The organism is Ruminococcus sp. NATIVEDY160 (assembly GCF_045819885.1).
In the GTDB taxonomy this organism is placed as follows: Bacteria; Bacillota; Clostridia; order Oscillospirales; family Acutalibacteraceae; genus Ruminococcoides.
Genome location: NZ_CP162391.1, coordinates 284,750 through 515,435 on the forward strand (window position 1 = coordinate 284,750; position 230,686 = coordinate 515,435).

The 230,686-nt window shown below is 51.7% G+C and carries 198 protein-coding genes, 11 tRNA genes, 3 rRNA genes, 3 pseudogenes, 2 riboswitches and 2 other annotated features (2 of these 219 cut by a window edge); of the genes and pseudogenes, 143 read left to right on the plus strand and 72 right to left on the minus strand.

What is annotated here, in order from left to right; genetic code table 11:
• Window positions 1-168 carry the final stretch of a TrkH family potassium uptake protein gene (locus AB1I49_RS01425; RefSeq protein WP_316619725.1) on the plus strand. Its footprint begins 1,281 nt before the window's first position, so 168 of the gene's 1,449 nt are visible here — the last part of the coding sequence; its start codon lies off the left edge, out of view; it ends in the stop codon at window positions 166-168.
• 50 nt (window positions 169-218) lie between these two features.
• On the plus strand, window positions 219-1,214 hold the full coding sequence (locus AB1I49_RS01430) for an FAD:protein FMN transferase (protein ID WP_407721210.1): 996 nt from the start codon (window positions 219-221) through the stop codon (window positions 1,212-1,214).
• A gap of 108 nt (window positions 1,215-1,322) precedes the next feature.
• Here the strand turns inward: AB1I49_RS01430 and AB1I49_RS01435 are convergent, their stop codons facing one another.
• Window positions 1,323-2,789, minus strand: a complete 1,467-nt coding sequence (locus tag AB1I49_RS01435; RefSeq protein ID WP_407721211.1) for a UDP-N-acetylmuramoyl-L-alanyl-D-glutamate--2,6-diaminopimelate ligase — start codon at window positions 2,787-2,789, stop codon at window positions 1,323-1,325.
• 503 nt (window positions 2,790-3,292) lie between these two features.
• Between AB1I49_RS01435 and AB1I49_RS01440 the strand changes: the two genes are divergently transcribed.
• The 11 genes from AB1I49_RS01440 to AB1I49_RS01490 all read left to right on the plus strand — a co-directional run bounded on the left by AB1I49_RS01440 (window position 3,293) and on the right by AB1I49_RS01490 (window position 20,034).
• Entirely contained in the window at window positions 3,293-4,621 is a 1,329-nt protein-coding gene (locus AB1I49_RS01440) for an extracellular solute-binding protein (RefSeq protein WP_201427056.1), read from the plus strand.
• 209 nt (window positions 4,622-4,830) lie between these two features.
• Window positions 4,831-6,342 (plus strand): carbohydrate ABC transporter permease, encoded by a 1,512-nt coding sequence (locus AB1I49_RS01445; protein WP_201427057.1) that lies wholly within the window; start codon window positions 4,831-4,833, stop codon window positions 6,340-6,342.
• Entirely contained in the window at window positions 6,339-7,199 is an 861-nt protein-coding gene (locus AB1I49_RS01450) for a sugar ABC transporter permease (protein ID WP_201427058.1), read from the plus strand. Before AB1I49_RS01445 ends, AB1I49_RS01450 begins: the two co-directional genes overlap by 4 nt.
• A gap of 246 nt (window positions 7,200-7,445) precedes the next feature.
• Complete coding sequence (locus AB1I49_RS01455; RefSeq protein WP_407721212.1) at window positions 7,446-9,044, plus strand: alpha-amylase family glycosyl hydrolase; 1,599 nt, start codon at window positions 7,446-7,448, stop codon at window positions 9,042-9,044.
• A 325-nt stretch (window positions 9,045-9,369) separates the two neighbouring features.
• Window positions 9,370-12,273, plus strand: coding sequence for an acyl-CoA dehydratase activase (locus AB1I49_RS01460; RefSeq protein WP_407721213.1), 2,904 nt, complete (start codon window positions 9,370-9,372; stop codon window positions 12,271-12,273).
• A 42-nt stretch (window positions 12,274-12,315) separates the two neighbouring features.
• Window positions 12,316-13,626 (plus strand): 2-hydroxyglutaryl-CoA dehydratase, encoded by a 1,311-nt coding sequence (locus tag AB1I49_RS01465; RefSeq protein WP_407721214.1) that lies wholly within the window; start codon window positions 12,316-12,318, stop codon window positions 13,624-13,626.
• Between the two features lie 334 nt (window positions 13,627-13,960).
• The gene (rpsL, locus tag AB1I49_RS01470) at window positions 13,961-14,377 is read left to right on the plus strand and encodes a 30S ribosomal protein S12 (protein WP_216523903.1); all 417 of its coding nucleotides are present in this window, start codon (window positions 13,961-13,963) and stop codon (window positions 14,375-14,377) included.
• 167 nt (window positions 14,378-14,544) lie between these two features.
• Window positions 14,545-15,015, plus strand: coding sequence for a 30S ribosomal protein S7 (gene rpsG, locus AB1I49_RS01475; RefSeq protein WP_316609822.1), 471 nt, complete (start codon window positions 14,545-14,547; stop codon window positions 15,013-15,015).
• 45 nt (window positions 15,016-15,060) lie between these two features.
• Window positions 15,061-17,157, plus strand: a complete 2,097-nt coding sequence (gene fusA, locus AB1I49_RS01480; protein ID WP_316609820.1) for an elongation factor G — start codon at window positions 15,061-15,063, stop codon at window positions 17,155-17,157.
• 144 nt (window positions 17,158-17,301) lie between these two features.
• The gene (gene tuf / locus AB1I49_RS01485; protein ID WP_407721215.1) at window positions 17,302-18,504 is read left to right on the plus strand and encodes an elongation factor Tu; all 1,203 of its coding nucleotides are present in this window, start codon (window positions 17,302-17,304) and stop codon (window positions 18,502-18,504) included.
• 75 nt (window positions 18,505-18,579) lie between these two features.
• Window positions 18,580-20,034: a uracil-xanthine permease family protein gene (locus AB1I49_RS01490; protein ID WP_201428505.1), complete on the plus strand. Its 1,455-nt coding sequence runs from the start codon at window positions 18,580-18,582 to the stop codon at window positions 20,032-20,034.
• Between the two features lie 135 nt (window positions 20,035-20,169).
• Here AB1I49_RS01490 and AB1I49_RS01495 read toward each other — a convergent pair whose 3' ends face one another.
• The 8 genes from AB1I49_RS01495 to AB1I49_RS01530 all read right to left on the minus strand — a co-directional run bounded on the left by AB1I49_RS01495 (window position 20,170) and on the right by AB1I49_RS01530 (window position 28,154).
• Window positions 20,170-22,374 carry an FAD-dependent oxidoreductase gene (locus AB1I49_RS01495; protein WP_407721216.1) on the minus strand — a complete coding sequence of 735 codons (2,205 nt, stop codon included), beginning with the start codon at window positions 22,372-22,374 and terminating at the stop codon, window positions 20,170-20,172.
• Window positions 22,375-22,388: 14 nt separating this feature from the next.
• The gene (locus AB1I49_RS01500) at window positions 22,389-24,134 is read right to left on the minus strand and encodes an NADH-ubiquinone oxidoreductase-F iron-sulfur binding region domain-containing protein (RefSeq protein WP_201428507.1); all 1,746 of its coding nucleotides are present in this window, start codon (window positions 24,132-24,134) and stop codon (window positions 22,389-22,391) included.
• Entirely contained in the window at window positions 24,131-24,613 is a 483-nt protein-coding gene (gene nuoE / locus AB1I49_RS01505; protein WP_316609397.1) for an NADH-quinone oxidoreductase subunit NuoE, read from the minus strand. The genes AB1I49_RS01500 and nuoE overlap by 4 nt, the downstream gene beginning before the upstream one ends.
• 178 nt (window positions 24,614-24,791) lie before the next feature.
• The gene (locus AB1I49_RS01510; protein WP_407721217.1) at window positions 24,792-25,703 is read right to left on the minus strand and encodes an NAD-dependent epimerase/dehydratase family protein; all 912 of its coding nucleotides are present in this window, start codon (window positions 25,701-25,703) and stop codon (window positions 24,792-24,794) included.
• Between the two features lie 54 nt (window positions 25,704-25,757).
• Window positions 25,758-26,051 carry a DUF1292 domain-containing protein gene (locus AB1I49_RS01515; protein ID WP_316609395.1) on the minus strand — a complete coding sequence of 98 codons (294 nt, stop codon included), beginning with the start codon at window positions 26,049-26,051 and terminating at the stop codon, window positions 25,758-25,760.
• Between the two features lie 99 nt (window positions 26,052-26,150).
• The gene (locus AB1I49_RS01520; protein ID WP_316609394.1) at window positions 26,151-26,567 is read right to left on the minus strand and encodes a TFIIB-type zinc ribbon-containing protein; all 417 of its coding nucleotides are present in this window, start codon (window positions 26,565-26,567) and stop codon (window positions 26,151-26,153) included.
• Window positions 26,568-26,576: 9 nt separating this feature from the next.
• Window positions 26,577-27,431 carry an NAD(P)H-hydrate epimerase gene (locus AB1I49_RS01525; RefSeq protein WP_407721218.1) on the minus strand — a complete coding sequence of 285 codons (855 nt, stop codon included), beginning with the start codon at window positions 27,429-27,431 and terminating at the stop codon, window positions 26,577-26,579.
• Between the two features lie 18 nt (window positions 27,432-27,449).
• Complete coding sequence (locus AB1I49_RS01530) at window positions 27,450-28,154, minus strand: hypothetical protein (RefSeq protein ID WP_316611641.1); 705 nt, start codon at window positions 28,152-28,154, stop codon at window positions 27,450-27,452.
• A gap of 485 nt (window positions 28,155-28,639) precedes the next feature.
• Between AB1I49_RS01530 and rpoB the strand changes: the two genes are divergently transcribed.
• From rpoB to AB1I49_RS01545, 3 genes and pseudogenes are all read left to right on the plus strand, one after another.
• Window positions 28,640-32,362 carry a DNA-directed RNA polymerase subunit beta gene (gene rpoB / locus AB1I49_RS01535; protein WP_316609391.1) on the plus strand — a complete coding sequence of 1,241 codons (3,723 nt, stop codon included), beginning with the start codon at window positions 28,640-28,642 and terminating at the stop codon, window positions 32,360-32,362.
• Window positions 32,363-32,378: 16 nt separating this feature from the next.
• Window positions 32,379-35,939, plus strand: a complete 3,561-nt coding sequence (rpoC, locus tag AB1I49_RS01540) for a DNA-directed RNA polymerase subunit beta' (RefSeq protein WP_407721219.1) — start codon at window positions 32,379-32,381, stop codon at window positions 35,937-35,939.
• Window positions 35,940-36,269: 330 nt separating this feature from the next.
• Window positions 36,270-36,626 (plus strand): annotated as a pseudogene (locus tag AB1I49_RS01545) (RNase III inhibitor); the annotation flags it as partial.
• Window positions 36,627-36,664: 38 nt separating this feature from the next.
• Here the strand turns inward: AB1I49_RS01545 and AB1I49_RS01550 are convergent.
• From AB1I49_RS01550 to AB1I49_RS01560, 3 genes are read right to left on the minus strand one after another with little or no spacing between them, the layout of a single operon-like run.
• Window positions 36,665-37,258, minus strand: a complete 594-nt coding sequence (locus AB1I49_RS01550; protein ID WP_316611698.1) for a metallophosphoesterase family protein — start codon at window positions 37,256-37,258, stop codon at window positions 36,665-36,667.
• On the minus strand, window positions 37,255-39,240 hold the full coding sequence (locus tag AB1I49_RS01555; protein WP_407721220.1) for a BMP family ABC transporter substrate-binding protein: 1,986 nt from the start codon (window positions 39,238-39,240) through the stop codon (window positions 37,255-37,257). The genes AB1I49_RS01550 and AB1I49_RS01555 overlap by 4 nt, the downstream gene beginning before the upstream one ends.
• Before the next feature lie 25 nt (window positions 39,241-39,265).
• Window positions 39,266-40,054, minus strand: coding sequence for an alpha/beta fold hydrolase (locus tag AB1I49_RS01560; RefSeq protein WP_407721221.1), 789 nt, complete (start codon window positions 40,052-40,054; stop codon window positions 39,266-39,268).
• 141 nt (window positions 40,055-40,195) lie between these two features.
• On the opposite strand from AB1I49_RS01560, the gene AB1I49_RS01565 reads away from it, so the two are divergent.
• The 3 genes from AB1I49_RS01565 (at window position 40,196) to AB1I49_RS01575 (ending at window position 41,745) form a co-directional block, all read left to right on the plus strand.
• Window positions 40,196-40,972, plus strand: a complete 777-nt coding sequence (locus AB1I49_RS01565) for an MBL fold metallo-hydrolase (RefSeq protein ID WP_407721222.1) — start codon at window positions 40,196-40,198, stop codon at window positions 40,970-40,972.
• Complete coding sequence (locus AB1I49_RS01570) at window positions 40,969-41,391, plus strand: nucleoside 2-deoxyribosyltransferase (RefSeq protein WP_407721223.1); 423 nt, start codon at window positions 40,969-40,971, stop codon at window positions 41,389-41,391. Before AB1I49_RS01565 ends, AB1I49_RS01570 begins: the two co-directional genes overlap by 4 nt.
• A gap of 105 nt (window positions 41,392-41,496) precedes the next feature.
• On the plus strand, window positions 41,497-41,745 hold the full coding sequence (locus AB1I49_RS01575; protein ID WP_316611694.1) for a hypothetical protein: 249 nt from the start codon (window positions 41,497-41,499) through the stop codon (window positions 41,743-41,745).
• Window positions 41,746-41,777: 32 nt separating this feature from the next.
• On the opposite strand, the gene AB1I49_RS01580 is transcribed toward AB1I49_RS01575, so the two are convergent.
• The 5 genes from AB1I49_RS01580 to yfbR all read right to left on the minus strand — a co-directional run bounded on the left by AB1I49_RS01580 (window position 41,778) and on the right by yfbR (window position 48,350).
• Window positions 41,778-42,152 carry a YegP family protein gene (locus AB1I49_RS01580; RefSeq protein WP_316609907.1) on the minus strand — a complete coding sequence of 125 codons (375 nt, stop codon included), beginning with the start codon at window positions 42,150-42,152 and terminating at the stop codon, window positions 41,778-41,780.
• Between the two features lie 183 nt (window positions 42,153-42,335).
• The gene (locus AB1I49_RS01585; protein WP_316617320.1) at window positions 42,336-44,363 is read right to left on the minus strand and encodes a fibronectin type III domain-containing protein; all 2,028 of its coding nucleotides are present in this window, start codon (window positions 44,361-44,363) and stop codon (window positions 42,336-42,338) included.
• A 203-nt stretch (window positions 44,364-44,566) separates the two neighbouring features.
• Window positions 44,567-46,213 (minus strand): alpha-amylase family glycosyl hydrolase, encoded by a 1,647-nt coding sequence (locus tag AB1I49_RS01590; RefSeq protein WP_407721224.1) that lies wholly within the window; start codon window positions 46,211-46,213, stop codon window positions 44,567-44,569.
• Window positions 46,214-46,338: 125 nt separating this feature from the next.
• Window positions 46,339-47,559: an LCP family protein gene (locus AB1I49_RS01595; protein ID WP_407721225.1), complete on the minus strand. Its 1,221-nt coding sequence runs from the start codon at window positions 47,557-47,559 to the stop codon at window positions 46,339-46,341.
• 203 nt (window positions 47,560-47,762) lie between these two features.
• Window positions 47,763-48,350, minus strand: a complete 588-nt coding sequence (gene yfbR / locus AB1I49_RS01600; RefSeq protein WP_407721226.1) for a 5'-deoxynucleotidase — start codon at window positions 48,348-48,350, stop codon at window positions 47,763-47,765.
• 157 nt (window positions 48,351-48,507) lie between these two features.
• Here yfbR and AB1I49_RS01605 point away from each other — a divergent pair, with 157 nt between their 5' ends.
• The 8 genes from AB1I49_RS01605 (at window position 48,508) to AB1I49_RS01640 (ending at window position 57,602) form a co-directional block, all read left to right on the plus strand.
• Complete coding sequence (locus AB1I49_RS01605) at window positions 48,508-50,976, plus strand: YfhO family protein (protein WP_407721227.1); 2,469 nt, start codon at window positions 48,508-48,510, stop codon at window positions 50,974-50,976.
• Window positions 50,948-52,306: a Sapep family Mn(2+)-dependent dipeptidase gene (locus AB1I49_RS01610; RefSeq protein ID WP_407721228.1), complete on the plus strand. Its 1,359-nt coding sequence runs from the start codon at window positions 50,948-50,950 to the stop codon at window positions 52,304-52,306. The genes AB1I49_RS01605 and AB1I49_RS01610 overlap by 29 nt, the downstream gene beginning before the upstream one ends.
• 2 nt (window positions 52,307-52,308) lie before the next feature.
• On the plus strand, window positions 52,309-53,046 hold the full coding sequence (locus AB1I49_RS01615) for a hypothetical protein (protein WP_407721229.1): 738 nt from the start codon (window positions 52,309-52,311) through the stop codon (window positions 53,044-53,046).
• A gap of 10 nt (window positions 53,047-53,056) precedes the next feature.
• On the plus strand, window positions 53,057-54,121 hold the full coding sequence (locus tag AB1I49_RS01620; RefSeq protein ID WP_316609917.1) for a glycosyltransferase family 2 protein: 1,065 nt from the start codon (window positions 53,057-53,059) through the stop codon (window positions 54,119-54,121).
• Window positions 54,122-54,131: 10 nt separating this feature from the next.
• Complete coding sequence (locus AB1I49_RS01625) at window positions 54,132-55,007, plus strand: LicD family protein (RefSeq protein WP_405317423.1); 876 nt, start codon at window positions 54,132-54,134, stop codon at window positions 55,005-55,007.
• Entirely contained in the window at window positions 54,979-55,686 is a 708-nt protein-coding gene (locus AB1I49_RS01630; RefSeq protein ID WP_407721230.1) for a DNA alkylation repair protein, read from the plus strand. Before AB1I49_RS01625 ends, AB1I49_RS01630 begins: the two co-directional genes overlap by 29 nt.
• 206 nt (window positions 55,687-55,892) lie before the next feature.
• A riboswitch (FMN riboswitch) is annotated at window positions 55,893-56,014 on the plus strand.
• A gap of 131 nt (window positions 56,015-56,145) precedes the next feature.
• Window positions 56,146-56,817: an ECF transporter S component gene (locus AB1I49_RS01635; protein WP_316609921.1), complete on the plus strand. Its 672-nt coding sequence runs from the start codon at window positions 56,146-56,148 to the stop codon at window positions 56,815-56,817.
• Between the two features lie 62 nt (window positions 56,818-56,879).
• Window positions 56,880-56,976, plus strand: a riboswitch (THF riboswitch).
• 53 nt (window positions 56,977-57,029) lie between these two features.
• Entirely contained in the window at window positions 57,030-57,602 is a 573-nt protein-coding gene (locus tag AB1I49_RS01640; protein ID WP_316609923.1) for a folate family ECF transporter S component, read from the plus strand.
• Window positions 57,603-57,693: 91 nt separating this feature from the next.
• Here AB1I49_RS01640 and rny read toward each other — a convergent pair whose 3' ends face one another.
• Complete coding sequence (rny, locus tag AB1I49_RS01645) at window positions 57,694-59,247, minus strand: ribonuclease Y (protein ID WP_186833850.1); 1,554 nt, start codon at window positions 59,245-59,247, stop codon at window positions 57,694-57,696.
• Between the two features lie 482 nt (window positions 59,248-59,729).
• Between rny and gap the strand changes: the two genes are divergently transcribed.
• The 6 genes from gap to AB1I49_RS01675 all read left to right on the plus strand — a co-directional run bounded on the left by gap (window position 59,730) and on the right by AB1I49_RS01675 (window position 68,076).
• Complete coding sequence (gene gap / locus AB1I49_RS01650; RefSeq protein ID WP_186833851.1) at window positions 59,730-60,761, plus strand: type I glyceraldehyde-3-phosphate dehydrogenase; 1,032 nt, start codon at window positions 59,730-59,732, stop codon at window positions 60,759-60,761.
• A gap of 453 nt (window positions 60,762-61,214) precedes the next feature.
• Complete coding sequence (gene glgB, locus AB1I49_RS01655) at window positions 61,215-63,113, plus strand: 1,4-alpha-glucan branching protein GlgB (protein WP_186833852.1); 1,899 nt, start codon at window positions 61,215-61,217, stop codon at window positions 63,111-63,113.
• Window positions 63,114-63,198: 85 nt separating this feature from the next.
• A complete protein-coding gene (locus tag AB1I49_RS01660; protein WP_186833872.1) occupies window positions 63,199-64,404 on the plus strand; it encodes a glucose-1-phosphate adenylyltransferase in 1,206 nt (401 codons plus the stop codon).
• Window positions 64,401-65,510: a glucose-1-phosphate adenylyltransferase subunit GlgD gene (gene glgD, locus AB1I49_RS01665; RefSeq protein ID WP_316612569.1), complete on the plus strand. Its 1,110-nt coding sequence runs from the start codon at window positions 64,401-64,403 to the stop codon at window positions 65,508-65,510. Before AB1I49_RS01660 ends, glgD begins: the two co-directional genes overlap by 4 nt.
• A 25-nt stretch (window positions 65,511-65,535) precedes the next feature.
• Entirely contained in the window at window positions 65,536-66,963 is a 1,428-nt protein-coding gene (locus AB1I49_RS01670) for a glycogen synthase (RefSeq protein ID WP_186833854.1), read from the plus strand.
• A gap of 384 nt (window positions 66,964-67,347) precedes the next feature.
• Entirely contained in the window at window positions 67,348-68,076 is a 729-nt protein-coding gene (locus AB1I49_RS01675; RefSeq protein WP_186833855.1) for a carbohydrate-binding protein, read from the plus strand.
• A gap of 49 nt (window positions 68,077-68,125) precedes the next feature.
• On the opposite strand, the gene AB1I49_RS01680 is transcribed toward AB1I49_RS01675, so the two are convergent.
• Window positions 68,126-68,974, minus strand: a complete 849-nt coding sequence (locus AB1I49_RS01680) for a helix-turn-helix transcriptional regulator (RefSeq protein WP_186833856.1) — start codon at window positions 68,972-68,974, stop codon at window positions 68,126-68,128.
• A gap of 106 nt (window positions 68,975-69,080) precedes the next feature.
• A complete protein-coding gene (gene ruvX / locus AB1I49_RS01685; RefSeq protein ID WP_407721232.1) occupies window positions 69,081-69,503 on the minus strand; it encodes a Holliday junction resolvase RuvX in 423 nt (140 codons plus the stop codon).
• Window positions 69,504-69,656: 153 nt separating this feature from the next.
• On the opposite strand from ruvX, the gene AB1I49_RS01690 reads away from it, so the two are divergent.
• Window positions 69,657-71,978, plus strand: coding sequence for a SpoIIE family protein phosphatase (locus AB1I49_RS01690; RefSeq protein WP_407721233.1), 2,322 nt, complete (start codon window positions 69,657-69,659; stop codon window positions 71,976-71,978).
• Window positions 71,979-72,028: 50 nt separating this feature from the next.
• Here AB1I49_RS01690 and cysK read toward each other — a convergent pair whose 3' ends face one another.
• From cysK to AB1I49_RS01705, 3 genes are all read right to left on the minus strand, one after another.
• Entirely contained in the window at window positions 72,029-72,961 is a 933-nt protein-coding gene (gene cysK, locus AB1I49_RS01695; RefSeq protein WP_186833859.1) for a cysteine synthase A, read from the minus strand.
• Between the two features lie 120 nt (window positions 72,962-73,081).
• Complete coding sequence (locus tag AB1I49_RS01700; RefSeq protein WP_407721234.1) at window positions 73,082-74,266, minus strand: serpin family protein; 1,185 nt, start codon at window positions 74,264-74,266, stop codon at window positions 73,082-73,084.
• A 2-nt stretch (window positions 74,267-74,268) separates the two neighbouring features.
• Window positions 74,269-75,393, minus strand: coding sequence for an MGDG synthase family glycosyltransferase (locus tag AB1I49_RS01705; RefSeq protein WP_316610385.1), 1,125 nt, complete (start codon window positions 75,391-75,393; stop codon window positions 74,269-74,271).
• A gap of 287 nt (window positions 75,394-75,680) precedes the next feature.
• On the opposite strand from AB1I49_RS01705, the gene AB1I49_RS01710 reads away from it, so the two are divergent.
• Window positions 75,681-77,339 carry a VanW family protein gene (locus AB1I49_RS01710; RefSeq protein ID WP_407721235.1) on the plus strand — a complete coding sequence of 553 codons (1,659 nt, stop codon included), beginning with the start codon at window positions 75,681-75,683 and terminating at the stop codon, window positions 77,337-77,339.
• Between the two features lie 37 nt (window positions 77,340-77,376).
• On the opposite strand, the gene AB1I49_RS01715 is transcribed toward AB1I49_RS01710, so the two are convergent.
• Window positions 77,377-77,868 (minus strand): SprT-like domain-containing protein, encoded by a 492-nt coding sequence (locus AB1I49_RS01715; protein WP_186833863.1) that lies wholly within the window; start codon window positions 77,866-77,868, stop codon window positions 77,377-77,379.
• 88 nt (window positions 77,869-77,956) lie between these two features.
• Here AB1I49_RS01715 and AB1I49_RS01720 point away from each other — a divergent pair.
• Window positions 77,957-78,031: transfer RNA gene (locus tag AB1I49_RS01720), tRNA-Cys, on the plus strand.
• A gap of 80 nt (window positions 78,032-78,111) precedes the next feature.
• On the opposite strand, the gene leuA is transcribed toward AB1I49_RS01720, so the two are convergent.
• Entirely contained in the window at window positions 78,112-79,794 is a 1,683-nt protein-coding gene (leuA, locus tag AB1I49_RS01725; RefSeq protein WP_316610388.1) for a 2-isopropylmalate synthase, read from the minus strand.
• A 59-nt stretch (window positions 79,795-79,853) separates the two neighbouring features.
• Window positions 79,854-80,084, minus strand: a binding site (T-box leader).
• 474 nt (window positions 80,085-80,558) lie between these two features.
• On the opposite strand from leuA, the gene AB1I49_RS01730 reads away from it, so the two are divergent.
• The 8 genes from AB1I49_RS01730 to rrf all read left to right on the plus strand — a co-directional run bounded on the left by AB1I49_RS01730 (window position 80,559) and on the right by rrf (window position 86,441).
• Window positions 80,559-82,087: ribosomal RNA gene (locus AB1I49_RS01730) — 16S ribosomal RNA — on the plus strand.
• 114 nt (window positions 82,088-82,201) lie between these two features.
• Window positions 82,202-82,277: transfer RNA gene (locus tag AB1I49_RS01735), tRNA-Ala, on the plus strand.
• A gap of 36 nt (window positions 82,278-82,313) precedes the next feature.
• Window positions 82,314-82,390, plus strand: a tRNA-Ile gene (locus AB1I49_RS01740).
• Between the two features lie 361 nt (window positions 82,391-82,751).
• Window positions 82,752-85,582: ribosomal RNA gene (locus AB1I49_RS01745) — 23S ribosomal RNA — on the plus strand.
• Window positions 85,583-85,820: 238 nt separating this feature from the next.
• Window positions 85,821-85,896, plus strand: a tRNA-Lys gene (locus tag AB1I49_RS01750).
• Between the two features lie 38 nt (window positions 85,897-85,934).
• Window positions 85,935-86,009: transfer RNA gene (locus AB1I49_RS01755), tRNA-Glu, on the plus strand.
• Between the two features lie 221 nt (window positions 86,010-86,230).
• Window positions 86,231-86,306 (plus strand) — tRNA-Asn (locus AB1I49_RS01760).
• A gap of 18 nt (window positions 86,307-86,324) precedes the next feature.
• A 5S ribosomal RNA gene (gene rrf, locus AB1I49_RS01765) occupies window positions 86,325-86,441 on the plus strand.
• The 16S, 23S and 5S rRNA genes sit together here with 5 tRNA genes alongside, the layout of an rRNA operon.
• A 78-nt stretch (window positions 86,442-86,519) precedes the next feature.
• Here the strand turns inward: rrf and AB1I49_RS01770 are convergent.
• From AB1I49_RS01770 to AB1I49_RS01780, 3 genes are all read right to left on the minus strand, one after another.
• Window positions 86,520-88,592, minus strand: a complete 2,073-nt coding sequence (locus tag AB1I49_RS01770) for an elongation factor G (protein WP_316611354.1) — start codon at window positions 88,590-88,592, stop codon at window positions 86,520-86,522.
• Window positions 88,593-88,850: 258 nt separating this feature from the next.
• Window positions 88,851-90,509: a dihydroxy-acid dehydratase gene (gene ilvD / locus AB1I49_RS01775; protein WP_407721236.1), complete on the minus strand. Its 1,659-nt coding sequence runs from the start codon at window positions 90,507-90,509 to the stop codon at window positions 88,851-88,853.
• 144 nt (window positions 90,510-90,653) lie between these two features.
• The gene (locus tag AB1I49_RS01780) at window positions 90,654-90,854 is read right to left on the minus strand and encodes a hypothetical protein (protein ID WP_316618923.1); all 201 of its coding nucleotides are present in this window, start codon (window positions 90,852-90,854) and stop codon (window positions 90,654-90,656) included.
• A gap of 315 nt (window positions 90,855-91,169) precedes the next feature.
• Between AB1I49_RS01780 and AB1I49_RS01785 the strand changes: the two genes are divergently transcribed.
• The 3 genes from AB1I49_RS01785 to AB1I49_RS01795 all read left to right on the plus strand — a co-directional run bounded on the left by AB1I49_RS01785 (window position 91,170) and on the right by AB1I49_RS01795 (window position 96,198).
• Window positions 91,170-93,848, plus strand: coding sequence for an alpha-amylase family glycosyl hydrolase (locus tag AB1I49_RS01785; protein WP_407721237.1), 2,679 nt, complete (start codon window positions 91,170-91,172; stop codon window positions 93,846-93,848).
• A gap of 178 nt (window positions 93,849-94,026) precedes the next feature.
• Window positions 94,027-95,145 (plus strand): alanine racemase, encoded by a 1,119-nt coding sequence (alr, locus tag AB1I49_RS01790; RefSeq protein WP_316610081.1) that lies wholly within the window; start codon window positions 94,027-94,029, stop codon window positions 95,143-95,145.
• Window positions 95,146-95,172: 27 nt separating this feature from the next.
• Entirely contained in the window at window positions 95,173-96,198 is a 1,026-nt protein-coding gene (locus AB1I49_RS01795) for a sugar-transfer associated ATP-grasp domain-containing protein (protein ID WP_316610082.1), read from the plus strand.
• A gap of 178 nt (window positions 96,199-96,376) precedes the next feature.
• Here the strand turns inward: AB1I49_RS01795 and AB1I49_RS01800 are convergent, their stop codons facing one another.
• Window positions 96,377-96,517 carry a hypothetical protein gene (locus AB1I49_RS01800; protein WP_216524639.1) on the minus strand — a complete coding sequence of 47 codons (141 nt, stop codon included), beginning with the start codon at window positions 96,515-96,517 and terminating at the stop codon, window positions 96,377-96,379.
• Window positions 96,518-96,625: 108 nt separating this feature from the next.
• Window positions 96,626-97,720: a redox-regulated ATPase YchF gene (gene ychF / locus AB1I49_RS01805; RefSeq protein WP_316610084.1), complete on the minus strand. Its 1,095-nt coding sequence runs from the start codon at window positions 97,718-97,720 to the stop codon at window positions 96,626-96,628.
• Window positions 97,721-97,805: 85 nt separating this feature from the next.
• Between ychF and AB1I49_RS01810 the strand changes: the two genes are divergently transcribed.
• From AB1I49_RS01810 to AB1I49_RS01860, 11 genes and pseudogenes are all read left to right on the plus strand, one after another.
• On the plus strand, window positions 97,806-98,192 hold the full coding sequence (locus AB1I49_RS01810) for a thioesterase family protein (protein ID WP_316610085.1): 387 nt from the start codon (window positions 97,806-97,808) through the stop codon (window positions 98,190-98,192).
• On the plus strand, window positions 98,182-98,838 hold the full coding sequence (locus AB1I49_RS01815; RefSeq protein ID WP_316610104.1) for an HAD hydrolase-like protein: 657 nt from the start codon (window positions 98,182-98,184) through the stop codon (window positions 98,836-98,838). Before AB1I49_RS01810 ends, AB1I49_RS01815 begins: the two co-directional genes overlap by 11 nt.
• 52 nt (window positions 98,839-98,890) lie before the next feature.
• Entirely contained in the window at window positions 98,891-99,364 is a 474-nt protein-coding gene (locus AB1I49_RS01820; RefSeq protein ID WP_407721238.1) for a DUF4830 domain-containing protein, read from the plus strand.
• Window positions 99,348-100,070 carry a pseudouridine synthase gene (locus tag AB1I49_RS01825; RefSeq protein WP_407721618.1) on the plus strand — a complete coding sequence of 241 codons (723 nt, stop codon included), beginning with the start codon at window positions 99,348-99,350 and terminating at the stop codon, window positions 100,068-100,070. Before AB1I49_RS01820 ends, AB1I49_RS01825 begins: the two co-directional genes overlap by 17 nt.
• A 146-nt stretch (window positions 100,071-100,216) precedes the next feature.
• A complete protein-coding gene (locus AB1I49_RS01830) occupies window positions 100,217-101,326 on the plus strand; it encodes an ABC transporter ATP-binding protein (RefSeq protein ID WP_316610088.1) in 1,110 nt (369 codons plus the stop codon).
• A gap of 476 nt (window positions 101,327-101,802) precedes the next feature.
• A complete protein-coding gene (locus AB1I49_RS01835; RefSeq protein WP_316610089.1) occupies window positions 101,803-102,888 on the plus strand; it encodes a PucR family transcriptional regulator in 1,086 nt (361 codons plus the stop codon).
• Between the two features lie 157 nt (window positions 102,889-103,045).
• Window positions 103,046-103,708 (plus strand): annotated as a pseudogene (gene ftsE / locus AB1I49_RS01840) (cell division ATP-binding protein FtsE); the annotation flags it as partial.
• Window positions 103,709-103,993: 285 nt separating this feature from the next.
• Entirely contained in the window at window positions 103,994-104,899 is a 906-nt protein-coding gene (gene ftsX / locus AB1I49_RS01845; RefSeq protein WP_316611359.1) for a permease-like cell division protein FtsX, read from the plus strand.
• 23 nt (window positions 104,900-104,922) lie between these two features.
• Entirely contained in the window at window positions 104,923-106,284 is a 1,362-nt protein-coding gene (locus AB1I49_RS01850) for a murein hydrolase activator EnvC family protein (RefSeq protein ID WP_407721239.1), read from the plus strand.
• Between the two features lie 10 nt (window positions 106,285-106,294).
• Entirely contained in the window at window positions 106,295-107,488 is a 1,194-nt protein-coding gene (locus tag AB1I49_RS01855) for a murein hydrolase activator EnvC family protein (protein WP_316610095.1), read from the plus strand.
• Window positions 107,489-107,651: 163 nt separating this feature from the next.
• Window positions 107,652-108,605, plus strand: a complete 954-nt coding sequence (locus tag AB1I49_RS01860; RefSeq protein WP_407721240.1) for a GTPase domain-containing protein — start codon at window positions 107,652-107,654, stop codon at window positions 108,603-108,605.
• A gap of 87 nt (window positions 108,606-108,692) precedes the next feature.
• Here the strand turns inward: AB1I49_RS01860 and AB1I49_RS01865 are convergent, their stop codons facing one another.
• A complete protein-coding gene (locus AB1I49_RS01865) occupies window positions 108,693-109,466 on the minus strand; it encodes a hypothetical protein (protein ID WP_407721241.1) in 774 nt (257 codons plus the stop codon).
• A 343-nt stretch (window positions 109,467-109,809) separates the two neighbouring features.
• Here AB1I49_RS01865 and AB1I49_RS01870 point away from each other — a divergent pair, with 343 nt between their 5' ends.
• Window positions 109,810-110,379, plus strand: a complete 570-nt coding sequence (locus tag AB1I49_RS01870) for a TetR/AcrR family transcriptional regulator (RefSeq protein WP_407721242.1) — start codon at window positions 109,810-109,812, stop codon at window positions 110,377-110,379.
• A 56-nt stretch (window positions 110,380-110,435) separates the two neighbouring features.
• Here AB1I49_RS01870 and AB1I49_RS01875 read toward each other — a convergent pair whose 3' ends face one another.
• The gene (locus AB1I49_RS01875; protein ID WP_407721244.1) at window positions 110,436-112,019 is read right to left on the minus strand and encodes a hypothetical protein; all 1,584 of its coding nucleotides are present in this window, start codon (window positions 112,017-112,019) and stop codon (window positions 110,436-110,438) included.
• Between the two features lie 253 nt (window positions 112,020-112,272).
• On the minus strand, window positions 112,273-112,569 hold the full coding sequence (locus tag AB1I49_RS01880; RefSeq protein WP_316610782.1) for an STAS domain-containing protein: 297 nt from the start codon (window positions 112,567-112,569) through the stop codon (window positions 112,273-112,275).
• Between the two features lie 134 nt (window positions 112,570-112,703).
• On the opposite strand from AB1I49_RS01880, the gene AB1I49_RS01885 reads away from it, so the two are divergent.
• Entirely contained in the window at window positions 112,704-114,290 is a 1,587-nt protein-coding gene (locus tag AB1I49_RS01885; protein WP_407721245.1) for a SpoIIE family protein phosphatase, read from the plus strand.
• A 203-nt stretch (window positions 114,291-114,493) separates the two neighbouring features.
• Window positions 114,494-115,222, plus strand: coding sequence for a hypothetical protein (locus AB1I49_RS01890; RefSeq protein ID WP_407721246.1), 729 nt, complete (start codon window positions 114,494-114,496; stop codon window positions 115,220-115,222).
• Window positions 115,223-115,444: 222 nt separating this feature from the next.
• On the opposite strand, the gene AB1I49_RS01895 is transcribed toward AB1I49_RS01890, so the two are convergent.
• On the minus strand, window positions 115,445-116,938 hold the full coding sequence (locus AB1I49_RS01895) for a YdcF family protein (RefSeq protein WP_407721247.1): 1,494 nt from the start codon (window positions 116,936-116,938) through the stop codon (window positions 115,445-115,447).
• Between the two features lie 228 nt (window positions 116,939-117,166).
• Here AB1I49_RS01895 and AB1I49_RS01900 point away from each other — a divergent pair, with 228 nt between their 5' ends.
• Together AB1I49_RS01900 and AB1I49_RS01905 are read left to right on the plus strand one after the other, a co-directional pair.
• Window positions 117,167-117,436 (plus strand): DUF6809 family protein, encoded by a 270-nt coding sequence (locus tag AB1I49_RS01900; protein WP_407721248.1) that lies wholly within the window; start codon window positions 117,167-117,169, stop codon window positions 117,434-117,436.
• 146 nt (window positions 117,437-117,582) lie between these two features.
• Window positions 117,583-118,215, plus strand: coding sequence for a site-specific integrase (locus AB1I49_RS01905; RefSeq protein WP_407721249.1), 633 nt, complete (start codon window positions 117,583-117,585; stop codon window positions 118,213-118,215).
• A 104-nt stretch (window positions 118,216-118,319) separates the two neighbouring features.
• Here the strand turns inward: AB1I49_RS01905 and AB1I49_RS01910 are convergent.
• Window positions 118,320-118,395, minus strand: a tRNA-Ala gene (locus AB1I49_RS01910).
• Window positions 118,396-118,646: 251 nt separating this feature from the next.
• Window positions 118,647-118,722 (minus strand) — tRNA-Ala (locus tag AB1I49_RS01915).
• Window positions 118,723-118,932: 210 nt separating this feature from the next.
• Here AB1I49_RS01915 and AB1I49_RS01920 point away from each other — a divergent pair.
• Entirely contained in the window at window positions 118,933-120,342 is a 1,410-nt protein-coding gene (locus AB1I49_RS01920) for an NCS2 family permease (protein WP_201426838.1), read from the plus strand.
• A gap of 713 nt (window positions 120,343-121,055) precedes the next feature.
• Here AB1I49_RS01920 and AB1I49_RS01925 read toward each other — a convergent pair.
• Both AB1I49_RS01925 and AB1I49_RS01930 read right to left on the minus strand, forming a co-directional pair.
• A tRNA-Ser gene (locus AB1I49_RS01925) sits at window positions 121,056-121,145 on the minus strand.
• A gap of 25 nt (window positions 121,146-121,170) precedes the next feature.
• A tRNA-Ser gene (locus AB1I49_RS01930) sits at window positions 121,171-121,259 on the minus strand.
• A 245-nt stretch (window positions 121,260-121,504) separates the two neighbouring features.
• Between AB1I49_RS01930 and AB1I49_RS01935 the strand changes: the two genes are divergently transcribed.
• Both AB1I49_RS01935 and AB1I49_RS01940 read left to right on the plus strand, forming a co-directional pair.
• A tRNA-Arg gene (locus tag AB1I49_RS01935) sits at window positions 121,505-121,581 on the plus strand.
• Between the two features lie 494 nt (window positions 121,582-122,075).
• Window positions 122,076-122,414: a DUF6664 family protein gene (locus AB1I49_RS01940; protein WP_407721250.1), complete on the plus strand. Its 339-nt coding sequence runs from the start codon at window positions 122,076-122,078 to the stop codon at window positions 122,412-122,414.
• 113 nt (window positions 122,415-122,527) lie between these two features.
• On the opposite strand, the gene AB1I49_RS01945 is transcribed toward AB1I49_RS01940, so the two are convergent.
• Window positions 122,528-123,970, minus strand: a complete 1,443-nt coding sequence (locus tag AB1I49_RS01945) for a hypothetical protein (protein ID WP_407721251.1) — start codon at window positions 123,968-123,970, stop codon at window positions 122,528-122,530.
• Between the two features lie 10 nt (window positions 123,971-123,980).
• Between AB1I49_RS01945 and AB1I49_RS01950 the strand changes: the two genes are divergently transcribed.
• The 8 genes from AB1I49_RS01950 (at window position 123,981) to AB1I49_RS01985 (ending at window position 131,373) form a co-directional block, all read left to right on the plus strand.
• On the plus strand, window positions 123,981-124,367 hold the full coding sequence (locus AB1I49_RS01950; RefSeq protein WP_407721252.1) for a site-specific integrase: 387 nt from the start codon (window positions 123,981-123,983) through the stop codon (window positions 124,365-124,367).
• Between the two features lie 888 nt (window positions 124,368-125,255).
• A complete protein-coding gene (locus tag AB1I49_RS01955) occupies window positions 125,256-125,822 on the plus strand; it encodes a DUF1836 domain-containing protein (protein WP_407721253.1) in 567 nt (188 codons plus the stop codon).
• Window positions 125,809-126,642, plus strand: a complete 834-nt coding sequence (locus AB1I49_RS01960) for a prohibitin family protein (RefSeq protein ID WP_316609175.1) — start codon at window positions 125,809-125,811, stop codon at window positions 126,640-126,642. Before AB1I49_RS01955 ends, AB1I49_RS01960 begins: the two co-directional genes overlap by 14 nt.
• Window positions 126,642-126,827 (plus strand): DUF6440 family protein, encoded by a 186-nt coding sequence (locus tag AB1I49_RS01965; protein ID WP_316611547.1) that lies wholly within the window; start codon window positions 126,642-126,644, stop codon window positions 126,825-126,827. Before AB1I49_RS01960 ends, AB1I49_RS01965 begins: the two co-directional genes overlap by 1 nt.
• A gap of 152 nt (window positions 126,828-126,979) precedes the next feature.
• Window positions 126,980-127,197, plus strand: a binding site (T-box leader).
• Window positions 127,198-127,255: 58 nt separating this feature from the next.
• The gene (pheS, locus tag AB1I49_RS01970) at window positions 127,256-128,311 is read left to right on the plus strand and encodes a phenylalanine--tRNA ligase subunit alpha (protein WP_316609173.1); all 1,056 of its coding nucleotides are present in this window, start codon (window positions 127,256-127,258) and stop codon (window positions 128,309-128,311) included.
• A gap of 15 nt (window positions 128,312-128,326) precedes the next feature.
• Window positions 128,327-130,693, plus strand: coding sequence for a phenylalanine--tRNA ligase subunit beta (gene pheT, locus AB1I49_RS01975; protein ID WP_316611546.1), 2,367 nt, complete (start codon window positions 128,327-128,329; stop codon window positions 130,691-130,693).
• Window positions 130,694-130,808: 115 nt separating this feature from the next.
• Window positions 130,809-131,054 carry an IreB family regulatory phosphoprotein gene (locus AB1I49_RS01980; protein WP_216524496.1) on the plus strand — a complete coding sequence of 82 codons (246 nt, stop codon included), beginning with the start codon at window positions 130,809-130,811 and terminating at the stop codon, window positions 131,052-131,054.
• A 16-nt stretch (window positions 131,055-131,070) separates the two neighbouring features.
• The gene (locus tag AB1I49_RS01985; RefSeq protein WP_407721254.1) at window positions 131,071-131,373 is read left to right on the plus strand and encodes a hypothetical protein; all 303 of its coding nucleotides are present in this window, start codon (window positions 131,071-131,073) and stop codon (window positions 131,371-131,373) included.
• Window positions 131,374-131,444: 71 nt separating this feature from the next.
• On the opposite strand, the gene AB1I49_RS01990 is transcribed toward AB1I49_RS01985, so the two are convergent.
• The 5 genes from AB1I49_RS01990 to ylxM form a co-directional block, all read right to left on the minus strand.
• A complete protein-coding gene (locus AB1I49_RS01990; RefSeq protein WP_407721255.1) occupies window positions 131,445-132,182 on the minus strand; it encodes a hypothetical protein in 738 nt (245 codons plus the stop codon).
• Window positions 132,183-132,245: 63 nt separating this feature from the next.
• Window positions 132,246-132,479, minus strand: a complete 234-nt coding sequence (locus AB1I49_RS01995) for a KH domain-containing protein (RefSeq protein ID WP_407721256.1) — start codon at window positions 132,477-132,479, stop codon at window positions 132,246-132,248.
• 24 nt (window positions 132,480-132,503) lie between these two features.
• Window positions 132,504-132,749 (minus strand): 30S ribosomal protein S16, encoded by a 246-nt coding sequence (gene rpsP, locus AB1I49_RS02000; RefSeq protein WP_316609167.1) that lies wholly within the window; start codon window positions 132,747-132,749, stop codon window positions 132,504-132,506.
• 65 nt (window positions 132,750-132,814) lie between these two features.
• Window positions 132,815-134,188 carry a signal recognition particle protein gene (gene ffh, locus AB1I49_RS02005; protein WP_316609165.1) on the minus strand — a complete coding sequence of 458 codons (1,374 nt, stop codon included), beginning with the start codon at window positions 134,186-134,188 and terminating at the stop codon, window positions 132,815-132,817.
• Window positions 134,189-134,192: 4 nt separating this feature from the next.
• Window positions 134,193-134,549, minus strand: a complete 357-nt coding sequence (gene ylxM, locus AB1I49_RS02010; RefSeq protein WP_316609164.1) for a YlxM family DNA-binding protein — start codon at window positions 134,547-134,549, stop codon at window positions 134,193-134,195.
• A 452-nt stretch (window positions 134,550-135,001) separates the two neighbouring features.
• Between ylxM and AB1I49_RS02015 the strand changes: the two genes are divergently transcribed.
• The 24 genes from AB1I49_RS02015 to ftsZ all read left to right on the plus strand — a co-directional run bounded on the left by AB1I49_RS02015 (window position 135,002) and on the right by ftsZ (window position 159,170).
• On the plus strand, window positions 135,002-135,931 hold the full coding sequence (locus AB1I49_RS02015; protein WP_316609163.1) for a PhoH family protein: 930 nt from the start codon (window positions 135,002-135,004) through the stop codon (window positions 135,929-135,931).
• Window positions 135,932-135,971: 40 nt separating this feature from the next.
• Window positions 135,972-136,469 (plus strand): rRNA maturation RNase YbeY, encoded by a 498-nt coding sequence (gene ybeY, locus AB1I49_RS02020; protein WP_316609162.1) that lies wholly within the window; start codon window positions 135,972-135,974, stop codon window positions 136,467-136,469.
• Window positions 136,469-136,960 carry a diacylglycerol kinase family protein gene (locus tag AB1I49_RS02025; RefSeq protein ID WP_407721257.1) on the plus strand — a complete coding sequence of 164 codons (492 nt, stop codon included), beginning with the start codon at window positions 136,469-136,471 and terminating at the stop codon, window positions 136,958-136,960. Before ybeY ends, AB1I49_RS02025 begins: the two co-directional genes overlap by 1 nt.
• A gap of 85 nt (window positions 136,961-137,045) precedes the next feature.
• A complete protein-coding gene (gene era, locus AB1I49_RS02030; RefSeq protein WP_316609159.1) occupies window positions 137,046-137,963 on the plus strand; it encodes a GTPase Era in 918 nt (305 codons plus the stop codon).
• A gap of 328 nt (window positions 137,964-138,291) precedes the next feature.
• On the plus strand, window positions 138,292-138,465 hold the full coding sequence (locus tag AB1I49_RS02035; RefSeq protein ID WP_316609158.1) for a hypothetical protein: 174 nt from the start codon (window positions 138,292-138,294) through the stop codon (window positions 138,463-138,465).
• Window positions 138,416-139,156 (plus strand): DNA repair protein RecO, encoded by a 741-nt coding sequence (gene recO, locus AB1I49_RS02040; RefSeq protein ID WP_316609157.1) that lies wholly within the window; start codon window positions 138,416-138,418, stop codon window positions 139,154-139,156. The genes AB1I49_RS02035 and recO overlap by 50 nt, the downstream gene beginning before the upstream one ends.
• A gap of 12 nt (window positions 139,157-139,168) precedes the next feature.
• A complete protein-coding gene (locus tag AB1I49_RS02045; protein WP_407721258.1) occupies window positions 139,169-141,532 on the plus strand; it encodes an endonuclease MutS2 in 2,364 nt (787 codons plus the stop codon).
• Between the two features lie 15 nt (window positions 141,533-141,547).
• A complete protein-coding gene (gene rimM / locus AB1I49_RS02050; RefSeq protein ID WP_407721260.1) occupies window positions 141,548-142,063 on the plus strand; it encodes a ribosome maturation factor RimM in 516 nt (171 codons plus the stop codon).
• Entirely contained in the window at window positions 142,053-142,739 is a 687-nt protein-coding gene (gene trmD, locus AB1I49_RS02055; protein WP_316609154.1) for a tRNA (guanosine(37)-N1)-methyltransferase TrmD, read from the plus strand. The genes rimM and trmD overlap by 11 nt, the downstream gene beginning before the upstream one ends.
• Before the next feature lie 237 nt (window positions 142,740-142,976).
• Window positions 142,977-143,240 carry an HPr family phosphocarrier protein gene (locus AB1I49_RS02060; RefSeq protein WP_216523750.1) on the plus strand — a complete coding sequence of 88 codons (264 nt, stop codon included), beginning with the start codon at window positions 142,977-142,979 and terminating at the stop codon, window positions 143,238-143,240.
• Between the two features lie 75 nt (window positions 143,241-143,315).
• Window positions 143,316-145,148 carry an excinuclease ABC subunit UvrC gene (uvrC, locus tag AB1I49_RS02065; protein WP_407721261.1) on the plus strand — a complete coding sequence of 611 codons (1,833 nt, stop codon included), beginning with the start codon at window positions 143,316-143,318 and terminating at the stop codon, window positions 145,146-145,148.
• 65 nt (window positions 145,149-145,213) lie between these two features.
• Window positions 145,214-145,762 carry a 16S rRNA (guanine(966)-N(2))-methyltransferase RsmD gene (rsmD, locus tag AB1I49_RS02070; RefSeq protein ID WP_201428022.1) on the plus strand — a complete coding sequence of 183 codons (549 nt, stop codon included), beginning with the start codon at window positions 145,214-145,216 and terminating at the stop codon, window positions 145,760-145,762.
• The gene (coaD, locus tag AB1I49_RS02075; protein ID WP_316611538.1) at window positions 145,759-146,247 is read left to right on the plus strand and encodes a pantetheine-phosphate adenylyltransferase; all 489 of its coding nucleotides are present in this window, start codon (window positions 145,759-145,761) and stop codon (window positions 146,245-146,247) included. Before rsmD ends, coaD begins: the two co-directional genes overlap by 4 nt.
• A 58-nt stretch (window positions 146,248-146,305) precedes the next feature.
• The gene (locus tag AB1I49_RS02080) at window positions 146,306-146,761 is read left to right on the plus strand and encodes an ATPase (RefSeq protein WP_316617396.1); all 456 of its coding nucleotides are present in this window, start codon (window positions 146,306-146,308) and stop codon (window positions 146,759-146,761) included.
• A gap of 268 nt (window positions 146,762-147,029) precedes the next feature.
• A complete protein-coding gene (locus AB1I49_RS02085) occupies window positions 147,030-147,437 on the plus strand; it encodes a division/cell wall cluster transcriptional repressor MraZ (protein ID WP_201426504.1) in 408 nt (135 codons plus the stop codon).
• Window positions 147,438-147,446: 9 nt separating this feature from the next.
• A complete protein-coding gene (rsmH, locus tag AB1I49_RS02090) occupies window positions 147,447-148,370 on the plus strand; it encodes a 16S rRNA (cytosine(1402)-N(4))-methyltransferase RsmH (protein ID WP_201426505.1) in 924 nt (307 codons plus the stop codon).
• A gap of 299 nt (window positions 148,371-148,669) precedes the next feature.
• Window positions 148,670-149,203: a hypothetical protein gene (locus AB1I49_RS02095; protein ID WP_201427845.1), complete on the plus strand. Its 534-nt coding sequence runs from the start codon at window positions 148,670-148,672 to the stop codon at window positions 149,201-149,203.
• A 163-nt stretch (window positions 149,204-149,366) separates the two neighbouring features.
• Window positions 149,367-151,640 (plus strand): penicillin-binding transpeptidase domain-containing protein, encoded by a 2,274-nt coding sequence (locus tag AB1I49_RS02100; RefSeq protein ID WP_201427846.1) that lies wholly within the window; start codon window positions 149,367-149,369, stop codon window positions 151,638-151,640.
• A 55-nt stretch (window positions 151,641-151,695) separates the two neighbouring features.
• Window positions 151,696-152,724: a phospho-N-acetylmuramoyl-pentapeptide-transferase gene (gene mraY, locus AB1I49_RS02105; RefSeq protein WP_407721262.1), complete on the plus strand. Its 1,029-nt coding sequence runs from the start codon at window positions 151,696-151,698 to the stop codon at window positions 152,722-152,724.
• Window positions 152,725-152,757: 33 nt separating this feature from the next.
• Complete coding sequence (locus AB1I49_RS02110; protein WP_201427848.1) at window positions 152,758-154,017, plus strand: FtsW/RodA/SpoVE family cell cycle protein; 1,260 nt, start codon at window positions 152,758-152,760, stop codon at window positions 154,015-154,017.
• A 14-nt stretch (window positions 154,018-154,031) separates the two neighbouring features.
• On the plus strand, window positions 154,032-155,153 hold the full coding sequence (murG, locus tag AB1I49_RS02115) for an undecaprenyldiphospho-muramoylpentapeptide beta-N-acetylglucosaminyltransferase (protein ID WP_201427849.1): 1,122 nt from the start codon (window positions 154,032-154,034) through the stop codon (window positions 155,151-155,153).
• A gap of 64 nt (window positions 155,154-155,217) precedes the next feature.
• The gene (gene murA / locus AB1I49_RS02120; RefSeq protein WP_407721263.1) at window positions 155,218-156,471 is read left to right on the plus strand and encodes a UDP-N-acetylglucosamine 1-carboxyvinyltransferase; all 1,254 of its coding nucleotides are present in this window, start codon (window positions 155,218-155,220) and stop codon (window positions 156,469-156,471) included.
• A gap of 31 nt (window positions 156,472-156,502) precedes the next feature.
• Window positions 156,503-157,918: a cell division protein FtsQ/DivIB gene (locus AB1I49_RS02125; protein ID WP_201427851.1), complete on the plus strand. Its 1,416-nt coding sequence runs from the start codon at window positions 156,503-156,505 to the stop codon at window positions 157,916-157,918.
• A 151-nt stretch (window positions 157,919-158,069) separates the two neighbouring features.
• On the plus strand, window positions 158,070-159,170 hold the full coding sequence (gene ftsZ / locus AB1I49_RS02130) for a cell division protein FtsZ (RefSeq protein WP_201427852.1): 1,101 nt from the start codon (window positions 158,070-158,072) through the stop codon (window positions 159,168-159,170).
• A gap of 51 nt (window positions 159,171-159,221) precedes the next feature.
• On the opposite strand, the gene AB1I49_RS02135 is transcribed toward ftsZ, so the two are convergent.
• From AB1I49_RS02135 to AB1I49_RS02155, 5 genes are all read right to left on the minus strand, one after another.
• The gene (locus AB1I49_RS02135) at window positions 159,222-161,387 is read right to left on the minus strand and encodes a stage V sporulation T C-terminal domain-containing protein (protein WP_407721264.1); all 2,166 of its coding nucleotides are present in this window, start codon (window positions 161,385-161,387) and stop codon (window positions 159,222-159,224) included.
• A gap of 102 nt (window positions 161,388-161,489) precedes the next feature.
• Complete coding sequence (locus AB1I49_RS02140; RefSeq protein ID WP_407721265.1) at window positions 161,490-161,735, minus strand: hypothetical protein; 246 nt, start codon at window positions 161,733-161,735, stop codon at window positions 161,490-161,492.
• A 60-nt stretch (window positions 161,736-161,795) separates the two neighbouring features.
• Window positions 161,796-162,212, minus strand: a complete 417-nt coding sequence (locus AB1I49_RS02145) for a hypothetical protein (RefSeq protein WP_407721266.1) — start codon at window positions 162,210-162,212, stop codon at window positions 161,796-161,798.
• A gap of 275 nt (window positions 162,213-162,487) precedes the next feature.
• Entirely contained in the window at window positions 162,488-162,778 is a 291-nt protein-coding gene (locus tag AB1I49_RS02150) for a helix-turn-helix domain-containing protein (RefSeq protein WP_092968197.1), read from the minus strand.
• Window positions 162,779-163,214: 436 nt separating this feature from the next.
• Window positions 163,215-164,249, minus strand: a complete 1,035-nt coding sequence (locus tag AB1I49_RS02155; protein ID WP_407721267.1) for an AAA family ATPase — start codon at window positions 164,247-164,249, stop codon at window positions 163,215-163,217.
• Between the two features lie 601 nt (window positions 164,250-164,850).
• Between AB1I49_RS02155 and AB1I49_RS02160 the strand changes: the two genes are divergently transcribed.
• The gene (locus tag AB1I49_RS02160) at window positions 164,851-165,312 is read left to right on the plus strand and encodes an ATP-binding protein (RefSeq protein WP_407721268.1); all 462 of its coding nucleotides are present in this window, start codon (window positions 164,851-164,853) and stop codon (window positions 165,310-165,312) included.
• Window positions 165,313-165,787: 475 nt separating this feature from the next.
• On the opposite strand, the gene AB1I49_RS02165 is transcribed toward AB1I49_RS02160, so the two are convergent.
• The gene (locus AB1I49_RS02165; RefSeq protein ID WP_407721269.1) at window positions 165,788-166,060 is read right to left on the minus strand and encodes a DUF6809 family protein; all 273 of its coding nucleotides are present in this window, start codon (window positions 166,058-166,060) and stop codon (window positions 165,788-165,790) included.
• 177 nt (window positions 166,061-166,237) lie between these two features.
• Between AB1I49_RS02165 and AB1I49_RS02170 the strand changes: the two genes are divergently transcribed.
• From AB1I49_RS02170 to AB1I49_RS02220, 11 genes are all read left to right on the plus strand, one after another.
• On the plus strand, window positions 166,238-166,459 hold the full coding sequence (locus AB1I49_RS02170; RefSeq protein WP_407721270.1) for a helix-turn-helix domain-containing protein: 222 nt from the start codon (window positions 166,238-166,240) through the stop codon (window positions 166,457-166,459).
• A complete protein-coding gene (locus AB1I49_RS02175; protein ID WP_407721271.1) occupies window positions 166,456-168,201 on the plus strand; it encodes an RNA/DNA-binding domain-containing protein in 1,746 nt (581 codons plus the stop codon). The genes AB1I49_RS02170 and AB1I49_RS02175 overlap by 4 nt, the downstream gene beginning before the upstream one ends.
• 399 nt (window positions 168,202-168,600) lie before the next feature.
• A complete protein-coding gene (locus AB1I49_RS02180; protein WP_407721272.1) occupies window positions 168,601-170,988 on the plus strand; it encodes a type I restriction-modification system subunit M in 2,388 nt (795 codons plus the stop codon).
• Window positions 170,989-171,152: 164 nt separating this feature from the next.
• On the plus strand, window positions 171,153-172,478 hold the full coding sequence (locus AB1I49_RS02185) for an IS1380 family transposase (protein ID WP_407720620.1): 1,326 nt from the start codon (window positions 171,153-171,155) through the stop codon (window positions 172,476-172,478).
• Between the two features lie 163 nt (window positions 172,479-172,641).
• Window positions 172,642-173,976, plus strand: coding sequence for a restriction endonuclease subunit S domain-containing protein (locus AB1I49_RS02190; RefSeq protein WP_407721273.1), 1,335 nt, complete (start codon window positions 172,642-172,644; stop codon window positions 173,974-173,976).
• A gap of 114 nt (window positions 173,977-174,090) precedes the next feature.
• A complete protein-coding gene (locus AB1I49_RS02195; protein WP_407721274.1) occupies window positions 174,091-174,204 on the plus strand; it encodes a helix-turn-helix domain-containing protein in 114 nt (37 codons plus the stop codon).
• Window positions 174,205-174,442: 238 nt separating this feature from the next.
• A complete protein-coding gene (locus tag AB1I49_RS02200; RefSeq protein ID WP_407721275.1) occupies window positions 174,443-175,993 on the plus strand; it encodes a hypothetical protein in 1,551 nt (516 codons plus the stop codon).
• Entirely contained in the window at window positions 175,990-176,715 is a 726-nt protein-coding gene (locus tag AB1I49_RS02205) for a DUF4230 domain-containing protein (protein WP_407721276.1), read from the plus strand. Before AB1I49_RS02200 ends, AB1I49_RS02205 begins: the two co-directional genes overlap by 4 nt.
• A gap of 2 nt (window positions 176,716-176,717) precedes the next feature.
• Window positions 176,718-177,482, plus strand: a complete 765-nt coding sequence (locus AB1I49_RS02210) for a DUF4230 domain-containing protein (RefSeq protein WP_407721278.1) — start codon at window positions 176,718-176,720, stop codon at window positions 177,480-177,482.
• Between the two features lie 34 nt (window positions 177,483-177,516).
• The gene (locus AB1I49_RS02215; RefSeq protein WP_407721279.1) at window positions 177,517-178,908 is read left to right on the plus strand and encodes an RNA/DNA-binding domain-containing protein; all 1,392 of its coding nucleotides are present in this window, start codon (window positions 177,517-177,519) and stop codon (window positions 178,906-178,908) included.
• A 36-nt stretch (window positions 178,909-178,944) separates the two neighbouring features.
• Entirely contained in the window at window positions 178,945-179,448 is a 504-nt protein-coding gene (locus tag AB1I49_RS02220; protein WP_330055815.1) for a DUF6548 family protein, read from the plus strand.
• Window positions 179,449-179,566: 118 nt separating this feature from the next.
• On the opposite strand, the gene AB1I49_RS02225 is transcribed toward AB1I49_RS02220, so the two are convergent.
• The gene (locus AB1I49_RS02225) at window positions 179,567-180,268 is read right to left on the minus strand and encodes a hypothetical protein (RefSeq protein WP_407721280.1); all 702 of its coding nucleotides are present in this window, start codon (window positions 180,266-180,268) and stop codon (window positions 179,567-179,569) included.
• Between the two features lie 212 nt (window positions 180,269-180,480).
• On the opposite strand from AB1I49_RS02225, the gene AB1I49_RS02230 reads away from it, so the two are divergent.
• The 3 genes from AB1I49_RS02230 (at window position 180,481) to AB1I49_RS02240 (ending at window position 183,186) form a co-directional block, all read left to right on the plus strand.
• Window positions 180,481-181,209 carry a hypothetical protein gene (locus AB1I49_RS02230; RefSeq protein ID WP_407721281.1) on the plus strand — a complete coding sequence of 243 codons (729 nt, stop codon included), beginning with the start codon at window positions 180,481-180,483 and terminating at the stop codon, window positions 181,207-181,209.
• A gap of 21 nt (window positions 181,210-181,230) precedes the next feature.
• Window positions 181,231-182,439 carry a hypothetical protein gene (locus AB1I49_RS02235; RefSeq protein WP_407721282.1) on the plus strand — a complete coding sequence of 403 codons (1,209 nt, stop codon included), beginning with the start codon at window positions 181,231-181,233 and terminating at the stop codon, window positions 182,437-182,439.
• 198 nt (window positions 182,440-182,637) lie between these two features.
• On the plus strand, window positions 182,638-183,186 hold the full coding sequence (locus AB1I49_RS02240) for a hypothetical protein (RefSeq protein WP_407721283.1): 549 nt from the start codon (window positions 182,638-182,640) through the stop codon (window positions 183,184-183,186).
• 56 nt (window positions 183,187-183,242) lie between these two features.
• Here AB1I49_RS02240 and AB1I49_RS02245 read toward each other — a convergent pair whose 3' ends face one another.
• Complete coding sequence (locus tag AB1I49_RS02245; RefSeq protein WP_407721619.1) at window positions 183,243-184,556, minus strand: ATP-binding protein; 1,314 nt, start codon at window positions 184,554-184,556, stop codon at window positions 183,243-183,245.
• A 490-nt stretch (window positions 184,557-185,046) separates the two neighbouring features.
• Here AB1I49_RS02245 and AB1I49_RS02250 point away from each other — a divergent pair, with 490 nt between their 5' ends.
• From AB1I49_RS02250 to AB1I49_RS02275, 6 genes are all read left to right on the plus strand, one after another.
• Complete coding sequence (locus AB1I49_RS02250) at window positions 185,047-186,915, plus strand: AAA family ATPase (RefSeq protein WP_407721284.1); 1,869 nt, start codon at window positions 185,047-185,049, stop codon at window positions 186,913-186,915.
• Window positions 186,915-187,667 (plus strand): DUF6904 family protein, encoded by a 753-nt coding sequence (locus AB1I49_RS02255; RefSeq protein ID WP_407721285.1) that lies wholly within the window; start codon window positions 186,915-186,917, stop codon window positions 187,665-187,667. The genes AB1I49_RS02250 and AB1I49_RS02255 overlap by 1 nt, the downstream gene beginning before the upstream one ends.
• A 13-nt stretch (window positions 187,668-187,680) precedes the next feature.
• A complete protein-coding gene (locus tag AB1I49_RS02260; RefSeq protein WP_407721286.1) occupies window positions 187,681-188,022 on the plus strand; it encodes a multidrug transporter in 342 nt (113 codons plus the stop codon).
• A 410-nt stretch (window positions 188,023-188,432) separates the two neighbouring features.
• Window positions 188,433-191,024: a DEAD/DEAH box helicase gene (locus tag AB1I49_RS02265; RefSeq protein WP_407721287.1), complete on the plus strand. Its 2,592-nt coding sequence runs from the start codon at window positions 188,433-188,435 to the stop codon at window positions 191,022-191,024.
• 3 nt (window positions 191,025-191,027) lie between these two features.
• A complete protein-coding gene (locus AB1I49_RS02270) occupies window positions 191,028-191,753 on the plus strand; it encodes an SWIM zinc finger family protein (RefSeq protein WP_316610814.1) in 726 nt (241 codons plus the stop codon).
• Between the two features lie 9 nt (window positions 191,754-191,762).
• A complete protein-coding gene (locus AB1I49_RS02275; RefSeq protein ID WP_316610813.1) occupies window positions 191,763-192,104 on the plus strand; it encodes a multidrug transporter in 342 nt (113 codons plus the stop codon).
• A 68-nt stretch (window positions 192,105-192,172) separates the two neighbouring features.
• On the opposite strand, the gene AB1I49_RS02280 is transcribed toward AB1I49_RS02275, so the two are convergent.
• Window positions 192,173-193,867 (minus strand): hypothetical protein, encoded by a 1,695-nt coding sequence (locus AB1I49_RS02280; RefSeq protein WP_407721288.1) that lies wholly within the window; start codon window positions 193,865-193,867, stop codon window positions 192,173-192,175.
• Between the two features lie 224 nt (window positions 193,868-194,091).
• A pseudogene (locus tag AB1I49_RS02285) lies at window positions 194,092-194,199 on the minus strand (AbrB/MazE/SpoVT family DNA-binding domain-containing protein); the annotation flags it as partial.
• Window positions 194,200-194,638: 439 nt separating this feature from the next.
• Between AB1I49_RS02285 and AB1I49_RS02290 the strand changes: the two are divergent.
• The 4 genes from AB1I49_RS02290 (at window position 194,639) to AB1I49_RS02305 (ending at window position 197,526) form a co-directional block, all read left to right on the plus strand.
• Window positions 194,639-195,532, plus strand: coding sequence for an ATP-binding cassette domain-containing protein (locus AB1I49_RS02290; protein ID WP_316610822.1), 894 nt, complete (start codon window positions 194,639-194,641; stop codon window positions 195,530-195,532).
• A complete protein-coding gene (locus AB1I49_RS02295; protein ID WP_316610823.1) occupies window positions 195,525-196,310 on the plus strand; it encodes a hypothetical protein in 786 nt (261 codons plus the stop codon). The genes AB1I49_RS02290 and AB1I49_RS02295 overlap by 8 nt, the downstream gene beginning before the upstream one ends.
• A gap of 114 nt (window positions 196,311-196,424) precedes the next feature.
• Entirely contained in the window at window positions 196,425-196,787 is a 363-nt protein-coding gene (locus AB1I49_RS02300) for a DUF3783 domain-containing protein (RefSeq protein ID WP_316610824.1), read from the plus strand.
• A gap of 4 nt (window positions 196,788-196,791) precedes the next feature.
• Window positions 196,792-197,526 carry a hypothetical protein gene (locus tag AB1I49_RS02305; RefSeq protein WP_316612323.1) on the plus strand — a complete coding sequence of 245 codons (735 nt, stop codon included), beginning with the start codon at window positions 196,792-196,794 and terminating at the stop codon, window positions 197,524-197,526.
• A gap of 57 nt (window positions 197,527-197,583) precedes the next feature.
• Here AB1I49_RS02305 and AB1I49_RS02310 read toward each other — a convergent pair whose 3' ends face one another.
• Window positions 197,584-197,895, minus strand: coding sequence for a dockerin type I repeat-containing protein (locus tag AB1I49_RS02310; RefSeq protein ID WP_316612320.1), 312 nt, complete (start codon window positions 197,893-197,895; stop codon window positions 197,584-197,586).
• Between the two features lie 250 nt (window positions 197,896-198,145).
• Here AB1I49_RS02310 and AB1I49_RS02315 point away from each other — a divergent pair, with 250 nt between their 5' ends.
• Window positions 198,146-198,544: a hypothetical protein gene (locus tag AB1I49_RS02315; protein WP_316612319.1), complete on the plus strand. Its 399-nt coding sequence runs from the start codon at window positions 198,146-198,148 to the stop codon at window positions 198,542-198,544.
• A 24-nt stretch (window positions 198,545-198,568) separates the two neighbouring features.
• Here the strand turns inward: AB1I49_RS02315 and AB1I49_RS02320 are convergent, their stop codons facing one another.
• A complete protein-coding gene (locus tag AB1I49_RS02320) occupies window positions 198,569-198,964 on the minus strand; it encodes a hypothetical protein (RefSeq protein WP_316612317.1) in 396 nt (131 codons plus the stop codon).
• A gap of 242 nt (window positions 198,965-199,206) precedes the next feature.
• Here AB1I49_RS02320 and htpG point away from each other — a divergent pair, with 242 nt between their 5' ends.
• Window positions 199,207-201,087, plus strand: coding sequence for a molecular chaperone HtpG (gene htpG / locus AB1I49_RS02325; RefSeq protein ID WP_407721289.1), 1,881 nt, complete (start codon window positions 199,207-199,209; stop codon window positions 201,085-201,087).
• Window positions 201,088-201,133: 46 nt separating this feature from the next.
• On the opposite strand, the gene AB1I49_RS02330 is transcribed toward htpG, so the two are convergent.
• From AB1I49_RS02330 to AB1I49_RS02340, 3 genes are read right to left on the minus strand one after another with little or no spacing between them, the layout of a single operon-like run.
• Window positions 201,134-201,448, minus strand: coding sequence for a hypothetical protein (locus tag AB1I49_RS02330; RefSeq protein WP_407721290.1), 315 nt, complete (start codon window positions 201,446-201,448; stop codon window positions 201,134-201,136).
• Window positions 201,448-202,173 carry an EndoU domain-containing protein gene (locus AB1I49_RS02335; protein WP_316609747.1) on the minus strand — a complete coding sequence of 242 codons (726 nt, stop codon included), beginning with the start codon at window positions 202,171-202,173 and terminating at the stop codon, window positions 201,448-201,450. Before AB1I49_RS02335 ends, AB1I49_RS02330 begins: the two co-directional genes overlap by 1 nt.
• A 4-nt stretch (window positions 202,174-202,177) precedes the next feature.
• Entirely contained in the window at window positions 202,178-202,702 is a 525-nt protein-coding gene (locus AB1I49_RS02340) for a GNAT family N-acetyltransferase (RefSeq protein ID WP_316609748.1), read from the minus strand.
• Between the two features lie 207 nt (window positions 202,703-202,909).
• Between AB1I49_RS02340 and AB1I49_RS02345 the strand changes: the two genes are divergently transcribed.
• Window positions 202,910-204,577: a Na/Pi cotransporter family protein gene (locus tag AB1I49_RS02345; protein WP_316609750.1), complete on the plus strand. Its 1,668-nt coding sequence runs from the start codon at window positions 202,910-202,912 to the stop codon at window positions 204,575-204,577.
• 152 nt (window positions 204,578-204,729) lie between these two features.
• On the plus strand, window positions 204,730-205,407 hold the full coding sequence (locus tag AB1I49_RS02350; protein ID WP_316609752.1) for an Ig-like domain-containing protein: 678 nt from the start codon (window positions 204,730-204,732) through the stop codon (window positions 205,405-205,407).
• Window positions 205,408-205,440: 33 nt separating this feature from the next.
• Here AB1I49_RS02350 and AB1I49_RS02355 read toward each other — a convergent pair whose 3' ends face one another.
• The gene (locus tag AB1I49_RS02355) at window positions 205,441-206,451 is read right to left on the minus strand and encodes a CPBP family intramembrane glutamic endopeptidase (protein ID WP_407721291.1); all 1,011 of its coding nucleotides are present in this window, start codon (window positions 206,449-206,451) and stop codon (window positions 205,441-205,443) included.
• A 178-nt stretch (window positions 206,452-206,629) separates the two neighbouring features.
• Here AB1I49_RS02355 and AB1I49_RS02360 point away from each other — a divergent pair, with 178 nt between their 5' ends.
• The 11 genes from AB1I49_RS02360 (at window position 206,630) to AB1I49_RS02410 (ending at window position 217,660) form a co-directional block, all read left to right on the plus strand.
• The gene (locus AB1I49_RS02360) at window positions 206,630-208,552 is read left to right on the plus strand and encodes an AMP-binding protein (protein ID WP_407721292.1); all 1,923 of its coding nucleotides are present in this window, start codon (window positions 206,630-206,632) and stop codon (window positions 208,550-208,552) included.
• A gap of 5 nt (window positions 208,553-208,557) precedes the next feature.
• Window positions 208,558-209,196, plus strand: coding sequence for a lysophospholipid acyltransferase family protein (locus tag AB1I49_RS02365; protein ID WP_405318036.1), 639 nt, complete (start codon window positions 208,558-208,560; stop codon window positions 209,194-209,196).
• Window positions 209,180-209,815: a lysophospholipid acyltransferase family protein gene (locus tag AB1I49_RS02370; RefSeq protein WP_316609757.1), complete on the plus strand. Its 636-nt coding sequence runs from the start codon at window positions 209,180-209,182 to the stop codon at window positions 209,813-209,815. Before AB1I49_RS02365 ends, AB1I49_RS02370 begins: the two co-directional genes overlap by 17 nt.
• Window positions 209,816-209,852: 37 nt before the next feature.
• Window positions 209,853-211,343 (plus strand): class I adenylate-forming enzyme family protein, encoded by a 1,491-nt coding sequence (locus tag AB1I49_RS02375; RefSeq protein WP_316609758.1) that lies wholly within the window; start codon window positions 209,853-209,855, stop codon window positions 211,341-211,343.
• The gene (locus tag AB1I49_RS02380) at window positions 211,337-211,594 is read left to right on the plus strand and encodes a phosphopantetheine-binding protein (protein ID WP_316609759.1); all 258 of its coding nucleotides are present in this window, start codon (window positions 211,337-211,339) and stop codon (window positions 211,592-211,594) included. Before AB1I49_RS02375 ends, AB1I49_RS02380 begins: the two co-directional genes overlap by 7 nt.
• Complete coding sequence (locus AB1I49_RS02385) at window positions 211,591-212,007, plus strand: lecithin retinol acyltransferase family protein (protein ID WP_407721293.1); 417 nt, start codon at window positions 211,591-211,593, stop codon at window positions 212,005-212,007. Before AB1I49_RS02380 ends, AB1I49_RS02385 begins: the two co-directional genes overlap by 4 nt.
• 11 nt (window positions 212,008-212,018) lie before the next feature.
• Window positions 212,019-212,966, plus strand: coding sequence for an alpha/beta hydrolase (locus AB1I49_RS02390; protein ID WP_316609770.1), 948 nt, complete (start codon window positions 212,019-212,021; stop codon window positions 212,964-212,966).
• Window positions 212,963-213,898, plus strand: a complete 936-nt coding sequence (locus AB1I49_RS02395) for a DegV family protein (RefSeq protein WP_316609763.1) — start codon at window positions 212,963-212,965, stop codon at window positions 213,896-213,898. Before AB1I49_RS02390 ends, AB1I49_RS02395 begins: the two co-directional genes overlap by 4 nt.
• A 14-nt stretch (window positions 213,899-213,912) precedes the next feature.
• Window positions 213,913-215,565 (plus strand): DAK2 domain-containing protein, encoded by a 1,653-nt coding sequence (locus tag AB1I49_RS02400; protein ID WP_407721294.1) that lies wholly within the window; start codon window positions 213,913-213,915, stop codon window positions 215,563-215,565.
• Window positions 215,566-215,585: 20 nt separating this feature from the next.
• A complete protein-coding gene (locus AB1I49_RS02405) occupies window positions 215,586-216,521 on the plus strand; it encodes an alpha/beta hydrolase (protein ID WP_316609765.1) in 936 nt (311 codons plus the stop codon).
• Between the two features lie 74 nt (window positions 216,522-216,595).
• Window positions 216,596-217,660 carry an alpha/beta hydrolase gene (locus tag AB1I49_RS02410; protein ID WP_316609766.1) on the plus strand — a complete coding sequence of 355 codons (1,065 nt, stop codon included), beginning with the start codon at window positions 216,596-216,598 and terminating at the stop codon, window positions 217,658-217,660.
• Here the strand turns inward: AB1I49_RS02410 and AB1I49_RS02415 are convergent.
• The 10 genes from AB1I49_RS02415 to AB1I49_RS02460 form a co-directional block, all read right to left on the minus strand.
• Window positions 217,653-218,312: a sigma-70 family RNA polymerase sigma factor gene (locus AB1I49_RS02415; RefSeq protein ID WP_316611757.1), complete on the minus strand. Its 660-nt coding sequence runs from the start codon at window positions 218,310-218,312 to the stop codon at window positions 217,653-217,655. The genes AB1I49_RS02410 and AB1I49_RS02415 overlap by 8 nt on opposite strands.
• Window positions 218,302-218,736: an anti-sigma F factor gene (spoIIAB, locus tag AB1I49_RS02420; protein WP_316610370.1), complete on the minus strand. Its 435-nt coding sequence runs from the start codon at window positions 218,734-218,736 to the stop codon at window positions 218,302-218,304. The genes AB1I49_RS02415 and spoIIAB overlap by 11 nt, the downstream gene beginning before the upstream one ends.
• A complete protein-coding gene (locus AB1I49_RS02425; RefSeq protein WP_316610368.1) occupies window positions 218,733-219,032 on the minus strand; it encodes an anti-sigma factor antagonist in 300 nt (99 codons plus the stop codon). Before AB1I49_RS02425 ends, spoIIAB begins: the two co-directional genes overlap by 4 nt.
• An 87-nt stretch (window positions 219,033-219,119) precedes the next feature.
• Window positions 219,120-220,397, minus strand: coding sequence for a bifunctional folylpolyglutamate synthase/dihydrofolate synthase (locus AB1I49_RS02430; protein WP_407721295.1), 1,278 nt, complete (start codon window positions 220,395-220,397; stop codon window positions 219,120-219,122).
• A complete protein-coding gene (gene rsmI, locus AB1I49_RS02435) occupies window positions 220,397-221,221 on the minus strand; it encodes a 16S rRNA (cytidine(1402)-2'-O)-methyltransferase (RefSeq protein WP_407721296.1) in 825 nt (274 codons plus the stop codon). Before rsmI ends, AB1I49_RS02430 begins: the two co-directional genes overlap by 1 nt.
• Before the next feature lie 4 nt (window positions 221,222-221,225).
• A complete protein-coding gene (locus tag AB1I49_RS02440; protein WP_407721297.1) occupies window positions 221,226-221,963 on the minus strand; it encodes a tRNA1(Val) (adenine(37)-N6)-methyltransferase in 738 nt (245 codons plus the stop codon).
• 77 nt (window positions 221,964-222,040) lie between these two features.
• Entirely contained in the window at window positions 222,041-222,211 is a 171-nt protein-coding gene (locus tag AB1I49_RS02445) for a 4Fe-4S ferredoxin (RefSeq protein WP_316610361.1), read from the minus strand.
• A gap of 91 nt (window positions 222,212-222,302) precedes the next feature.
• Window positions 222,303-223,169, minus strand: coding sequence for a PSP1 domain-containing protein (locus AB1I49_RS02450; protein ID WP_316610359.1), 867 nt, complete (start codon window positions 223,167-223,169; stop codon window positions 222,303-222,305).
• Complete coding sequence (locus AB1I49_RS02455) at window positions 223,157-224,026, minus strand: DNA polymerase III delta subunit-related protein (RefSeq protein WP_407721298.1); 870 nt, start codon at window positions 224,024-224,026, stop codon at window positions 223,157-223,159. Before AB1I49_RS02455 ends, AB1I49_RS02450 begins: the two co-directional genes overlap by 13 nt.
• Before the next feature lies 1 nt (window position 224,027).
• Window positions 224,028-224,507, minus strand: a complete 480-nt coding sequence (locus AB1I49_RS02460) for a metallophosphoesterase family protein (RefSeq protein WP_316610355.1) — start codon at window positions 224,505-224,507, stop codon at window positions 224,028-224,030.
• 54 nt (window positions 224,508-224,561) lie between these two features.
• Here AB1I49_RS02460 and AB1I49_RS02465 point away from each other — a divergent pair, with 54 nt between their 5' ends.
• From AB1I49_RS02465 to AB1I49_RS02475, 3 genes are read left to right on the plus strand one after another with little or no spacing between them, the layout of a single operon-like run.
• The gene (locus tag AB1I49_RS02465; RefSeq protein WP_316617869.1) at window positions 224,562-224,789 is read left to right on the plus strand and encodes a hypothetical protein; all 228 of its coding nucleotides are present in this window, start codon (window positions 224,562-224,564) and stop codon (window positions 224,787-224,789) included.
• A 12-nt stretch (window positions 224,790-224,801) separates the two neighbouring features.
• Complete coding sequence (locus tag AB1I49_RS02470) at window positions 224,802-225,119, plus strand: hypothetical protein (protein ID WP_316617868.1); 318 nt, start codon at window positions 224,802-224,804, stop codon at window positions 225,117-225,119.
• 12 nt (window positions 225,120-225,131) lie between these two features.
• Complete coding sequence (locus AB1I49_RS02475; protein ID WP_316610351.1) at window positions 225,132-225,434, plus strand: hypothetical protein; 303 nt, start codon at window positions 225,132-225,134, stop codon at window positions 225,432-225,434.
• Here the strand turns inward: AB1I49_RS02475 and AB1I49_RS02480 are convergent, their stop codons facing one another.
• The gene (locus tag AB1I49_RS02480; RefSeq protein WP_407721299.1) at window positions 225,435-226,679 is read right to left on the minus strand and encodes a glutamate-5-semialdehyde dehydrogenase; all 1,245 of its coding nucleotides are present in this window, start codon (window positions 226,677-226,679) and stop codon (window positions 225,435-225,437) included.
• Between the two features lie 13 nt (window positions 226,680-226,692).
• Window positions 226,693-227,478, minus strand: coding sequence for a glutamate 5-kinase (gene proB, locus AB1I49_RS02485; protein WP_316610347.1), 786 nt, complete (start codon window positions 227,476-227,478; stop codon window positions 226,693-226,695).
• Window positions 227,479-227,770: 292 nt separating this feature from the next.
• Here proB and AB1I49_RS02490 point away from each other — a divergent pair, with 292 nt between their 5' ends.
• Complete coding sequence (locus tag AB1I49_RS02490) at window positions 227,771-228,172, plus strand: SHOCT domain-containing protein (protein WP_407721300.1); 402 nt, start codon at window positions 227,771-227,773, stop codon at window positions 228,170-228,172.
• Window positions 228,173-228,198: 26 nt separating this feature from the next.
• On the plus strand, window positions 228,199-230,686 hold the 5' portion of the coding sequence (locus AB1I49_RS02495; protein WP_407721301.1) for a leucine-rich repeat protein. It continues 626 nt past the right edge of the window; 2,488 of the gene's 3,114 nt are visible here — the first part of the coding sequence; the start codon lies at window positions 228,199-228,201; its stop codon lies off the right edge, out of view.

Genomic DNA, 230,686 nt, shown 5'->3' on the forward strand with positions numbered 1-230,686 from the left:
ACCCTCAATAACACGGGTCCGGGTCTCGGCGACGTAGGCCCCGTCGGCAACTACACGTTCTATTCGCCTTTCGCGAAGTGCGTGCTGTCGTTTGATATGCTCGCGGGCAGACTTGAGCTTTATCCTCTGCTCCTTCTCTTCGCGCCCGCGGCGTGGAAAAAGTCATAAATCTGAGATAATTATGGGCGGGCATATGTCCGCCCTTTTTTGAAACTGATATGAAGAAAGTAATCTGTATTCTCTTTTGCCTCATGCTTTTCTCGGGGTGCGGCTATTCGAATGTCGCGAGCGAGAGCTTTGAGAGCATGGACACCTTTATGAAAATCGATATCTACGGCAGCGCCGATACCGCCGCCGAGATCCGCGCCGAAATCGAGAATCTTGACAGCCTTCTCTCCGCGCAGGACGACTCAAGCGAGATCGGCAGGCTGAATAAAATCGGCAGCGCGGAGTTTTCCGAGGATACCGCCGATCTGCTCTCTCAGGCGCTCGAGCTGTGCAAGGACACAGACGGCGCGCTGGATATCTCGGTCTATCCGCTCGTCGAGGCGTGGGGCTTCATCGACAAAAACTACCGCATACCCGGCGAAAGCGAGATAGATGACCTGCTAAAAAACACGGACTACCGAAAAATCACCCTCTCAGGCGGCAGGGCTTATCTCGGGAGCGGAATGAAGCTCGACCTCGGAGCCGTTGCGAAGGGCTACGCCGCGGACAAGGCGGTCGAGCTTATGAAGCAAAACAACGTCAGAGCAGGGATCCTCAACCTCGGCGGCACAGTCGCGGCGGTGGGAGAGAAGCCGAACGGCGAGAAATGGCGCGTAGGCATCTGCGACCCCGAAAACACGGCGGCGTACTTCGGCTCGGTCTCGGTCAGCGGTAAGGTAGTCGCGACCTCGGGCAGCTACGAGAGGTATTTTGAGCAGGACGGCAAGCGTTACTGCCACATCATCGACCCAAAGACAGGCTGCCCGACAGATAACGGCACGGTGTCGGTGACGGTGATTTCGGACAGCGGAACAAAGAGCGACGCTTTGTCGACGGCGCTGTTTGTGATGGGAATTGACGGCGCGAAGGAGTACTGGCGCAGTCACACCGATTTCGAGTTCATTCTGCTCGACGAAGAAAATACCCTCTGGCTCACCGAAGGGGCAGAGGCGGCGTTCAGAATGAATAAGGATTATGAATATAATATGAAAGTGATAAAGGCATAAAGAAAACGGCTTCCGCACGGAAGCCGTTATTTAGTTGAAAGTTGAAAATTGAAAATCGGAGCGGAGCGACCCTTAATTTTTCATTTTCCATTTTTCATTTTCAATTTATCAAAGTCCTTCTTCTTCGATAATCTCCGCGATAAGCTCGCGCTCGTCCATGTGGTATTTCACGCCCTTGATCTCCTGATAATCCTCGTGACCCTTGCCCGCGAGGACGATGATATCTCCGTCCTGAGCGTTGAGCATGCAGTAGCGGATAGCTTCCTTGCGCTTGGGTACGACGACGTACTTGCCGTCGGTCTTGTGCAGTCCGACCTCGATGTCCGCGATAATGTCCATCACGTCCTCAAAGCGCGAGTTGTCCTCGGTGATCACGCTGAGGTCACTCAGTCTGCCCGAGGTCTCGCCCATTTCGAAGCGGCGCACCTTGGGGCGGTTGCCGCCCGCGCCGAACATGGTTATCAGGCGGTTGGGGTTGTACTGGCGCAGGGTCGTCAGGACGTTTTCCATCGAGAGCGCGTTGTGGGCGTAGTCTATCAGCAGAGAATAGTTGCCGGGAACCCTGACGGGCTCGACTCTGCCCTTGACGTGGGCGATTTTCAGACCGTCGAGGATAGCCTTGTCGTCGATGTCAAAGAACGATACCGCGCTTATCGCCGCGAGTGCGTTGTATGCGTTGAACTTTCCGGGGACTCCTACGTCGGGCGAGAGGGTTTTAAGCCCTTCTGTTTCGAAGTGAACGCCGATGAAGCCGCCCTCAGAGAGCAGCCTGTCGTTCTTCGCGCGGAGCTTCGCGTTTTCAGAGAAGCCGTAGGTGAGGATATCGCCCTTGAAGTCTGCGGTGATTTTCTCCCAGCTCGGGTCGTCGATATTCGCCGCGGCGTTTTTGCACTGACGGAAAAGCAGGCTCTTGCAGTAGAGGTACTCCGCCATGTCCTTGTGCTCGACGCCGCCGATGTGGTCGTTCGAGAAGTTTGTGAACACGCCGACGTCAAAGGTCATGCCCGCAAGGCGGCTCGCCTTCAGACCGATCGACGACGCCTCGATCACGAACGCCCTGCAGCCCGCGTTGACCATGTCGCGCATAGCCTTCTGGATTTCGTAGGATTCGGGAGTGGTGTTGTCGGTTTTTCTCGTTTCGCCGCCGAATACGATTCCGAGGGTGCCTATCGTGCCTGTCCTGATGCCCGCAAGCTCAAAAATCTGAGCGATCATCGCGGTGGTGGTCGTCTTGCCCTTTGTGCCGGTGATCGCGACGGTCTTGAGCTCGCGCTCGGGGTAACCGAAGAAGGTGCGGCTCATCAGCGCGAGAGCGAGGCGTGTGTCGGCGGTTTTTACAACAGCCACGCCGTCGGGAATCCGGGCGTCGATGTCATCGCTGACGATCAGCGCGGCTGCGCCCTTGTCAATGGCGGAAGCGGCGTATTTGTGGCCGTCTGCGGCTGCTCCCTTGAGCGCGACAAAGGCGGTGCCGTCACTCACCTTCCGCGAGTCGTAGATGAGGTCTTTGATATCGGGATTGCCGCCGCGGACGACGGTGTATTCAACGTCTTTGAGAAGGTCGTACAGCTTCATGAAAAAATCTCCTTTGTTGTTTTGGTTCAGATCGGGCGTGTCTCACAAGCGAGTGCCCTGAGCTGTAATTATTATACCAGTATTAGCTGCCAATTACAACCTCAGGCGGCGAAAGCGCAAGAAATTATAAGTCATGCAAGATTGGTTAATTTTCACTAAAAAATCCGGCAAAATTTTTAGAGCCGCTGAAAAACCGCCCCTGCGAAGGGCTCAAATCGTGCTTTTACCTTAAATAGAGAAACGTCGATTGAGCAGTATGCACAAGAGGTCAACAGTAATAATGCACAAAATAGAATCATATAATTTGTTTAAATGAGAAAATTATCAAAAATGTCGGGTTAATTTAAACAAAAATTTAGTAAAGTTTTAACAAGTTAGTTAAAAATTACAAAACCAGTTGCAATTTGCTCCGCTTTTTGATATTATTTAATTAGTGAAGCGGACTGCCCTTTGTGCAATTTGCTCCATCGAAAAAATATTTTTTTTGAAAGAGGGAAATTCCAATGAAAAAGATTCTCGCCATTTTATTGGCAGGCATGATGACCGCAACAGTTTTTGCCGGCTGCGGCGGCGGTGGCAACACCGAGAGCGGCGGAAGCGGATCAGACACTCAGAGCAGCTCCGATGACGGCGGCGCTGAGGTTAAGGACGCTAACCTTGTAGATGTTTCCGTATTCGGCGACGAGGACAACATCTCCCTGAAGGTATGGGCTCCCGATAAGGCCGTATCTCTTGTAAAAGAGCAGATCGAGGCCTTCAAGGCTGCTTATCCCGAGAAGACATTCACAAAGATCGAAGTTGTAGCACAGGGCGAAGGCGACGCGGGCACACAGCTCATGAACGACGCTTCCACCGCTGCTGACGTATTCAGCTTTGCATCTGACCAGCTCAACAAGCTCGTTGACGCTAAGGTTATCGCTCCCGTAGCGTTCGCCAAGGCTGTTACAGACATGAACTCCGAGGCTTGCGTTACCGCCGGTACTCTCCAGGATACCCTTTACGCTTATCCCGAGACCAACGATAACGGCTACTATCTCGTATACGACAAGACCGTTGTTTCCGACGAGCAGGCAGGCAAGCTCGAGGACGTTCTCGCTGCTTGTAAGGAAGCCGGCAAGAAGTTCATCTTCAACTGCGGCAACGGCTTCTACGGCTGCACATTCGCTTTCACCGCCGGCGTTAAGATCGACGGCCTCGAGGAAGACGGCGTAACCCAGAAGTTCACAGATTATGACGAGGCTGAGGCTGTCAAGACTCTGCAGGCGTTCTCCAAGCTCATGCACGAGTACAAGGGCACATTCACCTCTCTTGACAACGCTCAGGTAGCTTCCGGCTTCTCGACCGGTACACTCGGCGCAGGCGTTGACGGTTCATGGAACACCAACGCTGACCAGGATGCCCTGAAGGACAACTTCGGCGCAGCCAAGCTCCCCACCATCAATGTTGACGGCACCGACAAGCAGCTCATCTCGCTCTTCGGTTATAAGTACATCGGCGTTAACGCTGCTTCCCAGTTCCCCGCAGCAGCTCAGGTTCTCGCATACTACCTCGCAGGTGAGACCTGCCAGCAGCAGAGAGCTGAAAAGCTCGGCTGGGGTCCCTCCAACAAGAACGTACAGGGTATGGACGTTGTAACAAAGAGCGCTGTTCAGCAGGCTATCAAGCAGCAGTCCGAGAACGCTTGCGTACAGGTTAACATCGCTCCCACATTCTGGGATCCGATGGGCAACCTCGGCAACAAGCTCGTAGCTGACGACACCGATCCCGACGACGCGGCTTACTTCTCCAAGCTCCTCAAGGACACCGTTGCCAACGTACGTGACGAAGGCTAATCGCACAACAAACATCTGAATATTTTATTACCCGGAATTAAGCTTCGGGGTGCTGCTCTGCGGTGCCCCGAAGTGCCGGCTGATTTACGTTTTCGACTGCACCAAACGAATAATGTTTTATTATGGGAGAAAACGTAATAGAATATTATTAGTTTGGTGTATACCCGTAATAAAAGAGAGATTTTCAAATTATTCAAAGGAGAGCTTATATGACATTTGTTGAATATAAAATGCTCAATCCTTTCCAGAGGTTTGCTTACAACTTCAAGAAGGTTCTCAAGTCAATTCCCAAATCGGTGGGACGTTTCTTCGTTGGCATCGGCAAGGCCATCGTGAAATTTTTCACCGGTATCGGCAAGGGCTTCAAGAACTACGGCACCACCTTCGCAAAGGGTGACTGGGCGACTAAATTATCGTATTTGATCTTTGGCGTGGGCGACCTGCACAAGGGTAAATACTACAAGGGTATCCTCTTCTTCATTACCGAGGTGCTCTATATTCTCTACATCACACTCTTCGGCTGGCAGTACATCTCCAAGTTCGGTACCCTCGGTACCGTACAGACTTCCATGCAGAAGGTCAACGGTATCCCGAAGCAGGTATTCGGCGACAACTCAATGCTTATCCTGCTTTACTCCGTACTTACCATCGTTATCACGGTAGTTGTATTCGCCATCTACATCGCAAATATCAAGGACGCATATAAGCATCAGGTAATGAGAGAAAACGGCGAAAAGCCCACCTCTCTCAGACATGACGTCAAGGAGTTCCTGGACGGCAAGTATCACATCACACTTCTTTCTTTCCCCGTGCTGATGATCGCTGTTTTCAACATCCTCCCGCTCATCTTCATGATCCTTATCGCGTTCACAAACTACGACAAGCAGCACATGCCTCCCGGAACCCTGTTCACATGGGTCGGAATGGACAACTTCGGCTCGCTCTTCAACCTCGTTGAGGGCGCCAAGAAGGGCAAGACCTTCATTGAGCTGACAGGTTGGACGCTCCTCTGGGCGGTTCTCGCTACCTTCACAAACTATATCCTCGGTATGATCGTCGCTCTGATGATCAACAAGAAGGGTATCAAGTTCAAGGGTCTCTGGAGAACTCTCTTCGTTATCGCTATCGCGGTTCCCCAGTTCGTATCCCTGCTTCTCATGAACCAGATGCTCCAGGTCAACGGTGCTATCAACGTTCTTCTGACCGATATCAGCCACCTGTTCGGCGGAACGGAGACGATAGAGATCCAGTTCCTCAACAGCACGACCTTCATGGCACGTGCGACGGTTGTAATCGTCAACATCTGGGTTGGTATTCCTTATACCATTCTTTCAATGTCCGGTATTCTGATGAACATTCCTGAGGATCTTTACGAGTCCGCGCGTATCGACGGCGCTACTCCCGTCAAGACCTTCACCGCCATCACTCTCCCGTACATGATTTTCGTTACCACACCTCAGCTGATCACCACATTCGTCGGCAATATCAATAACTTCAACGTTATCTACCTGCTGACAGGCGGCGGTCCCACCACGCAGGATTACTATCAGGCGGGTCGTACCGATATCCTTGTTACATGGCTGTTCAAGCTGTCCATGGATACCCAGGACTACGGTCTCGCGGCGGCAATCGGTATTCTCGTATTCATTGTCTGCGCGACTATCTCGCTGATCGTATACAACAACTCGAAGTCTATGAAGGATGAGGAGGCGTTCTCATGATAAAAAGCTATAAGTTCAGAAGACGCATTGCTAACTTCTTCATCTATCTTCTCCTTGCGATCCTCGGTATTATCTGGGTATCACCGTTTGTATACCTGGTTATGCACTCCTTCCGTGCTGAGTCAATGACTACGGTTCCGTACCTCATTCCTCACGAGTGGACGTTTGACAACTACATCAAGCTCTTCACAAGCGCGGGTTCTTCATCGATCAACTTCCCCAGATGGTTCATTAACACCTTCGTAGTAGCTATCTTCAGCTGCATTATCTCCACGATCTCCGTTCTGGCTGTTTCCTACACCTTCAGCCGTCTGAGATTCGGCGCTCGTAAAAAGCTGATGAATGTAGCCATGATCCTCGGTATGTTCCCCGGCTTCATGACCATGATCGCTATCTACTACCTCCTCAAGGCTATGGGTCTTAACCAGAACCTTATCGCTCTCGTAATCTGCTACAGCTCCGGCGCAGGCCTCGGCTTCCAGATTTCAAAGGGCTTCTTCGACACCATTCCGCGTGCTCTCGACGAAGCCGCTACAATCGACGGCGCAACAAGAAACCAGATCTTCTGGAAGATCATTCTCCCGATGTCAAAGCCTATCGTAGTTTACACCGTACTGACCTCCTTCATCGGTCCGTGGTGCGACTTCATCTTGGCTAAGATCATCATGGGCGATAAGCGTGAGCTGTACACCGTAGCTATCGGTCTGCAGTCCATGGTAAGCGCCGAGTTTATCAACGAGTATTACAAGCAGTTCCTCGCGGGCTCCGTAATGGTTGCTATTCCGATTACAACGCTCTTCCTCATCATGCAGCGCTATTATGTAGAAGGCGTAACCGCGGGCGGCGTAAAGGGTTAATTCTCTTTATCGAACTCATATGCTCTTACGGGTGGCAGTCTTCGGCTGCCGCCTCTTTTTATTTCGCGTTTTTTATTTCGCGTTTTTTATTTCGCGTTTTTTATTTCGCGTTTTTTATTTCGCGGACTATGGGTTCGATGAAATCAAGCTGCCCGTTTACGCGGGAAGTGTTCATCAGACTCATACCAATCCCATTTCTTTGACAAAGGAACGATAAAACTCAACTCTGATATACGGGGTGTTTCTATGAAAAAAATTATTTCCCTTCTATTGTGCGCGCTGCTGCTCGCGTCAGCCGTTCTTTCGGGCTGCAGCGGCGACGTTATGGACAGCCGCAAGGCGGAAGCGTCCAAGGACAAGTACCGCAACTTCTATGAAATCTTCACCCAGTCCTACTGCGACTCCGACGGCGACGCTATAGGCGATCTGCAGGGAATCATCTCACAGCTCGACTACCTCAACGACGGTGATCCAAATACGGGCGAGGATCTGGGGATCGACGGCATCTGGCTCACCCCGATCATGCCGTCGCATTCCTACCACAAGTACGACGTTGAGAATTACTACGACATCGACCCCGCCTTCGGCACGCTCGAAACCTTCGACACCCTCGTCGGGGAGTGCCACAAGCGCGGAATCAAGCTGATAATTGACCTCGTGCTCAACCACATCTCCTCGCAGAACCCGCTCTTCACACAGGCGGCGATGGAGGTCGTCGACGGCAACCTCGACGGCAACGCGAAGTATTTTGAGATCCACAAGAAGGACTATTTCAGCCCCGACACACAGGTCGTTGCCCTCGGCGACTACGCCTGCGAGGCGAATTTCTCCCAGTCCATGCCCGAGTGGAACCTCAACTCCGAGGCGACCCGCGAGGAGTTCACCAAGATAGCCAAGTTCTGGCTTGACCGCGGCGTTGACGGCTTCCGTCTCGACGCCTGCAAGTTCTACACCAACAAGGAAACAAACGGCGAGGAGTTCCTCGAGTGGTTCGTAAAGACCTGCCGCGGAATCAATCCCGACGTTTACATCGTCGGCGAGACTTGGTCGGGCGATGCGGACATCGAGGAGCTGTACAAGAGCGGCATCGACAGCCAGTTCGCGTTCAAGTACGCCACCACCTCAGGCACGATCGTCGAGTTCATGAACACCCAGAAGGGCAAGGCTCTCGTTTCCAAGGTCAGCGGCTACGATGAGAAGATGCGCAAGGCTAATCCCGACGAGATCAACGCGATGTTCCTCTCGAATCACGACCAGGTGCGCATCGCAAACGCCCTCGAGTCGAAGGGTCTTGACTACGAAAAATTCGCCGCCTCGGTCTATATGCTCTTCCCGGGCAACTCTTTCACCTACTACGGCGAAGAGATCGGCATGACCGCGCCGAACCCCTCGGGCGACGCGAATTACCGCACGCCGATGGTTTTTGACAGCGACGATATGCCGAAAATCTACGTACAGGGCGCCGGCGACACCTTTGAACCTCCGACAAACGGCGGCGTTAAGCAGCAGCTCAAGGACAAGGATTCGCTGCTCAATTTCTACCGCAAAATAATCAAGGCGAAGCTCCAGAATCCCGAAATCCAGCGCGGCAGGGTGGTATCGACTCCCGATATGGGCGACGATACCGTCGGCGCGTTCAGCACCGAGTACGACGGAAAGCAGGTCATGGTGCTCCACAACTTTGACGCGGAGAACTCAAAGCAGCTCACGATCACAGACGAAATGCTCAAGTCTCCCGAGCTCGTCGCAGACTTGTCAACAGGCAAGGAAAAGGCGAGCCTGAGCGGTACCGAGCTGAAGCTCCCGGCGCACTGCTCGGTTATCCTGAGAGTCAAGGAAGCGTAAATATTTTATTATTCCGAGGTCTGATGAAAACTCAGACCTCGGTTTTTTGTGTTGTCGGAAAATGTACAATTTAGTATAAAAATGTATAAAATCCAAAATTTGACCGTTGTTCCTTTTTGTCAATGATGATATAATCATTAATATAGGCGCATAATTCGAAAATAGAATTATAAAACGGCGAAAAAGAATTATAATAAATTGATTATGGATTATTTTAGGGTTTTTTATCGCTTCTTGTCGAATTATGTCGGGAGCTTTCTCGGCGAAGAAACCCGCGCATAAAATTATCAAGGCAATACCGCGATGAGGTTTAGGAGGCGGACTTTTGAGATTAGGACTTGATATCGGCTCGACCACAATAAAGTGCGTCGTGCTTGATGAGGACAACAAGCTGATTTACAGCACATATGAGCGCCATTATTCCCAGATCACCGACAAAATCGCCGAGCTGCTCGACCGCGTCCGCCGCGAGATCGACGGAGCGGATAAGGCTCTTGTCGCGCTTTCGGGTTCCGCGGGAATGGGCGTCGCCCAGGACTGCGGCATCGACTTTGTTCAGGAGGTTTACGCCACCAGAGTCGCGGCGAATACCTTTATTCCGGGCACGGACGTTGTGATTGAGCTCGGCGGCGAGGACGCGAAGATTCTCTTTCTCACAAACGGTCTCGAGGTGCGGATGAACGGCACCTGCGCCGGCGGTACGGGCGCGTTTATCGACCAGATGGCGACCCTGCTCAACGTCCCTCTCGAGGAGATGGACGACCTCGCGAAGCAGTACGAAAAGACATACACCATCGCCTCGCGCTGCGGCGTGTTCGCGAAAACGGATATTCAGCCGCTGCTCAACCAGGGCGCGCGCAAGAGCGACATCGCGGAGAGCATCTTCAACGCAGTTGTCAGCCAGACCGTCGCGGGACTCGCGCAGGGCAGAGAGATCGAGGGACAGATCGTCTACCTCGGCGGCCCGCTGACCTTCATGAGCGAGCTTCGCAACTGCTTTGACCGCACCCTCGGCACCAAGGGCATCTGCCCCGAAAATTCACTCTACTACGTCGCCTGCGGCGCGGCTCTCTGCGCGGAGCAGCCGATCGACTTCGACGCTGTCATCGAGGCGGTCAAAAACTACCACGGCTCGGGCAACTTCGCCTTCAATCAGCCGCTCTTTATCAGCAAGGGCGAGTACGAGAGCTTTTGCCTGCGCCACTCAAAGGCGGACGTAAAGCAGAAGGAGCTCAAGGGCTACAAGGGCAGGGCATATATCGGAATGGACGCCGGCTCAACCACCGTCAAGGGCGTAGTGCTCAACTCCGACGGTGAGATGCTCTACTCAAAATATCTGCCCTCAAAGGGCAACCCCGTCGAGATCATCAAGGCGTTCCTCGAGGAGGTCTACGCGATCAACCCCGACCTCGACGTCGCATCGTCCGCGGTCACGGGCTACGGCGAGGACATTATCCGCAACGCCTTCGACGTCGACTACGGCATTGTAGAAACAATAGCCCACTTCACGGCGGCGAAATATTTCATGCCCGACGTCGAGTTCATCATTGACATCGGCGGACAGGACATCAAGTGCTTCAAGATCCACAACGGCGCGATCGACAACATCTTCCTCAACGAGGCATGCTCCTCAGGCTGCGGCAGCTTCCTGCAGACCTTCGCGAACGCCCTCGGCTACGGCATCGAGGAGTTCTCAAAGCTCGGTCTGTTCGCAAAGCGTCCCGTAGACCTCGGCTCGCGCTGCACGGTATTCATGAATTCAAGCGTCAAGCAGGCTCAGAAGGACGGCGCGACCATCGAGGACATCTCGGCAGGTCTGTCGCTGAGCGTTGTCAAGAACGCATTATATAAGGTTATCCGCGCCTCAAGCCCCGACGAGCTCGGAAAGAAAATCGTTGTTCAGGGCGGAACCTTCCTCAACGACGCGGTGCTCCGCGCGTTCGAGATGGAGATGGGCGTAGAGGTTGTCAGACCGAACATCGCGGGTCTGATGGGCGCTTACGGCGCGGCTCTCTACTCCATGAAAAAGTCAAAGGGTACGGGCAGGAGCAGCCTTGCCGACGCTCAGGCGCTGCGTGACTTCGTCCACGAGATAAAGGTGACGAACTGCGGCCTGTGCAACAACAACTGCCGCCTGACGGTCAACTCCTTTGGCGGCGGAAGAAAGTTCATCGCGGGCAACCGCTGTGAGCGTCCGATCACAAAGAAAGCGCCCGCTACGGGCATGAATATGTACGAATACAAGCTCCGTCTGCTCGAGACCTACCGCCCCGTCGAGGGACTCCGCGGCAAGCTCGGTATTCCGATGGGACTGAATATGTTTGAGCTGTACCCGTTCTGGTACCGCTTCTTCACGGAGCTGAAATTCGAGGTCGTGCACTCGCCGTTCTCTAACCGCAAGCTATACCAGCGCGGTCAGCAGACGATTCCGAGCGACACGGTCTGCTTCCCGGCAAAGCTGATGCACGGCCATGTGCAGACGCTGATCGACGAGGGAATAGAGACGATTTTCTATCCCTGTCTGTCCTACAACTTCGACGAGCACCTCGGCGACAACCACTACAACTGTCCCGTCGTTGCCTACTATCCCGAGGTTATCCGCAACAACATGAAGGACGTCAAGAAGGTCAACTTCATCAAGGAGTACTTCGGAATCCACCGTCCCAAGGACTTCCCCAAGAAGGCTTACGAGAGGCTGAGCTTCTATTTCCCGGACATCACTCTCAACGAGGTGAGAGTCGCGGCAAAGAAGGCGTATGAGGAACAGGAGCTTTACCGCGCGAAGGTTCAGGCGAAGGGTGAGGAGATCATCCGCAAGGCTGAGCACGAGGGCAAGAAAATCTTTGTGCTTGCGGGCAGACCCTACCACATCGACCCCGAGATCAACCACGGTATCGACAAGCTCATCGCGGGCTTTGACGTTGCAATCGTCAGCGAGGACGTTGTTTCCTCACGCGTCGACCGCTTCCACACGGGCGTTCTCAACCAGTGGACGTACCACTCGCGCCTGTACGCGGCGGCTAAGTACGTCACCACGCGCAAGGATATGGAGCTTATTCAGCTCGTGTCCTTCGGCTGCGGCGTAGACGCGATCACCACCGACGAGGTAAGAGAGATCCTCGAGGAAAAGAACAAGATCTACACACAGATAAAAATTGACGAAATCACAAATCTCGGCGCGGTCAAGATCCGTATCAGGAGCCTGCTCGCCGCGATCGATAACGATTAGTTGTTAAATACATCACGACCAACCGATACAGAAGGAAATCTTATGGCAGATTTGAAGTATGACAAAAAAACAGGGCGGCTGCTCTTTACCAAGCAGATGAAGCGTGAGTACACAATCCTCATGCCGAACATGGCGCCCATACATTTTAAAATGCTCAAAAACGTCTTTGTCCACTACGGCTACAAGGCGGAGCTGCTCGAGACCACAGGCCCCGAAATCGCGCAGACAGGTCTGAAATATGTCCACAACGACACCTGTTACCCTGCGCTGCTCGTAATCGGTCAGTTCATTCACGCGCTCCAGAGCGGCAAATACGACGTGCACAAGACCGCGCTGATGATCACCCAGACAGGCGGCGGCTGCCGCGCGTCCAACTACATCTTCCTGCTGCGAAAGGCGCTCAAGAAGGCGGGCTTTGAGTTCGTGCCCGTCATCTCGCTCTCGTTCGGCATGGAGAAGAACCCGGGCTTCTCGCTCTCGATACCGCTCATCAGGCGCTTCGTCGGCGGACTCGTCTACGGCGACCAGCTCATGCTCCTCGCAAACCAGATCAAGCCGTACGAGGTCAACAAGGGCGAAACGATGGCTCTTGTCAACACGTGGAGCGACCGCCTCGCGGATATGCTGATCGAGGGCAAGGGCTACACCCTTGAGGAGATCGACGAGACGCTTCACAAGCTGACCAAGGATTTCTCAAAGATTCCCGTGAACCGCGTGCCCAAGGTAAAGGTGGGCATCGTCGGCGAGATCTACGTAAAATACTCCAAGATGGCGAACAATGGTCTTGAGGAATTCCTCGCCGAGCAGGACTGCGAGGTCTGTGTGCCCGGTCTTATGGGCTTTGCGTCGTTCAAGGTCGACAACCGCATCGAGGACTACAAGATGTTCGGCGGCAACCGTCTCAAGTATGAGTTCTGCAAGGCGCTGCTCGACTACGTCACCAAGCTCGAGACCCTGATGGTAGAGGCGGCAAAACGGTTCAACTTCGTTCCGCCGCACCAGTACGCCCACACTAAGGAGCTTGTCAAGGGCGTTATCGGCTACGGCAGCAAGATGGGCGAGGGCTGGCTGCTCACAGCGGAGATGATCGAGCTCGCCGACACGGGCTACGAGAACATCGTCTGCACACAGCCGTTCGGCTGCCTGCCAAACCACATCAACGGCAAGGGCGCTATCCGCAAGATCAAGGAGATACGCCCGAACGCTAACATCGTGACCATCGACTACGACCCCGGCGCGCCGAAGGTCAACCAGGAGAACAGAATAAAGCTTATGCTTGCTGTCGGCAGGGAAGAGCTTCAGAAGAAGCTCGCCGCCGAGGGTGAGAAGAAAGAGGATAAAGCGGACGCGTAATGCGTCCGCTTTTTGGGTTACAGGAAACTTCTCTATCCCGCCGTTAATGAATACTTGGGAAAACGGACGTTTCCAAAGGCGGGCGAGGGTGCCCACCGGCACTTTATGGTTTAAAAAGCCGCCTTTCGGGGAATAATTGCCATTGATAGGTGCAATGCGCCGAAAATGGCACAAAACTCAGCAAAACCCGAAAAAAACCTTGACAAAAAGGCACTTCGTAGTTTATAATAGTAAATCGTGGAGCATTCTATAACTGCGCCCTTTTATAGGTGAGGGCAAAGAGGAGTGCGAAGCGAAGTTTATCAATTCCACTAAATTTGAAAGGAGGAAAAACATGCCTACATTTAACCAGTTGGTACGTAAGGGCAGAGAGGTTTCTGAAAAGAAGGCAAAGGCTCCTGCACTTCTGAAGGGCTGGAACTCCAAGAAGAGAGTTGCTATCAACCAGAACTCCCCCCAGAAGAGAGGCGTTTGCACCGCTGTCAAGACAGCTACCCCCAAAAAGCCTAACTCCGCGCTCAGAAAGATCGCCAGAGTAAGACTTTCTAACGGTATTGAAGTCAGTTCCTATATCCCCGGCGTTGGCCACAACCTTCAGGAGCACAGCGTTGTTCTTATCCGTGGCGGCCGTGTAAAGGATCTCCCCGGTGTGCGTTACCACATCGTCAGAGGTACCCTCGACGCGCAGGGTGTCAACGGACGTATGCAGAGCCGTTCCAAGTACGGCGCTAAGCGTCCCAAGAAAAAGTAAGAGTCTGACGAGCTCTTAACAGGAATTGACAAAACTCTTTTGACTTAATAATTTAAGTTCTGCTATGCGGCAGGCGTTCTATATATAAGGGCGTCTTGTTGGCATACGGGAGTTTGTCGCTTTCGAGTACCTATGATATCTCAATTATTGTGAAGGAGGGAAGCAAAGTGCCAAGAAGAGGTTCTATTGCTAAGCGTGACGTATTACCCGATCCGCTTTATAATTCAAAATTAGTAACCCGTCTTATCAACAACATCATGTACGACGGCAAGAAGGGCGTTGCCCAGAAGATTGTTTACGGTGCATTCGATATCATCGCCGATAAGACAGGCAACAACCCGCTTGAGGTTTTTGAGCAGGCAATGGAGAATGTAATGCCTGTTCTCGAGGTTAAGGCCCGCCGTGTCGGTGGTGCCACCTACCAGGTTCCTATGGAGGTAAGACCCGAAAGACGTCAGACACTCGGTCTGCGTTGGATCTCTACCTACTCAAGAGCCAGAAGTGAGAAGACCATGAAGGAAAGACTTGCCGGTGAGATCATGGACGCTGTTAACGGCGCCGGCGGCGCGTTCAAGAAGCGCGAGGATACTCACAAGATGGCAGAAGCCAACAAGGCTTTCGCTCACTACAGATGGTAATCCGGTATTTCGGATTGTTTGGAGTAACGATTATAGGAGGATTTTATGCCAAGACAGGTATCACTTGAACAGACAAGAAACATCGGCATCATGGCTCACATCGACGCCGGTAAAACTACCACAACTGAGCGTATCCTGTACTACACCGGCGTAAACCATAAGATTGGCGAGACCCACGACGGCGCTTCCACAATGGACTGGATGGCGCAGGAAAAAGAGCGCGGTATCACCATCACCTCTGCTGCGACCACCGCTTTCTGGGAAGGCAGTAAGCACCAGTACAAGAAGCACAGAATCAACATCATCGACACCCCCGGACACGTTGACTTCACCGTTGAGGTTGAGCGTTCCCTGAGAGTTCTTGACGGTTCTGTTACGGTTCTCTGCGCAAAGGGCGGCGTTGAGCCTCAGTCCGAGACTGTATGGCGTCAGGCCGATAACTACGGCGTTCCGAGAATGGTTTACGTTAACAAAATGGACATCATGGGTGCAGACTTCTACCATGTTGTTCAGATGATGAAGGACAGATTAAAATGTAACGCTGTTCCCATTCAGCTGCCCATCGGCGCTGAGAGCGATTTCACCGGTATCATTGACCTTGTTACAATGAAGGCTGAGATCTATCACAACGAGGACGGCACAGATTACTCGGAGGAGGAAATCCCCGAGAACATGAAGGAGCTTGCCGACGAGTACCACGAGAAGCTCATCGAATCCGTTGCGGAGCTCGACGAGGAACTCATGGAGAAGTACTTCGGCGGCGAGGAGATCACCATTGACGAGATCAAGACCGTGATCCGTAAGGCTACCATCGATAACACAATGGTTCCCGTAACCTGCGGTTCTTCCTACCGCAACAAGGGCGTTCAGATGATGCTCGACGCCGTTATCGACTACATGCCCGCTCCTACCGACATTCCCGCTATTAAGGGTACCAACCCCGAAACCGACGCTGAGGAAGAGAGACCCGCTTCCGACGACGAGCCCTTCGCGGCGCTCGCGTTCAAGATCGCTACCGACCCCTTCGTTGGTAAGCTCTGCTTCTTCCGCGTATATTCAGGTAAGGTTGACGCAGGTACGACCGTATTCAACTCTGTCAAGGGCAACAGAGAGCGTCTGGGCAGAATCCTCCAGATGCACGCCAACGACAGAAAGGATATCGAATGCTGCTACAGCGGCGATATCGCGGCTGCTGTCGGCCTGAAGAACACCACCACAGGCGACACACTCTGCGACGAGAAGCACCCGATCATCCTCGAGTCCATGGAATTCCCCGAGCCTGTAATCCGCGTTGCCATCGAGCCCAAGACCAAAGCAGGTCAGGAGAAGATGGGTATCGCTCTTGCGAAGCTCGCTGAGGAAGACCCGACCTTCAAGGCTTACACCGACGAAGAGACAGGTCAGACCATCATCGCAGGTATGGGTGAGCTCCACCTTGAGATCATCGTAGACAGACTTCTCCGCGAGTTCAAGGTAGAGGCTAACATCGGCGCACCCCAGGTTGCTTACAAGGAGACTATCCGCAAGGAAGCTTCCGTTGACGAGAAGTACGCCCGTCAGTCAGGCGGTAAGGGTCAGTACGGTCACGTTAAGATCAACGTGTTCCCGAACAAGGACCACGGCTACGAGTTCGTCAACTCTGTTGTCGGCGGCGCTATTCCCAAGGAATACATTCCCGCTGTCGATCAGGGTATCCAGGGCGCTATGCTCAGCGGCGTTGTAGCAGGCTACAATGTTGTTGACGTAAAGGTTGAGCTGTACGATGGATCCTACCACGAGGTAGACTCCTCCGAAATGGCGTTCAAGATCGCAGGTTCAATGGCGTTCAAGAGCGCAATGAAGAAAGCCGATCCCGTTCTGCTCGAGCCCATCATGAAGGTCTCCGTAATCACTCCCGAGGAGTACCTCGGCGACGTTATCGGCGACCTCAACTCCCGCCGCGGCATGATCCAGTCCATGGAGGCTGACAACGGCGTGCAGAGAGTTACCGCACACGTTCCGCTTTCCGAGATGTTCGGTTACGCTACCGACATGCGTTCCAAGACACAGGGCCGCGGTCAGTACGTAATGGAGCCCGACACCTACGCCGAGGTTCCCAAGAATATCGCCGAGAAGATCATGAGCGACCGCAAGAAGGACTAAAAACGGCATAGCATTGAGGTGCTGATGACCGCGACCTTCAAAAAAAATCACTTTGGGTATTGATTTTTATATAAAAAATTGGTACAATAATTTAAAATATATTGTAAATGATTCCATTTACAAATACTAAGGAGGAAATTTCCAATGGCAAGAGAAAAGTTCGAAAGAAATAAGCCGCACGTTAACATTGGTACTATCGGCCACGTTGACCACGGCAAGACCACACTCACCGCTGCAATCACAAAGGTTCTCAACCTCGAGGGCGACGCTGATTTCGTAGATTACGCGAACATCGATAAGGCTCCTGAGGAGAGAGAGCGTGGTATCACAATCAACACCGCTCACGTTGAGTACGAGACCGCTAACCGTCACTATGCTCACGTTGACTGCCCCGGCCACGCCGACTACGTTAAGAACATGATCACCGGTGCTGCGCAGATGGACGGCGCTATCCTCGTTGTTTCTGCTGCTGACGGTCCTATGCCCCAGACCAGAGAGCACATCCTGCTTTCCCGTCAGGTAGGCGTACCCTACATCGTTGTATTCATGAACAAGACTGACCAGGTTGACGACGAAGAGCTCCTCGAGCTCGTAGAGATGGAGATCCGTGACCTCCTCAACGAGTATGAGTTCCCCGGCGACGACACACCCATCATCAAGGGTTCTGCTTATCTTGCTCTTACCAGCGACTCCAAGGACCCCAAGGCTCCCGAGTATGCTTGCATCCACGAGCTCATGGCTGCTGTTGACGAGTTCATTCCTACTCCCGACCGTAAGGCTGACCTTCCCTTCCTTATGCCTGTCGAGGACGTATTCACCATCACCGGTCGTGGTACTGTTGCTACCGGTAGAGTTGAGAGAGGCCAGATCAAGACTTCCGAGTCTGTTGAGATCGTAGGTCTTACCGAAGAGAAGAGAACTGTTGTTGTTACAGGTCTTGAGATGTTCAGAAAGACTCTGGACTATGCTGAGGCCGGCGACAACGTAGGTGTACTTCTCCGTGGCGTTCAGAGAACCGAGATCCAGAGAGGTCAGGTTCTTGCAAAGCCCGGCACCATTCACCCCCACACCAAGTTCCGCGGCCAGGTTTACGTACTGACCAAGGACGAGGGCGGCCGTCATACTCCTTTCTTCAACAACTATCGTCCCCAGTTCTATTTCAGAACCACTGACGTAACCGGCACCATCTCCCTTCCCGAGGGCGTAGAGATGTGCATGCCCGGAGATAACGTTGAGATGGACGTTGAGCTTATCACTCCTATCGCTATCGAGGTAGGTCTCCGCTTCGCTATCCGTGAGGGCGGCAGAACTGTAGGCTCAGGCGCAGTTATCGCTATCAACGAGTAATTTTATTCAATGATTAAATAGGCAGTCTTGCTTTTGCAGGGCTGCCTTATTTACGGTAAAGGGGTTTTTAGAAAAATGGACAAACAAGCTATTTATGACGCCCGTAAACTCGGAAAGCCTAAAATGGTCGTACTCGGCATTCAGCATATGTTCGCCATGTTCGGCGCGACGATCCTTGTGCCGATGATTACAGGTCTTGACGTTTTAACAACCCTTCTCATGGCTGGTCTCGGCACCCTGCTCTTCCACTTCATCACAAAGTTCAAGGTTCCCGCGTTCCTCGGTTCGTCCTTCGCGTTCCTCGGCGGTTACGCCGCGGTAAAGGCGCTCGCTCCCGAAGGCGCAGACCCGAACACGATGCTGCCCTACGCATGTCTGGGCGTAGCCTGCGCGGGACTTGTTTACTTCATTCTCGCGGGCATTATCCGCGCAATCGGCGTACATAGAGTAATGAAGTTCTTCCCGCCCGTAGTAACAGGCCCGATCATTATCGCTATCGGTCTGGGTCTGGCACCCTCGGCGGTCTCGAACTGCACCACCAACTGGTTCCTCGCGATCGTAGCCCTCGCGGTCATCATCGTGTTCAACATCTGGGGCAAGGGAATGCTCAAGATAGTTCCGATCATTCTCGGACTTCTGATTTCCTACGCCGTCGGTCTGGTGCTCTACTTCATATCTCAGGCGAATCCCGATCTCATTCAGACAATGCCGTGGCTCTTCTCGGGCGGTTCGGTTCTCGACGATGCAGGCAACGTCACCTCGTATCTCCCGATTTTCGACTTTTCGGGCGTTCAGACTGTTGTTAATAACATCGCGAACGGCCAGATCTTCGGCGAGCAGGGTCTTATCGGTATTCCCGTTATCTGGAACAAGACCACCTTCGGCGGTATCGACTGGTCTAACGGCGCCGTTATCGCGTCCTCGATCATCGCTATCGTGCCGATTTCACTCGCGACAATGATGGAGCACATCGGCGACATCAGCGCGATCGGCTCAACCGTCGGCAGGAATTACATTCAGGATCCCGGTCTGCACCGCACCCTCATCGGCGACGGTCTCGCGACAACTCTCGCTTCGCTCTTCGGCGGCCCTGCAAACACAACCTACGGCGAGAACACCGGCGTGCTCGCGCTGACAAAGGTCTATGACCCGAGAGTAATCCGCATCGCGGCGATTTTCGCCTGCACCATCTCGTTCTTCCCGATCGTCGCGGCGCTCATCGGCTCGATCCCGAGCTGCATCATCGGCGGTATCTCCTTCGTGCTCTACGGAATGATTTCCGCTATCGGCGTGCGCAACGTTGTCGAGAACAAGGTCGACTTCACAAAGAGCCGCAACCTTATCGTAGCGGCGGTTATCCTCGTATGTGCTCTCGGTCTCGGTGCAAACACCGTCAGCTTCCCGATCGGCAGCGCTCAGATCACACTTTCACCTCTTGCGGTTGCTTCAATCGCGGGTATCGCGCTCAACGCGATCTTCCCCGGCAAGGACTTCAAGTTCATCACCAACGGCAAGGGCGAGAGAAAGTAAACTGTATAAAGCAAAACGGCAGGATTTCTCCTGCCGTTTTTTTTCGGGTGCGGGTGTCCCGCCCTTAATTTTCAATTTTTCATTTTCAATTAAAAAATCCGCCCTATCCTGAGATAAGGCGGAATTTTTTATAATTTATTTTACAACCTTCGCCATGAGCTCGTCACGGGTAAGACCGCTGTTGCGCGAGATCTCGTCGTTGGGAATAACTCTGAGTACCTTGCCGTTATAGCGCGATACCTTGACCGAAGCCTGCTTGCCGTCGATGTCGACAAACTCCTCGGTGTACTCCTCGTCGAGCGGAACCTGCTTGTCGAGAGCGAACTTCTCTGTGAGCGAGCCTGTGGGACAGAGCTGAACGCACAGACCGCAGTTGTTGCAGTTCGTCCGGTCAAGCGGCAGCGAGAACGCGGGGGATACGTCGGTGGTAAAGCCGCGTCCGAGCAGTCCGATAGAGGAGAGGTTCATGACCTCGCGGCAGGAACGCACGCACAGACCGCAGAGAATACACTTCGCTGTGTTTCTCTCGATGAAGGCATTCTCGTCGTGGGTGTACTTCTGGGGCATAACGCCCTTGAAGCGCTCGGGCATGATGTCGTAGCGCTGAGCGACCTTGAGCAGCTTGCACTTGAAGTACTCGCGGCAGCCGCACTCCAGGCAGCGCTTTGCTTCTTCCTGAGCTTGCTCCTCGGTGAAGCCGAGCGAAACCTCGTCGAAGTTCTTGTTTCTCACCTCGGGAGCGAGCACCTTCGGGTTGAGTCTGCTCTTCTGCTCGCGGTCGGAGTAGTCGATAGTGCTCTCGTCGCGCTTGCTGATGTAGGGAACGCGTGTGTCGAGCGCCTGACCGTTGAGGAACGCGTCAACTGCTCTTGCGCAGCGGTCAGCCTCGCCGATAGCCTCGATAGCGATGGACGCGCCTCTGTTTGTGGCGTCGCCGATAGCGAATACGCCTTCGATGTCTGTGGTGAAGAAGTCGGGGTCAGCCTCGATGCTGCCGCGGTTGTTGAGAGTAAGCTCCGAAACGTCCTCGGCGACGAGCTTCTGGCCGATAGCGAGGATAACGCTGTCGAGCTCGATTTCCTCGGTCTTGCCCTCGATCGGAACAGGCTTGCGTCTGCCCGAAGCGTCAGGCTCGCCGAGCTCCATAAGCTGGAGGGTAACTGACTTGAGCTTGCCGTTCTCGCCGTTGAAGGAGAGCGGGTTGGTGAGGAACTTGTAGGTTACGCCCTCTTCCTCAGCCTCGTCAATCTCGAGCTTGTCGGCAGGCATCTCGTTGCGTGTTCTTCTGTAGATAACGTAAACCTCTTTCGCGCCGAGACGGACAGCGGTACGGCAGGCGTCCATAGCGGTGTTGCCGCCGCCGCAGATAGCTACCTTCTCGCCGATCTCGGGAGCGTTGCCCTTGATAACGGCTCTGAGGAAGTCGATACCGCCGTATACGCCCTCAAGATCCTCGCCGGGAGTGCGCATAGAGCTTGACTTCCAAGCGCCGACTGCAACGATGACCGCGTCGTTCTGCTCCTTGAGTGATTTGATGGTGAAGTCACGGCCGAGCTTTACGTTGTTGACGAGCTTGACACCCGCCTTCTCGATGATGGCGATCTCCTTGTCGAGAACCTCCTTGGGAAGTCTGTACTGGGGAATGCCGTAGCGGAGCATACCGCCCATCTTGTCCATCATGTCATAAACGGTTACGCTGTGACCCATGATGGTGAGGTAGTAAGCCGCTGTAAGACCCGCGGGGCCGCCGCCGATTACCGCAACGGTCTTGCCTGAGGCGGGCTTGCACTCGGGTACATAGCTGTCGGACTTGAGGTCCATGTCAGCAGCGAACGCCTTGAGCTGAGCTATGTTGATAGGCTCCTCGACGTTCTTTCTTCTGCACGCCTTCTCGCAGGGGTGCGGACAAACGCGTCCGATGGATGCCGGAAGCGGGATTTTATTCTTGATGAGCTTGATAGCCGCGTCGTATTCACCGTTTGCGATCAGACCGACATAGCCCTGACAGTCAGTCTTAGCAGGGCAGTTGAGCTGGCAGGGAGCAACGCAGTCGCCGTCGTGGGCGGACATGAGCAGCTCCATGGCGATCTTTCTGGACTGGACAACGCGCTCGCTTTCTGTGTTGACGACCATGCCCTCGCTTACCTTAGCGGAGCAGGAACGGAGAAGCTTCGGGATTCCCTGAGCCTCAACGACGCACAGACCGCACGCGCCGTAAACCTCGACAGCCTCGTCATAGCAGAGGGTCGGAATGTAGATATCCGCAAGACGGGCAGCTTCCAGAATGGTTGAGCCCTCGGGAGCCTGAACCGCCTTGCCGTTAATTGTTAAATTTACCATGTTCATACCCCTCCTTATTCCTTAACGATTGCGCCGAAACGGCAGGAGCTGTAGCACTTGCCGCACTTGATGCACTTTTCGGTGTTAATAACATGGGGATTCTTGACTGTGCCCGAAATAGCGTTTACGGGGCAGTTTCTCGCGCAGAGCGTACAGCCCTTGCACTTGTCGGCGATGATCCTGTATTCGATCAGGTCGCTGCACTCGCCCGCGGGACACTTCTTGTCCTTGATGTGGGCTTCGTACTCGTCCCTGAAGTATTTGATAGTTGTGAGAACGGGGTTGGGAGCAGTCTGACCGAGACCGCAGAGCGCGCCGTCCTTGATGGAGTAGCACAGCTCCTCGAGCAGCTCGATGTCGCCTTCCTTGCCCTCGCCCTTGGTGATTCTCTCGAGCATCTCGAGCATGCGCTTTGTGCCGATACGGCAGTGAATGCACTTTCCGCAGCTCTCCTTGGCTGTGAAGTCGAGGAAGAACTTAGCCATGCCGACCATGCAGGTGCTCTCGTCCATGACGACCATACCGCCGGAGCCCATGATAGCGCCTGTCGCACCGAGAGCCTTGTAGTCGATAACGGTGTCGATGAGGTCTGACGGGATACAGCCGCCGGAAGGACCGCCCATCTGGACAGCCTTGAAGGGCTTGTCGGTCTTCATGCCGCCGCCGATGTCGAAGATAACGTCGCGCAGCGTCTTGCCCATCGGGATCTCAACAAGACCAGAGCGCTTTACCTTACCTGTAACGGCGAATACCTTGGTGCCCTTTGAGCCCTCGGTACCCATAGCCGCGAACGCCTCGCCGCCGTTGTTGATGATCCACGCTACGTTAGCGAAGGTCTCGACGTTGTTGATATTTGAAGGCTTTCTCCAGAAGCCCGACTGTGCCGGGAACGGAGGCTTGAGTCTGGGCATACCTCTGTGCCCCTCGAGGCTCTCGATAAGAGCGGTCTCCTCACCGCATACGAACGCGCCCGCGCCCGCCTTGATGGTGAAGTCACATGAGAAGCCGGTGCCGAAGATGTTCTCGCCGATGATGCCCTTGTCCTTAGCCTGAGCGATAGCGTTCTTGAGGCGCTTGATCGCGAGAGGATACTCGGCGCGGACGTATACTACAGCGTGCTTCGCGCCGATAGCGTAAGCGCCGATGAGCATGCCCTCGATGAGGTTGTGGGGGTCGGACTCGATTACCGCTCTGTCCATGAACGCGCCGGGATCGCCCTCGTCGGCGTTACAGATGAGGTATTTCTCGTCGCCCGCGCTCTGACGTGCGGCGTTCCACTTGAACCATGTCGGGAAACCTGCGCCGCCTCTGCCCGCGAGACCCGAGGTCTTGATGATCTCGATGACTTCTTCGGGGCTGAGCTCGCAGAGAGCCTTTTTCAGAGCGGTATAACCGCCCGCGTTTGTGTAGGCGTCGATCTGCTCGGGGTTGATAACGCCGCAATTGCGCAGCGCGATTCGTGTCTGCTTGGAGAGGAATTCGCTGTCCTCCTCGGTAACAACGAGGTTTTCGACAGCCTTTACGTCGCCGCTCTCAACGAAGGAAGCGATAGCGGCAGCGTCGTTTTCGCTGACCTTTACGAGCCTTGTGAGGTTGTTGTCATCGTCGTAGATGTCAACGATGGGCTCGAGGTAGCACATGCCGATACAGCCCGTGATGGACACGTCGGCGGGATTTACGTTGGCGGCTAAAAGCGCCTTTCTTACCTTTTCGGCGCCCGCGGCGATACCGCAGGAGCCCTGTCCGATTACGATTCTCACTGCTGTGCCGCCTCCCTTAACTCCTTGAGGATTTTCTTTGTTTTGTCGGGTGTGAGGCTGCCGTATGTATCCTCGTTGATCATCATAACGGGGGAGAGTGAGCAGCAGCCCAGACAAGCTACGCACTTGAGCGAGAACAGGCCGTCCTCAGTGGTCTGGCCGTCCTCGATGCCGAGCTCGTCCTTGATTGTCTGCAGAATCAGCTCGGAGGAGTTGACATGGCAGGCGGTGCCCTGACAGAGCATGATCAGATACTTGCCGACGGGCTCGAATCTGAACTGTGTGTAGAAGGTACCTACGCCCATGATCTCGGAGGTGGCGATGCCTGTTTTCTCCGAAATCAGCTCAATAGCCTCGCGGGGCAGATAGCCGTAAATATCCTGTGTGTTTTGCAAAATGGTAATCAGGCTGCCCTTGACGGAAGCGTACTCGGCGAGAACGCCGTCGAGAAGGGACAGATCAACTGTTTTTTTATCCATTTACAAACCTCCATTCCCAAATTTCATAATTACTCCTATTATACAGTATTTATGCGCTGATTGCAAGAATTAGTTTGCCTAATTTTGTTTCCAGCCCATGCGACTTAATAGTAAAATTGTCAGGTTTTGTCATGTATATTTATTAGCCGGCAGCGGCAGGCCTGCGTTTTCCGTCAACTTACTTTTCGTCCGCTGAAAATTCTCTGTCGATAAAGCCGAGATAATCCCTGTGGTACATCTCGGGCTTTTCCTCAACATACCAGTCAAATTCCTCTTTGATACCCTCGTCGAGCGGCGTAAGCTCGGGCATAAGCGCCTGCTGCTTCGTGACGTCGAGGTAGTAGTGGTAGGGGTGGAAGGGGAAGTAGTCGCGGACGGTGAAGTTGTCGTCGACGCGCACGAGCACGGGCTCCCTGTCCGCCGCTTTGTAACACAGCTCAGCCCACTCCTTGACCGAGGTCATCTCGGGGTTGCCGACGTTGAAAACGCGGTTCCCGGGGTGCTCTGTCAGTAGGATATCCATAAAGCGGCAGAGGTCGCGGACGTTGAAAAACTGCAGCCAGCGGTCAGCTTCGGGGATATAGAAGCGCCTGTCCGAAAGCGCGCAGTCAAAGACGAACGGAGCTCTGTATATGGTTTCGTACTTGCCGTAGAGGTATGGCGGGCGGAGGATATACGCCCCGGGCACGCGCTCGCGCAGAGCGTTCTCGGCGGCGATCTTGTTTGTGCCGTAGTCGCCCCAGACAGAGTTCGCGCCGAGCTCCTGTTCCTCAGTGAAGGGCTGAGGGTTCGTCTCGGGGTATACAGCGCTCGAGCTGATGAGAATGAAGTCGTCGAACTCTCCGAGGGCGTCGAGCAGAGCGTTCACGTGGCCGCCCGAGTAGGCGCAGATGTCGAGCACCGCGTCGAAGTGAATGTCTTTCAGCTCGTCGGTGAGGTTGAAGCGGTCAGCTTGAATGAGCTTGACGCCGTCGACCTGTTCGCGGCTTCCGCGGTTGAGCACATAGACCTCGTCGCCGTTTTTGACGAAATACTCCGCCGTGAAGCGGCTGACAAAGTTGGTTCCGCCCGTAACAAGAATTTTTCTCATAAATACCTCCAATATGTTAAAATAAAACAGCGGCGCAGAAGCGTCGCTGTCAGTTTACTCAAATTTAATGTCGCCTTCGTATTTTTTCTTAAAAATATCGAACAGCTTGTCCAAAAGTTCCTCGTCCTCAATGCTGAGGTACTCCTCGGTTTCGTCGTCGATCGGGTTGATTTTGAGGATAACGACCTCGTCGGCGTCCTCGTTGTTTTCAATCAGAACGATGTACTCCTCGCCCTCATATTCAACGATGTCGAGAAACTCGAACTCCATTTCATTGCCTTCCTCGTCCTCGAGGGTAATCAGCGGAGCTTCGTTCTCCATCTCTTCCATCAGGATCTCGTCAGCCATATGTTCCTTCCTTTCCAAAGGCTCAGCCTTCTTTTAGTAATATCAGTATATCACAGAAATGTCAAAAGTCAAGTGTTTTTGAGGCAGGCACCGCCGTGGTCATATCTTCTTCTCAAACTCGCTTCTGCATTTCGGGCAGCGGACGTTGTGTCTGCCCTTGATATTTTTCACGCGCAGCTGCGCCTTGCAGACGGGGCATTTGAGGTAGCGGTAGTCCTTGCGGTCGCGAATGCGCTTGTATGTTAATTGTACCCAATTTTTGACGGGTTCATACACCTTCTGAAATCTGCGGTTCTCGGCGGAGCGCATTGTGACGTTGCGCGAGAGCATGCGGAAGATAAACAGCGCGACGAGCAGAAGCTGAACCACCATTATAATATAGTGAGCCAGACGGTTGAAAACAAAGATGTTGACCGTCCAGATAACGAACGACAGCACGAGGATAAAGCCGTTCAGTGAGTCCATGCCGTACCTGCCCTGCATGAACATCATGAACTTCTCGAAAAAGTTACGCATAGCAGCTCCTTAATTATGAATATAGTCCGCCGCGAAGTAGACGTAGTTGAGGTCGCCGACTACGGCGGTGTGTTCGGTCTTTACTACGATGGTTTTGCGCTGAGCTTTTGTCATTTCGAGGACAAAGCCGCCCGCGTCGAGCGTTTCGGGAGTCGCGCCCGTCTTTTCGAGGAACTCCTCCATGGTGTAGACCTCGGAGTTGTAGCCCTCAAAGAGGTGAAGCTGCTCGAAGTCGATCAGGCGGTAGGGGTCGTCGATCAGCTCGATGCCGATGTCGACGTTCACCAGCTTATCTATATAATACGGCGCGTCGCCGAGGAACATTCCGGTTTTGTACGCACCGATCGAAACCGTCAGGTCGGAGTTCACGGCAATCTGGGCAACTCCCGTGTCGCTGTTGATTCCGCTGTTGATGTCGGCGGAGATAACAAAGGCGCTGCAGGCGTTTATCGCTTCGATCGCGAGCCTGATGTCGTCCCTTACCTCGCCCTTGAAGCCGGTGCCGAGAATGCAGTCGACGACGATGTCATAGCCCTCAAAGGGCGCGGGAATATTGATATTTCCTTCCTCGCAGCCCATACCCATAGCGGTGCGGTAGTAGTATAGTCCGTCGGTCGAGAACTTGTCGCTCAGGCGGAAAACGGTCGGTGTGATGCCGTTTTGCAGCAGGATACACGCGAGGGCATATCCGTCGCCGCCGTTGTTGCCCGAGCCGCAGACTATCGCGACCCTGCCGACGAATTTAACTGAGTTATATATTCCCTGCGCGGCTCGGCGCATGAGCTCCGCTGAGGAAACGCGCTTAGCGATTGTTTCGGCGTCGCTGCGGCGCATATTGTCAACTGTTACTACGGGAGGAAGCATGAAATTCTCCTTTACAAATTAATCCTGAGCCGCCTCATAAGCGACCCTTGCGCTGTCAACGTCGGGCGTGCAGTACAGCTCGATAAGCTTTACGTGCAAAAACAAATCGTCAAACAGCGTCAGCAGCTTGACCATGTTTTCCTTATTATCAGGCAAAAGCGTCGCCTCCATGAGCTGGCGTATCTGCTTTGCGGGTGTGGTGATCCCGGCTATGTTTTCCTCTCCGCGCTTGAGCACGTAGACCGCCTTTATCGGCGAAACCATGTTGCAGCCGATGTCCGACTTGCCCATCCACGGCGTCGAGCATACGTAGTATTTATCGTGGATCTTGCGGATAAGCGGCTTGTCGTCGTTTATCATCGTGACCCTGTCGCCGAAATATCTGCGCCAGTTCGCGGTGTGGGTTGACTTTCCCGTGCCGCTCAGAGCGGTGAAGAGGTAGCCCTCTCCGTCAAGCTCGAGGCTCGAGGAGTGGAAGAAGCAGCCGTTGTAGCCGCTGAGCACTTCGCGGCTGATTTTGGTCAGCACGAGCGCGTCCTCGGCGAGATAGGGCAGACAGGGCGTTTTTGATATTTCTATATAAGCCTCGATCTCCTCCCTGCTGACCGACGCGTCAAACTCGTACTCCGCACTGTCGCAGAGGAATGGCTGCAGGCGTTTTTCGGTCTGCTTTGTGACGGGGTCAATAAGGATAGGAAGCTCGGCGATTTTATATACGGGCATAAAATTCTCCTTTGGCGGCGCGCGCCTTTTCTAATGATATATTTTACCCTTTTCACGGCTGTTTGTCAATCGCTCAGACCCCTTGGCGGCTGACAGTTCGGCAGGCGGGGGTAAATTCGTACCTTTCAGGAGAGCAATATTTCCATACACGTCGTCGGGCGTATCTTTTGGGCAAAAAAATAAACTCCGCGAGCAAATTATTCTCACAGAGCATTAACAATTAAAAAAGTGTTAAAATTTTATTGGAAATTCGTCAAAACTACTTGACAACTACCCTTTGGGAGAGTAAAATAGTAAAATGTACCATAATGGGGTTATGTACCGAAAGGCACGGATTTTTTCTGAAAAAAACCTTTTAACAAGGGGATATTATCACAAAAAATCCATTCTGTCAAGTGACTTTTCGTATCTTTTTTCGGGCGGTCATTTCAGTGATTTCAAGGCCCCGTTGTGACGAGAAAAAAAGAAGGAGTGTGGATACGCATATGGTTAATGTCAAACCCGTAAAGCTGGGCAATACCGAGCGCATGAGCTTCGGTAAAATTGATGAAGTAATCGATATGCCGAACCTTATCGAGGTTCAGAAGGCTTCCTACAAGTGGTTCCTTGAGGAAGGTCTCAAGGAGGTATTCAGGGACGTCTCGGGTATCACCGATTACCAGGACAACCTTGTGCTCGACTTTATTGACTATAAGCTCGATGTCGACCATCCCAACTACAGTGTCATCGAATGTAAGGTGCGTGACGCGACGTTCTCCGCCGCGCTCAGAGTTACCGCGCGTCTGCTCAATAAATCGACAGGCGAAATCAAAGAAAGCAACGTATTCATGGGTGACTTCCCGCTGATGACTCCCAGCGGCACCTTCGTGATCAACGGCGCGGAGCGCGTCATCGTATCACAGCTCGTCCGTTCGCCGGGCGTGTACTACAAGATGGATCACGACAAAACAGGTAAGAAGCTCTATTCGACCACCGTTATCCCTAACCGCGGCGCGTGGCTCGAGTACGAGACCGACATCAACGACGTATTTTATGTCCGCATAGACAAGAACAGAAAGCTGCCCGTCACCTCCTTTATCAGAGCGCTCGGCCTCGGCACCGACGCTGAGATCCTCGACTACTTCGGCGACGACGAGAGGATCAAGGCGACCATCGAGAAGGATCAGGCTCACAACACAGAAGAGGGTCTTATCGAGGTCTACAAGAAGCTGCGTCCGTCGGAGCCTCCCACGGTCGAGAGCGCCCAGACACATGTCAACAATCTGTTTTTCGACGAGAACCGCTACGATATGTCGCGCGTCGGCAGATATAAATACAACAAGAAGCTCGGCATCGCCAACCGCCTCGAGGGCAATGTCCTCGCGGAGCCGCTCGCTAATCCCCGCACAGGCGAGGTGCTCGCTCTCAGAGATGAGAAGCTCAGCAAGGCGAAGGCTCTCGAGATCGAGAACGCGGGCGTTACCGTCGCTTATGTAAAGAACGCCGAGGGCGAGACCGTCAAGGTCATCTCCAACGGCATGGTAGATATCGGCTGCTACGTTGACTTCGACGCTGAGGAGGAGTGCGGCGTAAAGGAAAACGTCCGTTTCGACGTTCTCTGCGAGATACTCGACGCTGCTCAGAACGAGGACGAACTCAAGAGCATGCTCCGCGAGCGCGTAAATGAACTCGTGCCCAACTACATCACCGTTGAGGACATCTTCGCGACCATCAACTACCTCAACTGCGTTGCCCACGGCGTCGGCAACACCGACGACATCGATAACCTCGGCAACCGCCGTATCCGCTGCGTAGGCGAGCTGCTTCAGAACCAGTTCCGCATCGGCTTCTCAAGACTCGAGAGAGTTGTCCGCGAGAGAATGACAACCCAGTCACAGGACATGGAGAATCTCTCACCCAACTCACTTATCAATATCCGTCCCGTAACCGCGGCAATCAAGGAATTCTTCGGATCCTCGCCGCTGTCACAGTTCATGGACCAGACAAACCCGCTCGCCGAGCTGACCCACAAGCGCCGTCTTTCGGCACTCGGCCCCGGCGGTCTCTCGCGAGACAGAGCGAGCTTCGAGGTTCGTGACGTTCACTACACCCACTACGGCCGCATGTGTCCTATCGAGACCCCTGAAGGACCCAACATCGGTCTGATCTCCTACCTCGCGTCCTTTGCGAAGATCAACAAGTACGGCTTTGTCGAGGCTCCCTTCCGCAAGATCGACAAGGAAACCGGCATTGTCACCGAAGAGGTCGTCTACATGACCGCGGACGTTGAGGATAACTACTACGTAGCGCAGGCGAACGAGCCGCTCGACGAGAACGGCAGATTCGTACATTCCAAGGTCGTAGGCCGTTACCGCGACGAATTCGTCGAGCTTCCCGCGGCGCGCTTTGACTACATGGACGTTTCTCCTAAGATGGTTGTATCCGTCGCTACGGCTATGATCCCCTTCCTTGAAAACGACGACGCGAACCGTGCTCTGATGGGCGCGAACATGCAGCGTCAGGCTGTTCCGCTTCTCCGCTCGGAGGCTCCTATCGTCGGCACCGGCATGGAGTACAAGGCAGGCACCGACTCGGGCGTCTGCATTCTCGCTGAGGGCGACGGTATCGTCATGAGCGTCGACGCGAGAAATATCCGCGTTCAGTACGACGACGGCAATGTCAAGGATTACGAAGTTATCAAGTTCCTCCGCTCCAACCAGGGCACCTGCTTCAACCAGCGCCCGATCGTTGAGAGAGGACAGAGAGTAAAGGCAGGCGACGTGCTTGCCGACGGTCCCGCCACCGAAAACGGCGAAATCGCCCTCGGCAAGAACGCCCTCATCGGCTTCATGACCTGGGAAGGCTACAACTACGAGGACGCGGTTCTCCTCAACGAGAAGATCGTCCGCGACGACGTTTACACCTCTATCCACATTGAGGAGTACGACACCGAGGCGCGCGACACAAAGCTCGGACCCGAGGAGATCACACGCGATATCCCCAACGTCGGCGACGACGTGCTCAAGTACCTCGACGAGAACGGTATTATCCAGATCGGCTCAGAGGTAAAGGCTGGCGATATCCTCGTAGGTAAGGTAACTCCCAAGGGCGAAACAGAGCTCACCGCCGAGGAAAGACTGCTCCGCGCAATCTTCGGCGAAAAGGCGAGAGAGGTCAGAGATACCTCCCTCCGCGTACCCCACGGCGAACAGGGTACTGTTGTCGACGTAAAGGTATTCACCCGTTCCGACAGCCGCAACGAGCTGCAGCCCGGCGTAAAAGAGGTAGTAAGAGTTTACCTCGCGCTCAAGCGCAAGATCAGCGTCGGCGACAAGATGGCGGGTCGCCACGGAAACAAGGGCGTCGTTTCGCGTATTCTCCCCGTTGAGGATATGCCCTTCCTGCCCGACGGTACTCCGCTCGACATCGTACTCAACCCCCTCGGCGTACCTTCCCGTATGAACATCGGTCAGGTTCTCGAGGTTCACCTCGGCTACGCCGCAAAGGCGCTCGGCTGGAAGATTATGACTCCCGTATTCGACGGCGCTCACGAAGGCGATATCTTCGAGGCGCTCAAGGACGCGGGCTACAGTGAGGACGGCAAGACCACCCTCATCGACGGCAGAACGGGCGAGCCATTCGATAACCCCGTAACCGTCGGATACATGTACTACCTCAAGCTCCATCACCTCGTTGACGAAAAGATCCACGCGCGTTCAACAGGTCCCTACTCCCTCGTTACCCAGCAGCCTCTCGGCGGTAAGGCGCAGTTCGGCGGACAGCGCTTCGGTGAGATGGAAGTTTGGGCGCTCGAGGCTTACGGCGCGGCTTACACCCTGCAGGAGATCCTCACGGTCAAGTCGGACGACGTTGTCGGACGTGTCAAGACCTACGAGGCTATCGTCAAGGGTCAGAATATCCCCGCTCCGGGAATCCCCGAGTCCTTCCGCGTACTCATCAAGGAGCTTCAGTCGCTGTCGCTCGACGTAAGAGTGCTCGACGAGCAGGGTGAGGAAATCGACATCAAGCAGAAGTTCGAGGAGGACGAGGACATCGCCGACGCGGCGGGTACCGAGTTCGACGAGGACAGCGTTATGACCTCCATGGACGGCTACACCCTCGACGAGGGCGGAGAAGAAGGCAACATGTTTGACGATTCTCTTGCCGACGAGGAGTCTGACGACGACGGCTACTTTGACTTCGACGACTTCGGCACAGACGAGCTTTAATAGGGAGGCAGAATAAATGATAGACAACAACGTTTTTGATTCAATTAAAATCGGACTTGCTTCCCCTGATCAAATCAGAGAGTGGTCATACGGCGAGGTAACCAAGCCCGAAACCATCAACTACCGCACACTCAAGCCCGAGAGAGAGGGTCTGTTCTGCGAGAGGATCTTCGGCCCGACAAAGGACTGGGAGTGCCACTGCGGTAAGTACAAGAGAATCCGCTTCAAGGGTAAGATCTGCGACCGCTGCGGCGTTGAGGTCACCCGTTCCAAGGTAAGACGCGAGCGCATGGGTCACATCGAGCTTGCCGCGCCCGTATCTCACATCTGGTATTTCAAGGGCACACCCTCGCGTATCGCCCTTATGCTTGACATTTCCCCGAAGGTGCTCGAGAACGTGCTCTACTTCTCGCAGTACATCGTAACGGATCCCGGCGACTGCCGCGACCTCGCCAAGTATCAGGTGCTCTCCGAGAGCGAGTACAACGATATGCGCGAGAAATACGAGGACGACTTCGAGGCCGGAATGGGCGCTGAGTCCATTCAGAAGCTCCTCGCCGAGATCGACCTCGAAAAGCTCTCGGCTGAGCTCCACGAGGAGCTCGAGGGCGTGACGGGACAGAAGAGAGTCCGCATTCTCAAAAGACTCGACGTAGTGGAGAGCTTCCGCATTTCGGGCAACCGTCCCGAGTGGATGATCCTCGACGTAGTTCCGGTAATTCCGCCCGATATCCGCCCGATGGTACAGCTCGACGGCGGCCGCTTCGCGACCTCCGACCTCAACGACCTCTACCGTCGTGTTATCAACAGAAACAACCGTCTTAAGAAGCTCCTCGAGCTCAACGCTCCCGAGATCATTATCCGCAACGAGAAGCGCATGCTCCAGGAGTCCGTAGACGCACTTATCGACAACGGCAGACGCGGCAGACCCGTAACGGGCCCGAACAACCGCGCGCTCAAGTCGCTCTCCGATATGCTCAAGGGTAAGCAGGGACGCTTCCGTCAGAACCTTCTCGGTAAGCGTGTCGACTACTCGGGTCGTTCGGTTATCGTCGTAGGCCCTGAGCTGAAGATCTATCAGTGCGGCCTGCCCAAGGAGATGGCTCTCGAGCTGTTCAAGCCCTTCGTAATGAAGCGCCTCGTTGAGACAAAGGCAGAGCAGAACATCAAGTCCGCGCGCAAGGCGGTCGAGAGAGCCAAGGAGAACGTCTGGGACGCTCTCGAGGTCGTAATCAAGGGTCACCCCGTAATGCTCAACCGTGCGCCAACCCTTCACCGTCTGGGTATCCAGGCGTTCGAGCCGGTGCTCGTAGAGGGCAGAGCCATCAAGCTCCATCCGCTGGTATGTACCGCGTTCAACGCTGACTTCGACGGCGACCAGATGGCGGTTCACGTACCGCTTTCCGCAGAGGCTCAGGCTGAGGCGCGCTTCCTCATGCTCGCGGCAGGCAACCTGCTCAAGCCCTCCGACGGTCAGCCCGTAGCGGTTCCGACTCAGGATATGATCCTCGGTTCCTACTACCTCACCCTCGACAAGGACGGCGAGCGCGGCGAAGGCAAGGTATTCCGCAACGTCGACGAGGTCATGATGGCGTACCAGACAGGCGTCATCGAGCTTCACTCCAAAATCAAGGTTCGCCGCGAGCTTGAGATCGACGGCGAGATCAGGACCGGCATCGTGGATACCACGATCGGCAAGATTATTTTCAACAATCCCATTCCGCAGGATCTGGGCTTTGTAGACAGAAGCAATCCCGAGAACCTGTTCAAATTTGAGGTCGATTTCTTGGTCGGCAAGAGCGGACTCAAGAAGATCATCGACGCATGCATCAAGAAGCACGGCACCGCACGCACAAGCATGCTCCTCGACGACATCAAGGCGCAGGGCTACAAGTACTCCACCAAGGGCGCTATCACCGTTGCGGTATGCGACGCGGTTATCCCGCCCGAGAAGAAGGAAATCATCGCCGCCGCCGAGAAGGAAGTCGACGAGATCCGCGAGGAATACATGCTCGGTCTGCGTTCCGATGAGGAGCGTTACGAGGAGATCCTCAAGATCTGGAACCAGGCTACCGAGGACGTAACCAACAAGCTGCAGGGCAACCTCGACCGCTACAACCCCATCTTCATGATGGCGGATTCAGGTGCGCGTGGTAGTATGAGCCAGATCCGTCAGCTCGCCGGTATGCGCGGACTTATCGCGAATACCTCCGGTAAGACGATCGAAATTCCTATCCGAGCCAACTACCGTGAAGGCCTTAACATTCTCGAATACTTCATCTCCTCGCGTGGTGCGCGTAAGGGTCTTGCCGATACCGCGCTCCGTACCGCCGACTCGGGTTACCTGACCCGCCGTCTTGTCGACGTATCGCAGGAGGTTATTATCCGCGACGAGGACTGCGGCACCACCGAAGGCGTCGAGATCTTCGACATCGTCGCGAGCGGCTCCAACGTCATCGAGCCTCTCCGTGAGCGTCTGCTCGGCAGATACCTGCTCGACGACTTCTGCGATTCCAACGGCAACGTACTCGTTTCCAAGGACGTAATGATGGGCGACAGCGAGGCTGACATCATCGTTGAGTCCGGCGTCAAGAGCATCAAGATCCGTTCCGTACTGTCCTGCCGCGCAAAGCACGGCGCATGCCGCAAGTGCTACGGCGCGAACCTCGCGAACCGCATGCCCGTAACAGTCGGTGAGGCTGTAGGTATCATCGCGGCCCAGTCCATCGGCGAGCCCGGTACACAGCTTACCATGCGTACCTTCCATACAGGCGGCGTCGCGGGCGGCGAGGATATCACACAGGGTCTTCCGCGTGTTGAGGAGCTCTTTGAGGCGAGACGTCCCAAGAGCCTCGCGATCATCAGTGAGATCGACGGTGAGGTGCGTTTCGAGGAGATCAAGAACGCGCGTCACGCCGTTATCTACAACAAGGAAACAGGCGACGAGAGAACCTATCTGATTCCCTTCGGCTTCCGCGTAAAGGTCATGGAGGGCGACCAGATCCGCAAGGGTGACAAGATCACCGACGGTGCTGTCAACCCCCACGACATTCTCGACATTCTCGGCCCCGAGGCTGTTATGAACTACCTCATTTCCGAGGTACAGATGACATACCGCCTGCAGGGTGTTGAGATCAACGACAAGCACATCGAGGTCATCGTACGTCAGATGATGCGCAAGGTCAGAGTCGACGACGCGGGCGACACGGGATTCCTCTCGGGTCAGACCTACGACAAGAACGACGTGCTCTACGAGAACGAGCAGATCAAGAAGCGCGTTGCGGCAGGCGAGGAAGGCCTCAGAGAGGCTACCTTCACCCAGCTGCTCCTCGGTATCACCAAGGCGGCGCTCGCAACCGACAGCTTCATGTCCGCGGCTTCCTTCCAGGAGACCACCCGTGTACTCACCGAGGCTGCCATCAAGGGTAAGGCGGATCCGCTCGTAGGCCTCAAGGAGAACGTAATCATTGGTAAGCTCATTCCCGCGGGAACAGGCATGCCGCGTTACTCCAAGGTTCAGCTCGAGAACACTGCCGAAGCGGCAGACGAGTCCTTTGACGAGACAAACGTAATCTAAATCATAACGCCCGCGGATTTCCGCGGGCGTTTTTGCAATAAAGGTGATCATATGTTCCCGAAATTCCGCCGTCAGCGAATCCCGAGGCTTGAGCCCGCGACGCTGACAGAGCTAAAGCAGTACATCGACAGCCGTCTTAATCTTCCCGAAGAAGCGGCAGCCGCCGACGAACCCGCGGACTTCTCTCCGCAGCCGTCGCAGCGGTTTGAAAGTGAGAGAACAAGCGCGCCCAAGGCGGGCGGATCACATGCCCTGAATTCCGCGCAGATGCCGGGTGCGGCGTCAATCAGCCTGAGCGACGCGCAGATGCCGGGCGCGGCGTCAATCAGCCTGAGCGACGCTCTCAGCGGAATGGACGAGAGTTTTTCCGAGATGGTTCTGCGCAAGATCGACGAGCGCGGAATGACCGACGCACAGTGCTACAAGAAGGCTGAGATCGACCGCAAGCTGTTCTCGAAGCTGCGCGGAAACCGCCTCTACAAGCCGAGCCGCCAGACGGCTGTAGCGCTTGCTGTGGCGCTTGAGCTGAGTCTTGAGGAAACGAAGAAGCTGCTCATGAAGGCAGGCTTCGCGCTCTCGCACAGCAGCAAGTTTGACATAATAATCGAATACTTCATCAGCCGCGGCAACTACAACCGCTTTGAGATCAACGAGGCGCTGTACGAGTTCGACCAACAGCTGATATAATTAAAGGCTCCGCGTTTGCGGAGCCTTTGTTGTATGTATTATAAATCGATATCAAATATGCAGTAGTCGGACGCGTTGATCACGAGGGTGCCGTCATGCTCGGACTTCTGCTGAATCCTCGCGCCGTAGTTGCGGTGAATGTGACCGTGCATGAACAGCTTTGGCCTGTACTTCTCGAGCAGCTTGTTGAAGCAGTCAAAGCCGCGGTGGGTGATGGTGTCAAAGTCGTTCAGGTGCCGCGCGGGACAGTGGGTGACGAGTACGTCAAAGCCCTTGTGGAAGTGGATTTTAGGCCAGAGCCTGAAAATCCGCCTTTTCATCTCGCGCTCGGTGTACATGTACTGACCGTCTCTGTAGCGGAACGAGCCGCCCAGTCCGACAAAGCGGATACCCTTGTACTCGTAGAACTTGTCGTCGATACAGACGCAGCCCTCGGGCTCGCGCTTGAAGTGGTCGTCGTGGTTTCCGTGTATGTAGAGCAGAGGGACGTTCATCATCGTCACCAGAAACTCCAGATATTCCTCTCTGAGGTCTCCGCAGCCGATGATGAGCTCAACGCCCTCGACCTTATCGGGTGAGAAAAAGTCGTACAGCGACTTTGACTCTATGTCGGAAACGGCAAGAATCCTCATGACTCAACCGCCTCCGTTTCCTGAGCCTCACCGCCTTGTGCAGCTTCCCGGGTGTCGTCGGCGGCTTCCTGAGCGGGTTCAACGCCCGCGATGTCAACGGTTGCCTTGCCCATCTCGTTGAGGTCGCCGTACTGCGGGATCGTGCCGATCACGTTCTCGACGAGGTAGTCCATGCTGATGATCTGGTCGAGAGCGAGCGATTTCTGACCCGCGCCGATAATCTCGCCGTTCTGCTTTGTCAGCGGAGTGAGGAAGGGGGTGCAGACGTTCTGAATGATTCCGTCGCGCAGGAAATCCGCGAAGCGTTTGGAGGCGCGCTCCATTTTGGGCGCGTAAACAACGTCGACAACTCCTGCGGACATACCCCAGTAGTAGTTTAGCGCCTTGTTGCTCTCCTGATACTCCTCTTGCATGGTCTTGTTGAGGAAGCGGCGGAGGATCTGCTCGTAGTAAACGCCCCATTTCCAGACGGGGTTGGCGATAAGCTCCGAGCGTTCGCCGTTGATGTAGGACAGACCGTAGATTTCGCGGTCGTCCTCGCGGAAGCGCGCGGTGTCCTGTGATGAGATATAGTGAATGCCCTGCTCGACGAGCTTCATAGCCGCGGCTCTTGCGCCGTCGACAGCCGACCACTCGAGGTATACCTTAGCGCGCGGGTTTGCCATCTGAGCGCCGAGGGCAAAGGCGTTGATCGCGGCGATCTGACCGTAGATCGGGTAGTCGCAGACGTAGCCCAGCTTGTCGCTCTTCGTGAGCGAGCCCGCTATCGCACCGAGAATGAACTTCGCCTCGTACATTCTGGTGTAATAGGACGAGATGTAGCGGTGCGACTTGTTGAGCGAGCAGTTCATGATGCTGATTTCGGGGTGCTCAACCGCAGCACGGAGGCTCGCCTGAGCCAGTCTCGGGGAGGTGGTGAAGATCAGCTCAGCGCCGTCCTCGATCGCCAGCTCAATGACCTTGAGCGCGTCGTTTTCCATTGCGTTGTAGTAGGGAGTGGTGACGATCTTATCCTCAAAGATGCGCTCGACGTACTTTCTGCCCTTCTCATGGTCGTGTATCCAGCCAGAGCGCTCGGGAGTGCCGTCGTGAATGAAGGCGACGCTGAGCACGGAGGGAGTGGTCGCGGCGGAGATCATCTTTGAGATAACGCCCTTTTTCTTCTCCTCGGCAGGCTCGGTCTTGACCTCAATCGGCTCCTCCTCGGCGTGAAGTTCGACCTCCTGCCACATCTTGCTCAGGTTCTTCTTGATGTCGGCGGGGTCTGACGCCTTGAGCTCGTGGTAGCCGTAAACCATGATGTAGCTGAGCATCGCGTCGCCGACGGTGGACTGCAGCTTCTCGCCGCCGTTCTGGATATATGCCTTCTTGAAGTAGTAGTAGGTGCCGGTGAAGCGGCTGATCTCGTCCTCAGTCCAATCCTCGCCGACTGCTTTGCCGAGAGCCTTCTGCAGCAGGGCGTAGCTGCCCTTCTTGGTGAACTCGAGGAAGTTGATCTTTGTCAGCTTGTAGAAGTCGAGGAACTCGTTGTACAGATCGACCTCGTCGCCGCTGCCTGTGGGCATGATGCGGATAACGTGGCCGACGATGTTGACCGCGTCAAAGAACTTGAGCACGCTGACGCGCTTGTTGCCCTCCTCGACATAGAAGCGGTTCATGTATTCATAAGCCTTGATCGGATCGCGGATACCCTCGGTCACGTGAGCCTGACACAGATGCTCCCACTTGTCGGCGAACTCTGTCGTTTCGTCGAGAACGGGCATGAAGTTAGGCGCGAAGGCGTTGACCCTGCCGCGGGTTTTTGTGCCGACGATAAGCTCGGCGGGAATCTGAACCAGTCCGAGATCGATGCCAGTGTTTATCATAGCCGAGGACACAAAATCCTCGAGTACGGGCAGACACGGCGATTGTCCCTTAAACGTGCGTGCCCGCGCTTCCTTCTGACCGAGCTTCAGCGCGTCCTTGTAGTAAAATTCGTTCATAACTCAATCACCTCTCATTAGTCAATCAGTGTTTGTATAAAAAATTAAGTATTCTGTCCTTGTAATCGGGAGCCTCGTCAAAAACACAGTGGCCGTAGCTGTCGGGGTAGAGGTACAGCTCACACCCGAGCCTGTCTGCGATTTCGCGCGACGCGTCAGCCGTGACGACCTTGTCGCCCTCAACGCCCAGAACGAGCGTCGGGCATTTGATTTTATCCAGCTCGCTGTACGCGTCGAAGTCCGAGATAGCCCTCGCCTGAACCGAGAACCTCCGCAGCTCCTCGTCGGTCAGACCGTCGTTCATGTGAGCGAGCAGGTCGCCGTATTTTTCGATCGTCGCGTCGCAGTAAAGCAGCTTGAGAAAGCTCTCCGTAAGCGCTGCAAGGTCGCCGCTGTCGGCAGCCGCAGACCACTTTTCCGAGACCTCGAGCAGTCTTTTGTTCACCCTCGGCGCGGTCGAACCGAGCACCAGACTCCGCACCAGCTCGGGCGAATCTATCGCGATGAACTGCGCCGTCATTCCTCCGAGCGAGGCTCCGAAGATATCGGCGTTTCTCAGACCGAGCGCTCTCATTGCCGCCGCTGTGTCATGCGCCATCTCGCGGACTGTGTAAGTCGGCGGAAGGTTCCTGCGGCGGTCAAAGACGTATACCGTAAAGTCGTCGCAGAAGCGTTTGTATGCCGCAGAAATCATCATGCGCGAGAACAGTATGCTCCTGGTACCCAGCCCCGGGAGAATCACGAACGTCCTCTCACCGCTGCCGAAGGAGAAGTATTCCAGCTCTCCGCCGTCAAATCTAACCAGCTCTTCCATATTATGCCCCTTGTTCTGAAAGATTACACACCTATTATAGCCTATCCCGCGCGAAAGTAAAAGCGTTTTTGAAAGTTTTTCCCGTATCTTGTCAAAATTACTCCTTTGTGATACAATCGGATTATTCAAGGAGTGATTTTTATGAAAATTACCGCACTGACCGAGAACACGAGCGCCTTCGGACTGCCCGTCGAGCACGGACTGAGCCTTTTTATCGAGGTGAACGGACGCGCCCTGCTTTTTGATACGGGTCAGACCGCTCTGTTCGCGGACAACGCATCGCGCCTGAACATCGACCTCAGGGACGTTGACATATGCGTCCTCTCTCACGGACACTACGACCACGGCGGCGGTCTTGAACGATTTCTGGAGATAAACAGCAAGGCTCCCGTATTTCTGAGCCGCTACGCCTTTGAGCCGCACTTCAACGGCGAGAGATACATCGGGCTCGACACTTCTCTCATGGACAGCGACAGACTTGTTTTCACCGACGGCGTTACAAAAATCGCTGATGATATGACCTTGTATTCCTGCAACGAGCGCGAAAAGAAGCTCGACCTCGGCTCCTTCGGACTTAACGCAGAACACAGCGGCAGGCTGATTCCCGACGACTTCCGCCACGAGCACTACCTTCTGATTGAGGAGAACGGCAGGCGCGTGCTTATCAGCGGCTGCTCGCACAAGGGAATAATAAATATCGTTGACTGGTTCAAGCCCGACGTGCTCGTCGGCGGCTTTCACTTCAACAAGCTGCAGCCCGGCGCAAGGCTCAAAGCATTGGGTCAGACCCTCGCGTCCTATGATACCGACTACTACACCTGCCACTGCACGGGCGTTGAGCAGTATGAATATATGAAGCGGTTTATGCCGAGGCTCAGTTACCTCTCGGCAGGCGGCAGGATCGAGGTGGCGGTATGAAAATCTATCTCGCATCTCCGTTTTTCAACGAAGAAGAGCTTGCCGATGTTACCCGCGCCGAGAAGATACTTATGGGGCGCGGATTTGAGGTGTTCAGCCCTAGACTCCACGAGGTTCGCACGGATAAGAATGCCGAGCCTGAGCGCTGGTCGCGCGAGACCTTTGAGATGGACAGGGAGAACATCGACCTTTGCGACTGCGTTGTGATGCTCTACCGCGGAGCCTACAGCGACAGCGGTACCGCCTGGGAGTGCGGCTACGCCTACGGAACCGGCAAGCCTGTGGTTGTGGTGCAGCTCGGAGATGACTCGAATCTGATGGTGCACGAGGGCAGCCGCGCGAGTATTTCGCCGGACGACCTCGCAGACTACGATTTTGAGCGACTGCCGAGGGTGAGGTACAGCGGAAAGATGCTGTAAAAGTTACAATTTTCAACCTGTTTTCTTTGTTTTGTCATATTTCTGTCACATTTGGGCGTTATGGTATAGATATGAAAAGATAGCGTTTTGAAGGAAGGTGACCGTATGGCGGTTAAGGCGTTGAAGATTGCCGGTTTTATTGCGGCGTCGATTGTGTTTTTCAACCTCTACGTCCTGTTTGACAAGACGTTCATAACTCATACGGCTTTTACCTTTGAGTTTGTGAAGAACATTCTCCAGCCCGCGATCCTCTCCGCGTGTCTGGCGGTGGTGTTCAGCTTTATGAAAAAGCCCAAGTCATCAGACGAAAAACAGGTATATGAAAAGATGGAAAAAGGGGACTGTCAGCGGTGACAGCCCCCTCGTCTTTTTAAATTATAGATTGCTTACGCTTCGAGTTTAACGACATTCGCGTCGGGAGCGTTCTTCTTAATGCTCTCGATGCCGTTGAGGGCGGAAGCCTTCTTCTTGTAGCCCTCGGAAGTGGCGATGATCTCGCCGTTCTTCGCCTTGAGACGGAAGCGGATCTCGCCAGCCTTGTCGGTGTACATCTCGTACTTCGGGTGTTTCTTGACCTCGAAGTTCTCAACGGTCTGATCCTCAACCTCGGCGGTGCAGTTGTTTCTTACGCTCTCAATGCCCGCGTTGCAGGATTTCTCTGACTTGTAAATCTGAGAGGAAGCGATGATCTCGCCGTTGCCTGCCTTCAGATCAAACTTGAAGCCTCCGTTGGCGGTAGTCTTGACTACGAATTTGCCCATGATGAATCCTCCTTATAATTTAATGTTAATGCAATATCACATTACATTCTCTGACAAAATTCTAGCACATTCCTTAAATAAAGTCAACAGCATTTATAATTTTTGTATAAATCACAGGACAAAAAACATGGCAGGCTCCGTCGGAACCTGCCATATTGTAATTGTTATTGTTTCAGACGTTGCTTAGGGGTTGACCTCAAAGGCGTTGCCGGGAATGGCGATGATGTTGCCTTCCTTGTCGTACGCCTGAACCTCGAACGCGTAGTAATCCTCGGGCTTCTCAAGGCGGATATTGTAGCTGAGCTTGGAGGTCTCGATCTCACGGTCAAGGCTGTAGTTGTGATACATATAGATCTTGTAGGTCTCAGCCTTCTCAACAGCCTTCCAGCTTACGTTCACAGCGTCCTTGGCGGTGGTGGTGAACTTGCCGACGATGTTGAGAGCCTCGGGATATGTTACGTCATAGCCGCTGGGGCTGTACTGCGAGATGAACTTGCCCTTTCTGTCAACCGCTCTGAGGCGGAAGGTGAAGGTCTTGCCTGCGAGGTTGGTGCCGAGGGTGGACTTGGTGATGGTGCAGGAACGCTCCTCGGACTCGCCGATCTTCTTGAGACCGCCGTCAGCGGTTTCGAGGTAGATGTTGTACAGCGCCGCGCCGGGAATAGCGTCCCAGGTCAGGGCGATGTTGTGATTCTCGCTGATCTTGCTTGAGAGGAAGCGCGGAACGTAGGTGTCTATGTCCTGAGCATAGCCGTCGCGTCTTACGGTAACGCCAACGTGGTCGTAGTCGCTCGCAAAGCTGCCGTTCTTGTCCAGAGCGCGGACGGTGTAAACGGTCGCGGCGGGATTCTGCTTGATCTTGAATTCAGTGGAGGAAGTGTTGCCGAGACCCTTCCAGGTGCCGCCCGAGTAGTAGAATACTCTGTAAGCCGCCGCGCCGTCGCACTTTGACCAGTAGATGGTTACGTTGGTGTCGGCGTCGGTGGTGTAGCGGTAGATGTAGGGAGTGCCTACGTAAGTATTTGTCCAGCCTGTGCGGCTGTAGTCGCTGACGTAGTTGCCGCTGTTGTCAACGCAGCGGACGGTGTAGGTTCTTTCCTTGCCGGATTCAACTTCCGTGTCAACGAAGGTGGTGTCGGTGGTGTTGTTGATACCTACCCAGCTGTTGCCGTCCTTGTAGAATACGCGGTACTTGGTCGCGCCCTTGACGGGAGCCCATGTGAGCTGCGCGCCGTCGAGAGTGTTTGTGAAGCCGCTGATCTGGGGAACAGCGATGTAGGTACCCTTCCAGCCTTCCTTGTTGTAGCCGGTGATGAAGTCGTCGTCGCTGTTGAGACCGCGGATCGTGTAGGTGTAGGTGGAGCCGGAGTTTACGTCGTCGTCAACAAAGCTTGTGCCTGTTGTCTCGCCGAAGCGTGTCCAGCCGTTTCTGCCCTTGTAGTAAACCCTGTACTTGTAAACGCCCGGAACAGCGTCCCAGCTCAGCTTAACGCCGCCGTCGATGCTCTCGGCGCTCTTAATCACGGGAGCGGCATAATAGGTGCCGAAGATTCCCGCGTCGTCAAAGGAGCTTACATACTCCTCGCCGTCGTCTGAAATGCAGCGGACGGTGTACTGATAGGTCTTGCCGGAGGTTACAACGTCGTCGAGGAAGGTGGTTTCGGTGGTGTCGCCCATGCGTCTCCAGCCGCTCGCGCCCTTGTAGAATACGCGGTACTTGGTCGCGCCCTTGGGAGCCTCCCAGCCGATCTCAACGCCGCCGTATACGCTCTCGGCGTACTTGAGCTTGGGCTTTGCGATGTAGGTCGCCTTGAAGCCTTCCTTGTCGTAGTCGCTGGTAAACTCGCTGCCGTCCTTCTTTACGCAGCGCACGGTGTAGGTGTAGGTGGAGCCTGAGTTGACGTCGTCGTCAACAAAGGAGGTTTCTGTGGTGTTGCCCATTCCCTTCCAACCGCTTCTGCCGAGATAGAATACGCGGTAAGCCTCAGCGCCTTCAACAGCGTCCCAGTAGATGCGCACGCCGCCGTCGATGTTCTGAGTACGGGTAATCTTCGGCGTGTTGAGTGCGGATACTTCTTCGCCGGCGGCAACCAAAGCGCCGACGCTTGCGTCAGGCTCTGTTTCAGCCGCGCTCACAGCGGCAAATCCGACTGAGCCGAGGAGCATGGTCGCGCCCAGAGCAGCCGCAATCATTTTCGATGTTCTTTTCATTATCTTTCTCCTTTCGGTTTGGTGCAAAAAAGTGAAGCGAACCCCTTCGGATACACTTTCAGCTAATTATAGTCTACCTTTTTATGACAAAAATGTCAAGAGTTAATTACAATTTTGTCAAATTATTTTTCAATAAAGAATTTTATTATCGAAAAAAAGGCGGCAGAATTACTGCCGCCGCGGGTTATTTACCTGTAAAAATTCTATTTTTCGACCTTTACGGTTTTGCCGACAAGGCTCTCAACCGGCATTTCAGCCAGATACATCTGAATTGTGCTCGCGTCGTTGATGTCCACAGTGCCGTCGCCGTTGGTATCTCCGGTAACTTTGATATACTCGGGCTTCTCGAGCTCGGCGATGTACTTCTGAACCATCGTAACGTCGTTGACCGTGATTTCTCCGTCGAGGTCGGCGTCGCCGATCGTAACGGTGACGGTGGGCTTTTCGGGCTCGGGATTGTATACGACAGCAACGCAGGTCGAGCCGACCTCACCGCTGATGATCCCGTCCTTGACGGTGAAGGTATTGCCCGTGATCTGATCCTTGTAGGTGCCGTCCTCCATGGACTTAGCCTCAAGGCTTACGCTGCCCTCGCCGTCGAGCTTTGAGATGCTCACGCCCTTTGTGCCGCGCTCGATGTAGGCGGTTTTGCCGGAGTAGGAGAGGCTTTCGCCCTCGCCCATGAAGTAGTTCTTGAACTTGTTGATCTCGCTGACGGTTTTGCTCTTCCAGCCGTCGTCGGTGCTCGCAAGACCCATCTTTGAGTTCGGACGCGCGAGGTAGAGCGAGGTGGATTCGGCTCTCGCGCCCGTGATAGCCCACGCCTTATATATGATCGAATTGTCGATGGCGTCGGTACCCTCGTTCATGTAGGTGTCGTGCGACTCAGCCCAGAGAACAGAGTCAGCCGCCGCTGCGCCCATCATATACGTGTTCTTTGAAAGGGATTTCGCGTTCTTGCTCTTAGCCACCGACAGCGCGTAGTTGCCGGTTCTGTTGTCGGTAATGGCGATGTACTCCGTGTAGTTTGTGGTGTCGGTCGCGGCGGAATTGAGTATCTCGCCGTAGCAGAAAACATCGCTCTTTTTCTTCTTTATGCCGTTAATGATCACAGACCAGAAGTCGCTCTTTGTCTTGTCGTTGTCCGAGGGCAGCTCAATGTGCTTTGCCGCGTCAAAGCGGAAGCCGTCGACTCCGCAGTCAACGCATTCCTCGAGCAGACCGAGCACGCGCTGCTGTACGTGGCTGTTGGCGGTGTTGAGGTCGGGCATGCCGATGTGGCCGTGAGTCATGGAGTAGCGTGCGCTGTCCGAGGCGGCGTAGGTCTCGGTGTGGTAGTAGTCGGCGTTCTTCATATCGCTCTCGACGTCGGGGCTGAGGTTCTTGTAGCCGCCGCCCTCCTGCTTGTTCGCCATGTGGTTCGATACGATGTCGACGATGACCTTGATGTTGTAGTTGTCCGCTTCCTCGCACATAGCCTTCAGCTCCGCCTTAGTGCCCAGCCATGACGTGCCGCCGTCGGCAATGCTGAGCGTGAGCGGCTGGTACAGCTTCCACCACTGACCGCTCATCTCGGTGTAGCTCGACTTGTAGTCCTTGGGCTGCTGAACGGGCGAGGTCTGAACAGCAGTGTAGCCTGCCTCGGCAATCTGGGGCAGGTTCTTTTTTATTTCGTTGTACGACCAGTTGAAGCAGTGCAGAACCGCCGCGCCGCTGATCGAATCCTGCGCGTACTGCGAACTGCCGGCAGTATCGTCCGTCTGTGCCGCGCTGAATGACGCGACGGACGCGGTGCAGCAGGACAGGGTGATGACAGCGGCAAGCGCCGCGCTCAACAGCTTGTTTTTCATGTTAATCTCTCCTTTGATTTTATGGTATCAATGTAATAAAATAATATCATACTTTCAGGCGCGTTTCAATATATTAAATTTAAAAAACAAAACGCGCAGCATTACGCTGCGCGTGCCGTTTGTATTTAGAATTGCGGTGCCGTCGGCGTTCCCGTAGTCTGGGGAGTCGTCGCGGGAGATCCCGCGGGAAGGGTAGTGGGCGCGGGGTAGGTCTCGCCTGTCGGCGAGGTGAGCGCGTCCTCGTAAATGAACTGCGCGAAGGCAAGTCGCTGCGCGTCCATGTTCGCGATCTCGATTACGGAGCCTACGTCGGTGTTGTCGTTGTAGTACCACAGACCCTCGGTGGGAACGTAATACTGCTCAACATCGTAGCTCAGGTAGGTGAGCGCGTGAGAAACGAGAGCTGTGATCTCGTCCTTCTTGAGGTTGGTGGTGATCATCGGGCCGACGGAGCTTGCGATCGAGATGATCTGTCCGAGGTCGGCGCTCTTGAAGCGGTTGAACATAGTCTCGAGCAGCTTGCGCTGACGTGAGGTTCTGTCCCAGTCGTCGCCGTCCAGACCGATCTCGTTGTCGTCCTCGCCCTTTGTCAGACCGCGGTTGCGCGCGTACCAGAGGGCTTCCTGACCGTTGAGGTGGACGATGCCGGGCGAATCCTTGATCGTTGACCACTCGTCGGACTGGCCGTTCTTGTACATCTGATAGTTGATATAGGCGATCTCGTCGGCGGTGACCTCCATGTCGATGCCGTGGAGGGTGTCGATGATATCGATGAAGCTGTCGAAGTCGACGACAGCGTAGCGGTCAACCTTGATACCGAAGTTTGCCTCGATCGTTTCGATCGTCAGCTTCGGACCGCCGTAGGTGTAGGCGGCGTTGATTTTATTGTTGCCGTAGCCGGGGATATATACGTAGGTGTCGCGCTGGAACGAGGTTAGCTTGAGCTTTTTGTGGCGGTTGTCGATCGACATCATGATCATTGTGTCGGTTCTGCCGTGCTCGTCCTCGCCCTTGTTATCCTCACCGAAGAGCATAACATTGAGGACCTTGCTGTCCTGAAGCAGCTGTCCGTCGCCGACAGTAAGCTGCGTTCCGCTGCCGTTGAGCTCGCCCACGGTGGGTGTGGTCGCGCCTGTCTGCTTGGAGCCTGTATCCGGATCCTTGGAGATATCCACGAAGTTCATGGAATTGAGGATAGTGTAGTAATACACAAGTCCGCTGCCGCCCAAGAGGAAAAGAATGGAGAAAATCAAACAGAGGATCCGGCGAACCCTGCCTTTTTTGTTGTACAGCTTAAATACCTGAGTATTGGAGCTGATATCTACAACACTGTCTTTGTTAGCCATATAACGCCTCCAAATTAACCGTATGTATTCACTATAAACATTTAGATATTATATCATAATAATTCCCGCAAATAATTCCTTCAAAGAAATATTAAGTCGTAGTGTGACGAAATTTGGCTGCTTACAGTAGCGGTTATTGCATATTTTTCTCAATTTTTCACGTGTTATTCACACCGGAGCGGCTTTTGGCAAAAACCGCGTCATTACGACATCTCGTCGAGCGGAAGTGAGAACGCGGGCAGGAATTCGCGCTCAAAAACCTCCGCCTCGGGCAGCTTCATATCGCGGATTGACTGCTCGATGGTCTCCTTTGCCTTTTTGAACTCGTCGTTGCCCATGCGCATCTCGTCGATGCACTTGATAAGTGCCGATAACCTGTCCGCCGCCTTGACAAAGACCCTGAGCTCTTCGTCGCCGCTGCCGCACTGCCTGAGGATATCGCTGTATTCGTCGCGGAAGTCCTCGGGCAGCATAGAGGTCAGCCTGTCAGAAGCCTTGTCCTCGATGTCCTTGTAAATATCGCGGATATCGCGGTTCGCGTACTTTACGGGGGTGGGCATGTCGCCGGTGATGATTTCTGTCGCGTCGTGGAACACCGCAAGCAGCGCGGCTCTCTCGGGGTTGAGGCTGCCGCCGAAGCGCTTGTTGTGGATAAGAACCAGACAGTGCGCGAGCACCGCGACCTGCTGGCTGTGCTCGCTGATATTCTCGTATCGTGTGTTGTTCATCAGACCCCAGCGGTTGATATATTTCATGCGCGAAAGCATGGCGTAGAAATTTGATTGTGACATAACGGTTTCTCCTGAAAAAATTTACAAAAATTAGTGCAATTCACGTCTGTTTGTGTTATAATAAAGTGATAGTGTATCATAGCAGGGCTGTACCTGCCGCTGCTGTCATTAATCAGTATAGTATCTCTCACCCAAAAAGTCAAAGGAAAGTTATTATATGGGCAAAAGACTCAACCCCTACTCCGTAAAAAGCCGCCACTGGCTGGCGCTGACCTTCGCCGCCGCGCTGTGCATGGCGCTGCTGCTGTTTGTGCCGTTTATAGTCTTTAACAACGGCATATTCTTCTACTTCGGTGATTTCAACGTACAGGAGATCCCGTTCTACCAGCTCATTCACGGACAGGTGCGCGACGGCACCCTCGGGTGGAACCACCTGACCGACCTCGGTACCGACACCCTCGCGAGCTACAGCTTCTATCTGATGGGCAGTCCGTTCTTCTGGCTGACTATCCCGTTCCCGAATGAATTCGTGCCGTACCTTATCGGTCCGATACTGATATTGAAGTTCGCCTGCACCGCTTCGTCGGCGTACCTCTGGCTGCAGCGCCACGTCCGCTTCAAGGGCTACGCGGCTGTCGGCGGAATCCTCTATGCGTTCTCGGGCTTCTCGCTCTACAACGTGTTCTTCTTCCACTTCCACGAGCCGATGATGATGTTTCCGCTGCTGCTCGCGGCTCTCGACTGCTTCCTCTACGACAGGCGGCGCGGAATATTTGCGGTCGCGGTATGCGCGGCGTGCGTTGTAAACTACTACTTCTTCGTCGGACAGGCGCTGTTTGTAATCATGTATTTCATTGTCCTCGCCTGCACGAAGACTTGGAAGTTCAGAATCACCGAGTTCCTTCTGCTCGCGCTCGAGGTGCTCATAGGCTTTGCGGGCGCGATGTTCATGCTGCTTCCGAGCGTCCTCGGACTTCTCGGCAATCCGCGCCTTGACAGCTACCCCAAGGGCTGGAACGCTCTTGTCTACGACAGACCGCAGCGCTACTGGCTGATGCTGCTCGCGTTCTTTTTCCCGGCGGACATACCTGCTCTGCCGACCTTCACGCCCGATTCAAACTGCAAATGGGCGAGCGTCGCGGGCTGGCTGCCGTTCTTCGGAATGACGGGCGTGATAGCTTATCTCCAGCTCCACAGAAAGAGCTGGCTCAAGAAGATGATACTGCTGCTCATACTCTTCGCGGCGGTTCCCGCGCTCAACAGTATGTTCCAGCTGCTCAATATCTCGATTTTCTACACGAGATGGTTCTATATGCTCGTGCTGATGATGGTGCTCGCCACCCTTCGCTCGGTCGAGGACACGCGCGCCGACTGGAACCGCGCCTTTGTTTGGTCGGCGGGAATCACGGCGGGCTTCTCGCTGCTGATCGGCGTTATGCCCGATTTAACGGAGGAGAAGGACAAGGAGATATTCAGGCTCGGCGTCGAGGCTGACAGGATACGTTTCTGGATATACGCGATATTCGCCCTCGTCGGTCTGCTCTGCTTTATACTGCTCTACCGCAAGTTCGGCAACACAAAACGGCGGTGGTTTGTCGCGATGACGGCGGGCGTTTTCGCCGTCGCGATGGGAGCCTCGTACTTTTCTGTCGGAACGGGCGTGCTCGAGAGCGGAACCACCCAGACTATCCAGAGATATATCATCAACCAGCGCGACAAGATCGAGATAGACGACCTCGAGGACGTGCGCAGCGATTTCTATAAGGACGTTGACAACACCGCGATGTACTGGAAGGTGCAGAGCATCAACTGCTTCCAGAGCTCGGTTTCGCCGTCGATCATGCAGTTCTACAAGAATATCGGCATAACCCGCGACGTAGCCTCGCGGCCTGATTTCAGCGCATACGGAATCCGTCCGCTGCTCAGTACAAAATATTACTTCGATTACAACCACGACAACCTCGACCACTCCAAGGACGAGAGCTTCGTCGACATCGACGGCAACACCAAGATGCCCTGCTGGAAGTTCCTCAAGGAGTGCAACGGCTTTGATATATACGAAAACGAGTGCTATATCCCGATGGGCTTCGTCTTTGACAACTACGTCACCGAGGAGGAGTTCGACCGCGTAGCCGACCAGAACAGACCTCAGGCGCTGCTCTACGGAATGGTGCTTACCCGCGAGCAGATGGCGAAGTACTCCGACATCACGGGCTACACCGAGAAGCGCTACAGCGCGCTCTACGGCACCGAGCCGAAGCTGTTCAAGAGCTCGGTCGAGAGCTACGCCTTCGGCGAGCAGCCGTACCGCGAGGCTTGCGAAAAGCTCGCTCAGGACTGCTGCGACAGCTTCCGCTACACCGACGACGGCTTCTGCGCGGAGTACGAGAACTTCGGCAGCGATAAACTGATGTTTTTCAGCATACCATACAGCGAGGGCTTCACCGCAGAGGTAAACGGCGAGCCCGTTGACATAGAAAAGGTCGATTTCGGTCTGATGGCGGTCAGAGTACCCGGCAAGTCGAAATGCGACATCGTCTTTCACTACGAAACCCCGGGGTTCAGATTGGGCTTACAGGTCAGCGCCTGCGCTGGAATCGTGCTTGCCGTTTACCTCACGGCGGTGCTGATTATTTGGATTATAAGGAGAAAACGCAATGCTATCAGAAAAAATTCTCGGATATAAAGACGAGCTGTTTGAGGATCTCAACACCCTCATCTCGATTGAATCCATCGACGGCTCGCGTGACGCGGACTGCGAAAAGGCTCTTGAGTTTGTGCTCAAGAGGGCAGAGGACTTCGGACTTCTTCCCGAGCGCGTCACGGACAAGAGCGGTCAGGTAGACCTCGGCTCGGGCGGCAGACTCTGCGCGGTGCTGACACACCTCGATGTAGTTCCCGCGGGCAACAGCTGGAGCCTCAGCCCATACGCTCTCACCGAGCGCGACGGCAGGCTCTACGGCAGGGGTATCGCCGACGACAAGGGCGCCGCGATGGTCGCTCTCTACTGCATGCGCGCGCTCAGGGAGCTGGGCGTTGAGGGCAAAAACACCCTCAGGGCTATCTTCGGCACCGCCGAGGAGACGGGCATGACCGACATGGAGGGCTATTTTGCCAAAAAGCCGCTGCCCGACCTCGCCTTCACTCCCGACAGCGAGTACGGCATCTGCTATGCCGAAAAGGGCATACTGCACGTCGAAATCAGCACCCCGACCAACGAGGCGACGGTGCTCTCGCAGTTCCACGCGGGCAAGGCAGTCAACGCCGTACCCGACCTCGCATATGTAATGCTCGATTCATCGGGCTACGACGAGCAGCTTCTCATGCGCCTTGCCGACGCGGGCGAGGGCAGCTTTGAATTCAACCATACGCTCGACGGCCTGATGATCATCAGCCGCGGCAGAGCAGCTCACGCCTGCGAGCCTCAGAAGGGCTTCAACGCGGCGGCGGCGCTGATAGATCTGATCGCCAACGCCTACGACGTTCACGAGATCGGTGCTGTTGCGTCTTTCATCGACTACGCCCTCAACAGCGAGACAAACGGCAGGTCGCTCGGGCTTAAGATGAGCGACGCGGTGTCCGGCGCGCTGACCGTGAACCTCGGCAGCGTCCACATCGAGGGCGACGAAGCGCGCGCGTGCTTCGATATCCGCTATCCCGTCACGATCAACGGCGACTACGTGATGCGCCAGTTCCGCAAGGTCGCCGAGAGCAGCGGACTGAGAGTAAAGCTCCTGCACCACGGCAAACCGCTCTATGTTGAGAAGGACTCCGAGCTTATCAGACTCCTCGGCGACGCATACCGCGCCGTAACGGGCGAGGAAGCCGAGCTTTATTCCACCGGCGGCGGCACCTACGCGCGCAAGCTCGGCGGCAAGGGAGTCGCCTTCGGCCCGAACTTCAATGGCGACGATATCCGCATGCACAACGCCGACGAGAGCGTCGACAAGGAAAACTTCCTCAGGCATATGCAGATCTGCTTTGAGGCGATGTACAGAATGTACACACTGGAGTGACTATGAGCAGGGAAAGGATCATCAAACAACAGGCGCGCGAATCGCTCAGGGGCAATATTACCGCGCTGATTGCCGGATTTCTGGCTCTTGCCGTCATGGGGGTTATCATCTTTGACGTGCCGGTTTTCGCGGCGTATCTCCTCAACCTCGTCGACGCGGAGTCGGGCGAGGTCACGGGCGACAGCTTTTTGTGGTACCTGCTGCTCGAATTCGGAGCGCTGGTGCTCGCGGCGGTATTTTCTCCGCTTATCAACGGCTTCTTCAGGCTCGCCGCAGACACCGCCGTCAAGGGCGGCTGCGAGATAAACAGCTTCTTTTATTTCTTCTCTTCTCCGCGCAGGTATTTCAGAACCCTCGCGGTCAACATGGGACTATGCGCACTTTATTCGCTGCTGACGGCTCCTCTCGCTATCGCGGGCAGGCTGCTCGGCGGCGTTCTGCCCGAGCCTGCGATCACTGCGGTGCTTGTGATATGGCAGATCTTCGTATACATCTTCTTTATCCACTATCCGCTCGCGGCGTACGCCATAAACGACAGCCGCCCGGCGTATTACTATGTATTCGGTTTTATCGGATTTTCATTCCGTTGCAGCGGAGCGCTGATAAAGCTGATTTTCAGCATGCTCGGCTGGATCGCGCTTTGCTTCTTTATCATACCGACTTTGTATGTGGTTCCGTATCTCGCCGTGACGCTGATGAATTCGGCGCGCTGGCTCTTTGCGATGAATAATAAAATATAGGACTGATAGCATGATTGTTTCACTTTGCATGATCGCCTACAACGAGGCTGAGGCGATCGAGGGACTTTTCAGCGATATTTCGCTGCAGGAGTACCCGCACGAGAAAATTGAAATTGTCTTTGTTGACAGTATGTCTACCGACTCGACCTATGAGCGCATGGAGGAGTTCAGGAACACCGACTACGGCTTCCTCGACGTCAAGATCGTCCAGTGCGCCAAGCGCAATCAGGCGTTCTCGTGGAACGCCGCGCTCATGACCGCGACGGGCGACGTTATTATCCGCGTCGACGCACATGCGCGCATTCCGCGCAACTTCGTCTCGCGCAACGTCTATAACCTCAAGCAGGGCGAGAACGTTGTCGGCGGCGGCAGACCGAACATCAGCTCAAACGTCAGCTCGTGGAAGCTGACTCTCCTTGCGGCAGAGGACTCGCTGTTCGGCAGCTCGATCGCTGCATACCGCCGTCCCGCGACGCAGAAGGAGTATATGGACAGCCTCTTCCACGCCGCCTACAGGCGAAAGGTCATCGCGAAGGTCGGCGGCTTCAACGAAAACCTCGGACGCACCGAGGACAACGAGTTCCATTACCGCATAAGAATGGCGGGATTCAAGATGTGCTGCTGTCCTGATATCATCTCGTACCAGCACTCGAGGAATACCCTCAAGCACATGATCCGCCAGAAATACTCAAACGGCAGGTGGATAGGCCTGACGCTTTCGGAGTGCCCGGGGTGTCTTAGCTACTTCCACTTCGCGCCGTTCATCTTCGTGATGATGGTTCTCCTGCTTACCGTGGCCGCGGCGCTCGGCAGACCGATGCTGCTGTATATGCTGCTGCTCGTCTACGGTATGTTCGACGCGGTCAACACCGTCGGCTGCTTCACCCTCAAGAACGTACAGCCGCAGTTCTTCCTGCTGCCGCTGATATTTCCGCTTCTTCACGTCGCCTACGGCGTAGGAACGCTCGTCGGACTGCTGCAGATACCCTTCTGGCGGCGCAAGATCAAGAACAGCCACGCCAAGGAGCACATCGAGAAGGTAAAGCGCAAAATCAAGGAAAACACAAGAAAGTAACAGGTGCCGTATGGACAAGGTAGAATTAACTCCGGAGCTGCTGCGCGAGTTGCAGCTCAAGCAGCTCGATATGCTCGTATATTTCCGCGACTTCTGCGAGAAGAACAACCTCACCTTCTGGCTGATAGGCGGCGGTCTGATCGGCGCTCTCCGCGAGGGCGGCTTTGTGCCGTGGGACGACGACGTCGACGTCATGCTCCCGCGCGAGGACTACGAGAAGCTGCCAGTGCTCTGGCGTGAACAGGGCATGGACGGCCGCTTCCGCCTGCTCAAAACCGACGATGAGGTCTTTACGGGCAACATCTTCATCACAATCACCGACACAAACTACACCATGGTCAAGACGAATCAGGTCGACGTCGACATTCCGCACGGACTGGTGCTCGACGTATTTCCGCTCGACGTCGCGCCCGACGGAAGGTTCGCGCGCAAGCGTCAGCTCGTCTGGACGATGCTCTACTCTCTGTTTCTGGCTCAGGTCGTGCCCGAGAACCACGGCGGTATCCTCGGCTTCGGCAGCCGCGTCCTGCTCGGGATATTCCGCGGCAGGAAGCTGCGCAACAAAATCTGGCGCGCCTGCGAGAAACACATGAAGAAGTACAGGCTAAGCGAGAACAAGTGCGTGACGGAGCTTTGCTCGGGGCCGTACTGGATGCGCTTCGAGTACCCGAAGGAGATCTACGAGGGAATTGACTACGTTACCTTCGAGGGGCTGAAAATGCCCTGTATGTCGGGCTACGACGACTACCTGACGCGCGTTTTCGGCGACTATATGCAGCGTCCGCCCGTCGACAAGCAGAAGCCTCACCACGACATCGCCTACCTTGACCTCAACACTCCCTGCGAGGTGTACGACAATGCCCACAGAAAAGCTGACAAGGGATAATTACCAAATTCTGATTGACGAGCTGAGAGCGTCGGCTGACGGAAAGTACCGCGACTTCCATTCCTCACTCGTGCCGAACGAGGAAAAGGACAGGATACTCGGCGTGAGAATGCCCCGCCTGCGCGAAATAGCCAAGGAAATCGCGAGGAACGACCCACGCGGCTTTCTTGAGATCTGCGGCGATGATTACTACGAGGAGCGGATCCTCCGCGCGATAGTGACGGGGCTGATAAAACCCGAGGGCTTTGACGACCTGCGCGCTCTTTCCGACGGATTTTTGCCCTATGTCAACAGCTGGGCGGTCTGCGACTGCTTCTGCTCGGGACTAAAGGGCGTGAAGAAGTACAGGGCGGAGTTTTTTGAACACATAGGGGAGTACCTGAGCGGCGGCGACTGGGAACAGCGCGTCGCGCTCGTGCTCATGCTCAATTACTATCTCGACGGCGAGTACATCGGCCGCGTCCTCGAGCGGACGGATAAGGTGCAAAGCGGAGCGTACTACGTGCAGATGGCTCAGGCGTGGCTTCTGGCTACGGCTCTCGCGAAGTGTCCCGGACAGGCGCTTGAGTATTACAGGCACAACAACCTCAGCCGCGAGGTGTTCGGCAAAGCCGTTCAGAAGGCGGTCGAGAGCCGCAGGATAGACGGCGAAACAAAAAAGTTCCTGCGAACAATGTAAATCACTTGACAAATCGACGCACGTGCATATAATAATATATAGGGCACCTCTAAAAATATCCAGCCGCCCATAGGCACAAATCTTTCACAGCATATTCTTGCCAAAACTCCTTGTTATACGTCAGTATGACTTCGTCGTTTTGACAATAATCTACTATAAAATATCTGCACCTCTGCACAACTCTATATTTTTAGAGGTGCCCTATAGGTTGTTTTCGGGGCGGAGTGAAATTCTCCACCGGCGGTTATAGTCCGCGAACAGACGAAAGTCTGCCGAGCCTGTGAAATTCAGGCACCGACGGTTAAAGTCCGGATGATAGAAAACGCGCACAGCGGCTCTGCCGCAACAAATACGCGCATAATGTCCCGACGCAGCAGCGTCGGGACATTTTTCTTTAGGCGGGCGAAAGCACCTACCGGCGTCGAACAGCCTAAAATAATATTTTTAGGAGGTCATTTTATGACTGTCAAAGGAAACGAGCGTATCAAGGCTGTCGCGGCCATGGCTATGCTCACCGCACTCGCGATCGCCGCGGATATCTTTCTCAGGATCCCGAACATCGGCGGCATTCTCACCTACGAGCCCAAGGAGGTAATCCTCACCATCGGCGCGTTCATCTTCGGCACTATCCCGGGACTTATCATGTCGCTGGTCGTCTGCTTCGTCGAGATGATCACGATCAGCACCACGGGTCCGATCGGTCTTTTGATGAATTTTCTCGCATCTGCGACGTTCGTCGGCGTAGCGTCGGTAATTTACCACCGCAAAAAGACAATGGGCAGAGCGATCATCGGACTTGTTTCGGGTTCTCTGGCGATGATAGGCATTATGCTGCTGTGGAACTACATCATGACGCCGATTTACATGGGTGTACCGCGCGAGGCGGTGCTTGATCTGTTCCTGCCGCTGCTGATTCCGTTCAACGCGATCAAGGCGGCTCTCAACTCAGCTGTCGTGCTTCTGCTCTACAAGGGCGTTGTCACCGCTCTGCGCAAGTCGAAGCTGATTCCGCAGCGCGAAAGCAACGACGGCGAGAACAAAAAGGTCAACACGATCATTCTCGTTATTGTATCTGCCGTCGCGGTAGTGACCCTGCTGATGGTTCTGCTGATTTTCGCGAAAATCATCTGATTCTCACAGCGAAATCCGCAGGGGGTTGACAAATTGGCATAGAGTGCTATAATATTATAGAAACCAGAGTAGAAAACGGAGCGTGAAGTGTTCCGCGGACGGGGAGTTGTCGCGGAGATGAAAGGCTCGCCTGCGGTTCCGTTTTCGCATCCCGCTGTCGTTTGAATTTTTCGGCGGACAGCTTTGTCCGCCTTTTATTTTTGGGGGTTAATATGAGATATCTTAAGAAATTTCCCGCCTCTCTGTTCGAGCTGAAGGATATCCGCTCGCTGGCGGCTGTCGCAATGCTGCTCGCGCTGAGGATCGTGCTGGGAATGTTCGCGAACGCCACGCTGCCGATGTTCGGCAACACGGTCAAGTTCTCGGCGGCGTTTATCCCGATTGCGGTCGCGGGCGCGATGTTCGGCCCGATTCCCGCGGGACTCGTCGGAGCCTTGGGCGACGTGCTGTCGTTTCTGATTGCGCCGACGGGCGGAGCGTATTTTCCGGGCTTCACGATCAGCGGTCTGTTGACGGGTCTGATTTACGGCTTCGCGCTCTACAACGAGAAGCTCAGCCTGCCGCGTATCGCGATCGCGTGGGCGGTCAACGCGCTTGTGGTCGAGAGCTTCATGGCGGCATACTGGCTGTACATTCTCTACGCTCAGGAGCCGAGCTACCTGTTCTATCTCTCCGCGCGCGGAATCAGTCTGGCGGTCAAATGCGCACCCGAGATTCTCATACTATTCGCCCTCGGCAAGCCAGTCAAGGCGCTGTCGTGCAACGTCATAAAGAAAAAGGCATAACATACAGCGAAAGCGCTTCCGTTCGGGAGCGCTTTTTGTTTGCGAAAAAAACAAAAACAGGCAGCAAACGCTGCCTGTCGGATTTTTAAATTTACTTCGCGAACTCAGTCGCACGGCTTTCGCGGATAATGTTGACCTTGATCTGTCCGGGATATTCGAGCTCTTCCTCGATCTTTTTACAGATCTCTCTCGCGAGCGGAACCATACGCTCGTCCTTGACGACCTCGGGCTTGACCATAACGCGAACCTCGCGTCCCGCCTGGATAGCAAAGGAACGCTCAACGCCGTTGAAGGACGAGGCGACCTCCTCGAGCTTCTGCAGACGCTTGATGTAGTTCTCGACGTTTTCTCTTCTCGCGCCGGGTCTTGCGGCGGAGAGAGCGTCGGCAGCCTGAACAAGACAGGCGACGATAGTCTTGGCCTCGACGTCGCCGTGGTGGGCGTGGATCGCGTGGATAACCGCGTCGCTTTCCTTGTATTTTCTGGCGAGGTCAACGCCGATCTGGATATGAGTGCCTTCGACCTCGTGGTCGATAGCCTTGCCGATATCATGCAGCAGTCCCGCGCGCTTTGCGAGGGTGGGATCGAGACCGAGCTCGTTCGCCATCATGCCCGCGAGATAAGCCACTTCGATAGAGTGGTTGAGTACATTCTGACCGTAGCTGGTGCGGTAACGCAGCCGTCCGAGCATCTTGACAAGCTCGGGGTGAATGTTGTGGATACCGAGCTCGAGCACGGCTCGCTCGCCCTCGCGCTTGATGGTCGCGTCCACCTCGCGTCTGGCTTTTTCAACGGTTTCCTCAATTCTGGCGGGGTGAATACGTCCGTCGGAAATGAGTCTTTCGAGCGCGATCCTCGCGACCTCGCGCCTTACGGGCTCGAAGCACGAGAGGGTGATCGCCTCGGGCGTATCGTCAATGATAAGGTCTACGCCTGTGAGCGTTTCGATCGCTCTGATGTTACGTCCCTCACGACCGATGATTCTGCCCTTCATCTCGTCATTGGGGAGAGGTACAACCGAAATGGTTGCCTCGGCGACCTGCTCAGCGGCAAGTCTTTGAATAGCAAGTGAAATAATGTTGCGGGCTTTTTCGTCCGCTTCTTCCTTGAGCTGCGCCTGATACTCCATGATCTTGACGGATTTCTCGTGCGCGAGCTCGCTTTCAAGCTGGGAAAGCAAGTAGCTTTTTGCCTGCTCTGTTGTATAGCCCGAAATCTTCTCGAGCATTTCAAACTGACTCTTCTTGAGGGTTTCGATCTCCTCGAGCTTCTGGTCAGCTTCCTTGAGCTTTTTGTTTACGCGCTCGTCCTTTTTCTCGACGTTGTCGAGCTTTCTGTCGAGCGTTTCTTCCTTCTGCTGGATACGGCGTTCCTGACGCTGAACTTCCTTGCGTCTGTCGGAGATTTCCTTCTCGCTCTCGTTTCTGAAGCGGTGGACTTCGTCCTTGCCCTCAAGGACATACTCCTTCTTCTTAGCCTCGGCGGTCTTGATAGCGTCGGCAACGATGCGCTTAGCCTCTTCCTCGGCGCTGCCGATTTCCTTCTCGGCAGTATTCTTGCGCACGTTGATACCGACGGCGATACCGATAGCGCCGCCTGCCAGCAAAGCGACAATTATCAGAATTATCGCTAAAAACAGCTGCATTCCCATGACACCTCCTCTTAATTAGTTTTTTAAGTAATTCATTCCCAATCAATAGACTCCGAAGGTGCCGTTAATCAAGATATTCAATTTTCATAAAATATTTTTTACATCCAAACTGGTTGGCTATTAAATGTATAAAAAATATCTATAATAAACGGCTCTTCTATAGGAGAGTCTGATTAAAAAAGACAGGCACGGTTGTGAAAAAACTGCTCCTGGAAATACGCATAACTTCGTATTCTTTTCTAATTTTAATATAAAATCAAGCGGTTGTCAAGACGGAAATAACATATTCACAAAAATTTAATTGCTTATTTGAATAATGTATGTGAAAAATGCAAGATTTGATAAATATGTTACAGCATTTTTGTGAAGCAATGGCGAAAATTTGAAAAAATACTGTCAATTTTACATCAAACTATTGAATAAATGAAAGAAATGTAATATAATATATGTATCTTAATTTTAGGAGGAATTTTATTATGTCAGTAAAAGTTGCAATTAACGGCTTTGGCCGTATCGGACGTCTTGCTTTCAGACAGATGTTCGGCGCAGAGGGTTACGAGGTAGTAGCTATCAACGACCTCACCGATCCCAAGATGCTCGCTAACCTGCTCAAGTACGACACCGCTCAGAAGGGCTATTGCGGCACCATCGGCGAGAATCTCCACACCGTAGAGGCTAAGGAGAACTCAATCGTTGTTGACGGCAAGGAAATCACCATCTACGCTAAGGCTAACGCTGCTGAGCTTCCCTGGGGCGAGATCGGCGTTGACGTAGTTCTCGAGTGCACAGGCTTCTACTGCTCAAAGGCTAAGAGCCAGGCTCACATCGATGCAGGTGCCAAGAAGGTTGTTATCTCCGCTCCCGCGGGCAAGGATCTTCCCACCGTTGTATTCAGCGTAAACGAGAACGTTCTCACTCCCGAGGACAAGATCATCTCCGCTGCTTCCTGCACCACCAACTGCCTCGCTCCCATGGCTGATACTCTCAACAAGTATGCTCCCATCCAGAGCGGTATCATGAGCACCATTCACGCTTACACAGGCGACCAGATGATCCTCGACGGCCCCCACAGAAAGGGTGACCTCAGAAGAGCAAGAGCAGGCGCTGCTAACATCGTTCCCAACTCCACCGGCGCTGCCAAGGCTATCGGTCTCGTAATTCCCGAGCTCGACGGCAAGCTCATCGGTTCCGCACAGCGTGTACCTGTTCCCACAGGCTCCACCACAATCCTCACCGCTGTTGTTAAGGGCACAGACGTTACCGTAGAGGGCATCAACGCCGCTATGAAGGCTGCTGCTTCCGAGTCCTTCGGTTACAACGAGGATCCCATCGTATCCAGCGACGTTATCGGCATGCGTTACGGTTCACTCTTCGACGCTACCCAGACCATGGTTTCCAAGGTTGCCGACGACCTCTATGAGGTTCAGGTAGTTTCCTGGTACGACAACGAGAACTCCTACACCAGCCAGATGGTTAGAACCATCAAGTACTTCGCTGAGCTCGGCTAATTGCTTAGGCTTTTGGAGTTTAGTTTCTCAAATTGAACTGAATCGGGAGGTCTGACTTCGATCAGACCTCTCTTTTTTTCGTATAACCTTTCGGCTTTTTTATTCGTAACGAAGAACGGCGTTTGCGCTTCATTCGGCGGCTGTACCCCTGAGCAATTTCGTCATTTTTGCCAAGGTTTTGCGGCGGAGATTAACACAGCCGTGTCAGCGGTAATATTTATGCACCGAAAAACCTCGAAAAAGCCCGGTTAATCGCGAATTTTGCCGCTGAGTCAATAATAATTTGTATATGTTTTATAAAAAATAGACGAAAAGTTAGTTTAGAAATTTTTGAATTTGCTTGAAATCACCATAATTTTTTGGTATGATATATTTAGGAATAATTATAGGCACTAATGCACAATTTTCAGCAATGCCTACACCCTTTTGTACCTTTGATTAGGAGTTGAATTTATGAACTACAGCCTGAGCGAGGAACGCTCCGCGTCCGCGGTATTTGCCGAGGGTGACGGCGCATACAGCTATGAATATTTCGGTGCTCGCCTTGCTGAAAAGAACGGCGAAAAGGGCGCTGTTTTCAGGGTCTGGGCGCCTAACGCGCAGAATGTTGCCGTTGTCGGCAGCTTCAACGACTGGAACAAAACCGAAAACTTCATGAACCGCAACCGCGACGGAGTCTGGGAGCTGTTCATCGCGGGGGTAGGGCAGGGAGATACCTACAAATACTGCATCGAGACCCCGTGGTTCGAGAAAATAATGAAATCCGACCCGTTCGCGTTTTTTGCGGAGGAGCGTCCCGACAACGCGTCGAAGGTTTATGACCTCGGGCGCTACGAATGGGGCGACGGAGAGTGGATCGAGCGCAGGAAAACGGCGGATTCGCTTAGCCTGCCCATGAATATCTACGAGATCCACGCGGGCTCGTGGAAGCGCAAGCCCGACGGCAGCTTCTACACCTACCGAATGCTTGCCGACGAGCTGACGGACTACCTCTGCGACATGCACTTTACCCACGTTCAGTTCATGCCGCTGATGGAGCACCCGTACGACCCGAGCTGGGGCTTCCAGACGACGGGCTACTTTGCGGCGACCTCGCGCTACGGCACGCCCGAGGATCTGATGTACCTCATCGACACCCTCCACCGCCACAACATCGGCGTTATCATGGACTGGGTGCCCTCGAATTTCCCGAAGGACAGCTTCGCGCTCTCGAAGTTTGATGGCACAGCCCTCTACGAGAGCGAGGATCCGAAGCTCGGCGAGCGTCCCTCGTGGGACACCTGCCTGTTTAATTTCGCGCGTCCCGAGGTAATCAGCTTTCTCGTTTCGTCGGCGGTATTCTGGTTCAAGACGTACCACCTCGACGGACTGAGAGTAGGCGCGCTTTCGTCGATGCTATATCTCGACTACGGCAAGAAGGACGGCGAGTGGGAGCCTAACCGCTTCGGCGGCAAGGAGAACCTCGAGGCGATCGACTTCATCAAGCGGCTCAACACCGCGGTGCACCTCTTCTGTCCCGACGCGCTGATGTTCACCGAGGAGACGACCTCGTGGCCGAAGGTCACCTACAAGGTTGAGGACGGCGGTCTCGGTTTTGACTACAAGTGGAACCGCGGCTGGATGAACGACATGCTCCACTACATGACGCTCGACCCGAAGTGGCGGCCGTTCAACCACGACAACCTGACGTTCAGCTTTTTCTACGCCTTCTCCGAGCACTTTGTCCTGCCCGTCTCGCACGACGAGGTTTCAAACGGCAAGGGCTCTATCCTCAGCAAAATGCCCGGCAACGGCGGCGACCGTCTGGCGGGACTGAGGGCGTTTCTGACCTATATGTTCGCACACCCCGGCAAGAAGCTCATCTTCATGGGCACGGAGATCGGTCAGCTCGACGAGTGGGACGTCGACGGCATCGTCGACTGGGAGTTCCTCGACAGCAAGAACCACGCGCAGCTCCAGGTGTTCTACCGCGAGCTAAACAAGTTCTATACCGACAATCCGCCGTTCTACGAGATGGACACTATCTGGAAGGGCTTCGACTGGATCCACCACGACGACTTCACGAATTCCGTCATCGCATTCAAGCGCACGGACACACATGGCAACGAGATCATCGCGGTGTGCAACTTCCAGCCGACGCGCCACGACGGATACTTTATCGGAGTGCCGAACGCGGGCGTTTACAACGAGGTATTCAACTCCGACGAGGAGCGCTACGGAGGCAGCGGCGTTGTCAACGGCGAAAAGCTCGAGACTGTCCCGATGAAGATCCACGGCTGTAACCAGGGTCTTTCTCTGACGCTTCCGCCAATGGGCGTGATTTATCTGAGCTTCGACGGAGAAGCCGAATAAGCACACAAACGGGCTTGCCCGTACGATAAACTGTTTTCATTCAGAAACAATATAAAATTAAATATCGGAGGTTATATCAATGCAAATGTTTCCAAAACAGGAAGTAGTAGCAATGCTTCTTGCGGGCGGTCAGGGCTCACGTCTGGGCGTACTGACAAAGAAGCTTGCAAAACCCGCCGTACCCTTCGGCGGAAAGTACCGCATTATCGACTTTCCGTTGTCAAACTGCGTTAACTCGGGCATTGAGGCAGTCGGCATTCTGACACAGTATCAGCCGCTGATCCTCAACGAGTATATCGGCAACGGACAGCCGTGGGATCTCGACGGAATGCACTCGGGCGTTAACTGTCTGAGCCCCTATCAGGCTATCAAGGGCGCTGACTGGTATTCGGGCACCGCGAACGCGATCTACCAGAATATCAACTACATCGAGCGCTACGACCCCGACTATGTTGTAATTCTTTCGGGCGACCACATCTACAAGATGGACTACAACAAGATGCTCGAGTACCACAAGGAGAAGAACGCCGCCTGCACCATCGCGGTAATCGACGTTCCGCTCGAGGAAGCCTCGCGCTTCGGCATTCTCAACACTCATGAGGACGGCGAAATCTATGAGTTTGACGAGAAGCCCGAGCATCCCAAGAGCACAAACGCTTCCATGGGTATCTACATCTTCAGCTGGAAGGAGCTGCGCAAGTACCTCACAGAGGACGAAGTGAAGGAAGGCTCCAGCCACGACTTCGGCAAGGACGTGCTTCCCACCATGCTCGCGGCAGGCGAGAGAATGTTCGCCTATCCCTTCGAGGGCTACTGGAAGGACGTCGGAACCATCGACAGCCTTTGGGAAGCTAACATGGATCTGCTCGATCCCAACGTCACCCTCGACCTCAAGGACATCTATTCGCGCAATCCCATGATGCCGCCTCACTATGTATCTCCCGACGCGAATATCCAGAACTCCCTCGTTGCGGACGGCTGCAACGTTGAGGGCAACCTGGAGTTCTCGATCCTCTTCTCGGGCGTTACCGTCGGCAAGGGCGCGACAATCAACTCCTCGATCATCATGCCCGGCGCGGTCATCGAAGAAGGCGCCAGCGTTCAGTTCGCAATCGTAGCCGAGAACACCGTGATCGGCAAGAACGCGGTTGTCGGTCAGCGTCCCGAGGCGGTTGAGAACCGCGACGACTGGGGCATTGCCGTTATCGGCGAGAACACCGTCATCGCAGACGGCGCGTTCGTCCCCGCGAAGCAAATGATTGACACAGATACGGAGGTAGCAGCAGAATGAGAAGTAATGATGTACTCGGCTTTATCTTTGCCGGAACTTTAGACGACAAAATTCCGGAGCTCGCCGCTTCCCGTACCACGGCAAGCGTGCCCATCGGCGGAAAGTACCGTTTGATCGACTTCGTGCTTTCCAACATGAGCAATTCCGGTATCAACAACGTAGGCATCGTTGCGAAGAGCAACTTTCTCTCACTGACCGACCACGTCGGCTCGGGCAGCGCCTACGACCTTTCAAAGAGAAGGAGCAACCTGACCCTGCTCACACCCTACGGCGGCAAATCCTTCTCCAACCTCGTTGAGACGATCTACAACATGCACGGCTACATCGAGCACTGCCGCGAGGAGTATGTGCTCATCGAGCAGGGCAATGTTGTCACCAATTTCGACTACAGCGCTCTCTTTGATTTCCATTCAAAGAACAACGCGGACATAACCCTCGTTTACAAGAAGGGTATCATTCCCGCGGGCTATGACAGACCCATCACCATCGACGCTGACGCTTCGGGCAAGGTCAATCAGATCTTTGTTAAGCCCGACAACACCGCCGAGGAAAGCGACTTCATGTACGGCTCTCTGCTTATCCGCAAGGAGCTGCTCATGAACGAGATCCGCAGCGCGCTCAGCCTCAACCAGCTCGACATCAAGCGCGTTCTTCAGGACGCCGTCGGCAAGTTCAGAGTTTTCGCTTTCGAGAACAAGGGCTACACCGCATTTATCAGCTCCATCAATTCCTACTTTGCGTTCAATATGGATCTGATGAAGAAGGAAGTCCGCGACGAGCTCTTCAATCCCAAGCGCCCGATCTACACCAAGGTCCGCGACGACGCTCCGTCACGCTACGGCCTCGAGAGCAAGGTCAAGAACTCCATCATCGCTCAGGGCTGCGTGATTGACGGCGAGGTAGAGAACTGCGTTATCTCCAAGGGCGTTTACGTCGGCAAGGGCGCCAAGCTATCGAACTGCATCGTTATGCAGGACACCAAGATCGGCACCTACACCAACCTCAACTACGTCATCATCGACAAGGACGTTCAGATCAAGGACGGCCGCTCGCTGATGGGCTTCGATTCATATCCCAGTTATATCGCTAAAAAATCTGTTGTCTAACAGAATTCTATAGGAGGAAAAACCAATGAGAATTTTATACTGTGCATCTGAGGCCAATCCTTTCTGCGGCAGCGGCGGTCTCGCCGACGTAGCGGGCAGCCTTCCGCATACCCTTTGCAGAAAAGGTCAGGATTGCCGCATTGTTGTTCCGCTCTACGGAACCATTCCGCAGGATCTTAAGAACCAGCTGAACTTCATCACCAACTTCACCGTACCCGTTGCGTGGAGACATCAGTACTGCGGACTGTTCTGGGCTCGCTGGAACGACTGCACCTACTATTTCATCGACAATGAGTACTACTTCAAGCGCGGCACTCTCTACGGTCACTATGACGACGCCGAGAGATTTGCATTCTTCTCACGCGCGATCCTCGAGATGCTGCCCTATATCGACTTCCATCCCGATATCATTCACGCCAACGACTGGCAGACCGCTCTCGTACCCGTATACTACTATCTGTTCTATTCGCACAGACCCTGGTATTACAACATCAAGAGCCTCTTCACCATCCACAACATCCAGTATCAGGGTGAGTATGGTTGGGAAGTCAACACCGAGTGCGTAGGTATTCCCGCAAGCGAGTGCAATATCCTCGAGATGAACGGCAAGCTCAACATGATGAAGGGCGCGATCGAGACCTCTACCCGTGTTTCGACCGTTTCGCCGAGCTATGCCGCTGAAATTAAGGATCCCTGGTACAGCTGGGGCCTGCATGACGAGCTCAATCTCCGTCACTACAAGCTCTGCGGTATCAAGAACGGTATCGACCTCGCGAGCTACGATCCCGCCACCGACTATCAGCTCTACTGCAACTACACCAAGGAGGATATGAGCGGCAAGGGCGTCTGCAAGCAGAGACTTCAGGAAAGACTCTGCCTCGAGCAGCGCTGGCAGTCGCCTCTCGTAGGTATGGTTACCCGTCTTGTTGCCCACAAGGGTCTTGACCTCGTCAGAATGGGTCTTGAGGAGCTCATGAACACTGAGGATATGCAGTTTGTTATTCTCGGTTCGGGCGACAAGGAGTACGAGGACTTCTTCAACTATATGCAGGCAAAGTATCCCGGCAGACTCTGCTTCTGCCACGGCTTCGTACCCGAGCTTGCGAGAAAGATCTACTCCGGCGCCGATATCTTCCTGATGCCTTCCGCACAGGAGCCCTGCGGCCTTGCGCAGATGATCGCTCTCCGCTACGGCACGATCCCCGTAGTACGCGAGGTTGGCGGTCTTAAGGACTCCGTATTCGATTCCGCTGACGGCTACGGCAACGGCTTCACCTTCAAGAACTACTACACCGCTGACATGCAGCACGCTGTCCGCCGCGCTCTCTGGGGTATCCAGGACGATCAGGGCTGGCACCAGCTCATGTGGCGCGCGATGATGAGCGACAACAGCTGGGAGCGTTCGGCTCAGGACTACATCAACGTCTACAGCGACACCCTCAACTGGAATTGATTTGTTGCCTGTATCGCGAATAGCGTATTTATATACGTTTTCGTCGGATACGCTGCAAGTTCAAGATAATATTACAAAATCAGAGCATCTCTTTTCAGAACGGAAAGAGATGCTCTTTTTAGATTTATGCAAGCTGTCATGATTAATAAAAAGTTCAGATATATTACAGCATAATGACCAATTGTATGGTAAATATAAACAAAAACTACGTCATATATCAGTACATGATAACCAAGAGGCAGAAATGAAATTAAATTTTTAAATAACTCTTGATTTTTTGTTTTCTATCTGCTAAGATAACTGAGCACTCGGGAAAACAACAAAAACCGTTCTCCCGAATTAAATAAATCCTCATTTTTAAACATTTTACGGAGGGAAACAATTATGACAACTACACGTAAATCAACCAAAGCAGCGGCAATCGTTCTTACACTTACGATGCTCGTCGGTATGTTCTGTATCTTCGGCACAGCCACCACAAGCGCTGCGACCGACAGAGTAAGCCTTTATTCCTCAAGCGTCACCTTCTCCAAGTACGGTTCTTCCAACAGAGAAGTATTCATCAAGACAAACGACAACGCTGCTAACCAGGAAGTATACGTTCACTACTGCTACATGGACAACCAGCCCTGGCAGGACGCCAAAGCTGAGTATGTAACAACTCTTTCCGACGGTTCCAAGATCTGGAAGGCTAACTTCAGCAGCTTCAACACCAAGTATGCTATCAAGTACGTTGCAGACGGTCAGGAAATCTGGGATAACAACAACGGCAAGGATTACACCTACGCTGATGTTTGCGGTACAGCTCCCGTAACTGTTGAGAGAACCGGCTACGCTTACTACAACATTCCCGTAAGAGCGGTTCTCCAGAACTACGCTTACAACAAGAACGTATTTGTAAGATACACCACCGACGGCTGGAAGTCCTTCAAGGATCAGAAGCTCACTTACTCTTCCACCAACGCCAACGGCACCGAGAACTGGACAACCACTGTCTATGACGCTACCAACAGCAACATCGAGTACGCTGTATGCTATCAGGTAAACGGCACAGAGTTCTGGGCTAACAACTTCGGCGCAAACTACGACGGCACATATTACATTCATCGCTGATTTATTACCCTAAAGCGAAAGCCGCAGTCATCGGACTGCGGCTTGTTTTTTATTTCTCTTTTTTGATCAGGGCGCAAATGCAGTAGTAAATCGGAATGGTGAAAAACACGATCCAGCCGAATGCCCAGCCGCCGCAGATTCCGAAATAGCCAAAGATGATGTAAGCGGCAACGGCGAGAACGGGGAAGGCGAAGTGCGAAGGATTTTTCTTGAAAATCGCGTCGATGAGCGAGTAGTAAATCGGAATAGAGAAGAAGCAGATCCAGCTAAGCGCCCAGCCGAAGCAGAGTCCGCTGAAGCCCCATGCGAGGAATGCCGCCAACGCGATTGCCCAGAACGGAAATCTGGTCAGCACCCTGTAGTGCGAGTTCGTCCGGTGAGCGTTTTTAATTTCATCATCGACCATGACGTGACCGTTTTCGTCGGTATAAACGCGGGTTTTGCCTTTTTCGTTAACATTGACTCCGTCCCAGCCGACGTGAACCTTGTCGCCGTGCTTCTCGTAGACGTTCACGCCGTCCTTGAATGAGATATGTACCTTGTCGCCGTCCTTGCTCTCGACGTGGATTCCTTTTTTAAATGAAACCTTGTCGTACTGTGTGTAGTTGGTGTCAGGGTCGGGCTCAAAGCTCCCGGTATTGCTTTCGTCAGTCTGCGGTTCGGGCTGAGGTTCGGGTTCGGGCTCAGCCTGAGTTTTTTTACCCGTCAGCATCTCGTCAAGGCTGACTCCGTAAATCTCCGCGAGGCGGATAAGGTTGTCGGTGTCGGGCGACGCTTCCGCGCGTTCCCATTTGGACACAGCCTGTCTGCTGACTCCGATTTTCTCGGCGAGCTCTTCCTGGCTGAGATTGTTTTCTTTCCTGTATTGCAATAGTCTGTTTGCGGTTTCGATGTTCATAAATCTACCTCCTTCGTTATGGCTAAATTGTATCACGCAACCGCGAAAAACGCCATACATTCCGCTTTACAATCCCGCAACTACGGGTTGCGGAGCGATATTTTCGCTATTTTAAGCCATTTTTACGGCTATCCAGATAATCCTGCAATATAATCGTCGCGGCGACCTCGTCGACGACGTTCTTTCTTTTTTTGCCGCGGGTGTTGGTGGTGTTGAGGAAGTTGTGAGCCGTGACGGTGGTTCCGCGCTCGTCCTGCATGACGGTTTCAATACCCGTCAGCTCTCTGAGAGTTTCGGCGAAGGCTCTCGCGTTCTGAGCGCATTCACCCTCGCTGCCGTCCATGTTCTTCGGCAGACCGACAACTATCAGCTCCGCTTTGACATCTTTAGCCGCCTGAGCTACCTTGTTCGGCAGCGCCTTCTGAGATTTTTCAAATATTACTGTATAGGGCGAGGCCAAAAACTCTGTTTTATCGCATACCGCGATGCCTGTTCTCGCCTTTCCCAAATCAACCGACATGATAATCATAAAGACAAATCCTTTCTTCCGTGTAGTTACATTATAATCCAAATCAGCCGAGGATACAAGAAAAGAAATGAAAAATTCTCATGCAAGCTGTGACAAAACCCATGCGGACAAATTGCTATAATAAAGGCACAAAATCAAAAGGAAGTTGAAAGCATGGAAAGCGCAAAATCGATTCGCCGCCACCGCGCGGCACAGGGTAATATTCTGAAATACGGAGTGCGTCAGGCGTTGTATTTCGGCTGCGGCGTGCTCACCTCGCGCGGCGCTGTCCTCGGAACCCTCGCTCCGTTTGGCGCGTCCTTTGCGGCGGCGGTGCCGGGAGAAGGGCTGATCGCTTCGCTGCTCGGCGCGACGATGGGATATATAATCCTCAGTCCCGCCGACAGCTTCCGCTACATCGCGGTGATGATCGCGATAGGCGGCGCGCGCTGGCTTTTCAGCGACCTCGGACGGGTCACAAGGAGCCGCCTGTTTGCACCTCTCGCTGCGTTCATTCCGATTTTCGCGACAGGGATCGCTCTCCTGTTCAGCAGCGGCAGCACGCTCTCTGAATTTACGGGCTGTTTGCTCGAGGCACTCCTCGCGGCAGCGGCGGCGTACTTCATGTCGGTATCCGTCCGTCTGGTAGGTGACAGGCGTTCGATCACCGCCTGCACGGGGCAGGAGACCGCCTGCCTTGTGATGACGGGCTGCGTGCTGATCCTCTCGCTCGGAGGTTTGGCGGTTGAGGGCGTTTCTCTCGGCAGGATAATCGCGGTCGTCGCGGTGCTGCTCTGCGCGCGCTACGGCGGCGTACAGGGCGGCGCGGTCAGCGGAGTCGCCACGGGTGCGGTGTTCAGTCTGGCAGATTTTCAGCAGGGCTTTCTCTGCGGCGCGTTCGCGTTCGGCGGACTGATGGCGGGGCTGTTTTCGGGCTTGCGAAAGGTCGGCTGCGCGGCTGTGTTCACCGTTACGAGCGTGATGATGAGCCTTGCCTTCGGCAGCGGCACGATTCCCGTGTCGGTAATGCTCGAGTGCGCGGTCGGCGCGGCGGTTTTCCTCTTTATCCCGAAGGACGTCGGGAACTTCATCACCCCGATATTTGTCCGTGAGCCGTCTGCAGCACTGGGCGATACGGTGAAGAAGAACGTAATCATGCGGCTCGATTCCGCGGCGCGCGCGATAAAGAACGTCAAGGGCGACGTCGAGAACGTGTCCAAGCGGCTGGGCGAGATGTACTCCCCGAGCTTTGAGAACGTCTGCGAAAACGTGGCGGCTGACGTATGCTCGGGCTGCGGTCTGAGAATGTACTGCTACGAGCATGAGGGCGGCGTAACGCGCGACGACTTCTTCCGCCTTGAGGAGATCCTATGCGAAAAGGGCAGGCTCGACGAAAACGACGTGGCGAACGGATTTGTCAAGAGCTGCTGCAAGAAGGGCGAGATCGCGGATTCCATGAGCAGCCACTACCGCCTTCTTGTCGCGGGCAGGGAAGCCGAGAGGAGAATCGCGGAGATCCGCGGCGCGGTCGCTGGTCAGTTCGCGGGCGTGAGCGATATCCTCGGCGACCTCAGCCGTGAGTTTGAGAGCGCACTGCGCTGCGACGCCGAAGCCGAGGACAGGATAACCGAGGCTCTCGCTTCTCTCGGCGCGATTCCCGAGAGGGTGGTGTGCCTGATTTCGGACAACGGTAGAATGCGCGTTGAGCTTACCCTCAGCGGCAAGGGTGAGGGTATCCGCGAGGGACAGCTCAGGCGCGAGGTTTCAAAATCCTGCGGCAGGCGGTTCGACCTGCCCACCCTGACCGAGAGCGGCGGCGTTATCCGCGCGGCGATGTGCGAGCTGCCCATGTACGACGTTGAGATCGGCTCCGACCAGCACATCGCTCAGGGCGGAAAGCTCTGCGGCGACTGCATCGACTACTTCAACGACGGAATGGGCAGGACATACGCCCTCGTCTGCGACGGAATGGGAACGGGCGGCAGAGCGGCGGTTGACGGAAACATGGCGGTGTCCACAATGGGCAGGCTGCTCCGCGCGGGACTGTGCGCCGACAGCGCGCTGCAGATCGTCAACTCAGCGCTGATGATAAAGAGCGAGGACGAGAGCTTGTCAACCGTAGACCTTGCTTCGGTTGACCTGTACAGCGGCGAGCTTACGCTCAAAAAGGCAGGAGCAGCGATGACGTTTATCCGCCGCGGCGGCAGGGTGATAACGCGCGAAATGCCGTCGCTGCCCGCGGGAATACTGAACAACATCAAATTTTCAACTGACACACTTAATCTTTCGGCAGGAGATATGGTAGTTATGGTTTCGGACGGCGTAGTTACAGGCGACGAAAAATGGCTCGAGCGGCTGATACGTACCTGGCACAAGGGCAGCGCTCAGGAGCTTGCGCAGGCGGTTGTTGAGGAGGCGATACGCCGCCGCGCGGAAATCAGGGACGACGACATCACCGCCGTCGCCATGAGAGTCGTGGAAAACGAGGACAGATAATAAAAAAAGGGTCGGCGTGTTGCCGACCCTTCGCTGTGTCAGATATTAACTTATTCCTCAAAGAGGGGAGTGGAGAAATACCTCTCGGCGGTGTCGGGAAGTACGGTGACCACCGTCTTGCCGCGTCCGAGCTTCTTTGCGAGCTTGAGAGCCGCCGCGACATTCGTGCCGCCCGAGATACCGCACATCAGACCTTCCTCGCGCGCGAGACGCTTTGCGGTGTTGAGCGCTTCCTCGTCGGTGACGACGTAGATCTTGTCGTAGATATCGCGGTTGAGTATCTGCGGGATAATGCCGTCGCCGATGCCCATCTGCAGATGAGTTCCGATCGTGCCGCCCGCGAGAATAGCCGCGTTCTCGGGTTCGACAACCCAGATTTCAATATCGGGATTGTTCTCTCTGAGCACCTCGCCGATACCCGTGATCGTACCGCCGGTGCCGATGCCGGAGCAGAAGCCGTCGATTTTGCGGTCGCCGCAGTCTTTGAGAATCTCGAGCGCGGTGTAGTTCTTGTGCGCCATGACGTTGTTATAGTTCTCGAACTGCTGGGGGACAAAGACGTTCGGGTTCTTCGCCTTGAGCTTGAGGGCGGTTTGCAGGCATTCCTCGATGCACGCGCCGATGTCGCCCGCGTCGTGGATCAGCTTGACCTCCGCGCCGTAGTGGCGGATAAGCTTGCGGCGTTCCTCGCTGACGGAGTCGGGCATGACGATAATCGTGCGGTAGCCCTTGATAGCGCCGACGAGAGCGAGTCCGATGCCCTGATTGCCGCTTGTCGGCTCGACGATAATCGTGTTTTCGTTAATCAGCCCGTCCTTCTCCGCCTGCTCGATCATGTTGAGCGCGGTGCGGGTCTTGATTGAACCGCCCACATTGAGCGCCTCGAATTTGACGAGGATATCGGCGCTGTCCTTGTCGCACATTCTGTTGAGCTTGACAAGCGGAGTGCCGCCGACTGCCTCTAAAATGTTGTTGTAAATCATCTAATCACACCTGAATAATCATAGTCCTGTATATTATACACCCTTACGGCGGAAAAGTAAAGCGCATTGACGTTTTACGGCAAAAAAACCGACGGCAGAAGCGCCGTCGGATATGAGCAATTATTCTACTGTAGAAATATAAACAGGAATGTCGGTTTCATTGTCGACGAGCATGAAGATAAACGGCTTGTCAAATACCCAAGCGCCGTCCGGTTTCTCGCCCTCGGCTGAGTCGGCTGTCGCAGCCGAACCGATTCCGCTGCTGCCGACGGATAGTGACGGCGCGGCGCAGACGAACTTGTTCAGCGTCAGCTCGCCGCCGTGGGTCAGACTGCCGAAGTCGCTGTTCTCACCGAACAGGGTGTACAAGCCTATTTTTTGTAGAACGGGCGAGAGGTTGGCTGACTGCGCTTCGGTTCGGAAGGACGAAATTACCGCCGCCTGCCGTTTTGTGAAGTCGATGCTTTCGAGCAGCTTTGAGTATTCAACGCTGTCGAAGCTCTTTACATACGTTTCGAAGTCGCCCTCGGGCATGATGAACAGCGCCCTGAGCGGATTGTTCGCTGTGTATTTGACGATTCCGCGCGCGGTTTTGGTCTGCATTGAGACCTCTTCACAGCTGAGCGACTGATTGAGCCACGTGTCGCTGAGCGACAGCTCTGAGTAAGACGCCATGCTATCCTCGCCCGAAAGGGTCATTTTAACTCCGACGCGGTCTTTGAGCTTGTCCGCGCCTTTTGAGAAGTCATAGCGGATAATGTCGTCGCCGTAAAAGTCCGCGTTTGTCTGCAAAAACGCGCTGCGAACGTCGGTTTTGTCGTTGATGAAGAGCGCGCCGTCCATGCTGAGCGTTTTTTCGGCGTCTTTCTTGCCGCTTTCCTGAGAGAGTGCGATTTTGCCGACATTTTCCATGCGGCTCTTGAAGTATGAGCAGCAGGTGTTGTACGTGTCGAGGTCGAGCTCGACGCCGAGTGCGAGCAGAATCTCGGTGCGGCTGTCACCCTTTGCGCCGTTCGCGAGAAGTCCGAGCTGAACCGCGCTGCTTGCAGGTGCCAAGGATATCGCCTTGCCGTTGTAAGCGTTGCGGAAGAGCTTGAGCGAAAAGCCCGTGACGGTGTTCGTAAAGCTGTTGTATGCCAACGGAGCCTCGCGGCAGCCGTCGGCGTAGTTGAAGGTCGCGGCGGTATCCTTGCTGCGCTTAACGTCGTCCGAGAGTATCTCGCTTCCCGAAAAGCCCGTTGAGGCAGCGCAGGCGGTCAGGCTGACGCAGACCGCCGCCGCGATGATTGATTTCAGTTTTTTCATTGTTATTGACCGCCGTAGAGTTTTTTAGCGAGGTTAAAGATATCCTCCGCCGCGTTCGGAAGGGCAAGACGGCGGCAGCTCTCCTTCATGGAATTGAGCTTTTCGGGGGAACGGAGAAGCTCGAGTATCTCGTCGGCGCCGTTTTTCTTGTCAACGAGGAAGGCGGCGTTCTGCTTGAGGAGAAAATCTACGTTGTCGGCTTCCTGACCGGGGAAAGCGCTGTAGATTGCCATAGGCAGATTGCACGCGATGCTCTCGGTAACGGTAAGTCCGCCGGGCTTCGTGACGATGAGGTCGGCGATGTGCATGTAGTCCTCTACGTTGTCGACGAAGTAGAGCAGCTTGGTGTTCTTTGATGTGCCGAGCTCCTGAATTTTCTTGTCTAGGTGATCAAAGAGGCGGATATTTCTGCCCGTGATGACGACGATCTGGATTTTGTCACTCTTCTTGGCGAGCTGCTCATAGAAGTCGAGTACGCCCGTAACGCCAAAGGAGCCTGCCATCATGAGAACTATCGGAAGGTTCGGGTTGAGTCTTTCGCGGTGGCAGATCTCCTCCTTGGTTTCGCTGACGGAGAAGCGGTCGAAGGTCGGGATGCCCAGCGGGAAAATCTTGCTCTCGGGCACATCGTATTCCTCGCACAGCTTACGCTTCATTTGGGGCTCCGCGAGAACAAAGGCGTCGATATTCGGCGATATGTAGGTGCGGTGAGAGTCGTAGTCGGTGATCAGGCTGATGACCTTGGCGCGGATCTTGCCCTTGCCCTTGAGGCGCGAAACCATGTTTGTGATAAAGGCATGGCAGATGATGATTATGTCGGGGTTGTACTTCTCGATAACCTCGAGCAGCTTTGTCGCCATGATCTCGTTTGACTTTACGACAGCCTTCGCGATAGGCTTGCTCTCGTCGGTCAGGCGGTAGAGCTTGCCGTATACAGACGGAGTTTTTGTCGCCATAATGTGGTAGCCCTTGCAGACGGTCTTGTCATAGAACTTGCCGATCGCCTTCATGCCGTCAACAACGTTAACCTCTGTTTCGGGGCTGAGTGTGTTGATTTTTGCCTCAATGGCAGCCGCGGCGCGCTTGTGACCGCCGCCTGTTGATGCGGTGAAAATTAAAATATTCATATCCAATCCTCTGTGTCAATACACGTTATTACTCTGACATTTCAGGGTTTTTTAAGCTATAAATGTACATAATACTATTATACTTTTTATAATCAAATATTTCAACAGATAATTTAAAATATCTGACTAATTTTAATATTATACAAAAAAAGAATTAAATAGTGCGATTAAATTTCTTTATTTACCAATTTATTTTTGGATAATTTTATTGTAGAATAATAATGTATCAGAATAGTAGGTTACTATACCATAACATATATAACGGCATTGTGATTCAGGGGTGAATTATGAGCAAAAAAAACAATAATCCTAATGCTGAATACCTGGTTATCGGAAACGACGGATTGATGGATATTTCCTCGGGTACGCCGGTTGCCGCAGAGGGTTATCAGGACGGCTTTGCTTCGGGTAACGGCGGCGATTTTAATCCGAACGGCAAAAAGAAGAAAATAATAATTATTTCCGCGGTCGCGGCGGCGGTCGTAGTGGCTCTCGGAGCGGCGGGAATAATGCTTTATCAGATGAACAAGGAGCCCGAAACAAACGAGGCGGGCGAGTTTCTCTTCCCCGAAAACACGGTTATTTCGGGAGTGGATATATCAAACAGAACCGTTGAGCTTGCAAAGAAGCTGCTGGAGAGAAATGAGGACAAGTTCATCACTCCGATCACCTTTGACATCAACATCAACGGCAAGGACTTTCAGCTCAAGGAAGCTGATTTTACCTATACCTACAATATTGACGACGTTCTCGCGCAGGTGAAGAACGACGCCGAGAACAATCAGCTCGCAACGGGCGAGAGCAAGAGCGGAGCCTACACGATCACGGCGACCGTAACCGACGACTCCATCACAAAAAATGTCAGCAAGCTCTGCGAGGAGAATGACTGCGAGCCCAAAAACGCCTATGTCACAGAGTTCCGTCCCTACGAGGAGAACAGATTTTCCTTTGCGGAGGCGGTTGACGGTCTGAAGGTCAACGCCAAGGATCTCAGCACAAAAATCAAGGACGGCTTTACAAAGGGCAACAGCGTCAGCAAAATCACAGCGGACGCCGAGATCAAAAAGGCAGCGGTCAACGCCGACGCGCTTGACGACAAGCTCGTCAAGCTCGGCAGCTACGAGACCTATTCCACCAACACCGAGAACGGCACCTCCAACATGAAGGTCGCGCTCGCGGCGTGCAACGGCTCCGTGATCGAGTCGGGCGACGAATGGTCGTTCAACAACTGCACGGGCGACTCCAACCTCGAGTCCAACGGCTACAAGTCCGCGCATGTTATCTCCGAGGGCAAGATAATCGACGGCATCGGCGGCGGTATCTGCCAGGCGAGCTCGACGATCTACAACGCGGCTATCCGCGCGAATATGGAGGTTGAGGAGCGTCACAACCACCAGTGGGCTTCATCATACGTTCCCACAGGCCTTGACGCGACGATCGACTATCCCAACCTCGACCTCGTACTGAGCAATCCCACAGATTTCCAGATGTTCCTCGAGTGCAGAGTAGAAGGCAATACACTCTACGCTTCCGTCTGGGGCGTAAAGTCCGACAGCTGGGACGAGATCCACACCCGCAACGAGGTTTCGGACAAGGGCAGCAAGACCTACACCGTCAGAGCATGGCGCATTTATCTCAAGGACGGCAAGGAGGTCGACAGCGAGGAGCTGTTTAAGTCCACCTACGACCTTGATTACGGCGTTGTGTTCATCGAGGCTGACAACGATACCAGCCTCGGCAGTTCGGGTAACGAGAGCAGCAACAGCGACAACAATAACAGCCAGTCCTCCTCGGGCGGTGGCGGCGGTTCGCAGTCGTCAAGCTCCCAGAGCAGCGAAAGCATTCCCGTTGTTGAAACTGATCCGCCCTCGAGCGACGATTCCTCAAGTGAGGATATTCCGTCCATTCCCTCGGGCGACGAGTATGAATCACCCGACGGCAACTGATAATAAAACAGGGTTCGGCAAACAAATGCCGAACCCTTTACTTTATCCTTATGAGCTTGCCCTTGCACTTTCCGCAGCGGTAGCGCTCGGGGTGTGAAATCAGCGGCGACAGCTTCTGTCTGCCATACTCATTTCCGCAGCTCTCGCAGCGCACAAGGTAATTCGCCTTTGGCAGCAGCTCCTCGGGAATCTCTCTGTCCTCGATAGCCGCGGCTCGTCTGATGTTTCGTCCGCAGGCGGCGTTGACCCTGTCCGCATAAGCCTTCCAGCGTCCCGTGTGCTTCATGCAGCCGTAACAGGTGTGGAGCAGCTCGTGGAACAGAGTGTCGCGCAGGCTGTCCTCGGGAGTGCGCTCGTCGAGCAGCAGGTGAGAGATCTCGATTTCGTACTGATTTCCCTTTTTGCGGCACAGCCCGAGCCGCGAGGTCGCGCGCGTGTTCACGGAGAAGCGGATATTTTTGGCGTATCGGATTCCCAGACCGTCAAGAGCTGCCGTGCATTCGGCGGCAAATTTCATTAAATCACGCATATTTTTCCTTTCACGGCATATGATGTATAGGATTTTGAAAAAATTCCTTGACACAGCCCGCGATTGATGATATAATACTATTTGTTACGGCGACATAGCCAAGTGGTAAGGCACGAGTCTGCAAAACTCTGATGCGGCGGTTCAAATCCGCCTGTCGCCTCCAGATGTGAGCGTTTCCTTTTGGGAGCGCTCTTTTTGTTTTAATAATTTTCACCCCGCTCGTGAGTGAGCGGGGTGTTATTATTATTCATTTGCTTCGGCTCTGTTGATAGCGTTGAGAACGCCGAGCACGGAGGCTACGTTGACGTTTGCGTCGATACCGATACCGAAGATATTTCTTCCGTCGGGCTTTCTGAGCTCGATGTAGGAAACCGCCTTCGAGTCGGAGCCCTGCGAGATAGCGTGCTGACTGTAGGAGATGAACTCGTACTTGTCGATGCCCACTGACTTCAGCGCGTTGAAGAACGCGTCGATCGGGCCGTTGCCGGTACCCTGGAGCTTGATCTCGCTGCCGTCGTCGATTTTCATTCTGCCCTTGAAGTGGACGTAGTCCTTGCCGTACTCGCTCTCCTCGTAGATCTTTCTTCTGGTGAGGGTGTACTTCATCGGGTGCTCGAGGTAGTTCTGCTCGAATACCTCAAACAGCTCCTTCGGGATAAGCTCGCGCTCGAGAGCCTCGCACTTTGCCTGAACCAGCTTCGAGAATTCGGGGTGCATGCGCTTGGGCAGGTCGTAGCCAAAGTTGTTGCTCATGACGAACGCCGCGCCGCCCTTGCCGGACTGTGAGTTGATGCGGATGATCGGCTCGTACTCTCTGCCAACGTCCGCGGGATCGATCGGCAGGTAGGGGATTTCCCAGTAATCGGTGCCGCTTTCCTTCATGTACTGATAGCCCTTGTTGATAGCATCCTGGTGCGAGCCCGAGAACGCGGTGAATACCAGCTCGCCGATGTAGGGCTGACGCGGGTCGACGGTCATGTTGGTGCAGCGCTCGTAGATGTCGCGCAGCTTGGGCAGATTCGAGAAGTCGAGCTTGGGGTCAACGCCCTGAGTGAACATATTCAGACCCATGGTAACGATGTCCATGTTGCCGGTTCTCTCGCCGTTGCCGAAGAGCGTACCCTCGACGCGCTCGGCGCCTGCCAAAAGAGCAAGCTCGCCTGCCGCGACGCCGCAGCCTCTGTCGTTGTGGGGGTGAACGCTGATGATAGCCGCCTCTCTGTTCTTGAGGTGGCGGATAAAGTATTCGATCTGGTCGGCGTAGGTGTTCGGGGTGCACATCTCAACGGTGTTCGGCAGGTTGAGGATAACGGGATTCTCCTTTGTTGAGCCGAGCTCCTCCATAACGCGGTCACAGATAGCGACGGCGTTGTCAGGTTCTGTTCCGCTGAAGCTCTCGGGAGAATACTCAAAGCGGATATTTGTGTCGCCGGTGTACTCGTCGGTCAGCTTCTTGATCAGCTTCGCACCCTCAACCGCGATATCGATAACGCCCTGCATGTCTGTCTTGAAAACGACCTTGCGCTGCAGGGTCGAGGTGGAGTTGTAGAAGTGGACGATAACGTTCTTCGCACCCTTAATCGCCTCAAAGGTCTTGCGGATCAGGTGCTCGCGCGCCTGAACGAGAACCTGGATCGTTACGTCATCGGGAATGTGGTTGTTCTCGATCAGCTCGCGGCAGATTTCGTACTCTGTCTCGGAAGCGCTCGGAAAACCGATCTCGATTTCCTTGAAGCCCATGTCAACGAGAGCGTGGAAGAACTCGAGCTTTTCCTTGAGCGTCATCGGGTCAACGAGAGCCTGGTTGCCGTCGCGCAGGTCGACGCTGCACCATACGGGCGCGCGGTCGATCACATTGTTCGGCCATGTTCTGTCCGGAATGTCGATTTGCTTAAATGGAATGTACTTCTGAAAAGACGGTTTCATGATAATAACCTCCAAATATTTTCGCAACAAAAAAGCCCCTAAAAACAGCTATGGCTGTATTAAGGGACGATAAAAATCGTGGTACCACCCAAATTCAGATATACGTTACCGCATATCCCTTACAGACCTCCAACAAGGCCGCGACTGATAACGCAGTCAGGCGTCGCGCGCTAAGTGTCACGCGCGAAACTCGGGGATGAGCTATACATATAAGCTTTTGCACTGCCTCGCACCAAACGGCAGCTCTCTGAGCCATACGGCTTATATCTTATTCCCGTCACAGTTTTTCAGGGGTTTCAGTTGTCGTTGTTTCTATTATATATATATAGTGGAGAATTGTCAAGTAATAATTTTTTGAAAAAACCTATTGACAAACGGCGGTAAATGCGATATAATTACATAACGCGCCAAACAAGGAGCGGCAAAATCAAATATCTCCCGCGGACACAGCACCGCTAAAGAAATTTAGAAAAAAATTTCAAAAAAGTGTTGACAAAGCGGAAGAAATGGTGTATAATAGCTCTTGCACTGTTGAGGTGCGGCGGTCGCGAAAGCGATGGTGAAAACACCTCAAAAGGCGCATAGGACCTTGAAAATTGAACAACGAAAAGTAAGAAAACCCGTAATGTTCTTTGAGTAATTACTCAAGAAATTACAGTGAGTACACACTAAAAAGTACAGTAGATTCACGAATACGCAAGCGTATACTGAATCGAGATTAAAAGCTCTAAGCTTGATTTTAACACTCAGGTGTTGAGATACAAATTTTAGAGAGTTTGATCCTGGCTCAGGACGAACGCTGGCGGCGTGCCTAACACATGCAAGTCGAACGGAACTATTTTGACTGATTCCTTCGGGATGAAGAATTTTTAGTTTAGTGGCGGACGGGTGAGTAACGCGTGAGTAACCTGCCTCTGAGAGGGGAATAACGTTCTGAAAAGAACGCTAATACCGCATAACACATATTTGCCGCATGACAGATATGTCAAAGATTTTATCGCTCGGAGATGGACTCGCGTCCGATTAGTTAGTTGGTGAGGTAACGGCTCACCAAGACCGCGATCGGTAGCCGGACTGAGAGGTTGAACGGCCACATTGGGACTGAGACACGGCCCAGACTCCTACGGGAGGCAGCAGTGGGGGATATTGCGCAATGGGGGCAACCCTGACGCAGCAACGCCGCGTGAAGGATGAAGGTTTTCGGATTGTAAACTTCTTTTATCAGGGACGAACTCTGACGGTACCTGATGAATAAGCTCCGGCTAACTACGTGCCAGCAGCCGCGGTAATACGTAGGGAGCAAGCGTTGTCCGGATTTACTGGGTGTAAAGGGTGCGTAGGCGGCTTTTTAAGTCAGATGTGAAATCTATGGGCTCAACCCATAAACTGCATTTGAAACTAGAGAGCTTGAGTGAAGTAGAGGCAGGCGGAATTCCCTGTGTAGCGGTGAAATGCGTAGAGATAGGGAGGAACACCAGTGGCGAAGGCGGCCTGCTGGGCTTTAACTGACGCTGAGGCACGAAAGCGTGGGTAGCAAACAGGATTAGATACCCTGGTAGTCCACGCTGTAAACGATGATTACTAGGTGTGGGGGGACTGACCCCTTCCGTGCCGGAGTTAACACAATAAGTAATCCACCTGGGGAGTACGGCCGCAAGGTTGAAACTCAAAGGAATTGACGGGGGCCCGCACAAGCAGTGGAGTATGTGGTTTAATTCGAAGCAACGCGAAGAACCTTACCAGGTCTTGACATCCAACTAACGAGATAGAGATATGTCAGGTGCCCTTCGGGGAAAGTTGAGACAGGTGGTGCATGGTTGTCGTCAGCTCGTGTCGTGAGATGTTGGGTTAAGTCCCGCAACGAGCGCAACCCTTGCTATTAGTTGCTACGCAAGAGCACTCTAATAGGACTGCCGTTGACAAAACGGAGGAAGGTGGGGACGACGTCAAATCATCATGCCCCTTATGACCTGGGCTACACACGTACTACAATGGCCATCAACAGAGGGAAGCAAAACAGCGATGTGGAGCAAACCCCTAAAAATGGTCTCAGTTCAGATTGCAGGCTGCAACCCGCCTGCATGAAGTCGGAATTGCTAGTAATCGCGGATCAGCATGCCGCGGTGAATACGTTCCCGGGCCTTGTACACACCGCCCGTCACACCATGGGAGCCGGTAATACCCGAAGTCAGTAGTCTAACGCAAGAGGACGCTGCCGAAGGTAGGATTGGCGACTGGGGTGAAGTCGTAACAAGGTAGCCGTATCGGAAGGTGCGGCTGGATCACCTCCTTTCTATGGAGACCTGACTGAATGAAATAAATCAGTCTAACATCCAAGGTCAGCATTACGAAAAGTTTGACTTGCAATCGTTGTTCAATTTTCAGGGTCCTAGCCCTGAGAAGATATGGGGGTATAGCTCAGCTGGGAGAGCACCTGCTTTGCAAGCAGGGGGTCTGCGGTTCGATCCCGCATATCTCCACCATGAGGCTTAATTGACTCAACACAAAATAACTAACATGGGCTTATAGCTCAGCCGGTTAGAGCGTCCGCCTGATAAGCGGGAGGTCGGTGGTTCGAGTCCACTTAAGCCCACCAGATAAGAAAAGCCGAGGCGCGGAGCCCGGGAATAACGACTGACGAGGACTAAGCTGTGGAGTTGCCCAAAGCAACGGAACAGATTAGACGAGTGGGAGTTATTAACGGAACAGCGGAGCGCAACGAGGCCGGACATCTTATCACAAGTACCTTGAAAACTGAATAAAGAAAGCAGATAAAGAGAAAAGTATTGTTTATCAACAGTTAAACTCAAACCTCAATTAAAATGGTAAATGTTTACGAAGGTAAAAATACTGCAATTTCTGAATGGGTAAAATAAGTTGTAAAAACAGCCTATTTTCAAAATTACGAAGAACCAAAGTATCTCACTTCCGATTGTGAAAGCAGTCGGAAAAATAATGGTCAAGCTACAAAGAGCACAAGGGGAATGCCTTGGCACCGAGAGCCGATGAAGGACGTGACTAACTGCGATAAGCCACGGGGAGTTGTAAGTGAACGTTATATCCGTGGATTTCCGAATGGAGCAATCCGGCAAGAGGAAAGTCTTGTCATCATATACTGAATCAATAGGTATATGAGGGGAACCGCCTGAACTGAAACATCTAAGTAGGGCGAGGAAAAGAAATCAACAGAGATTCCGCCAGTAGTGGCGAGCGAACGCGGAAGAGGCCAAACCGAGAGTAGTAATACTTTCGGGGTACGGACAGAATACGGTATTGAAAATTTTTAGCCGAATGACATGGGAAGGTCAATCAAAGAAGGTGAGAATCCTGTAGGCGAAAAAAATTTTCAGCCATCTGTATCCAGAGTACCGCCGGACACGTGAAACCCGGTGGGAATACGGGGGGACCATCCTCCAAGCCTAAATACTACTCGGTGACCGATAGAGAAGAAGTACTGTGAAGGAAAGGTGAAAAGCACCCCTGGCGGGGAGTGAAAGAGAACCTGAAACCTTGTGTTTACAAGCACCGAAAGTCCGTCAACGGACGATCGGGTACCTTTTGTAGAATGGTCCGGCGAGTGAATGTATTTGGCAAGGTTAAGCACTTCAGGTGCGGAGCCGCAGCGAAAGCAAGTCTGAACAGGGCGTATGAAGTCAAATGTATTCGACCCGAAACCGGGTGACCTACCCATGACCAGGCTGAAGTAAAGGTAAAACTTTATGGAGGGCCGAACCGACTCCCGTTGAAATGGTAGCGGATGAGTTGTGGGTAGCGGAGAAATTCCAATCGAACCCGGAGATAGCTGGTTCTCTCCGAAATAGCTTTAGGGCTAGCCTTGAAATAGATTACTGCAGGTAAAGCACTGAATTGGCTAGGGGCCGAGAGGTTACTGAACCTTATCAAACTAAGAATGGCAGATAATCGTTTTTCAGGAGTCAGACAGTGTGAGATAAGTCTCATTGTCAAAAGGGAAAGAGCCCAGACCCACAGCTAAGGTCCCAAATCATAGTTAAGTGGAAAACGATGTGGAATTGCTTAGACAACCAGGATGTTGGCTTAGAAGCAGCCACTCATTAAAAGAGTGCGTAATAGCTCACTGGTCGAGTGATTCTGCGCGGAAAATTTAACGGGGCTAAACTATGAACCGAAGCTTGGGATACCGTAAGGTATGGTAGGAGAGCGTCGTATACGGGGTGAAGTCAGAGCGAAAGCGCTGGTGGACTGTATACGAGTGAGAATGCCGGAATAAGTAGCGAGAATTAAGTGAGAATCTTAATGGCCGAAAGTCTAAGGTTTTTGGAGGAAGGTTCGTCCGCTCCAAGTAAGTCGGGAGCTAAGGTCAGGCCGAAAGGCGTAGCCGATGCACATACGGTTGATATTCCGTAACCATCTGCAATTTAAGCATAGGGACACTTGAAAAGGGTGTGACCCGGGCGTTGGTAGACCCGGGCGCAAGGGACCGAAATTAGAGTAGGGAAGCACACTTAGATCAAGGCGAGAAAAGCTATGTGTATAGAAGCAGATGCCCGTACCGCAAACCGACACAGGTGGACAGGAAGAGAATTCTAAGGCCAGCGGGAGAAGGGTAGTTAAGGAACTCGGCAAATTGACTCCGTAACTTCGGAATAAGGAGTGCTCGAAAGAGCCGCAGAGAATAGGCCCAGGCGACTGTTTAGCAAAAACACAGGTCTCTGCCAAATCGAAAGATGAAGTATAGGGGCTGACACCTGCCCGGTGCCGGAAGGTTAAGAGGAGATGTGCAAGCATTGAATTGAAGCCCCGGTAAACGGCGGCCGTAACTATAACGGTCCTAAGGTAGCGAAATTCCTTGTCGGGTAAGTTCCGACCCGCACGAATGGTGTAACGATCTGGGCACTGTCTCAACTACCCACCCGGCGAAATTGTAGTACCGGTGAAGATGCCGGTTACCTGCGGCAAGACGGAAAGACCCCATGGAGCTTTACTGTAGCCTGATATTGGGTTTCGGTAATCTATGTACAGGATAGGCGGGAGACTGGGAAGCTAAGGCGTCAGCTTTAGTGGAGTCAATGTTGGGATACCGCCCTTAGGTTTCTGGAATTCTAACCTGCGGCCGTGAATCCGGTCGGGGGACATTGTCAGGTGGGCAGTTTGACTGGGGCGGTCGCCTCCTAAAGAGTAACGGAGGCGCTCAAAGGTTGGCTCAGTACGGACGGAAACCGTGCATTTGAGTGTAAACGCAGAAGCCAGCCTAACTGCGAGCGTGACGGCGCGAGCAGTAACGAAAGTTGGAGTTAGTGATCCGGCGGTATGTGAATGGAAATGCCGTCGCTCAACGGATAAAAGCTACCCTGGGGATAACAGGCTGATCTCCCCCAAGAGTCCACATCGACGGGGAGGTTTGGCACCTCGATGTCGGCTCATCACATCCTGGGGCTGAATTCGGTCCCAAGGGTTCGGCTGTTCGCCGATTAAAGTGGTACGCGAGCTGGGTTCAGAACGTCGCGAGACAGTTCGGTCCCTATCTGTCGTGGGCGCAGGATATTTGAGGAGCTCTGTCCTTAGTACGAGAGGACCGGGATGGACGTACCTCTGGTGCACCAGTTGTCACGCCAGTGGCACAGCTGGGCAGCTATGTACGGAACGGATAAACGCTGAAAGCATCTAAGCGTGAAGCCGACTCCAAGATTAGATATCCCATCGTGTAAACGAGTAAGACCCCTTGAAGACTACGAGGTTGATAGGCTGCGTGTGTAAGTGCCGTGAGGCATTCAGCTTGGCAGTACTAATAGGTCGAGGGCTTGACCATACGAACAACAGTACTTTGGTCAGTCAGTATTTACTTCTTCGATTTATCTCTTCTTTATTCAGTTTTCAGGGCACTTGCCCAAAACGGGTGCGGAAGAAGCGAACGCTTCAGTCGGACGACAAAAGGAACATCAAGATATCTGAGAGCGAGCGAGCGAAACGTCAGAAAAGAAGATGATTTCAGTCGGGACACCAACAAAAGGCGATTCTCCGATTTATCCGTCTCGTAGAAAAAATATGCACCATTAGCTCAGTTGGTAGAGCACCTGACTCTTAATCAGGGTGTCCCGGGTTCGAGCCCCTGATGGTGCACCAAAAGCAAGGGGCTCACAACAATGAGTCCCTTGAAAAATGGCTCGTTGGTCAAGCGGTTAAGACTCCGGCCTCTCACGCCGGCAACGCGGGTTCGATTCCCGCACGAGTCACCAAAATGCTTGATACACGTTGTCGATTGATGACGTTTTGATACTGATTCTGCTTTCGGAATCGAACCCGAGAGGGTTTGAGCGTTAAGAAAACAGTCCAGTGGACTGTTTTTAGCTCAAAGCGGTGAGCATCTGTGATGCGAGCCATCAAAAGCGAAGCGCTTGGTCGATTCCCGCACGAGTCACCATTGCTATTAAGTATCTGAAAAGATACAGACAAATATTCCTCCATAGCTCAGTCGGTAGAGCGCATGACTGTTAATCATGATGTCACTGGTTCGAGCCCAGTTGGGGGAGCCATAAACCCGCTACAATTAAATTGGTGTTGATGACGCAGGGGGTCCACCCGTTCCCATACCGAACACGGAAGTTAAGCCCTGTAGTGCCGACGATAGTTGCCCGGCGACGGGCTGTGAAAATAGGAAGACGCCAATACTTTGCAGCGGGTTTTTTATATTTAAATGGTATACGAAAAATCGAGGGCAGGATATCCTGCCCTCGTAGTGTTTTAAATTAATCGTCGCCCATCTCGGCTTTTGCTTTCTCGATAACCTTCTGTGCAACGTTAGCGGGACAATCCTCGTAACGCGCGAAGGTGAACTCGAAGGAGCCGCGGCCCTGGGTGATCTGACGGATAAAGGTCGAGAAGTCGCTCATCTCAGACATCGGAACCTCAGCCTCGACAACTTGTGTGCCGTGCTCGGCAGGTGACATACCGAGAACTCTGCCGCGTCTCTTGTTGACCTCGCCCATAACGTCGCCCATGTTATTGTCGGGAACGTAAGCCTTGAGGCTGCCGATCGGCTCAAGGAGTGTCGGCATCGCGTTGGGAATGCCGTTCTTGTAAGCAAGACTCGCCGCAGTCTTGAAGGACATTTCGGAGGAGTCAACGGGGTGATAGGAGCCGTCGTAGAGAGTAGCCTTGATGCCTACGGTCGGATAACCAGCGAGAACACCCTTCTTGATAGCGTCGCGGAGACCCTTTTCAACGGCGGGGAAGAAGTTCTTCGGAACCGCGCCGCCGACAACTCTCTCTGCAAACTCGAGATCGTCGGTATCGTAGGGCTCGAACTCGATCCAGACGTCGCCGAACTGACCGTGACCGCCGCTCTGCTTCTTGTAACGACCCTGAGCAGAAACCTTCTTGCGGATAGTCTCGCGGTAAGCGATCTTTGGGTTCTGAAGTCTGGCTTCCACGTTGTACTTGCTCTTAAGCCTGGAGATAACAACGTCGAGGTGCTGTTCGCCGAGACCTGATACGAGCATTTCGTGAGTTTCGTGGTTGGACTCAAAGCGAATTGTGGGATCCTCGTCGGCAAGCTTGGAGATAGCCTGAGCGACCTTGTCCTCGTCACCCTTCTTCGCGGGATAGATAGCCATTGTGTAGCTTGATACGGGATAGTCGATGCCGTCGAGAACTACTTTTCTGAGCGGTGAACAGAGGGTATCGCCTGTCTTTGCGGAAACGAGCTTCGGTACAGCGCCGATATCGCCCGCGCCAATGTAGTCGGTGTCGCTCTGCTTCTTACCTGTCATTGTGAGCACCTTGGAGATACGCTCCTGAGCGCCTGTACGCATGTTGATAACGGGGGTGTCGGGAGAAATCTTGCCCGAAACGACCTTGATATAAGAAAGTCTGCCGATGAACGGGTCGGCAACTGTCTTGAATACGATAGCAGCGGTGGCAGCGTCCTTGTTAACGCTGATTTCTACGGGTTCGCCGTCAAGGTCAACGCCGATCTCGCCGCCCTGAGCCGCTGAAGGAGCGAGCCATGTCAGGCTGTTGAGCAGCTGGTCGATAGCGAAAGTGTTGTGAGCGTCGCCGCAGAATACCGGGCAGATAGAGCCGTCTCTTACGCCCTGAGAAACGCCGAGAATAATCTCTTCGGGGGTGAACTCCTCGCCCTCGAGGAACTTGTCGAGCAGCTCCTCGCTTGTTTCGGCAACCGCTTCCTTGATAGCCTCGCGCAGACCTTCGAGTCTGTCGCCCATATCGGGAAGAGCGGTGGGCGTTACGTTGCCCTTGGCGTCGTACTTGTAAGCCTTGTAATCAAAGAGGTTGACGTAGGTGTTAGCCTGGCCGTCCTGAATGTAGGGAACAACAACGGGGCAGACAGAGGGACCGAAGGTCGCCTTGAGTGTTTCAAATACGCGATAGAAACGCGCGTCCTCGTCGCACAGACCATTGACAAAGAACATCTTTGTCAGACCTGCCTTTGTAGCCGCCTCAACAGCCTTTTCGGTGCCGACGCTGATGCCGTCCTTGCCGGATACAACGATCAGAGCGGTGTCCGCAGCGCGCATACCCTCGGCAACGCCGCCCGCAAAGTCAAAGAGACCGGGTGTGTCGATGAGGTTGATTTTGGTGTTCTTCCACTCTATCGGAGCCACGGCTGTCATGATAGACGCCTGACGCTTAATTTCCTCGCTGTCGAAATCGAGCATGGTGTTGCCGTCTGCAATCTTGCCCAATCTGTCGCTGACCTTTGCGAGATAGAGAATGGACTCCGCAACCGAGGTCTTACCGCAGCCGCTGTGTCCCGCGAGCGCGATGTTTAAGATTTTTTTCGCATCGTACTGTTTCAAAAGAAAAAACTCCCTTCGTTTATATAATTGATATTATATTTCAATTAAATTTTTTCTAAATTTACATATTCAGCAAATATCTAAAATAATCCTTATTCAGTATATCATAATTGTACAGAATTAACAACAAATTTTAGGCAAAATAAAAAAATTCACCCTTTGCCCAAAAAGGACAAGGGTGAATTGTGCGAATTGCTTTTTTTGCTCTGAAATCCTGAAACCATGCACAAAGATTTTTTTAATTTTTGTGCATTTTCCTTATGACAATACAGCTCCCTGAGCTCCTGAGGATACGAGCTTGGCGTAGCGGGCGAGGTAGCCTGTGGTGATTTTCGGCTCTTTCGGAACCCACGCCGCGCGTCTCTCTGCAAGCTCCTCGTCGGAAACCTTGAGGGTGATGGAGTTGTTGGGAATGTCGATTTCAATCAGGTCGCCGTTCTTTACGAGGGCGATCGGGCCGCCGACCGCCGCTTCGGGAGAAACGTGGCCGATGGAAGCGCCTCTTGTCGCGCCGGAGAAACGTCCGTCTGTGATCAGTGCGACTGTGCTGCCTAAGCCGCGTCCCATGATAGCGGAGGTGGGGTTGAGCATCTCGCGCATTCCGGGACCGCCCTTGGGGCCTTCGTAGCGGATAACGACAACGTCGCCCTCTACGATCTCGCCGCCGTTGATCGCAGCCATAGCGTCCTCCTCGCACTCATAAACTTTCGCGGGGCCTGTGTGCTTGAGCATCTCGGGAGCTACCGCGGAGCGCTTGACGACGCAGCTGTCGGGAGCGAGGTTGCCGCGGAGAACCGCGATGCCGCCGGTGGAGCTGTATGGCTTTTCGACGGGACGGATAACCTCGGGCTTCTTGTTGACAACGCCCTCGATGTTCTCGGCGATAGTCTTGCCGGTGCAGGTGATGAGGCTTGTGTCGAGCAGGCCGAGCTTATTGATCTCGTTCATAACGGCGTAGATGCCGCCTGCCTCGTTGAGGTCCTCAATATATGTTCTGCCCGCAGGAGCTAGGTGGCAGAGGTTGGGAGTCTTTGAGCTGATTTCGTTTGCAATATCGAGGTTGAGGTCGATGCCGCACTCGTGAGCGATAGCGGGAAGGTGGAGCATGGAGTTTGTGCTGCAGCCGAGAGCCATATCCATGGTCAGGGCGTTGCGGAAGGCGGCCTCGGTCATGATGTCGCGGGGCTTGATATCCTTCTCAAGCAGCTCCATGATCTTCATGCCGGCGCGCTTTGCAAGCTGGATCCTCTCTGAGTAAACGGCAGGGATCGTGCCGTTTCCGCGGAGAGCCATGCCCAGAACCTCTGTAAGGCAGTTCATGGAGTTTGCTGTGTACATACCCGAGCAGGAGCCGCAGCTCGGACAAGCCTTGTTCTCGTACTCGTTGAGCTCCTCAGCGGTGAGCTTGCCGGAGTTGTATGAGCCTACAGCCTCGAACATAGAGGAAAGGCTGGTCTTGTGACCGGCGAATCTGCCCGCGAGCATGGGGCCGCCGCTGACGAAGATACAGGGAATGTTGAGTCTTGCCGCCGCCATGAGCAGACCGGGAACGTTCTTATCGCAGTTGGGAACCATGACGAGAGCGTCAAACGCGTGAGCAAGAGCCATTGACTCGGTGGAGTCGGCGATAAGGTCGCGGGTAACGAGGGAGTATTTCATTCCCTGGTGACCCATCGCGATACCGTCGCAGACCGCGATAGCGGGGAATACGATCGGGTTGCCGCCTGCCATCGCGACGCCTGTCTTGACAGCCTCGACGATCTTGTCTATGTTCATATGTCCGGGTACGATCTCGTTGTAGGAGCTGACGATACCGATCATCGGCTTCTGCATTTCCTCGTCGGTCATGCCGAGCGCGTGGAGGAGAGAGCGCTGGGGTGCGCAGGCAACGCCCTTGGTAATAGCGTCACTTCTCATAAATATAACTTCCTTTCTGATAACGGCTTTCCTTTTAAAAGGGAAGCTCAAAAAATTTTACATTAATTATAGCATTGAAACACGGCTTTTTCAAGAGCTAAATAAAAAACACGGGGCAGTCGCCGACCGCCCCACGGGTTGAGCTTATTTCTTTTTGTTTGAGATGAAAAAGTAGACAACTCCGCCGATCGCGGCAACGGCAACGATGCCCGCAAAAATCCAGACCGTAGTCTTATTCTCGTTTGCGAGAATCGGCTGAACGCTGTACGCACCTGCGCAGACGCAGCCGATGACGCTCATGGCAAGAGCGGCGAGCGCTGCGGTGATCACCTTGTATATCTTCATATTATTACCTCCCGATATTTGTTAACAACATCTTACCATAACGCGGACGGTTTTTCAATGGCTTTTTTCATTATATAATATAAACGAGGCGATGAGGTGTATTTATGTATGTTTTTTGTTGATTATCGAAGAAAACGGGGCGGATAATTTTACGTTTTAAACAGTCAAAAAGAATAATTTAGCATAATTGCTAAAAAAATTTACCTTTCTTGTGCAGATAGCAAATTGATAAAAACAAGGCTTTTATGTTATCATTAAAATGAACGCAGAATGCGAAATTCTGCCTTTAGTAATTTTATTTAGGAGTGAGAGAAATTGAACAAGAAAGTGACAAGCATTGTGCTTGCGGTGTGCGTGCTGCTCTCGTGCATCGCGGTCGGAAGCTTCTCGGCTACCGCCGGCACCGCAGATGTCGCAGTCGCAGCACAGGCTGACGCCGAGGCTGTTGGCGCTGACTACGGTCTTGCCAAGAGTATTCAGGACGGCCAGATTCTCCAGGCGTGGAACTGGAGCTACAACGGCATCAAAAACAACATGAAAAAAATCGCTGAGCAGGGCTTTACCGCTGTCCAGACGACCCCGATCCAGACCATCAAGGAGTCTACTCTGGGCAAGACCATGCAGGGCAGCTGGTGGGTTTACTATCAGCCCTCACAATTCCATATCGACACCAACGGCTCTAACGCGCTGGGCACAGCGTCCGATTTCAAGGCGATGTGCGCAGAGGCTCACAAGTACGGCGTTAAGGTCGTAGTCGATGCGGTTCTCAACCACATGGCGAACAAGGGTGACAATACCCTGTCCGACACTATCCCCGCCGACATCAAAAACGACTCGAGCTGCTGGCACTCGATCACAACGAACACCTCGAACTGGAGCAGCCGCTGGGATATCACCCATAACTGCATGGACGGTCTTCCCGATCTGAACACAGGCAACAAGAAGATCCAGAACTACGAAATCGTGTTCATGAAGGAATGTATTGACGCGGGCGTTGACGGCTTCCGCTTCGACGGCGCAAAGCACATCGAGGTTCCAAACGACGCCGAGAACGCGGGCAGTGATTTCTGGATAAATATTCTCGGTACAACCACCTCTTACGCTCAGAGCACAAAGGGCATCACACCCTACTACTACGGCGAAATTCTTGACGCTACAGGCGGCGGTCAGAACATTGTTAACCAGTACACCAACATGATGAGCGTAACCTGCAACAGTGTTTCTAACGACATCCGAAACAAGGTCAATTCAGGCGACGCAAACGGCGCCAAGAGAACCGACTTCAGCTATGACGACGGTTCCGCTCCTTCGGGCAAGAGAGCCGTACTCTGGAACGAGTCACACGATACATACGCAGACAACAAGTCCAGAGGTCAGAGCGACACAACCATGAAAAAGACATGGGCGATCGTCGGTTCACGTGCCGAGGCTCAGGCTATGTACCTCGCCCGTCCGCGCAGCTACAGCGATTCCATCGGTACCGCGAGCGTTACCGCATGGGGCGACAAAGAGGTTGCGGCGGTCAACCACTTCAAGAACTACTTCGTAGGCAAGACAGAGTATATGTCCGCCAGCGGCTCCATCGTTTACAACGAGCGCGGCACCGAGGGCGTTGTACTCGTTAACCTCAAAGGCGGCAGCACCTCCGTTAACGTAAAGGCAAACAAGATGAAGGACGGCACCTACACTGATGAGGTAACAGGCGGCACCTTCAGAGTATCGGGCGGCCAGATCAGCGGTAATATCGGCGGCACAGGCGTAGCGGTTGTTTACAACGCGAAGCCCGCAGGTCCCTCCGCTTCCGTAACACCCGGCTCTTCAAAGTACAAGACCGATTCCATCACCCTTACCCTCAGCTATGACAACGCTACCTCCGGTCAGTATTCGATCGACGGCGGCGCTTATCAGAGCTACACCAAGGGTCAGACTATCACCATCGGCGCAGGCAAGCCCGTAGGCACACAGACTACCGTATCCGTTAAGGCGAGCGACGGCAGCACCACCTCCGACCCCGAGACCTACACCTACACCAAGTCTGACAACACGGCTCAGATGGTATACTTCGACAACTCGAGCTACAACTGGTCATCGGTTTACGCGTACATTTACGCGGGCGAAACCGGTGTTGCGGCATGGCCCGGCACCCAGATGCAGAAGGATTCCACTGGCTACTTCGCTCTCGAGGTTCCCGAGGGATTCGAGGACGGCTTGGTCATCTTCACCGAGAGCAAGGACGCGACCGACCACCGCTATCCCGCGGACAGGGAGCCCGGACTTCCCCTCGAAGGCAAATCCAAGATCTTCAAGGCAAATAACCAGCTCGTCGATTACGTCGATCCCGTACCCACAACTCCTGTTCCCACGGTAGCTCCCACGACCGCTCCCGTAGGCAACATTCTTATCGGCGACACCAACGGCGACGGCAACGTCACGATTTCCGACGCTACACTTATCCAGCTTCACGCTGCGAACCAGCAGAAGCTCACAGGTGACAGACTGACCGCTGCGGATACCAACAAGGACGGTGCCGTTAACGTAACCGACGCCACAATGGTTCAGCTCTACCTCGTATTCAACAGAGGCTCGAATAACTACACAGGCACATGGACAGGCGGCGGCACCAATCCCACTCAGCCTCAGCCCACAACAAGCTATGTACAGCCCACCACGCAGTATGTACAGCCCACAACCTCTGCTCCCTCAGGCGGCGTTACTCTTAACGCTTCCGCGACAAGCACAGGCACCGAGGACTGGTACGCGTGGACATGGAACTCCGATTCTGACGGCCACTGGGTAAAGGGCAATGGCAGCGCGTCCTCCGTATCGTTCAGCGGAGATCTCGGCAGCAACATTCTCTTTGTAAGACTTCCTCAGGGCGAGTCGGCAGACTGGAGCAAGGTATGGAACAAGACCCATGACCTGACCACCCAGGCAGGCGGCACCTACGTGACCTCAGACTGGAATAATGAGTTCATGGAAGGCAATTGGCAATAATCCAAAAATAATCAACTGATTTTTGCAACCCTCTCAAGGCTTTGAGAGGGTTGTTTTTGTGTATAAAGTCGAATATTGCGCGAAATGTTGTAAAGAGAAAAAAGTTGTGGTATACTATCTTCGGTTCAAGATAGTACATATTTTAATAAGTATATTTACTGCGAAAAGAGGGAAAACGGTGAGAAAGCTGACTCAGAGAACCGAAGCGGTCGTCAATCTCAGAGCGCTCGAGCACAATGTAAAAAATATCCGCGCACGCCTCGGCAGCGGCGTCGAAATCATGGCTGTGCTCAAGGGCGACGGCTACGGACACGGAGAAAAGGGCATCTACCCGACGCTGAAAAGCTGCGGCATCGAGCGTTACGCGGTCGCGGTCTGGGAGGAAGGCGCGTCCCTGCGTAATGCGGGCTGCACCGAGCCGATCCTTCTACTCGGCGACACCTGCGACGGTCAGCTCGAGAACCTGATAAAGTTCAACCTCACGCCCGCGATCTTTTCGCTCGACACCGCCGAAAAGCTCAACACCCTCGCAAAGTGGGGAGGAGTCACACAGCCTGTCCACATCAAGATCGACACGGGCATGAGCCGCATAGGATTCCCCGCCGACGAGAGCGCGGTTGAGTCGGTGCGCCGCATCAGCGAGATGTCTAACCTCGAGATCACGGGAGCGTTCACGCACTTCTCGCGCGCGGATGAGCCTGACGGAGCGAGCGCGAAGGCGCAGTTTGAAAAATATATCCGCTTTATCGAGCAGCTCGAGGACGCCGGGATCCATATCCCGATGAAGCACGTTGCGAACAGCCCCGCGATTCTGCTTCGTCCCGAGGTTCAGCTCGACGCCGTGCGCGCGGGCGACGCGCTCTTCGGACTCTGCCCGATCGACGAGGACGACTGGAAAAACGAGGACTTCATGCAGGTCATGAACTGGTACACCTACGTCGTCATGGTCAAGGAGGTTCCCGTCGGCACAGAGGTCGGCTACGGCGGCACCTTTGTCGCCGAACGCCCCACAAAAATCGCGACGATTCCCGTGGGCTTCGCGGACGGCTACAGCCGCAAGCTCTCGAACAAGGGTAAGGTCAGGATCAACGGCAAGGAAGCGCCGATTATCGGACGTGTCTGCATGGATCAGTTCATGGTCGACGTAACCGACATCGGCGAGGTCAAGCGCGGCGATACCGTCAGTCTGCTCGACGAGGAGCTGAGTGTGCTGTGGATGGCAGACCTGCTCGACTGCAACGTCGACGAGATCGTCTGCGGCATCTCAAAGCGCGTTCCGCGGATCTACGAATATTAATTTGTATAAATGAGAGGTATGTGAACAATGGCTAATTATATTTTCAAAATTCTCGCACACGCGAGCTTAGGAAAAATGCGCGAGGCGGTCAAGACTGTCCACGAGCGTTCGGGCAAAAACAGCGTTAAGATTTTCTTTGATATGCTCTACTGCGCCAAGAAGTACGGCGCGGGTTACTATGACTACCAGATTTTCGCGTTCTACAATCTCACAAAGGAGCAGCGCGCGACCTACGTTACCCGCCTTATCAGCAAGAAGTTCAACACCTTCATGAACGACTACGACTACGCCCACTTCCTCGAGAACAAGGACGAGTTCAACAAGCTCTACAAGAAGTACATCGGCAGAGAGTTTGTCCAGCTCCAGGAGGCGACGAAGGAGGAGGTCGAGAAGTTCTGCTCCGAGCGCGAGTACATCTTCTGCAAAATGCAGGATCTCGAGTGCGGCCATGGCTGCGAGAGAATCAAAATCAGCGACTACAGCAGCTTTGACGAGCTTTACAAGTACCTCACCGACAAGGGCTTCTGCACCCTCGAGGACAACATCGAGCAGCACCCCGCGCTGAGCAAGCTCTATCCCAACGCGGTAAATTCCATGCGTATCATCACCGTCCTCGACAAGGACGGCGAGGCTCATGTGCTCTATATCGTACAGAAAATGGGTCTCGGCGGCAGCATCATCGACAACAACTGCCTCTTCACTCCCGTAAATCCCGAAACGGGCGAGATCATGTATCCCGCGCATTCGGGCGATACGCTCAAGGGCATTATCTATACCGAGCACCCCGACACCCACGTAAAGCTCCAGGGCTATGTGATTCCGTACGTAAAGCAGGCGGTTCAGATGTGCCTCGAGGCGGCGAAGATCACTCCGCAGATCCGCTACGTCGGCTGGGACGTCGCGACAATGCCCAACGGCCCCGCGATTATCGAGGGCAACACCTACTGCGCGCATGACTTCTGGCAGCTTCCGCCTCACACCCCCGACGGAATCGGTATGCTCCCGAAAATCAAGGAGTACATTCCCGAGTTCTTTGAGGGCAAAATCAAATAATCAAGCAATCAAAAGCCGGCTCATGTGGAGCCGGCTTTGTTTTTTACTTCCGTAGAGCTGTGACGTTTGACAAAGCTGAGCACGCCTTCCGTCCCATCGCAACGCTCAATCCCAACGTTGACGGCGGTTGCCGTTCAGCAAATCCTTTCAATATGCGGAGAAAGCGTCCTCAGACGCCTTAGCAGCCGCAGCCGCAGCCGTCGTTGTTGCCGCAACCGCAGCCGTTACCGTTGCCGTTGTTGCCGCAGCAACAGCAGAGGATGAGAATGAGAATGATGATGCCGCAGCAGCCGCCGTTGTTGTTACCGAAGAAATTCATACATTTGCCTCCTTTCGTTTACACTACATACTATTGCGAAGGAGACATTGTGTGCATAAAAAATACCGCCCGAAATCAATCGGGCGGCTGAATACCGAATACTATATATTATACATTGAATCTGAACAGAACAACGTCGCCGTCCTTCATGACGTACTCCTTGCCCTCGCTGCGAACCAGACCCTTTTCTTTTGCAGCCGCCATGCTTCCGCAGGCGATGAGGTCGTCATAGGCAATGACCTCGGCTCTGATAAAGCCGCGCTCGAAGTCGGAGTGGATCTTGCCTGCCGCCTGAGGCGCCTTAGTTCCGTTCTTTATCGTCCAGGCGCGAACCTCCTGCTTGCCGGCGGTGAGGTAGGAGATAAGACCGAGCAGCGCGTAGCATTCCTTGATAAGACGGTCGAGTCCGCTCTCCTCAAGTCCCATGTCCGCGAGGAAGAGCTCCTTCTCCTCGGCGTCCATCTCAACGATTTCCTCCTCGATCTGCGCGCAGATAGGAAGAACTCCGGAGTGCTCCTCGGCGGCGATCTTCTTTACCGCCTGATAGCCGACGTTCTGCTCGATGCCTGAAGAGAAGTCCTCGTCGCTCATGTTCGCCGCATAAATCACGGGTTTGCTCGTCAGCAGCGCGACCTCGCTCAGCAGAGCCTTCTCTTCATCGTCGCACTCAACCGAGCGCGCGGGCTTGCCGTTCTCGAGAGCCTCGAGCACGCGCTGATAGAAGTCGATATCGCGCTGATATTTCTTGTCGCCCTTGAGCATCTTCTTTGTCTTGTCGATTCTGCGCTCCATCATCTCGAGGTCGGAGAGGATCAGCTCGAGGTTTATGGTTTCAATGTCGCGGGCGGGGTTGATGCTGCCCTCAACATGAATGATATCGTCGTTCTCAAAGCAGCGGACTACGTGGACAATCGCGTCGCACTCGCGGATATTCGAGAGGAACTTGTTGCCCAGACCCTCGCCCTTTGACGCGCCCTTTACCAGACCTGCGATGTCGACGAACTCGATCGACGCGGGAGTGTACTTGTCGGGGTCGTACATCTCGGCGAGCACGTCAAGACGCTTGTCGGGAACCGCGACCACGCCGATGTTCGGCTCGATGGTGCAGAACGGATAGTTCGCGCTCTGAGCGCCCGCATTCGTGATTGCGTTGAACAGCGTGCTCTTTCCGACGTTCGGAAGTCCTACAATACCTAATTTCATAACAATAATCCCCTTAATCACTTGTCTATTATCAAAATATATGGTATCATAAAACCGAGAAAATTACAAGTAGATAGGTGATTTTATGTCAAATACGCTTTCAAAATCCCTCCGCGTTGAGGAAGAAAACCTCGCCTGTGCAATGGGCAGCGGCAGTCTTGCGGTTCTTGCGACTCCCGCGGTAGTCGCGCTGATGGAAAACGCTGCGGCAGCTCTCGCTGACGAGATCCTCGCGGACGAAACCCTCACAACCGTCGGCACGATGATTTCGATTGAGCACACAAGCCCCACTCCGATTGCGGCGGACGTAACCGCGACGGCGACGCTTACCTCACAGGACGGCAGATTTTTCCACTTTGACGTGACCGCCTGCGACAAGAAGGGCGAGATCGCCAAGGGCACCCACACCCGCGTCAGCGTGAAGGCGGACAGATTCCAGGAAAAGGCGGACAGAAAATTTGATGAAGTATAAATACCTTCTTTTTGACCTCGACGGCACCGTAAGTGAGAGCGCCGAAGGCATACGCGCCTCTCTCGAGTACGCGATAAACACCCTTGGCGCGCCAATGCCCGACCTCAGCGATTACACGCGCTATGTCGGGCCGCCGCTTATCGACACCTTCCTCAACCTCGTCGGACTTGACCCCGGGACGGCTGAGCGCGGCGCGCAGCTTTACCGCGACTATTATAATGAAAAGGGAAAGTACCTCAACCGCGTCTACAAGGGCATTCCCGAGCTGCTCGGAAGGCTCAGGGAAGAGGACGTGAAGATGTGCATCTGCAGCTCGAAGTACGAGCTGTTTGCCGAGGAGATCATCGGGATCCTCGGACTTGGCGGCGACTTTGACGCGGTTTGCGGCTCTAACATCGACGGCAGCCGCAAGGACAAGAAGGATCTGATCCCGTACGCCGTCGCTTGTCTGGGCGGCGACTTTGAGCGCGACAGAGAGCGCACAGTCATGCTCGGCGACACGTGGTACGACGCCAAGGGCGCGAGACTCTGCGGCGTTGATTTCATAGGCGTGCGCTACGGCTACGGCGAAATATCCGACATGGAAGAGCAGGGTGCGAAGCTGTTTGCCGATACCCCCGGAGAGCTTTTTGAGCTTTTAAAATAGTATATGTATATTAATTCATTCCTCCGCATATGCTGTAGCGGAGGTTTTGAATATGGTGGTTTTTAATTTCAGACTGAAATCAAAGGCGGCGGCAGCTGCAGCGGCAGCGTTTGTCGCGGTGCTGACGGCGGTGATCTGCGCGTTCTGCGCTGCGAATGCCCAAACGACCGTAGAGGCGGCTCCCACGATAAACGACGGCAACTATGCCGAGGAACGCGCGGTGGGAGAGTACCTCGACTCTCTGGGCTACACCGACAGGACGCTTGTTTCATGTGACAGCGTGAAAATCCCGCGCGAGTTTGACGGCGTTTACGGCGACTACAACGCGCTGCAGGAGAAAAACGGCTTTGATCTGGGCAAATATAAGGGAAAGACCGTCAGGCGGTACACGTACTCCCTCGGCGGAACAAATTCGGAGTTCGCGGTAGTCCTCGCCAAAAACGGAGAGGTCATCGGCGGACACCTGACGGACGGAGAATACGGCGGCGACGACGCGCCGCTTGACAAAGATGGAAAGACTGGATAAATTTCTCAGCGTGCGCAGCGGCATGAGCCGCAAGGAAGCGCAAAAAAGAATCAAAAGCGGCGAGGTTACGGTGAATTCGGAGGTCTGCCGCGCGGCAGACTTCAAGGTAAACCCCGGCACCGACGCCGTAGCCCTGCGCGGACAGGCTGTCTGCGCGGACGAACACATTTACATAATGCTCAACAAGCCCGCGGGCGTGGTATCTGCGACCGAGGACAGACATGACAGAACCGTGCTCGATATCCTGCCGCCGGAGCTGAGGCGAAAGGGGCTTTTTCCCGCGGGAAGGCTCGACAAGGACACCGAGGGACTGCTGATAATCACCGACGACGGCGACTTTGCCCACCGTATGCTCTCGCCGAAAAAGCACGTGGAAAAGCGTTATATAGCGCAGATCGACGGCGAGATCACAGAGGATATGATAAGGGCATTTGAAAGGGGTATTACCTTCGCGGACGGCACGGAATGTCAGCCCGCAAGGCTCGAAATTGTACCAAACAGCGGCGGAATGTCGGGAATTGTCACTATTTGCGAAGGAAAGTACCATCAGGTGAAAAAAATGTTTTCAGTAGTCGGCCGCAAAGTTGTGCATCTTCAACGAATATCAATTGGAAATTTGTATTTGGATAGCAATTTGCCTATAGGGAATGCTAAAAAACTGACGAAATTGGATATAGATGCAATTTTTGTGGGCAATATACACTAAAAACAAGATGCGATTTTTACTTAATATTTATTTTTAATAAAATATCGAATAAATCTTTAGTCAAAATCTGTATAGTAAAAATTTGCTGAAAGTGGTATATTTATTTATGTAAATTAAGTTTACAATAAATTGGAGGTTATCAAAATATGGCAAGTCTATCATTAAGACACATCTACAAAGTATACGACGGCAACGTAACCGCCGTTAAGGATTTCAACCTTGAAATCGAGGATAAGGAATTCATCATCTTCGTAGGTCCTTCCGGTTGCGGTAAATCTACCACTCTCCGTATGATTGCAGGCCTTGAGGATATTTCCAAGGGCGAGCTCTACATCGGCGACAGACTCGTTAACGACGTTTCACCTAAGGACAGAGATATCGCGATGGTATTCCAGAACTACGCTCTGTATCCCCATATGTCCGTATACGACAACATGGCGTTCGGCCTCAAGCTCAGAAAGACTCCCAAGGAGGAGATCAAGAGAAGAGTAGAAGAAGCTGCCCGTATCCTCGGCATCGAGCAGTACCTCGAGAGAAAGCCGAAGGCTCTCTCCGGCGGTCAGAGACAGCGTGTTGCCATGGGTCGTGCTATCGTTCGTGATCCTAAGGTATTCCTTCTCGACGAGCCGCTCTCCAACCTCGACGCAAAGCTCCGTGCTCAGATGCGTACCGAGATTTCGAAGCTCTATCAGAGACTCGGTACCACATTTATCTACGTAACCCACGACCAGACCGAGGCTATGACTCTGGGTACCAGAATCGTAGTTATGAAGGACGGTATCGTTCAGCAGGTTGATACACCTCAGCACCTCTATGACCTGCCCTGCAATATGTTCGTAGCGGGCTTCATCGGCTCACCTCAGATGAACTTCATCAACGCGACCGTTTCCAAGAAGGGCGGCGAGTACACCCTCGACTTCGATAAGTATCAGGTTCCCGTTCCCGCCGAGAAGTGCTCTGCGGGTCAGCTCGATCCCTATGTAGGCAAGGAAGTTATCTTCGGTATCCGTCCTGAGCATACTCACGACGAGCCCGAGGAGATCGCAAAGGCAAAGATGCTCTTCGACGCTAAGGTAGACGTTACCGAACTCATGGGCGCAGAGATTTATCTCTATGTTACCATCGCAGGTCAGTCCATCACCGCTAGAGTTGCTCCTACCTCCACAGCTAAGGTCGGCGACGACATTAAGGTTTGCTTCAGCCTTGATAAGCTCCATATCTTTGATAAGGACACAGAGCAGATCATCACAAACTGATTCTGAATTCTTTATGACGGCAGGTTATCCTGCCGTCTTTTTTTGTGTGACAAGCGCGGGAGGTCTTGGCGGTTTCGGCGGGACAGTGCCCGCGGAGCGGAAGTTTGCGGTATTGTCAACGCGGGAATTTGAAAATTATATTGCTTTTTTAGAAAAAATATGCTATAATATAGAGCAGTAATGAAAATTGTTACAATTCTGTCACAATTCTGTCACATATCTCTGCTATAATAAAAACTGATTGGAGAGTGCTTTGGCGTATCTGCACAGATTAAAAGCGCTTTTTCTAAAAAAACTTAAAGAAATTTGTTGATAGAGGTTGATTTTTTCTTCAATTTTGTGTAATATGTATATGAGGGTATTGTAACTTTCTCGTCCCAAACGGCAGATAGCGCTTTTTGGGGCGGTCAGACAAGTACTTTGCGGTACATAATACCGATTTTGCATAAAATTTAGGAGAAAAAGAGGTTAATACTATGTCTAACAGATTATTTCAGGGTATTGTGCATCAGATGAAGGATGCCATCGACAGAACCATCGGCGTAATCGACGAAACTTCCGTTGTTATCGCCTGCTCTGAGCTTGGTAAAATCGGCGAGGTGAATGAGAGCATCAACTCCGAGACTCTCAGCTCGACTGCTCCGTTTGTGATCAACGGATACACCTACAAATCCTTTGGCAGCAGCGCCAAGTATGACTACGCCGTTTTCGTTCAGGGTACTGACGAGTACGCGCAGAAGTACGCTCAGCTGCTCAGCGTTTCGTTCGCGAGCATCAAGCAGTACTATGATGAGAAGTACGACCGTTCGAACTTCATCAAGAACGTCATTCTCGACAACATTCTCCCCGGAGATATCTACCTCAAGGCAAGAGAGCTTCACTTCAACTCCGAGGTTTCGCGCGTATGCCTGCTGATCAAGATCGTATCCAAGACAGACGTTTCCGCTTACGATATCGTACAGAACATCTTCCCCGACAAGACCAAGGACTTCGTTATCAATATCAACGAGGAGGAAATCGCGCTTGTCAAGGAGGTTAAGGCGGACACCGAGAGCCGCGACCTCGAGAAGCTCGCAAGCTCCATCGCGGACACCCTCTCCAGCGAATTCTACACCCACTGCGTTGTCGGTATCGGCACCACCGTTACGGGCATCAAGGATCTGGCGCGTTCCTTCAAGGAAGCACAGTCTGCCCTTGAGGTCGCCAAGGTATTCGACACCGAGCGCACTATCGTAAGCTATGATAACCTCGGCATCGCCCGTCTTATCTATCAGCTTCCGACGACCCTATGCAAAATGTTCCTCAAGGAGGTATTCAAGCGCGGCAGCATCGAGAGCCTCGACCAGGAGACCCTCTTCACTATCCAGCGCTTCTTCGAAAACAACCTCAACGTTTCGGAGACCTCGAGAAAGCTCTTTGTACACCGCAACACCCTCGTGTACAGACTTGAGAAGATCAAGAAGCTCACAGGTCTTGACCTGCGTGAGTTCGAGGACGCTATCGTATTCAAGGTAGCGTTAATGGTTAAAAAATATCTCAACGCCAGCCCCACAAAGTATTAATTTACAAAAAAACCGGCGTTGATCAATGGCTCTGAACGCCCGAAATGGGTGTTCAGGGCATTGGTATTTTAGCGGATAATGACAAATTGCACTTTTTATTTTCGCTTTTTGTGAAAAAGTCGTTTGTTCCGCACAAATCACAGACAAAGGTGTTTCTATGATTGAATTTCAGAATGTATCAAAAACCTATCCCAACGGCACCCACGCTCTCCACGACGTAAGCCTCAGCATTGACAAGGGCGAGTTCGTGTTCATCGTCGGCGCTTCGGGGGCGGGCAAGAGTACCTTCCTCAAGCTGATCATGCACGAGGAAACTCCCACCTCGGGCGAGATCATCATCAACGGCAACAAGCTCTCAAAGCTGCGCCGCAGAGATGTTCCGTATCTCCGCCGCCACATGGGCATCGTTTTCCAGGACTTCCGCCTGATCGAGAAGATGACTGTTTTTGACAACGTCGCTTTTGCGATGCGCGCGGTGGGCGAGAGTACCGCCACCATCAAGAAGAGAGTTCCCTACGTTCTCAACCTCGTCGGCCTGAAGGACAAGATGAAGAATAAGCCGAACGAGCTTTCGGGCGGCGAGCAGCAGCGCGTCAGCCTTGCGAGAGCTTTGGTAAACAATCCCGAAATCATCATTGCGGACGAGCCTACGGGCAACGTAGACCCCGAGCTTTCGCATGAGATAATCGAGCTGCTCAACGAGATCAACTCAATGGGCACCACCGTGCTTGTCGTTACTCACGAGCACGAGCTTGTGCGCGAATTCAACCAGCGCGTAGTAACCATCGACCACGGAAAGGTAATAGGCGACACCAGAAGCGGCAGATTCGCCACAGGCGCTTCCGAGGATTACGACGAGGACGACTACTCCATCGACTACAACGAGTACCGCGAGGAGAGCGGCTACACGGGCGAGAGGGAGTACTCCGACGACGAGATTCTCGAGAGCTACGAGGGTCTGGGCTATGACGACGACGTCGACGAAGCCGGAACAGCGGAGGACGACGCGCCTCAGTACCCAGACAACGTGGTAATTGTTCCCGATGACGACGACCGTCTCGGCTAAAAAATAACGCGAGTTTTCGCGCAAGAAAAGGATAATTGTATGAAAGGCTTTGGCTATCTTGTAAAAGAGGGCTTCAAGAACGTCTGGAGTAACCGAATCATGAGTATCGCGTCAGTCTGCGTGCTCATCAGCTGCCTTATCCTGACGGGTGCGGCGGCGCTGTTTTCCATCAACGTCGCAAAAATGGTTGACGAGGTGGGAGAGAGCAACGAAACCATCGTTTACATCAAGGAAGGTTATTCCCAGCTTGAGGCCGTCTATGTCGGAAAGGAAATCGAAAAGGTGCCCAACGTCGCCTCGGCGAGATTTTACTCAAAGGAAGAGGCGTTTGAGCAGTACCGCTCAACTCTCGGCGACAGCCTGTTCTCCAGGATCGAGGACAGAAATCCGCTTCCAGATTCCTTCATTGTCGTGATGCACGACCTCTCACAGTATGACGACACAGTCGCACAGATCCAGAAGATCGAGGGTGTTGACCCCGACACGATCCTCAACCGTAAGGATTTCGCGGACAAGCTGACACGTATCAGCAGCCTCGTAACCATCTTCTCGATCGCGGTTGTTTCCGCGCTGCTGGTAATTTCGCTGTTCATCATCGCGAATACCATCCGCGCCACAATGTATTCACGCCGCTTTGAAATCAGCATTATGAAGTCTGTCGGTGCCACAAACTCGTTTGTACGAATGCCGTTCCTTGTCGAAGGCATGGTCATCGGTCTGATTTCCGCAATTATCGCCACAGGCGCTCTCGCCCTTGTTTATCAGGGCGTAGGAATGGTGGTCGAGAACGCGCAGTCCATGTTTGACTTCATTCCGTATATCGACGTACTGCCCTACGTAGCGGCGGCGTTCACCGTATTCGGTGTGTTCGTCGGCTTCTGCGGCGGCTTCCTCTCCATCCGCAAGTATCTTAAAATGGAAGGTAACGAAATTCTCGGATGGTAATTCCCCTGAAAGGAGTTAAATATATGAAAAGACTTAAAATGATTCTATGCGCAATGCTCAGTGTTTGCATCGTATCCGTACCCGTATTCGGTTCGGTCGTTTCCGTTTCGGCGGAGGACGTCGACTCTCTCCGCGCGCAGCTCATCGAGCTCAAGGAGAAGGAGTCCGAGTATAAGGCGATCCTCAGCCAGTCTGAGAACGAGATCGCAGACCAGAAGGAGTACAACGACGCTCTGGTTGAGAAGATCAGTGTTCTCGGCGAGAAGATCAACCTCACCCGCGAGTCCATCGCAAAGCTCAACGAAAGCATTGCCGAAAACCAGAAGAAAATCGATGCGGGCAACGCCAGTATCGAAGGTCAGCTCGACGCGCTCTGCGAGCGTCTGAGAGCGATTTATATGGCGGGAAGCGCCAGCGACCTCGAGATCATTCTCGGCGCTAAGGACTTTTCCGACCTCATTGACAAGATGAACCTCGTCAAGAGCCTCTCGAAGTACGACCAGGATCTTATTGACCAGGTCAACGTTAAGCTCGCCGAGATTCAGGTCAGCAAGGACGCCATGCTCAAGGATAAGGAGGCGCTCGTCGCCGACCAGGAATCCCTTGACGCGGATATGGCGGATCTCAACGAGACACTCGAAGCCAATAAGGACAGGCTTGCGAACCTCGAGATCTCAAAGAGCGACGCTCAGACTGTTCTGAGCGGACTCAGCGACAGCAAGTCAGAGATCGAGGCGAATATCGCCAAGATCCTTCAGGAGCAGCAGGAGGAGTCCCGCAAGGCTATGGAGGCCGCCAAGAAAAAGAGCAGCGGCGGCAGCAGTTCCTCGAACAGCAGCGGCTCATCTGAGCAGAAAGCCACAGAGCCCGCGGCCGCTTCAAATGAAGATCCCGAGCCCGAGCCCCAGCCTGACCCGACTCCCTATACTCCCGATCCCACACCCTCGAGCGGCAGCTACGTATGGCCTGCTCCCGGCGTGTACTACATCAGCTCCGACTACGGCGATTCCGAGGACAGAGGCTACAGCCACAGCGGCGCAGATATCGCGGGGCCGATGTACAGCACCATCGTCGCGGCTGACAGCGGCACCGTTATCGCGACCTACTCGGGCTGCGTACACAACTGGGGCAAGAGCGGCGACTGCGGCTGCGGCGGCAGCTACGGCAACTATGTCATGATCGACCACGGCAACGGCAAGTGGACTATCTACGGCCACCTCGCAAGCGTCGACGTCAGCGAGGGTCAGTCCGTTTCCGCGGGACAGCAGATCGGTTCCATGGGCTCCACAGGCCACTCCACAGGCCCGCACCTCCACTTTGAGTGCCGCCTCAACGGCTACACCTACGACCCCGACGTTGAAATTGGCTACAGATCGCTGATGTAAGGCGGCTGCCATGACGAAATGTAAGAAGATTTTCTGTGCGCTGCTCAGCGTTTGCCTGATAACGGTCGCTCCCATAGGAACGGTGTTCTCCGTTTCCGCCGAGGAGGAAACCGACACGCATTCGCTGGCAGAGCGTATTTCCAACCTCGGACAGAAAAAGGAAGAATATGAGAAAATCCTTCAGAAAAATGCCAAGGAAATTTCCGACAAAGAGGAGTACAACCGTGCGCTCACCGAGAAAATCAAGGTGCTCAGCGAGAAGGTCACACTGACGCGCGAGTCTATTTCAGACCTCACGGACAGTATTTCCACGAGTCAGAAGGAAATTGACCAGGCGAACGAGGATATCGAGGGACAGCTTGACGCGCTATGCGGACGTCTGAGAGCGATTTATATGGCAGGCAGCGCCAGCGAGCTTGAGATCATTCTCGGCGCGAAGGATTTTTCGGATATGATAGACAAGGTCAACCTTGTCAAAACTCTCACGAAGTACGACGACGAGCTGATTGAAAACATCAGCGACAAGCTCGACGAGATCGAGAACAAGCAAACTCAGATGCAGGAGGATAAGGAGCAGCTTCTGACCGACGAGACGACACTCGACGCGGATCTCAAGGATTTCAACAAAACCCTTGAGGAGAATGAGGAAACCCTCAAAAAGCTCAGAGATTCCTCTGCCGAGGCGCAGGATTTCCTCGCCGACGCGGACAACGAGCAAACTCTGATGGAGTCTCAGATACGCAAGTATTTTGAGAAGAAGGCTCAGACCGCCGACATCGTTACCGACGGCAAATATGTCTGGCCGTGTCCGGGCTACTACACGCTTTCCTCACTGTTCAGAGAGAACCGCACCTCGTATTTCCACGGCGGAATCGATATCGCGGGCGGCGGAATCATGGGTTCGCCTGTGCTTGCCGCGGAGGCTGGAACGGTCGTCGGCGTGTTCACCGGCTGCCCTCACAACTGGGGCAAGGAGAAATGCTGCGCGTGCGGCAGCTACGGCAACTATGTCTGGCTCGACCACGGCAATGGCAAGGAGACCATCTACGGTCACCTCACCAGCGCGGGTGTACAGCCGGGCGATACCGTCAAAAAAGGACAGGTCATCGGTCTTGTAGGCTCAACGGGCAACTCCACGGGCCCGCATCTCCACTTCGAGTGCCGCATGAACGGCGACAAGTATGATCCAATGACTGAGTTTTAATAATCCAGGGCGAGCATTGAGCTCGCCCTTTTCTTTTGCTTCGGAAACGTCAAAACGTATTGATAAAGCTATGAAAATTGCATTGAAATCTTGAAAGCGGACAGATAATGTTGTATGATAAAATAAATGAAACCAGCGCACATTTCAGGCAACGGAGAACAACATGGAAAATCGGAATGATTATGATTTGAACAGCGCGCTCGCACGGTGCCGTCAGAGCGCTCAGAACGGATATGAGATAGCTTCTGCCCAGCTCGGAATTATCGAGCGGACGCTTCGCTCGGCACGTGAGGAAACCGAGCGGTCGGTAACGCTTCTTAACGGAAAATCCGTCTACCTTGCGGATTTGAACCGTCTTCTGTCGCGCCAGATCAAGGATATCTGCAAGGCGTTTGATGAATTGAGCGAGCAGCCGCGCGAACAGCTCAAAAAGCTGCACGGTAATCTGAGCAGCTTCAACATCACGCTTTTCGGCAGAACCATGGCGGGAAAATCCACGCTCATGGAGGTGCTCACGCACGGCGACGGAAAGGCGATCGGCAACGGCGCGCAGCGAAAGACCCGCGATATCCGCTCGTATGAGTGGAACGGCCTGCGTATAACCGACGTGCCGGGAATCGGCGCGTTCAACGGGCAGAAGGACGAGGATATTGCCTTTGAAGCCGCCAAAAACGCGGATATGATACTGTTTCTGATGACTGACGACGGCGTACAGTCGCAGGAGGCGGAATGCTTCCGCTCGATTCTGGAGCTCGGCAAGCCCGTACTGTGCATTATGAACGTCAAGGCGAGCGTCGATATCAGCGAGGACGTGCGGTATATCACCGAGGATATTGACGAGGCGTTTCAGATACCGAGGCTAGAGGAGATACGCAGTCAGTTTGTCGGCTTCGGTTCTCTTGCAGGTCAGGACTGGAGAGCGGTTCCGTTTGTTTACACACACCTGCGTTCGGCGTTTCTCGCGCAGCAGACAAAGGATCCCCAAAAAAAGACCAAATTCAGACCAACCACAAGCAGCAGAATAATCGTCATAAATAATATTTTTTGTATAACAGAGAAACTATCCTCGAAAAATCTCGACACCATATATGGTAGGATACGGCACATAACAGAATAAAAATGATTTTGATTTGGTGGAAAAGATGCTTCCAATCCAATGAATTTGAAACTGACATACAGTTACACCGCCCGGAGCGCCCTTTCATCAATACCAATTATAGTTGTAATAATTGCTTCCTGCTCCGATGATAAAGTAGTTCATCATTTGAGCGGATCTTGCCGCGTTGATTTCCTCATCGGTATATTCAAACTCGAATTTTACCGCGCCGTTTGTTCCTGATTTTAGGATTGTGCCGGTTATGATACCGTTTTCCTTCTCGACCTCTACGGTCTTTTGAATCTGAGAAGGAGCTTCTCGAAAATCCGCCGAAATAATTTTTACAATGCCGTCGCTGTCATACTTAGTTGTGTAAGTACCGTTGAATCTCGTCCAGTTTTTCTTTGTTTGGGACGTCCATTTTGTAAAGTAGCCGGTGTTGATGCTCTTTTTGATTACGCCGTTCTCTGTGAAAATCTGAACCGAATCCATCTCCTCGGCAAATTCTTCAGGAGAATACTCAGTGCCCGGCGTGTACCTTGAACCCAAAAGAGAAGTAAAATATCCGTCGCCGTTAGCATACTGATAGATGGTGTCGCTTGATCCGCCGCCCTCATTATCGGTATGGACGTTGTAAACCCTTCCGTTGTTGTACTCGATTTTCGTGGTTTCATGATCAGCGTCATTCTTTATGACGGAAGTTTTAGGCATATTGTTTTCAAAAGTATATTCAAAAAGCATTTTTGATGAGCCGATCTCTTCATCGCTGTAAACCTGTTCTATCATCGTGGGATACGCGTTTTGATATTCCACGTTCTGCGTGTAATCCAAGCTCCATTCATTTGTATCATAGTCAGCACAGTACACTTTTACGCTTTTCACAAGTCTGTGTTTTGTTCCGTCAATATCCGTGGACGGGGCTGTATTTACTTCAGCGGCAAAAGCCGGGACCGTGGATGCAAAAAAAGTTGCCATGCAAATAAGAGCACAAAATATTTTTTTCATTTTTTATTTCTCCGTTTCTTCTGTGTCATATTTTTTACTGTGGTTATATGATAACATCTAATCAAAATATAATCCATATTCAACTCTCCGCCGATCTGTCTGTTTTCGGACAGTTTGCAGAACAGTCGTCTATATTCGGACAGTTTGCAATATAATTGTCTATATCTTGCAATCCGCCGGAAAATTTGATATGATACTAGCATACCGAAGGAGCGTGGATATGATGAGTGAAAGCAAGCACAACCGCAGGACGCAAAGAACCAAAAGGGCGATCTACACCGCGTTTGCCGAGCTGTTGTCCGAAAAGGAGCTGCACAAGATCACCGTGCAGGAGCTGGTTGACAGAGCGGATATCGGACGCGCGACTTTTTACACGCATTATCTTGATATATACGATCTCAACGAAAAAATCGAGGGAGAAACCATGACCGAGATCGCGTATATCGCGCTGGAGCTCGGTGAACAGCCCGCGGAGGCATTTTTCAAGAGTCTGCTGGATTATATGTCTGATAACCGCGCGGTGTTCAAAATGATTTTCAGTCCCAACAACACCGGACAGCTGCACGCCGACCTCACCCAAATGATAGAGGGCGTGTTCCGTCAGGTGGAGAGCGAGAAAACAGGCTCAAAGCTCGACGACAAACGCCTTGCCTATATAAGCCGCTACCGTGCGCAAGGCTGTTTGGCGGTGATCTCGATGTGGGTAGAGGGCGGCTTTGCCGAGCCGAAGGAGTTTATCGTTGAAACGATCACCGAGCTTGACAACAGCATAGAAGGAATAACAGCATAAAAACACCGCCCTTTCGGTTCTATCCAAAAGGGCGGTTTCTGTTGCTATGTCGTTATTTACGCGAGCTTGAATACGCAGGCGTTGCCGCTGTACGCGTAGTTCCATCTATCATTCTTCCAAATGTTGACGCCGCAGTCGATCAGTTGGATCGTGCGCTCGCTCGCGCCTACTTGGTCGATATTGATCCCCTTGTAGCAGGATCTTTGATAGTTGTAGCCGACGAGCTCTGAAAGGCTGCTGACAGAATCGTTACGTGCGCCCTCAGTAACGAGGTTGGTGTTTTGAGGAAGGTTGGATGTATCGAATCCGTTTTGATCGAGCAGCGTGCGCAGGGTGATTCCCTTGCTGCTTGCGTCGTTAGCAAGCGCTTTGATCTTGTCACCGTTGAGCGCGTCGCCGGCGAGGGTGTTGTTGAACCAGTCTGCGGTGTTTTTACCCGCGTCATCAGACCATTTTCCGTTTGCGTTGGGATTTTTTGTGTGATCCAGCACGCTGAGCTTATTGCTCATAGCAATGTTTGAGTTGCCCTTGTCCACATATATGCAGCGTGAACCTTCCGTAACTCTCTGATACAGTCCATAGAAAATGTCGGTAGGATATATCGGCTTCAGTTCCACCGTTGTGATCCAACCGTTATAGGGCTTTATTTTATAGTATTTTCCTCCTAAAGAAAAGTCAGCATTATCGTAATGCACACCGTCGCTGCCGATATAATATATGCTTTCTCCTTCTTTTATCTCATCCGTGGTCAAATACCTATTAACTTCTTTTATCTCGTCGGCAACGTCGTCCGCGTCCCGGCAGATATGCGCTGAAAAGTCTTTGTTGATTGCCGCCTGCGTTTTTTCGGGCAAAGCGTTTACGTAAAGCTGCGCGGAAAGGCTTTCCATAATGGTGGCGCAACCTGCGGAGTAAGCAGACATAACGTAATCGCATACGGGCTTAGCCTTGTCTATAGCTTCGCCGCTGAGCAGGCTGGTGTTGGTGTAGTGGTTGTATGAAAGTTCAAAAATGTTATTGTTTCTGGTCATGACAGGCTGCTTGAACAGCTCGTTGAGCGAGCCGAGGACGTCCTCAAATTTAGCTCTCCATTCGCTGTAGTTACCGGTCAGGCTTGCGATCTTAGCCATCTTGTCGGCGTTGCTGAGCTTGGTGTTTACGAGCGTCTCGTCGATCTTCTTTTGCATCGCCCTTGTCTGCGACTTGAATTCGATGAACTTGTTGTAGAAGCTGTTGATGCCGAGCTCTGTGGTGAACGCCGTTTTCATCGAGCTTTCAAGGCTGTCGATCCTGTCAAACAGCTTGTCGATCTTGTCACTGATCTCGTCTAACTTCTGAGCGGTCTGATCTTCGGTGCCGACAAAGGAATCGAGCAGTCCGCCGAGCGCCGGGGTAACGAACTTGCCCCAACCGGTGCACTCTTCAAGCACCTTGAAGATGGTCGATGAGGTGAGGTTCTTTACCGCGTTCAAATCGCTGTCGAGTTTGATACTGTAGTCGTCGGTGATCGTCGTGCCGGCAGAAACGGTGTTTGAAGCCGCCGAAGCGCTTGTCAGCGCAACGGTGCCGACCGAACAAACGGTGATGGCCGATAATACTGTTGATATGATCCTTGTTTTGATTTTATTAGTCTTTTTCATGGTGTTATCTCCTTTTCTTTGATTTTGTTTTGGGATTTTGTTTTCGTGTCCCCTTGACTTTGGCTATATCATAACACCGATTTCAGGCAAATACAATCTTCAAAAAAGCCGCTGTTTGTCTACATTTAGACGCTTTTCGGGTCAAGTGTCTGTTTTTAGCCAGATGACCTGTTAATTGTCCGGCAACGTCAAATCTTTGCTAAAAAATAAGGATTCCCGGTTAACGGAAATCCCTGTTTGATATAACGTAGTATTATTTGATTTTCAGTACCTTGTACATTCCCGTAACGGTAAAGACGTTTTTGATGCTATCGTTTACGCCCGTTATTTCAACGCCGCCCTTCTTCATCAGCTCGCGCTGAGCATACACCAGCACGCGCAAGCCTGCCGAGGTGATATAGTCTGTATTGGAAAAGTCAAAAATCATTTTATCGCATTTGGGAAGATTTGATTTTACTGCTTCTTCCAACTCGGGAGCGGTCATCGTGTCGATTTTTCCTTCAACGGTCAGTGTGCAGGTGCTGCCCTTTTTTGATGATGTAGCTTTCATAGTTCATTCTCCGTTTTGTTTTTACTGCTTATAGTATAACACAGTGTTTTTGATTTGTCATTAAATATGCGCAAATTTTTTAGTGACAATCGCCTCGGAATACTGTATAATAATGATAATCGGGAGGTGTGCGTATGAAATCTTCTATATTCAAAAAGGTAGCGCTTTGGCTGCTGATTATCATTACCGCTGTTGAGGTCGTGATGTTTGCCGCTTTATACACCTACACCTATAATAAAGCAGTTGCCGAAGCGACCGCCGATATCACGAAAGCCGCCAAGGATGCCGCCGAGCTTGTCACTTTTACCGACCCGGACAAGTATGATATTGAATCGACTGATGAACAGATCATAACATCTGTGCTTACCAACGCCTGCAATCAGTATGAAGTGGATATAATCTACTTTCTTTTGCCGAATTTGCGGGATAACACGGTCATGTATTTGACGCGCGGCACCAGCGCGCTTCAAGGGTCAAAAGAGGATTCGCACCCTGTAAACGATTTAACGGGTCATTATGTTGAAGGCGGCTTGACCGATGAGATGAAAAGAGCCTTTGAGGGCGACGAAAGCGGCATTGTCGTTCATATCACGAACAAAAACGAGGACAAGCTGGCTTGTTATATGCCGGTTTGGTATTACGGAGATTCCGAAAATGGAAAAGCAGGCGCAAAAATCAAATCAATTGTGAGCGCCGAGATATCCCTTCAAAATGTAACAAGTGATTTTAAAAAGAAATTCCGCGAATTTGCGGTTATTATGGTTATAGTCACGCTGACGGTAGGCATCTCGGCGGCAGTCATCCTGTATTTTAGAGTATCGAAGCCGCTGAAAAAAATCAGTATGAGAATGAAGGGCTTTGTCTCAGACCGTGACGCGGGATTCGAAAAGCTGCCTGTCAAGGGTAAGGACGAGCTTGCCGAAATGTCAGATTCCTTTAACACAATGGCAGATGAGCTTGAGCAATACATCGATGACGTTGCAGAGCTGAACCGGCAAAAAGCCGAGCTGAACATTGCTCAAACCATTCAGCTGGGCTTACTGGAACCGGACTACTTTGAAAACGACAAGGTAAAAATCAACGCTTCGATGACGACCGCAAGGGTTGTCGGCGGCGATTTGTATGATTATCGTATTTTGGATAACGGCAGCGTTTTTGTCGCAATCGGAGACGTTTCGGGCAAGGGTATCACCGCCGCGCTGTTTATGGCACGCGCGATCACTCTGCTGAACAACTACGCAAAGCTCGGTTACTCTCCCGCAAAAATGCTGTTTGAATTCAATAACAATCTTGCGGCGCATAATCCGAATATGATGTTTATTACGGCATTTGTCGCAGTATACGATCCGAAAGTGGGAGAATTGATCTACTCTAACGCAGGTCATAACTATCCGTATATCATATCAGACAAGCTGACCGCACTGAATACTGAAAACGGTATTATGGCAGGCTCGTTTGAAGATGTCGAGTTCCCCGAATACACTGTTAAAATGAAACCCGGCGACTGCCTGTTTATGTATACCGACGGTGTAACGGAAGCGGCGAACAAAAGCGGCGAGCTATTCGGTGAAACGCAGCTGGAGGAAGTTTTGCATAAAAACAAATATTGCGGTGCAAATAATCTGCTGAACGCTGTAACTGCGGAAATCAATGGCTTTGCTCAAGGATCAGAGCAATCGGACGATATGACGATGCTTACACTCCAAATCAAGCCCGACTGATGAACAACACATAACAAATCACATATATAGGCAGATCGATATCGACCTGTCCCAAAAAAGACACTTCACCCTCGAAGTGTCTTTTTATAGACGAATCACGCGGAAATCGTATGTTGTATTCCATCAAAAAGAATGATAGTATATAGCCACAGAAGAGAAAAACATAAATAAACAAAACAAATTCCAATAAAGAGGTAATCAAAATGAAAAAGACAACAAATAAAAAAACAACAGCTACAGTCATCGGAGCATTCGCGCTTTGCGTTTGCGCAGTTACCGCAACACTCTGCTTCACAGGATGCGGCAGTAATAATAACAGCTCCAAAACGGAAACAACGGTAGCACCCACAACGGTCGCCGCGGCAACCGCTGCGCCCGCAACCACTCCTGCTGCAAGCGTTCAGAACAGTTCCGACAATCAAAACACCGGCAGCACACAAAACAGTGCGGCAGCCGACAAACAGGAGTCGCAGGCTAATCAGCAAAAAGCTGCTTTTAAAGCATGCGAGGCAGCTGCAAACATTTACGGCAAAGGCAACTGGGGCGTTGCGAGCATTGAAACAAAGACCACCGATGCCGGCACGGAAATGTACTATATCGGCGTAATGAACTACTCCGATTCTCAGTCTAAGACATATTACTTTTATGTTGACGGCGAAAACTGCTCACCTGACAACTCAGCTAACGATCAGACGTCCTCTTCCGTCAATCAGGAGGAAAACGCAAATAAGATGAAGGCTGTTCAGAGCGCAGTTGAAAAGGCAAAAGAGCTTTACGGCGAAGGCAGCTGGCGCGTATCAAGCTGTGAACAGCAGACTTCATCCGACGGCTCGGCTGTATATTATATCGGAGTAACGAACTACACCGATTCGCAGGGTACAACTCATTACTTCTATGCTGACGGCAGCACCTGCACACCGGCAGACAATTAAGCATGATTTTTTTATGAGGATGATAAAGCTCCGCGTATAAAATATCTTTTCAGCAACGGCAGAAGAAAAACAAAAATGTTTTTCTTCTGCCGTTATGCTTTTGATTTTTTCTTTTTCAAAATCTGATACACTTGTGGTGTACCGCCGTTACATCAAATATCAGCCTATCTATTTGTTTTCTCAGAAAGTGGCAGCACCTTTTATACGTTGTCGACCTTAATTCTAATAGCGAATAATAAGGTACAAAACAAGCAGGACTGCAAAGAACAGGAAAATGAACAAAAGATGCTTCCATTTCTTTTCCCACAGCAGTCCGATGAATTCTCTGACGAACGCGTTTGGGAAGAAATAGAGCTTTGTTTTTGCTGATAGTCCTTTGACTCTCATTTTCAGCTTTTCCGCCAGCGTATAACCGCGGAACACATGGTAATTGGTGGTCGAAAAGCCGACTTTGACGGTATAGATATCGCCGGCATCCTGCTCAATGACTGTTTTTGAGAACGCCATGTTTTGGTAGGTATTAACTGATCGATCTTCTTTCAATATTCTCTCCTCCGGAACACCCATTTCCATCAGACAACGCTTCATGCTTTCCGACTCACTGATCACTTCGTCGCTGCCCTGACCGCCTGACGGAACAAACACAGCGTGCTTTCCGGTTGACTGAAACTGCTCCTGCTCAAAATCATAGGCGCGCTGCACCCTGCCCCGGAGGATTGGCGTCGGCGTACCGTCCTTCCGGATGGCGCATCCGAGGATGATGATATAGTCCATATCATACGGCGGATTGTAACGCGTGGACGCGACCGCGCAAAACATCGTCGAGAGGAACATGCACTCGAAGTAGCTCAGCAAAAACGCAACTCCGATATTCGCCAGCATAGCGAAATAATACAGCGCGTCGGGTTGAATGACGCTGTAGTTATCGCTTAAACGGATCGTCAGTATGCCGCCTGCGACCAGCACAGCAATCACAACGCCCAGCAGGTTTTGCAAGCGGAAGCCCTCCTTGACAACCAGCCAAATATTGCTGACGGCAAGCGACGCAGCAACCATGATAACGGGAATCTCCGAAAACATCACAAAGCGGTTGCCGCTGCTCACAATCAGCGCAAGAATATCCTTGATGGTGACAGCTTCACCAAATCGGCTCCATAGCTGGGAATCCGTCAGGGTGACGATGACATTCAACAGGAGAAACAGAATGATGCCGCCGATGATGACCATTGAATAATAAAATTCTCCGTTTCTTTGTTTTTCCCGAAAGGACAGCGAAAGAACGGCAACAATCAGCAACATCGCCGCCACCCCCAGCGGGATTACTGCCTTCAGCGACGTAAAGCTATCGATCGTCAAATCGTAGACCACGCCAATGGGCAGCACGCGAAACGCCGAGGTTCTAACCAGCATTTGCCCGTTTTCGGGAGAGCGATAGGCAAGGGTTACAACGCAGTCGCCGGGGTTAACACCTTCTACAGTGACCTTCAACTCGTTGTTCCCTTCTTCTGTATAATTCTCCACGGAAACGATCTTGGCAACCGTTTCGTCTGAGCTTTTCGCATGAACCTGATCGGCTTCAAGGTGTTTCGCTCCGACGTTTTCCGTGTAGCTGTACTTGCCGCTGACACAAACGGTATAGACCATAAACGCGATGAGCATTGCTAAAAGGGACAGCGCCAAAACAATATGACGGGGTTTAATCTGAAACTTCTTCATAATGACCTCGCTTGCACTTTAATATCGATTGATTATATTATAGAGGAACACAAAATAGATTTCAAGGGTCTGTCGGTTGCTTTTAGAAAATAAAAGAGCATATTCGGTACCGCAAAGGTTACATCGAAAATATACAAAAGTCCAAACAGCTTTGTGCAATATAGAAAAAAACCGGACATTCAAAGAAACCTGTGGTATGTTGTTGTGCTTGGAAAGAACGGTGAGAAAATGACCACACTCGAAAACCTCTACTACGGCAACATCGCTTCGTATGAGTATGAAGCGGAACGCGGCAGTGAGTATGACGTAACCGCTAAGCTGGTAATTAGACACGAACAAGAACTGTCCGCTACTCTGACGGAGCAGCAAAAAGCTATACTCGAAAAAATCAAAGACAACCACACAGAGATAATGAACCTCGGCGAGCGCAATGCGTTTTGCCGGGGTTTTTCATTTGCTGTCAGGCTGATGATTGACGTCATGAGCAGCAAATCTTAACGCACGAAAATTCGCCCTGTTTAGCACAAATAAATAGTTCACATTTATATACCCGAAGTCACGAAGTAACGCAGACACATCCGATTTGTCGCGGTTTGTGGACGCAAAAAAGGCACAAGCACAGAGTCTGTAGAGATTCTTGGCTTGTGCCTTTATTGTTGATAATTCCAACGGTCAAAATCAGATATGCTGTAAACAAAGAAGCGGATTTGCAGCACCGTGTGATGTTCAATCTGCTCGCCTACTGCGGTATGCGGCGAGGTGAGCTGATGGGGTTGGAATTCAAGGACATCGACTTTGAGAACAACACACTGGAAATCGTCCGCACATCGAACTACCAGAACGGCTCGACGGGTATCTATACCAGCACACCGAAAACCAAATCGAGCGTCCGCGAGCTGTATTTGCAGCCGCACCTGACGGAAATGATTCGTCAGTGGTACGATGAACAGCAGATGAATGCCGAAAAGTGCGGCGACCTGTGGGTCAACAGCGACAGGCTGTTCATCAACTGGCGCGGCGAACCTATGCGGCCGTACTACCCGTACAAATGGCTGAAGGACTTCTGCGAAAAGGAAAACCTTCCGTTCAAGGGCTTGCACAGCTTCCGTCACACGGTCGCCACGGAATCCATCGTAAACGGCGTCGACGTGAGCACGGTATCGGCGATCCTCGGAAACAGCAGCGTTTCCACTACGCTGAACGTCTACACCCACGCAGTCAAAAAAAGCCAAAGCGAAAGCGGCGAACGTTATGGCGGGGCTGATAGACGAAAATGACCCGTAATGACCAAAATAATGACCTGAACCGAAAATGAACAGTTCAGGCAAAAAGAGAAGCTCCGAAAATGGCTGACCAAAGCCATTTTCGGAGCAAGATGAAATGGTGGAGATAACGGGGCTCGAACCCGTGACCTCTTGACTGCCAGTCAAGCACTCTCCCAGCTGAGCTATACCCCCATGAGATAATATTCAGTTATGTTAAGGTCGCGCCGCAGTTTTGACTGCGGCACTTCTGGTGGAGATAAGGTGCGTTTGAAAGCGCGAAACGATCCATCTCGCATGATGGGTTCAGAGATGAAAGAAAAGTTTCATCTGTTTTCTCCCTAAAAACAGTCCACCGGACTGTTTTCTTAACGGTCGCCTTCGAATCCCCGGAAAGATGGGCGGATTCTTTGGCTAATCGGTTGCCGCAACTGTGCAACTCTTTCTGGTGGAGATAAGGGGATTCGAACCCCTGACCTCTTGAATGCGAACCAAGCGCTCTCCCAACTGAGCTATACCCCCAGACGCAAGATATATTATATCATACAAATTTTAGTTTGGCAAGATTTAATTTAAACTTTTTTAGTCTTTTTTCGGCGGCAAAGTAGGAAATATACCTAAAAATTTTACAAATCAGCTTATTATTCTAATAAAGACTTGAAAAATTTATATTATTTGATATAATTCTATTTGGAAATTCATTTCCAAAAAAAATATGAGGAGGAACTTTCTTTGGAAAAACTATTCAAACTAAAAGAGAATGGTACTAACGTCAGAACAGAGATTGTTGCCGGTGTGACAACGTTTCTGGCGATGGCTTACATTCTCGCTGTCAACCCGAGCATTCTTTCGGCGGCAGGTATGCCCAGCGATGCCATTTTCGCTGCGACGTCCATCTCTGCGGCGTTCGCTACTCTGATTATGGCGTTCTTCGCGAATTACCCGGTTGTTCTCGCTTCGGGCATGGGACTTAACGCATACTTCGCTTTCTCCGTTGTACCTCAGCTCGCGTCGCAGGGCATAACTGACCCGTGGAAGGTAGCATTGACCGCCATTCTTTTCGAGGGTGTTATCTTCATCATTCTCTCTATCTTCAGGTTCAGAGAGACTCTGGTCAACAAGGTGCCCAAGAACCTCAAGCTCGGCATTTCGGCAGGTATCGGTTTGTTCATTGTTATTGTCGGTCTCAAGGGTGCCGGCATTGTTACCACCGACGCGTTCGCGACTGTCAGCGAGACCGGCGAGGCGGTTGTTTCATCGTCAACTCTCGTTAAGCTCGGCAACGTCGCTTCTCCCGAATTCGTTCTCGCGATGGTCGGCGTCATCGTAATCGCCGCTCTCTGGCACTTCAAGGTCAAGGGCTCGATTCTTATCGGCATTATCGTTACATGGGTTCTCGGAATCGTCGCCCAGCTCACCGGCTGGTACCACGGTATTTCCGTAATTCCCGATTTCAGCAACTATACCGTATTCGCTCCTGTTCAGTCCATGGCTGAGAATACCTTCTGCAAGTTTGATTTCGCTTATGTTGTACAGAACGGCGTCAACTTCGCGGTTATCGTATTCGCATTCCTCTTTGTTGATCTTTTTGACACAGTCGGCACACTTATCGGCGTTGCTCAGGAAGGCAAGCTTCTTAACGAGAAGGGCGAGCTTCCCAGAGTTGGCCGCGCGCTTATGTCTGACGCACTCGGTACCGTAGGCGGTTCCATTCTCGGTACTTCTACCGTTACCTCTTATGTTGAGTCCACCACCGGTGTTGCTGAGGGCGGAAAGACAGGTCTTACCGCGCTGACTTCTGCTGTACTCTTCCTTCTGGCTTTGCCTCTTTATCCGATTTTCCTTGCGATTCCGTCCTTCGCGACCACTCCTGCGCTTGTATTCGTCGGCTTGCTGATGATCAAGAACGTAACCAAGATGGATTTCGACAGCGACATCGCAGACACAGTCGGTGGTTTCTTTGCTATCATCACAATGCCCTTCACATACTCAATCGCGAACGGCATTATGTTTGGTATAATCACGTGGGTAATCCTCAAGGTTATCACAGGCAAAATCAAGGACATTCATCCTGTCATGTGGGTATCATTCGCGTTGTTTGTTGTGCGAATAGTAACCATAGTAATGGGAGTATCTTCATAAATGCTTTTTCACCCGTCGGTTTCGGCGGGTGATTTTTTGTAAGAATCGCCTTCAAATCCCTTGTCCTCCTGAGTTTGCGGTAAAAAAATTACAGATACCCGTTTGGGTATCTGTAATTTTGGCGGAGGACAAGGGTGTTTGTTATTCCGTGATGCTCCATTTCGCCTGAGCGGTTCAGTGCGAACTGAATACTTTCATCAGCTCTCTCCCTAAAAACAGTCCGCAGGACTGTTTTCTTCACGGTCGCCTTCAAATCCCTTGTCCTCCTGAGTTTGCGGTAAAAAAATTACAGATACCCATTTGGGTATCTGTAATTTTGGCGGAGGACAAGGGTGTTTGTTATTCCGCGATGCTCCATTTCGCCTGAGCGGTTCAGTGCGAACTGAATACTTTCATCAGCTCTCTCCCTAAAAACAGTCCGCAGGACTGTTTTCTTCACGGTCGCCTTCAAATCCCTTGTCCTCCTGAGTTTGCGGTAAAAAAATTACAGATACCCGTTTGGGTATCTGTAATTTTGGCGGAGGACAAGGGTGTTTGTTATTCCGCGATGCTCCGTTTCGCCTGAGCGGTTCAGTGCGAACTGAATACTTTCATCAGCTCTCTCCCTAAAAACAGTCCGCAGGACTGTTTTCTTCACGGTCGCCTTCAAATCCCTTGTCCTCCTGAGTTTGCGGTAAAAAAATTACAGATACCCGTTTGGGTATCTGTAATTTTGGCGGAGGACAAGGGATTTGAACCCTCGCGCCGCGTTAGCGACCTACTCCCTTAGCAGGGGAGCCTCTTCACCACTTGAGTAATCCTCCGTGCGGTAAAGTGATAAAAAATAAATGGCGGAGAGAAAGGGATTCGAACCCTTGGTCCCTTGCGGGATCACTAGTTTTCAAGACTAGCTCCTTAAACCACTCGGACATCTCTCCGTACAGTCCGACTGTATCAGCAAGAATTATTCTATCATAACAGCCTGATTTTGTCAAGTGGAAATTTTATATTTGTACATTAATTAACGGCTTGACAAAGCGCTCTGTTTACGTTAAAATTATACAGTACTCGTCTCAGTAGCTCAGTAGGATAGAGCGTTCGCCTCCTAAGAAAATGTTGCAACAAACACTTTTGGTTGAAAAGTGTGAGGTAATGTGGTAGAATAATCGTAAATATAATACACGTCTTCGTAGCTCAGCCGGATAGAGCGTCCGCCTCCTAAGCGGAAGGCCGTGGGTTCGAATCCCGCCGAGGACGCCATTTTAAGCCGTTTTTGATGATTTTTCATCGAAAGCGGCTTTTCTCTTTTTACGGCTTCCGCTTCCGTGATCGTGCTAACAAAAGTGTGTGGTTATCTAACAGGTGTTAGCACAAAACCGCCGTTTTTGCTAACAAAAATCGCTTTCTTGCTAACAGCAGGAAAAATCCCTCAAAAATCCTGCTAACAGAGTTAGGTGTGCGGTATGGTGGTAGTTTGTTCGCAAAAATTGAGCTGCGACAACTTCTGACATATAATAATGGCAGAAGGAAGTGATTTTATGAGAACGCCCAAATACCATATATACCTAACGAATGAAGAACGCTCGGAGGTTTTGAAATCTTTGATTGATCTCAAAAACGCCCTTATTGAGCAAGGCAAATACACCGATGTGATAGATGAAATCATCATCAAGCTATCCTACGCCCGAAAGAAGTATATTAAGGTTATATACATATAATAATATATAATGGCAGAGGATTTTGAGGTGATCATTATGAAAGCGTCCGAGAAGCCGGAAACCTTTATTGATTGTTTTTGTAACAGCTTTGGGGAGTATATAAGCTCCGTTGTCAATAAACTGCGTGACACGGACTCCGATTACAGAGATATTGAGGAGCGTATCGTCAAGCTATATGAGGATTATCCGAAAATAAAGGCTGTATTTGATTCAGAGCAAGCCGCAGAGCTGTCTGAACAGGATTGCAAGGTGCTTATAAATATACTCTCGCTTCGCAACAGGCTTTTCGATAAACAGCAGGAAGCCGTGTATTTGAGGGGCTGTTATGATAGTATAGGGTATCTCAGTAAAGCAGGAATTATACAAATCAAATAAAACCGAATAACAACGATTGAAGCCGTCTGTTCCTCAATTGGAGCAGGCGGCTTTTGCCAGTGACGTATAATAGATATTAATATAGTGTATAAGATGAATTGACAGCTATCATTCTACTTTTCAATAGAAGATTCAGGATGCATTTTTGATTTTAAAGAGTGAACCGAATAGTACAGGAGCCGACGTGCTTTATTGAAAACATCTATTGTTTTTTCACCGTCTTCTTCAGCATCAACTTGTATAGAGTTAAGCATTCCACAACCAGACTGTTGAGAAGCTCCAAACGATGTAAACAGTTTGGCTTCAAACCCCATACTTGTCGCTTTATCCAGTAATTTTCCAGCTTCTGTTGCATCCATTGTCTTTTTATTTTCAGTAACATTGGTCTTATTTAATACTGACAAATCTATTCGGAAAACTTTTGGATCAAGTTTCTCTAAAATCTTAGATAGTAAATCTTCAGTTAATGTTATGGGATTAATGCTTTCCTCGCCAGCTCTTTTCGGAGGAACATACTCTTTAAACATTAAAATACCAACGCCTATTTTTTCGCCAGTAACAGCAAATAATTCCCGACAGTAACTAAGAAATGTTTCATAATCATAGTCTTCGTTGATTGGCATTAGCCGAGATCTTTCTTTATCAATTGCATGTAATGAAAAATGAATGTTAACTTTATTCTTAAATATACCCTTTTGAATATCTTCAATTAACGAAGGCATGAAATCATAAACTCCACAAGTGGATATGACATACCGATATACTTCTTGGTTGATTTTTTCCATTGCATAATCTGTCAGTTTAATTGCTTCTCTAATTGAAGAATAATTAAAGCCAGGTTCGCCTTGTCCCATAAAGGAAAACTCTCTTGCATGATATCTAACTTCTGGGTAGCCAGGGCACACAGAATCGTAAAGCGCCATAAAAATGCACTGTAGGGCAATTTCCTCTGCAGTTAAAAATCCTTTAAAGCTACGAGAACCAGTGGCACAGAATCGACATTGCTTCTGCCACGCAGAAAGCATACAGCCAATGCTTGTAGAAATTGTATATGACGAAGTGTTTCTATCAATGTTTGCTTGATCCTTATCTTTTGCTTCTTCCGAAACCCTCTGGTTAAATGTTAGACTCTCAACATGTTCTTCGCCCTTTCTCCAGTAATATTTGATTCCATCTTTACCTAGAGGGCTAATAAGACAATGCCCATCAAGTCTAAAATTATCAGCTCTCGGCGGGAGAGATAATGTATCGTTGTCAAGTATTTTAATAGCATCTGGAGATAATTCATTGCTTTTTGAAAAGCGATCATTTTTTGTTGTGCGTTTTTTTGAGGTTAATACTATTTCTTCATCAATCTGATCACTCACTGGATTCCATTCAAAACGTTCATCCCAGTGATAATATTTAAGTGTTACCTTTCCATTACTGTACTCACCTGCACAAAAACCTATATCTGTATTTTCACTAGGATCGCTTGAAGCAATACAACCTACGGTAATCTGTCGGAGGCCTTCACCAAAATGTTCACCATATAATTTGTTATTTTCAAGCTCCACAGGCAGACCGATGGAGGGACAGATAATCACAAGGGCGTTAAAAAAGCTAATCAGAGATCACAACTTGCCTGATGTTTGTTTCCATAGCCTGCGTCATTCGAGTATTACATATAAGCTCAAATGGTCGGGCGGTGATATAAAAGCCGTTCAGGGCGATTCAGGACACGCACGGGCTGATATGGTAACGGAGCAGTATTCGCATATTCTCGACGAAGATAGAGTTGCCAACGCTCGCCGAGTTGACGAACAGGTCTATAACCAGCAGCCGCAACAATCCAAATCAGACAGTAATAACAATGGTATAAATCCAACAGAGTTGCTCGGACAGATTTTCGCAAATCCCGAAATGGGCAAAGCGTTTCAGGCGTTTTTACAGCAGTATCAAAACAACGCATAAAAGGCTATATATAAATGTAAAAGGACGTTCCGTTTGGGGCGTCCTAAATTTTTCTTGCCTATGTTTTATATTTGTGATAGAATACATTTATTGAATTATGGTAAGGAAATTATATCTCAAAACTACCACGTTATGCGGCAACTTTTTTCGGGGACGTGCTAACACCTTGCTAACAGGAATACACACAACTCGTTAATGTTAGCACATTTTAGATGTTTACAGACTACCACGTTACCTGCTGAAAACCGCATTAGAAAGGGAAAATTTGATATTCGTTAAGCTCCAAAGGGAGCCTTCCTGAGGAACTCCTAAGCGAAAGGCCGGGGGTTCGAATCCCTTCTGGGACGCCAAAAATACGATACCCAATCCGGGGTATCGTATTTTTTTACCATAATATTGTCCCGGAAGGGATTCGAAGGCGACCGTTAAGAAAACAGTCCGGCGGACTGTTTTTAGGGAGAGAGCAGATAAATGTTTATTGTTCGCACTGAACCGGTCAGGCGAGATTGCGCACTTCCAATTTGACCAACACCCTTCTGGGACGCCAAAAATACGATACCCAATCCGGGGTATCGTATTTTTTTACCATAATATTGTCCCGGAAGGGATTCGAAGGCGACCGTTAAGAAAACAGTCCGGCGGACTGTTTTTAGGGAGAGAGCAGATAAATGTTTATTGTTCGCACTGAACCGGTCAGGCGAGATTGCACACTTCCAATTTGACTAACACCCTTCTGGGACGCCAAAAATACGATACCCAATCCGGGGTATCGTATTTTTTTACCTTGGCGACCGCAGAATTTTTTCAAAAAGTCATAAGAAAGCTATTGACAGTCATATGAACCTGTGATATAATCATCTCAACGCATAAGAAAGGCGGGTGACTTTATTGCAGGCGTTTATACCCGGGACTACGCTCCCGTATGACGGTGACAAGGGAATGTTCTCAAAAATCCGTCCTCTGATACGCGCGACCGACGGTCTGACGCTCAGTCAGGTCTGTTCGATTACGGGACTTGAGGGCTCGACGATACAGAACTGGGTCAAGCGCGGGTTTGTTTCCCGCCCTGAGCAGAAGAAGTACCGCGAACGTCAGCTTGCGCGAATACTGCTGATCTCCTCGCTGCGCGACTGTATGCCGCTTGACAGGATAGGTACGCTGATGGCGCTTGTCAACGGAGACGCGAACGACACGGACGACGACATCATTTCAGAGGAGCAGATGTACGACTACCTCTGTGCGGTCATCGGCAGGGCAGAGGAGAAGCCATCGGACGATATTTCGGGACTGGTCGCGGAGATCACATCGGACTACACACCCATGCGCGGAGACGCGGCAGAGATTTTGCGTCAGGCGCTGACGGTGATGGCGCTCGCGTATATCGCGGGCAAGTACAAGCGCGAGGCAGACTTGCTCTTTGACATTATGAAGGAGAAAAACAATGGAGACCACTGAGAAGAAAAAAATTAATGTAAATATCAAGAAAATCATAATTCCCGCTGTGATTGTGCTGGCGGCGGTTATCGTCGCGCTTAACAGCTTTGTCGTTGTTGAGGCGGGTCACACAGGCGTTGTCGTCACTATGGGCGCGGTCAACGAGGGTGTGCTTCAGGAGGGTATCCACCTCAAGGCTCCCTTTGTTCAGGACGTTGTAAAGATTGACAACCGCATTCAGAAGCTCGAGGTAAACACCGAGGCGTTCTCTAAGGACTTGCAGAGCGTCAAGACGGTGCTCGCGATCAACTACCGCGTAGATACCTCAAAGAGCTACAGCATCTACAAGAACATCGGCGCGGACTATGAGAACGTGCTCGTAGTTCCTGCGGTAAACGAGGTGCTCAAGGCTATCACCGCGACCTACACCGCCGAGGAGAGCGTTACAAACCGCGCGCTGATTTCCGACGGACTGGTTGAGGGTCTGAACAAGAAGCTCAACGACATCGGTCTTTACGTGACCGACGTAAATATCATCGACTTTGATTTCTCCGAGGCGTTCATCACGGCGATCGAGGAGAAGCAGGTTGCTCAGCAGCAGCTTTTGAAGGCTGAAACCGAGAAGCAGACCAAGATCACGAACGCTCAGGCGGACGCCGAGGCTGTAAAGATCAAGGCTGACGCGGAGGCTTCGGCTAATGAAACGATTTCTAAGTCGCTGACCGACAACATTATTGAAAACAAGAAGATCGAAAAATGGAACGGCGAGCTGCCCCGTGTTGAAGGCGGCAGCGGCACGATTATCGACATCGGCGGAGTTGAAAAAGGAAGTGCAAACTGATGAAAGAGAAGAATGAAAGATTCGTTGAAAAGCTTACCGAAGGAAAGTCGCTCAGCGAGTTAGGCTCTAGAACCGTGCTTGTCGATACCGAAACGGGCGTTAACTATCTGTTTATCAAGAGCGGTTACAGCGGCGGCTTAACTCCGCTCTACAACGCCGACGGCTCGCTTGTGGTAACAAAGTAATTGCTTTATATGGAACCTTTGCCGAAGAATAGCCGAAGTAAGGTATAGCTGAGACATTTCCCGCGAAAATGTGCAGCGGAAATTAAATAAAACTTTTAGTACGCGATTTAAAACACTTGCAAATTACTTTGAATAGTGGTATTATGTTAAGAGATAACACGGCGACGGAGAGAGTAGCACGGAATTACCGTTCTGAAAGAGAGACGCGTCATCGGCTGAAAGCGCGTCATTGCGGCTCAGTGTGAAGTTCACTCCCGAGTGGTGAGGCTGAATTTGCAGTAAGCTTCAACGGCTTGCCCCGTTACAGGCACAACGAGTGTCCGAGCAATCGGAAATCAGGGTGGTACCACGGAAATTTTTCGTCCCTGTGCAGGAAACTGCACAGGGCTTTTTTCTGCATAATTACAAATATTATATAGGAGGAAATTATGGATAACAGAATTGATGTTCTCAGAGAAGAAATCAAGCAGAAGCTGAGCAGCGTCGGCGACCTTGCAGAGCTCGACAAGCTCAGGGTCGGCTATCTCGGCAAAAAGGGCAGCATCACAGCGCTGCTCAAGGGTATGAAGGATCTCACCAACGAGGAGAGAAAGACCTTCGGCGCGGAGGTCAATAAGCTCAAGGCGAACGCCGCCGAGCTGATCGACAAGAAGGTCGAGGAGCTCAACAGAAAAGCTATCGAGGCTGAAATCAACCTCATGCCTGTATTTGACGTTACAACTCCGCCCGAGCTTACACGCGGTTCTTATCACCCCGTAACTCTTTCGCAGCGTCAGTGCGAGGCTGTGTTCAAGTCAATGGGCTTCACCGTAGAGGATTACGCCGAGGTCGTAACCGACTACGAGTGCTTTGAGGCGGTAAATATTCCCAAGCACCACCCCGCGCGCGATATGCAGGACACCTACTATCTCGAGAACGGTCAGCTGCTCAAAACGCAGACCTCGGCGGCACAGAACGCGATTCTCAGAAAGTACGGCAAGAACCTCACCGAGAACGGCGTGCCGATCAAGGCGATTTTCCCGGGACGCTGCTTCCGCAACGAGGCGACCGACGCCTGCCACGAGAATACCTTCTTCCAGATGGAGGGTATGATGGTGGACAAGGATATCTCTATCTCGAACCTCATTTACTTTATGAAAACAATGCTCTCCGAGGTGTTCCAGCGCGACATCAAGGTTCGTCTCCGCCCGGGCTTTTTCCCGTTCGTAGAACCCGGCTTCGAGCTTGACATCAACTGCGAAATCTGCGGCGGAGAGGGCTGTCCCTCCTGCAAGCACAGCGGCTGGCTGGAGCTTTGTCCCTGCGGTATGATCCACCCGAACGTTCTGCGCGAGGGCGGCGTTGACCCCGAGAAGTACACAGGCTTCGCGTTTGGTCTCGGCCTTACGCGTCTTGCGATGATGAAGTACGGCGTCAAGGATATCCGCGACCTCAACAGCGGCAGCCTCAAGGCTCTGTCGCAGTTTACCGACGATGATAACTAAGGGAGGGTATAAGCTATGTTCCTGTCAATGAACTGGATTTCGGACTTCGTGGATTTCACAGGTCTTGATAAGGTGGATCTGATTCACCGTTTTTCGCTTTCTACCGCCGAGGTGGAGAACGAGATTTTCTATAAAGGCGCTGATCTGAGCGGCGTGGTCGTTGCGGAGATCAAGTCCGTCGAGAATCACCCCGACTCAAAGAAGCTCCATCTTCTCAAGGTCGACGCGGGCGAGCCCGAGCTGACCGATGTAGTATGCGGCGCGCCGAATGTACGCGTCGGCATGAAAACCGCTTTCGCCAAGGTCGGCGCAAAGCTCGGCGAGATCGAGATCGCACCGCGTCCTCTCGCGGGCTTTATGTCCTACGGAATGTGCTGCTCCGAGTCCGAAATCGGAATCAGCGACGACCATTCCGGCATCATGGAAATCACCGACGACGTGCCCAACGGCACCGATATCAAGGACGTTTACGAGATTGACGATATCATCTTTGAGGTTGACAACAAGTCTCTTACCAACCGTCCCGACCTCTGGGGGCACTACGGTATAGCGCGCGAGTTCGCCGCTCTCGCAGGAAGAGAGCTCAAGCCGCTCGATACCGCCGATCTTGAGGCTTACAACGAGCTTCAGGAGGTCGACCTCAAAATCGAGGATCCGCTCTGTCAGCGTTATTCCTGCCTGCAGGTTGAGAACATCGCGCGCAGCGTCAGCCCCGTCAACATGAGGATTCGTCTTTTCTACTGCGGAATGCGCGGTATCAACTTCCTCGCCGACCTCACAAACTACCTCATGCTCGAGATGGGTCAGCCCATGCACGCCTTCGATTCGCGCAAGGTCGGCAAGATCCGCATCAAGCGCTTTGATCAGCCCTTTGTTTTCCGGACTCTCGACGGCGTTGAGAGAAATATCGACGAGAACACCCTGATGATCTGCAATGATAATACTCCCGTCGCGATCGCCGGTATCATGGGCGGTCTGGATTCCGAAATCGTAGAGGATACCACCACCCTGACCCTCGAGTCCGCAACCTTTGACGCGGCTTCTATCCGCAAGTCGACAGTCCGTCTTGCTCACCGCACCGACGCTTCAATGCGCTACGAAAAGAGCCTAGACCCTGAGCTGACCGTTCCCGCAATCGCGCGTTTCCTCTATCTGCTCATGAAGTACGACGGCGGCGTAAAGGTTGTTTCCGCACTCACCGACGAGTACGCGTTCAGATATCCGCAGGTTGACCTTAGCTTTGACAAGAGCTTCGTCGACCGCTACACGGGCATTGAGATCGGCAACGACACCATCGTAAAGACTCTCACGAGTCTCGGATTTAAGGTCACCCTCGACGGAGACAAATTCGATGTTCTCGTTCCCTCATGGAGAGCGACAAAGGACGTTACAATGAACGCCGACATCATCGAGGAGATCACCCGTATCTACGGCTACGACAACTTCGAGATCAACACCACACGCTCGCCGCTCTATCCCGTGCGCGAGGACGTTGTGAAGAATAACGAGGACAGAATCAAGGATATGCTCGTCAAGCGTTACAGCCTGCACGAGGTTCATTCCTACATCTGGGCATACGCGGACGAGCAGAAGGCTCTCGGCATTCCCGTTGAGGAGAATGTCCGCCTGCTTAACGCAACCAACCCCAACATCGAAACTCTCCGCCGCTCGATGATCCCGACACAGCTCTGTCAGGTTAAGACGAACGTCGGTTACGCTCAGGACTTCGGCATCTTCGAGGTGGGCAGAGTGGTTGACGGCGTTGACGAGAACAACCTCTGCAAAGAGTACAAGAAGCTCGCGATCACCCTCTACAGCAAGACAAAGGACGTCCGCACGCTCTACTTTGAGCTCCGCGATATGCTAGCGACAATCGCAGACGACCTCAAGCATAAGGCTCTCGGCTACAAAATCGCTCAGGCAAAGCACAGCTACGAGCATCCCGTAAACCTCAACACCGTCCTGCTCGACGGCGAGGAGATCGGCACGATCGGCATCGTTCACCCGACTGTCGGCAAGAAGATCGACAAGAAAAGCAGTATCGTGTTCGCGGAGATCGACATGAACGCCTTCGCAGGCGTTGAGAACGCTTCGATCTGCTACGAGGAGCCGTCGAAGTTCCCGCCGATGGATTACGACATCAGCGTCGTGGTACCCGCGGGCGTGTTCTACGCAGACCTCGAGCACTGCTGGAAGAACGAGGGCAAGGGTATTCTGAAGAATACCAAGATTGTCGACACCTACGACACGGAGCTGTTCCACAGCATCACGATCCGCTTTGAGTTCTCTTCTGCCGAGCGTACACTCAGCTCGGGCGAGGTACAGGAGATCATGGATAAGATCATCTCAAATCTCAGGGAAATCAAGGTTACACTCAGATAAAAGCTATACGGGAGCGTCACGCGCTCCCGTTTTCTTTTAAAATGTATAAAAACACTTGCAATTTTTAGCCTTTTCCTGTATAATAATAGAATAGATAAACGGGAGGTGCTTCGGTATGTTAGAAAAGACGATGATTTTTTCCCTGGGCGATGAAAAGGACGATCAGATAAAAACAGGCCTCACAATCGTATATGACGCGCTGCGGCAGAAGGGTTACAATCCCATAAACCAGATTGTGGGTTATATCCTCAGCGAGGATCCCACCTACATCACTACCTACAATAACGCGCGCAACATCATCAGCGCGATTGACCGCGACGATCTGCTCGAAGCACTGGTTAAATCGTACCTCAATGTTTAAGAAAGGATGATGCCTTGTGGCAGAAGCTAAAGCGGCGAAGGAGTTTTCAACCTACAAGGGCAGACCTCTTGTCCGCTGCGGTGACGAAATCTATTACGGCAACATGGAAGAGCCGTATGTCGTCAGACTTCAGATCAAGTCAAAGAAGGAAGTCGGCGGAATCGAGGTAGCCGACAAGATTACGGTTCAGCTTATGGCTACAGACCCGTACCTTTTACCCCGTAAGGCGATTGTAAAGACCAGCGAGAAGCATGGCTTTTACCTTGCGATGGATATCGCCGATATCTGGCTCGGCAGAGCATTGGCGGGTAAAATGTAAGAGCCGTTTTGACGGCATTCACGCAAACAAAAAGAAGGAGCGCTTTGGCGCTCCTTTTTGCGTGTCCGGATTTAGTTTGACTTGAGATTTACGCTGTTTGTGTGTGCCGACGGACTGTACTGCATATCCTCGCGAACCACTCCGCTCTGGAAATAATCGCGCTGGTACTGATACGCGTCCTGATAGTTCTGCTGCAGTGTTTTGTCCTCCGTGTCAAAGCGTACGTCGGTGGGCTTGAAGTAGGTCAGGTACTTCTTCTCTCCGTTGAGCACGATCGAGCCCGCGGGATATTCGATGTCGCCGTTTGCCTCGGTGTCGGTTGCGTATACCGCGAAGAGCAGACCCATGCTGTCGAAGCCGTACTTCTCGATTCCGTTGATAAGGTTCGACGCCTCGTAGAACTCAAAGTAAAAGCCTCTGTTTGAGTTTCCGTTCTTGCAGTAGACCTTGTTCTGCCACTCGGGCACGGTAAAGTTGATTCCGAGGGTTGCGCTGGCACAGGTCGGGGTGGTTACAAGGTAGAAGCCGCCGTCAAGCTGAGAAGGATATTCCGAAGTGTTCGAGCTTTCCTCGGGCTTCCGGGTCGTTGCAGCCGGAGCTTCGGTCTGCTTTGCGACTGTCGGTGGTTCTGTGGTTGCCGCCTGAGTCGTTGCGGGAGCAGTTGTTGCCGCAACGGTCGTCACAGGCGCGGTACTCGGCTCGTTCTTGCCGAAGGGGAGAAGGCTTTTGATGATATTGCAGCCCGAGAACGCGGTAACAGCGGTCGCGGCGGCGATTGTAAGCGCAATTGCGGCAGTTAGCTTTTTCATATGTACATCTCCTTTGTCATTTTTTTAACAAACAAAAAAGGGCGTGACACGCCCTTTCGTTGCTTAGTCGATTTCAACCATTACTCTTTCGTCCATGCGGATAGACGCGCTCTTGGCGATCGTACGGATAGCTTTGGCGATTCTGCCCTGCTTGCCGATGATTCTGCCCATGTCGTCCTCTGCGACGTGAATATGGTATACGGTTACGCCTTCCTTGTTGGTCTCGTCCCTGTCAACGCTTACAGCGTCGGGGTCGTCAACCAAGCCCTTGGCGATGATAGCAAGTAATTCCTGCATTGTAGTATTCCTTCCTGCCCGAAATTAGTCGATGATGCCGTTCTTCTTGAGCAGAGCCTTTACGGTATCGGTGGGCTGAGCGCCGTTGGCGATCCACTTCTTTACAGCCTCGGCGTCTACCTTGAACTCGGAGGGCTGCTTGAGGATATCATAGGTACCGATTTCCTCGATGAATCTGCCGTTTCTGGGGTATCTGGAATCCGCAACTACTACTCTGTAGTAGGGAGCCTTCTTTGAACCCATTCTTCTAAGTCTGATTTTTACTGCCATAATTTACACCTCTATAAAAATATTAATTATATATTCACCATTAAAAAATGGAAGAATAGCGTTTCTTAAAACGGCATGCCGTTTCCGCCGCCCATCGGCATTCCGCCGAGTCCGGGAAGCATTTTGTTTTTACGGCGCTTCTTTGAGCCCTTGCCGCCCTTCATCTGCTTGATCATCTTCTGCATCTGCTCAAGCTGCTTTAATAGCTTGTTGACCTCCTCAACGGTTCTGCCCGAGCCTGCCGCGATACGGCGCTTTCTCGAGGGATTGATGATTGAGGGATTTGCTCTCTCCTCAGGAGTCATCGAGTAGATAAGAGCCTGCAGCCAGTCAATCTGTCTGTCGTCGATGTCGACGTCGTCGAGCTGGTTGCCGATGCCGGGGAGCTTTGAGAGGATACCCTTGAGCGGGCCCATCTTCTTTATCTGGTTGAACTGCTCGTTGAGGTCGTTGAAGTCGAGCTTGTTGTTGAGCATCTTCTGCGCCATTTCCTCGGCTTTTTTCTCGTCGAGCTTGCTCTGGGCGTTCTCGATGAGGGTGAGCACGTCGCCCATGCCGAGAATACGGCTCGCCATACGGTCGGGGTGGAATACCTCGATGTCGTCGAGCTTCTCGCCGGTTCCGGCAAACTTGATAGGCTTGCCCGTAACCGCCTTGACTGAGAGCGCTGCACCGCCTCTGGTGTCGCCGTCGAGCTTTGTGAGGATAACGCCCGTGATTTCGAGCAGGTCGTTGAAGCTCTTTGCCACGTTGACCGCGTCCTGACCTGTCATCGAGTCGATAACAAGGAGGATCTCGTCGGGGTTGACCTCAGCCTTGACTTCCTTTAGCTCGTTCATCAGCACCTCGTCGATGTGCAGACGGCCCGCGGTATCGAGGATAACGACGTCGTTGCCGTAGTCCTTCGCGTGGCGTACGGCCGCGCGCGCTATCTTGACGGGGTTCTCCGTGCCCATTTCGAATACGGGAACGTCAGCCTTCGCGCCGACGACCTTGAGCTGGTCGATAGCCGCGGGACGGTAGATGTCGCAGGCGACGAGCATCGGGCGGCGGTTCTGCGCCTTGAGCATCTTCGCGAGCTTCGCCGAGTGGGTCGTTTTACCGGAGCCCTGCAGACCGCACATCATAATGACGGTCGGAGGCTTTGAGTTGAAGTTGAGTCTTTCGTTTTCGCCGCCCATCAGAGCCGTCAGCTCCTCGTCGACGATCTTGATAACCATCTGCGCGGGCGTAAGGCTTTCCATAACGTCCTGACCGATGGCGCGTTCCGTTACCTTATTGGTAAAGTCCTTCGCGACCTTGTAGTTAACGTCCGCCTCGAGCAGCGCGAGTCTGACCTCACGCATCGCGCCCTTTACGTCGTTTTCGCTCAGCTTGCCCTTGCTTTTAAGTTTTTTGAACGCGTTGCTGATTTTATCCGCAAGTCCTTCAAATGCCATAAACCTATTCCTTTTCTTTAAGCTCGCCCGTCTGCCTGAGAATGTCCCCGGCAAGCGCGCGGATATCGTTGTCGTTTGTGGTTTCGGAAATTTCGCGCGCCTTGCGGGCGATATCGTTCAGTCCCGCCTCAAGCTGCTGGAAGCGGCTGAGAAGTCCGAGCTTTTGCTCAAACTCAAAGAGCTGCTTCTCACCGCGCTTGATCCTGTCGCGCACGCCCTGCCTGGTTATGCCTGTTTCGGCGGCAACCTCAGCGAGGGATAAGTCGTCGTTGTAGTAAAGCTCCGCCATCTGCCTGCACGAGGGCTTTAGCAGCTCTCCGTAAAAGTCGAGCAGCAGCGAAACCTCAATGTTCTTTTCCATTTTCATAGCTCCTTGCTATGCGGCCTGTAAAGCTTTTTTCTTCACACCTGAGCTATTATACCGCATAAAGACTGATTTGTCAAGCCTTTTTGGCACTGACTTTCGGGCTGAGATAGACCGAAAATTTTTGCGAAACATTCATAAAAAGGAAAATAATTTTTATTAGTATTATCCAAAATTTATCGAAAAAACATCGCTCAAAATAATATTATATTGCGTGACCACACGAAAACAACAAATATATACGCTGAAAAAACGGCGTATTGAACATAAAACCGCCAAAAACAAGGGGCTAATTATTCACGTATTTGTATATTATTTATGAACTTTTTAAAATTGTTTAAAAAAGCTGATTTTTACAAGTAATCTAAGATAAATTGTGTTATAATTTTATTATAATCAGCAAAAATTAGGAGCTGTGCCTTACGGAACAAATAATCAGTATAGACAGAATGGAAAACGCCGTCGCTCTGTTCGGGAGCTTTGACGAGAACATCAAGCTCATCGAGCGCGAGTTCGGCGTAAAAATCACCTGCCGCGGAAGCGAGCTCAAAATCGAGGGCGATGTCGAGAACGCCGCCCGCGCGAGGACGGTCATCGAAAGCCTGCTGCAGTTTCTCAGCCGCGGTGAGGCGCTATCGGAGCAGAATATCCGCTACTGCATCTCGCTTGTCCGCGAGGGCAGCGAGGAGAAGATCGAGCAGCTCGCGGGCGACTGCATCTGCATCACATCGAAGGGCAAGCCGATAAAGCCGAAAACCATCGGCCAGAAGCGCTACTGCAGCATGATCGCCAAGAACACGATCACCGTCGGCGTAGGCCCCGCGGGTACGGGCAAGACCTACCTCGCGGTCGCAATGGCTGTCACAGCTTTCAGAGGCAAGCAGGTCAACCGCATTATCCTCACGCGTCCCGCTGTTGAGGCGGGTGAGAAGCTCGGATTTCTGCCGGGTGATTTGCAGAGCAAGGTCGACCCTTATCTCCGTCCTCTCTACGACGCGCTGTTTGACATGCTCGGCGCTGAGACTTACCAGAAGTACGTTGAGCGCGGAAATATCGAAGTCGCGCCGCTCGCGTATATGCGCGGCAGAACGCTCGACGACAGCTTCATCATTCTCGACGAGGCTCAGAACACCACGCGCGAGCAGATGAAGATGTTCCTTACGCGTCTGGGCTTCAACTCAAAGATGGTTATCACGGGCGACATCACCCAGATCGACCTTCCGAACGGAGCCAAGAGCGGACTGAAGGACTGCATGAAAATTCTGCGCAATATCGAGGGCATCGGACAGTGCACCTTTGACGAGAAGGACGTTGTCCGCCACAAGCTGGTTCAGGATATCATCAAGGCATACGCCAAATTTGAAAACGGTAAACAATAACTTTGTATCATATCGATTTATAATCAGAAAGGGTGAAACAATGGCAGACAAAATCAAGGTAGTAATTACAAACAAACAAAAGGCGGTTAAGATCCCGACAGGTATCCGTATGCTTGTCCGCCGCTGCTGCAATGCTGTACTCAAGCTCGAAAACTTTGAGGGTCCTGCTGAAATCAGCGTCACCTTCACGGACAACGCGGGTATCCGCGAGCTCAACAAGCAGTACCGTGACAAGGATATCGACACCGATGTACTGTCCTTCCCGATGGGAGAGAACGGCGTATACGACATCGACATGGAAACAGGCGCCAAGATTCTGGGCGACGTTGTTATTTCCATGGAGAAGGCGAGAGATCAGGCTGAGCGCTTCGGCCACTCCTTCCAGCGCGAGGTAGGCTACCTCACCGCTCACAGCGTGCTTCATCTCCTCGGCTACGACCACATCGACAATCTTGAGAAGGTAAGAATGCGCGAAAAGGAAGAGCTCGTTATGGAGCAGCTCGGACTTCCCGCTTCCTCGAGCTACATTATCAGCTGATGAAAAAACAGTTTCTCAGTTTCTTCTACGCGTTTCGGGGTATTTGGGACGCTGTATGCACTGAGACTCATCTTCGGTTCCATCTGACGGCGGCGTTTTATGTGCTGCTGCTGTCTCCGTTTTTCGAGCTGAACGCTGCTCAGTATGGGGTATTGATTTTGCTGATCGCAGCGGTGATTTCCGCTGAGCTGTTCAACACGTCGCTCGAAACCGTCTGCGACCTTATCACAAAGGAGCGAAGCTACTATATTCGCATCGCCAAGGATATCTCAGCGGCGGCGGTGCTGGTGTTCGCTCTCGCGGCGACGGCGGTAGCGGTGGTGTTCTTCTGGAACGCGGCAGCTTTTGCGGCAATGTTTAAGTTCTTCGCGGCAAATCCGATTTTGCCGGCAGCGCTCGTACTGTCGGCGGTAAACGCGGTATTCTTTGTCGCTCTGGGACCGAGAGAAATATGGGACAGAATTTCCAAAAAACGCAAACCAAAGGGCTAAACTTCGCGTTAGCCCTTTTCTTGCGCCGATTTTTGTGTTATACTAAAGTAATAACGAACAATAACGGAATAAAAGAGGTGTTCCCATGCAATACAATACAAATGACAAAAGCGCGTTTATCGCGATCGTCGGAAGGCCAAACGTCGGCAAAAGCTCGATACTCAACCGCCTTCTCGGACAGAAAATCGCAATCGTTTCCTCAAAGCCCCAGACCACGCGCAACCGCATCACGGGCGTGCTGACCGACGGCGAGTACCAGATCGTGTTTTTTGACACACCCGGTATGCACAAGCCAAAGAACACTCTCGGCAAATACATGGTTCGCTCCGTAAACGAGAGCGTAGGCGGCGTTGACTGCTGCATGCTCGTGGTCGAGGCCGGCAAGGAACCCGCGCCCGCGGACTTGTCGCTGATTGAGAAGTTCAAATCGATCGGCATGCCCGCGATCCTCGCGATCAACAAAATCGATATGCTCAGGGAGAAGGACGAGCTGATGAAGCAGATCCTCACCTACTCGCAGCTCTATGACTTCGAGGCTGTCGTACCCGTCAGCGCTCAGGACGGCAGCGGCATGAACGAGCTGCTCGACGAGCTGAAAAAGCAGGCGTCCGAGGGCGGTCATTTCTTTGACGACGACACCCTCACCGATCAGCCCGAGCGCGTTATCGCCGCCGAGCTTATCCGCGAGAAGATCCTGCGCCTCTGCGACAAGGAGATTCCGCACGGCACCGCGGTTCTGATTGAGAAGATGAAAACCCGCGACAACGGAATCCTCGACATTGACGCGACGATATACTGCGAGCGCGACACCCATAAGCGAATCATCATCGGTAAAAACGGCGCGATGCTCAAAAAAATCAGCACCTACGCGCGTCAGGACATCGAGCGGTTCTTTGACTGCAAGGTATTTTTGCAGACGTGGATAAAGGTCAAGGAGGACTGGCGCAACCGCGCGCAGCTCGTCCAGAACTTCGGTTACGACGAGCGCAATTTCGACGGGTAAGACCCGGGCAAATTCGCGGACTATGGCGCGGATATGAATAAAAAGCCGAATTTACGCGGGAAGTGTTTCCGTGTGATTTGACGTTTCATGATTTTTTGGTAAGACCCGGGCAAATTCGCGGACTATGGCGCGGATATGAATAAAAAGCCGAATTTACGCGGGAAGTGTTTCCGTGTGATTTGACGTTTCATGATTTTTTGGTAAGACCCGGGCAGATTCGCGTACTATGGCGCGATTCGACAATTAATGATTTGTAAATAATTGAATTAAATATTTACCAGCCATAAACCGCCGCTTCCGTGCGACACTATCATAAGGAGGTGTTGTTATGGAAGAATGGTATATGTGGCAGGTGTTTTTCACGACGGGCAGCGTGCTCGACTATATCCGCTACAAAAGCATTCAGAACGCCGCGGATACGGGCGCGGACACGGTGCTCAGGGAGATTGGCGATGAAATTCCGGACGGACGGACTGATTATCAGAGAACAGAATATCGGTGAGAACGACAGGCTCGTCTGGGTTCTGACGCGTTCAAACGGCGTAGTCAAGGCTTTCGCGCGCGGAGCGAAAAAGCTCACAAACGCAAAGTGCTCGGCGACCTCGCTTCTGGCATACTCCCGTCTCACGATTTACAAGAGCCGGGAGAGCTACATAATCGGCGACGCTCAGACGCTCAGGATTTTTTCAAAGCTGCGCCATGACGTGCGCAAGATGTGCCTCGTGCAGTATTTCTGCGAGATCGCAAGACACATCTGCCCGAGAGAACAGCCTGCCGATGAGTTTCTGCGGCTGTTTCTCAATTCGATTTACCTTTTGTCCGAGAACAAGCGCAGCGAGCTGCTGGTAAAGCCCTGCTTTGAGATGCGCTTTATGTGCATGGCTGGTTACACGCCCGATTTGCTGATGTGCCGCAAGTGCGGCGCGTACTCTGCAAGCGCGATGTATTTCCTTCCGCGCGAGGGAAAGCTCGAGTGTTGTAACTGCCGCAAGAACCCCAACGGAGCGGTGCTTCTCAATGACGCGGCGCTTACTGCGCTCAGACACACTGTCTACGCCGAGGACAAACAGCTGTTTTCGTTTGCTCTGTCCGACGAGAGCCTTCAGATTCTCAACAGAGCAACGGAACTGTATCTGCGCTGCCAGCTTGAAAGGGACTTTCAGGCGCTGAATTTTTATAAAACAATATCATAATAAGGTACAGCTATGAACCGTAACTACAGAACACTTGAACTTGATAAAATACTCGAAAGGTTAGCCGCCATGACGACGCTCGAGGACGCGAAGCAGGCGGCGCTCAACCTCGAGCCGCAGTTTGACCTCAAGCGCGTTGAGCTGCTGCTCAAACAGACCGACGACGCCGTTGCTCTCAGCGGCAGGTTCGGCGCGCCTTCTTTCGGCGGAGCCGTAAATTGCGGCGGCAGTCTGCGCCGTGCGGAAGCCGGCGGCTGTCTGACCACGGGCGAGCTGCTCTCGGTCGCGCGCACGATGCACGTTATCCGCACTGTCAAGGAGTGGCACAGCCGCTGTGCGTCGGTGGAAAACGCGCTCGACGGATATTTCAGCGGACTTGTTTCGAACAAGTACCTCGAGGAGAGGATCACAACGGCAATCATCAGCGAGGATGAGATTTCCGACAAGGCTAGTCCCGCGCTCTCGGATATCCGCCGCAAAATCCGTACCGCGTCCTCAAAGGCGCGCGAAACCCTCGATAAAATCATTCACAGCTCAAAATACATCAAATACCTGCAGGACGCTATCGTCACCCAGCGCGACGGCAGATACGTTGTGCCCGTCAAGTCCGAGTGCCGAAACAACGTGCCGGGCTTGGTGCACGATACATCTGCCTCGGGTCAGACGGTTTTCATCGAGCCGATGGGCGTTGTGCAGGCGAACAACGACATAAAGGTTCTCCGCGGCAAGGAGGAAGAGGAGATCGAACGCATTCTCTTTGACCTCAGCGCAAACTCGGGTGAGTTCGCGGACAGCATTATCCGCAGCTACAAGAACCTCGCCGAGCTGAATTTCATCTTTGCAAAGGCCGATTTGGCGTATTCAATGCGCGCGAGCCGACCCTTAATGAACGACCGCGGCGAGGTGCGTATCCGTCAGGCACGTCATCCGCTTATCCCGAAGGACAGGGTAGTGCCCGTTGACATAACCCTCGGCAAGACCTTTGATACCCTTGTGATCACAGGCCCGAATACGGGCGGCAAGACCGTTACCCTCAAGACCCTCGGGCTGTTCACGCTTATGGCTATGTGCGGACTGCTCGTACCCTGCGCGGATAACAGCGAGCTGAGCGTTTTCCGCAGGGTGCTTGTCGACATCGGCGACGAACAGAGCATCGAGCAGAGCCTTTCGACCTTCTCGGCTCACATGACTAATATTATCCAGATTCTTAAGCTCGCGAACGCGGGCTCGCTCTGTCTGATTGACGAGCTGGGCGCGGGTACAGACCCCGTCGAAGGCGCGGCTCTCGCGACGGCAATACTCGAGAAACTGCGCGAAAAGCACGCTAAAATCGCCTCGACCACCCACTACGCGGAGCTCAAGGAATTTGCCCTGCGCACGGAGGGAGTAGAAAACGGCTGCTGCGAGTTCGACGTCGCTACCCTGCAGCCGACCTATCGCCTGCTCATCGGCGTACCCGGCAAGAGCAACGCGTTCGCTATTTCAAAAAGACTTGGTATGGACGCGTCGATCGTCGACCGTGCAAAGGAGCTGGTGTCGAGCGAGAGCAGACAGTTCGAGGACGTTGTCGGAAAGCTCGAGCAGCAGCGGCAGAGCCTCGAAAAACAGGTCGAGAACGCGAACCGCCTTACCGCGAAGGCGAACACCGAGAAGCAGCGCGCCGAGAACGAAGCGCGCCGCGCGCGTGAGGACGCCGAGCGCGAGATCGAGCGCGCGAAGCAGGAAGCACAGCGGATAGTATCGCGGACGAGGGCTCAGGCTGACGCGCTGATCGAGGAGCTCGAAAAGGCGCGCCGCGAAAAGGAGATGACCGCCGAGCAGCGCACGAAGCTGCGTCAGGACATCAATCGTATGGAAGCTCACGCCGACCCTATAAAGCTCAAGAACACACCCGACGAGGAATATGTGCTTCCGCGGCCGCTCAAGGTGGGCGACGTGGTGCTTATTTACGACATAGACAAGAACGCCACGGTGCTCGCGCCGCCCAACAAGGACGGTCAGGTGCTTGTACAGGCCGGTATTATAAAAACGCGCGTGGACATAAAGAATCTGCGCCTGCTCAAATCGCAGATAAAGCCAAAGGCGGACAGATTCTCGTCGGCAAGGCGCGTGCCGAGCCGTATGGACGTGCGGCCGGAAACCGAAATCGATGTGCGCGGCGAAACGGGCTTTGATGCGGTCAATATCGTCGACAAGGCTATCGACAACGCGATGCTGTCGGGCGTCGGCAAGCTGACGATTATCCACGGCAAGGGTACGGGCGTGCTGCGACGCGAGATCAATCAATTCCTGCGCACGAACAAACACGTCAAATCCCACCGCCTCGGCACCTTCGGAGAGGGCGAGGACGGCGTGACGATCGTCGAACTGAAATAATTTGGAGTTTAACATATGAAAAAGCAATTTTTGGAAACAGGCAAGATTGTCGGAACACACGGAATAAAGGGCGAGCTGAGGATTGAGCCGTGGTGCGACTCACCCGAGTTCATCTGCGCCTTCAAAAAGCTCTACCTCGACCCGAACGGCGCGACTGCTATTGAGGTAAAGAGCCGTCCGCACAAGAATATCACCCTCGCGAAAATCAAGGGCGTCGACACCATCGAGGACGCAGAGCGTCTGCGCGGCAAGACGCTCTATATCAACCGCGACGACATCAATCTCGGCGAGGGAGTCCACTTCGTTCAGGATTTGCTCGGGCTTGAAATCCGCGACGCGGACAGCGGCAAGGTCTACGGCACTCTGACCGACGTGCTCCGCACAGGCGCGAACGACGTTTACGAAATCACGGACAGCGACGGCAAAAAGTACCTCGCGCCCGTGATCGACGAGGTTGTCATCGAAATCAACACAGACGGCGGCTATGTTTTGCTGCGCCCGATGAAAGGAATTTTTGACGATGAGGATTGACATCATCACTCTGTTTCCCGAGATGTTCGAGCCGGTGCTGGGCGACAGCATAATCGGACGCGCCCAAAAGAGCGGCGCCGTTGAGATCCACACCCACCAGCTGCGCGACTTTGCCTTTGACAAGCACCGCCGCGTCGACGACAGCCCCTACGGCGGAGGAATGGGAATGCTGATGAAGGCGGAGCCTATAGCGCTCTGTTTTGAGCATATTTGTGAGGAGATCGGCTCACGCCCGAGGTTTATCTACATGTCGCCGCAGGGCCAAACTCTCTGTCAGCAGCGCCTGCGCGAGCTGAGTACGGAAGAAAACATAACGATTCTCTGCGGTCACTACGAGGGTGTTGACCAGCGGCTTCTCGATATGTATATTGACGAGGAGATCTCGATCGGAGACTACGTGCTCACGGGCGGCGAGATACCGGCGATGGTATTTGCCGACGCGCTCTGCCGAATGGTTCCCGGGGTGCTCACGAACAACGAGTGTTTCACTGAGGAGAGCCATTTCAACGGACTTCTGGAGTATCCTCAGTACACGAAGCCCGCCGAGTGGCGCGGAGTTGAGGTGCCTGAGGTACTTCTCAGCGGACACCACGCGAATATCGAGAAGTGGAGGCGCGAAAAAAGCCTTGAGGTCACTCAAAAGAAGCGTCCCGACCTTCTGAACCAAACGGATTAATCCACAATTTTCGGTGCTGAAATTTCAACCTTTTGACTTTTATCTTAACAAAACTGTATAGTTTTTGTAAAAATGCACAATAAACCGTTTAAATTCTTTTGCGGTGGTGATTATAAGCACGAAATTGAATATTCTTATTGACCTTCCAAGAAAAAAATATTATAATAGTAGCGGTAAATGACCCTTTCAGGGGACTACGAAACTAAATTCATGTATTTAGAGAAGAGGGTAATAAATATGTATGTTAAGGAAGTTTTAGTTCAGAACAAAGCCGGACTTCACGCTCGTCCCGCAACATTCTTTATTCAGAAGGCTAACGAGTACAAGGCAACCATCTGGGTAGAGAAGGAAGAGCGCCGCGTTAACGCGAAGAGCCTTCTCGGTGTGCTTTCACTGGGCATCATCGGCGGCACCACAATCAAGATCATCGCTGACGGCTCCGACGAGACCGACGCGGTAGAGGGTCTTGCGGCTTTGGTTGAGAGCGGCTTCGCTGAGTAATAAAATCATAAACTGCATTATTTTAAGGGCGAAGTATCTTCGCCCGTTTTATTTTTAAATCCGAAAGGAAATCCCATGAATCCCAAACTTCCCGAGCTGCGAAAAAAGGCAATGGCGCTGCCGCTGCTGCCGGGCGTGTACATCATGCACGCGAAGGACAGCGAGATCATCTATATCGGCAAGGCAAAGGCGCTCAAGAACCGCGTCAGCCAGTACTTCGGCTCACAGAACAACCACGCTGAAAAGGTGCGCCGGATGGTCGATAACGTCGACTGGTTCGAGTACATCATCACCGACAGCGAGTTTGAGGCGCTTATCCTCGAGTGCAGCCTGATAAAGCAGCATACCCCGAAATACAATATACTTCTCAAGGACGACAAGGGCTACTCCTATATCCGCGTAGGCGCGGGCGATTGGGGCAAGCTCAGCTATGTGCTGCAAAAGCAGGACGACGGCGCGACATACATCGGACCGTACAAGAGCAGCTACTACGTCAAGAGCGCGGTAGAGGAAGCAAACAAGATCTTCATGCTGCCTACCTGCAACCGAAAATTTCCGCAGGACTTCGGCAAGGCGCGGCCGTGTTTGAATTACCACATAAAGCAGTGCATGGCGCCCTGCACGGGCAGGGTGAAGCTCTCAGAATATCGCGAGAGCATGGAACAGGCGCTTGACTTTCTCAAGGGCGGTTCGTCGAACTCAGTAAAGCAGCTCACCACGCAGATGGAGGAGGCTGCCGAGAACTTGGAGTTTGAGCGCGCCGCGAGAATACGCGACAAAATCGCCGCTGTAAAGAAGATGGGCGACAAGCAGAAGGTAGTCGCAAACAAGGTGCTCGACGAGGATGTTATCGCGGCATTCTCCGACGGTACAAAAACCTGCTTCCAGGTGTTCCGCTTTGAGGGCGGCAGGCTGTTTGACCGCGAGAGCTTTATCGTCGACAGCGGCGAGAGCGATACCGAGGAGTTCATTCTCCGCTACTACACCCTCCGTCCCGACGTGCCGAAGAATATTGCCGTCGACACAGAGTGGGAGGGCATGGACGAGGTCGCGCGCTGGCTGAGCGAAAAGCGCGGCAGCAAGGTCAATCTGACGGTTCCGCAGAGGGGAGAGCAGGCGCAGCTCGTGAACATGTGCCGCTCTAACGCCGCCGAGGCGCTCGCCCAGCAAAAGGGTGCGACGGTGCGCGAATACGGCGTGCTTGAGGAGCTTAAGGAGCTGCTCGGGCTTGATACTCTGCCCGAGTACATCGAGTCCTACGATATATCGAACCTCAACGGCAGCGAAAACGTCGCGGGTATGATCGTCTATCAGAACGGCAAGCCGCTCAAATCAGCCTACCGCAAGTTCAAAATAAAGGGCTTTGAGGGGCAGGACGACTACGCCTCGATGGCTGAGGTGCTGACGCGGCGCTTTGAGGAGTACCGCAGGGCTGAAGGCGGCGAGGGCTTCGGCAGACTGCCCGATCTGATCCTGCTCGACGGCGGTGCGGGACAGGTTCACGCGGTCAGAGATGTCATGGAGAAAATGGACATCGACGTGCCGCTCTTCGGTCTTGTCAAGGACGACAAGCACCGCACCCGCGCCGTGACAGGCGACGGCGGAGAGATCGCGATAAGCTCGCGCAGACAGCTCTTTACCTTTCTGAGCAAAATGCAGGACGAGGTTCACCGCTTTGCGATAGGCTACCACCACGCGCGCCGCAGCAAGAACACCTTCCGCAGCTCTCTGACGACAATCGACGGTGTAGGAGAGGTCAGGGCTAAGGCGCTGCTCAAGTACTTCCGCACGATCGACAACATCAGCAAGGCTGACCTCGAGGAGCTTGAGGCGGCTCCGAAGATGACCAAGGACAGCGCGCTCGCGGTTTACAGGTATTTTCACGGCGGCGATTCGCCGCAGGAATAAAAATATTATTGCAATAAAGAAAAATATATGGTATAATATCGAAAACAGTCTATAAGGAAGATTCTATGCGAGTGATTACAGGTACCGCGCGCGGCAGACGGCTGCTGACTCTTGAGGGCGAGGACGTCCGTCCCACCACCGACAGGGTCAAGGAAGCGGTTTTTTCAATCATACAGTTCGAAACAGAGGGCAGGGCGTTTCTCGACCTCTTCGCAGGCTCCGGACAGATGGGCATCGAGGCTCTCAGCCGCGGCGCGAAGGAGGCTGTCTTTGTCGACAGCGCGAAGAAAAGCGTTGACATTATCCGTCAGAACCTCAAGTCGACCAACCTTGAGCAGAACGCCAAGGTATGCCGCCTTGACTGGCAGAGCTTCCTTTCGATGAACACAACGAAGTTTGACATCGTGTTTCTCGACCCGCCGTACGGCAAGGGAATTTTGCAGGACGCGCTCGGAAAAGTATCCGCTCACATGAAGGATACGGGCGTAATTATCGCGGAAAATCCCTTAAACGAGGAAATTTTGTCAAAATACGGTGATTTTGCACTTGACAGACAGTATCGCTATGGTAAAATAAAAATAAGCACATACAGGCATGAGGATTTTGTGAAATGAAAAGAACGGTAATCTATCCGGGCAGCTTTGACCCTGTCACGCTCGGACATCTTCAGGTGATTCGCAGAGCGGCAAAAATGTTTGACAAGGTGATAGTTGCGGTTCTGATTAATTCATCAAAAACCCCGACCTTCTCCGTCGACGAGAGAATGGATCTGCTCCGTCAGGTCACCGCAGATCTGGAGAATGTTGAGATCGCGGGCTTCGACGGTCTGTTGGCGGAATACGCGCGCGAGCGCGGCGTAAACGCGATCGTCAAGGGCTTGCGGGCGGTTTCGGACTTCGAGTACGAGTTCCAGATGGCGATTGCCAACAAGAAGCTCAACCCAGACCTCGAGACAATATTCATTACCGCCGATTCCGACATGATGTACCTCAGCTCGAGCATGGTGCGCGAAATCGGCTCAATGGGCGGCGATATCAGCAATTTTGTGCCCGAGTGCGTGCACGACAGGATCGTCGGCAGATTAAGAGATAAAAAGTAGCTGTTGCTTTTTATGATAAGGAAATTGACAACTATTAATATATAAGGAGTGGAAGAAAATGAAAGTTGATGATTTAATTTTAGATTTACAGAATCTGGTTGACAATGCAAGACCGGTACCCCTCTCGGGCGGCAAGGTAATGGTTAACAGCGACGAGGTATTTGAGATTATCGCTCAGATTCAGGACGCTATGCCCGCCGAGGTAAGACAGGCAAAGAACATCGTTGCTGACAGAAAGCAGATTCTCAACGAGGCCAACAGCGAGGCGGAGAACATTATCCGCGCTGCCGAGGAGCGCAAGAAGATCATGCTTAACCAGAACGAGCTTGTCCGCGAGGCGCAGGCTAAGGCTAAGGAGATCGTAGACGACGCCAAGGCTAAGTCCGCCGAGATCCGCAAGGCTGCCAACGTCTATGCCGACGGTATCCTCAAGCGCGCCGAGGAGAGCCTTTCAACCCAGCTCACCGACATCAAAAAGACACGCTCGACACTTGCAAATTCCCAGAAAAAGTAATATCTCTGATACTTTTATAAGGTCTGACGAAATAGTCAGGCCTTTATTTTTTGGCTGATAGCGGGCAAAATCCGGCATTTTGTATGTGTTTTATTACTTGACGGAGTAATTTGGGAATAATAACGAAATTTTTATTAAATTGTAATATCTGCTTGATTTTTGGAGCCTTATAGGTTATAATAGTGATAGTCGGTGTCATTTTGTGTCATTAAGTGACAGTTGAGTGCCGAAATTCGCAAAACGGAGGTGGGCAAACGTGTTTTTGGGTATGTCAAACCATAATATAGACTCCAAGGGCAGGATCGTGTTGCCCGCGAAATTCCGTGAGGAGCTCGGCGAGAGCTTCATTGTCGCGAACGGCTTCAACTCAAAATGCGTTCAGGTGATGTCAAAGACGGAGTACGAGAATATCTCCGCGCGCATCCGCCAGCTTCCCGCGAAGCAGGCGATGGCTATGCAGTACAACTTCACCGTGACCGCCTCGGAAGTGACTCCGAATGCTCAGGGACGGTTCGTGATTCCACCCGCGCTGCGCAAGATCGCCAAAATCGAGGGCGAGGCGCTTGTGCTGGGAATGGATACCAGAATCGAGATCTGGAGCAAAGAGGTATATGACGAGTTCATGCTGTCGCAGCAGCCCGTGCTTGACGAGGCGCTGGAGAACTTCGTGTTCTAGGAGGGCGTTATGGAATTTTCTCACAAGCCCGTCCTGCTCAACGAGGCGATCGAAGGACTCGCAATAAAAGAGAACGGAATATATGTGGACGGAACAGCAGGCGGAGGCGGCCATTCGAGCGAGATACTCAAGCGCCTCCGCGGCGGTACGCTGATTTCCATCGACCGTGACCCCGACGCGATCCAGACGCTGACGCAGCGATTCTGCAAGAACGAGAATTCGATCGTCGTCAAGGGTAATTTCGGCGATATGCGCGAGATTCTCGCCCAGAGAAAGCTCTACAGGGTCGACGGCGTACTGCTCGATATCGGCGTTTCCTCGCATCAGCTCGACACCGCCGAGCGCGGCTTCTCGTTTCACGAGGACGCGCCGCTGGATATGCGCATGAGCCAGAAGGGCACGACGGCGGCTGAGCTTGTAAACACCCTGCCGTTCGAAGAGCTGCGCAGGATATTGTTTGAGTACGGCGAGGAGAAGTACGCAGGCTCGATCGCGAAGGGAATAATCGCCGCGCGCGAAGAAAAGCCGATCGAAACGACCTTTGAGCTCGCCGAGATAGTCAAGGCAAACGTGCCCCAGAGGGTAAGGCGCGACGGTCACCCCGCGCGCAAGACGTTTCAGGCGATACGCATCGCGGTAAACGACGAGCTGGGCGCATTGAAGCGCGGACTGGAGAACGCGTTTGAGCTTTTGGGCAGCGGCGGAAGGCTCGCTGTAATCACCTTCCACTCGCTCGAGGACAGGATCGTAAAGCAGCAGATGGCGGCGTGGTGTCAGGGCTGTACATGCCCCAAGGACTTCCCGGTTTGCGTCTGCGGAAACACTCCGAAAGCAAAATTAGTCAATAAAAAACCCATTTGTGCAAATGAAACAGAATTGACAGAAAACCCCAGAGCGAGGAGTGCAAAGTTGAGAATATGCGAAAAAATTTAAGTTTTTTCTTCTCAGCTATGGACAAACGCGGTATTTTGGTGTAAAATATAACAAAACTGTAAATAATATTACAGCTACAACCGCTTGTGATTTACAAAGCTGTTATGACTAAATATCCGGTAAAAACGGCTTGAAACCGTAATTTCGGACAGATTGTGTGTGATTTCTGAAATCAAATTGTTAAAATTTTGAAACTTTTTGATTTGAAAGAATTAAATTGCCGTATTATTTTGAAAAGTTCGGCGAAATAGTGTGTTTTGTGAAAATTTTGTATAGAGAAAGGCATAAGGTGCAATCCAATGGCATACAATAATAATGCTGCTTATGACTTAACACTTTTTGACGAGGAAAATACATACTCCTCAGCCGCTCCCAAGCGCCGCGAGGAAGAACCCGTCAAAAAGCCTAAGAAAAAAGTTAAAAATAATGTAGTCGAGTTTTCCGAGGAGGACAAGCTCAAGGCAAGACGCCGTAAGCATAATCCTTTCAAGCTCCTGCTCGGCGGCGTAAGCGCGGCGGTAGTCACCGTGATCATCGGTTTCATCATCGTCGGCCAGGTACAGCTCACAGAGCTCAACCAGCAGATCATTTCCGCTCAGGAGACCCTCGAGGATACCCAGAGCATCTATACCCAGAACCAGATGAAGCTCGAAGCCAATCTCTCAAACGCTGAGATTGAGAAGTACGCTGCTTCGCTCGGCATGACCAAAGCCTCTAACGCACAGAAGGAGTTTATCTCTCTCGAGGGCGGCGACAAAGCAGAGGTGAGCGTTCAGAAGAGTGAGAATATTTTCACCCAGTTTATCGAATCAATTAAAAATCTTTGGTCATAACATTCATTGAAATTAAATATAATGAACTGACAAATCAGAATGAGAGTTAAGGCTTAAAATGTCTTGGCTCTTTTCCTTGTTTATAGAGGACAAATGCAAAATGCGGAATTCTCCCGATATTTTGCGGGTAAATGATATATGATTGCGGTGGAAGGAGTATATTTTGGAAGATAACAAGAAGAAATCAACACCACCCAAAAAGCGTGCCGACAAGGGTCCAAACCAGCGGCTGCGCCAGAGAACGGCGGTTCTCATTATACTGATACTCGTCGTCGGTTTCGGCGCGACGCTTCTGCGCCTGTCCTTTCTGACGATGGTTCAGGGCAGCGAGCTGCAGGAGAAGGCTGTCAGCCAGCAGCTCAGCGATACCGTCCTCACCGCAAAGCGCGGCTCGATTTACGACGCGAAGGGCACTACCCTCGCGGAGAGCGCCTCGGTGTGGCAGGTAGTGCTCGCGCCTATCAACTTCGAGAACGACGAGCAGCGTCAGGCGGCGGCAAAGGGTCTGTCGGAGATCCTCGGTCTGGACTACGAGAACGTCCTCGAAAAGACCAAGCAGCAGAATTACTACACCGTCGTCAAGCGCAAAATCGAGGTTGAGCAGCGCGACCAGGTCATGGAGCTGCAGGAAAAGCTCAGCAAGGACTACAACTGCGGCGCTGTTATCCAGCTCCTCGACGACTACAAGCGCTACTACCCCAAGGACGACCTCGCCTCCTGCGTAATCGGCTTTACGGGCGCGGACGAACAGGGACTTGAGGGTGTAGAGTACAAATACGACGACTACCTCTCGGGCACCCCGGGACGAATCGTCACCGCCAAAAACGCGCGCGGCACCAACATGCCCTTCCAGTTTGAGCAGAACGTCGAGAGCGAGGACGGAAAAAATATCTACCTCACGATCGACGAGGGGATCCAGAGCATCTGCGAAAAGCACATGGCTCAGGCAATCATCGACAACAACGTACTAAACCGCGGCGTCTGTATCGCGATGGACGTAAACACGGCCGCTATCCTCGCTATGGTTACCGCCAACGGCTACAACCTCAACGACCCGTACACGCTTCCCGCGGAAACGGAGCTCAAGATAAAGGAGCTTCCCGAGAAGGAGCAGGACGCCGAGGAGAGCAAGTCCCTCGCGGCGATGTGGCGAAACAAGTGCGTTGCGGATACATACATGCCCGGTTCGGTATTCAAGATGTGTACCGCTTCAATGGCGCTTGAGGAGGGTAAGATCACCGACAGCTCACGCTTCACCTGCGGCGGCTATATGCGCGTCGAGGACTACGATATCGGCTGTTCGGTAACCTCGGGTCACGGCACCCAGACCTTCCTCGAATCCTTCTGCCATTCCTGCAACCCCGCATTCATTCAGATCGGTCAGCTCGTAGGAATAGATAAGTTCCGCGACTACTATACAGCCTTCGGCTTCTCCGAGAAGTCGGGCATCGACCTCCCCGGTGAGGCGGACGACAGCTTCTGGCCCGAGGGTCAGATGGGTATGGTCGACCTCGCGGTTGCGTCCTTCGGACAGAACTTCAACATCACTCCGCTCAGCATGATCACCGCCTGCGCGGCTGTCTGCAACGGCGGTTATGTTCTCCAGCCCTACGTCGTTTCAAAGATCACCGACTCCAAGGGCAACGTCGTAAAGACGATGGAGAAGAAGGTCAAGCGCCAGGTCATCTCCAACGAAACCTCAAAGAAAATGTGCGAGATGCTCGCGGCGTATCCCGAGGTCAACGGCGCTTCGGGCGGCTACGTAGCCGGCTACAAGACGGGCGGCAAGACCGGTACCTCCGAGAAAATCGGCGTTGAAAAGAAGCAGAGCTCCTTTGAGAAGGACTACATCTCGTCCTTCTGCGGAATCGCTCCCACAGACGACCCGCAGATCGCGCTGCTTGTTTTCCTCGACACTCCCGACGGCGGAGCGTACTACGGCTCGCAGATTGCGGCGCCTATCTTCATCAATATCATGACGGAGCTGCTTCCGTACCTCGAGGTCAAGACGGACTACTCCGACGAGGATCTCGCGTACCTTAACGTCAGCATGGGCGACTACACCACCCTCTCTGTTGACGAGGCGCTCAAGAAGGCTGAGGCGGACGGCTTCATCGCCACCGTGATCGGCTCGGGCTCGACGGTGCTCTCTCAGATCCCGACGGTATCCTCACAGGTTGCGGCAGGCTCGAACGTCGTGCTCTACACCGAGGGCAACCAGCCCGAAAAGGTCACTGTGCCGAGCTTCCTCGGCTGCGCGGCCTACGAGGCGAACAGCGTCGCACTTCAGGCGGGACTGAACGTCAGTTACTCGGGCGCTGTCAGCTCGGGCGGCGTCGCGGTTGCACAGAGCATCGCGGAAGGCGCTGAGGTTGCCAGAGGCACGGTCGTCAGCGTCACCTTCGCGGCGAACACCAGCGACGGCAACAGCGACTAAGCAATTTATTCTGAGATTATTTGTCATATAAGCGAAAATGAAAGGAACGGTAAATATGTTAGTATACGGAATATGGACGTTTTGCGCGGCGATTGCTGCCTTCCTGATTTCGGCTGTGACGGGAAAGTTTCTGATTCCCTTCCTCCACAAGCTCAACTTCGGACAGACGATCCTTGAGGAAGGCCCCAAGTGGCACAAGAGCAAGCAGGGTACTCCCATCATGGGCGGTATCATGTTCATCATCGCCATCGTTGCGGTTTCGGTTATCAGCACCGTGGTTTACATGCTCACGGGCTCGGGCTTCATCGAGACCTACTTCTCGGACATCAGCCGCGAGGTCACTTTCATCTTCGCAGGTCTCGGACTTGCGCTCGCCAACGGTCTGATAGGCTTTATCGACGACTACACAAAGGTAGTCAAGAAGCGCAACCTCGGACTCACCGCCATTCAGAAGCTCGTTTTACAGTTTGCGGTTGCGGGAGCATATCTCGCGACCCTCGGAATCGCGGGCTACGGCACTTCAACTATCATTCCCTTCGTCGGCTCTGTCGACCTCGGATTCTTCTATTATATCATCGCGGCAATCGTGATCGTCGGCGTAGTTAACGCAGTCAACCTCACCGACGGCGTAGACGGCCTCGACGGCTCGATCACATTCTTCGTCGTCGTCAGCTTCATGCTTATCGCAAGCAAGCTCTATTCTCTCGGCATCACCGCCGTCAGCGCGGCTATAGCGGGAGCCTGCCTCGGATTTTTGGTATGGAACTTCCACCCCGCGAAGGTATTCATGGGCGACACAGGCTCGCTCTTCCTCGGCGGCATCGTGTGCGCGCTTGCGTTCGCGGTCAATATGCCGATACTCCTTCTGCCGCTCGGCATCGTCTATCTCTGCGAGATGTTCTCGGTTATGCTGCAGGTCGGCTACTTCAAGCTCACCCACGGCAAACGCCTCTTTAAGATGAGCCCGATTCATCACCACTTTGAGATGTGCGGCTGGAGCGAGGTCAAGATCGTCGCCGTATTCAGCGCGGTAACCGCTCTCTTCGGCGCGGGCTCGTTCCTGCTGGTTCTCTTCGGAGTATGATAATAACTACTACAATTCCTTTGGAGGTAAGCAATGGCTCCAAACAGAAAATTACTATATAAGGGCGACGTTAACCGCATCTATGACGATGAGTACAAGGCGTCGCAGGCGGCGAAGAAGGAGAAGCTCTTCATCAGACCGTCGCGTCAGCGCAAGATGAAGAACGCCAAGTGGTTCGGGATCGGCATGGGAATAGACCTGCCGTTCTGCATAATCCTGCTCGTTCTGCTGACAATAGGAACGATCATGATGTTCTCGGCGAGCTACGCCTTCGCCTACTACACCCAGAGCGACAGCTACTACTTCCTTATCCGTCAGCTGATATTCGTCGTAGTCGGCATAATCGCCATGGGCGTAATGTCCTTTTTCAACTACAACAAGCTCCACAAGATAGCGCCGCTCGTACTCGGCATAGCGTATGTCTGTCTGCTTGCGGTACTCGTGCTTCCCGCGGGCGACGGCGGCGTAAAGCGCTGGATACCTCTGGGCATGTTCAATATCCAGCCCTCAGAGATCGCGAAATTCGCGGTTATCCTGTTCTTCGCACACTGGGCGAGCAAGTACTACGACAAGATGCAGCTCGCGAAGTTCAGCGTGCTGCCGGGCATCATTGTATTCGGCTCGATCGCGATGCTGCTGTTTCTTGAGCCGCACTACTCGGGTATCGTAATCATCGGTATGCTCACCGTACTGATGCTCTATATCGGCGGAATGAAAACAAAGTACCTGCTTATCGGCGGAGTAATCCTCGGCGGTTTGGTGCTTGTGCTCGCGGTGACGGGCGGTCTGAGCTACGCTATGAGCCGAATGGACGGCTGGGGTCAGGCGCTCGAATACACAACCGAGGAGATGTGGCAAACCACATGGCAGACCCGAAACTCGCTCTACGCGATAGGCTCGGGCGGCTTGTGGGGACTCGGCCTCGGACAGTCGCGCCAGAAGTACCTCTATCTGCCCGAACCGCAGAACGACTTCATCTTCGCGATAGTCGTCGAGGAGCTTGGACTTATCGGCGCGGCGATCATCCTCCTGATTTTTGCTCTGCTCGTATGGAGAGGAATCACTCTCTCGCTGCGTTCAAAGGATAAATTCGGAAAGCTGCTCGGTATCGGATTGACCTCGCAGATCGGCATTCAGGTCGTCCTCAACATTCTCGTTATCACCGACTGGCTCCCGAACACGGGTATCAGCCTCCCGTTCTTCAGCTACGGCGGCTCCTCGCTGATCATGCTTTTGGCGCAGATGGGCATTGTGCTCTCGATTTCGAGAACGGCAAATATTGAACGGCAGTAATTTTGGAGGTTCCTATGAAAGTTTTACTCGCGGGCGGCGGTACGGCGGGTCACATCAATCCTGCTCTCGCCATCGCTGGCTATATCAAAACAATGCGTCCCGACACACAGTTCCTTTTTATCGGCAACCGGGGCGGCATGGAACAGCGTCTTGTACCGCAGGCGGGCTTTGAAATCAAGTCCATCACGATCAGCGGCTTCAAGCGCAGCCTCAAGCCAAAGGCGGCGGTCGAGAACATCAGGACTCTCGGCAGAACCGTTTCGTCCTCGGCTCAGGCAAAGAAAATCATCAGAGAATTTGATCCCGATATCTGTATCGGCACGGGCGGCTACGTCTCGGGACCCGTCGTCCGAACGGCGGCGAGAATGGGCATTCCCTGTCTTATCCACGAGCAGAACGCCTATCCCGGCATCACGAACAAGCTGCTGAGCAAGCGCGTCAAGAAGGTAATGCTCGCGGTTGAGGCGGCGAAGAAGTACTTCCCGGACGCTGACGTTGTCGTAACCGGCAACCCCGTCCGCGGCGAGATTCTCACAGCCGACAAGGAACAATCGCGCGAAAAGCTCGGTCTTGACCAGCGTCCCGTTGTGCTTTCCTTCGGCGGAAGTCTCGGCGCTCAGAAGGTCAACGAGGCCGTTGCCGATATCGTAGCGCGCAGCGGAATTGACGGCAGATATCAGCACATTCATGCCTACGGAAAGTTCGGAAGCTTCTTCCCGTCGCTTGTCGAGGAGAAGGGCGCCGATCTGAGCAAGGCTCCGAACATTGACATAAGACCGTATATCGACAATATGCCCGAATGCATGGCGGCGGCTGACCTCGTTATCTGCCGCGCGGGCGCAATCACGCTAAGTGAGCTTCAGGCGATGGGCAAGCCCGCGATCCTGATTCCCTCGCCGAACGTAGCGGAAAATCATCAGTACCACAACGCAATGGCGCTTGTCAACGCGGGCGCGGCGGAGCTGATTGAGGAGAGCGAGCTTACGGGCGAGCTGCTGACCAAGAAGGTCGACGCGATGCTCTCAGACCGCGAAAAGCTAAAAAAATACAGCGAGTGCGCGAAGCGTATGGCTATCACCAACGCCGGCGAGCGAATCTACGCGATCGTAAAAAAGACGCTCGGAAACACAAAGTAAAACCACTCACGAACCCCGCAAAATGACATATGATATACTGTATTCTTGAAAAGAGGGTGTCAGTATGTCAAGGTTATTGATTGCAGGACGGCAGCGGCTCGAGGGCGAGGTATCTGTTCAGGGCGCGAAAAACAGCGCTCTCCCGATCATCGCGGCGACCCTGCTGACCAAGGGCGAGAACGTTATCTTCAACTGTCCGCGGCTCTCTGACGTCGAGGCGTCGTGCGCGATCCTGCGCTATCTCGGCGGAAAGGCTCAGCGGAGCGACGGCGCTCTGCTTATCAACTGCGACGGGGTTAATCAGTCGGAAATACCCGATTCGCTCATGCGGAGAACACGCAGCTCCATAGTTTTTCTCGGGGCGGTGCTCGCGAGAACGGGCAGGGCGAGGATGAGCTTCCCGGGCGGCTGCGAAATCGGCCCGCGTCCGATAGATATGCACCTCAAGGCGCTGCGCGAGCTCGGCGCGGAGATTGAGGAAAAGCACGGCGTGCTCGAATGCAGAGCGCCTTACGGACTGCGCGGAGCAAAAATCGCGCTGTCGTTCCCGAGTGTGGGCGCGACAGAGGACGTGATGATTGCCGCCGCTCTCGCGGGCGGAACGACAACGATATCAAACGCGGCTAGGGAGCCTGAGATCCGCGACCTTGCCGATTACTTAAACAAATGCGGCGCCGAAATCTACGGCGCGGGCGAGGGAGTCATCGTCATTGAGGGCGTATCCTCGCTCCACAGCGCGGCACACACTATCATTCCCGACCGTATCGTTGCGGCGACGCTAATGTCCTGCGCGGCGGTCACAGGCTCCGAGATCGTCCTCAGGGACGCTGTCGCGAGCCATCTCGGCGCGGTGATTCCCGTCCTTGAGGAGGGCGGCTGCCGCGTGAATCTCACCGACCGCGACATCAGGCTCAAGGCGCCGAAGCGCCTGCGCTCAATGCGGATCGTTCGCACCATGCCGTATCCCGGGTTCCCGACGGACGCCCAGGCTCCGCTGATGGCGGCGGCTTGCGCAGCGGACGGCACAACGGTCTTTATCGAGAACATATTTGAGAACCGCTACCGCCATATCCCCGAGCTTGCGCGAATGGGAGCGGCTGTGAGGACAGAGGGCAAGGTTGCCGTCGTCGAGGGCGTTCAAAGGCTCTACGGCGCGGCGGTGGAGGCAACTGATCTGAGAGGAGCCGCGGCGCTTGTCACGGCGGCGTTATGTGCCGAGGGCAGCACGTCGATCGGCGGAGTCCGCTACCTCGAGCGCGGATACGAGGACTTCGATCTGGTTCTCTCGTCCCTCGGGGCGGACATAAAAAAGGTTTAAGAAGGAATTCTGAGAAAAAGGAGGTATGCCCATGGCACTCAGCTCAAAAGAGAAAAAGGAGCTCGCACGCCAGCGCAAGGAAAACGCGAAGCAGGCGCAGAAGTTCCATAAGGAGCAGGAAAAACGGGCGAAAAAATCCTCTTCAAAATCCAAAAAGCAAAAAGACGAAAAGCCCGCAAAGCCTTCCGCGAGCAAAATCGAGGAAGCGGTAAATTCGGGCAAGACCGCTAAATTTCAAAAAATCAGCCGTGAGGAGAAATTCCGCCGCGAGAGCGAGGAAAAGATCCGCAACCTCAAGCCCCAGGACTTTGAGGACGGCTATTACATAGACGAGTACAGCGAGAAGCAGCGCCGCGAAAGACGCGCTCAGGTTATCCGCAAGCAGGAAACCGAGACTATCCGCCGCAACAAAAAGCCGATGACCAGCAAGCAGATTCGTATTCGCCGCATTCTGATAATGTCGGCGATATTGCTCGCGGTAATCGCTATCGGCGTGATACTCAGCTTCACGGTACTTTTCAAAACAGAGAATATCATCGTCGAGGGCTGCTCATACTATTATGACGACCAGATCATCAGTTACAGCAACGTTTCACTGCAGCAGAACATCTTCATTTCGAAGATGAACAGCACACCGCAGGATATTATCGACAACTTTGCCTATGTTGAGGACGCCCGCGTCGATTTCAATATACCCGACACCATCACCATTACAATCACCGACGCCGTTCCGGCGTACTACATGACGGAGGGCAACAATTACCTTCTCATCAGCGCGAAGGGCAGAGTGCTCGAGCGCACGGAAACAAAGCCCGACGGACTTCCCGAGCTGATTTGCGGCGAGGTCACGGGCAAAGAAGTCGGCGAGTATATCAAGTTTGACGACCCGTCGGTACCCGATCTGCTCAACACCGTAGCTAATAGCCTTTCGGACAATTCGTTCACCGGCATTGTCGGCTTCGACGTTACGGATACCACGGCTATCACCCTCGACTACGAGGGCAGGATAAAAATAAACGTCGGCGTCGCTGAGGATCTTGACTACAAGCTGCGTACAGCGCAGGCAATCATCGACAAGAAGCTAGACCCTAACCACACAGGTCAGGTTTACGGCAATCTCGACGTTTCCACCTGCGCCAAGAACAAGATGTCGCACTACGTTCCCGCGGCGACGGTTCATCAGGCGACCATGGCGACCTCGGGCTCTGTTCCATCGACAACAGCGCCTGCCGACGGTTCGGGTGACGGCACAGACTGGGGCGACTATTCCGACGATTTGTACGGCTTGTACGGCGTCTACAACTGGGAGGATAATTCCGACGAGTGGAGCGACGACAACAACACCGACTGGAACGACAACAATGGCGAAGGCGGTTATGATAACGGCGGCTATGACGGCGGCGGTTCTCAGAATAACGGCTACGACGGTGAGGTTCCCGAGTACTAGACCCGAAAAACAAAAATTTATTACTTAAAAAATACCCTAAAAACCATTGATATTTTCATAATAGTGTGATAATATAGTAACATAAGTATGTAAAATACGAAATTAGGCACTTTTCTGTGATAGATAAGATTGCGTTAAGGAGGACAACAAAATGGCTTTTGAGCTGGAACTGGAAAATGAGTACACCCCGAAAATTAAAGTAATAGGCGTAGGCGGAGGCGGCGGCAACGCTGTCAACAGAATGGTTACCACAGGTATCAAGAACGTAGAGTTCATCGCGGTCAACACCGACGAGCCTGTGCTCCGTCTTTCAAAGGCTACGCAGAAGATACACATCGGCGAGAAGCTGACAAGAGGTAAGGGTGCGGGCGCTAATCCCGCAATCGGCCAGAGCGCCGCTGAGGAGAGCAAGGACGAGATCGCAGCGCTTCTCAAGGACACAGACATGGTATTCGTAACCGCAGGTATGGGCGGCGGCACAGGTACAGGCGCTGCTCCCGTTATCGCCAAAATCGCTAAGGATCTCGGTATCCTCACCGTCGGCGTAGTAACAAAGCCCTTCGCATTTGAGGGCAAGAAGAGAATGACCCAGGCTGAGCAGGGTATCGCTGAGCTCACTCCCTGCGTTGACTCTCTTATCATCGTTCCTAACGAGGGCCTCAAGAAGGTTTCTGATACAACCATTACACTTCTCAACGCGTTTGAAATGTCAGACGACGTTCTCAGACAGGGTGTTCAGAGTATTTCCGACCTGATCCTTCTTCCCGGTCTGATCAACCTCGACTTCGCGGACGTTACCTCCGTAATGAAGGACGCAGGCAATGCTCACATGGGTATGGGCAAGGCTTCCGGCAAGGACAAGGCGAAGATCGCCGCTACAAAGGCAATTTCCTCTCCGCTGCTTGAGACCTCGATCGACGGCGCCAAGGGCGTAATTATCAACATCACCGCTTCCTCAGACATCAGCCTCGAGGATATCGACACCGCCGCTACCATGATCAAGGACAAGGTAAGCGAGGATGCGAACATCATCTGGGGTGCCGTTATCGACGACAAGATGAACGATGAGATGAGCGTAACCGTTATCGCTACAGGATTTGGCGGCGTAGGTGAACAGCCCGCTGCAGCTCCGAGCGACAATGTTATCGTTGACACTCCCGCAGAGACAACTGCTTCTTCCAGAGCTACCAAGGACACAACCGATGACGAGGACGATACCTTCTACGACATCATGTCCATCTTCAATAAATAATTTATAGCAAAAGTAAGGCGGTACAGCGCAGGCTGTACCGCTTTTTTGTGTTTAGTTCTCCATTTGTTTGCCGAGAAACGCCGCCGCAGACTGAGCGAGCTTGATCTCAACCCCTGTCGGGATTTTGGCGCTCTCGCCCGTGAGCATAACCACAGCGCCCATAACGTCGCCCGAGGCGATAATGGGGTAGATGACCGCCGCGTCGTGCTCAATGCCCTCGATCGGCTGAACATTTCCGAGGGTCTGGTTTGTCGCGGCGTAGCTTTTGCGGTTGTCCATGTAGCTCTCGAGAATCGAGCTGATACGCCGCTCAAGAAATTCGCGCTTGGAAACACCTGCCGCCGCGATAACATGGTCGGTATCGCAAATCAGAGTAGGCATAGAGCTGATGCGCGCGATAACGTCGGCGTATTGCCCCGCAAATTCGCTCAACTCACCTACAGGCGAGTATTTCTTGAAAATAACCTCACCGTCCGTAGCGGTGTAAATCTCCAGAGGGTCACCGTCACTGATAATATTGACATCATAGACCTTGTCTTTTTGGCATTTTGCCTTCGAGACGAGTGTGACAGATAAGTTATCCATGATGCCTGAATCAAAATTTGCGGCTTCCTCCATATCCTCTGCAAGCGTTCCGCAGCGCAGAAGGCTGTCGATGTCCGCTTTGAGCTGAACGTCAACGTGATCCTCGTACACGCGGATCCGCTCGATAATCAATTGCAGGTCGCTGCGGTCGAGCTTGTCCTTGTTGAGTATGTCGTCGAATACCTCGAGCGCGAGCTTTGCCGTGCGGTTTACCCTGATGATGGTATTTCTTCTGTCGACCGTGAGGTCGATCTGATTTTGTATTCCCGCGATTCGCCGCGTGAGATCGTCCTCCAATTCGTCGTAGGTTTCCTCGAGCATTTCCTCTTGGTCGGGGTGCTTCATGATGTCGCGGATGCGCTGACGCTTGGTTGCTTTCAGCTCCCCCTGCAGGTCGAGCAGGATTTCCTCAAGGTTTTCCTCGCTTCTGTCCTGCTCCTTCATGTCCTCCGCTTCCTTGGCGAGGTCGGCGTTTAGCTGCGTCAGCATTTCTGCTGAGTTGTCTTTCACCATTTGGAGATAGGTTTTCAGGATTTCATCGAGGTCTTCCACGCGGATGTGGTGGCTTGTGCAGCCCTTCAAGCCGCGCCGGTGGTAGGTGCCGCAGCGGTAGGCGTCCTTCAGGTCAGCACGGCTCATGGCGAACATCGGGCTGCCGCAGTCGCCGCATTCGAGGAAGCCCGAGTAGACGTTGTCGTATTTTTTCTGACCGCGGTAGTTGCCCTTGGAGCGGCTCTCCATCAGCGCTCGCACCGTGGCGAATTCGCGGTAGCCGATGATCGCCTGATGGTGGTTTTCGATCACGATATGTTCGCTCTCGTCGAGCTTGACGTCCTTGCCGTTGATTTTCTTGCGCGTGTATTTGCTCGAGCGCATGGTGCCGATGTAGAAGTCGTTTTCCAGAATTCCCTGTACTGTCACGATCGACCACGCGGAGCTCACCTTGCGTTTGTATTCCTTGCCTTCGGCTTCTTTGCGCTGACGCTCAGACATACGCGGCGTGGGAATCCCATCGTCGGTCAGGGTATTAGCGATTTTCATATAGCCCATGCCGCTTTGATAGAGGCGGAAGATTTTGCGGACGATCTCTGCTTCGGTGGGGACGATTTCAAATTCCTGCCGCGCATTGATGATATAGCCGTAAGGTGCGGCGCAGATCCATTTGCCGTCATGCTGACGGCGCTTGACGACCGAGCGCACCTTTTTCGAGGTATCGGTGACGGGCATTTCGTTGATGAGGAACTGGAACTGTATCTTCAGCCAGTCGTCGTCGTTCGGAAAGTCGATGCCGTCGCCGATGGAGATGATGCGCACGCCGTAGTCGCGCAAGTCCTCCAGCTCCACCAAGCCGCGGCTGTTGCGGCGCGAGAATCGGGAGAAGTCCTTGACGATCAGAATGTCAAGCTTATGGGAGAGAAGCTGTTTGCGCATCTTCTGGTAGCCCTCGCGCTGCTCAAAGGTATAGCCCGAGCGGTCGCGGTCTTCGAAGAAGGTCAGACTGCTGCCGGGGAATTTCTGCCGGACATAATCCTCAATGATTGCCTTTTGGTTCTCGATGGAGGTGTTGTCGCGGTTCAGCTCCTCGTCAACGGAGATACGGCAGTAGCCCGCAATGTCAAATTTTTCTATCAATTTACATCACCTGCTTTGCGTGATATTTTAGATAATATTGTATCACAGCTTTCGGAAAATAGCAAGAGGAAAAAGACGCTGCCACCGCGACAGCGTCTTTTGTCATGCAGATTCTTTACCAGCTCTGACCTCGCGTTCCGCAAAGAGCTTTCGGTTGTAGCGGAGCAGCTCGCTCGTCAAATCCGTCAGGTCCTGACCTCCCGAGCGAAAGACGGCAACAAGGAATTTCTGCTTTCGGAACCTGTCATAGAGCGGTCCGAGCTGTTCCTGAGCCGACGCGTCCGCCGATTCTGCCTTGGTAAGCCAGATGCAGACCAGCTTTTTTTCAGGGTGAATGTCGAGTTGCAAACGGCTCACCTCCTGTTCATATTATTGCCTTGTTGGCATGATAATATACGGAATAATATTTCAATTCTCCCAACCTTCCTGCCAGTCAACGGCGTCTTCAAAGTGAAGCATACCGTGAATCTCTTTCACTTCTTCCTGGCATTGGTATCTGAGACGCTCCACGGAAGCGGGGTCATACTTACTGAGGTTGGCGAGAATGTTTTCAACCATTGCCACTTCCACCGCCAGCTTGAACAATATCACGCTGTGGCGGTTGTCGCTCTCACGGATAATACTTCTCAGACATGAGAGAAACATGTTGGGCAAATAGTTTGTCTTGTTTTCCGCCGTGAGGTAACCGACGTAGAATCGAATGGATTTTTCCACGAACTCCGACATACTGCGGCAGTCGTCCTTACGGTACATCTCCTTCACCTTTGCTTTGATTTCGGGATACATCCATACCGCTAATTTTTCTTTTCCTTTTGGTGCTGACATGATTTTTTACTCCTTTTTATTTAGCAAACCCTCTCAAAAGCACGGTTTCATCGGCAAATTCGGGAAAGGCTGCCAACTATTTTGATTGTTTCGGAAGCAGGTTGCCAACCTGTCAAAATGCACAGGGAGTGTCCAAAAACGGCTTGCGGTCGGCGTTGCCGTCCGCCGTGAACCGGCAGGGGTGCTTTAGCAACCCCAAGCCTTTCTCCTGTTTTCCGCTCGATTGTGAGACCTGATTCTGATTTGTGCAAATGTAACAGACGAATTTCGGCAGTTCATTCTTCTGATGTGTTCTGCGTCATCGCAAAAATATCCGCGACGAAATACATATTACTGGTATGGCTGCCGTTCTCACGGAGGCGGTGCTTTTTAATGATCAGGCTCCGCTCCTCTAACGCCTTCAGCGCCGCGTCAACGGTTTTCTCTTTTACACAGCACTCCTTTGCGATCAGGCTCCGCGACGGAAAGCAGCTGTCGTTCTCATTGTCCTTGTGACGGATAAGACAGGCGAGGACGGCTAAGTCCCGGGGCTTAAGTCCGAGTGAAAAGATTTCATTCGGCAGCATAAAATAATCTTTGCGTTTGATAACAGGTTCCTCCTTGTACAGCAGAAAAAGAAGAATGATTGTGCGTGGATTTGATATGTGGGCTATGCGCGGATCGGATTAAAAATTTTAATACCCGGTTTGTTATTCTTTCTCTGCCGTTGATATTTTAGGATGTGTATAGTTCCTTGGGTATAGTTATTTGGTAAGAAGATATTACACTAAGGTAAAGAATTTTTCGAACCCACCACCTTTCATTTTGATATTTCTTTAACGGGCGGTGCAAAATATTCCCGACCTCAGAAATGCCGACATTCGCCCAAATTCGCGCGTGTTTCGCTGTCGGGTACTTTCCCGACCTTTTCCCGAAAAGCCCACACGTCGGTACACAGGGCGCGAAGTCGGCGCCGTTTGGTTCGGGACGGTTGGGACGATAAAGACGATATTTCGGGCACCCCTATATATCGTACACACCGTACTTATCGTCCCTCTTTACGAATCGTTGACGGGTGGTTCGTACTGAATATGGATGTTGCGGATGTTGTTGCTTTTTTTTGGACTCATACGTCACGCCGAGTTCCTCTAAATCCAACCGCCAGTGATTCATCTTCCGCTTGAGCGCGTTGGCTTTGATGTCCGTGCCTGCGTAGCGATTGAATTTCTCAAGGAAATCTGCGTTACTGCCGGAGAAGAAAGATATCTCCTTCATCATCTCAACCAGCTTTTGCAGCTCCTTCGGTAACACCATTTCAGGATTTTCGACGCTGTCGGATATGTAGTCCCAAGTACAGGTTTCCTTGTCAAAGTGCAGCTCGATTTCCCTGTCCTCAATGTCGCGCCCAGTACAGTGCAGAGTGGCGTTGCCGGAGCTACGTTTGCTTTTCAGCAAAACAAATTCGGTGTCGGCGCAGCCTGCCAATCCGTTGGTGCCTGAAATCATATCAAACGGGTCGTCTGCTTTTTCCTTGCGGACATGATGAACAAGGAGAATCGTGATTTTCAGCTCATGCGCCAGCTTTTTCAAAACCTCCATCTGACTGTAGTCAACCGAATAGCTGACTTCGTTATTGGCGCGGACTTTGAGAAAAATATCGATTGCGATGAGGACAGTTTCCGGGTGCTCCTCCAGACCGTCGCCGATCGTCATGCAGCTCGTCGCAAAATGAACATTGGACGGTGCATCCTCCGTGACAGTCAGCAATCTTTCCTGCAGGCGCGATTCGGTATCCTCCAAACTGAGGTAAAGTGTTGTTCCTTTCACTGTCGGGAAATCCCAGATTTTTTCGCCCTTCGCAATTTTCACGCACCAATCAAGTGTCAGCCATGACTTTCCAACCTTCGGCGAACCGCTGAGCAGCGCCAATCCCTGAGGCAGGAGCTTCCTGATGACGTATTGTGTCGGCGGCAAATCCTTGTCCGCCAGCGTAGCGCCGTCACAGGTGCAAAACCGCTTTTGATATGAGTCGATATCCAGATTCCAGTTTTCTTCCATGCTTGTTATTCCTTTCTGTTTTGATATTTATTTCACGCCCATGTGGGCGGGATATACGGTTTTGAAACAGTCCTTTCACTATTCAGTACATTTTTTGACTGTTTCGGGGTGGGGAAAAATAAAAAAGATTTCTTTCTCCGTTGTGTACAAACGAGAGCTTTGACATTTGTGAAATATCACGGTGATTGGTGATTTGCCCCTCTACTTTTGTATTGCTGAAAAAAACAGTGCTTTGTTCAGGCTTTTTTCTTTTTCTAATAACTTTGGAGAGATGCACAAAAAGCAGAAGAACAATTCAGTTGAATACAACAAGGGTGCGTCTTCTCTTTCATCATCTCGATTTATACCTGCAATTCATTCGGCAAGGTTATTTATACAATAACTTTCCTTTGTTCTCCCCTTTGCTTATTAGCCATTTTTACGGCACAAAAATATACCCATTTTACTAAAATTTCTAAAGATTCGTTAATAATGCTCCGAGTTCGGCATAATTCTATTTATTATTGTAGATAGAATGACATATTATTCTTGATTATCTCTTGCATTATCAATTGTATTCTGATAAAATACAATAAACATCATATTACGATAGGATTAAATAATGATTGTTTTCTCTTTTGAAAAAGATATTGCGCGCTTTCACAGCGCGTGGAGTGAATGGAAGTACTCTGTGTATCATAAAGATACTCCTCGGCATTACAATTGGGCTGTGCAAGGATTTTACGGCTGCGGAAAAACAGAATTTCTGCGACAGTTTTGCGAACTGAACAAGGACGCTGTATATTTGAATTTCAAAGACTTGGACAGCAGCACCGCGTTAGCTGTATTCTGCAAACGGATTCTTAACGGTGAAAGAGCTCCGGACTGGATTGAGGCGGTTGAGAAATATAAAAATCTGACAGGCGCACGTTTTCAGGTTTTATTCATTGACGACGATAACGGCTCGGCAGCATATAAAGATTTTGAATCAGCGATACAATCTGTAAAGCTTCACGATCACACGCTCGTTCTTCATGTCAAGAGCTTTGCTCCGGAATCGGAACAGAAACCCGGTAATCCATAACAGTTGGTTTATCGATCGGTATGTCAAAGGAAAAACGAAACCCGCCTATCTCAAGCATAAGGACGGATTCCGTTTCAAGATTGATTGTATTATTGAAAACAACGGCAAAACGCTGGTTTGTGTATTTCCGCATTCCTTCGATGAAAAGATCACCAAGGAACAGTTGGAGCATCACATCAACGTCAGCAGCAGCTACGGGAGCCTATGCAGCGAGGTTTCCCTTGTCGTGTTTAGCGTAAATCGATTCAGTGATTGGTGTGTTCATCAGGCTTCGGTTTACGACCAGCTGTTCTGCGTACCGTTAGAGAGATTGAAATATTAGAAAACACAGCGCATAGATTAGCGTTATGCCAATCCATGCGCTGCTTTTTGCGCCCCACAAACCGCGACAAATCGCCTGTGTGGGCTTTGTTGTGCGAGGTCGGGCACTTACCCGATTTTTTGTTTCGCGCGACACAGGGCGAAACAGGGCACGTCAGGTTTTGCCGTAGCTTAGCGCTTCTACTGCAATTTTGATACCGAGAGAAAACCCCCGGATAAACGCGTCGCGTTCTCCGAGGGTCAATAGCTCAAGGTAGTTGTCTTTGAATTTTTGAAATGTTTCCTTCTGCTGTTCCGTCAGCGTAGCTGTCAGCGCTTCATCGTGACGGACAACAAGCCTGTTTGCCATGTCATACTCGCTGCCCTTGATGATTGGATTTTCATGCGGAATGATATTCCCGTAGTAGAAATTTTCCAGAGTGGTCATTGTGTTCACCTCGCTTTCTCAGCAAGACACAATACCACAGATGAGGTGAAAAGTCCAGAAAAAAGCTAATTAATTTTTGCAGAAAGAATACATCTTAATGAGATTCATCAAAAACATTGAAAAAATATATAAAAAAGAATATAATAGATTTGTAAAAATAGTATTTGGAGGTATCCAATGGCGCTTAGTTTTTTAAATCTATGGATACTTTTGATTGATAAGGAGATAAAAAAGTGTGATATGGAGCGCGGAGCTGGTATTACACATTATGCTTTAGGACAGCTTACACGCGGGAAAGATGTGTCGATGGAAGTATTAGGAGAGATTTGTCAGACATCAAATTGCAAAAATACTGAAATTATGGAATTTATTCCGGATAGGGAAGGTGACGATATATGACCGTTGCTGAAATACTAGAACAACTAAAGTACGGAGAACATATACATCTTGAGTGTAAAAAAGCAGAATCTACCTTACCGAACTCTGTTTGGGAGACCTATTCTTCTTTTGCCAATACCGATGGCGGGTTGATTTTGTTTGGTGTTGAAGAGCATTTAAAGGAAGTGGATTTTGATCGTCGTTTTACCTTTGTTTCCGTAAAAAATCCCGATCAGCGCATCAAAGATTTTTGGAACACTATTAACAGCAATAAGGTAAGCGGTAATATCCTGGTTGACTCGGATGTCGGAAGTTGCGTTGTTAACGGCGCGACTGTCATTTGGATTAAGGTACCGCAGGCGAACTACAAACAACGCCCTGTGTATATCAACGATAACCCGATGAAAGGCAGTTTTAAGCGAAATTACGAGGGGGATTATCACTGTACTGAAGAAGAAGTCAAGTCGATGCTCCGTGATGCTAATGATTCTGGTTATGACGGAGGTTTGCTGATCGGTTACACGATGGACGATATTGATATGCAGGCGCTTCGTTCCTATCGTATTGAGTTTGAGCATCATAATCCCGTCCATGTTTGGAACGGCGTGGATGATCTAACGTTTATGAAGAATATGTCCGGATATGCGGTTGATCGTTCTACAGGAAAAGGATGGCTTACCACAGCAGGGCTATTGATGTTTGGCAAGGGAGTCTCCGTTATGGAACGCTATGGGAATATCCGTATGGATTACCTTGATATCAGCAATTTAAGTCCCGGCAGTCGCTGGAGTGATCGGTTGACCTATGACGGAACCTGGGAACAGAATTTGTATAACTTTATGCGTATAGTAATGCCTAAGCTGGTTTCAGGATTAAAGCGTCCGTTCCGTTTAGAGGGAATGGTTCGTGTAGACGATACACCGGTTCATCATGCCATACGCGAAGCTGTCGTCAATATGATTATCCACAGCGATTATATGATAAGTAGCGGTATTCTGAAAGTTGAAAAGAACGACAAAGGATTTGTCTTTTCCAATCCCGGCAGTCTGCGCCTTCCTGTCAGAACGATATATGAGGGCGGTCATTCGGTTGCTCGCAATCCGCGCATACAAACCTTTTTCCGTATGATAGGCGCCGGTGACAATATCGGCTCCGGCTTTCCGACAATCTTGAGCGCATGGGGAGAAGAAAACTGGCGTAAACCCGACTTGAGCGAAGATACAGAGATGCGCATCGTTAATCTGAAACTTTGGATGATTTCTCTGATGCCGCAGGAATGTACCGAGCATTTGCAGGCATTATTCGGATACAAGTACTCCCGACTGAAGAAAGAAGAACAGATTATTCTGGGTACGGCACACTTGGAAGGATCTGTTACAAATGCCAGAATGCAATCTATCTTTGATATGCACAGCACAGAAATCGGTCATATTCTGGCTGGGCTTGTTGATGCAAATATGTTGATCGCGGATAAAAAAGGACGTTGGACCAGTTATAATCTGAATGAAGATTATCAGATTCAGGCTGAGCAAATGGATATCGACGATATTCAACCGGCAGAAATCGTGTTCCGAAATGATACAGATCTAATTATTTATGAGTATATCCGTACAAACGGTTTTATTACTACACATCAAATCCTTGATATAACAAGGATCAATACAAGTCAAGGTGCTAATGCTGCGTTGGGAAGATTGATGAAAATGGATTTAGTTAAAAAGATACGAAAGGGAAGACAGTTTATTTATCAATTGACCAATTGATACACCAACTACAATTGGTGAAATAGTTGGTGTATCAGCAAAACAGTTGGCGTATTGTGCTTTCCTTTGTTGTAAAGTAATGATATATCAGTTGACATATTTATTAAAGTTGATAGGCAGGAAAGCCTCTGAAAATAAATTTTAATAGCGAAGAAGAAATTTGTTATTACAAGTCAAAATAACACACTCGGCGATGAGGCGTTGTAGGCACTTGGTTGTTACTGGAAAAGTCCGGTTCACGAATATGAAGATAGTGTTCATTCTACAGTGATAGTAAATGAGCTGATCGAAGAAAAAAGTGATCTCCGGAGGCCATGTGAAACTGCGAATATGAATTGAAGGTGTTGTGACGAGCTGAATGTTATTAGCCGCAAAAGAGCTCAGATTGGAGAAATAGCTATGATAACCGTACAGAATATTAAGAATGCGCTTCTTATAATGGACTTTACTGAAAACGACGGTCTGTTTGAAAAAGAATATCCAGCATTCAGATGTAAGATGCAGGTGGATTTTTCTGCAAAGAAACTTATATATCCGGAATCAATCAAGGGTAGAGAGCGAAACGACGGATTCAATCAATTGGAAAACTTTGTTGTTTTCGAGTGTGTTAACCGTCTTTTGGAAAAAGGATATTGTCCTGAACATATTGAACTTGAAAAAGCATGGCATTTAGGACATGACCCTAAGGGCGGCCGTGCTGATATCTGTGTATCTGATATAGATGGCTCAATGTTGTTGATTATTGAGTGTAAAAAAGCAGATAAATTTGATGCAGAGTATAAAAAATTGCGTAAAGACGGTGGACAGCTGTTTTCATATTGGCAGCAAGAAGGAGCTACTAAATGGTTGGTCCTTTACACATCTGATTATGTTGATGGAAAGATCGAGTATAAAGCACCGGCCATTAGTTGTGCAGATGACGCTAATGCAATTGAGCATTCAAAAAAAGATAAGGATATACGCTTGTATTCAACGGCGCATACAGCAGTAGAATTGTTCGAAGTATGGAGAGATACATATTCGCAATACGAATACAACGATCCGGTTTTTTCAGATTATGCCTCTGCCTATAATGTCGGTGATATTCCATTATTTAAAAATCGTCTAATTGACTTTAATCCTGGAGATAAAATCGTTAATAAATTTGAGGAGATACTGCGTCATAATAACGTTAGTGATAAAGAGAACGCGTTTAATCGTTTAGTTGCTTTATTTATCTGTAAACTGGTAGATGAGAGTACAAAAGGTGATAATGATATTGTTGAGTTTCAGTATAAACGTGGCGAAACATATGAGAACTTGCAGGATCGGTTGCAGAGACTCCATCAGGAGGGTATGGAAAAATTCATGCGAGAAAAGATTTTCTATATACCAGCAGATTACCCGGAACGGTTGTTTTTGACATATACTGGTTCAAAACGCAGAAAAGCAATTGAAGACTTACAAAACACAATTCGTATTCTTAAGTTTTACTCGAATAATGATTTTGCCTTTAAAGATGTTCATAACGAAGAACTATTCTATCAAAATGGTAGAGTCCTTGTCGAGATGGTTCAGCTGTTTGAGAAGTACAGAATTGTTTATCCTTCAAAACACCAGTTTTTAGGTCTCTTGTTCGAACAACTATTAAATAAAGGCTTCAAACAAAATGAAGGACAGTTCTTCACGCCAATCCCAATCACACGTTTTATCTGGGATAGTTTGCCTGTCGATCGTATGGTAAAATCCGATAAAGGAACAGTGTATCCAAAGGTAATCGATTATGCATGTGGAGCAGGGCATTTCCTTACTGAAGCCATTGAAGCTATCAATTCATTTGCTGATAATAACGGTGATAACACTTGGGTTCGAGACAGTATTTTTGGTATTGAAAAAGATTATAGACTTTCACGAGTATCAAAAATATCGCTTTTTATGAATGGAGCAGGTGAAGGAAACATTATCTTTGGGGATGGGCTTGAAAATGCTCCAGATAAAGGAATAGAAAATGAAAGTTTTGATATTCTGGTAGCAAATCCTCCATATTCTGTAAAGGACTTCAAACAGCATTTGCTGTTAAAAAACAATAGCTTTGAATTATTAGATAGAATAGGAGATAGTAGCGGTGAGATAGAGGTCCTATTCGTTGAACGTATCTCTCAACTGTTAAAGCCTAAGGGCATCGCAGCTGTTATACTGCCGGTGACTATTCTTAGCAAAAACACCTCTAGTTATATTGGTGCTAGAGAACAAATATTAAAAAACTTTTTAATTCGCGGGATTGTCCACTTAGGAAACGGTGCTTTTGGTAAGACGGGATCTGATACTATAATTATTTATCTCGAAAAGTATGCTGAACCTCCTAAAATGATAGATTTGGTGACTGACAGTGTAAACGCAATCCTAAATGGCGATAATTTAGAAGAATGGGAAGATTCACAGATTTTTGAAAGATATCTCAGGCAAATCGATGTTTCTAAAGAAGAATATACCTCTTATATCCTCGAAGAAACCGAACTGGATGAGCTTGCTTCATCTGAATACTTTGATGTGTATGTTACTGAATTCTTAACTTCTTCGAATTATAATAAGGTTACAAAAACTAAAAAATTTCAAAAAAAAGATGAAATAGAAAAAGCCACAGAAATAAAGGCTTTGTTTTACAAATATTCCAAAGCAATAGAATTTGATAAATTGTTTTATTTTGCGTTAACCAAAGACCAACAAACTGTTATAGTATCTAGTCCACAGAAAACTAAGGAAAGGAAACTGTTTCTCGGATATGAATATAAGGATACAAAAGCCTAAATTATTCACGCAAGTGCCGGTAAGGACCCCAACACCGAAAAAACACAGATAAAAATGAAAAATGGGCTTTCACCTAAAAGATGAAGCCCGCAGGGTATGGAAAAGGGACTTCAAATTTGGTATAATGTAGTTACCACAACAACAAACCAAAGGAGAGAAGTCCCATGGCTATTATATCAGAAACAGTGTTGGAAAGCAATAAGAAAATTCGCGTAAATTTCGATGGCGGCAATCTTTCTTCGGATGGCGGACTGCTTTTGCTCAAGGAGTTTTATCACAAGCTGGGCGTCAATTCGCTGCTCAGAAATCGTTTCCGCACAACGGACACTGCTTCATTCCGAATCCACAAAGATCATGAGAATCTTTTACAGATGCTCTATCAGATTACCGGCGCCTATTTTCAGGACGATCACGCCGACAGCCTGAGAAACGATCCTGTCCTGAACGCTGTTATCGGCAAAACCGCTTTAGCCTCTCAGCCTACTCTGTCCCGTTTTCACAACCGCATGGATGAACGGAGTTTACAGCAGTTGGAAGAGATACAGCGGATTCTTCGCAGAAGAGTCTATTCTGTCGATAAACCGGAGCACATTCTGTTCGACCTCGATTCCACCTTGCTGGCTGCATATGGCACGCAGGAAGGCGAAGCGTTCAACTACCACTACCAAGCCCACGGTTATCATCCCCTGCTTTGCTTCGACGGAATGACCGGAGATTTACTGATGGTAGAACTGCGCCCGGGAACGCAGTATTGCAGCAACGGAGCAGCCGCATTTATGCTGCCGCTTCTGGAGGAATATCAGAGAGATTATCCTCAAACAGCCCTCTTTGCACGGGGAGACAGCGGTTTTGCCACAGATGAACTCTACAGTCTGTTTGAAACAAACGGCACCGGCTATGTCATTCGGCTCAAGGAAAATCCTGTGCTGAGAAGACTTGCTCAAGACTTGGACTCTGAACTGTATGATCTTACCCGGGAGGACACTGTTTCTCATGCCGTCGTGTATGGTGAATTTCTGTACAAGGCGGGTTCTTGGGATTACCCCAGACGCGTCGTCTGCAAAATCGAGAAGCCTTACGGTCAGGCGATTCACATGCATACCTTTGTTGTGACCAATATGGAATCATCTCCTGAGGATTTGATCCGCTTTTACTGCAAGCGCGGAAATATGGAAAACTTCATCAAGGAGTGCAAATCCGGATTTGATATGAGCTATGTCAGCAGTTCTTCCATGATTGTCAACGCCAACCGGGTTCAGATTCATGCGCTTGCATACAATCTCTTCAACTGGTTCCGCCGCCTGACACTGCCTGAATCCATGCGAAAGGATCGTATCGACACTGTCAGACTCAAGCTGTTGAAAATTGCAGCCAGAATCGTCAGCTCCGCGAGATATGTGTATTTTAAACTGTGCAGTTACTGTCCGCATCAATCCCGGTTTTTCGAGACTCTCGCCAATATTAAAAAACTCAGTCCGCAACTCGAATAGACGTTACCCCGTGTACCTTGACAGCTTCAAAGAAATCCCGTTCAAAAATTATCTGACCCCCAAGGGAGTAGTGCGCCTTTTTTCGGTGGAAAACTTTGCAGGATGTCAGTGATATTGATGTCTGATAATGCACAACCATTTGCAGATGCAGTTTCGGATGTGCATGAATAATTCAGGAAAAGGCTTTGAGGGAATCCATGAAATAAAACCAGGCGGATGTTTGTATAACAACAAAGACAGAAACGACACGAGTACTCTAGCATATGCCATCAGAAAATCTTTTGATGATGTAGTTCCTGTGATGAGTGAAGATAACCAGAAATATGCAGGAATAGTGAATACATGTGATATGTTAAACTATGTTAGACCTATCTTTGATAAGGCGATACGATTATCGGCAGCAAAAAAAATTGAGATTCAGAGCCAGTATCCGATGTCAAAACTCGGTAAGATAGCACCCTTTAGCACAAACAGAATTAATGTTGACCAAATCCAATTATCGGATTATGTTACAACAGATAATATGCTGAAAAACAAAGCGGGGATTACGAAGTTTTCAGGTGAAACAGATATTGATAGCGTGGTTGAATATCAGCCTGGAGATATTCTGGTGTCAAATATTAGACCATACTTAAAGAAGATTTGGTTTGCAGATAGGAATGGCGGTTGTTCTCCGGATGTTCTGGTCTTTCGTACTGTAGATAAAGAAAAAGTTAAGCCTGAATATCTGTTCTGTATTTTAGCTCAGGATATCTTTTTTGATTATATGATGGCAAATCGTCAGGGAATCAAGATGCCCCGCGGGGACAAAACTATGATTCCGCTGTTTAGAATTCCCATCCCACCCATGGATATACAACTGCTCATTATCGCCGAAAGTAAGAGGATAAACACTGAATATTCGCAAGTGATGAAAAAGATTCAAGAATACTGTACTGAGATTGAAAAAGTATTTGTTGATTTAGGAGAACTGCCCAAAACACAAGTAAAGTACTACTTAGCTGACAAGGACAAGTTTACTGTGATGATCGGGCAACGTGTTATAGAATCTGAATTAGAATACGATGGTACAATTCCGGTTTATAGCGCAAATGTTTTTGAACCGTTTGGCTATTTTGATAAACTTCTTTTGGAAGATTTTTCAACTGATTCCGTATTATGGGGTATAGATGGTGACTGGATGGTAAACTACCAGCCTAAAGAAATGCCGTTCTACCCAACCGATCACTGCGGTGTATTACGTGTAGTGACTAATGAAGTTAACCCGCGATACATGGCTAGAATACTGGAAGAAGAGGGAAGAAAAATGGGATTTTCCCGCAGTTACCGCGCATCGATTGACCGTGTTGAAAGCATCTCTTTTGCTGTTCCGGATATTGATGTTCAGAATAAAGCGATGGAAGAGGTCTTGCGTCTTGAGAAGCTTATAAAAGATGCAGAAAAATTACTGAAAACACTGAGCGAAAAGCGTTCGGAGATAGTTCAAAGGTATCTATGAAGATTAATTGAGAGTTGCTCCTTGCATTAAATGCTGGGAGTATTTTCAGAATGTGAGTATCTCTTTTGGTGGAGAAATCAATGCATAAATCGGCGAATATGGGCGGGTCAGGTTTTGCCGTACTTTAACGCCGCTGCTGCGGGAATCAGTACCTTTACTATCAGCAAGATGGGCAAGGGCGAGAATGTCACAACAGATGTATTTGGCAAAATTTGCATATGCGCGTGAGAGCAAATGACATTGTCAGCCTGATCGTGAACCGATGCAGAATGTTTTAATAAGTAATTTGTATAAACGCCGAGGTGAGATTGCCTCGGCGTTTATGTATATACTTTGTGACTTCCGTAAAACTGAAATATATGATCCTTTTACGCTTTTATTCAAAAACAGCGTCGAAATTTGTTGAAAGTCCATATAAATGGTGATATAATAACCTTATATTATATGTGATACGAGGCGTTGTAACATGAAAAAACATATTGTGTGTTCGCTGATAATTGGTGCGGCAGTTATTGCTGCCGCCGGAACTGCACACGTTCTTGCCGAGGAAACCACTCAGAACAGCGGAGCGGTTCATTTGACTTTTGCCGAAAATTATAATCTTGATATTTCATATTTTTCCGATGAGGCTTGCAGTATTCCTTTGTCTACGGAAAACTGTCGATTGAATCAGGGCGACAAAATATACGCGTCTTTGCCCGCGGTAAAAAACGCCAAGAGTAATCTGTACCGCTTTGATTGTTTTCGCATCTGGTCGCATAATGAGGACGGCAGCAAAAACGAATTAATCGCGAAGTCAGACGATGCCGGCGGTTTGGTTTGGACTGTCCCGGAGGATTTTACCGGTACTGAGATTTCCGTTGAGCCGCTCGGAGGTTTTGAGCAAAGAAAGCTAAAGTTCAGTACATATAGCCTGGACGAAAACTTAAAGGAAGTAGAGCTTCAGGGCAAGTGGCTGGTAAACGGAAAGAGCAATGCTGAAGTCAGCCCCGTTGAATCGTATAAGGTTGTTTTTGATTACAGCGATTACTCCGATTCTCATTATTTTGTTTCCTCTACTCCGAAATGCTTTAAGAATAACGAGAGCGACTGCAGAGTAGTTTTCCCTGAAGCGGATTCACTCAATCCTGTCGATACATACACTGTACAGATGCACCCGTACTTTTCGCTCCGTATTATTGACCCGGAATACAATGTAATGAATTTCATTCCTATATTTGAACGCGATGCCGTGAAGAGCGTCAAGAAAAACGGTGAAGAGGTTTCGTATTCCGCGGGCGGAAACGAAAAAATCGACAAGCTGAAAGCGGGAGATAAGATTGTTGTTGTGGTGAACAGCCTTTATAGACTGATTGGAAAGGGCGTAAATGTCGGTCAGCCCGTTGAAGCGGACGGCGGCTATGAGTATACCTTTACAATCCCAGATTCATACGGCGACGCTTTGGAGATAACTCTGAGCAAGCGCAGTCAGGAAAAAGGAGAAAAGGTTTCGGTTCCTGAAATAAAGAACGCGTCTATTACTCTTTATAACAAGAATGGTGTTGAGCTGCGTCCCGATGAAGTTGCGCCCGACGGAGGCGAAATGATCAAAGTGGTAATCAATCCTTTCTCAGGATATTACGTGTCGGGCAATGACATCGGCGGAAAAAGCTATGAAAAGGAAATGAGTTTTTCGGACTACAAGAATAATATAGACAAGATTATTTCCGAGCATACGGTCAAGAAGTATCTTGCAATCACACTAAATAACAACAACGACTATGGCACCTGTGCATATTTTATTGACGGACAGGAGGTCAGCGGTACTCAAAGCGTGAAGGAGCACCAAATTATTGAGCTGAAATTCACTCTTGCGCCTGATTCTGATTTCAAGATTAAGCGCGAAGGTTGGGAAGCAATGTGGTCGGCATTTTCACCTGATTCTTTTACAACAAAGATTGAGGTGACTGAAGATATGAATCGCACGGAAATTGACTGCAGCAGGTATTTTGACGTTGAAAGGAAGGAAAGCAAATGAAATGGATAAAATGGTTCAAATGTATTCCGGTTTGGGTGCTTCCGCTTTTGTTAAGCGTTATTATACTCGGCGGTATTGTGATTATCGCCGTTGACGCTGTTCCTAACTATCTCAGAGTCGCGCCTGAGGGTGTTAATATCTTTCAGAGTTTGATTCCAGGTATGGCGGATAGCTACGAAAAAGGAAAGGAACACGGCTTGAGCGCTGAGGATACCGAGCTTGTTCTTGCTGCTCGTTTGAAGGAAAACGGAAAGACGGAGGTTTTGATAGCCGACGGAGATATTACGGATTTTCAAAAGTATTCATCGGAATTATTTAATATTAATCTCGATAAATACGCTGCTTTGTATGAATTTCAGGTAAACGTGGTTTTTACAGTTGATTTGAGTGAAGCGACTGCGGAGATAAATGATGAAGGTACGGTCGTTATCAGAGTACCGCAGCCTTCATCGGAGATAATTGTTGACCCGGGCAACGTGAAAACAATTGCAGAGGATTCGAATCCTCTCTTTGACGGCAGCACATCAGAGGGAGTGAAAGCGTATATCAATTCCTTCAATCAACTCAAGAAGAAAGCTGGTGAAGCACAGGTTGAGCTGATTCCAAATTACGATACCCTTTTGGATCGCGCAAAACTATCTGCGGAGCAGATTGTCACCGAAACAGTCCATGGAGTATACGGCAGCGACAAAAGTGTGGAAGTTGTATTTGGGGAGGAATGATTGTGTCCGAGATAATAAAACGCGATGATTCTGAAATCATCAATGAGGAAGATAAAGATACCGAAATTATTGAGAATAAATCAGGAGACGCCGAATTCATTGAAACGGAGTGCGCTGATACAGAATCGCCGGAGGATAAAAAACACGGAGCCAAGAAATGGCTTGTACTATCGCTTGTTCTGGTTGTTGTTGTACTGATTCTGGGAGTGGTTGGCGTAAGACTGAAGTGTCAGACGAGTGCCTACGAGCTGGGTGAAAAACTGCATCACGTCAGCAATAAAGCGACGCTGTCAATTGATTCTCTTCGTGAGGTTCATAAGTTAGAAGTAATAGACGTTGATTCGGTGGTATATATTACAGATGTTGACAACCAGGACCCTGATGTAAAATCATGGGTCAAAATATCGGGAACAGGACATTTTGTTGTCAATATGGACATGGCTGAATACATAGTTGACAAAGAACGCGGAAGCGTATTGATCCGTGCTCCAAAGCCGTCCTTTGACGCTGACAGCATAGATATTACGCCCGAGCTGTTGTGCGCGAAAGAAATAGTATTTTTTTACGGAAACGTGCAGGCGGGAGAACAGCTTGCCAAAATACAGCTTGATGAGGGCAAAAGAAAGATACAAAACAGAATTGAATCCAACGAAGAATATTATAATATCGCTGCAGACAAGGCAAAAAAGATGATAAAAAATCAGGTATACGCCTTGAATGCCGATAACACTGATATCAGGATAGATGTTGAGTTTTATGACGAATGAGATTTCAATGTAAAATGAATGGCGGTGAGGCAGAATGATCGACCTGAATCATCTTGAACAATACCGTGAAAATAACCGTATCGAGGCGAAGCGCGCTCTCGGTGGTTTGCCGCACAGCATCTGGGAGACGTACTCGTCCTTTGCGAATACGTTTGGCGGAATCATTCTGCTCGGCGTGGTGGAGCATAAGGACAAGACGCTTCATTCGGTCAATCTGCCCGACCCCGAGGAGCTTGTGAGCGAATTCTGGGAGATTGTACGCAACCCAAAACTCACCAGCGTGAATATTCTCTCCGCCAATGACGTGAGAATCGAGGAGGTCAACGGCGACCGCATCATCGTCATCACAGTGCCGCGTGCGGAGCGTTTTTATAAGCCCGTGTATGTTGACGGCAATCCCGTGAACACCTACCGCCGCAGCGGTGAGGGCGATTACCGCTGCACGCAGGAGGAGTATCAGGCGATGTTGCGCGACGCGGCATATGCGACGCAGGATATGCAGAAGTTAGAGCAGTACGATGTGAGCATACTGGATTTTGAGAGCGTGCACAAATACCGAGAACGGGTGCATGAATCCCACCCGAATCACGTCTGGGAAACTCTTGACGATGAGGAATTCCTTTTTAAAATCGGAGCCGTCAACATTGGGGAGCAGGGCATACGTCACCCGACCGCCGCAGGTCTGTTGATGTTTGGCACCTCGGAGATTATAAGACAGAACTATCCGAACTACTCGCTCGATTACCGCGAAGCCGACTATCAGCTTGTGTCCGATTCGGGCGACTGGAGCGGCAATGTATTTGATTTTTACGAAGCTGTTTACGGCAGATTAAAGCTGATATTGCCTGACAATTCGGTGCGTATGGCGGCAAGAGAAGCACTTGCCAACTGTCTTGTCAATGCCGATTATTACGGCGAAGGCGGCGTGGTAATCATCCGACGTGAGGACAGGATCGTCCTATCAAACCCGGGAGATTTTCGCATCGAGGTCGCGGCGGCAAAAAGCGGCGGCTTTTCCGACCCGCGAAACGGCTTGCTGATGAAGATGTTCAATCTGATTGACATCGGCGACAGTGCGGGCAGCGGTATCCCGAATATCTTCTACACATGGAAGCAGCACGGTTGGAGTGAGCCGACAATCAAGCAGACAGTTCATCCGAACCGAATCGAATTTCTGCTGCCGCTGATGAAGCGCGGCGACAAGGTGACGAGAATCAAGCAGGAGGGCAAAAATGCTGAGATGAAGTCCGCCCTGAAAAGAGCGATGATCATCGACTACCTCACCGACCATGCGGAGGGCAGTTTTGAGGAGCTGACAAAATTGCTCGGAGTGAAGCCGTCCAATACGAAAAAGTTGCTTGATGATTTGATTGAGGAAGGGATTGTCGCCCTTACGGAAAACGGGATGTATCTTTTGAAGGCATAAGAATGAAGCCTTGGTACTTGTTGAAAGAAGGATAAGATGAACAGTATTGACGTAGAATTCTTGGAAGAATATAAGTTTGTGGATGCCATTTGCCGTGATATGCTGCATGAAGAGAAGGGCGTCAGCGCCTACATAGAACAAATGAAATTAACACCAATGTCTGTTCGTTTAAAGATTTTTGGTTGGGAAAATGACTATAAAACGCTTAATCATCTTCGTTGGGTTAGAAATAAGATTGTTCACGATACCGGATTTGCAGAATGTACTCTATCAGATGTTGAGTCACTCAAACGCTTTCACAACAGATTACTCACGCAGCAGGATCCGCTGGCGAATGTTTATCAGATTAAACGAAAAGGACATCTTGAAAAGGATACACTCGAGGATTATGCTGTTGATATCAATACAAAAGCTGTGAAAAAGCAATTAACGCCAAAACATAAAACAAAAAAGAGATTGATTGCAATTGCGTGCATTACGGTGTTCGTATTACTTCTTATTTTCTTTCTATGGTTTATCATAGGATTACCTCATATTTAATCAAACATAACAGGCTCGGCGTAACAGAAATTACACCGAGCCTGTTTTATTCTCTTTGCGGATACAAACGAATTGATTCAGAGGAAAGTGGGTCATGACGGGTCAACGCCCGGAATGATTACTGAATAGCAGCTGACGATTCATTGTTCATGAGCTGTTCTAACTTTGCGTCGTCGTAATCGCTCAAGCCGCCCTCAGGGTAGATCCTGACCATGACCATCGCGACGGGCTTCATGCCTGATGTGATTATCAGATCGTAATAGCCGGGAGCATTCGTCTCGGGATGAGCGTAGAAGGAGCCCCATGCAGCGCCCTGCTCCTCGGGCTTTGTCAGCTCGGTCTTGGGTGTGTCGTCGTTCAGCGCGGCGACGAATGTGTCGGTATAGGTCGCGGCGTCATCGGAATGAGGTACGAGATATGCCGCCAGACCGCTTGTCAGCTCGGTCTGCGGATACAGCTCTATCCACTCGCTCTGCTCAAAAACGAAGCGGATCTTATCGGCGGACGCTTTCCAGCCGTTAACGCCTTCCTCGGTGCCGACCTGATTGCCGTTCAGTTTCAAAGCGGAGATCGCCGGAGCGTCGCCCTCGTCCTGATTCAGGGCATACAGCTTGCCGGGCACGGGCTTTTCTGCCGTTTTGTCAGCCGACGCGTTCGTGGTCGCGGACTTTGCAGTCGTTGTCTGCTCGGTAGTCTGCTGCTGTGTCTCGGTCTGTGAGCTCTCTGCCTTTGAGGAGCTGTCTGACGATTTTCCGCAGCCGGCAAACGCCAGGATCGCTGCGGCTGCAAGCGCCGCGCTCAGTATTCTTTTCAGTAACATAAATATTCCTCCTTTTTTGTTTGCGATAGCTTGTTTAACAATTATATCATAACACGGAAAACTGCAATATTCAACCGATCTATCAAAATGTTTTGCGGAAACATCTCCTCAGGATACTCAACAGCGTGCCGCCTGTTTTTTGATTGATTTTTCGCATGATTTGTGATAAGATTATTTCAAATAAAATCAAGTGTTAAAAGGATGTATAATATATGATAATGCAGGTCAATCAGGTCGTTTCAAACGGCAGAAATCAATTTGAGATTTTAGAAAACGGACTTCTTCTGTACAGAGCCTCATCTCCGTTCTTTAAGCCCGGAACGCCCGTCGGCGGCGACGAAGTCCGCAGGCTCATTCTGACGGACGCTTTCAACCGTTTGTTGTTGTTTACTGACTATAATGTGTTTGAAAACCTCGTCGCTTCTGCGATTCCGATGAGCTGGCTGTTCAAGGGCGCAAAGCAGGTGCGCCGTTATTCCGTGCTCAACAGCGAAAATCAGATCGTCGGACGCTTTTACTTTGAGCAGACCGGCGTAGCGAAATCCAAGCTCGTTTTGGAATGGCGCGGAAGGCTGATAGTCGGTTATCGCAAGGAAGCGGGCAAGAAGGAGGTCGTCTCCTTCTATGACGGTGAAACGCAGATCGGGCAGCTCACAAAGCCCAACGCTGTCGTCAATAACTGCGACTGCTATCTGCTGCATTTTCTTGACAATAGCCTTGACCGCGAGATCGCCGCTTTCTTTACGGTTTATTATGATTTTCTCTATCACAACCACAGCGGAGAGCTTATGAGGGGCAGGCGTACGGATGTCGAGTACACCTTTGACCGGTACAACAAAATGTTCAACAAGAATTTTATAGCCGATAACTTCGGCAAGGAAGAAAACGAGCGTGTGGAGCAGTTCATCAAGGACGCCTACAAATCAAGGAAGAAGAAATAACTCAGCCTTGGAGAATGCCTTATGTATCTGAAAAACGGTTTGATTGAATTCTTAAAAGTTAAAAACGTTATCCTGCTGATTTTGGGCGTGACCTTCACTTCAATTTCATTCTCCCTGATGACGCAGCTGGTCGTAGGACTCCACGGCGATTTTTTATCGATTATCCGCGCCGGCAGTCTGATCGCAGCGTTTGTGTTTTTCGTCTTTGGAGTTTCGATGATCGTATATTCGAGAATATCGCGTATGATGATAAATGAAGCTGTCTTTTTCTCGGGATATTTCGAGGGCGATCTGAACGGCTATGTCGATTTCGCGGAGCTTGCCGAGGTAACGGGCAAAACGCCGGAGCAGATTCAAAGCCGTCTGAGATGGCTGAGACCGCTGTATATGCAGAATTTCCGCGTGATCAAAACAGTAAATTACCGCTACCCGGAGATCATCGAGCTTTACAGCAAGACCGTCACCTGCTCCTGCCGCAGCTGCGGCGGCTGGATGGAAAAGCGCGTGTACTTTGAGGGTCGGTGTCCGTATTGCGGCAGCTCCGATCTGACCGCGCAGGTCGTGTCAGGTCAGCGGGTCTACTTCATCAACGACAACACAACCCGCAAGCCCTATAACCCTGCCTATTACGAGGGCTCGCCGCTTCAACCCAAGCGCATCGGATACGCCGTCGGCTTCGGCATCGAGCTGTTCTTTTTCCTGATTTTTCTCATTGTATTTTTGACGATGGTCAACAATTACAACAACGAGCCGTATTTCAGGGATATGTTCAGCAGCAGTATGACGTCTTTCAGTTTGTTCCAGTCGGGTCTGCTGAATGCGATCATCTTTTTCGCGTTTGCCCTCGCGGCGATCGTACTGACAGTCCCGATAACATTTTCCCGCATGTCAAACATTGAACACTCGCAAAGTTTAGCGAGAGATTTCGCGCAATGGTTAAAGCCGTTTATAAGCCTGCAGGAGTTTGACAGGATGCAAAGAGAGAAGTACTCTTACAGCACCATTTCCCCCGAAAAGCGGTATAAGAATATTGTGGAAGCCATCAAGGAGGGCTATCTGCGCGGCTGTACGCCCGAGATGCACGGCGGCGTACTGAGGATAGCGCTCGCAAAGCAGATCGTCAAGGATCGCTGTCCCGGCTGCGGCGCACCGATCGTCGGAGCAGTCACCGAGAATTATTCATGCCGCTACTGCGGACGCGTGATTACAGGCGTTATCCGCAAGCAGTGAACGGAAAGAAAAACAAAAGAACAGCAACGGTGGCAGTGAATATTCTAAAATAACGAACAATGAAACCGGCTCGGTGCAGCAGAAAATGCGCCGAGCTGTTTTGCGCTAAATCTCGTGAGCGTATTAAACCACAGGTTTAATGACATTCCTTTTATTATGCTTTACAATAAAGACATAACAGATGAAGGAGTGATGAATATGAATTTGAAAGAAGCGTTTAGATTTCAGAACAGGCTTGAATACCTGATAGAGAAGGCTGAGAACATCCTTGATGACGAGGAGTGTGTCACGCTCACAAAGCGTACCTATCTCTACAAAAAGGCAAATCCCGAAGCCGAAAACGAAACTGTCACTGTGATTCCCGACACAGAGTATTACCGCCAGCTCAATGAGATGATTGAGTTTGCGGTGTATTTGCTCGACCAAAGAGAAAAACTGTCTGAGGCAATCAACAAAGTAAAGTATAACCTTCTGCTTGATTTGGACGGCGAGATCAGCTTGAACCGCTACCGTCAAAGATTGGCTGAGACATTCCGCCGCATGGCACGCATCAAGAGCAAGGAAGTCACCGAGACGAACAGCGGCGTCGGCTATCGCTTCAATAACGACGGCAATCAGGTTTCATACAAATGCGACGTGAAGCGGGTTACGACAATCAACTTTAACCGCAATACCGTTCGCAAATACGCCGCTCAACTCAGCGGAAAATCTGACGCGACCTCTAAAAATTTTCGTTCAATAAACTAAACAACAGGCTCAGCGTAAAAAAGCACACTGAGCCTGTTTGCTGTTTTAGTAAGTGTTTAATTTGAAATATTAGAAAATGTTATTGAATTAATCATATACAGCGGCACATTTACCAGCCCATCATCTTCTTCCCGGTAATTTGCCATTGAAGCTCTGATACTGAGCGCCGGCTTGTATTTCTCCCGATAGATTTTCAGACTTTTAGCTTTGAGGTTTTCTTCCGCTTTGACTTCCAACGGAATGACTTTTTCACCATCGTCGAGCAGGAAATCGATCTCACAGCTGTTGCGGTCGTTGGTATAGTAGTAGATACCAAAATCAGAGGTGGCTTTCAGCTGTTGCAGGACATATTGTTCTGTCAATGCTCCTTTGAATTCCTTGAACATATCGTTGCCGTCAAGGAGAACGCTTTTACTGATTCCCGACATACAGCCGAGCAGTCCTACATCAAGCAAAAACAGCTTGAATGCTTTTAAATCTTCATAGGCTTTCAACGGAAGATTCGGTGTTGTAATGCGGCTGACCTTGTGAACAAGTCCGCAGTCACACAACCACATAATCGCTGTTTCAAAATCCTTGGCTCTGCCACCCTCGCGCACAACGCCGTAAATAAATTTTTTGTTTTCTTTGGCGAGTTGTGAGGGAATGCTGTTCCATACCATTCTGATTTTCGGGACAATCTCCGACGGCGCGTGTTTGGAGAAATCCTGTTCGTATGCTTCGAGAATTCGTTTTTGCACTTCGCGTACCTCGTTGAAATCTTTGTTATGCGAAAAACGCAGAACAACCTCCGGCATACCTCCAATAAAATAATATTGCTTCAACAGGTAAATAAACTGCTCGGAAAAAGAGCTGATAAGTGCATAGTCGCCGCTGTTGAGTAACTTGTAAAGCTTATCGTAACCGGTTCCCAATAAAAACTCGTCAAACGACAGGGGATAGAGCTTGAGAAAATCCACCTTGCCGACAGGAAAAGAAGTGCCTTCATGCAGAGCGATACCGAGCAAGGATCCGGCACAGATAATATGATACTGCGGAGCATTCTCATAAAAGTATTTAAGACTGCTGAGAGCGGCAGGAACCTCTTGCACCTCGTCAAAGATTATCAGCGTGTCATCGGGTGTAATCGTTATATCGGAATAAATTTCCAGCCCCATGATAATTCTCTCTATATTCAGATCTGAGGAAAACAATTCCCTCATTTGTCTGTTGGAATCGAAGTTGATATAGACAGTCTTTTTATAACATTCTTTTCCGAATTCCTTCATCAGCCATGTCTTACCAACCTGACGCGCACCTTCAATAATTAAGGGTTTGCGGAAGTAACTGTCTTTCCATTTCTTTAATTTTTCAATTGCAGAGCGATACATATCATCAACACCTTTTGTAAATCTATTATTATTAGTATAACGCCAAATCACAAAAAATACAACGAATATTTTTAAATCACAACAAAAAATACAACGAAAAACAGGTTCGGCGTAACAGAAATTACACCGAGCCTGTCAATATTAATAATAATTTCCCCTCTCGAATACACACTGATAAAAACTGCCTCCGTCGATATGTACTATTTCCATCCCATTCTTTTGGCTAAATCCAACATAGCAAAGCTGTATTTTTGCCATTTTTTCAATGTTATCAGTGACGGGTCAGAATTATGGATATATATGGAAATTCAAAGTAAACCAATAGAGCTGATTTATGTTGAACAATAGAATCTATTAATCTGATATTAGGTTTATTGTTCTGAATATTAACTATATTGTTCTGAAAATATTTTATATTATTCCGAAAAGCGCTTGTATTATTCTGAATGATAGGGTATAATAATCTTAATCTAAACTAAGGAGTAATTGTATGGCTGAAATGATGACAGTAAAACAAGCATCGGAGCGATGGAATATTTTTGACAGCAGAATCACAAAGCTCTGTCGCGAAGGGAAAATCCCCGGTGCGGTTAAGGATGGTAAATCGTGGCTGATTCCTGTTGACACGCCAAAGCCTGCGGACAACAGATATAAAAAACAGCCAAACAAGCTAAAGCAAGAAAAGCTCCCTTTGCCGGTTGGTGTTTCCGAATATCGCGTGGCGTCGACACAATACTATTATATCGATAAAACTATGATGATCAAGGACTTTTTGGATGAACGTCCTATGGTATCGTTATTCACGCGTCCGAGGCGTTTCGGTAAGACATTGAACATGGATATGCTAAAAACATTTTTTGAGCATAGTGATGAAGATACTTCTGTTTATTTTCAAGATAAAGCTATATGGAATTGCGGAGAACGCTATCGGAGCTATCAGGGCAAGTATCCTGTGATTTTTGTTTCCTTTAAGGATATCAAATTTGATTCGTGGGATCTGACTTTTGAAATGCTAAAAGCAGTGATCGGCACAGAATTTGAACGTCATTTTGAATTGGCAAATTCAGATAAATGCAGTGAAATGGATAAAAAGCAATATCGGAAAATTGCCGAGCGAGAGGCAGATATTGTATCGCTCTCCGGCGCATTTGATGTTCTGTCGAGAATGCTGTATCGGCATTACGGGCAAAAAGCGATTATTATTATTGACGAATATGACATTCCAATCCAGCAGGGACATTCCAAAGGCTTTTATGATGAAGTCGTTGATTTTATGCGAAACCTATTTTCGGGTGGATTAAAAGATAATCCCGCGTTAGCTTTTGGTTTTTTAACTGGTATTCTTCGTGTGGCAAAGGAGAGTATTTTCAGCGGACTTAATAATTTAGTTGTCAATTCTATTCTTGATGAAAGCTACAGTCAGTATTTTGGTTTTACAAAATCTGATATTGAGCAGATGGCATTGTATTACTCTGCAAAAGATAAAATGACGGAGTTATGCGAATGGTATGACGGGTATCGCTTCGGTGATACAGAGATTTTTAATCCGTGGTCGGTTATCAATTATTTTAAGAACGGGTGTAAGCCGCGCGCGTTCTGGCAGTCGACAGGAAGTAATGAAATCATTTCGGAAGTAATAGCCTGTGCGGATGAAAGCATTTATGAACGATTGGAAAAACTGTTGCAGGGCGACAAATTTAGAGCATTAATTGATACAGGCGTCATTTATCCTCAAATAAAGATCAATCCTTCATCGATTTACAGTTTTTTGTTAGTAGCCGGTTATTTGAAGGCGGAAAATGCGGAGATTTCTTCAAGCGGTGATTTCCTATGCGATATTTCTCTGCCTAATAAAGAAATCAAAGCAGTATATAATAAAGAAATACTTCAAAAACTTAACGCTATTGTTCCTCAGTCTTCAGCAGTTGAAATTCAGGAAGCAATTTATACAAATGATTCAAAACGCTTGCAGCAGCAATTAAGAAAGCTGCTTTTACAGTCTGCAAGCAGCTTTGACACCGTCGGAGAACTATTCTTTCACGGTCTGTTTCTCGGTATATGCGCAATATTTGACGATCAATACTACGTGACATCTAACAGGGAATCGGGAGAGGGAAGATTTGATATTCAACTGATGCCGAAGAATAACAGCAGACCGGGTGTTTTGATTGAGTTGAAATCGAAAAAAGATCTGTCGAAAGAACAATTGGATACTTTGGCACAGGAGGCGCTGAATCAAATCAATGAAAGGCAATATGATACGGAAATGAAAACGCACGGCATAACAACGATCTTTAGGTATGGCGCAGCGTTCAGTGGTAAGAATGTAGCTATTTGTTCGGAATCGGAGATGAAATAATGCTATCGGTAAAGACAACAGAAAATTTGGCAGGCGTGACGGTCAGCGGAACCTATTGGGATTTGAACGCGTTATATGACGCGCTGACAAATGTTATCGGTGAAGAAGAAAGCTATCCGGAATTTGAAGCGTGCAGGATTCGTGTATTGGGTTTATGCTATGATATCCGTCATGCTTATCAGGGAGACAGAAACAGAGGTAAAATTGAGTACGGAGATGAAGTGTTTTCGTTTGAATATCTGTGGCCTGAGATGGTGTTTATCTATGGCGTATTGGATGAATTTGTAAGATTGTCCTCAGGGAGCCTATGCTATCTGCGTCAGGAAGGCGCTGAACGGTTATTTTATCATCCCGAAACAAAGGACGAGCTCTTGGATCGTTTGCCGGATGATATAGCTTTTGTATGCTATTTCCGGAACTTAATCATCAACGCTTTGCAGCGCACGATAGACGAAAAGCGGTTTAAGAAGATACACAGAGCATTGGAAGACAGATACAGCTACACGCTTATGAAGCGTTATTACAACAACTTTTGTACGCAGTGGGTAGATATTCAAAATGTAAAGTATCTTAAACGTGCGCCTGAGAAAAGAAAAACCTATCTTGCTACCATATCGGAGAAAATTCTGTTTGACAACTCAGATTATGATGCATTGGAAGATGGTGTCTATGAATTTGCAAGAGTATGCGGTGTACCATATTATGAAATCGAATTAACCGATATACAGTATCCGGACGAGATAGAATGGTAGTCAGGAGGATTTTATGTATCAGGTAAAAGAAAAGGATTGGAAACAGTTTCGCAAAATGCTGCCCGAATGGCAGGAAGCATATATGGAGCGGCTGACAAAGGAATATATTGAATTGCTCAGCAGCGACATGCAGGCATCGGACAAGTTTTGGGCACTTGATAAAAGAATCAAGGACGATAAGAAGTGTACCGGCGTGATTGCGAGAGACATAAGCCGTTCACATATGTTTCAGCATATTATTGACTTGATGTATGAAGGAGCAATTACGGTAGATGATTTAAAAGAATTCAGTGAGGATTTGCGGGATACGATAAAAACAAGACAAGAAATTGACCGCAGATATTTCGGAAGCTAAAAAACAGGCTCGGTGCAAAATGCGCCGAGCCTGTTGTAGCTTTACAGGTCAAAACGATGTAATAATTTTTTCGTTCTGCTTTGCGTTCATATTGAAATGCACCGAACCTGTTTTATACCCCTTGCGGATACTCAGTATATTTCAATTTTCCTCCGTCGATATGTACTATTTCCATCCCATTCTTTTGGCTAAATCCAACATAGCAAAGCTGTATTTTTGCCATTTTTTCAATGTTATCAGTGACGGGTCGGAATAATGGATATATATGGTAATAATATAAGCTTTTGGAACATAATTCTTGAACTGTATTGCTTTGTTTAAAATAATAAAGTATACTATAATCAAAGATACCGAAAAGGAACTTGTAAAGTTCAATTCGGTAAAAAAATAGTAATTAGTGTGGGTTAGGAATGGAAAAAATACAGTTTTTGCTGACAAAAGAGGGTTTCCGCATGGACGACGTTGTCTATGCGGAAAAGGAAGCTCAAAAATATGCTCAAAAATTCGCAAAAGCATCGTATGAGACGCTGTATGAGCTGGCATTTCGGGAGCGTCCGGAGTGCTTTGATGCGGCGGGCATGTTTCTGTATCAGGTGGCGGAAAGCTTCACTGAGGCGCTTGTCAACACCTCGGGCTTGGAGCTGAGCCGAGAGAAAACGGAGCTTGTGCCGAACGAGGAAACAATTGAAATCTTGCTCGATTCCGTACCGTTTGTATTAGGTGCGGAATTTGTTACGCGAGCGTGGATCAAGCGGCAGTACCGCAAGCTGCTGGCGGTTTTCGCAAAGCAAATCAAAAGCTATCCCGGTAAGGTGTCGCTTTATTTTGCGGAGAAAAGCCAGAAGCTTCATGTCCCCGAGCGCGTCTTTTTTCATTTGGTGGAGAGCGATGAGGAGGATTTTCCCTTCGCATTTCTGGCGACCTATGCCACAAAGGGCGACGGCGGACGCGTGCGCCATGTGCCGCTGCAATACGCGCTGACCGAGTACCGCGACGAGCGGTCAAAGCTCTTGGAGCTGCTGTCCTGCCTGAACAAGGCGGCGGAGGTATCCGATCTGATTGGCGGATTCATGGAAAGCGGCGAGCTGTTCCATCCGCTGCGCTTCACTGCCGACGAAGCGTATCAATTTCTCAATGACGTTCCCGCGCTGGAGAACTGCGGTATTCTCTGTCGTATTCCAAACTGGTGGAAGAAACGCTACAGCGCGTTCGCTATGACAGTCAAGATGGGTGAGGATAAGCCCTCGCTGTTAGGTTTGGACGCGGTATTACATATGGCGCCGTCGCTCACGGTCGGCGGCGTTCCGCTGACGGAGCAGGAGATCCGCGATCTGCTCGGACAGACCGAGGGCTTGTCGTTTATAAAAGGCAAGTGGATCGAGGTCAACCACGCAAGGCTGAGAAAATTGCTCGCCGATATGAAGCAATACGACGGCGATATTACGCTGCTCGACGCTCTCCGTTCTGAGATCAAAACCGCGCCCGAAGACGAGGACGACGCGCCCGTCGTCACCAACGGAAAATGGCTGGGCGGCTTATTGAAGAGCCTGCGCAATCCGCGCAAACAGAAGAGCGTCGGCGTTCCCGACGGCTTCAGCGGTGAGCTGCGTCCGTATCAGGAGGTAGGGTATCAGTGGCTCTTACAAATGAATCGGCTGGGCTTCGGCGCGTGTTTAGCGGACGATATGGGACTCGGCAAAACCGTTCAGATTTTGGCTTTTCTGGAAGCCCTGAGAGCGCAAAAGCCAAAGGGCAGAGTGCTGCTGATTGTGCCTGCTTCTCTGCTCGGTAACTGGCAGAAGGAGGCGGCGCGGTTCGCGCCCGCGTTATCGCTTGAAATTTTGCACGGCGCGCACGCTCCCGTTTTGTCAGACAGATTGGAAGCGTCAAAGGCTTTCCTGACCATCACTACCTACCGCATGGCGATGAGCATTGAAACGCTTGAAAATGTGACGTGGGACTGCATTATTTTAGATGAAGCGCAGGCGATCAAGAATCCTGCGTCAAAGCAAACGCGGCAAATCAAAAAGCTCAATAGCCGTATGCGGATCGCCATGACGGGTACGCCGATCGAAAACGACCTCTCCAATCTCTGGTCGCTGTTTGATTTTCTCAATAAGGGCTTGCTCGGCAGCATGGAGGAATTCCGCAATTTCTGCCGCGGGTTGGAGCAGAATCCCGAGGGCTACGCGAAGCTGAAAAATATGATCGCGCCGTTTTTGCTGCGGCGTGTTAAGACTGATAAAAAAATTATTTCCGATCTGCCCGACAAGCTGGAGCAAATCGATTATGTCCCCCTTTCTCCGAAGCAGGCGGTGCTTTACCGCAAGCTGCTCGCAGAAACTGCGGAGAAGGTGGAGGAAAGCAGCGGCTTGCAGCGCAAGGGCATTGTGCTTGCCCTGCTGCTGCATCTCAAACAGATCTGCAACCATCCCGACCAGTACCTCGGCACCGAGGAGTACAGTCCGGCGCAGAGCGGCAAGTTCGAGCTGCTCAAGCAGCTGGCGCAGACGATCGCCGAAAAGCGCGAGCGTGTGTTGGTGTTCACGCAGTTCAGGGAGCTGACGGGACATTTGGACGACTATCTCGCCGAGGTATTCGGCAGACGCGGCGGGGTGATCCACGGCGGCGTTCCCGTCAAGGAGCGTACCGCAATCGTCGAGCGGTTCCAGAGCGAGAGCTATGTGCCGTATCTGGTGCTTTCCGTCAAGGCGGGCGGCACCGGGCTGAATCTGACAAAGGCGAACCACGTCATTCATTTTGACCGCTGGTGGAATCCGTCGGTGGAGAATCAGGCGACCGACCGCGCGTTCCGCATCGGTCAGGACAAAAATGTGATGGTGCATAAATTCGTCTGCAAAGGCTCTGTCGAGGAAAAGATTGACGCTTTGATTTCCTCGAAAAAGGAGCTTGCCGAGAATGTCATCGGCGCGGGCGGCGAGAGCTGGATCACCGAGATGAGCAACGACGAGCTGATGAAGCTGCTGCGATTGGAGGCGTAAGAAATGGCGCGGTATTGGAATGAAATGAACTATCCTCAGCCCACCGAGGAGGAACTGAAAGAAAACGCGAAGAATACGCGGAAAAAAGCGGCAGCAAAGGGGCAGACGCTGCACCCGATCGTGATCAAATCAAGGCAGATCGCTAACAGCTGGTGGGGCAAGGCGTGGTGTCAGAATCTTGAGCGTTACGCCGATTTCGATACCAGACTGCCGCGCGGCAGACGCTATGTCCGCACGGGCGCGGTGATCGATTTGCAAATCAAAAAGGGTAAAATCCAGGCACGTGTGCAGGGTACGCGCAAAACACCCTACAAGGTGGAAATCCGTATCAGTCCGCTGTCGGAGCGGCGCATTGAGGAAATCACCGGCAAGTGCGAAACGCGCGTGGAAACGCTTGACCAGCTCGTGAACGGCGACTTCCCGAAGGAACTGAAGGACGTGTTTTTGGAGGATGGCGGACTGTTCCCCGAGCCGCGTGAAATCTCCTTTTCCTGCTCCTGCCCCGACTGGGCGGTGATGTGCAAGCATGTTGCGGCGTCCCTTTACGGCGTCGGCGCAAGGCTCGACGAGGAACCGCTGCTGTTCTTTTCACTGCGCGGCGTTGATACCAATAAATTCGTGGACGTGGTTATCTCAAGCCGCGTGGAATCCATGCTCGCAAACGTCGATAAGCCGAGCGACAGAATCATTCGGGATACAAGATTGGAAGATTTGTTCGGAGTTTTGTAGGAGGAAATCATGTATCAGGTAATCGAAAAGGATTGGAAGCTGTTCCGCAAGCTGCTGCCCGGCTGGCAGGAAGCGTATATGGAGCGGCTCGCAAAGGAATATATCGAATTGCTCAGCAGCGACAGGCAGGCGTCTGATAAATTTTGGGAGCTTGATCAACGAATCAAACAGGATAAGCGGCGCACAGGCGTGTTGGCGAGAGGGGTAAGCCGTTCCAATATGTTTCAGCTTATCATCAATCTGATTTATGAGGAAACGATTTCCGAGGACGACTTAAAAGAGTTTAGCGAAAGCCTTCGTGAGAATATCCATGTATGGCTCGAAATTGACAGAAGATATCGTGATGAATAAAAACAGGCTCTGCACAGAATTGCCGTCGTGCGGAGCCTGTTAATTTTCAGATTTATAAATTTTTATTCTTATTTCCTGTCTATCATCCCATAGTTACGCAATTCCCGATGATAAGCCGTTCTTCTGGAATACTGCTGCTTCCAATTCAACAGATAGTCGTTTTTGGACGATATCCTGCCCTCGGATTCCATGATTTCGCCGATAACTGCCGCGTATGCCGCGCATGTTGCGTAATCATTACGCAGATTGTATTGCATCACGTTGGCTGTGTACTGTGCGCAGTGCTTTTGCAGAATATCTAACGCGCTTTCGCGGTCGGGCAAAGGCGTATGGCTGCGGCATTTTTGCAGACAATCCCACAACATATCGGTATTATCTGAAATCTCGCTTATACCAAGTCCTTTGACATATTCTTTTGCATGGAATGGCAAAGCGGTTTCGAGAATGCGCAGCATTTCCTTGCCGCCCTCACGGATTGCACCGTCAGGATACAAAAACAGGGCGATCAACGCGGCTCCTTGCAGAAAGATTCCTGAATCATAGCTGCTGTTTGGCATAAACAAATCCGCATAAGCGTTTTGAAATTCACCGCTTAAAAAACGGCTGAATCTGACGGTACTCTCTCCAAGCCTGTTGTGCTTAAGAAAACTTTTGAAATGCTGTTCGTGATAGTCAGAAATCATTGACTGTAATTCTTCAAGGCATTTCTCATAATCGGGGTGATTCACTAAAGCACGGAGATAGTTTACGGCGGTGCTGTTTGAACGGAACGCCTCTGTCCGGCAGTATGCAGCACATTCAGCGTTGCCGAGTTTGAGCGCGGTTTCTGCAGTTTGCAAGGCTATTTCGCTTCGCACAATATCATTAGGGTCGATGCTGCCAAGAGCCTCCAACCCGGTTTCTAACCTTGCTGCGACATTGTCCTGCAAGGAAAGCACCTTTAAATACAGCTCGGGGTGAAGCTTAACAGACTGACGCGCTGTTTCCAAAGCGCTCACCGGATCAGCTTGCATTTCCATTGCTTCATCTAAATAATCGTCAGCTGCAGGATCCTCTTTGGTTTGAAGATAAAGAATCCAGTCCTTTAGAAATGCATCAAAGTCGGGCAGTTCCTTGGGAGAGTGCTGCATCAGTTCTTCCAGCGTCCAGCCCGCGAAATGGTTAAAGTGCGTTCCGACCCGATATAAGGCTGCGGCGCGCTCTTGTCCCGAAGATGTAAAGTAGACGGCGCAGGCAATATCCAACAGCATAAGTTTTGCTGAAAAATCCACAAGGTCGTACGTTTCGAGATCCTCAATATTCAGTGTATCGTCATTGTAATCCGAATACTCCCCGTCTGCCTGAACTTCTAAAATCAGCAGAATATGACCGATACGGCGGGCTTGTTCGTACTCTTCGCAGGCAATGAGCCGGTGCAGCTCCGAGCCGGCGTCTTCAATGACAGAAAGCAGGTCGTCGTTGTCTTCAAAGAGGAAATCCGGCTCGTCAGAGGCATACCAATCGTCCCACTCTTCGTTATATTCGGAATCAAGACGGTATTCACCCGAAATGATTTTGGCAAGCTCTTCATACAAATCATCAGGAACCGTTTCTTCGGTTCCAGTCTCCTCAATATAATCATCGCTTAACATGGACACTAACCAATCCCTGCGTTCCTCAGGCAAGGTCCGCGCGATATGATGGATGCTTTCTGCAAGCTCCTCCTTTGTCATTTTTGAAGTCGTTTCATCAATCGTTTTCAGAAATTGCGGTAGATTCATCATTTGTCACCCTTTTTTGAAATCTTTAGATTCAGTATAGCACCTAATGACGTGAATTACAACGAAAAACAGGTTCGGCGTAACAGAAATTACACCGAGCCTGTTTTATACCCCTTGCGGATATACACCGCTGACGAGTATTCCTTCGTCAATATATACTACCTCCAACCCATTCTGTTGTGCAAGTCCAACACAGCAAAGCAGAATTTTTGCCAGTTTTTCAATGTTATCTGTGACGGGTCACCCTCGCGGATACGCAGCGTTCGTCTGATTTCTTTGGGGATAACCACCCTGCCGAGGTCGTCGATACGCCGCACTATTCCGGTAGCTTTCATATCCAAATCTCCTTAAAGAATTATTTAGCAAATGTTTTGCAAGATTATTGTTTGGAATAGAAAAATTTTTATGCGTGTCTTTCAGCATTGGAGAAAATTGGAAAGTGATCGACATGCTGAAAGCACAGAAATTATTTATTTGATTAGTGTTATACGTGAGTTTTTGAATACTTGTTGGATAATATTATCGTTTTTTCGCTTTGATCAAAGGCGATGCCGCCCGGGGAATGATCCAGTCGATGGACGAAAGCACAAATCGTGTCGCTTTAACCTCGGGAAGCGCAATGAAATGGGATAACACGAATCAATGTGAATGCCTGTAATTTATGTATTAAGAAAATAATTTTAAATAACAGATATTTGTTGCGGTTTTGTTATACTCGGTGTGATATACTTTAGCTACAGTCAAGGAAATAACCCTACAGAAAAGGAGATAGCTATGAAATATATTCTCACTACCGAAAACTTAACCAAAACATACGGACAGAAGGACGCCGCAAAGGATATAAATATTCACATTCGCGAGGGCTCGATTTACGGCCTGATCGGAAGAAACGGCGCCGGTAAAACTACCGTTATGAGAATGATAAGCGGATTGTCAAAGCCAACCAGCGGCACATATCAGATGTACGGCGAGCATAAGTTCGGCGTAGGAGTGCTGATAGAAAGCCCCGGAATATATCCGAACATGTCGGCTCAGGAGAACCTCAGGCTCAAATGTATCGGAATGGGCTGCTACACAAAGGAATATGTTCAGCAGCTTCTCGAAACGGTAGGACTTGAAAACACAGGCAAGAAGAACGCGGGATCGTTCTCGCTCGGTATGCGTCAGCGTTTGGGTATAGCTCTCGCGCTGGTAGGCGACCCGAAGATGATCGTACTCGACGAGCCGATCAACGGCCTTGACCCGCAGGGTATCGTCGAAGTTAGGCAGACGCTTGAAAAGCTGAGGCAGGAAAAGGGCATTACCATTATGATTTCCAGTCATATCCTTGACGAGCTGGGAAAGCTGGCCGACAGCTACGGCATTATCCACGAGGGCAGACTGCTCGACGAGTTTTCGATCGACGAGCTGTCCGGCCGCTGCGAGCAGCACGTTGTCATTAATACACAAAGCACCGACAGCGCGCTCGCGGTATTAAGGAATGCGGGCTTTGCTCAGACAAAGATTAACGGCGACGGCGCTGTCTGCGTCGACAACGCGATAGACAGAACCGCAGAGATCAACAGGCTGCTTGTAAACAGCGGCATTGACGTAAAGGAAATATTCATCAAGAACATTTCGCTTGAGGACTATTACCTCAGCGTGACCGGAGGTGCACATAATGGCTAATCTTATTAAAATGGATTTACGCAGACTTTTTTTATCAAAGGTGTTTTATATCACCATGGGTATAGTGGCATTTTTGAATATCGTTATCTTGACGGCAATACCGCTTCTAACAAAGATGTTTGCGCCGGGTGCTGAGGCGTCGGTTACAAAGCTGTCCGATATCATCGCGAACCCGTTCTCGATTCCGTGGATGATCATTGCGGTGTTCATATCTATGGTCAGCTTCTCGTACGCCGACATGGCTAACGGCTATATCAAGAATATCGCGGGACAGATCCCGCGCAAGAGCGACACTGTAGTTTCGAAGGTCGCCGTGATCGGCGTGCATAATCTAATATTCATCGCTGTATCGTCGCTCTCAATGGTTCTCGGCAACCTTATAGGCTCCGCGTTCGGAACATACACGATAGAGGCTGATCCGCTGATTATGAACGGAGTACTGACGCTCCTTCTCAAGTGGCTCCTCAGCATGGCGATATGCTCGATCCTGCTGCTTCTGACAACAGGCGTGAGAAACAAGACCCTCGCGGCGATCGTCGGCGTGATTTTCGGCACAGGCACGCTTGGTCTGGTTTACATGGGACTGAGCAGCGCGGTAACAAACATCTTCAAGACAGAGGGCTTCAACCTTGCGATGTACATGCCCGACGGTCTGATGGGCGTTGTAAACGTATCCGCTAACACAGGCGTACTCAACACTGTTATCGTGTCGGCTGTATGCATAGCGCTGTTCTTCGCACTCACGATCAGGATATTCAACACAAGAGATATCAAGTAACAATTCGTAATACCTTTTTTGCGGCAGACAAAACTCATTCGGGTGGTGTCTGCCGCCTTGTTTTCACTTGATTTTCAGCAGTCGTTTGGGTATAATTGAACTGAGGTGAGAATAATGGCAGAAGTACTTCTTTTTAACATAGAAAAAGGCAAGGCGATAAAGATAAAGAACCTTTGCCGTCAGATACATATTTCCTACCGCGAGGTGGACGGTAGCGACTACGGCGTAAGGCTTTCCGCATTGCTCGGAATGAGCGCCGACAGAAGCTCGAAGCCCTGCGGAGAGCTTGACGGAGAAATGCTGTACTTTGCGGGTTTCAACGGAGGACTGCTCAATATTTTCCTTGATCAGCTCCGCAGAAAAAAGGCGTCTGTAGCGCTCAAGGCGGTAATGACCGAAACGAATGTTGACTTCACTCCGTACGAGCTGTACTGCGAGCTGAAAAGCGAGCATGAAGCGCTGAGTCAGAGGAGATGATCCTATGATGAAGAAAATCATTCCGGCGATATTGATATGCGCTCTCGGAGGTGTTGTTGTGTTAGGCTTGTCGGGTTGCTTCGTCAAAAAATACAGGGTCGACTACTGCGGCTCAAAGGATTGCTACACGGGCGCGAAGGACTCGTACCGCGCAGGCGCTGAGGTGGTGCTCTACTACGATATGATCGCCACCGATACCGACTACTCTTTCTTCCTCGACGGCGAGAGGCTTCAGCCTTTATACGAGGAGGGAAAGGGCTACAAAATCAGCTTTGTCATGCCCGAACATGACGTGACTCTCAAGTGCGAATCGCATAATTCGATGGTGTACGAGCCTGAGGAAACAATGGAGGTTGATTACTATACAGCGGTTGTCGCTACCGCCGGAGGCGACAGGCATGACGAGATGGTGCTCAGCGATATCGGCAGGACAGACCGCGCGAAGCTCGACGTTTACTCCGCTGACGCTGATTCGGACGAAACCTGCGTGAGCTACCTTGTGCCTTATGAGGCGGTTGACCGATGCTATGAGGTAATAAAAAAAGGAAAGTTCGCCAAGTGGAATGAAAAATACTCTGATACTGCACTTGACGGCGGTATGACGGCGGTGAAATTCCGCAATGACGACGGCAGCTACACCCGCGTCTCAACCGACGCGATGCCTGACGACGGGCTTAGGCAGATGGGCGAAATCGCCGCGATAATTCGCGGATACATCAGGGACGAAAATTTAATGTAAACAAAAAACTCCCCTGCGGAAGGATTATCCTGCCGCGGGGGAGTGCTTCGTTTTGGCTTATCTTGCAATGATTATCTGAATCTGTGTGGCGTCCATAATGTTGATGTCGCCGCTTCCGTTTACGTCGGAGAGCTTTTTCGCGGTTTTGTTCAGATCGTGCGCACTGGCAATGTACATCTGGAGATAGGTGACATCCATAATATTTGAGCCGCGGTTGTTGTATACCTTGGTGAACGTGTGGTTCTCGATGTCAAGACAGATATTCCATGAATTAAAGCTGTCGCCGTATTCGTTGTAGTAGACAGTAGTGAAATGTACTCCGTCCGAGAAATCCGTGCACTGATTCGTAAAGAAGAATGTCTGTTCCATAACTAAATCCCTTAAAGTGATACCGATATCAAAAAAATGCTAAAAATTACCGATATTTACAAAATATACTATACATAATGTTACCATATGCGCGTTTTTTAGTCAAAAAAATTTCCGCTTTGTCACCACGCTCGCGGTGAAAAAGCGGAAAAATATTACTTGTTGACCGAGATATCGCGATCCTTCTTTTTGGTGCGGTCGGAGAGCAGATTATACGCTTTTCGCTCTCGCCCTTTTCTGGAGGCGCGGCGTGCTCAAAGAGCATCTGACCGTTGTCGTAGAGGAAGCGGTTGATGAAGGTGCGCGCCTTGTCAACGCGTCTGACGCGGATATAGCCGCTGTCGCAGTTGGCGAGCACGAGCTGGCTCTCGAGCAGGGTAGAGAAGAAATACAGCCGTGTGTGACGGAGGTTCTTGTATTTGCCTATCAGCTCGAGCGCGTCGTTGGTATTTGCCTGTTCGTTGTCGCTGATACAGAAGAAGTAAACGCGGCGCTTTTTGCTGTGGAGCTTGAAGTTTACCGCGGTGATCGGCTTGTTAAGACAGGTGGCGTTCAGCTGTTCGGCACGGTCGGAGAAGGGGTTGCTCTCGCCGCCCGACGAGTCGATGACGTCGCAGAAGATTATTCCCGCCTTCGGGTGGTTTTGTGAGATGTCCGAGGCAAAGGTTATCGACTACTCGTTGAGCTGAGAAAAGACATAGACGTCCTTGCCGTAGGAGAGAGCGAGCTTTGTGCTTGCGCGAACCTTCGAGAACAGCGAGAGGATATAGCCTAAGCTGAGGAAGGGACAGACAAAGCAGATAACCATCAGGAAAAGGGAGTAAAAATTATATGCCGAGGGATTAATGCTGTGTGTAGGATTTATAAAGTCGATATCCGTCAGCGCGAATGAACGCATCGCGCGGTTGATCGACATCAGGATTGATTTGAGTACCGCCGCGCCGCCTTTACCGTATTTATCAAGCTGGATCGGGAAGAACATGACGACCTGCGCGAGGAAGAAGCCTAGAAACAGAATCTTGATAGCTGACGACAGCTTTTTTTCTTTTGAAAACGCGCATACGCACAAACAGCGGAACCGTTACGGCGATTATCAGCGCGGAGATAATAAGACAGATGTACCAGAGCATATGGATACCCCCTTTGTAATATCTTCGACAACATTATACTTGATTACAGCAAGCACTGTCAATTACTATTTAAAAATGAGCGGCAATTATTTTACCGCAAAGTCAAAACGGAGAACGACTTGACAAATTTATTAAAAGGACTACAATATTATAGGAAATAAAATAATAAAGAGGTATCAACATGGAAAAAAAGCAATTTAAATCCGAGTCCAAGCGTCTGCTGGATCTGATGATTAACTCTATCTACACTCACAAGGAAATCTTCCTCCGCGAGCTGATTTCAAACGCGAGCGACGCGATCGACAAGCTCTGTTTTATCGCACTGACCGACGACAAGCTCGGCATGACCCGCAGCGACTTCTTCATCGAGCTTCGCGCCGACAAGGACAGCCGCACGCTCACTATCACCGACAACGGCATCGGCATGGACAGAGATGACCTCGAGAACAACCTCGGCACTATTGCGTCCTCCGGCTCGTACAAGTTCAAGCAGGAGCTTGAAAACAAATCGGACGATATCGACATCATCGGTCAGTTCGGCGTAGGCTTCTACTCCGCCTTCATGGTCGCAAAGCACATCACCGTGATCACAAAGAAGTACGGCTGCGACACCGCTTTCCGCTGGGAATCCTCGGGCGCTGACGGCTACACAATCGAGGAATGCGACCGCGAGAATCTCGGTACAGAGATCATTCTCGAGCTCAAGGACAACACCGACGACGAGAGCTATGACGAGTTCCTCGAGCAGTACCGCATTCAGGGACTTGTTAAGAGATATTCCGACTATATCCGCTACCCGATCGTTATGGAAATGTCAAAGAGCCGCGTCAAGGAGGAAACCAAGGACAGCGATCACCCCGAGTATGAGGAGTATTTCGAGCGCGAAACCCTCAACAGCATGGTTCCTATCTGGCAGCGTCCCAAGAAGGACGTCACCCAGGACGAGTACGACAAGTTCTATCAGGAAAAGTTCATGGCGATGGAGAAGCCTATCCGCACAATCGTCACCTCCGTCGAGGGAGTTGTCACATACAAGGCTCTGCTCTATATCCCGACCTCAACTCCCTACGACTACTACACCAAGGAGTACAAGAAGGGTCTGCAGCTTTATTCAAGCGGCGTTCTCATTACAGACAACTGCGAGGAGCTCGTGCCCGAGCACTTCCGCTTTGTAAAGGGTATCGTCGACACCGCCGATCTCTCGCTCAACATTTCGCGCGAGATGCTGCAGCATGACCGTCACCTGCTCACGATCGCCCAGAACCTCGAGAAGAAGGTCAAGAACGAGCTGACCTCCATGCTCAACAACAGCCGCGAGGACTACGAGAAGTTCTTCAAGGCGTTTGGCAGACAGCTCAAGTACGGCGTTGTTTCCGACTACGGCATGCACAAGGACGAGCTTGTCGACCTGCTGCTCTTCTACTCCTCAACCGAGAAGAAGCCGGTGACCCTCTCCGAGTACGTTGACCGCATGAATGAAGAACAGAAGTTCATCTACTTTGCTACAGGCGAAAACGCCGCGGCGATCGACGCTCTGCCCCAGACCGAGCTGCTCCGCTCAAAGGGCTTTGAGATTCTCTACTGCACCGAGGACGTGGACGAGTTCACCCTCCAGACGCTCATGACCTACAAGGAGAAGAAGTTCTGCTCCGCCACAAACGACGACCTCGGCATCGAGAACGACGAGGAAAAGACCGACGAAAAGGACATCTCTGCGGTTCTGACCTTCGTCAAGGAAACCCTCGGCAGCAAGGTCGCTGAGGTTGAGGCTTCAAAGAAGCTTGTATCCCACCCCGTCTGCCTGACCGCGAAGGGCGGTATCTCGTTCGAGATGGAGAAGTACTTCAACGCCGTCCAGCCCGACAGCGGCATGAAGGCTCAGCGCGTGCTCGAGCTCAACATGAACCACGCCGCCGTTAAGAAGATGGAGGAGCTGATTCAGACCGACATCGACAAGGCGCGCAAGTACGCCGAGGTTCTCTACTGCCAGGCTCTGCTTATCGCGGGTCTGCCGCTCGAGAATCCCTCCGAGTACACCGACCTCGTCTGCTCGCTGATGTAAAATAAAAAATAAAACCTTGTATCCGTCTGGGTACAAGGTTTTTGTTTTAGCTGCGTTTTCTGAGCCGCTTAACTTCGGCGCTGTAGTCCGCGGCAAGGGCTTTCAGCTCGTCGCGGGTCACTGTCAGCTCGCTGCCCGTGATTTCGTTTGTGATCTCCGCGTCGCGTCCATTTAGTTTTAGCGTGAAGATGTTTCCGCTGAGCTCGCCGTCGCCCTCAGCTTTGAGCAGGGCGTTGATTTCCTTCAAAATGCTTCTTTCCGCGAGCAGGAACTCACCCGCGAGAGTGTATCGGTTGTCGGCAAAAACCGCGATGGGTATTGTTTTTCTGCCTTCCTTGATTCTGAACGTGTATTCCATCATCAGTCCTCCTCATAAATCGGATAGGCTGTAGTGATTTTCTTGTTGTTGTCGAGATACATGTCGATTTCCAGATCTCCGCTGTAGCCGATCCAAAGCTCTCCGTGCGGGTTGTCGGAGTCCGAGAGAGCGTCGTCATACGCCTTGTTTATCGCGTCGACAACCTCCTGCGGCGACCAGTCGGCAGGGTAGAAGGACGAGAAGCCGTTCTTTTTCACGCCGTCGACCTCGACCTTTGCGGTGAAAACTCCGTGGCTGTCGGGTTCGCTCTCGGTGCCCGCGATAATCTTTCCCTTGCTGTCGCTTATGCTGCTGTAGTGGTAGCCCGTCGCCTTGCCCTTTGAGTTGATCGTGCCGTCAAAGATGTGCTCGAGCGCTTTTTTCGAGAAATTCGAGGTGCCGCTGAGCTTTTTGACGTCTGCCATCTTGTATGTCTTGCCCGCGGTTTTGCTCTCGGCTTTTGAAGATGACGAGCCGCTTTCTTTGGTCGCGTCGGGGTCGAGCGCGTTTTTAGCTTCGTCAATACCCGAGGCGATGTCCTTCTTTGCGTCGTTGAGGTCGGACTCGATCTCGCTTCTCGCGCTGTTCAGATCCGACTCAACCTCGCTCATGGCGCTGCTCAGCTCGGATTTCAGGTCATGGTTGACCTGCCTGATGATTCCGCAGCCGCCGAGCGACGAAACGCCCAGAGCGGCGGTGAGCAGGATTGCGATCAGTTTCCTTTTCATTATCTCACTCCTTAAAGATTATTTCGTAAAGGCATTCACGCCGCTCACCCTCGGTCAGGCGGTTGAACCTGCCTCCGTGGGTCTCAACGTAGTGCATGCCGAGCTTTTCCATAACGCGCTTCGACGCCGTGTTCTCGCTGTCGCAGTGGGCGATGAAGCGGTCAAGTCCCATTGCCTTGCGGAAGTGCTCCATCAGTCCCTTTGCCGCCTCAACAGCGTAGCCGTTGCCCCAGCAGTCGCGGCGGATTATCCATCCGAGCTCGCCTCTGGTGTAGTCGCCCTCAAAGTACATCGTCATGCCGCCGATATGCTCTCCGTCGCGCAAAACCGCGAACTCGCATATGTCGGGCTGAGGCTTCTGCCACTCGCGCCCGGCGCTGCGGAGAAATTCTCTGACCTCGTCGCGATCTTCCTTCGGAAGGTATACCATCAGCCTTGCGTTATCGGCATTCATGGCGTAGGCGCAGGCGCTGTCGAGGAACGCCTCGGAGATAGGAACAAGCGTAAGCCTTTCGGTTTTTATCTTCATATTATCACCATAATAATTGTATAATAAGACTGACCAAATGTCAATCAAAACAAAATTTTTTCAACAAATTGTATGCCTTGTACAAATCTGTTTCAGGGTGGCAATATTTCGGCAAATAGCAATATTAGCGTTGAAAAAGCGCAAAAAGTGTGATATAATGAAGTTGCCTGTATGGAAACTCAAACAGTAATTTGAGAGGGTATGAACATGGACAGTTACAGTATTTTATTGAAAGTAATTATGGCTCTCGGCGGCCTCGGACTGTTTCTCATCGGTATGAAAAACATGGGCGAGGGCCTGGAGCTTGCCGCAGGTAACAAACTGAGGACCCTGCTGCAAAAAATCACGAGCAACAAGTTTTTTGCTATGCTCGTAGGCACGCTCGTCACCGCCGTAATCCAGAGCTCATCGGCTACCGACGCGATGGTCGTCGGTTTTGCGAACGCGGGTCTGATGGAGCTCGGCCAGGCAATCGGCGTGCTCTTCGGAGCGAAAATCGGTACCACCGTCACGTCGCTGCTGATGGCGATCGACATCAAGGCGTTTGTGCCGATCTTTATCTTCCTCGGCGCGATCATCATTACCTTCAGCCACAAGAACAACCGCAAATACTACGGCCAGATCGCCGCGGGCTTCGGCATGCTCTTCCTCGGTCTTTCACTGATGAGCGACAACCTCAAGTGGATGGGCGAGAGCAGTGCTTTTGTCAGCATAGCCGACAACCTTTCCTTCCCGCTGTTGGGCATTTTGGTGGGCTTCGTCTTTACGGCGATTATCCAGAGCTCCTCGGCTTCCGTAGGTATCCTCATGGCTCTCGCCATGGCGGGCGTTATCACCGACCTCAACCAGGCGGTTTTCGTTATCTACGGCTTCAACGTCGGCGCGTGCTCGGCGGCGTTTATCTCCTCGCTCGGAGCTAACCGCGTAGCAAAGCAGATCGCGCTATCGAACTTCCTTATCTCGGGAATCGGCGCGATAATCATGACGCTGCTGACGATATTCCTGCCGTTCACCACGTGGGTAAATATGCTGCTGCCGGCGGACAAATTAGGTCTGCCCGCTCAGATCTCGGCAACCCACATCTTCTTCAATATCGCGATCACAGTGATCCTGCTTCCGTTCTCCAACCTCATTCTCAAGCTGACGACGCTTATCCTGCCCGAGCATGACGAGGACAAGGAGAAGATGGCCGCGGTTTACCTCGATACCCGACTCCTCACCACACCGCCGATGGCTGTACTCTCTGTTGAGAACGAGTGCAAGCGTCTCGGCGACCTCGCGCGCAAAAACTACATGTACGCGATGAAGGCGTTCTTTGAGCAGAATCAGAAGATCATCGCCAAGGTTGAGAAGAATGAGAAGGTCATTGACTACCTCACCAGCGAGATCACGCGCTTTATCGTAAAGATCAACGGTCTTGATATCCTCGACAGCGACCGCAAAACCATGGGCGTTATGTACTCCGCGATTCAGGATATGGAGCGCATAGGCGACCACGCGGAGAATATAATCGACTGCACCAAGCAGATGATAGAAGGCAAGATGAAGTTCACCGACACCGCCATGCAGGAGCTTCATAACCTCGACGAGCTGACCACAAAGCTGCTCAACGACGGTCTGACGCTCTTTAACGCGCAGGATATGGACTTCTCGCTCGCAAAGACGATCATCGAAACCGAAAGCTCGCTCGACAGCCATGTAAAGGTCTACAAGTACAACCACATCGGCAGAATGAACGCGGGCATCTGCAGCGCAGAAAACGGCACGGTATTCCTCGATATGCTCACTATCCTCGAGCGCGTAGGCGACCACGCAAACAACGTAGCCTTCTCTATCCCGAGAAACAAGCTCGGCAATATCGTCAAGAAGGCATAATAGATCCGGATAAACAAACGCGCGGGCTCAGACAGTGTCCGCGCTGTTTTTTGGTAATTTTCCGTCGGCACTTGACGAAATTCGCACTTTTGTTGTATAATGATAACCTGATAATACAATTGTTGTTTTAACATAGTTTGCAAGGTGAAATAATGAAAAGATATCTGATAATTCCGCTGCTCGCGGTAATGCTGCTCTTTGCCGCCTGCGGCAAGGAAGAAAGCTCAGGCGCGTCCGAGACAACAGCGGCAACCCTGAGCGAGGCTACCCGCAGTCAGGCGGCGTCAACCGCACATGCGACCACGGCGCAGCAGACCACAGCTCCCGAGGGAACGACGAAGGCTGAGTCAACCACGGCTCCGTCCACAACAAAACCCCAGGCTACCTCGAAGCCCGTACAGGACAACATTCCGCCCGACACGATCACAGCGGGTCATGTGAATCCTTATCTCGGATATATTCAGGGCAACGTCATCAACGAGATAAACGAGCTTGCGGTTACAGGCCTGAGCCTCGCCCGCGACAGCGTGACACTCGACAAGGGCGATACTGCTGAGGTTGAGGTAAGTATCGAGCCGTCGAATGCTGCCAACAAGCGCATTGCCGTCGCAACGGACAGTTCCTGTGTCAAGGCGGAGTACAAGAGCGGAACGCTTTACCTGACCGCCTTAAAGGAGGGCAGGTGCAACGTTACCCTGACCTCTCACAACGGACTGCACGTCGGCTGCGTTGTTACCGTCAACGGCAGCGATAAAGAGGATATTCCCGAGGAAACTACCGAACCCGCGACAGAGCCCGCGACGGAGCCTTCCGAGGAACCAACCGAATAACGCAAAAAGAAAGGAGCCGTAAGGCTCCTTTTGTTATTTTAATATGAGCTGATTTATGGTTGTAAGCGTTAAGAATAATACCAGGAGGATAAGCGTAATGATCGTGACGGGCGCTGTGAGGAAAACCGCTGTTTTTTTCGCGCCCGAGATGGGGAAGATACTGCCCATAAGACGTTCTCTGCGCCTGATAGCGCGGACAAGCTCGATGATGCCAAGGACGATCGCCGCGATAATAATTCCGTAGATAACCAAGCTGTAGAGCACGGTCGGGATAACCGCCGCGAAGTCTCTGTTACTCAGAAGGGTTGAAAGCTCGTCTGTATCCGTGGTGCCGATAATGCTTGTAAAAATGACAGTGGTTGTATTGGTGAGAAAATGCAGCAGCATAGGTATCAGCAGCGAGCGGGTTTTCGCGAAGAGATAAGCGAACCCAAGTCCCATAACGAAGGTGTAGGGCAGCTGTTCAAGGTTGCCGTGCATCAGCGCGAACACGATCGCAGAAAAGACGACAGCGAAGCTCTGCCCCATGATTTCCGTGTGGCGGTAGACTGCCGAGCGGAAGATGATCTCCTCGAAAATCGGCGCGAATATACAGAGCGATACAAAGCTCACGATAAAGCCGCCAATGCCGTCGCCGAAGTCGAAGCTGATATCAGTAAAATTCAGATGAAGCAGACTTTTGAGAATCTGGAGAATTATGTTTGTGATTATTGACATCAGCAGCGAGAGTCCCCAGGTGATGATCATATATTTTATTATCCAACCTGCGTTCATCTGCGGCCTGCAAAATGCCTGACTCAGCCTGAGTCCCGTTTCTCTTTTGCGCGTCTTGTAGAAGATAAGCGCCGCAAGACTGCCACCTATAGGGTAGACAAAGATATACATGATCATATATACGAGCTGCTCCGGAAGAGCGATGTGCGCGAACCGTTCAAGAAGCGAAACGCCTATCTGTATCGCCGAGGCGGAGAGCTGCATAAACAGGACAAAAATCAGCACGGGAAGCGAGCTGAAGTTCGATAATCTGCGGATTTCTTTATTCATAACCATTCCTCCCGAGAATAATGTAACACACGGAGGTGTGATTGTCAATGAAGTGAATAAAAAAATGTCGGGATTTCCGTGATAATTCTACAGGAAAAAACTGTTTTTAGTCGATTTTTGTTGCAATATGAGCAGAAAAATGGTATACTATTTAAGTATGCGAAAGTGGGAAGATAGTATGAAGATCACAAATTTAGGCGGCTACCCCTCAATTGACAGCTTTGTCGACGCAAAGCTCGGACGCTACAACTCGTCCGACAGGAGCTTTGAGTCGCTTTTTGAGCTTATGTTTTCCGAGAGCAGCAATGTGCTCTGGGAGGAGAGCAAGGGCTACCGCGTTTCAAAAACCACATACGCGCAGGCACGGGAGCATATCCTCAGCCGCACTTCAAGACTCAGAGAGCTTATGCCGGACGCAAAAAGCAGCTCGGTCGTCGGTCTGTACATGGACAACTCCCTCGACTGGATCGAGGTGTTCTGGGCGATATTGCGCGCGGGCTTCAGTCCGCTGCTGCTAAATCTCCGACTCGACGATGATACGCTCGAGTACGCGCTGCGAGTGACCGATGCGGCGGCTGTGGTGTCGGACGGAAAGCGCTTCTCTGTGAAAACGATTCCTGCCGAGAAGCTGACGGCGGACGCGCCCGGTATTGACACAAAGGAATTCGGTACCGCCGTTATGGTGATGTCCTCGGGCACGTCATCGCACGTCAAAATCTGCGGCTACACCGCCGAGGAGTTCTGCTGCCAGATTCAGGGCAGCTACGGCATTATCAAGCAGTGCGCCCGGATAAAAAAGCACTACGAGGGCGAGCTTAAGCTGCTGACCTTCCTGCCGTTCTATCACATCTTCGGTTTGGTTGCGGTCTACATCTGGTTCGCGTTCTTCTCGCGCACCTTCGTCCGCCTGAACGATATGCAGCCGCAGACGATACTCAACACGATAAAGCGCCACAAGGTGACCCACATCTTCGCGGTGCCGCTCTTCTGGGAGAAGGTATACGAGCAGGCGATGCGTACAATCTCCGAGCGCGGCGAAAAGACCGTGAAGAAGTTTGAGAAGGGTATGAAAATCAGCCGAAAGCTCGGTGATTCCGCGCTGTCGGATTTGTTCTCGAAGAAGGCGTTCAGGGAAGTCCGCGACGGAATGTTCGGCGAGAGCGTGCAGTTCATGATCACGGGCGGCAGCTACATCAGTCCGCAGGTGCTCGAGTTCTTCAACGCGATAGGCTACCGCCTCGCGGACGGCTACGGCATGAGCGAGATTGGCATAACCTCCGTCGAGCTCAGCGGCAAGCGCAGCCTGCTCAACTCATGCTCGGTCGGAATGCCGATGATGGGCATGGAGTATAAAATCAACGAACAGGGCGAGCTGCTCGCGCGCGGAAAGGCGATGGCGAAGTTCATCATCGAGGACGGCGAAAGGCACTCAAACGAGGATTGGTTCAACACCCGCGACCTCGCGTCCTTCGACGGAAGCTGCTACCGCATTCTGGGCAGAAAGGACGATCTGATTATCGCGCCGAACGGCGAGAACCTCAACCCGAACCTCATCGAGAGCAAGCTCGAGGTTGCGGGCACGCGTGGAGTATGCCTTGTCGCCGCGCAGGAAAACGGAAAGCATATCCCGACGCTTATTGTGTCGGTCAGCAAATATATCACGGGCGAGCGTCTGAGCGCGGTTGAAAAGCAGCTCAGAGAGAAAATCGCCGGATTGAATCTTTCGGGTCAGGTGACGCGTCTTGTGTTCGTCGAGGACAGCCTGATGACTGACACCGAGTTCAAGCTCAACCGCTCAAGACTATCCAAAGCCCTCGCAGACGGAGAACTGACGGAGGTAGTGCCCGACCGCGCGCTTGTGGGCAGAGCGGACGACGATATCGCGCGCAAAATCACCTTGATGTTCGCTATGGCTCTGCAGAAGCCCGAGGACGAAATCGGCTACGACGCTGATTTCTTCACCGACCTCGGCGGCACGAGCCTAGATTACTTCTCGCTTGTCGCGGGTATGCGCGACGAGTTCCGCGTGTCCTTCCACACGGGCGACATGAGCATGAGCACCGTGCGGGAACTTCACGACTACATACTGGAGAAACAGTAACAGGTATGCTGACAGAATTTTTTAACGGCTTTGTAAAGGTCACGGGCTGGCCTGCCTACAAAATCGCCTTCCGCCCAAAGGTTTACTACGAGGACAAGAGCGTTCAGGGCAGACATATCAAGGGCGCGGCGATGGTCGTGTCGAACCACACCTCGGTTTTTGACTACGCGCTTCTTCTGTTTGTTTTCTTTACGCGCACGCTCAGGGTACAGATGGCGGAGGCGCTGTTCCAAAAGCAGCCGCTCGGACTTTTCCTAAAGATGATGGGCGGCATCTACGTCAACCGCAATACTCACGACTTCGGCTTTCTTTCGGAGTCCGAGGAGCATCTGCGAAAGGGCAGGGTAGTGGGAGTATTTCCCGAGAGCCGCATTCCGCTCAAGGGCGAGGAAACTCCGCTGCCGTTCAAGCCGAGCGCGGCGTACCTCGCGCTGTCGGCGGACGTGCCCGTTATTCCGGTCTACACAAACGGCGCTTATTTCAACTTCAAAAAGCGCGCGAGGGTTATTATCGGAAAACCCATGTATCCGCGCGACTATACCGACGACAGCTCGGACGATAAAGAGAATATCCGCCGTTTCAGCGACGCTATGAGGCAGCGGATTATTGAACTGGAGAGATTGCTCAATGAGCAAACCAAATAAGGCGAGGGTATTTTCCCTCAAAAACACAGCTCACGACTTTGTGTGGCTGACAGGCGCGCCCGTCGTGTTCTGGCAGCGGCCGAAGATCATATATACAAGTGAAAAGGCAAAGGAAAAAATCCGCGGCGGCGCGCTTCTGATAGCGAACCACACGGGCATCTACGATCCCGTGTACATGATGCTCGGAGTGCCGTACCGCAGGCAGTTTTTCATCATCAGCGAGGAGGTCATGGACAAGCCCGTCGGTGCGCTGTTCAAGGCGTGCAGGTGTATCCGCATTGACCGAAACAATCCGAACCTTGCGACCTTCCGCGAGATCATCGCGCGGCTCAAGAGCGGCGAGGTGATTTCGATGTTCCCCGAGGGACACATCAGCCACGACGACAGTACCTCGCAGTTCAAGTCTGGCATGGTGCTGATGGCGGTGCGCAGCGGCGTGCCGATTGTGCCTATGTATATCAAACCGAAAACCAAACCGACCGAGAGGCTGACGATCGTTCTGGGGGAGAGTGTCAGCGTCACGGAGCTCTACGGAGAGCATCCGACCTTTGCGCAGATCGACGCGGCAACAAAGCTGCTCTATGAGCGCGAAACGGAGCTGAGCGGTTTTATAAATTAATAATGGGTTATATTATTGTATTAAAGGAGATGTAATTATGGATCCAAGAGAGTATTTCAGACAATTTGCAGACGACGAGGAGTTTGAGCGCATTGTTGAAAAGCCCACCGTCACCGCGATGTGGCGCGACTGTACGGCGGAATTTGCCGACAGGGACGCGATCGTGTTCAAGGGCGAGAGCTATACCTTCGCTCAGCTCGAGAGCGACGCCGCGGGCTTCCGCACCGTTCTTGACAACACCGTAAAGGACGGCAAGCGCGTCGGTATCCTCAGCGCGAACTCGTATGACTTTGTAAAAGCGTACCTAGCGGTAGTCACAACGGGCAGAACCGCGGTTATCCTGCCGGCGCACCTCGATCAGAGGAGCGTTTTCGGCTGCTCGATTATGTTCGGACTCGACGCGGTTATTTATCAGCCCGAGCTTAAGGAGAGCGTCAGCCTCGTCAAGGTTCCGTTGATTGACATTACACTGACCTCGGACGAAAAGACCGGTATGACCGACTGCGACGAAAAGACTCCCTGCGTGATGATGTTCACGGGCGGCACCACGGGCAAGAGCAAGTGCGCTCTGCTTTCAAACGGCGCTGTTATGCAGGGAACCGTCAACGGCTGCTACGGTATCAGCCCTGTTTTCGGACAGAGATATATGCTCGTCCTTCCGCTTTCGCACGTATTCGGACTTATCCGCAACCTCATGACCTCGCTCTACACGGGCAGCACGATGTGGATTTGCACAAACAACAAGGATATGTTCCGCGACATTCAGGTTTTCAAGCCCACAGTGCTCGTATTCGTACCCGCGCTCGCTGAGATGTCGCTCTCGCTCTCGAAGCAGTTCGGCAGAAATATGCTCGGTGAGGAGCTGAAGTATATCATCTGCGGAGCCGCGGCAGTTGCGCCGTATCTGATTGAAGAGTATGACAAAATAGGCGTTAATCTTCTCCAGGGCTACGGCCTTACGGAGTCCGCGAACCTCGTTTCGGGCAACCCCGAGAGCCTCAAGTATCCCGATTCGATCGGCTTCCCGTACCCCAACCAAGAGTTCAAGGTCGTTGACGGCGAGCTGTGGATACGCGGCAAGAACATGATGGACGGTTACGTCGGCGGCGACGAGAGCGGCTTTGACGAGGAGGGCTGGTTCCACACGGGCGACCTTGTCAGCATCGACGAGAGAGGACTGCTCAGAATCACAGGCAGAATCAAGGAGATCATCGTGCTCTCAAACGGCGAAAACGTTTCTCCCGCGGAGCTCGAGGCGCATTTCAACGCGCTTCCCTTTATCCAGGATTCACAGGTGTTCGAGGACGTCGCGGAGAACGGCAAGCATATCCTCGCGCTCGAGGTAGTGCCGCGTCAGACGGTGCTCTCAAAAATGGATCTGGAAAACCCCAAGGAATACATCATCTCGGAGCTTGAGAAGGTCAACCTCACTCTGCCCTCGTTTGAGCGCGTAAACCGCATTGAGGTGCGTGACAGCGACTTTGAGCGCACACCGAGCATGAAGATTGCGAGATATAAGAAATGCTGATGACAAGACAGGAAATTTTAGATAAATTAAAGGAAATCCTCGTTGCTGCCGACAGCGGCAACAAGGCTATCACCGAGAGCTGCAGTGAGCAGTCCAGACTGAAGGAGGACTTCGGGCTCAACTCGGTCAATATTCTCTACATGGTAATCGCTATCGAGGAGGCGTTCGGCATCTACTTTGACGACGTCGGCGTAAATTCCTTCTCCACGGTCGGCGAGGTCATCGACTACATCGAGGGTAAGCTCAGATGAAGTGGGAGCCTACCGACTGCAAAACGGGCGACATGGTGCGTATTCGCCTGGGCTCGATCTACCACTACGGCGTGTTCCTCAGCGAGGACGAGGTGGTGCAGTTCGGCTATCCGCCGATACCCGAATTCAGCGAGCAGAACGCGGTTGTGACCGTCGTCGCGGTTGATATCGACACCTTTTCCTGCGGTCATATCGTCGAGGTCGCGGTGTTCGACCGCAAGGAAAAGAAAAAGCGCCTGCCTCCGGAAAAGACCGCTGAGATCGCGCGCGCGAGGATCGGCGAGGGCGGCTACAACATAATCCACAACAACTGCGAGCATCTCGCCTACGAATGCGTTTTCGGCGAGAAGAAGAGCGAACAGACCGACGCCATACGCGCGTTCTGGAGAGAGAAATTCAATAAAGAAGTGTAATACCCGTGAAAATGATTTTGCTTATCATTCTCATTTTTCTGATAACAAGCTATATCGGCTTCATAATCGTGCCTGCCGTGCTGCTGTACCGATTCGTTTTCGGACGGAAGCCGTGCAGCACTCCGCTCAACGAGCGCGGCACCCTCGAGGGTACGCGGTACGCGCCGTTTTCTGAGGCGCTGCTGCCTGCCGAGAGGTTCGTGCAGTCGCGTGAGCACGAGAGCGTGAGCATAACCGCGCGCGACGGAGTGGTTCTGTGCGGAAGCTACTACGATCAAAAATCGCCGCGGACGATGATATTCGCCCACGGCTACGCGGGCGCACCTGTCAGCAACTTCTGCGCTCAGGCGGAAAGGTTCTACAAGCTCGGCTGGAACCTGCTCTTTATCACAGAGCGCGCGCACGGCGACAGCGGCGGCAACCGCCTCGGCTTAGGCGTGCTCGAGCAGTACGATTTACTGAAATGGATTGATTTTGAAGCCCGAAATAGCAGCGTTGAGGAGATCGTCCTTTACGGCTCGTCAATGGGTTCGGCGGCTGTAGGCTACGCGAGCGACAAGATCACTGAGCCGAAGGTAAAGGTTCTCGTCATCGACTGCGCCTTTGTATCTCCCGACAGACAGCTTCGCTGCGACGGCAGAACACGTAAGCTGCCGACATTTCTGCTGCTTCCCGTAATGCGTGTGATCGCTTGGTTCGATATGCACGAGGACATCTACCGTCCTGTCGGGAAGTCGCTTCAAAACACACACATACCCGTACTCTTCATTCACGGAGAGGCGGACAGAACCGTGCCCATTGAACAGGGTATGGAAAACTATAAAGCCTGCGGCAGCGAAAAGGAATTTATCTCAGTCGCGGGGGCGGATCATATCCTCGCCTATGTAACGGGCGGGGAAGAGGTTCAGAGAAAAACAGAGGAGTTCATCAACAAACATTTGAAAGGAAGTACAGCATGAACAAGTTTGCAATTATGGCCGACGCGTCCTGTGACCTCGGTGAAAAGTATCAGAAGGAATACGATATCCGCATTGTATACGGACACGTAAACTATCCCGAGGTAGGCGAGAAGCCCACCTATCTTAAGTGGGAGCCTGCCGAGAGAGATAAGTTCTACAAGGAGCTCAGCAAGAATCCCGACGGCTACGCTACAGCGCCGCCCAATATCGATGAGTTCAAGAACGCATTCGAGGAGAGCGCCGCAAAGGGCGAGGACGTGATCTGCATCACGATCTCGGGCGGCATCAGCGGCGCGTACAACTTTGCCGTTCAGGCTAAGAACGAGGTGCTCAAGAAGTACCCCAACGCGAGAATCTCCGTTATCGACTCTCTGCGTTTCAGCATCGGCCACGGCCTTCTCGTGATTCTCGCCGCAAAGCTCAGAGCAAACGGCAGAAGCATTGACGAGGTAAGCGCATATCTCGAGGACAACAAGAACCGCATTCACCAGTGCGGCTGGCTCGACGACCTCAGCTTCGTAGCCAAGAAGGGCAGACTGACCCACTCCAAGGCGTTCTTCGGCAAGCTCGCGGGCGTAAAGCCCATCGGTGAGTTTGACTACAACGGTCTTACCACCGTTATCGGCAAGGTAAAGGGCGCAAAGAAGGCGTACAGCGTTCTGCTCAACTACCTTGAGAACACAATTGAGAATCCTTCCGAGCAGACCATCTTCATCGCCCAGACCAACCGCTACACCCAGGCTGTTAAGTACAAGGAGATGATCGAGGAGCGCTTCAAGCCCAAGGAGGTAGTCATCGTCGACGTTTTCCCGTTCTGCGGCGTAAACGTAGGCCCCGGACTTATGGCGGCATACTACATCGGCAAGCCCATCTCCAAGGGACTTGTCACCGAAAAGGCTATGATTGAAAAACTGATCAAGGCGGAAGGCTGATTAACATAAACGCTATGAAAAACAGGAAAATAAACGGCACGCAGTTTGAGGGAATGGTTCGCAACGGCCTCGCTTACCTGCGCCAAAGGGAAAAGGAAGTCAACAAGCTCAACGTTTTTCCCGTACCCGACGGCGACACGGGCACAAATATGCGCCTGACTCTTGAAAACGGAATAGAGTACGCAAAGTCAAACGAGGTCATGGCGCATTACCTCAAGACTCTCAGCGAGGGAATGCTTCTCGGCGCGCGCGGCAATTCGGGCGTTATCCTCTCGCAGTTCTTCAAGGGAATGCAGCTCGAGCTTGCGCGCTGCGTTGTCGCGGGACCGGGCGAGCTGCGAAACGCTCTTATCCGCGGCTACCGCAACGCCTACGGCGCGGTCGTAAAGCCCGTCGAAGGCACTATCCTCACGGTTTTCCGCGAGGGTATCGAGCATATCCGCCCGCAGATCAGCCGTGCCACCGCAATCGAGGACTTGCTCCTCATGTACATCGCGGAGATGAAAAAAACTCTCGCCTATACTCCCGAGCTGCTTCCCGTGCTCAAGGAGTCGGGCGTTATCGACAGCGGCGGTCAGGGCTTTATCTACATAGTCGAGGGAATGCTCGGCTACCTCTACGGCGACATTGTCAAGGACGACAAGCCCGCCGCAAAGAGCATTAACGCGCCCGTGCAGAGCGTCGACTTCTCGCTCTTCAACGAGTACAGCAAGTTTACGGACGGCTACTGTATGGAGTTCATTTTGCAGCTCTTAAAGAGCGGCAGCTACATTCAGCTATTCGACCTCGACCGCTATATTGAGGACATCGGCGTTTACGGAAACTCCCTTGTTGTTGTGCGCGAAGGCTCGCGCGTAAAGGTGCATATCTACACCCTGCGCCCCGAGAAGGTGATAGCACTCAGCCGCCAGTACGGCGAGTTCCTCACCTTCAAGCTCGAGAATATGCAGCTGCAGCACAATGAGGTCATCAAGGAAGAAACCTACAGCCGCAAGCTGCCCCACAAAAAGCTCGCTATAGTTTCTGTCGTCAACGGCGTGGGTCTGAAAACGCTCTTTGAGGAGCTCGGAGCTGACGTTGTGATCTGCTGCGGCGAAACGATGAACGCTTCCTCTCAGGAGTTTGTCGACGCGTTCAACCGAATTGACGCGGACGATATAGTCGTGTTCCCAAACAACAAGAACGTCATTCTCGCGGCACAGCAGGCGGCACAGCTTCACGGCGGAGATAATATCCATATCCTGCCCTCAAGGAGCATCGCCGAGGGCTACTTCGCGGTCGCGATGGACGTGCCCGATAATGACAACAAGTACCGCATAAACTCCATGAGAAGCGGACTTCGCGACGTCACTACTCTGATCGAAACCACCGCCTCGCGCGATTATTCATATCACGACCTGACCTGCCGTCAGGGTGAGGAGATCGTCCTCATGAACGGCGAGATCGTCAGCGTCAACAAGAATTGGCTTGAGTGTCTGATTGAGGCTATGCGCCTTGTGCCCGACATTGACGACGCGGAAACGTGCGTAGTTTTCAGCGGCGAGGGTGTTAGCGAGGACGAGCTTGACGAGCTCAGCGAGCGTCTTGAGGAGGAATTCCCGATGCTTGAGGCCGAGATCATCGACGGAGGTCAGAAGCTCTACCGCTTCATCATCGGACTGTCATAACCTGTTTAGGAGTGAACAATTTGCAGATATTAATATGGATTCTCGTGGGAATCGCCGCGTTCATCGTATTTTCCGAGCTGCTTATCGCGGGAGTCATCTACACGGTTCTTCTTGTGCGAACTTCAAAAAAGAAGTGGGACAGAGATGTCAAGCTGCCCGACGACGAGGAGTACAAGGGTATGTACTTCGAGAGCCTTGAATGGGGCAAGCTGTACGAGGACTACAAGCGCGAGGTCGAGGTAAAGAGCGGCAGGCTGCGTCTTGTCGGCGAGTACTTTGACTTCGGCGGCGAGAAGGCGGCGATTATCATTGCCGGCCGCACAGAGTCGCTCAAGTATTCCTACTACTTTGCAGAGCCGTACCGCAAGGCAGGCTACAACATTCTCGTTATCGACAACCGCTCTCACGGCTATTCCGACGGAATCGTCTGTTCGCTCGGCTACCGCGAGTACAGGGATATGTTCGCGTGGAGCAAGCTGCTCGTCGAGGAACTGTGCAACAAGGCGGTGTTCCTGCACGGCATTTGTATCGGCTCGTCGGTCGCGCTCTTTGCGCTGACAAACCCCGAATGCCCAGACTACATTGAGGGCATGTGCGGCGACGGTATGTACACGCGCTTTGCCGAGAGCTTCCGCAACCACATGATCGAGGACGACCGCCCGAAGTTCGTGGCGAAGTCGCTCGTGTATATGTACATGCGGATTTTCTCTCACGCGAACGTCGTCACCGACGGCCCGCTGTGGCGTGTGGACAAGATGAAAAAGCCGATGTTGTTCATACACAGCCGCCAGGACACGTACTCAACGCCCGACCAGGCTCAGAAGCTGTTCGATAGGTGCACATCTCCCAACAAGCGGCTCGTATGGTTCGACAAGGGCGCGCATTCGCGCGTCAGGGTCAACGCGCCGCAGAAGTACGACGAAACTATCATTTCATTTGTCAGCGAATTAAAATAACAAACAGGGCTGTCAGCGACAGCCCTGCGTTTGTATATAAGCCAAAAAATTGTCAAAAATAAAGGAGGAAGACTATGAATAAAACGCGCCTACATAAAATACTCAGGAGAGTGGTCATTATCGCTATCGTATTCGTCCTTGTGTTTTCGCTCAGCTCGGTGATATTCTCGGCGGTGTTCTTTCACTTCATGTTCGCACGCCGCGACAGCGTGCGCGAGTACGTCAGGATCGACTATTCGCTGATCGACACCGGGCAGTATACCCGCCGCGCGGTATCCTTCCTCTCTGGAGAGAACACGCTCAAAGGCTACCTTTACGGCGAGCAGAACAAAAACGGCCTTATTATCATAGCTCCCGGAATCAGCTCCGATGCGGACGCCCACCTAGCAGAGATCATGAGCTTTGTAGACAGTGGATACACGGTGCTCGCCTACGACGCGACAGGCACCTTTGAGAGCGAGGGAGAGAGCCGTATCGGATTGCAGCAGTCAAAGCGCGACCTGCTCGCAGCGATCGACTTTGCGGCAGACGATTCCGTTACAAGAGATATGCCTGTCTTTTTGTACGGGCACAGCCTCGGCGCTTACGCAGCTGCGGCTGCCCTTGAGCAGACCGATGTTGAGGCGGCGATCTGCCTTTCGGGATTTGACTCACCTGTCGGTACGATGTACGGTACCGCCAAGGGTTACGTCGGCTTTCTGGCGGATATCGAGTACCCGTTTCTGTACCTGCAAAACTTTATCGTGTTCGGCGGAGACGCTGATACCAGAGCGGTCGACGGCGTTAATTCCGGTGACACTCCCGTGCTGATTTGCTACGGCAGCGGCGACAAGGTGATTCCGTTCGAGCTGAGCATGTATTCCCACGAGAGCGAGCTAAGAAATCCCAACGCGCACTGCGAGTTGATAGAGGACGAGTACCGCAACGGCCACAACTATATGTGGCTCTCTCACGACGCGGCGAGGTACATTGCCGAATTGCAGGACGAGCTTGACGACTTGTCGCAGGCGTGCGGCGGCGAGGTACCGGACAGCGTGCTCGAGGACTTCTACAGCGGAGTGGATGCCGAGAGAGCGACCGAAACCGACGGAGAGTTCATCGGTGAGGTCTGCGATTTCTTTGAGCAGGCGGTCAGATAACCATTTTTTCGCGGATAAAGCCGAGGATTTTCTTTTCGCGGCGGCTGACCTGAACCTGCGTCATGTTCAGGGCCTTCGCGGTCTGAACCTGCGTTTTGCACTGATAGTAGCGCAGGCGGATTATCTCGCGGTCATTCTGAGGCAGAGCGTTGATCGCCGCCTCAAGACTGAGCCGCTCGGAGATCTCGTCCTGTATATCGGGAGTCGGCACGTCGGTCTGAGGGTTGCCGTCCTCGTCGTAATCAGCGGTCAGCGAGAGCGCAGGCCGCGCGCTGTTCATCGCCTCGGCGACTTCCTCGGGGCTTACATTCAGAATTTTTGAGAGCTGGGAAACGGTCATTTCAGTGCCGTTTTTCAGCTCGTTTTCGTTATTGAGGCGGTTGATTTTCAGCGATAGCTCGCGCAGGCTGCGGCTGACCCTCACAGAACCGCCGTCGCGGAAGAGCCGCTTTATCTCACCCATGATAACGGGGAAGGCGTAGGTCGAGAACTGCAGACCGCGGCTGTCGTCAAAGTTATTTATCGCCTTTGTAAGTCCCAGACAGCCCGCGGCGTACAGCTCCTCGTATTCGATTCCCTTGCCAGAAAATCTCTTGCAGCAGGCGTGGACGAGCCCGAGGTGCAGCTGCGCAAGCTTGTCCTTATCTGACATCTGAAATGCGCTTTTCGAGCGTGACGGTGGTTCCCTTGCCGGGCTTTGAGGTCACGCGCACCCTGTCGCAGAAGCTCTGCATGACCGCAAAGCCCAAGCCCGCGCGTTCCTCGTCGGGAGCGGTGGTGAACAGCGGCTCCATCGCCTGCTTTACGTCCTCAATGCCTACGCCCTTGTCGCGTATCCTGATGATAACGCGCCTGTCCTCGGTGATTTTGCCGTTGATAGTGATCATGCCGCTCTGCCTGCGGTAGCCGTGAACAACACAGTTCGTCACCGCCTCGGACACAGCGGTCTTGAGGTCGCTCAGCTCGCCGACGGTCGGGTCAAGCGGCGCGATAAACGCCGATACCGCCGCCCTCGCGAAAGCTTCGTTCTGACTTTTTGACGGAAAGCTCAGCTTAATTTCGTTTACTGTTTTCATCTCAGCACCCCCAGTCCTTCGATTCCCGACATCGCGAATATCCTGTACAGCCGCTCCGGCACGTTTACAACGCGCAGACTGCCGCCCATCAGCTTCATCGCGCGGTACCTGCCCATCACAAGACCCACGCCCGAGGAATCCATGAAGCCTACGCCGCCGAAGTCAAGACACAGCACCCTCGGCTTCAGCGACTGGGCTGTGGCGTCGACGCGCGTCCTGATTTTCGCCGCCGCGTCGTGATCGATCTCGCCGTCGAGAAACGCGGTCAGCACGCCGTTTTCATATGTAGTTCGCATAATAAACTTCCTTTCATAACAAAAGCTCCATACCCATGATAATGAGTACGGAGCGTAAATTTTGTTTGTATTTGTCGCGCGGAAAAATTATTTAAGAATATACGGCCTGATTTCGCCCGCAAGGTAAAGCGAGCCGCAAATCAGCACCGCGCTGTCGGTGCCCTTCGCGAGAGCGTAAGCCGCGTCAAAAGCGTCCTCGCGGCTCTCAAACGGCTGAACCGCCTTTGCGTGGTTCTCGAATTTTTTTGCGAGGTCGTCTGCCGAGAGCGCTCTCGGGTTGTCGATAGGCACTGTGAAAACGCGCTCAAAAACGCCGTCGAGCAAGGCGATCGAGCTGTCGATATCCTTGTCGGCGAGCATTCCCATCACGCAGATAATCGGCGTGTCGGGCAGGAAGCGGTCAATCGCCGCCTTGAGCGCCTCTATGCCGTTCGGGTTATGCGCGCCGTCGAGCAAAACGACGGGGTCTTCCGAAAGCAGCTCGAGCCGCGCGGGATTAACGGCGTTCTTCATTCCTTCAACAATAGAACTGTCGCTGATTTTGAGCAGACCTTCTTTTCTGACCGCCTCAACCGCCGCGAGAGCGGTCTTTGCGTTCTCAATCTGGTGGTCACCTGCGAGCGGAAGGGTGATTTCGCGGTTGTTATAAACAAACCGGCTGCCTTTGAGCGAGATTTCCTTTACCTCAACCTCAATATTCTCGCTTTTCAGAAGCGGAATACCGAGCTTTTCGGCGGTTTTCTCGATCACGCCCATCGCGCGCGCGTCCTGCTGTGACGTGACCGCGATCGAGCCCTTCTTTAGTATGCCGCATTTCTGTTCGGCGATCGCCTCAACCGTGTCGCCGAGGATAGCGGTGTGGTCAAGCCCGATTGTCGTGATGATCGAGCACAGTGGCGGCAAAATCACGTTTGTACAGTCGAGCAGACCGCCCATGCCGACCTCGAGAACGACTACGTCGCACTTCGCTTCGGCGTGAATATAGAACTCGAGCGCGTTGACGTACTCAAATTCCGTGATGATTATGCCCTCGTCGCGGAGCTGATTTACGAGCGGCAGGGTCTCTTCGACCGCGTCTGTCAGCGTTTCCTCGGACACAGGCACGTTGTTGATCTGGATCCTCTCGCGGAAGTCGGTAATGTACGGTGAGATGAACAGCCCCGTCTTGTAGCCCTCAGCCTTAAGAATTGCCGAGAGCATCGCGCAGGTCGAGCCCTTGCCGTTAGTGCCTGCGACGTGGATATATCTGAGCTTGTCCTGCGGATTGCCCATTCGTCTGAGCAGCTCGCTCACGCGGTCAAGTCCCGGGCGCGAGCCGAAGCTCAGCAGAGAGTGTATTTTTTCAAGCGCCTCACTGTAAGTCATCAAATCAGCTCCCTGTAAATGTCGTTTTTCTTAAAGCCCGTCATCGCGGCGGCGTTTTTGGCGGCTTCCGTCGTCTTTTGACCGTCGGCGATAAGGCGTTTTGCGAGCTCGACCGCGTCCTGAAGCGTGCAGCTCTCAGCCGCTTCCTCCTCGCGCTTGCCCTCGAGAACGAGAACGATCTCACCCTTGATGCTGCCGTCAGAGTATTTTTCGGCGGCTTCCGCGGTGGTGGTGCGGATAACCTCCTCGTGGATTTTCGTCAGCTCTCGCACAATGCTGAGCTTTCTGTCTCCAAACGAGGAATAGAGGTCGCGCAGGGTAGAGGGCAGCTTGTGCGGAGCCTCGTAAAAAATCATCGTCCTGCGCTCGTTTTGAAGGCTCTGCAGGTGTTCGCTGCGGCTTTTTTTGTTGACGCTGAGAAATCCCTCAAAGCAGAAGCGGCCTGTTTCAAGTCCCGATATTGCCAGTGCCGAAATCACCGCGCTCGGGCCGGGTACGACGACGGTTTTTATGCCGCGCTCTTCGCACAGCTTGATTAAATCTTCACCGGGGTCGGATATGCAGGGCATACCCGCGTCGGTGACGATCGCGCAGTTTTCTCCCTGCTCGATTCTTTGGCAGATAATCTCTCCGCGCTCGCGTTTGTTGTGCTCAAAGTAGCTCACCATCGGCTTTTTTATCCCGAGGTGGTTGAGCAGCTTCAGGGTCACGCGCGTGTCCTCTGCGGCGATGAAGTCGACCTCCCCGAGAGTTTTTGCGGCTCTGGGCGAGAGGTCGCCGAGGTTGCCTATCGGCGTTCCCGTTACGTATAAAATACCGGACATATATTTACTCCATATGATTTGATTTGTAGTCTCCGTAGATTTGCAGCATTTCCTCTGAGAAGCTGCCGCTATCGTCCTCGATGAAGAGCGTTGGCAGGACGTTCAGGAACCCTCGGTTGCCGCCCTTTCTGCCCTCGATTAAAAAGAGCTTCGGAGCCTTTGACCTGCGCTGCTGAACCAGCCGCAGCACCTTCGGCTCGATCGAGAACTTTCGCATGGCTTCCATCACGTCTGCTAACCTTTCGGGGCGCTGGCAGATGCAGAACCTTCCGCTGAACTGCAATAGGCGCGACGCGCTCTCGCATATATCGTCGAGCGTGCACTCGGTTTCGTGCCGTGCGATTAGTTTCGCGCTTTCGGGGTTCCTGATGCCGCTGCCGCCGAGCTTGTAGGGCGGATTGCAGGCGACGAGGTCGTAGTATCCGAACGGCAGTACGCCCTTTAGCTCCTTTAGGTCGGCGTTATACACCGTCATCTGAATGAGGTCGTTGCGGCTTATGCTGTCCTGCGCGAGCTTGCAGGCGTTTTCCTGAATGTCCACCGCCGCGATCTCGAGTTGTTTGTTTTCTCTCAGCCAAATAAGCGGAATCGTGCCGCAGCCTGTGCCGAGGTCGACGCATTTTTTCCGACCCTTAGGCTGCGAGAAGTTCGCAAGCAGGATTGTGTCGGTCGAAAAGCGGTAGCTCTCCGACACGTATATTTCCAAGCCGCCGCCGAGCGGCTCGAGGTGAATGTTGTTCATAGCTTTTCCTCTGACAAAAGAACAGCGGCAAGGATAAAAACCCTTGCCGCCGATGTTTCAATTTCAGCTGCCCGAAATCAGCCCTCTACGGGAGCGCCTACGGGGCAAGCCTCTGCGCAGGAACCGCAATCAACGCAAGCGTCAGCGTCAATTACATACTTGCCGTCGCCCTCTGAAATAGCAGAGCAGGGACACTCGTCTGCGCAAGCACCGCACATGATGCATTCATCAGTAATTACATATGCCATAGGTAAATCCTCCTTGATTAAATTTCACTTATATTATAACATCTATTTCCGTGAAATCAAGAGGTGCGGCAAATTTTTTTATCAAACTTTGTTATTCCAAGCCGTTGAGCTTTTCCAGTTCCTTCTTGTCGACCTTGATAAAGCCGTCCTTGATCAGTCTGCACTGCCTTACCTTGAAGGTTTTGGGTGCTACGTCGTCGGGCGTGTTGTCGAGCTTTACCTTGAGTGTGCGCGCGATAAGGTTGTTTTCGACCACAAGACCCTTGCCCTCGGGAGTGTTTACGACAGCGCCGACCTTTGGGGTATGGCGGAGAAGGTCTGTGTATGCCTCCTGCTCGTACTTGAGGCAGCACATCAGTCTGCCGCAGGTGCCCGAGATTTTTGTCGGTGAGAGCGAAAGCCCCTGTTCCTTCGCCATCTTGATTGAAACGGGCTGGAACTCGCCCATGAAGCGGCTGCAGCAGAAGGGTCTGCCGCAGATTCCCAGACCGCCGAGCATCTTTGCCTCGTCGCGGACGCCGATCTGGCGCAGCTCGATCCTTGTGCGGAAAACGGACGCGAGATCCTTTACCAGCGCGCGGAAGTCGACCCTGCCGTCGGCTGTGAAGTAGAAAATGATCTTGCTGTTGTCGAAGGTGTACTCGACGTTGACGAGCTTCATCACGAGCTTGTGCTTCGCGATCTTCTCCTCACAGATTTTGTGGGCTGACTTTTCCTTTTTGCGGTTCTCCTCAACGCGGCGCAGATCGTCCTTTGTGGCGATGCGGACGAGCGGCTTCAGCGGGTGGTTGAGCTCCTTCTCGTCGATATCCTTGTTGGGCATCGCGACCTCGCCGCATTCCAGACCGCGGGCGGTTTCGACGATGACCTTATCTCCTGTTGAGAGCTTGTTGTCCAGCGGGTCAAAGTAGTATACCTTGCCCACTTCCTTGAAGCGTACTCCGATTACCTCTGCCATAATATCCTCCTGTATTCTCCGCACAGCCATGTTGTGAGGAGGTTAATGTTGCTGTTTTGCCTGAGCTTGTAGTCGCAGCTGTCGGTAAGCTCGATCATTTCGATTATTTTTTTGCGCGTAAGCTTTGAAGCGAGCTTTCTCGCAAGCTTTTTGTCGCTGTTCGCGTCGCCGCCCGAGAGCGTTACGAGCGCGTCGCGCAGGTGGTTCTTAACCGCGAGCAAAATTCCCGCCTGCTGCGTTTTGTCGGTGAGCGCGCGCATTGCGAGCATCAGCTCGTATTCCCTCGGCGAGAGAATGCCCGTGATGATCTCCTTGGCGCTCTGCGCGGCTTCACCGCTTATCGCTTCCTCGCCGCCTGTTCTGATTATCGTGCAGCGCGAGCGGATCGTCGGCAGCAGAGCCTTCGCGCTCTTGACGAGCAACAGGAAATAAATCCGCTGCGGCGGTTCCTCGAGCAGCTTGAGAAAGGCGTTTTGCTGTACCTCGGGGAAGCGCTTGTCCGCTTCCTCAAATATATATACCTTCGCGTCCGCGTCGTTTGGCCGCACCTGTGCGTCAACGGCGAGGTCGCGTATTTGTTCAATTGAATAGATGCCCGATTTGCTCTTCTTGTCGGGCTCAAGCTTTTTGATGTCGGGGTGTGCGTTGCTGAGCGCGTTTTTGCACTGTCTGCACACTCCGCACGGCTTGTCCTCACTCTCGCACACGGCGTATGCCGATAAGAGCGCGGCGAGGTTCTTAGCCTGTTCTTCCGATTTGCTTTCGATAATGACGGCGTGGGGCAGTCTGCCCGACTGCGCGAGACGGCTGACCTGTCCGCGCGTTTCGCTGTCAAAGCTGAATCCGCAGAAATTCACGTTATACCTCTCTGTCGAGTCTGACGATATTCGTGACGATATCGCCCTTGTCGGTGATGTCGATGTAGCCGTAGGATGCGCAGTAGCCGTGACACGAGCCGGGGTTCATGATGTACAGCCCGTCCTCGTACTCGTTCATGGCGCAGTGGGTGTGGCCGAAACAGACTATGTCCGCCTTGTTCTCGCGCGCGGCGCAGATTAGGTTGTAAGGCGTGAACTTCACCTGAAAGAGATGTCCGTGGGTGACGAAGATTTTCTTTCCGCCGACCTCGACATTCTGGACGTCGGGGTATTTTGCACCGAAGTCGCAGTTGCCGCGGACGGCGATGATTTTTTTGTCGGGGAACTTCTCTGTGAGCGAGTCAATCTGGGCTTTGCCGTCGCCGCAGTGGATGATCACCTCGGCGTTTTTCTGGGCGTCGACCGCCCTGAGCATTGAGTTGAAGTCGCCGTGTGTATCGGATAGCACTAAAATACGCATAAAAACTCCGTTCTAAAATCAACCCTCGCGCATAGTATATGGTGAGGTGGTTTTATGTCCGATAAAATGAACGAGCTGATGGCGCAGCTCTCGCAAAAATTAAATATGTCGCCCGAAAAGGTTCAGTCCGCCGCAGAGAAGGGCGACGTTGACAGCCTTCTGCAAAATTCCGACTGCGACAACGCGCAGGTCAGGGAGATACTCTCGGATCCCGAGAAGCAGCGGCAGATTCTTAACAGTCCGCAGGCTCAGGCGATAATGAAGCTTCTTAATAAAAAGTAAGGGGTAGGTCGTATGTCTGAAATGCAGGACGCGCTCAATCAGATACTGAGCAATCCCGAGGCGATGAAGCAGGTTCAGAGTCTCGGCGAGCAGCTGGGACTGAATAAACCCGCGCCGAAGCCGGAGCCTAAAAACGAGATGCTCGGCGCAATGCAGTCGCTCGCGCCGCTGATGAGCAGCTATTCAGTTGACGACGAGGTTAGCCGTCTGCTAAACGCTCTTCGTCCGTTCCTCGGAGAGGAAAAGCTCAGAAGGCTCGATCAGGCGCAGCGGCTGATGAAGCTGATAAAGGTCATTCCGCTATTGAAGGACAGCGGATTATTTTTCTGACGGAGGTGGAGTATGCCAAGCTTTGAGGAAGAAGCCCTCGCACGCGCAAGGCAGATGAAGCGCTCACAGGAGCGCAGACCGCCGCCGGGTCAGCCGAGTCATCCCGAACCCGAGCCGCCGAGAGATGAACCCGTGCCCGAGCCGAAGCCCGAACCGAAGCCGCCGCCAAAGTCCGCGCCAGCGAATAAGGGCGGCGTGTTGGAGTTGTTTTTCCGTGACAGGGAACGCAGTCTGCTGATGACGCTGTTGCTCCTGCTCATGGACGAAAACAGCGATCCGGGGCTTTTGCTCGCGCTGGTGTATATGCTCTTGTGATCAGCGGATCTGACCGCTGCCCTTGATGATAAACTTCATGCTCGTCAGCTCGTTAAGGCCCATGGGGCCTCTGGCGTGGAGCTTCTGGGTGGAGATGCCGATTTCGGCGCCGAGTCCGAACTCTCCGCCGTCTGTGAAGCGTGTTGAGGCGTTTACGTAAACAGCGGCTGAGTCAACGCAGGCGGTGAACTTCTCGGCAGCGGCGTAGTCGCTTGTGACGATGCTCTCGCTGTGGCCTGTGCTGTAGGCCGCGATGTGCTCGATCGCCGCGTCAAGGCTGTAGACGACCTTGATCGCGAGAATATAGTCGAGGAATTCCCTCGCATAATCGTCCTCGGTGGCGGCAATCACGCTGTCGCCGAGGATTTCTCTTGTCTTTTCACAGCCGCGGATCTCTACGTTCTTTGTGTCGAGAGCGGCTTTTATCTCGGGCAGGGCTTTTTCGGCGATGTCCTTGTGGACAAGCACGGTTTCGATTGCGTTGCAGACAGAGGGACGTGATGTCTTGGCGTTGAATACGATGTTCTTAGCCATCTCGACGTCGGCGCTTGCGTCCACATAGACGTGGCAGTTGCCGACGCCTGTCTCGATTACGGGAACCTTCGCGTTCGCGACGACGCTCTTGATAAGACCCGCGCCGCCTCTGGGGATAAGCACGTCGAGGTAGTCTGTGAGCTGCATGAGCTCAGTTGCGCTCTGACGTGTGGTGTCCTGAACGAGAGCGATGCAGTCCTCGGGGAAGCCGACGGTCTTGATCGCCGCGCGCATTGTGTCCATGATTGCGCGGTTGGAGTTGATAGCCTCCTTGCCGCCGCGCAGGATAACGGCGCTGCCTGCTTTGAGACAGAGAGCCGCAGCGTCGGAGGTGACGTTGGGACGCGCCTCGTAGATAATGCCGATAACGCCCATGGGGACGGTGACCTTCTCGATTTTCAGACCGTTTTTGAGGGTTCTGCCGTCGAGGATTTTGCCGATGGGATCGGGAAGAGCCGCGACCTCGGCAACGCCTGTCGCCATGCCCTCGATTCTGCCCTCGTCGAGTCTGAGACGGTCGAGCAGTGATTCGGTAAGACCTGACGCCTTTCCGTTTTCGATGTCAATGTCGTTTGCCGCGATGATCGCAGCGGAGTTTTCGCGGAGAGCCTTCGCGATAGCGAGCAGAGCCTCGTCCTTGCGGGAGCCCGCGTTCATCAGAAAGCGTGACGCCTTTTTGGCAGCCGCGCCCATAATTTCGAGTTGAGTCATGGTTATTCCTCCTTTATTTAACCGCTAAAAACTTTGTGCCGGGGCAGTCGCCGTCAAAAACCCTGTACAGTATCGCAGGGTCGGATCCGTTGACGACGTGCACCTCGGTGCCGCATTTTGTCGCGTAATTTGCCGCCTGTAATTTCGTTATCATACCGCCTGTGCCGCGGTTGGAGCCTGAACCCGCCGCCATTTCGAGTATCTCGGAGTCGATTTTCTTGACGACGTCGAGCTTCTTGGCGTCGGGATTGGTTCTGGGGTTTGAGCTGTAAAGCCCGTCGATGTCGGTGAGAATGACGAGCCTGTCAGCCTCGACGATCCTCGCTACGATCGCGGAGAGCATGTCGTTGTCGCCGATGTTGTTGCCGTAAATCTCGTCGATGGCGACGGTGTCGTTCTCGTTGATGATCGGGATAATATCCATTTCCAGCAGTTCTTCAATGGTGTTCGCGATGTTCTGCCTTGTATGGTCGGCTTCAACCACGTCGGCGGTCAGAAGAATCTGCGCTACATTGTGGTTGTACTCGCCGAAGAGTTTGTCGTACATAAACATCAGCTCGCACTGACCGATCGCGGCGAGAGCCTGTTTTTTCTTTGTGCTTTCGGGACGGCGCGAAAGGCCTGTTTTGCCCATTCCGACGCCGATGGCGCCGCTCGAAACGAGGAGAATGTCCTCGCCGCTGTTGTGAAGGTCGCAAAGCACCTTGCACAGCGCTTCAACGCGCCTGTAATTCATTTTTCCGTTTTCATAGGTAAGCGTCGAGGTGCCGACCTTGACCACGGTTCTCTGTCTGCTCATAAATACACCTGTTTCCGATGAATAGTCGATAAAATATCAATCTACATTATAGCATAAACAGCCGCTTCTTGCAAGCACAATTAAAATAAGAAATATCCGATTTAGCAATTTGCAATTTTGAGCAAACTATTTACAATATTGAAAAAATAAGCTATAATAATATCAATCATTATATATAAAAACTTTCTAAACGGAGAAAAAATTTTTGAGCAAACTATTTACAATATTGAAAAAATAAGCTATAATAATATCAATCATTATATACAAAAACTTTCTAAACGGAGAAAAAATTATGGCTGATTTGAAGAATTCATGGAAAAATACAGGCACGGGTCTCGGACACGCCTTCCGCGACCTCGGCAAAACGATCATAGTTTCGGGCAAGGAAGGCGTTGACAAGGCAGTCGACTGGGCAGAGAGCGACCCTAACGCAAACACCGCTCAGCAGGGTTACGTTCCGCAGGGCGCGCCGTATGTACCTCAGGGTGTACCGATCCCGCAGTCCGCGCAGTACCAGCAAACACCGCCGCAGCCGCAGTACAGTCAGGCACCTCAGCCCGAACAGGCGACTCAGCAGGCACCACAGCAGAACTTCACCGCCGACGAGATCCGCAAGCTCGCTCAGCTCCGCGACGAGGGTGTGATCACCGACGAGGAATTCACGGCTAAGAAAAAGCAGTTATTGGGAATTTAATATTATATTTTGAAAGGAGTATTTTTATGAAAAAATTCATCGCGGTACTTATCGCGGCAGTAATGGCGTTCAGCCTTGTTCCCGTGACAGCGTTCGCGGCGAACGGACCGATGCCGGTCACACCGGACAATCCTCCGTTGTTCGGTTACGCGTCAATCAGAATCAATGAATGGGTTGACGAGGAGCACGACAACTATTATATTATTTTTGACGCGTATTCGGAGGAGAGGAAGATTCCCGAGGGAGTTTCCTACAACCTCTCGACGAACACACTCTCGGTCACAGACGTCGATATGCCCGCAGCTGCGATCTACATAAACATGATGGGCGACGACTTCAAGCTCAAGGTCACGGGAACCTGTAACTTCAGGGGAATAGATGTCATAAACTACGGCTACAACACCTCCGTAACGATCACGGGAACGGGTACTCTCAATCTCAACGCGGACAAGAAGGGCGACACTCCATATTACGTTTACAACGGCGGTGAGAACCAGTTCCTTAATATAGACAAGAGCGTTACCGTTAATATGTACGCGCAAAGTGAAGAAGGACCGGCATTTGTCGCAAACTATCTCGAGAACGATGACAAGGACACCGTGTTCACCGAGGACGGCAAGCCTGTTGCGGCGGGTCTGACGGGCAAGGAGGAAACCTACGTAGCAGCCGACAGGGAAGATATCGCCTATGTTGATGACCCGGACGTTGAGTGGCATCACAACAAAAAGGTTATATGCAAAGCGGATCCCGACGGACTTTATTCCGCGTACTGGTCCGACTATTCGGAGGAGCCGGGATATTCCGTGACGCACTATATCAACATACCCGAGCTCGACGTTTACGCCGAGGATCCCGACTTCAGATGGGAAACCTTCTCAGAAGAGGAGTTTGACGAGCAGTTCGAATTCGCTCTCAAGGATCAGCCTGTCACTATCGGTTATTTCGACGAATGGAAATGGGAACACCGCGGCTCCGAAGGCATACTCGTCAAAAAATCCGGCGACCCCGACGGCATTTACGCCGCGGTCCAGCAGTGGGACGACAAATACAAAATCAGCAAGTACCATTGGGACAATGAGAAGGAAATCTACGTTGCCGACAGTGATTCCGATTACGTAAAGCTCACCGAGGACGAGTTTGAGGCTAACGGCTACACGGTCGTGACCGAGGACGTGCAGGAGCATGTAATGGTGAATTGCTGGGATATGCCTCCGGACAGCTCCGACAGGAATATGAGGGAACTCGAGGCAATTACCAGAGAATCGGATCCGGACAGCGAATATGTAATGACAGCGACATACAGGTCTTCCAAGGCTCAGGGCGAAGAAACCGGCGTTATCGTTCAGAAGGTACACTACACCTCAGGCGACGATCCCGAGGCTTTTGTCAAACTGTATGACAGGAATCAGGAGAGCGAGTATTACGATCCCGAGGAAGAGTACGAGTGGTGGATCAAGGACGAGGATTTCGCGAGTGAAGACTGCGACTTCAAGTACAAGATGAAAACCGTCACTCAGGAAGTGACTCTCCGCTGCGCGCCCGCCGACTACGAGATCGCGGACGATACGATGAAAAGCAACCTCTGGGAGAAGGGCGACGAGAAATACGTAGTTTACAACTGGTATCGCGAGGGACATGAGGACGATCTTCACTATACCCTTCACCACCTTGTATTCGACGAGGAAAAGGGCTTCTACTTCGTAGATACTGTGAATACGGACGATGACATCACGCTTGAGGAGATCGCCGCGAGAGGCATCGTTCAGAAGTTTGAGCCAAAGCCCTATGATCTTACGACCATGGGCACCTTCGTTAACGCCTCATATGACATTTACAAGGACGACGACGGCAATATTTACTTTGCGAACTGGAAAAAGGTACCGTTTGTCAAGACCGGCGAAACGCTCGAATACGGCGGACGGACTTATAGCATCGTCATTCAGGCTGAGGGCGTTGATTTCGATAAGCTCCACGACACTTTCCACACCGTTTACACGGGCGCTTACAACTATACGCTCAACGCCAATGAGTACCACCATGTCGGCGACGGTACAGAGCCCGAGCCTGTTTACAGCGGCAAGACGGGCGAATGCGACTGGAGATACGACCCCGCGACCTTCACCCTGACGATCAGCGGAAACGGCGAAACAGGCGGATATGATGAGAAAAATCCTGCGCCGTGGAGCGAATTCACGGTAAAGAACGTCGACATCAAGGACGGCGTTAAAGGTATCCGCTCATGCAATTTCAACGGAACGGATATCGAGAGCGTAACAATTCCCGACAGCGTCGAGCATATCGGCATGATCACGTTCAGGGACTGCAAAAAGCTCAGGGAAGTAAAGCTCTCAAAGAACCTCAAATCTATCGCGGGCGGAGCGTTCAACGGCTGTTCCGCGCTTGAAAAGATCGATATTCCCGACAAGGTAGAGTCGATCGGTCCGTTTGCGTTCGGCGGATGCTCAAACCTCGCGGAGATCGAGGTTCCCGATTCTCTCTACGACGTCGGCGCGG

Bases quoted from the DNA above. Each gene is read 5' to 3' on its own strand.
- AB1I49_RS01430 (WP_407721210.1), top strand. From the start codon at position 219: ATGAAGAAAGTAATCTGTATTCTCTTTTGCCTCATGCTTTTCTCGGGG.
- AB1I49_RS01435 (WP_407721211.1), bottom strand. From the start codon at position 2,789: ATGAAGCTGTACGACCTTCTCAAAGACGTTGAATACACCGTCGTCCGC.
- AB1I49_RS01440 (WP_201427056.1), top strand. From the start codon at position 3,293: ATGAAAAAGATTCTCGCCATTTTATTGGCAGGCATGATGACCGCAACA.
- AB1I49_RS01445 (WP_201427057.1), top strand. From the start codon at position 4,831: ATGACATTTGTTGAATATAAAATGCTCAATCCTTTCCAGAGGTTTGCT.
- AB1I49_RS01450 (WP_201427058.1), top strand. From the start codon at position 6,339: ATGATAAAAAGCTATAAGTTCAGAAGACGCATTGCTAACTTCTTCATC.
- AB1I49_RS01455 (WP_407721212.1), top strand. From the start codon at position 7,446: ATGAAAAAAATTATTTCCCTTCTATTGTGCGCGCTGCTGCTCGCGTCA.
- AB1I49_RS01465 (WP_407721214.1), top strand. From the start codon at position 12,316: ATGGCAGATTTGAAGTATGACAAAAAAACAGGGCGGCTGCTCTTTACC.
- rpsL (WP_216523903.1), top strand. From the start codon at position 13,961: ATGCCTACATTTAACCAGTTGGTACGTAAGGGCAGAGAGGTTTCTGAA.
- fusA (WP_316609820.1), top strand. From the start codon at position 15,061: ATGCCAAGACAGGTATCACTTGAACAGACAAGAAACATCGGCATCATG.
- tuf (WP_407721215.1), top strand. From the start codon at position 17,302: ATGGCAAGAGAAAAGTTCGAAAGAAATAAGCCGCACGTTAACATTGGT.
- AB1I49_RS01490 (WP_201428505.1), top strand. From the start codon at position 18,580: ATGGACAAACAAGCTATTTATGACGCCCGTAAACTCGGAAAGCCTAAA.
- AB1I49_RS01495 (WP_407721216.1), bottom strand. From the start codon at position 22,374: ATGGTAAATTTAACAATTAACGGCAAGGCGGTTCAGGCTCCCGAGGGC.
- nuoE (WP_316609397.1), bottom strand. From the start codon at position 24,613: ATGGATAAAAAAACAGTTGATCTGTCCCTTCTCGACGGCGTTCTCGCC.
- AB1I49_RS01510 (WP_407721217.1), bottom strand. From the start codon at position 25,703: ATGAGAAAAATTCTTGTTACGGGCGGAACCAACTTTGTCAGCCGCTTC.
- AB1I49_RS01515 (WP_316609395.1), bottom strand. From the start codon at position 26,051: ATGGCTGACGAGATCCTGATGGAAGAGATGGAGAACGAAGCTCCGCTG.
- AB1I49_RS01520 (WP_316609394.1), bottom strand. From the start codon at position 26,567: ATGCGTAACTTTTTCGAGAAGTTCATGATGTTCATGCAGGGCAGGTAC.
- AB1I49_RS01525 (WP_407721218.1), bottom strand. From the start codon at position 27,431: ATGCTTCCTCCCGTAGTAACAGTTGACAATATGCGCCGCAGCGACGCC.
- AB1I49_RS01530 (WP_316611641.1), bottom strand. From the start codon at position 28,154: ATGCCCGTATATAAAATCGCCGAGCTTCCTATCCTTATTGACCCCGTC.
- rpoB (WP_316609391.1), top strand. From the start codon at position 28,640: ATGGTTAATGTCAAACCCGTAAAGCTGGGCAATACCGAGCGCATGAGC.
- rpoC (WP_407721219.1), top strand. From the start codon at position 32,379: ATGATAGACAACAACGTTTTTGATTCAATTAAAATCGGACTTGCTTCC.
- AB1I49_RS01550 (WP_316611698.1), bottom strand. From the start codon at position 37,258: ATGAGGATTCTTGCCGTTTCCGACATAGAGTCAAAGTCGCTGTACGAC.
- AB1I49_RS01555 (WP_407721220.1), bottom strand. From the start codon at position 39,240: ATGAACGAATTTTACTACAAGGACGCGCTGAAGCTCGGTCAGAAGGAA.
- AB1I49_RS01560 (WP_407721221.1), bottom strand. From the start codon at position 40,054: ATGGAAGAGCTGGTTAGATTTGACGGCGGAGAGCTGGAATACTTCTCC.
- AB1I49_RS01565 (WP_407721222.1), top strand. From the start codon at position 40,196: ATGAAAATTACCGCACTGACCGAGAACACGAGCGCCTTCGGACTGCCC.
- AB1I49_RS01570 (WP_407721223.1), top strand. From the start codon at position 40,969: ATGAAAATCTATCTCGCATCTCCGTTTTTCAACGAAGAAGAGCTTGCC.
- AB1I49_RS01575 (WP_316611694.1), top strand. From the start codon at position 41,497: ATGGCGGTTAAGGCGTTGAAGATTGCCGGTTTTATTGCGGCGTCGATT.
- AB1I49_RS01580 (WP_316609907.1), bottom strand. From the start codon at position 42,152: ATGGGCAAATTCGTAGTCAAGACTACCGCCAACGGAGGCTTCAAGTTT.
- AB1I49_RS01585 (WP_316617320.1), bottom strand. From the start codon at position 44,363: ATGAAAAGAACATCGAAAATGATTGCGGCTGCTCTGGGCGCGACCATG.
- AB1I49_RS01590 (WP_407721224.1), bottom strand. From the start codon at position 46,213: ATGAAAAACAAGCTGTTGAGCGCGGCGCTTGCCGCTGTCATCACCCTG.
- AB1I49_RS01595 (WP_407721225.1), bottom strand. From the start codon at position 47,559: ATGGCTAACAAAGACAGTGTTGTAGATATCAGCTCCAATACTCAGGTA.
- yfbR (WP_407721226.1), bottom strand. From the start codon at position 48,350: ATGTCACAATCAAATTTCTACGCCATGCTTTCGCGCATGAAATATATC.
- AB1I49_RS01605 (WP_407721227.1), top strand. From the start codon at position 48,508: ATGGGCAAAAGACTCAACCCCTACTCCGTAAAAAGCCGCCACTGGCTG.
- AB1I49_RS01610 (WP_407721228.1), top strand. From the start codon at position 50,948: ATGCTATCAGAAAAAATTCTCGGATATAAAGACGAGCTGTTTGAGGAT.
- AB1I49_RS01615 (WP_407721229.1), top strand. From the start codon at position 52,309: ATGAGCAGGGAAAGGATCATCAAACAACAGGCGCGCGAATCGCTCAGG.
- AB1I49_RS01620 (WP_316609917.1), top strand. From the start codon at position 53,057: ATGATTGTTTCACTTTGCATGATCGCCTACAACGAGGCTGAGGCGATC.
- AB1I49_RS01625 (WP_405317423.1), top strand. From the start codon at position 54,132: ATGGACAAGGTAGAATTAACTCCGGAGCTGCTGCGCGAGTTGCAGCTC.
- AB1I49_RS01630 (WP_407721230.1), top strand. From the start codon at position 54,979: ATGCCCACAGAAAAGCTGACAAGGGATAATTACCAAATTCTGATTGAC.
- AB1I49_RS01635 (WP_316609921.1), top strand. From the start codon at position 56,146: ATGACTGTCAAAGGAAACGAGCGTATCAAGGCTGTCGCGGCCATGGCT.
- AB1I49_RS01640 (WP_316609923.1), top strand. From the start codon at position 57,030: ATGAGATATCTTAAGAAATTTCCCGCCTCTCTGTTCGAGCTGAAGGAT.
- rny (WP_186833850.1), bottom strand. From the start codon at position 59,247: ATGCAGCTGTTTTTAGCGATAATTCTGATAATTGTCGCTTTGCTGGCA.
- gap (WP_186833851.1), top strand. From the start codon at position 59,730: ATGTCAGTAAAAGTTGCAATTAACGGCTTTGGCCGTATCGGACGTCTT.
- glgB (WP_186833852.1), top strand. From the start codon at position 61,215: ATGAACTACAGCCTGAGCGAGGAACGCTCCGCGTCCGCGGTATTTGCC.
- AB1I49_RS01660 (WP_186833872.1), top strand. From the start codon at position 63,199: ATGTTTCCAAAACAGGAAGTAGTAGCAATGCTTCTTGCGGGCGGTCAG.
- glgD (WP_316612569.1), top strand. From the start codon at position 64,401: ATGAGAAGTAATGATGTACTCGGCTTTATCTTTGCCGGAACTTTAGAC.
- AB1I49_RS01670 (WP_186833854.1), top strand. From the start codon at position 65,536: ATGAGAATTTTATACTGTGCATCTGAGGCCAATCCTTTCTGCGGCAGC.
- AB1I49_RS01675 (WP_186833855.1), top strand. From the start codon at position 67,348: ATGACAACTACACGTAAATCAACCAAAGCAGCGGCAATCGTTCTTACA.
- AB1I49_RS01680 (WP_186833856.1), bottom strand. From the start codon at position 68,974: ATGAACATCGAAACCGCAAACAGACTATTGCAATACAGGAAAGAAAAC.
- ruvX (WP_407721232.1), bottom strand. From the start codon at position 69,503: ATGATTATCATGTCGGTTGATTTGGGAAAGGCGAGAACAGGCATCGCG.
- AB1I49_RS01690 (WP_407721233.1), top strand. From the start codon at position 69,657: ATGGAAAGCGCAAAATCGATTCGCCGCCACCGCGCGGCACAGGGTAAT.
- cysK (WP_186833859.1), bottom strand. From the start codon at position 72,961: ATGATTTACAACAACATTTTAGAGGCAGTCGGCGGCACTCCGCTTGTC.
- AB1I49_RS01700 (WP_407721234.1), bottom strand. From the start codon at position 74,266: ATGAAAAAACTGAAATCAATCATCGCGGCGGCGGTCTGCGTCAGCCTG.
- AB1I49_RS01705 (WP_316610385.1), bottom strand. From the start codon at position 75,393: ATGAATATTTTAATTTTCACCGCATCAACAGGCGGCGGTCACAAGCGC.
- AB1I49_RS01710 (WP_407721235.1), top strand. From the start codon at position 75,681: ATGAGCAAAAAAAACAATAATCCTAATGCTGAATACCTGGTTATCGGA.
- AB1I49_RS01715 (WP_186833863.1), bottom strand. From the start codon at position 77,868: ATGCGTGATTTAATGAAATTTGCCGCCGAATGCACGGCAGCTCTTGAC.
- leuA (WP_316610388.1), bottom strand. From the start codon at position 79,794: ATGAAACCGTCTTTTCAGAAGTACATTCCATTTAAGCAAATCGACATT.
- ilvD (WP_407721236.1), bottom strand. From the start codon at position 90,509: ATGAGAAGTGACGCTATTACCAAGGGCGTTGCCTGCGCACCCCAGCGC.
- AB1I49_RS01780 (WP_316618923.1), bottom strand. From the start codon at position 90,854: ATGAAGATATACAAGGTGATCACCGCAGCGCTCGCCGCTCTTGCCATG.
- AB1I49_RS01795 (WP_316610082.1), top strand. From the start codon at position 95,173: ATGGCTAATTATATTTTCAAAATTCTCGCACACGCGAGCTTAGGAAAA.
- AB1I49_RS01800 (WP_216524639.1), bottom strand. From the start codon at position 96,517: ATGAATTTCTTCGGTAACAACAACGGCGGCTGCTGCGGCATCATCATT.
- ychF (WP_316610084.1), bottom strand. From the start codon at position 97,720: ATGAAATTAGGTATTGTAGGACTTCCGAACGTCGGAAAGAGCACGCTG.
- AB1I49_RS01810 (WP_316610085.1), top strand. From the start codon at position 97,806: ATGTCAAATACGCTTTCAAAATCCCTCCGCGTTGAGGAAGAAAACCTC.
- AB1I49_RS01815 (WP_316610104.1), top strand. From the start codon at position 98,182: ATGAAGTATAAATACCTTCTTTTTGACCTCGACGGCACCGTAAGTGAG.
- AB1I49_RS01820 (WP_407721238.1), top strand. From the start codon at position 98,891: ATGGTGGTTTTTAATTTCAGACTGAAATCAAAGGCGGCGGCAGCTGCA.
- AB1I49_RS01825 (WP_407721618.1), top strand. From the start codon at position 99,348: ATGGAAAGACTGGATAAATTTCTCAGCGTGCGCAGCGGCATGAGCCGC.
- AB1I49_RS01830 (WP_316610088.1), top strand. From the start codon at position 100,217: ATGGCAAGTCTATCATTAAGACACATCTACAAAGTATACGACGGCAAC.
- AB1I49_RS01835 (WP_316610089.1), top strand. From the start codon at position 101,803: ATGTCTAACAGATTATTTCAGGGTATTGTGCATCAGATGAAGGATGCC.
- ftsX (WP_316611359.1), top strand. From the start codon at position 103,994: ATGAAAGGCTTTGGCTATCTTGTAAAAGAGGGCTTCAAGAACGTCTGG.
- AB1I49_RS01850 (WP_407721239.1), top strand. From the start codon at position 104,923: ATGAAAAGACTTAAAATGATTCTATGCGCAATGCTCAGTGTTTGCATC.
- AB1I49_RS01855 (WP_316610095.1), top strand. From the start codon at position 106,295: ATGACGAAATGTAAGAAGATTTTCTGTGCGCTGCTCAGCGTTTGCCTG.
- AB1I49_RS01860 (WP_407721240.1), top strand. From the start codon at position 107,652: ATGGAAAATCGGAATGATTATGATTTGAACAGCGCGCTCGCACGGTGC.
- AB1I49_RS01870 (WP_407721242.1), top strand. From the start codon at position 109,810: ATGATGAGTGAAAGCAAGCACAACCGCAGGACGCAAAGAACCAAAAGG.
- AB1I49_RS01875 (WP_407721244.1), bottom strand. From the start codon at position 112,019: ATGAAAAAGACTAATAAAATCAAAACAAGGATCATATCAACAGTATTA.
- AB1I49_RS01880 (WP_316610782.1), bottom strand. From the start codon at position 112,569: ATGAAAGCTACATCATCAAAAAAGGGCAGCACCTGCACACTGACCGTT.
- AB1I49_RS01885 (WP_407721245.1), top strand. From the start codon at position 112,704: ATGAAATCTTCTATATTCAAAAAGGTAGCGCTTTGGCTGCTGATTATC.
- AB1I49_RS01890 (WP_407721246.1), top strand. From the start codon at position 114,494: ATGAAAAAGACAACAAATAAAAAAACAACAGCTACAGTCATCGGAGCA.
- AB1I49_RS01895 (WP_407721247.1), bottom strand. From the start codon at position 116,938: ATGAAGAAGTTTCAGATTAAACCCCGTCATATTGTTTTGGCGCTGTCC.
- AB1I49_RS01900 (WP_407721248.1), top strand. From the start codon at position 117,167: ATGACCACACTCGAAAACCTCTACTACGGCAACATCGCTTCGTATGAG.
- AB1I49_RS01940 (WP_407721250.1), top strand. From the start codon at position 122,076: ATGAAAGCGTCCGAGAAGCCGGAAACCTTTATTGATTGTTTTTGTAAC.
- AB1I49_RS01950 (WP_407721252.1), top strand. From the start codon at position 123,981: ATGGAGGGACAGATAATCACAAGGGCGTTAAAAAAGCTAATCAGAGAT.
- AB1I49_RS01960 (WP_316609175.1), top strand. From the start codon at position 125,809: ATGGAGACCACTGAGAAGAAAAAAATTAATGTAAATATCAAGAAAATC.
- AB1I49_RS01965 (WP_316611547.1), top strand. From the start codon at position 126,642: ATGAAAGAGAAGAATGAAAGATTCGTTGAAAAGCTTACCGAAGGAAAG.
- pheS (WP_316609173.1), top strand. From the start codon at position 127,256: ATGGATAACAGAATTGATGTTCTCAGAGAAGAAATCAAGCAGAAGCTG.
- pheT (WP_316611546.1), top strand. From the start codon at position 128,327: ATGTTCCTGTCAATGAACTGGATTTCGGACTTCGTGGATTTCACAGGT.
- AB1I49_RS01980 (WP_216524496.1), top strand. From the start codon at position 130,809: ATGTTAGAAAAGACGATGATTTTTTCCCTGGGCGATGAAAAGGACGAT.
- AB1I49_RS01990 (WP_407721255.1), bottom strand. From the start codon at position 132,182: ATGAAAAAGCTAACTGCCGCAATTGCGCTTACAATCGCCGCCGCGACC.
- AB1I49_RS01995 (WP_407721256.1), bottom strand. From the start codon at position 132,479: ATGCAGGAATTACTTGCTATCATCGCCAAGGGCTTGGTTGACGACCCC.
- rpsP (WP_316609167.1), bottom strand. From the start codon at position 132,749: ATGGCAGTAAAAATCAGACTTAGAAGAATGGGTTCAAAGAAGGCTCCC.
- ffh (WP_316609165.1), bottom strand. From the start codon at position 134,188: ATGGCATTTGAAGGACTTGCGGATAAAATCAGCAACGCGTTCAAAAAA.
- ylxM (WP_316609164.1), bottom strand. From the start codon at position 134,549: ATGGAAAAGAACATTGAGGTTTCGCTGCTGCTCGACTTTTACGGAGAG.
- AB1I49_RS02015 (WP_316609163.1), top strand. From the start codon at position 135,002: ATGGAAAACGCCGTCGCTCTGTTCGGGAGCTTTGACGAGAACATCAAG.
- ybeY (WP_316609162.1), top strand. From the start codon at position 135,972: ATGGCAGACAAAATCAAGGTAGTAATTACAAACAAACAAAAGGCGGTT.
- AB1I49_RS02025 (WP_407721257.1), top strand. From the start codon at position 136,469: ATGAAAAAACAGTTTCTCAGTTTCTTCTACGCGTTTCGGGGTATTTGG.
- era (WP_316609159.1), top strand. From the start codon at position 137,046: ATGCAATACAATACAAATGACAAAAGCGCGTTTATCGCGATCGTCGGA.
- AB1I49_RS02035 (WP_316609158.1), top strand. From the start codon at position 138,292: ATGGAAGAATGGTATATGTGGCAGGTGTTTTTCACGACGGGCAGCGTG.
- recO (WP_316609157.1), top strand. From the start codon at position 138,416: ATGAAATTCCGGACGGACGGACTGATTATCAGAGAACAGAATATCGGT.
- AB1I49_RS02045 (WP_407721258.1), top strand. From the start codon at position 139,169: ATGAACCGTAACTACAGAACACTTGAACTTGATAAAATACTCGAAAGG.
- rimM (WP_407721260.1), top strand. From the start codon at position 141,548: ATGAAAAAGCAATTTTTGGAAACAGGCAAGATTGTCGGAACACACGGA.
- trmD (WP_316609154.1), top strand. From the start codon at position 142,053: ATGAGGATTGACATCATCACTCTGTTTCCCGAGATGTTCGAGCCGGTG.
- AB1I49_RS02060 (WP_216523750.1), top strand. From the start codon at position 142,977: ATGTATGTTAAGGAAGTTTTAGTTCAGAACAAAGCCGGACTTCACGCT.
- uvrC (WP_407721261.1), top strand. From the start codon at position 143,316: ATGAATCCCAAACTTCCCGAGCTGCGAAAAAAGGCAATGGCGCTGCCG.
- rsmD (WP_201428022.1), top strand. From the start codon at position 145,214: ATGCGAGTGATTACAGGTACCGCGCGCGGCAGACGGCTGCTGACTCTT.
- coaD (WP_316611538.1), top strand. From the start codon at position 145,759: ATGAAAAGAACGGTAATCTATCCGGGCAGCTTTGACCCTGTCACGCTC.
- AB1I49_RS02080 (WP_316617396.1), top strand. From the start codon at position 146,306: ATGAAAGTTGATGATTTAATTTTAGATTTACAGAATCTGGTTGACAAT.
- AB1I49_RS02085 (WP_201426504.1), top strand. From the start codon at position 147,030: ATGTCAAACCATAATATAGACTCCAAGGGCAGGATCGTGTTGCCCGCG.
- rsmH (WP_201426505.1), top strand. From the start codon at position 147,447: ATGGAATTTTCTCACAAGCCCGTCCTGCTCAACGAGGCGATCGAAGGA.
- AB1I49_RS02095 (WP_201427845.1), top strand. From the start codon at position 148,670: ATGGCATACAATAATAATGCTGCTTATGACTTAACACTTTTTGACGAG.
- mraY (WP_407721262.1), top strand. From the start codon at position 151,696: ATGTTAGTATACGGAATATGGACGTTTTGCGCGGCGATTGCTGCCTTC.
- AB1I49_RS02110 (WP_201427848.1), top strand. From the start codon at position 152,758: ATGGCTCCAAACAGAAAATTACTATATAAGGGCGACGTTAACCGCATC.
- murG (WP_201427849.1), top strand. From the start codon at position 154,032: ATGAAAGTTTTACTCGCGGGCGGCGGTACGGCGGGTCACATCAATCCT.
- murA (WP_407721263.1), top strand. From the start codon at position 155,218: ATGTCAAGGTTATTGATTGCAGGACGGCAGCGGCTCGAGGGCGAGGTA.
- AB1I49_RS02125 (WP_201427851.1), top strand. From the start codon at position 156,503: ATGGCACTCAGCTCAAAAGAGAAAAAGGAGCTCGCACGCCAGCGCAAG.
- ftsZ (WP_201427852.1), top strand. From the start codon at position 158,070: ATGGCTTTTGAGCTGGAACTGGAAAATGAGTACACCCCGAAAATTAAA.
- AB1I49_RS02145 (WP_407721266.1), bottom strand. From the start codon at position 162,212: ATGTCAGCACCAAAAGGAAAAGAAAAATTAGCGGTATGGATGTATCCC.
- AB1I49_RS02150 (WP_092968197.1), bottom strand. From the start codon at position 162,778: ATGCTGCCGAATGAAATCTTTTCACTCGGACTTAAGCCCCGGGACTTA.
- AB1I49_RS02155 (WP_407721267.1), bottom strand. From the start codon at position 164,249: ATGGAAGAAAACTGGAATCTGGATATCGACTCATATCAAAAGCGGTTT.
- AB1I49_RS02160 (WP_407721268.1), top strand. From the start codon at position 164,851: ATGATTGTTTTCTCTTTTGAAAAAGATATTGCGCGCTTTCACAGCGCG.
- AB1I49_RS02165 (WP_407721269.1), bottom strand. From the start codon at position 166,060: ATGACCACTCTGGAAAATTTCTACTACGGGAATATCATTCCGCATGAA.
- AB1I49_RS02170 (WP_407721270.1), top strand. From the start codon at position 166,238: ATGGCGCTTAGTTTTTTAAATCTATGGATACTTTTGATTGATAAGGAG.
- AB1I49_RS02175 (WP_407721271.1), top strand. From the start codon at position 166,456: ATGACCGTTGCTGAAATACTAGAACAACTAAAGTACGGAGAACATATA.
- AB1I49_RS02180 (WP_407721272.1), top strand. From the start codon at position 168,601: ATGATAACCGTACAGAATATTAAGAATGCGCTTCTTATAATGGACTTT.
- AB1I49_RS02185 (WP_407720620.1), top strand. From the start codon at position 171,153: ATGGCTATTATATCAGAAACAGTGTTGGAAAGCAATAAGAAAATTCGC.
- AB1I49_RS02190 (WP_407721273.1), top strand. From the start codon at position 172,642: ATGAATAATTCAGGAAAAGGCTTTGAGGGAATCCATGAAATAAAACCA.
- AB1I49_RS02200 (WP_407721275.1), top strand. From the start codon at position 174,443: ATGAAAAAACATATTGTGTGTTCGCTGATAATTGGTGCGGCAGTTATT.
- AB1I49_RS02205 (WP_407721276.1), top strand. From the start codon at position 175,990: ATGAAATGGATAAAATGGTTCAAATGTATTCCGGTTTGGGTGCTTCCG.
- AB1I49_RS02215 (WP_407721279.1), top strand. From the start codon at position 177,517: ATGATCGACCTGAATCATCTTGAACAATACCGTGAAAATAACCGTATC.
- AB1I49_RS02220 (WP_330055815.1), top strand. From the start codon at position 178,945: ATGAACAGTATTGACGTAGAATTCTTGGAAGAATATAAGTTTGTGGAT.
- AB1I49_RS02225 (WP_407721280.1), bottom strand. From the start codon at position 180,268: ATGTTACTGAAAAGAATACTGAGCGCGGCGCTTGCAGCCGCAGCGATC.
- AB1I49_RS02230 (WP_407721281.1), top strand. From the start codon at position 180,481: ATGATAATGCAGGTCAATCAGGTCGTTTCAAACGGCAGAAATCAATTT.
- AB1I49_RS02235 (WP_407721282.1), top strand. From the start codon at position 181,231: ATGTATCTGAAAAACGGTTTGATTGAATTCTTAAAAGTTAAAAACGTT.
- AB1I49_RS02240 (WP_407721283.1), top strand. From the start codon at position 182,638: ATGAATTTGAAAGAAGCGTTTAGATTTCAGAACAGGCTTGAATACCTG.
- AB1I49_RS02245 (WP_407721619.1), bottom strand. From the start codon at position 184,556: ATGTATCGCTCTGCAATTGAAAAATTAAAGAAATGGAAAGACAGTTAC.
- AB1I49_RS02250 (WP_407721284.1), top strand. From the start codon at position 185,047: ATGGCTGAAATGATGACAGTAAAACAAGCATCGGAGCGATGGAATATT.
- AB1I49_RS02255 (WP_407721285.1), top strand. From the start codon at position 186,915: ATGCTATCGGTAAAGACAACAGAAAATTTGGCAGGCGTGACGGTCAGC.
- AB1I49_RS02260 (WP_407721286.1), top strand. From the start codon at position 187,681: ATGTATCAGGTAAAAGAAAAGGATTGGAAACAGTTTCGCAAAATGCTG.
- AB1I49_RS02265 (WP_407721287.1), top strand. From the start codon at position 188,433: ATGGAAAAAATACAGTTTTTGCTGACAAAAGAGGGTTTCCGCATGGAC.
- AB1I49_RS02270 (WP_316610814.1), top strand. From the start codon at position 191,028: ATGGCGCGGTATTGGAATGAAATGAACTATCCTCAGCCCACCGAGGAG.
- AB1I49_RS02275 (WP_316610813.1), top strand. From the start codon at position 191,763: ATGTATCAGGTAATCGAAAAGGATTGGAAGCTGTTCCGCAAGCTGCTG.
- AB1I49_RS02280 (WP_407721288.1), bottom strand. From the start codon at position 193,867: ATGATGAATCTACCGCAATTTCTGAAAACGATTGATGAAACGACTTCA.
- AB1I49_RS02290 (WP_316610822.1), top strand. From the start codon at position 194,639: ATGAAATATATTCTCACTACCGAAAACTTAACCAAAACATACGGACAG.
- AB1I49_RS02295 (WP_316610823.1), top strand. From the start codon at position 195,525: ATGGCTAATCTTATTAAAATGGATTTACGCAGACTTTTTTTATCAAAG.
- AB1I49_RS02300 (WP_316610824.1), top strand. From the start codon at position 196,425: ATGGCAGAAGTACTTCTTTTTAACATAGAAAAAGGCAAGGCGATAAAG.
- AB1I49_RS02305 (WP_316612323.1), top strand. From the start codon at position 196,792: ATGATGAAGAAAATCATTCCGGCGATATTGATATGCGCTCTCGGAGGT.
- AB1I49_RS02310 (WP_316612320.1), bottom strand. From the start codon at position 197,895: ATGGAACAGACATTCTTCTTTACGAATCAGTGCACGGATTTCTCGGAC.
- htpG (WP_407721289.1), top strand. From the start codon at position 199,207: ATGGAAAAAAAGCAATTTAAATCCGAGTCCAAGCGTCTGCTGGATCTG.
- AB1I49_RS02330 (WP_407721290.1), bottom strand. From the start codon at position 201,448: ATGATGGAATACACGTTCAGAATCAAGGAAGGCAGAAAAACAATACCC.
- AB1I49_RS02335 (WP_316609747.1), bottom strand. From the start codon at position 202,173: ATGAAAAGGAAACTGATCGCAATCCTGCTCACCGCCGCTCTGGGCGTT.
- AB1I49_RS02340 (WP_316609748.1), bottom strand. From the start codon at position 202,702: ATGAAGATAAAAACCGAAAGGCTTACGCTTGTTCCTATCTCCGAGGCG.
- AB1I49_RS02345 (WP_316609750.1), top strand. From the start codon at position 202,910: ATGGACAGTTACAGTATTTTATTGAAAGTAATTATGGCTCTCGGCGGC.
- AB1I49_RS02350 (WP_316609752.1), top strand. From the start codon at position 204,730: ATGAAAAGATATCTGATAATTCCGCTGCTCGCGGTAATGCTGCTCTTT.
- AB1I49_RS02355 (WP_407721291.1), bottom strand. From the start codon at position 206,451: ATGAATAAAGAAATCCGCAGATTATCGAACTTCAGCTCGCTTCCCGTG.
- AB1I49_RS02360 (WP_407721292.1), top strand. From the start codon at position 206,630: ATGAAGATCACAAATTTAGGCGGCTACCCCTCAATTGACAGCTTTGTC.
- AB1I49_RS02365 (WP_405318036.1), top strand. From the start codon at position 208,558: ATGCTGACAGAATTTTTTAACGGCTTTGTAAAGGTCACGGGCTGGCCT.
- AB1I49_RS02370 (WP_316609757.1), top strand. From the start codon at position 209,180: ATGAGCAAACCAAATAAGGCGAGGGTATTTTCCCTCAAAAACACAGCT.
- AB1I49_RS02375 (WP_316609758.1), top strand. From the start codon at position 209,853: ATGGATCCAAGAGAGTATTTCAGACAATTTGCAGACGACGAGGAGTTT.
- AB1I49_RS02380 (WP_316609759.1), top strand. From the start codon at position 211,337: ATGCTGATGACAAGACAGGAAATTTTAGATAAATTAAAGGAAATCCTC.
- AB1I49_RS02385 (WP_407721293.1), top strand. From the start codon at position 211,591: ATGAAGTGGGAGCCTACCGACTGCAAAACGGGCGACATGGTGCGTATT.
- AB1I49_RS02390 (WP_316609770.1), top strand. From the start codon at position 212,019: ATGATTTTGCTTATCATTCTCATTTTTCTGATAACAAGCTATATCGGC.
- AB1I49_RS02395 (WP_316609763.1), top strand. From the start codon at position 212,963: ATGAACAAGTTTGCAATTATGGCCGACGCGTCCTGTGACCTCGGTGAA.
- AB1I49_RS02400 (WP_407721294.1), top strand. From the start codon at position 213,913: ATGAAAAACAGGAAAATAAACGGCACGCAGTTTGAGGGAATGGTTCGC.
- AB1I49_RS02410 (WP_316609766.1), top strand. From the start codon at position 216,596: ATGAATAAAACGCGCCTACATAAAATACTCAGGAGAGTGGTCATTATC.
- AB1I49_RS02415 (WP_316611757.1), bottom strand. From the start codon at position 218,312: ATGTCAGATAAGGACAAGCTTGCGCAGCTGCACCTCGGGCTCGTCCAC.
- spoIIAB (WP_316610370.1), bottom strand. From the start codon at position 218,736: ATGAAAACAGTAAACGAAATTAAGCTGAGCTTTCCGTCAAAAAGTCAG.
- AB1I49_RS02425 (WP_316610368.1), bottom strand. From the start codon at position 219,032: ATGCGAACTACATATGAAAACGGCGTGCTGACCGCGTTTCTCGACGGC.
- AB1I49_RS02430 (WP_407721295.1), bottom strand. From the start codon at position 220,397: ATGACTTACAGTGAGGCGCTTGAAAAAATACACTCTCTGCTGAGCTTC.
- rsmI (WP_407721296.1), bottom strand. From the start codon at position 221,221: ATGTCCGGTATTTTATACGTAACGGGAACGCCGATAGGCAACCTCGGC.
- AB1I49_RS02440 (WP_407721297.1), bottom strand. From the start codon at position 221,963: ATGAACAACATTCACCTCGAGCCGCTCGGCGGCGGCTTGGAAATATAC.
- AB1I49_RS02445 (WP_316610361.1), bottom strand. From the start codon at position 222,211: ATGGCATATGTAATTACTGATGAATGCATCATGTGCGGTGCTTGCGCA.
- AB1I49_RS02450 (WP_316610359.1), bottom strand. From the start codon at position 223,169: ATGGCAGAGGTAATCGGAGTACGCTTCAAGGAAGTGGGCAAGGTATAC.
- AB1I49_RS02460 (WP_316610355.1), bottom strand. From the start codon at position 224,507: ATGCGTATTTTAGTGCTATCCGATACACACGGCGACTTCAACTCAATG.
- AB1I49_RS02465 (WP_316617869.1), top strand. From the start codon at position 224,562: ATGTCCGATAAAATGAACGAGCTGATGGCGCAGCTCTCGCAAAAATTA.
- AB1I49_RS02470 (WP_316617868.1), top strand. From the start codon at position 224,802: ATGTCTGAAATGCAGGACGCGCTCAATCAGATACTGAGCAATCCCGAG.
- AB1I49_RS02475 (WP_316610351.1), top strand. From the start codon at position 225,132: ATGCCAAGCTTTGAGGAAGAAGCCCTCGCACGCGCAAGGCAGATGAAG.
- AB1I49_RS02480 (WP_407721299.1), bottom strand. From the start codon at position 226,679: ATGACTCAACTCGAAATTATGGGCGCGGCTGCCAAAAAGGCGTCACGC.
- proB (WP_316610347.1), bottom strand. From the start codon at position 227,478: ATGAGCAGACAGAGAACCGTGGTCAAGGTCGGCACCTCGACGCTTACC.
- AB1I49_RS02490 (WP_407721300.1), top strand. From the start codon at position 227,771: ATGGCTGATTTGAAGAATTCATGGAAAAATACAGGCACGGGTCTCGGA.